Origin of the sequence: Herbaspirillum frisingense, from assembly GCF_047325095.1 — a bacterium.
GTDB lineage: Bacteria > Pseudomonadota > Gammaproteobacteria > Burkholderiales > Burkholderiaceae_D > Herbaspirillum > Herbaspirillum frisingense.
Genome location: NZ_CP168558.1, coordinates 1704854 through 1926816 on the forward strand (window position 1 = coordinate 1704854; position 221963 = coordinate 1926816).

A 221963-nucleotide genomic window follows, 5' to 3' on the forward strand; every position below is an offset into this window, starting at 1 on the left:
GCTTGGCCACGCAGAACAGGGCGAAGCCCAGTTGCTGCTCGTGCGCCGACAGGGCGCGTTCCTGATGCGGGCCGTGCTCGACCTGGCCGGACACCAGCTTGCCCTTGCAGGAGCTGCAGGCGCCGTTCTTGCAGCCGTAGGGCAGGCCCACGCCGGCGCGAATGGCCGCGGTGAGGATGGATTCACCTGCGTCGCAGGAGAACTGACGGCCGCTAGGCTGGACTGTGACTTGGAAACTCATACAATTCTGCTTCTGGATAAATTTGATTGAATACCGTGAAAAAACTGGGCCTGCCCCGCGTACTGATCCTGGGCTGTGGCGATGTCGGCCTGCGCCTGCTGCCACTGCTGCTGCCGCGCTATCGCGTGCTGGCCGTGACCAGCCACCCCGAGCGTTGCGCCGAACTGCGCGCGGCAGGCGCCATTCCCATCGTCGCCGATCTCGACGCGCCCCTGACGCTGGGCCGCCTGGCACGCCTGGCGCCGACCATCCTGCACCTGGCGCCACCGCAGTCGGACGGCCGCATCGACCGCCGTACCCGCAATTTGGCCGCCATTTTACCCGAGGGCGCGCGCCTGGTTTACATCAGCACCACCGGGGTGTACGGAGATTGCGCTGGCGCAAGCTTCGACGAGACCCGCCGCGTCAACCCGCAGAACCTGCGTGCCGTGCGCCGGGTCGATGCCGAAACGGTCCTGCGGGCCTGGGCGCGACGCCGGCACGGTCGCCTTTCCATCCTGCGCGTACCAGGGATCTATGCGGCCGACCGCCTGCCGCTGGAACGCCTGCAAAAGGGCCTGCCGGCGCTGGTGGCGGGGGAGGACGTGCATACCAACCACATCCATGGCGACGACCTGGCCCGCATCGCTGCCGCTGCCATGCGCCTGGGCGCGCCCAACCGCGTCTATCATGCCGTCGACGACACGCAACTGAAGATGGCCGACTACTTCGACGCCGTGGCCGACGCCGCCGGCCTGGCCCGTCCGCCGCGCCTGCCGCGTGCCGAGCTGGAACGCAGCGTCTCGCCGATGATGCTGTCCTTCATGTCGGAATCGCGCCGTCTGGCCAATCAGCGCATCAAGCAGGAACTGGGCGCGCGGCTGCGTTATCCCGACGTCCAGGCCTTGTTGACTGAATGGAAACTGACGAAAACCTGACGTCTTTATGCGTTTTGGGTGTCTTTCTTATTCGAAATACGAATAAGCATACGATTTTTAAGTAGTTGTTCGGCCTGGCCGGCAACAGTACAGTGCATCCCTGACAAAAAGGGGGGGAAGCGCGCCCGGGGGCGCTCTGCCATCCCTCCCAGGCATCCTGATCCAGGCATTTCAACCGCATCTCAACCTGCGCGGCTCGGCCGCCGGACGACATGAAGCTATCTTTCAACAACGTCGCCAAGCGCTTCGGCGACCTGCACGTGATCGAGGAATTCACCCGCGACATCACATCGGGTGAACTGGTCGCGCTGGTCGGCCCCTCCGGTTGCGGCAAGTCCACCCTGCTGCACATGGCTGCCGGCCTGGAGAAGCCCAGCAGCGGCACCGTTGCCGGTGATGGGCAGGCCATTCGCGGCCCGCATCCAGAGCGCACCCTGATGTTCCAGGAAAACGCGCTCTATCCGTGGCTGACCCTGCAGCAGAACGTGGCCCTGGCCCTCGAATTCCAGAACATCGACAAGAAGAAGGCCGCCGAGCAGGCCGCCGTCTGGCTGGACAACGTCAAGCTCAAGGGCTTCGAACACTATTACCCGCACCAGGTCTCGGGCGGCATGCGCCAGCGCGCCGCCCTGGCACGCGCCTTCATCTCGCAGCCCAAGGCCCTGCTGCTGGACGAGCCCTTCGGCGCCCTCGATGCGCTCACCCGCATGACCCTGCAGGACGCCCTGCGCGACCTGATCCGCCAGCAGGGGCCGACCGTGGTGCTGGTCACCCACGATGTGGACGAGGCGCTGTTCCTGGCCGACCGCATCTTCGTGTTCAGCCCGCGCCCGGCCAAGGTCTTGAAGGAATTCAATCTCGTGCATCACGAAAAGACGCACGACCTGTCCGAATTCGCGGCCACCCGTCGCGAGATCCTCTGCCTGCTGGGCATCCATGCCGAGCAGGACGAATTTGCCAAAAACATTGAAGGGGTAGGAGTATGAAACTCGCACGCATCCTGGCACCGGCCATCGCCGCCGCTGCCCTGGCTTTCACCGGCAATGCCTTTGCCCTGGAAAAATTCAAGATCGGCTACCTGCGCGTCATGGACGATGCCCAGGCCATGGCCGCCTATGAAGCCGGCCTCTACAAGAAGTACGGCCTGGATGTGGAGCTGATCGAGTTCAAGTCCGGTACCGACCTGGTCAAGGCCATCGTCGGCGGCCAGCTCGACAGCGGCGTGTTCGGCTTCTCCAATGCCGTGGCCTGGGCCTCCAAGGGCGCCGACCTGAAGGTGGTGGGCGGTGCGCAACTGGGCTATCACGCTCTGGTGGCACGCGAGGACTCTGGCATCAACAAGGTCGCCGACCTGAAGGGCAAGACCCTGGCCTCGCAAGCCGAGGGCAGCACCGCTGATACCGTACTCAAGGGCGTGGTCCTGCGCGACGCCGGCGTCAAGGCGGATGACGTCAACGTCATGGGTGTCTCGCCCCAGGTGGCGGTGCAGTCGCTGGTGGGCAAGCGCGTGGATGCGGCCTTCCTGTTCGAACCGCAGGCCCGCATCGCGCAACTGATTGCACCGGTCAAGCAGATCTATGAGATCGGCGAAGTCTGGCCCTTCCCCTGCATGGTGGTGATCACCTCCGGCGAGACCCTGAAGAAGAAGCGCGACGCTGTCTGGAAGTCGCTCGACGCCCAGCGTGACGCCATCACCCTGCTGCAGAAGAAGCCCGCCGAGGCATCCAAGCTGATCGCCGGCTACTTCATCGCCGAGCCGACCCTGAAGACCCTGAAGCATGGCGAAATGCTGCGCGAAGACGTGATCCGCGATGCCATCAAGAGCCAGACCTTCACTGCCAAGATCAACAAGAAGGACCAGGACCGGATGCAGGAAATCGCCGATATCCTGCAATCCCAGGGCTCGCTCAAGACCCGTGATGGCAAGCCCTTCGACGTGAACTCCATCACCGACCTGTCGTGGCAGAACGCCCGCAAGCTGTGATGTCGGGATGGCTGGATGCCTGAGGACTGTGCTGCCTACCGTTCGCCCTGAGTAGCGGCGCAGCCGCGTATCGAAGGCACTTCGTCGGGGGCGCCTTCGATACGGCCCTGCGGGCCTACTCAGTCCGAACGGTTGGAGGTCGGGTTGAAGAGGTTTAATGTTTTTTGATCTGGCCGGAGCGAGTCCGGCCATCGTCTTTTATTTGTCTTATGAGCTCACAGCGTCGCGTTACCGGTCTCCGCAAGAAGCTGGCCATGGTTCTGGCCATCGTCTTCATCCTTCTGATGTGGCAGATTGCGGCCTGGTCGCTGCCGTCCTTCCTGATGCCGGGCGTGCCATCGGTGGCGGCGCGGCTGTTTGAAGAGGTGCAGTCCAGCAATTTCCGCCTGGCCCTGTTCGGCAGCCTCTATCGCCTGGGCATGGGCTATGGCTCGGCGCTGGTGCTGGGCATCGGTTTCGGCCTGATCGGCGCGGTATTGTTCTTCTTCCGCGAAGTGCTGAAGTCGGCCATCGTGATCCTGCAATCGATCCCGTCCATCGCCTGGGTACCGCTGTTCCTGATCCTGATGGGCTTCGGCAACCTGCCCATCGTGGTGGTGGTGGCCATCGCCGCCTTCTTCCCGGCAGCGCTGTCGGTGATGAACGCCACCGAGAGCGTGCAGCAGGTGCATGTCTCGGCCGCCCGCGTGATGGGCGCGTCGCGCCTGTCCATGCTGCGCCGGGTCTACCTGCCGGCAGTGATGCCGGAGCTGATCACCGGCGCCCAGCTGGCCTTCGGCAACGCCTGGCGCGCCCTGATCTCGGCCGAGATGCTGGTCGGTTTCGGCAAGGGGCTGGGCCGCACGTTGGCCTACTCGGGGGAGACTGCGGACATGATCGGCGTGATGGCCAACATCCTGACCATTGCCATCCTGGCGGCGCTGATCGACCAGGTCATCCTGGAAAACCTCAAGCATCGACTGCTGCGCTATCAGTATGTCTGAGCAGGATGTCTGAGCAAGACTCCTGATCCGGGTTTGATCCAACACCAAGTATTCAAGTCATCTGGACTCACGATGCGCGGTCTTCATTCTTTCATTTTTGCGCTGGCGGCATTGCTGTCATGCAGCCTGCAAGCCGGTGTGCTGGATGACGCCCGTCGCAGCGGGCAACTGCGCATCGGGCTGGATCACGTTCCGCCGACGTACAAGGGCGGCATGAAATTCCGCACGCCGGAAAACATCGCCACCGTGCTGGCCGATGACCTGGCCGCGCAGTGGAAGGTGAAGGCCGAACTCCAGACCAACGGTGCAGAACGTGCCGCCCTGAAAGCGATGCGGCCCGAGCTGGTGTTCACCCGCACGCTGCCCGGTCAGGCCGCGGCGAGCGATGTGGTCGAGATCCCCACCGGCTACAGCGCCGGCGGCATGGCCATCATGCGCACCGACACCACCATCCGCAAATGGGAAGACATGCAGGGCCGCAGCGTTTGCGTCTCGGCTGGTTCCCCCTATGTCGGCACGCTTGCTGCGCGTTACGGCGCCATCGAAAAAGTGATGCCGGCCCCGGCCGATTCCCTGCTGGCAGTACGCACCGGCCAGTGTGATGCAGCCGTGCATGACGACACGCTCATGAAGGCCCTGCTCAAGCTGCCGGAGTGGAAGAAGTTTTCCGCCCAGTTGCCGCCCACCTCTCGCCAGGCACTGGTGCTTCAGGTGCGCAGCGGCGACCCGGCCGATCTGGCCGCGGCACGCCAGGTGGCGGCGCGCTGGAACGAGGCGTTCTGGGGCAATGTCATCAAGAAGTGGGTCAATAGCGTGGCCTTCGAGGTCTATCTGGATCAGAACGTTCCGGATTGTCACTGACCCGCGGGCAAAATTCGCGCCTTGCACTTCATCCCAAACGAGACTCGCAGCTACACAGTCGGCACTGTGCCGCCGTCTATCCGATACTCGGTTCCCGCCATCGAAGCCGCTCGCGGGGATGCCAGAAATGCGATCAGATCGGCGACCTCCTGCGGTTGTGCGGGCCGGCCTACCGGGATGCCTCCCAGCCAGTCCATGATGATTTTCTTGCCACCCTCGTAGTCCGTTCCGGCCTGCGTTGCCATCCGCTGCGCGAACGTCACGGAAGCCTCGGTCTCGATCCAGCCCGGAGCGACGCTCAACACGCGCACGCCCTTTGGCGTTACCTCTCTTGCCAGCGACTTGCTGTAGGTCGTGAGCGCCGCCTTGGCAGCGGCATAAGCGGTGGTCGACTCGGGCAGGGGCAGCACGCGCTGGATGGAGCTGACGTGAATGATGACCCCGGAGCCTTGCGCCAGCATGGTGGGCAACAGTGCACGATCCAGACGCACGGCCGGCATCAGGTTCAGGTTGAGCTCGGCGAACCAGTGCTCATCGCTGATCGCAGCGAAACCATCGACGGGCGTTCTTGATCCTCCGAGGACGTTGATCACGATGTCGACCCCACCCCAGTCCTGCAGGATGGCGTGGGCGAGGTGATCGCTCCCGTCCGCCGTGGACAGGTCGGCAGCGAGGTAGCTCACTCCCTCGACTGGCTGCGCAGGCAGGGAACGCGCCGACGTCATCACCCGGGCACCAGCCTGGGCGAGGGTTTTCACGACGGCAGCGCCAAGGCCCTGCGTGCCGCCAGTGACCACGGCCCGCAGGCCCTTGAGATGAAGGTCGAAGCTCATGCGCTGATCTCCAGCGAGGCGATCAGACCACCCTCCACGCGAAAGCGATAATTCAGTACGATCGGGCTGCCGGGGAAGTTGCCGGAGACGTTGGCGCGTACGAGCTGGATGCCGTCGTCCAGTTCCATGGCAAACGGCACGCTCGTCGCGCTGTACCTGGCCGATGCCTCGGCCATGAAGGCCGTGATGGCGTTGACGCCGGTATAGGTATGGCCGTCATCCCTCATGACGGCCTGTGCCGAGAAGCAGCGCGCCAGCGCTTCGGGATTGTGTTCGGCTGCGAAGTACGCAGCAATTGGCTCAGGAAGGGGCAGGGTGACCATGTGCTTGGCTCGATGAGGTTGGTAAAGGCCTCAGGATGCGCGCCAATGTGAATTTAGTTAATATCCTAGAATTCGTATGTTCTATGTAGAAAATAATACATAATGCGTGGATCCGATTTTGCTGAGTTGAAGGCCTTCGTCGCTGTCGTGGAGCGGCAGAGTTTTGCCCGCGCGGCGGAGCATCTGGGTCTCTCGCCGTCGGCCCTGAGCCAGACCATCCGGCAACTCGAAGGCCGCATTGGCGCCCGTTTGCTGAACCGGACCACGCGCAGCGTTGCGCCCTCGGCGAGTGGTGAACTGCTCTACCGACGTGTGGCACCGCTGTTTCGGGAGATGGCTGCTGCGGTCGCTGAAGCCAGCGAGGCCACCGGCAAGATGAGTGGCACGTTGCGCATCAATACGCTGGGGCTCGCGGCGCGAACCCTCATTGCGCCCCGGCTTTCACGTTTCCATCAGGCGCACCCGGACGTGATCCTCGACATCGTCGTGGACGACGCGCTGGCCGACATCGTGGAGGGCCGTTTCGATGCAGGTATCCGCGTCGGTAACCGGCTCGAGAAAGACATGGTGGCGGTCCGCCTCACACCGGACCTGAACATGGTGGCCGTGGCGTCTCAGGACTATCTCGCCCGTCGCGGAACGCCCAGGACACCTGCCGACTTGCACCAGCACACCTGCATCAACTGGCGGCTCCAGATGGACGGCAGGCACTACCGTTGGGAATTCAAGAAACGTGGGCGACAGATGGAGGTCGCGGTGAACGGCCCCATCGTCACCAACCATGCCGATATCGGCATCGCTGCAGCACTCGACGGGCTTGGCATTGCCTATCACTTTGAGCGGGATGGCGTGGCCGAACTTCTGGAACAGGGGCGGCTGGTCCAGGTGCTGGCGGACTGGTCGATTTCGCGCCCGGGGCTGTTCCTCTATTACCCGAACAGGCGGCATCGACCAGCTCTCCTCGGTGCGTTCATCGACTGTCTGCTGGATCGGGAACCAGAGACCGTCTGACCGTATTACGTCGACGACCGGGAAGCCGGTCTAAGCCATCGTGGCCGCATTGAGCGTGCCGTTCTTGGCCATCTCCTTGATCCGCTCGCGGACCTTCTCTGCCAGTTTCTGCTTGTCGTCGGACGACATCTGCTCGTATTGATCTTTCGTTACCCCCAGGGACTGCAGCACCATATAGAACAGCCGCTGATCCGGCGACATGGCCGCCCATTCCTGCAGTTCCCGCGCCGGATCGGACTTCGTCGAGGCCGACAGCGAGCCACTGGCCTTGGCCAGCTGCAGCCTGCTCTCGAAAGAAGATCCCGATGTGTTGCCCCCGCCTTGCGTCGAACCACTGCCCGGATAGGTCGTTTTTTTATCAATCGAGTCGATGATGTTCATGATGAGCTTTTTATCTCCGATAAAACTTCATTGTGCGTGGGCTGGACGCATGCTTGCAGCCCACGGTCTGACAGGTCAGCGGCCGCCGATCCGTCCTGGCGGGCGGAGTCATTTTAGAACTTATTTTATAAACAGGCGTGAGAACCGGTTGAGACGACCACATCGATATGAGGTACGCCATCCCCGGCATGTGGGCTGGACGCCTGCTGTTTTCCGCCGGATCTTGGCCAAGGGTCTGAATGACAATACCCCGTGCGCCAATATAAACAGGGGATTGCATGCTCGTCGGGGCGGGTAACATCAGGGCTATCAACGCTTGCCTACAACCCGATAACTCTTTCCCGTGCGAACAATCTGGACGAAGCCTTCCTCACCGAGGTGCATACCCGCGATAAGCAGTTGGTCCGCACTCACCATATCCAGCAAATGAACCCGGGTTGCCGTCGCCAGATGCGGATCGAGGTCGAATGCAATGGAGACGTCGGGGCGAGCGATCTGCAGGTGCGGGAAATGCACGATATCGCCCCAGATCAACAGGCCCTGCCCATTTGAGTTGATGTGATAGCCGCAATGTCCGGCGGTATGTCCGGGCAGCGGCTGGGCGCTAATGCCGGGAAGGACCTCGCCGCCGGCGAAGGTGCGCAGCCTGTCCCGATACTTGCCGAATACCCGGCGCGCGAAGATGAAATTTCCGCGCGCCCGCTCGCTGGCGCGGCAGAAATTGGCGTCGCTCTCCCAGAAGTCCAGTTCCTGCCCCTGTACTACCAACTCCGCATCGGGAAAGGCGCGGTCTCCTGCGCTATCGAGAAGGCCACCAATGTGGTCGGGATGAGCATGGGTCAGAAGGACGGTATCGATGTCGGAAGGCAGCACTCCGGCCTGCTTGAGATTGTCCTGTAATCGGCCACCCCATTGCTTGAAGCCACCGGCGCCGGCATCGACCAACACGGTTTGCGTTGGGCTACGGATCAGATAGCAATTGATATGGATGGCAGAGGGGTCGCTCATTCCTGCCGCATGCTGGAGCCTGGTCGCCTCTGCGGGATCGATATTGGACAGCAGCTCCAGAGGTGCGCTGAGAAAACCATCGCTGATGGCGGTGACGGAGAAATCACCGATTTGCTGACTGGGAAAATGCATTTTCGTCTCGTTTGCTGTGGGTAGGAATCAATGCCTTGCGCTGATGGACTGCGCGGCATAGGCAAAGCAGCGGATACGCGGCAGCAGTCCGGTATGGTCCTGGATGGCCTCGTCCAGCTGCTGCATGAAATCTTCCATGATGGCCGGCGTCCTGTTTGCCGACATCCGATAACGGACGTCGGCGAATGCAGGATGGCCTGTCCCATGACCGACCGCGACGTAGATGACGTGGATGTTCTCGGGCCGCGCCTCCAGAATCTTCGTGCAGAGCTGTATGCAGCGCGCGGTGAGCCGATCCAGGGATTGCGCGGCGGGCATCTGGTCCTGGCGGATGTAGAAAGTGAGATTGGGCATCGTGCTAGCTCGCGCTGACGATGGCTGGCTCGCTACCGCTGCGCAGTTGCGCAGTCATCGGAGCATAGAGATGCAGCCCTTCGGGTAGGGCAATACCGTCAATATCGACGGGATCGGACAGGACTGCCATCCATCTCCATTCCGGGAATTTCTCCAGGGCGACGGCATGCAGGATCGATGGCGACAGCCCCATCGCCACCAAGGGATCGGCGCCACGCGCGCTGAGCAGCAGGTACTCCCCGCTACGCACCGCAGGGGCCGTAGCCGATGTTTCATAGAGATTGCGATGCCAGTCGGTGATGTGTTGCTGCCATCGCGCGAAATTGCCACCGCCTTTTCGCCGGTATTCGTCAGAGAGAAGCACGTCGTGATGGTCAATCGTATGCAGCGCGAGATAGACCGGGCAGCCTTCCCTCAAAGCCTTGAATCGCTGCGAAGTGTGAAAGCCGCGCACGGAGATAAGGGCGGGCAACTTTTCCAGGCTGTAGAAATCGTTCCATTCTGCTTCGCTGATGGGGTCGGCGAAGCTGCATTCGACGGTATAGATCATAATGATGATGGGCCACGGCCACCCTTGTGGCGGCCTGCTTGGTTGAGGAGCTGTCATGATAGGCAGCCAATCCCGGTCAATAAATCGATACTTAGGCAAGCTTCACTGACATTAGGTAAAGCTCACGTCATCAACCCGCTTATGGAATACGAGGAATACGATGCGGCGCAGGATTCCCAGCAACAGCTCACTGATGGCATTCGAGGCTGCGGCGCGTCACGGCAGCTTTGCACGTGCCGCCGAAGAACTGGCCTTGACCGAAGGCGCCATCAGTCGGCAGATTGGCCGCCTGGAGGGATTTCTGGGAGTGACCCTGTTCGAGCGGATCGGCAACCGCGTGCGCTTGCTGCCGCATGGCCAACGCTATGCCAGCCATGTCCGGGAAACGCTGGAGCGCCTGGACCGAGACAGCCAGCATCTGATGTCCCAGCCTCCCAACGGGGCCAGCCTGGATATCGCGGTCAGCCCTACGTTTGCGATGCGCTGGCTGATCCCCCGCCTGCCGCGCTTTGCTGCCCTGCATCCCCACATCACGGTGCATCTCTCCGAACGCATGGAGCCGTTCCTGCTGCCTGGCAGTGGCCTGGATGCGGCGATCCATTTCTTACATCCGGCCTGGACCGGAATGCACACCTATCGTCTGCTCGATGAGGTGCTGGTGCCGGTATGTCATCCTGCATTATTGGAAGGGGCGACAGGGACCCCTGCCTTGGACACTCTGCCTCGCCTGCATCGACGTCAGAATCACGATGCCTGGACCCGCTATGCCGCGCGGACCGGGATTAGCCTGAGCCATTCTGCGCAAGGGCCGCGCTATGACTTGCATGGAATGCTGATTGAGGCAGCATTGGCCGGGCTGGGCGTCGCGCTGGTGCCGCGTCTGTATGTGGAAGTCGAGCTGGCGCAAGGTCGCCTGGTCGCACCGTGGCCGCAGGACAGCAGCATTTCCAAGACATTTTGCCTTGTGCTCCCTGAGCCGTTGCAACTTGGCAGTGAGCCCCTCAAGGCGTTCGCGCAGTGGATTCTTGAAGAAGCGAGACCGTTGGCCGGACTTGAGTGAGCGTATGGTCGCCTTTCGCATGACCACGTGGCACCCTCCGGAAGGCAATGAAAGGTGGTCAGATGGAGCGAGTCATCCTGCGAGCGAACCATGAATGGCTATGTCCCCCGGATGATACGGTTCATCGGTGCGGAAAACGCGCGTGAGATGACCTGGGCCAGCGCAGCCGACATCATGAAGTAAGCGGGCAGGAGCACCATCTTTCCTCCTCCTGAAATGGTTTGCGGTGGGAATCCTGCGCGCATCAGGCCGAGTACGATCAGATGAAAAAGATAGAGCTCATAGCTCAAGCGCCCGCATGCAGCCAGCCCACGGCACGCGACTGTCGTGCCGCGTGCGGGCCTGTATTGCGCGGCGACCAGCATAAGTGCCGTCCCTGCAGCCATGACCGTGCAACCCAGCACCTTGCTCTGCGCGATCGGCCAAGCCAGATATAACACCGCCATGGATAGTCCGAGCGCGACCCGCACGACAGGGTGATTCAGCCATGCGAACCCGCCGCGCCTGGAAAAGATCGCAGCACAACAGCCGATCGCGATACTGTCGAAGCAGGCCCAATAGCCATACAGGAATTGCCCCTCGTCGCCGGGGTGCGCAAAACGATAGACCGGCCCGACCACGATGATCACCGCCATGAAGACCAGAAGCCGGCGCTCGCTTTTCAACACCAGACAGGCCAGCGGGAACACCAGATAGAACACCTCTTCTACGGAAAGCGACCACAGCACGCCGAGCGCATAGTTCACCCATCCATGCCGCGCAATCAGCACGTTCATGTGGAAAGCCACCCCGGCCAGGTTGACGCGCCACATCGACACGCTGCCTCCATCGACGACGCGGTTCTGAAAGATGGTCAGCCCCGCCATAGCCAGCAGATCCACCAGGCATAGCAGGAGCAGCAGGCAAGGCAGGATGCGCGCGATGCGCAGACGGTAGAAGCCGGCCAGGTCGATCTGGCCGATCTCCCGCCGGCGCTGTAAGACTTTGGACGTGATCAGGAAGCCCGAGATGGCGAAGAAGATGGTGACGCCGTAGTTGCCGTTGCGCGCCAAGGCGCGTAATGCCGGCCATCCGAACACGTCCGCCAGCCATGTCTCTTCAAGCCGATAGGCAATATTGAAATGGTGAAACAGTACTAGCAGGATCGCGATGCCTCTGAGTACATCGATCCGGGGATTATGCGTCGTCAGCATGCGGTCGTGACAATCGGTGGAGGGCATCGAGGGTATGTTGGCCTTTCAGATGTATAGACATTTTAGTCTAGACACTTTGGTCTAGAAAATATATTCTACTTCGCAACGATCATGCCTTTTGGAATCCGATATGGAACCAGCCCACAAGAAATCCAGGCCCACCGCGGCCGAATTGAACCTGTTGCGCGTGCTGTGGCAGCTGGGCGATGCCACCGTCAAGCAAGTGCATGAGGCCATGCTGCCGGAGCGGCCCGATCTCTCCTATGCCACCGTGTTGCGGCAGATGCAGGTCATGCACGGCAAAGGCTTGCTGACGCGCGATGAAAGCGAGCGCTCTCACGTCTATGCGCCGGCTCAGCGGCAGAAGTCGCTGCAAGCGACCCTGCTGAAGGATCTGATCCAGAAGGCGTTCTCGGGATCGGGCAAGGCGCTGGTGATGGCGGCATTGCGCCATCACGTGACGCAAGAAGAGAAAGACGAGATCAGGAGACTACTGCACGGAGATGAGCGGTGATCGCGGAATCATCTACCGTGGTCACGGCAATCGGCTGGGCGCTTCTGAATTTCCTCTGGAAAGGGGCACTGATCGGTGCCGTCGCCGTCGTGCTGCTGCGCCTGCTCCCCACTGCGGCTTGCAGGCAACGTTATCTGATGCTGTGTCTGGCGCAACTGTCGTGCCTGGCGTCGGTGTTGCTGGAGGCAGGCCTGTCTATTGCAATGACCACAGCATCGACGGGCGCCGGCCACGGTCTGGCCGGGATGATCGGAAGCCAGCCCTTTTCCATCTTCCTCACCTCCGCAATGCCATGGCTGGTTGCCTGCTGGTCGGTCGGCGTGATCGCAATGGGAGCGCGGCTGGCATCCGGGCTGTACTGGAGCAGGAATATCGCAGTACAGACCGGCGCAGCGCCCACGCGTTGGCAGGCCTGCGCCAGCTCCCTGGCGATATGTTGCGGCATCCGCCGACCGGTCTTGCTACGTGTGGCGCATGGCAACCATGGACCGCTGACGACGGGATGGTGGCGGCCAGTCATCATCGTCCCGGGAGTGATTTTTCTGAGCATGCCACCGCAGATGCTGGAAGCCTTGCTGGCTCATGAGATCGCCCACATCAATCGCCTGGACTACCTCATCAATCTGTTGCAGAACGCGATCGAGGCATTGCTCTTCTTCCATCCAGTGGTGTGGTGGCTCTCCCGGCAAATCCGTATGGAGCGCGAGTTGATCGCCGACGATCTGGCCGGTACGCTGACCGGCGAGCCGCGGCAATTGGCGCTCGCGCTGGAGCGCCTGAGTCAATGCCAGACGCAGGACAATACGGTAGGCGTGTCGCTGCAAGCGGCGAGCGGGGAATTGCTGGAGCGCGTGAAGCGGCTGGCGCGGCCGTCAACACGGATCCCGCCCACGGTCATGATATCCACGGTGCCGGCGGTGATGCTGGGCCTGACGATGGCTGCCGCGCTCGCGGCTGGTCTGCAGTTTGTGCCGGCTACGCCATCATCGATGGCAGCGACGCGCGCCGCGTCGGAGCATCGGCAAGCGGGCACCTTGCCGGATGCCGTTCAGGAGGGGGAAGCCTCTATGCTGGGACGGCTGTTGGAGTCGAATCATGTGGCGGTTCTGGATAGCCATTCCGGTCGCGTGCTGCTGCGAAAGAACGCCGATGCGGTGGTGCCGATCGCCTCGCTGACCAAGCTGGTCACGGCGATGGTCGTACTCGACGCAAAGCCTGATCTGGATCGACTGGTTCGCATCGAACAGCAGCACGTCAGTGCCTTGCGGCAGGTCAGTTCCAGTCTGCCGCAAGGCGCCCGCGTCAGCCTGCGCACGCTCATGCAACTGGCACTGGCTTCTTCGGATAACCGTGCTGCCTATGCGCTCGCTCAAAGCTATCCGGGTGGTCTGCCTGCGTTCAGGCGAGCGGCCAGTGCCAAGATCACGGAACTCGGCCTGGCGCACACCACATTGGATGATCCGACCGGGCTCTCGCCACGCAACACCTCGACTGCGCTGGAGCTGGCTGCCATTGCCGGCGCAGCCGCAGGCTATCCGGACATCGCACGTTATACGACAGCCCCGGCGGGCGCGATCATGATCGCCGGGCAGCGCGTCACCTATCGCAACACCAACCAGCTGGTCGGACAAAAGGGATGGGACATCGCCTTGTCCAAGACTGGCTTCACGGCAGCGGCGGGCCGCTGCCTCATCATGCGGCTGAAGTCGCCACAGCAGGATGTCACGCTGGTCTTGCTCGACGGCGCCAGGCCTGACGCCATGGAACGTGACGCCCGCAGTATTCGCCGCTTGCTCCCCGCGATTCCGCAGCAGCAACCGCAGCAGAACGGCTGACACTTTTCCCGATCGCGGATCTCGTTCTGGTAGCGCCGATGCCTGCCGGGGCGAGTTGCGCCCTTTTCCCATCTCCTTGCACTGACGAGAAAATTTCCCCATGACCATTTCCTTCAAACGCCGTCAACTCAGCATCGGCCTTCCCCTGGCATTCGGTCTCGGCGGTATCGCCTTTGACCTGCGCGCCGCTACCTCGCCGCTAGCCGAACTGGAACACCGCTATGGCGGGCGCCTGGGCGTGTTCGCGGTCGATACCGGTTCGGGCAAGACACTGGCGCATCGGGCCGATGAACGTTTCCTGATGTGCAGCACGTTCAAGGGCATGCTCGCTGCGCAGGTGCTAGCCCGCGTCGATCAAGGCAAGGAGAGCTTGCAACGATCAATACCCTATACCAGGAAGGATCTGATCTTCACCTCGCCGACCACCCTGACCAACGTCGGGCGCGGCAGCATGACGATAGGCGAGCTGTGTCAGGCGACCCTCGAACTGAGTGATAACACTGCCGCCATCCTGCTGATGCGCAATGCTGGCGGCCCGGAGGGCTTGACTGCTTTCTTGCGAAGCCTGGGCGACACCGTGACGCGTTCCGACCGTTATGAGCCGATGTCCAATCAGTACAGTGGTGAGCGGGACACAACCACGCCGCGGGCCATCGTCGGCAATGCACGCGCCATCCTGACGGGCGATGTCTTGAGTCCGGATGCGCGCCAGCAACTGGAAGACTGGATGATCGCTTGCCGCCCGGGACGCAATCGACTGCGTGCGGCCCTGCCGGCGGATTGGCAGGCAGGCGACCGCCCCGGCACCAGCGTGGAGCGGCAGACCAATGACTACGCGATCGTGCGTCCACCGCAGCGTAATCCGCTATTTGTCGCTGCTTACTATGATGCGCCGACGTTGGATATGCCGCGCCGCGAAGCTGCCCTCAGAGAGGTGGGAGAAATATTTGTGGCGTGGGCCCAGACATCGTCCAGATAGATGGGTCTCCTTTGCATAGCGCTTCGCCCCCGAGTTATGCTGAATTCTTTCTGCACTATCCGAAGCATTGCCAAACATCAGTGGGACTTCGTGAATTCGAGGAGTTTCCAGAAAACTCATCCCGTGAGTTAGTGGCCGGTGCAAGCTCCGAAGCGGGCAGTTCCAGACATCCAATTGTCCGCATACAATGCGTATCCCCTTAATGAACACTCACGCAATGAATCAAGTACATCTCGTTGAAGGCCCTGTCGGGGCTGGCAAATCCACCTTCAGCACCGTCTTGGCGGAAAATGTCGGGGGTGTACATATTGCGCTCGACGAGTGGTTCGCCAGGCTCTTTAGTCCTGATCGCCCCGAAGGTGATTTCGTCTCTTGGTATGTCCAGCGCAAAGAGCGCTTGTTGGACCTGATCTGGATTCATAGCCAAAAAATACTGGATTCAGGGCGAGATGTCGTGCTGGAACTCGGCTTGATCCAACAAACACCTCGAATGGCGTTTTGTCGGCGCATCGTGGACCAGGGATTTTCACTTCGTATCCATGTGCTTGATGCCCCTCTGGAACTTCGTCGCGAACGTGTCCGACGGAGGAATGAGGAGCAAGGTCCCACATTCTCAATGCTCGTGCCGGATCATATATTCGAGATCGCGAGCGCACTTTGGGAGCCGCCGGATGAATTTGAGTGTGAAGAATTCGATATCGATTTCGTCAGCACTAGCCCGATAGCGCCGACTCTTGCCTGAAGACATATGATGAATATTAGAAAATCACATCGCGACGATGGTGATCGAGTGCTGGACATCTGGCGCAATGCCGTACTGGCCACGCATGATTTTTTGAGTCCGACTGACTATGCGGAAATTGCCAATGAGGTCCGGGAATTTCTTCCAGATGCTCCATTGCTATTAGCCGTCGACGAGAACGACAGACCGTTGGGCTTCATGTTGTTGAATGACGCGCACATGGAGGCGTTGTTTATCGATCCTGCCCATCATGGCAAAGGCATTGGTCGTGGCCTGGTCGAATACGCATTGGGCTTATCGCCTTTTCTGACGACGGATGTCAACGAACAGAACGAGCAAGCATCCGCTTTTTACTTGCACTTGGGCTTCATCAAGACAGGGCGATCAGAACTGGACGGTCAAGGACGTCCTTACCCGCTGCTTCATCTGGAATGCCGACGCCAGCGGTCAATCTAGTGTTGACCCGGTTTGCCAGCAATACCGACACTGGGGGCATTGCAATTCGTAAGTGTCACTTTCGGCCAGTGGGGAGGAAGCGCGACGCTTGCTGCGGCCTGCCCAACAGGCGGGAGCCATCCGCCGAGCGCTACGGTAAGGTTGCATCTGGCTTGTCTGTACGGCAATCACTTGCCACCCTGACATCGATGTACACCGGGCCAGGGCGGTTTATTTGCCAGATTCATCACAGTTTCCGCACGGTATCCCGGTAATTCTGCGCGACTCAGGATTTTCCCTGTGGCAGAGCGCGACAATGGGCGTAACATAGCGAACTCGTACCGGCAGCGGTACGCCCGATCCGGTCCAGTATCCGTCTTCAGTCTTCGCAGTCACAGGGAGCCCAACATGCCCATCGACATTTCCTCCGCCGTCAACGCCGTCGTCTCCGACCCCAACGGCAATACACCCACTACGGGCAAAGCCAACGACCCGGTCGCCGTGCGCCGTGCCGAAGAGGCCGCCGCCGCCGCCAAGGCCGAAATGCGTCGCCAGGAAGAAATCCAGGCTGACGAAACCCGTGCCGAGACCGCCAACGAAGAACGCAATCGCCGCGAACAGGCCTCGCGCAACTCCACCGGCGAAATCATCGGCACCACCATCAATTCGGTGGCCTGAGTCGCTTCATTCCGTAGGGCAATGAAAAGCCCGCGCTGCCAATCCAATGGCAGCGCGGGCTTTGTCGTTGCCGCTCCTCCTCAGTGATGCTGGCCGGGGCCGTTCAGTGAGCCCAGCAGCCAGGTCTCGGCCATGTCGATCTGGTTGATCAGCATCAGGAAGGTTTCATCGTTGATGCGCTGTTCGGCGCGCAGGTAGTGCACCTCCAGGCGCTCGGCGCGGATCGCCTCCAGCCGCAGTTCGCGCTCGAACTGCTTGAAGCGGTTGGCGGCGCGCTGGGTGTCTTCCGAATCGCTCTCCGCATTCATCCGCATCCGGTAGGTGGCCAGCAGGCTGCCGCTGACTTCGGTCAGCAGCGCCAGGTCGTTTTCGTCCAGGGTCACGCCGATGCGTTCCTGGGCGGTCTCGATACTGCGCACGGCCGCCTCCGACAGGCGCAGACGCGCCATCATCTCCTCGGCCCGGCGACGCTTGACCTCGGCATCGAGCTGCAGGTCCTTGAGCATCCACGGCAGCAGGAAGCTGCCAAACAGCAGCGAGCAGACGATCACCCCGGTGGCCAGGAAGATCAGCAGGTCGCGCGCCGGGAAGGGCGTATGTTCCTTCAGCAGCAGCGGGATCGACATCACGCCGGCCAGGGTAATGGCGCCGCGTACGCCTGACAGCGCGGTGATGCTGATCAGGCGCAGGTCGAACTTGCGATTGCGTCCGCTCTGGCCGCGCAGTGCCGACGCGAAGCGGCGCATGCGCAGGTTGATCCACACCCACACGAAACGCAGCACGATCAGCGCCAGCGTAATGGCCAGGATATAGACGAACAGGTGCCAGACCGGGACGTTGCCGGCCATCTGCGCATCCACGTGAGCCAGGCTGACGATGCCCGGCAACTGCAGGCCCAGCAGCAGGAAGGACATGCCGTTGAAGACGAATTCCAGCATCGTCATGATGCTGCGTCCCTGCAGCCGGGTGGCGGCCGATTCGCCGCCGGCCGTTTCCAGGTAGGGCATCAGCATGCCGGCGGCGACCGCAGCCAGGATGCCGGAGAGACCAAAGTGTTCCGCGAAGATGTAGGCGGTGAAGGGGATCAGTAGCAGCAGCACCACCTGGATGCCCGGTTCGTCACCGGCCCATTCGATGATCTTGCGCCGGATCAGGCCGAAGCCCCAGGCCACGATCAGGCCCACCGCGATACCGCCGGCGGCGATCAGCACGAAGGAAATGCTGGCGTCCAGCAGCGAGAAGCTGCCGGTGATGACGGCGGCGATGGCGAACTTGAAGGCCACCAGACCGGAGGCGTCGTTCATCAGCGCTTCACCCTCCAGCACATGCTGCATCGAAGCTGGCAGGCGGCCCTTGCCGATGATGGAAGAGACCGCCACCGCATCGGTGGGCGAGAGCACCGCCGCCAGGGCAAAGGCCGAGGGCAGCGAGATGACCGGGATCATCCAGTGGATGAAGTAGCCCACCCCGACCACGGTGAACATCACCAGACCCAGCGCCAGGGCCAGGATGGGGCGCGCGAGCCGGAAGAACTCGCGCTTGGGCATGCGCCAGCCATCGGTAAAGAGCAGTGGCGGGATGAACAGCAGCAGGAACAGTTCCGGATCGAAACTGATGCGCAGGCCGAACATGGGCAGGGCCAGCACGGCGCCCAGGGCGATCTGGAACAGTGGCAGGGGCAGCTTGAACGGTGCCAGCCTTGCCACCACGCCGGAGACGGCGACGGCCAGCAGCAGGATCAGGACGGTAAAGACGATTTCCATGAGGCAGCGGTAGTGTGTTCTTGTGATGAGGCGCGGGAGGGTCAGACCCGCGTGACCGCACTGAGTTGCAGGGGAGTTACAAAGGCTTGCAAGCCGGTTGCAGATGGCTTGCCAGGCGATGCAGGAGAACGGGAAGTATACGGCAGGAGGGGGCAATCCGTCGCCAGGGCGGGAAGCGGGCCTGTGCCGTCAAAAGAAAATGCCGCCCGGCGTGGCACCGGGCGGCATCATGGTTCGGAGGAGTTCAGCGGAAGAACGGTAGCGATCTCAGCCTGAGACCTTGGCCAGGTAGCGTGCGCGCCAGGGTTTCAGGACCATCAGCGCCAGGCAGGCGGTCAGGATATCCAGCGTGATGGCGGTGCCGAAGACCGGATGCCAGCTGCCGGTCTTCTCATGCATCATCGCCGCCAGCGGGCCGCCGAAGATGGAGCCGATGCCCTGCGAGATGTACAGCCAGCCGTAGTTGGCGGTGGCATTGCGGGTGCCGAAGGTATCGGTCAGGGTGGAGGGGAAGAGCGAAAAGATCTCACCCCAGCCGAAGAACACCACTCCCGACAGCAGCACGAACAGCACCGCGTTCTCGCGCGTGGCCAGCCACAGCGCCATGGCCACGCCTTCCAGCGCGAAGGCGAAGAACATGGTGTTCTCGCGACCGTAGCGGTCCGAGATCCAGCCGAAGAAGGGGCGGGTCAGGCCATTGGTGAGGCGGTCGATGGTCAGCGCCAGCGGCAGCGCGGCCAGGCCGAACACCATCACGTTGGCCACGCCGAAGTCGCGGGCGAAGGTGGCCATCTGCGAGGTCACCATCAGGCCCGAGGTCGACATCATGGTCATCATCGCGAACATCAGCCAGAACAGCGGGGTGCGCAGCATCTGGCGCGGCGCCAGGTCATGCGTGCTGGCGGCAATGGCCGGGGCCGGCATGGCGGCGGCGTGGCTGGCATCGGGTGAGCGCAGGGCCTGCGAGGCGATCACGCCGATCACGGCAAACACCAGGCCGAATTGCCAGAGCGTGGTTTCCAGTCCGGCGCTGGCCAGCGAGGCCGAGATCGGGAAGGTGGTCAGGATCGCGCCCATGCCATAGCCGGCCGCCACCATGCCCACGGCGAAGCCGCGCCGGTCCGGGAACCAGCGCACCATCTGGCCGACCACGCCGACATAGACGATGCCGGTACCCAGCCCGCCCACCAGTCCATAGGCCAGGTAGAACATGCCGATGCTGGAGACCTGCGCCGCCAGGACCCAGGACAGGCCGGACATGAAGGTGCCGATGGCGATCAGGCGACGTGCGCCGAAGCGCTCGATCAGGCTGCCCTGGAAGGGCGAGAAGAAGGTCTGCAGCACGATCAGCATGGAAAAGGTGATCTGCAGTTCCGACAGCGGCACGCCCAGCTTGGCGGTCAGGGGTTTGGTGAACAGGGTCCAGACGTATTGCGGGCTGGAGATGGCCATCATGCAGATCAGGCCGATCAGCAACTGGAACCAGCGGTTGCGCAGCAAGCCCTGGGTGCTCGCCGGGGCGGTTTGGGTGAGGGTGGTCATGCGTTTCTCCTGTACAGAAAGCCGGATGGGAGGCCAGGGACTGCCGGATGAGGCAGCGGGCCGCGTGCCTGAATTTATGTATGCATAAATCCTGGGCTCGCAAAAGCAGCTTTCATGCCATTTGCCTGGCGGCAAGCGCGCATGCGGAAAAAACCGTCCGCTACAGGTTCACACAGAGGGGGACAGGGCAAGCGGGGAGGGTGTGCGGCCTTGCTCAGCCGAAGCGCTTGCGTCGTGCCGGTGCTCCGCCGGTGCCCAGATTGCCTTGCGGCGGTGCGGCCTGCACCGACTCGGCGCGCACCTGTTCCAGGCGGGTGATGGTGAGGCGCTCGACCACGGTGTGGCTGTCCTCGATGTGACGGGCGATCAGGGCGCCGGCCAGTTCGGCGTCGGCGCTGGCGATGGCGTCCAGGATGGCGCAGTGCTCGGCGTAGGTATCGTCGATGCAGTCGCCATAGGCGAAGTCGAGCCGACGCATGATGCGCAGCTGGTCGGTCAGCTGGCGATAGACACTGTCGGCCTCGCCATTGCCGGCTGCCTGCACCAGCGCCGCATGGAAGCCTTCATCCAGGGCCGCTACGGCCAGGCCGTCCGGCAGGCGGTCGGTGGCGGCGCACTGCCAGATGGCGCCCTGTGTCGCGACCAGTTGCTGGCGACGTTCGGGCGCGACGCGCGGGGAGCACAGCTTGCGCACCGCGTGCAGTTCCAGCATCTCACGCAATTCATAGAGGGAGGCGAAACGCGCCAGGTCGATCGGCACCACTTCCCAGCCGTTGCGGAAATGGCCGCGCACCAGTCCCTCGCTCTGCAGTCGCATCAGCGCTTCCCGCACGGGGGTACGCGAGACCTGCAGGCGTTCGGCCACGTCATTCTCGGCGAAGCGGTCGCCGGGCAGCAGGCGGAAGGCGTAGATGTCGTCGCGCAGGCTGGCGTACACGGTATCGGTCAGCTTGCCGGTGCGGTGCCGGGCCAGTTCGGTGGAGGCGATGCGAGGCTTCATGAGGGTAGCGGGCGGGCAGGTGCGCTGCATGCAATGTCGTGGCGGCTATCTTAACGCGCTGTCGGCTTTGCTTGGAAGATGCCCGCCAGCAGAGTTTGCGGGCCGCGCCTACAATGGTCGCCACTGTTTCCGACCATCATGACAAGGAGATTCCGATGCAACAACGCAAGCTGGGTCAATCCGATATCACCGTGGCGCCGCTGGCCTTCGGCGGCAATGTGTTCGGCTGGAGCATTGATGAGAAGACCTCTTTCTCCATTCTCGACAAGTTCGTCGAGGCCGGCCTGAACCTGATCGATACCGCCGACGTCTATTCGCGCTGGGCGCCCGGCAACCAGGGCGGCGAATCCGAGACCATCATCGGCAAGTGGCTGGCCCAGGGTGGCCGGCGCGACAAGGTGGTGATCGCCACCAAGGTCGGCAAGGACATGGGCGAGGGCCGCGTGGGCCTGAAGAAGGATTACATCCTGCGCGCCGTGGAAGATTCGCTGCGTCGCCTGCAGACCGACCATATCGACCTCTACCAGTCGCACGACGATGATCGCAGCACGCCGCTGGAAGAAACGCTGGCCGCCTACGACACCCTGGTCAAGGCCGGCAAGGTGCGCCTCATCGGGGCCTCCAACTACGAGGTGGACCGGCTGGCGCAGGCGCGCGACATCGGTCGCCAGCTGGGTCTGCCGTTGTACCAGACCCTGCAGCCCGAATACAGCCTGGTCGCCCGCGAAGGGTTCGAACGTACGCTGGAGCCGTATTGCCTGGAGCAGGGCGTGGGCGTGATCGGCTTCTATTCGCTGGCCAGCGGCTTCCTCAGCGGCAAGTACCGGAGCGAGGCCGACCTCGGCAAGAGCGCCGCCCGTGGCGGCAAGGTGAAGTCCTATCTCAACCCGCGTGGCTTCCAGATCCTGGCTGCGCTGGATGCGGTCGCCGCCCGTCACGCCAGCACCCCGGCGGCCGTCGCGCTGGCCTGGCTGATTGCGCGCCCCAGCGTGACCGCGCCGATTGCCAGCGCCACCTCGCTGGCGCAGCTCGACGAACTGGTGGCCGCCACGCGCTTGCAGTTGAGCCGCGAAGACATCGCCGCGCTCGACCAGGCCAGCGCCTATTGAGCGACCCCGACCCGTCTCATACGAGGGCGCAATGCAAACAGGCCAGCGTTTTGGCGCCGGCCTGTGCTTGCTGCCCTGCGGGAACGGTCAGGCAGTGGTGACCGCCGCCTCCAGCTCCTTGCCCTGCGTTTCCGGCAGGATCAGGCAGGCCACGATCACCAGTCCGTAACAGCCGGCGGCGATCCAGCCGATGGTCTGTCCCAGTGGCATGCTGTTGCTGAGATAACCCACCAGCGCCGGGCAGATCGCACCGATGGCGCGACCGAAGTTGTAGCAGAAGCCCTGGCCCGAGCCCCGCACGTCACTGGGAAACAGTTCGGACAGGTAGGCGCCCATGCCAGAGAAGATCCCCGACAGGAAGAAACCCAGCACGAAGCCCAGCGCCAGCATCCAGGCGTCGGTGATGATCATCTGCGTATAGCTCAGCACCAGCAGGATGCCCATGGCCGCGAACAGCATGAAGCAGCGGCGGCGACCGATGGTGTCGGATAGCCAGGCCGAGGTGAGATAGCCGCAGAAGGAGCCGCCGATCAGCACCAGCAGATAGGTACTGGTGCCCAGCACCGAGAGATGACGCTCGGTCTTGAGGAAGGTCGGCAGCCAGGTGGTCACCGAGTAGTAGGCACCCTGCATGCCGGTAGCCAGCAGGCTCGCCAGGATGGTGGTGCGCAGCAGGTCGCGATGGAAGATGCGCAGGAAGTTGCCGCGCTGGCCGCTTTCCCGCATCTTCGCCTGGGCCGCCACGAACACCGCCGGCTCGCTGATGGCGCGGCGGATGTAGAGCGTCAGCAGGGCCGGCAGTACGCCGATCCAGAACAGCACCTTCCACGCCTTTTCCGGCGGCAGCACCGCGTACATGCCCCAGAAGGCCAGCGCCGACGCCGCCCAGCCCACCGCCCAGCTGCTCTGCACCAGGCCCGAGGCCTTGCCGCGATGGCGCGCAGAGATGGTCTCGGCGATCAGCACCGAACCGACCGCCCACTCGCCTCCCATGCCGAAGCCCTGCATGGCGCGGGTGAAGAACAGCTGGCCGAAGGAATCGGTGAAGCCGGAGAGGAAGGTGAAGAAGGCGAACCACAGCACCGTCCATTGCAGCACCCGCACGCGGCCGTAGCGGTCAGCCAGGATGCCGGCGGCCCAGCCACCCACGGCCGAGGTCAGCAGGGCGCCGGTGGCGATGTAGCCGGCCTCGGCGCGGCTCATGCTCCACGCCGCCAGCAGCGTGGGGATGAGGAAGGTGTAGATCATGTAATCGAAGCCGTCCACCGCATAGCCGGTGAAGGTCGCCGTCAGGGTGCGTCGTTCCGCGCTGCTGGTTTCTTTGAGCCACATGGTTCTCTCCGGGGCGGGGTGTCAGAGTTCGCTGTTGAGCTTGTCGGTGACCAGCATGTAGCCGGGCGCGTGGGTAATGCAGAAGGCCGGGCGGGCCGCCACGATGGCCGCCTGCGGCGTGACGCCGCAGGCCCAGAAGACCGGCAGTTCATCGTCGTGGACCGCCACTGCATCGCCGTAGTCGGGCTGGTTGATATCGCTAATGCCGATCAGGGCGGGGTCGCCGATGTGGATCGGTGCTCCATGCACCTGTGGTGTGCGGGCGGTGATCTGTACGGCGCTGATGGCGTCGGCGGCCTTGAGCGGACGCATGGAGACCACCGTGGGGCCGGAGAAGACACCCACCGGCCTGGTCGGGATGTTGGTGCGATACATGGCCACGTTGCGGCCTTCGCTGACATGGCGCAGCGGGATGCCCTCGGCCAGCAGCGCGTGTTCGAAGGAGAACGAGCAGCCCAGCGCGAAGGTCACCAGGTCGTCGCGCCAGTAGGCGCGCAGGTCGGTGACCTCGCTCACGCGTTCGCCATTGCGCCAGATGTGATAGCGCGGCACGTCGGTACGGATGTCCAGATCCTGGCCCAGTCCCGGGATGGCCGGCGAGCCTGGCTCGGAGACGCCCAGCAGCGGACAGGGCACCGGATTGAGTTCGCAGAAACGGCGGAAGTCATCGGCCAGCGCGGCCGGCAGGATGGCCAGGTTGACCTGCACATGGGCACTGGCCACGCCACTGGTGTGGCCGGTCAAGTCGCCATGGCGGGCGGCCAGTCGCACTTCCAGTGCGGTCGAATCGGCGGTGAGGGAAATGCTGCGGGGGGCGTGCGGCATGGTGGGCGTTTCAGGCATGGCGGTCTCCTGCGTCGTGCTGGCGCTTGATGATGGGATGGGAATGCCACCGATGGTAGGAGGGGCGTCCAGCACGCGTCCAACAAAAAATTTATATCTTTTGTTATCGATTTTTTCGATGACGTCAGCGTTTTTGTTGATTGACTTTTTGTTGTTCCCGTCAGCTGATAGGTGTTTCCCGACTGGCGCGAAACGGCTTGCCTGATGGCGATGGCCGGGGGATGGTGTCGGATTCAGTCTTCGTCCGCCGTGGAAGCGCCGCGCCGTTTGCCCTGAGCGCGCCGGGCATGTTCCAGGGCCGAATCCAGCACCAGTTCGGCCACGCTGGAGCCCGGCTCCTCGCGATAGCTGGCGTGGATCTGCAGCGGGGGCAGCGTTTCTTCGCAGCGCAGGATGCGCAGCGGCTGGCGGCGGGTCAGTTCACGCATGGCCAGCTTGGGCAGGGTCGCCACGCCGAAACCGCCCTCCACCAGTTGCACCATGGCCGAGATCGAGGAGATGGCGTGCACGCGTGGCATCGGCAGCCCCGACTCCTGCAGCAGCTGCAGCAGCCCCTGGTGTGGCTGCGAGCCGCGCTGGAAGGTGATGAGGTCGTCGGCCGCCAGCTCTTCCAGCCGATAGCGACGCGTGCCATGGGTATCACGATGGCCGACGAAGACCATCTCCATGGACGCCATGATGCGCGAGCGCACCGCCGTATCGCTGCCCACGATGGAGGTGAAGACCAGGTCCTGGGCGCCGCGCCCGATCTGTTCCATCAGCACCGGCGAGGTTTCCACGGTCAGTTCCAGCGCGAAATCAGGATAGCGGCTGCGGATTTCCTTGAGCCAGCCGGGCAGCCAGCTGTGCACCACCGATTCGATGCTGCCGATGCGCAGCGCCATCGGCCCGGCCGGACTGCCGCCCAGTTCCTGGCGGATCTGGCTTTGCAGCGACAGCAGCTTCACCGCCAGCAACTGGAAGCGCTGGCCCGAGGCGGTGAGACGGAACTGCTTGGCCCGGCGGTCCAGCAGGACCACGCCCAGTTCTTCTTCCAGCGAGGCGATGCGGCTGGACATGGTCGATTGCGTGATATGCAGCTTTTCGGCGGCGCGGGTGATGCTCTTGAGCGAGGCGGCCCAGTGGAAGGCCTCTACGAAGCGCAGGTTCATGGATAGACGAGGGAAGCGATAGGCGCGCCTAGCCTAACAGATGCGATGCGTGTCCAGGGGTGTGGGCGGCCCGATGGTACGGTGGAGAGCCCGGCCCGTTTTGTGTATGTTGCGCGGATCTCAACCCTATCCAAACATCATGAAGAAAAGAAATCTGTTCGAAGAACTGATGGCCGGCTTGGCAGACATGGCCAACGAACGCGCTGGAAAAATCACTCTGCGCACCATCCGGTGCCAACTGCCTCCCAAGCCTGTCTCGACCTGATGCGTCTGCTGCCCAGGAAGCTGCCACCCTGCGGCAGTTTCTTGCGCGCCGCACCAATGTTCCCGCCGCTTGACACATCCCGCCCTGATACCTATCCTCCACAGCCATTGGTCTTACCTTTGCGACGCATGCGTCCCAGGCCAGCAAGACGTTGCCGATGCGGCAACGAATCATCCCTACAGGTCTTCACTCCCGACAGCATGTCCTTTGATCCCATCGTCCAGAAATCGATTTCCGAGCAGGTCGCGCAGCGCTTGCTGACCATGATCCGCAGCGGTCTGTTGAAGCCCGACCAGCAACTGCCGCCCGAGCGCGAGCTGGCGGCCATGCTGGGCGTGGGCCGGCCGGCCGTGCGCGAGGCCATCCGCGGGTTGGCACTGCTGGGCTTGCTGCGCATCCGCCAAGGTGAAGGGACCTTCGTCAGTTCGCTGGAAACCCGCGAACTGCTGGAGCCGCTGGAGATGATCATCGACCTCAATCCCGGCACCCTGGAAGCCTTGTTCGACGCCCGCCTCATCATCGAGACCGGGGTGGCGGCGCTGGCGGCCACGCACATGGAGCAGGCCGAGCTGGATCGGCTGGTGCGCAACGTCGAGGACGAGGCGCGCCTGCTGTCGGACCCGGCCGCTTTCTCGGCGGCCGACGTGGAGTTCCACGAAGCCATCATCGAGGGCTGCAACAACCCCTTCCTGCAGAGCGTGGCCGGCAGCCTCTACATGCTGGGCAAGAAGAGCCGTTCCATCACCTCGCGCATTCCGGCCACGCTGGAGCGTAGCCTGCAGGACCATCGCGACATCCTCGATGCGCTCAAGGCCCGCGATCCGCAGAAGGCCTCCGAAGCCATGCGCAATCACCTCATGAATGTGCGCGACGCCTACCGCAGCGCCGGTCGCAACCGCGACGAATCGGTACACGACTGATCAGGCAGCAAGCGTCGCCGTTGCCGCCGGACCGGGTCCCGCGGCTCTCCACAACGGCGACGTGGCATGACAGCCGCAGTGTGACCCGCTGCGGCGCCCAGAATACAAGAAGCGATACCGGCAGGGCGCGCAGGGCCGCCCCATGCACAAGCCGGAGCATGAATGATCAACCGTTTATGAACAGGAGAACAGCATGCTGGATCTGGCAGGAAAAGTCGTCTTCATCAGTGGTGCAAGCACCGGCATCGGCGCCGCCGCCGCGCGTGCCTTCGCCGCCCGTGGTTCCCATGTGGTGGTGCACTACAACAGCTCGGCCAAGGAAGCCGAAGCGGTCGCCGCCGAGGTGCGCGCCGCCGGCAGCAAGGCTATCACCATCGGCGCCGACGTGCGCGACAGCGCCGCCATCAATGCCGCCGTGGCCAAGGCGGTGGAGCAGATGGGGCGCATCGACGTACTCATCAACAACGCCGGCAGCCTGGTCCAGCGCATGCCGCTGGAGCAGGTCACCGATGCCTTGTTCGACGACATCATCAATATCAATTCCCGCTCGGTGGTGGCCTTCACGCGGGCGGTGATTCCGGTCATGCGCGGCCAGGGCGGCGGCAACATCATCAACGTGACCTCGGTGGCGGCGCGGCATGGCGGCGGCCCGGGTGCGCTGATCTATGCGGCCTCCAAGGGCTTCGTGAGCACCATCACGCGTGGCATGGCCAAGGAATTGCTGGCCGACAAGATCCGCGTCAACGCCGTGGCGCCGGGCGTGATCATGACCCCGTTCCAGGAACGCTTCACCACCCCGGAACAGCTGGAGGGGTTCCGCAAGACCATCCCCATGGGCCGCATCGGCGACCCGGACGAGTGCAGCGGTGCCTTCCTCTACCTGGCCTCGGACCAGATGTCGGGCTATGTGACCGGCCAGATCATCGACGTCAACGGCGGGCAGTACATGCCGTAACGGGGCCGGCCGGTGCCGCTGTCGGGCCAGGCCCGGGCGGCGGGCACTGGCATGCCTCTTGCGGGCAGGTGGGGATCATGCACAACGATCCCCACCTGCCCGTTTTTGCTTCCGATGCCCTGGCCGCACCCGGCGGCCTGCTGCGCGACAAGCTGGCGCTGCTGCTGGACTCCACCGGCGAAGGCATCTACGGTATCGACCTGGATGGCCTGTGTACCTTCATCAATCGCGCCGGCGCCGACATGCTGGGCTATGCCCCGGCCGAGGTGCTGGGACGCAACATGCACGATCTGGTGCACCACAGCCATGAGCACGGCGGTCATTACCCCGAGGCCGACTGCCCCATCCTGAAGGCCTTCCGCAAGGGTGAGTCCTGTCGGGTCGATCAGGAAGTGTTCTGGCGTGCCGATGGCAGCTTCTTCCCCACCGAATATTCTTCCTACCAGATCATCGACGGCGGCCAGGTACGCGGTGCGGTGATCACCTTCAGCGATATCTCCAAGCGCCGCCAGGCCGAGGAACAACTGCAGCGCGCCAAGGCCGAGCTGGAAGTGCGGGTGGCCGAGCGCACCCGCGAACTGTCGGCCGCGCTGCGCCAGGTGCGGCAGTTGTCGGCGCATGCCCACTCGGTGCGCGAGGATGAGCGCACCCGTATCGCCCGCGAGATCCACGATGAACTGGGCAGCCTGCTGGTGGCCTTGAAACTGGATGTGAACTGGATGGCCAAGCGCGTCATCGACCTGGAGCCGGTGGCCCGCAAGTGTGATGCCATGAGCCGCCTGATCGAGACTGCGGTGGACAATGTGGGGCGCATCATCACCGACCTGCGGCCCAGCATCCTGGATCACCAGGGCCTGATCGCCGCCCTCGAATGGCAGGTGCAGGAGTTCTCGGAAGCCACCGAACTGCCCTGCGAGGTCGAGTTCGATATCGCACCCGAAGCCTTTCCCCCGGATGGTGCCAAGGCCACGGCGGCGTTTCGCATCTTCCAGGAAATGTTGTCCAACGTGGCGCGTCATGCCAATGCCACGCGGGTGCGCATCGCCGTGCACCTGAGCCCGTCGGAGCTGCGCATGGAAGTGGAAGACGATGGCGTGGGCGCACCCCGTGCGGCGCTGGAGGCGGCCACCTCCTACGGCGTGATGGGCATGCGCGAGCGGGCCTTGCACTTTGGCGGCGCATTGAGCATTGCTGGTGCGCGTCTTGCACCAGAGAGCGGCAGGCCGGGGACCCTGGTCTGCCTGCGCCTGCCCAGTCACGGCGGCCGGGAGGCGGCATGAGTGCCGGCGCCGAGACCATCCGCATTCTCTTGTGCGACGATCATCGCATCGTGCGCGAGGGTCTCAAGCAGATCCTGGCCGATACCCCCGACATCGAGGTCGCCGCCGAATGTGCCAGCGGGCCGGAGGTCTTGCACCGGGCCCGGGTGGAGGCCATCGACCTGGTGCTGCTGGACATCGCCATCCCCCAGCAGGACGGACTGGACGTGCTGCGCCAGATTAAGCAGGAGATGCCGCGTCTGCCGGTGCTGATGCTGTCCACCTATCCCGAAAAGCAATATGCGGCGCGCTGCTACAAGCTGGGCGCGGCCGGCTATCTCAACAAGAGCGCCGATCCCGAGCAACTGGTGGATGCCATCCGCAAGGCTGCCGGCGGTGGCCTCTACGTGAGCGCGCAGATGGCCGAGACGCTGGCCTCCGGCCTGGCCCAGCACGCCGGTGCTGCGCCGCGGGCCGCGCACGAAAGCCTGTCGCACCGCGAATACCAGGTGTTCCAGCTGATCGCTGCGGGTCGCAGCGTGCGGGAGATCGCCGAGCAGCTGGAACTGAGCCCCAATACGGTGAGCACCTATCGCAGCCGCATCCTGGAAAAGACCGGCGCCGCCAATGACGTCGGCATCGCCATGTATGCGGTACGTCACCAGTTGCTGCCGGTCTGACGCGGGTTTGGCCCCGGCTTGTAGTGCCAGCACTACAGGATGTCGTGACAGCATGACGTAGCCCATGAGGCTGGCAAGTCCCTTGCAATGGTGGATGGTGAAGCAAAGAAATCACCGCACACTCACCAAACGGGGGAATCATGCCGAACGCAGCAGACACCAATCTGTTCCACACCTATGACGCCGAGCGCGCCGGCCAGGGCTGTTCCTGTGGCCGCCACGGCAGCCAGCAGCAACACGATGTCGAGGTCGAAGCACTGCGCCAGCAACGCGGTCAGGATGTGGAAGCCCTCACCAACGACGTGGTGGAAGAAGCCGTGATGCGTTCGCTCTTCCCGCGGGTAGCCGAGCGCCGCGACTTCCTGCGGGCGGTGGGCCGCAATGCGGCGCGGGCGGCCATTGCCAGCGTGTTGCCGCTGGGTTCGCTGCAGGCCATGGCACAGGAAAAGAATGGCGCCCTGGAAAAGAAGGACCTCAAGATCGGCTTCATCGCCATCACCTGCGCGGCGCCGCTGATCATGGCCGACCCGCTGGGCTTCTACCGCAAGCAGGGCCTGAACGTGTCGCTCAACAAGACGGCCGGCTGGGCGCTGATCCGCGACAAGATGATCAACAAGGAACACGACGCCTCGCACTTCCTCTCGCCCATGCCCATGGCCATGTCCATGGGGGTGGGCAGCAATGCCACCCAGATGCGCGTGGCGACCATCCAGAACATCAACGGCCAGGCCATTACGCTGCACAACAAGCACAAGGACAAGCGCGATCCCCGGCAGTGGAAGGGCTTCAAGTTCGCGGTGCCGTTCGAGTATTCGATGCACAACTTCCTGTTGCGCTACTACCTGGCCGAACATGGCCTGGACCCGGACCGCGATGTGCAGATCCGCGTCACGCCGCCACCGGAGATGGTGGCCAACCTGCGGGCCGGCAACATCGACGGCTTCCTCGGCCCCGATCCCTTCAACCAGCGCGCGGTGTATGACGAGATCGGTTTCATCCACATCCTCTCGCGCGACATCTGGGACGGCCACCCCTGCTGTGCCTTTGGTACGTCGGAAGAATTCATCAAGCAGAACCCCAACACCTTCGCCGCGCTGTTCCGTGCCGTGCTGACCGCCGCCGCGATGGCGCGCGACCCGTCCAATCGCTCGCTGGTGGCCAAGGTGATCTCGCCGGCAGCCTACCTCAACCAGCCCGAGACGGTGGTGGAACAGGTGCTGACCGGGCGCTTTGCCGATGGTCTGGGTAATGTGAAGAATGTGCCGGGCCGTGCCGACTTCGACCCGGTCCCCTGGGATTCGATGGGGGTGTGGATTCTCACGCAGATGAAGCGTTGGGGTTACATCAAGGGTGATATCGACTACAAGGCCATCACCGAGAAGGTGCTGCTGCTGACCGAGGCCAAGAAACACATGAAGGAACTGGGCCAGCCGGTGCCGGAAGGTGCCTATCGCAAGTATTCCATCATGGGCAAGGAGTTCGATGCCAACAAGGCCGAGGCCTACGTCAACAGCTTCGCCATCAAGAGGAGCGCATGATGCCGGCCAGGCATCTTGGCTGGCGCGCCGCGCTGATCTCGCTGTTGCTGCTGGCGGCGTTGCTGATGGTGTGGCATTTCGCGACGCTGCCGCAGGAGGGCACGGCCAGTGCCGCCCAGGATGAATACGCCAAGCTGATGGGCAAGAGCAGTGGCGCGGCCAAGCGCGACGGCTTTCCCGGGCTGGCGCAGATGGGCGAGACCATCCGCAAGGAGCTGGCCAATCCCTTCTACGACAACGGTCCCAACGACAAGGGCATCGGCATCCAGCTGGCCTATTCGCTGGGACGGGTCGGACTGGGGTTTGCGATTGCGGCGGTGGTGGCGATTCCGCTGGGTTTCCTGCTGGGCATGTCGCCGCTGATGCAGCGCGCCCTGAATCCCTTCATCCAGATCCTCAAGCCCATCTCGCCGCTGGCCTGGATGCCGCTGGCGCTGTACACGATCAAGGATTCGTCGATCTCGGGCGTGTTCGTGATCTTCATCTGCTCGGTCTGGCCGATGCTGATGAACACCGCCTTCGGCGTGGCCTCGGTGCGGCGCGACTGGCTCAACGTGGCCAAGACGCTGGAGGTGTCCTCGTTGCGGCGCGCCTTCCTGGTGATCCTGCCGGCGGCGGCACCCACCATCCTGACCGGCATGCGCATTTCCATGGGGATCGCCTGGCTGGTGATCGTGGCGGCCGAGATGCTGGTGGGCGGCACCGGCATCGGTTACTTCGTCTGGAACGAATGGAACAACCTGTCGCTGACCAGCGTGATCTTCGCCATCCTGGTCATCGGCGTGACCGGCATGGTGCTGGACCTGATCTTCGCCCGGCTGCAAAGACTGGTGACCTATGTCGAGTAAATCGCGTACATCGAATGAAGAGGGCAAGAGCATGGACCACAATTTCCTGAGCGTGCAGGGGCTCTCCAAACGCTATGCGGCGGGCGCGCCGCCGGTGTTCGAACAGGTTTCCTTCGGTATCGACCGCGGTGAATTCGTCTGCGTGATCGGCCACTCCGGCTGCGGCAAGACCACCATCCTCAACGTGTTGGCGGGGCTGGAGGCGGCCAGCGACGGCGTAGTCATCATGGACCGGCGCGAGATCAAGGGGCCGAGCCTGGATCGCGGCGTGGTGTTCCAGAGCCATGCACTCATGCCCTGGTTCAGCGTGCTGGGCAACGTGGTGTTCGCGGTACGTTCGCGCTGGCCCGACTGGTCGCGCGCCAAGGCCGAGGAACATGCGCGCCGCTTCATCGCGATGGTGGGTCTGAAGGGGGCTGAGCACAAGAAGCCCTCCGAACTCTCGGGCGGCATGAAGCAGCGGGTGGGTATCGCCCGGGCCTTTTCCATCGAGCCCAAGATGCTGCTGATGGATGAACCCTTCGGCGCCCTCGATGCCCTCACACGCGGCGTGGTGCAGGACGAGCTGCTGAAGATCTGCGCGGCCACCGGGCAGACCGTGTTCATGATCACCCATGACGTGGACGAGGCCATCCTGCTGGCCGACAAGATATTCCTGATGTCCAATGGCCCGCAGGCCTGCATCGCCGAAGTGGTCATCAACACCTTGCCCAAGACCCGCAGCCGGGAAGCCATGCATCACGATCCGCAGTTCTACCGCATCCGCAATCACCTGGTGGATTTCCTGGTACACCGCTCGCGCCAGATCCAGGCGGCCCAGGCCAGCGGGGGACCGCGTCCTCCCACGCGCATCGTGATGCCGGGGCTGGAGCAGGCGGTGGCCTGAAAACCGGCAGGGCAGCCCCAGAGATTTCGTCATTGTGTCGCAAGCATTCGTCACGATCGATGACGCGCACTGAGAGGTGTGTCGTCGATCTTTATTCCGTCCACCCAAAAGGAGATAGCCATGGACCGCAACCAAGTCACCCAGAAGATCGTTACCGCCAAGGTCAGCAAGAAGATGACCTGGGCCCAGATCGCCGAGCGCATCGGCCAGAGCAAGGAGTGGACCACCGCTGCCATGCTGGGCCAGATGACCCTCACCGCCAAGCAGGCCGCCACCGCCCAGGAGCTGTTCGAACTCACCGATGAAGAAACCCTGTGGCTGCAGATCGTGCCCTACAAGGGTTCGCTGCCGACCCCGGTACCGACCGATCCGCTGATCTACCGCTGGTACGAGATCGTCAGCGTCTATGGCAGCACCATCAAGGAACTGATCCACGAAGAATTCGGCGACGGCATCATGAGCGCCATCGATTTCAAGATGGATATCCAGCGCCAGGCCGACCCCAATGGGGATCGCGTGAACGTGATGCTGTCGGGCAAGTTCCTGCCGTACAAGACCTACTGAGCGACTGACGCGGAGAGTCACATCACGTTACAAGGCAGTGAAGCCCAAAGCGGGGCGGCGCGGCTAGAATAGCGCGCATGCTCAAAGACAAGAAACTCTCCGCCTACGCCCCGTCGGCGACCCGCATCCGGGCGCGCTTCGTGGCCATCTCCTGGCGGGACCTGGCCGTCAGCTTCGGTCCCATCATCCTGCTGATCCTGATCGGCGCCTGGCTGGTGATCTGGCTGATCCGCCCGGCCCCGCCGTCTTCGATCACGATCGCTGCCGGTCCCAAGGACAGCAATTTCTGGCGCGTGGCCGAACGCTACAAGGCCATCCTGGCGCGCGATGGCATCCGCCTCGATATCGTCGAGACCGGGGGCTCGCTGGACAACCTGAAACGCCTGGCCGATCCCGACCAGAGCCTGGACGTCGGCTTCGTGCAGGGCGGCCTGGCCGGCGCGGTACCGGCCGAGGCGCTGGCGCCGCTGGTGTCGCTGGGCAGCATTTCCTATGTGCCGGTGTCGGTGTACTACCGCACGCCGCCGCCGCGCGAGGACGGCAAGCCGGTCCCGCCGCTGCGCCAGCTGTCGGAGCTGGCCGGCAAGCGCATCGCCATCGGCGGTGCCGGTAGCGGTTCCAGCGTGCTGGCCGCGACCCTGCTCAAGGCCAACGGTGTGGAAGAGGGCGGCAGCACCCAGCTGTTGAACATTGGCGGCGATGAGGCGGCCCAGGCGCTGACCGGTGGCAAGATCGATGCGGCCTTCCTGATGGGCGATTCGGTATCGGTGGCGACCATGGGCAAGCTGCTGCGCGCCCCTGGCATCCGCCTGCTGGATTTTTCCCAGGCCGATGCCTATGTGCGGCGCTTCCGCTATCTCAATACCCTGAAGATGCCCATGGGCGTGTTCGACCTGGCGCGCAACCTGCCGGCCCGCGATACCCAGCTGATCGCACCCACGGCCGAACTGGTGGCGCGCGAGGACCTGCATCCGGCACTGTCGGACCTGCTGATCGCGGCCGCCCGCGAAGTGCATGGCAAGGCCAACGTGATGCAGAAGGCGGGGGAATTCCCGGCGCCGCTGGAGCATGAATATCCGATCAGCGACGATGCGGCGCGCTATTACAAGTCCGGCAAGACCTTCTTCTACCGCACCCTGCCGTTCTGGATGGCCAGCCTGGTGGACCGGGCGGTGGTGATCGTGCTGCCGGTGATCCTGCTGCTCATCCCGGGTATCCGCCTGGTGCCGATGCTCTATGGCTGGCGCGTGCGTTCGCGCATCTATCGCTGGTATGGCGAGCTGATCTCGCTGGAACGCGGCTTGTCCCGCGAATCGCCGGAAGAGCAGGCCGAGATGCTCAGGCGCCTGGACGAGATCGAGATCGCGGTGAACCGGATGAAGATGCCGCTGGCCTTTGCCGACCAGTTCTATGTGCTGCGGGAACACATCGGCTTCGTGCGGGCGCGCCTGGCGGCCGGTGTGGCTTAGGCGCCACGGCGGGAAATGCAGGATGGGCCGGCTGTTGTATGCTCGCCATGGTGCATACAGTACTGTATAAAAAATACTGTGTATTCATACAGTGCTTGTGCTAAAGTGAAGCCTCCAATCGACAAGAAGAGGAATCGCTGCCATGACACACTTTGATCTTGCTTCCGACGCTCGCTTCGCTGTTGCATCTTCCAGCCCGTCTTCGCTGGCGATCCGCCTGGGTCGTCGCGAAATCTTCATCTGCCGTGACACTTATGTGCGCCGTTATCGCGTCAATCCGGTGATCGAGTGCAGCGCCGGCATCGAGCCCGGTCATCTGGAAATCCTGCTGCTGCGCCGCTGGCTGGTGGTGCTGTCGAAAGCCCGCTACTGATGCGGCGCGCCCTCGACTGGCTGGTGGTGGATGCGCTGGGCCGGACGGCCTGCGTGGATCAGCGTGTGCCCACTCCAGCACTGGCGGTGCCGGCCTCTGCGCCCGCTGCCAACGACGACTCCATGCTGGGGAAGGTCACCAGATGCGTGACGTCCAGCCTGATGCCTATCCACTCGCCCACCGCGTGATCGTGGTGGGAAGGGACCAGCGACAGCAGTTGCTGCCCGTTCTCCAGCGCCAGCGTGTAGAGAAATTCCGCTCCCCTGAATGATTTGCGAACGACTCTTGCCTTGAAGGGTGAGGCGTCGTCATGCATCACGTCGTCAGCCCGCAGCAGCACGTCCACCTGCGCATTTGCCGGCTGGGGCTGATCGTGCAAGGGCATGCCGCGCAACAGGCCGGCTGCGGTCTGCACTTCGATTTCTCCCTCGCTCCCGTCCCTGCCTGAGGTCGGGGCAGATGTCGGCATCAGTGTTCCCTGCAGCAGCACGCCGTGCCCGATGAAATCGGCCGCGAAGCGGGTGGCCGGGCGGTGATAGAGGGCGTAGGGGCTATCCCACTGTTCCAGGCGGCCTTGCCGCATCACGCCCACCACGTCGGCCACGGCAAAGGCTTCCATCTGGTCGTGCGTGACCATCAGGGCGGTGGTGCCGGTGCGCTTGAGGATGTCGCGCACATCGTGCGCCAGACGTTCGCGCAATTCCACATCCAGGCTGGAAAACGGTTCGTCCAGCAACAGCAGGCGTGGCTGCGGTGCCAGCGCCCGCGCCAGGGCGATGCGTTGCTGCTGGCCGCCGGAAAGCTGGTGCGGGAACTTGCCACCCGAACCCGACAGACCGACCAGCTCCAGCATGGCCGTCACCACCTGTTCACGCTGGCCGCGTGCCATGCCGCGCAGGCCGAAGCCGATATTGGCTGCCACATCCAGATGCGGGAACAACGCGAAATCCTGGAACACCATGCCGATGCGGCGCTCCTCGGCCGCCACCCGGATGCCATCGCCTTCCAGTAGCGCCCCGGCCAGCCGGATGCGGCCGGCCTGTGCCGGCTCCAGCCCGGCCACGGCGCGCAGCAGGCTGGTCTTGCCGCTGCCGGAGGGACCGATGAGCGCACCCAGTTCGCCCGGCTGCAGGCGCAGCGAGACGTCGTCGACGGCGGCGGAGGGAGTACGGGGATAGCGGATGCTGAGGTGCTCGACTTCCAGAAACATGGAGATGCCCGGTGAAATGGTTACAATTCGCGGTTGCCTGAGGGTGTGCAGTGTAGCGCAAGCCCTCGCGTCTTCCACCTGGGTAGTCCATTTTCACCGTTTCCTTGTTATGCATATCATCGGTTTGCTTGCAGTCCTGATCGCCTTGCCGCTGTTGGGCATCCTCGCCGCCTGGTTGGGCCTGGACGCGGCCGGCGTGGACAGCCTGCGCCAGCAGATGCAGACCGTCCTGCCCGGTTACCTGGCCACCTCCGGCTGGCTGGCGCTGATGGTGCCGCTGGGCGTGGTGCTGGTGGGCGGTGCGGCGGCGGTGACGGTGAGCCTGTTCGAATTTCCCGGACGGCGCTGGCTGTCCTGGGCCTTGCTGCTGCCCATGGCAATGCCGGCCTATGTCTCGGCCTATGCTTATACCGATTTCCTGCAATACGCCGGGCTGGTGCAGAGCACGCTGCGCGGCTGGTTCCCGGGCTGGCGCATGGATGTGCGCGGTCTGCCGGGGGCGATCTGCATGTTTGTCTTCACGCTCTATCCCTATGCCTATCTGCTGGCGCGCAATGCGCTGTCCGAACGCGGCAACCATCTGATGGAGGCGGCCCGCATGCTGGGTACGCCGCTGGCCGAGCGCATCGTGCGCGTGGCGCTACCGCTGGCACGGCCGGCACTGGCGGCCGGGGCCGCGCTGGCGCTGATGGAGACGCTGGCGGACTACGGCGTGTCGGCCTATTTCGGCCTGACTACCTTTACCACCGGCATCTACAAGGCCTGGGTGGTGCTGGACGACCGCATCGCGGCGGCCCAGTACGCCTCGCTGCTGTTGCTGTTCGTGGCGGTGCTGCTGTGGCTGGAACGCCGCGAGCAGGGCCGCATGCGCTTTGCCGCCACCCGTGGCGCGCGCAGTGCCGATGCCGCTGACAGCGCCGAGGGCGCGCGCCCGCCGCTGGCAGCCGGCCCGACGGTGCTGGCCTGGCTGGTGTGCGGCTTGCCGGTGGTGGCGGGGTTCCTGCTGCCGGTGGGCATCCTGCTACACCTGTGGTGGGGCGAGGTGGGCCGTGATGCGGACAGTGGGACCAGCGTCGCCTTCGGTCTCGCTCGCTATGCCGGCTGGGTGTGGAACAGTTTCCGCTTCGGGGGCATGGCGGCGCTGGCGGCCATCGTGCTGGCGCTGGCCCTATGCTTTGCGCTACGTGCCGGTGGTCTGCCGCGTCTGCAGGGGGCGATGTTGCGCCTGACGGCGCGGCTGGCCGGCATGGGCTATGCGATTCCCGGATCGGTGATCGCGGTGGGCATCCTGCTGCCGGTGGCCTGGTTGCAGGCGCGGTGGCCGGCCGCCGGTCTGGGTGTGCTGCTCACGGCCAGCTCCCTGGGCGTGGTCTATGCGTATCTGGTACGCTTCACGGCGGTTGCGGTGCAGTCGGTGGAGTCCGGCTATACCCGCATCCCGGTCAGTCTCGATGAAGCGGCGCGTACCCTGGGCAGTTCGCGCGCGGCGATCGCCTGGCGTCTGCACCTGCCCTTGCTGTGGCGTTCGCTGGCGGTGGCGGCGCTGATGGTGTTCGTCGATGTGGTCAAGGAATTGCCGGCGACCCTGCTGTTGCGTCCCTTCGATACCGACACCCTGGCGGTGATCGCGCACAACCTGGCGCGTGACGAGCGCCTGGGCGAAGCGGCGTTGCCGGCGCTGTCCATCGTGCTGGTGGGGCTGGCACCGGTGCTGCTGGTGATGCGCGCGCTGGACGGTCGGCGCCGGGCGCCCTTGCAAAGCGGCAGTACGCCCGCATAACGGTCAGACCGAGCAGATAGAACACGGGCGCCGCCAGGGGGCAGCGTCCATGCAATGGAGAAACCATGAGCCAATACGATTACGACCTCTTCACCATCGGCGGCGGGTCCGGTGGCGTACGCGCTGCGCGCTTCGCCGGCCAGACCGGCGCCCGCGTGGGCCTGGCGGAGAAGGGCGACCTGGGCGGCACCTGCGTCAACGTGGGCTGCATTCCGAAGAAGCTGATGTCCTACAGTGCGCATTACCACGAGGACTTCGCCGACGCCGCCGGCTATGGCTGGACCCTCAACGGCAAGCCCAGCTTCGACTGGTCGGCCCTGATCGCCAACAAGGATCGCGAGATCGCCCACCTCAACGACATCTACCAGCGCCTGCTGGATGGGGCCAACGTCAAGCTGCATCGCGGCTTTGCCACGGTGGAGGATGCGCATACGGTCAACGTCGATGGCCAGCGCTTCACCGCCCGCCACATCCTGGTGGCCACCGGCGGCCATCCGGACAAGCCGCAGATTCCGGGGAGCGAACTGGGGATCACCTCGGATGACTTCTTCCACCTCAAGGGCCTGCCCAGGCGCGCGGTGGTGCTGGGGGGCGGCTATATCGCGGTGGAACTGGCCTCTATCCTCAACGGCCTGGGCAGCGAGGTGACCCTGGTCTATCGCCGCGAGCGCCTGTTGCGCAACATGGATGCCGACCTCGGCGTACACCTGGCCGACGAGATGGCCAAGAAGGGCATCCGCCTGGTCTTCAACGCCAGCATCGATGCCATCGAAGCCGAGGATGCCGCAGGAGCCACGGAGGACAGCGTCAAGCAGGTGCGCCTGACCAATGGCGAGACCCTGCAGGCCGAGTGCGTGCTGTTCGCCACCGGCCGCACGCCCAATACGGGCCGGCTGGGGCTGGAGAAGGTCGGTATCGCGCTGGCGAAGAACGGCGCCATTCCGGTCAACGACAACTTCGAGAGCAGCGTGCCCTCCATCCTGGCCGTGGGCGATGTCATCGACCGCGTGGCGCTCACCCCGGTGGCGCTGGCCGAAGCCATGGTGGTGGTGGCGCGCCTGTTCGGAAAGGGCGAGCGCAGCATGTCCTACCGCAACATCCCCACCGCTGTCTTCAGCCATCCCAACATCGGCACCGTGGGCATGAGCGAGGAAGAGGCCAGGAAGGAAGTGGGCGCGGTGAAGATCTTCAAGACCGATTTCAAGCCGCTCAAGAACACGCTTTCGCGCAATACTGAACGAACCTTCATGAAGCTGGTGGTCGATGCCGCCAGTGACCGGGTGCTGGGCGTGCACATGGTGGGCGGCGACGCCGGCGAAGTGATCCAGGGTTTCGCCGTGGCCCTGCAGTGTGGTGCCACCAAGGCGCAGTTCGATACCACCATCGGCATCCATCCGACCTCGGCCGAGGAGTTCGTCACCATGCGCACGCCGGTGGCCTGACGCGCGACCCAGGTCCGCTGCAACAATGAACAACGGGGATGCAGTGCATCCCCGTTGTGCTTTTACCGGCCAGTGCTCGGGCCCGGTCCTATCGCCACAAGGCGTAGCCGATGCGCAGTTGCGGGCTGTCCTTCTGGTTGTAGGTCAGCAGGCTTTCGCCGTAGCCGGAGAAGTAGCTGGCCATCAGGTAGCCGGCGGTGCCAGGCAGCAGGCGCGAGAGCGGATAGGAAATCTGCGTCTCGGCGCTGTACTTGCCGCCCAGCCTGCCCTTGCGCAGCATGGTCGCCACTTCCACCCCGTCCGGTTTGCCATAGGCCAGCTTCAGGTCCAGGTGGCCGCGGTAGTCGGCGATGTCCGGATTGTCGCGGGTCGGGCCGAGATAGGCGTAGACCTTGGGCGCGACCTTGAAGTGATAGTCGTTGAGGTTGCCGAAGTTGAAGGTCGGTTCGATGAAATAGGTATTGATGCTGCGCGATTCGGGACCGTCGCGGCCATTGGACTCGTGCTCCAGGCCGGTGGCGATGCCGATGCGGCTGAACACGCCGTTCTGGATGCCCAGGTCCGGCAGGTAGTAGTAGAGGCTGGGGCGATAGCTGGTATCGCGGAAGGGCGCGGAAGGCGCCGACAGGTCCCACAGCGAGAACTGGGTGTAGCCCAGGTAGAGATTGTCCAGCAGGCCGCGCGAGCGCGGATCGTCCGGCACGAAGACACGGAACTTGAAGCTGAACTGGAAGCGGGCATTGGTATCGCCGTGGTTATGCCCGACCGTGAAGTACATCGGCTCGTTGAAGGACAGGCGGCGATTATTGGAGAGGATGTCTTCGGCCGCCGGTGCGCTGTCGATGGGCGAGGCATTGGTGCCGGGCGTGAGCACCGTGGCCGAGGGCGCCACCGGGGCCACCTTGCTGCTGGAGTCCGCCAGCGGGGTGTTGATCAGGTCGGGCGACTCCGGCAACGGCCCCAGGCTGGCATCCGGACGCACCACCGCCACCAGCACCGGCGAGGCGTCGATGCCGATCGGTTCGATGCGCACCATGCCGCGCAGGCGTTCCGGCAGCACGCCGCGATAGCGCACCTTGCGAAACTCGCCTTGCCGCAGCGTGAGGCGGTCCTCGCCATCGACCCGCTGCAGGGTGATCTGCTGAGGCGGGATCATGTCGGCCGAGGCTGCCACCAGCAGGGTGGGCGGCAGACTGTAGCTGCGTTCGGCCTGTTCGTCCTCAGACACCAGCAGCGTCAGTTCCAGGGGTTTGCTGGCATCGATGCGCTTGGGTGGCTGCACCATGGAGATGCCGGCCTGGGCCGGGCTGCACCAGAGCAGCGGTGCGCCGATGCCACACAAAGCCAGGGCAATCAGGCGGGAAGTGCGTTTCCAGCGTGGGGTCAGGCAGTTTTTCCGATGGCGCGGACGGGTTTGGGGTAAGCTCAGCATGATGTCCTTGTTGTCGATTTGTTGTGTTTTGTTTTCATTTTGCATGTTGTCTTGCTGCGCGGGCGGGCCGGGGAGGCCAGCGCCCTCCAGAAAAAACGGGAAACAGGGACGCAAAGGCTGGCCGGCAGGCGCACTGCAGTGAGAACAGATCGGTTGCGCCCGATAAAGTTGCCAATCACATGCGGATCAGCTGCCGATAGCTTGCAGCTTGTTACTCAAGAGCTGAGAAGGGTCATCGAAAGATATCAGTGTGACAACGGGTATTTCCTGATTGTGGGACAATGCTGCGCCTTCTAAGCTTGGTTCCATGGGCATACTGGGTCACTGATATCGGCTGCTAGCTCCTGATATTGACTGAATTTCCCTGATCTTCCCGGTTGTCTTCCGTGATTTTCGTCCTGTTCCTGTCCTGATACTGATACGCCGTACCGTTCGCCATGCTCATCGCCACCTACGACAAGTTGCTGGTTGTCGTCTCACTGCTGGTTGCCATCCTCGCCTCCTATACGGCGCTGGACATGGCCGAGCGTATCAATACCACCAGCAACCAGCATCCGCGCGTGGCCCGCTTCTGGCTGACCGGCGGCGCCATCGCCATGGGTGTAGGGATCTGGTCCATGCACTTCATCGGCATGCTGGCCTTCCGCCTGCCGATCGCCCTGGGTTATGACGCGTGGATCACGGCGGTATCGCTGTTGATCGCCATCGGCACCTCCGGCTTTGCGCTGTGGATCGTCACCCGCAGGGACCTGCCCCTGCGGCGCCTGTTCGGCAGTGCGCTGCTGATGGGGGTGGGCATCGCCGGCATGCACTATACCGGCATGGCCGCCATGCGCATGCAACCGGGCATCGATTATGACGTGGCGCTGTTCGTGGTGTCGGTATTCATCGCCATCGCGGCCTCGGCTGCGGCCTTGTGGATCGCCTTCAGCCTGCGCAAGAATACGCCGCATGTGAAGGCCGCGCGCGCCGGTGCTTCGGTGGTGATGGGCGTGGCCATCGTCGGCATGCATTACACCGGCATGGCGGCGGCCAGTTTCCCCAGTGGCTCGGTCTGCATGTCGGCGCGCGAAGGCGTGGGCATCGGCTGGCTGGCAATCCTGATCATCGTGGTCACGCTGGCGGTGCTGACGATTGCCTTGCTGACCTCGGTGCTGGACGCACGACTGGAGTCGCGTACCGCCAAGCTGGCCCGCTCGCTGGCCGAGGCCAATGAAGAACTGACACAGATGGTGCTGCACGACCATCTCACCAAGCTGCCCAACCGCACCCTGCTGGAAGACCGCCTGACCCAGGCGATCAACAAGGCCGCCCGCAGCAACGGCCATTTCGCGCTGATGTTCATGGATCTGGACGGCTTCAAGGCCATCAACGATTCGCTGGGTCACCATGTGGGCGACCGCCTGCTGGTGGAGGTGGCGCGCCGTCTCACGGCCACCACCCGCGCCCACGATACGGTGGCGCGCCTGGGCGGGGACGAGTTCGTGATCCTGGTCGACCTGACGCTGCCCGATGACGCCATGCCGGTGGCCGAGAAGCTGGTGGAGGCGGTCAACCAGCCCTTCCGTGTGGGCGAGCACGAGTTGCGGGTCTCGGCCAGCATCGGCATCGCCATCTATCCGGAAGACGGCAATACCCGTCACGACCTGGTCATCAACGCCGATGCCGCGATGTACCACACCAAGCGCGCCGGTCGCAACGGCTACAACTTCTTCGAGCCTTCGATGAATGCCAATGCCCACCATCAACTGCAGTGGCTGCAGGACCTGCGGGTGGCGCTGGAGCGCAAGCAGTTCCGGCTGGTCTACCAGCCCAAGTTCAGCCTGCCCGATGGCCCGGTGCTGGGCGCCGAGGCGCTGCTGCGCTGGCAGCATCCCGAACGTGGCCTGGTGGGGCCGGATGAATTCATCGGCCTGGCCGAACGCTCCGGACTGATCATCCCCATCGGTGCCTGGGTGCTGGACGAGGCCTGTCGCCAGATGCATGAGTGGCTGACCCTGGGCTATGCCGACTGGAAGATCTCCGTGAACCTGTCGGCAGTGCAATTTGCCGATCCGCATCTGGTGGAGGTGGTGCGCGCCGCGCTGGAACGCCATCAGCTGCCGCCGCAGAGCCTGACGCTGGAAGTCACCGAATCGACCGCCATGCACGATACCGAGGCCAGCCTGCTGACCCTGCAGAAGATTGCCGACCTGGGGGTGGAGATTTCCATCGATGACTTCGGGACCGGCTATTCCAGCCTGTTGTACCTGAAGCGCCTGCCGGCCAATGAATTGAAGATCGATCGCGGCTTCGTGCGTGATCTCAGCGACGGCACCGAGGATGCGGCCATCGTCTCGGCCATCGTGGCCCTGGGACGCACGCTGAACCTGCGCATCGTGGCCGAGGGCGTGGAGACCGAACGGCAGCAGCAATTCCTCGCATCGGTGGGCTGCGATGCCCTGCAGGGCTATCTCAGGGGGCGGCCGATGGCGCCCGACCTGTTCCTGCAGACCATGCGCGAGCAGCACAAGAGCGCGGCCTGATCGGCCTGCTCCGTCTGATCCGGGAAATTGGCCGTGGCATTGCTCGCTATTCTTCGGATTGCCACGTAGCGCGAGATGCAAAGATGACCACATAGGGAAACCTTGCTGCGGCAAGCGTTTCAGGCAGGCTCCTGAGGGGGAGGTTGGGGCGGACGGCTCGTGATAGCGTCCGTCCCTTTTTGTTTGCCGGCCCGTACTGCCCTGGCGGCTATAGCACCTTGCCCGGATTCATCAGCTGCTGCGGGTCCAGGGCCTGCTTGATGGCGCGCATGAGCCGCAGTTCCACCGGCGACTTGTAGCGCAGGATTTCCTCGCGCTTGAGCGCACCCAGTCCGTGTTCGGCCGAGATCGAGCCACCGAAGCGGTCCACGCTGTCATGCACCACCAGGTTGATGGCTGACTGCTGGCCGAGGAATGCGCTATCGGCCACGCCCACCGGTGGCGAGACGTTGTAGTGGAGGTTGCCATCGCCCAGGTGGCCGAAGGTCACCATGCGGCAGCCGGGCGCGGCCTGCTGCACCAGTACGTCGGTGGTGGCGATGAAGTCGGCGATGCGCGAGATCGGCACCGAGATGTCGTGCTTGATGTTCTTGCCTTCGTGCGCCTGCGCCATGGAGATGCTTTCACGCAATTGCCACAGTGCCCGCGATTGCGCCAGCGAGGCGGCGATCACGGCATCGTTGGCCAGGGCATGTTCCAGGGCGTCGCCGATGACGCTTTCGAAGAGGGCGCGGGCGTGCTCTTCTGATTCGCTGTCCGACAGTTCCAGCAGGACGTATTGCGCATGCCGCTGGGCGAAGGGCAGGCGCTGCTCGGGGAAGTGCTTGCAGACCAGCTGCAGGCAGAAGTCCGACATCAGTTCGAAGCCGGTCAGTGCCGACGCACAGCGTGACTGCGCCAGTTGCAGCAGCTGCAGGGCCTGGGCCGGGGTATCCAGCGCCACCAGTGCCGTTACCTGCGCCAGCGGTTGCGGGAAGAGCTTGACCACGGCGGCGGTGATGATGCCCAGCGTACCTTCGGCACCGATGAAGAGGTCGCGCAGGTCGTAGCCGGTATTGTCCTTGCGCAAGCCCTTCAGGCTGCTCATCACCTCGCCCTCGGCGGTGACCACTTCCAGACCCAGGCACAGTTCGCGGGTATTGCCATAGCGCAGCACGCCGGTGCCGCCGGCATTGGTGGAGAGGTTGCCGCCGATGGTGCAACTGCCCTCGGCCGCCAGCGACAGCGGGAACAGGCGCCCCACGGCAGCAGCCTGCTCCTGCAGATGCTGCAGCACGCAGCCGGCTTCCACGGTCATCGTATTGTTGATCGGGTCGACGGCGCGGATGCGGTTGAGCCGCCGCAGCGACAGCAGCACCGCATTGCCCTGCTGGTCCGGCACGCTGCCCAGCACCAGGCCGGTGTTGCCGCCTTGCGGTACCAGTGGCACCGCATAGTGCGCACACAGCTTGACGATGGAAACCACCTCGCTGGTATCGGCCGGACGCAGCACGGCCAGGGCACGGCCGGTGTAGCGGCCGCGCTGGTCGGTCAGGTAGCCGCCGGTGTCGGCCGGTTCGGTGAGGACATGTGCGGCGCCGATGGCGGCGCGGCAGGCGGCGAGGAATTCAGTGGTGGTGTCGGTCATGGCGGTCATGGCAACAGGTGCGCGCCGCCACCGGGGCGGCGCGTCGTATTGGAGCGGATTGGAGCAACTGATCGCGTTGGCGAAGATCAGCGCGAGGCCTTGTGGATGGCCTGGCGGGCGATTTCCTTGGCGGCCTTCTTGAAGGGGTGCAGGTAGGCCAGCGCGCAGATGAAATAGATCGTGGTCAATGCCACCTCGACCCAGGCCAGCCAGACCGAGGTGTGGTTGGCGTCGCTGGTGGCGCGTACCAGGCCCTCGGCCAGGTAGACCAGAATCAGCATGGATGACCATTGCAGGGTATAGACGTCGCGCTTGAGGATGCCGCGCAGGGGCAGCAGCAGCGGCACCACCTTGAGCACCATCCACGAGCCGCCCGGGCGCAGCGGCGCCAGCGCCAGTTCCCATGCCACACAGAGCAGGATCAGGACGACCAGGCTGGAACTGGCTCCCAGGTGGAAATAGCGCGCGCTGCTGTTCATGATGGTCTCCGAAGTTTTAGTGCAGTTTCTGCCAGCCGTTTGCCCAGCGCGATGGCCAGGGTACGCGAGTCGTCCGACAGTGGCTGGTTGCCGTTGACGCCCGCCCAGTGACTGGCGCCGTAGGGGCTGCCGCCGCTGTGGGTATTCATCAGTTCGGGATGCGCATAGGGCAGGCCCAGCAACAGCATGCCGTGATGCAGCAGGGGAATCATCATGGTCAGCAGCGTCGACTCCTGGCCGCCATGCAGGCTGCCGGTGGAGGTGAACACGCAGGCCGGCTTGCCGGTCAGGGTGCCGGAGAGCCATTGCGGCGAGGTACCGTCCCAGAAATACTTCATGGCCGCGGCCATGTTGCCAAAGCGCGTGGGCGAGCCCAGGGCCAGGCCGTCGCACTGCGCCAGGTCGGCCGCTTCCACATAGGGCGCGCCAGAGCTGGGGACGTCCGGCTCCACGGCCTCGGTGACGGTGGAGACCGCCGGCACGGTGCGCAGCCGGGCATCGCAGCCGGGGACGCTTTCCACGCCCTGGGCGATCAGTTCGGCCAGCTTGCGGGTGGCGCCATGGCGCGAATAGTAGAGCACCAGGATGGTGGCGTTGGAGGGAGCGTTCACGGAAGAGGGGGAGGAACTGGTCATCATGTGACTTATTATATTTCCGTTTTTTTCCTCCCAGCGTGAGGGAAAAAGAGAGAAATCTCCTCGACTGCTGCCTTTTGCTGCGCATCATTGAGGTCATAACTGCAACTTTAGGATGCAGCTTCGATTTTTGCGGGATTTTGCCGGCGGCTTGGGCGATAATCGCCAAACTTGTCATCCCGCCGCCTGTCGGCGGGAAAGAACCCGGGTGTGGCGCTGTTGCTTGCCGTCACCCCATGAAGTCGAACCGATGCCCTCTTTGCGTTTTCCCTTTTCCCGTATGCGTGGTCTGTCCCGAGAACAGTTGAGCGATCTGTTGCGCTTCGCCGGCCGGCGACTGCGCGAGGATCGCCTGCCCCAGGTGGCCGGCAGCCTGACGTTTACCACGATCCTCTCGCTGGTGCCGGTGCTGACCATCGCGCTGGCGCTGTTTACGGCCTTCCCGCTGTTCTCGACCTTCCGCGCTTCGCTGGAAGCCTATTTCGTCGAGAACCTCATGCCCAAGGGGGTGGCCAATACCATCCTGGGCTACCTGAACCAGTTCGCGGCCAAGTCGGCACGCATTTCAGCGGTGGGCGGGGTGGTGCTGATCCTGACCTCGGTGCTGACCATGTCCACCATCGAGAGCGTGTTCAACCAGATCTGGCGGGTCAAGAAGTCGCGTCCGCTGGTGCAGCGGGTGCTGGTGTACTGGGCCATCATCACCTTGGGTCCGCTCTTGATCGGGGTGTCCATCAGCGTGACCTCCTACCTCTCCAGCGCCACCGGTGGTGCGGTCAAGAGCCTGCCGTGGCTGGGCGCGGGTTTCTATACCCTGGTCTCGCTGATGTTTTCGACGCTGGCCTATACGCTGCTCTACAGCACCGTACCCAACCAGACCGTGGACTGGCGCGACGCCCTGGCCGGCGGCTTGCTTGCCGGTGTCGGCCTGGAAATCGCCAAGCGCCTCTTCGCGGTCTACATCATGCAGTTCCCGACCTACACCATGGTCTATGGCACGGTGGCGGTGCTGCCGATCTTCCTGGTGTGGATCTACATGATGTGGATGATCACCCTGTTTGGCGCCCTGCTGACGGCGGCGCTGCCGGTGGTGCGCTACGAGCGCTGGTGGCATGTGGCCTCGCCGGGGGCGGAGTTCATCGATGCGGTGAAGGTCCTGAAATTCCTGCATGCGGCCCGCGTGGGGGTGGAGTCGGCGGTGGTGAGCATGGATGAGGTGCGTCGCGCCACGCGGCTGGGGCTGGGCGAATTGCAACAGTTGCTGAGCCGGATGAGTGAAGAAGGCTGGGTGGCCTCGGTCAAGCCGGAGACCAGCCGCCGCACCGGCTGGAACCGCCGCATCACCGATGACATGGACCGCTGGACGCTGGTGGCCAACCCCAGCACGATCCGGCTGGCCCAGGTGTATCGGCTGTTCGTGTTCGATCCCGCGGTGCTGGCGCAGGCGGGCGACGAGGAGGCGCTGGTGAGGCGGGTGGAAGACGCCATCGACGGCGTGCTCGGCCAATCACTGGATGACTACTGCGGCCCCGCAGGCATTGCCAGCGCCGATGCGCAGGCGCAGAGCACCGTGGCTGCCATGCCCTATGCCGCCGTGCCGCTGGATGAGCGGCGCCGCATGTGGGAGCGCTGAGCGCTCAGAACGAGACCTGCCCGGTCAGCATCTGCCAGTACATGACCCAGTCGCCCATGAAGGAATACAGGGGATGGCGGAAGGTGGCCGGCTGGTTCTTCTCCACCATGAAATGCCCGACCCAGGCAAAGCCGTAACCACAGAACAGGGCCACCGCCAGCCACCACCACTGGTGGGTGATGAGCAGCAGCAACAGGCTCAGCAGTGCCAGCGTCGACCCCAGGAAGTGCAACTGCCGGTTGACCCGGTGCGCATGTTCGCTCAGGTAGGTCGGATAGAACTCGCTGAAGCTGGCGTAGTGTCGGTCGGGCAGGGTGGCGGCCATGGGCTTCTCCAGGTGATCCTGACGATTCCAGCTTAGTCAGCGCAGCGCGCATATGCAAACCTTGTGCTGAAGCAAGCTTCGCATGATTGCTGGAAATACTGCATGGCAGCGCGATTGCCGGTTGCCCAAAGGGCGCGCTTGACCGTACCATGTGCATGCATCGCGCCCCCGCCAGCGGCGGCATCCAGGATCAGTTATCCTGTTGCCCCCATGAATTGGATTTTCCGGGCGTCATCGCCTACAGTCAAAACAGCTTCATACAACTAGGACGACATCATGAAAGTCTCTGAAATCCTCAAGGTCAAAGGCAACATTCTCTTCACCGTCACGCCGGACACCCCGATTCAGGAGGCGGTCGCCGCGATGGCAGAGAAAGACATCGGCTCGCTGGTGGTCATGGAATATGGCGACCTGGTCGGCATGCTGACCTTCCGCGAAGTGCTGCTGACGCTGCACAAGAACGGCGGCGCCCTGGGTGGCTCGACCGTGCGCAAGCACATGAACGACGCCCCCATCACCGTCACCCCCGATACCGATCTGAACGAAGTGCGCCGCATCATGCTGGAAAAGCACGCACGCTACGTGCCCGTGATGGAAGCGCGCACCGTGCTGGGCGTGATGTCCTTCTACGACGTGGCCAAGGCCGTGCTGGATGCGCAAGGCTTCGAGAACAAGATGCTCAAGGCCTACATCCGCGACTGGCCGGCCGAGGAAGAAGAGCGCGAAGGCAACGCCTGAGCGTCGCTGTCGCGGTTGCCGTTTCCTGCGCTGACGCCGCCTGCCACCGCAGGCGGCCTGGTCCTGACCGTTCCTGCTGGAGCGGTTTTTTATTGTCCATTGAGGTTGTTGTCATTTCGGCCCGGCCTGCGTAGGCTGCGCGTTCCGTTTCCCTGACCTGATTGCCCATGCAAAAGAACAGCCAGTTCTCGCTTTTCTCCCAACGGCGTTTCGCTCCCTTCTTCTGGACCCAGTTCCTGGGCGCGCTCAACGACAATGTCTTCAAGACCGCGCTGCTGACCATCCTCACCTATGACGCCCTGTCCTGGACCGAGATGGATCCGGGCCTGCTCAACAACCTGATTCCGGGTTTGTTCATCCTGCCGTTCTTCCTGTTCTCGGCCACCTCCGGCCAGTTGGCGGACAAGCTGGAAAAGGGCCGCGTGGCGCGTTTCGTGAAGCTGCTGGAAATCGTCATCATGGGCATCGCCGCCTATGGCTGGATGACGCACCACCTGTGGCTGCTGATTGCGGCGGTGGTCGGCATGGGCATCCATTCCACCCTGTTCGGGCCGGTCAAGTATGCCTACCTGCCGCAGCAGTTGAAGCGGGAGGAACTGATCGGCGGCAATGGCCTGATCGAGATGGGGACCTTCGTCGGCATCCTGCTGGGGGAAATCCTGGGCGCGGTGCTGGTGGTGCACAAGCCCTGGGGGCTGCACCTGGTGGCTGGCGTGACCATCGGCATTGCCGTGCTGGGCTGGCTGGCCAGCCTGCGCATTCCACTCTCGCCGGCCCCGGCGCCGGAGCTGAGGGTGAACTGGAATCCTTTCACGGAAACGGTGCGCAATCTCGGTTTCTCGCGCCGCAACCGGCCGGTGTTCCTCTCCTTGCTGGGCAATTCCTGGTTCTGGTTCTATGGCGCCATCATGCTGGCGCAATTCCCTGTCTATGCGAAGAACTACCTGCACGGCGACCACAGCGTCTTCGTGCTGCTGCTGGCGGTGTTCTCGGTGGGCATCGGCGTGGGTTCGCTGCTGTGCGAGCGGCTGTCGGGCCACAAGGTGGAAATCGGGCTGGTGCCCTTCGGCTCCATCGGCCTGTCGGTCTTCGGGCTGGAGCTGTATTTTGCCAGCCAGGCCTACGTGACGCCGGCGGCGATGCTGGACCTGGGCGGTTTCCTGGCGCATGGCGGCAGCTGGCGCATCCTCGGTGATTGCCTGGGCATCGGCCTGTTCGGCGGGCTCTACATCGTGCCGCTGTTTGCGCTGATCCAGACCCGCTGCGATCCGGCCCACGTCTCGCGCACCATCGCCGGGATGAACATCATGAATTCGCTGTTCATGGTGGTGTCGGCGCTGGTGGCCATGGTCATGCTGAAATCAGGGATGACGATTCCGCAGATCTTCCTGGCTACGGCCATCATGAACGGCGTGGTGGCGGTCTACATCTTCTCGCTGGTGCCGGAATTCCTGATCCGCTTCCTGGCCTGGCTGTTGATCCATACCTTCTACCGGGTGCGCATCGTCAATGGCCAGGCCATTCCCGACCAGGGCGCGGCGGTGCTGGTGTGCAACCATGTGAGCTATGTCGACGCCATCGCCATCATGGCGGCCAGCCCCCGCCCGGTGCGCTTCGTGATGGATTACCAGATCTTCCGGATCCCGGTGATGGCCTGGCTGTTCCGCAATGTGCGGGCGATCCCGATTGCACCGGTCAAGGCCGACCCCTGGCTGACCGAGAAGGCCTTCGTCGATATCGCCCAGGCCTTGCACGAGGGTGAATTGGTGTGCATCTTCCCTGAGGGAAAACTGACGCGTGATGGCGAGCTCAACCCCTTCCGGGGCGGCGTGCAGAAGATCATCGACCGCAGCCCGGTGCCGGTGGTGCCGCTGGCCTTGCGCGGCTTGTGGGGTAGCCTGTTCTCGCGCGATCCCAGCAACCCGGTCACGCGCACCTTCCGGCGCGGCTTGTTCTCGCGGCTGGAGCTGGTGGCCGGCGAGCCCATCCCGGCCGAGCAGGTCAGCCCCGAGCTGCTGCAGGAAAAGGTGCGCGAACTGCGCGGCGATTGGAAGTAGGCTGCAGGCGTGGAGGGCGCCGTGGCTCGTCGGCGGCGCCCGGGGCTGGTAAAATCGCGTCTTTCTCCCCTTTTGCGCGAATTCCATCATGTCCGGCAATACCTTCGGCACGCTCTTCACCGTCACCACCTTCGGCGAATCCCATGGCCCGGCCATCGGCTGCGTGATCGATGGCTGCCCCCCGGGCATGACGCTGTCGGAAGCCGATATCCAGCCGGAACTGGATCGTCGTCGGCCTGGTACCTCGCGCCACGTCACCCAGCGCCAGGAGCCCGATACCGTCGAGATTCTCTCCGGTGTCTATGAGGGCAAGACCACCGGTACCCCGATTGCGCTGCTGATCCGCAACCAGGACCAGCGCAGCAAGGACTACGGCAATATCCTCGACACCTTCCGTCCCGGTCATGCCGACTACACCTACTGGCACAAGTACGGCATCCGCGATCCCCGCGGCGGTGGCCGTTCCTCGGCACGCCTGACCGCACCGGTGGTGGGCGCGGCGGCCATCGCCAAGAAGTGGCTGTTCGAGAAGTACGGCACCACCTTCAAGGGGTGCATGAGCCAGCTGGGCGAGATCGCGATCCCCTTCGAATCCTGGGAGCATGTGCCCCACAATCCCTTCTTCGCCGCCAATGCCAGCATCATCGGGCGCCTGGAAGGCTACATGGATGCCCTGCGCAAGGACGGCGACTCCATCGGTGCGCGCATCGACGTGGTGGCGCAGAACGTGCCGGTCGGCCTGGGCGAGCCGCTGTATGACAAGCTGGACGCCGAGATCGCCTTTGCCCTGATGGGTATCAACGCCGTCAAGGGCGTGGAGATCGGTGCCGGCTTCCGTTCGGTGGCGCAGAAGGGGTCCGAGCACGGCGATGCGCTCACGCCGGAAGGCTTCGTCGGCAACAACGCCGGCGGCATCCTGGGCGGCATCTCGACCGGCCAGGACATCACGGCCTCCATTGCCATCAAGCCCACTTCCAGCATCCGCACCCCGCGCCCTTCCATCGACAAGAACGGCCAGCCGATCGCGGTGGAAACCTTCGGTCGCCATGACCCCTGCGTGGGCATCCGCGCCACGCCCATCGCCGAAGCCATGCTGGCCCTGGTGCTGATGGACCACGCCTTGCGCAACCGCGCCCAGTGCGGTGATGTGAAGGTCGATACACCGGCGCTGCGCTGAACCGGGCAGGACCGAGCGCAAGCCGGCCATCGCGCAAGCGGTCGCCGGCTTTTTCCTGCCTGAAACAATTTGCGGCTGTCCGGGTCGAAGCCGCTCACGGTGGGCGGGCGCGTGCAGGCCTGCCCACCGGCTGACCCGGAATCAAGATCAATTATTCAATGGAGGCGGGCATGAAGCTCAAACCTATCATCAAGAACAGTCTGCTGGCCGCAGCCCTGGTGGGCCTGGTGGCATGCGAGACCGTACAGACCACCCAGGGCGGTGCCGTGGGCATCGAGCGCAAGCAGCAGATGCTGGTGTCCTCGGCCGAGATGGAAGCGGCATCCAGCAAGGAATATGCGCAGGTATTGGCCGAGGCCAAGAGCAAGGGCCTGCTCAACCGCAACGCCGCGCAAGTGCAGCGGGTGCGCGCCATCGCCAATCGCCTGATCCCGCAGACCGGGGTGTTCCGCCCCGATGCGCTGAAGTGGAACTGGGAAGTCAATGTCCTGACCTCGGACGAAACCAATGCCTGGTGCATGCCGGGCGGCAAGATCGCGGTCTATACCGGCCTGATCGACAAGCTCAAGATCACTGACGATGAACTGGCCGCCGTGATGGGCCACGAGATCGCCCACGCCCTGCGCGAGCATGCCCGCGAGCGCGCCTCGCAGCAGGTGGTGGCCAATTCGGCCATTTCCATCGGTGCGGCCCTGCTGGGGCTGGGCGACGTGGGCAAGCAGGGTGGCCAGTATCTCTACATGGGCCTGATGGGCTTGCCCAATTCGCGCGCCAACGAGACCGAGGCCGATCGCATCGGCGTGGAACTGGCCGCACGCGGCGGCTACGATCCCAAGGCGGCGGTGACCCTGTGGCAGAAGATGGCCAGCCTGGGAGGGGACGAGCCGATGAAGTTCATGTCCACCCACCCCTCCAGCAGCGAGCGCATTGCCGACCTGACGGTCTATGCGCAGCGCGTCGATCCCTTGTACCAGCAGACCCGCAAGCGCTGAGCGCTGAAGCTCGCTGCAGACGGTATCGCAATCCGGCATGGCCCCGACCGAATGGGGAAATGCCGGATTTTTCATGTGGGCCGCAACTTCTGCGTTTTTTCTGCTGCCTTGCAGCATTATTGCCTGTTGTGGCGACGCGGCGGAAAACACGGCAAGGAGGTCAGACCCTTCGCTTTATGGCATAATCAAAAGCTATTTTTCCCGATCAGCACCCCTTTCCAGTTCCGCCGGACCGCAACATGCTCAAGACGCTCTACGACAAACTCTGGGAGTCGCACGTCGTTCATACGGAAGATGACGGCACCGCCATCCTGTATATCGACCGCCACCTGCTCCATGAAGTGACCAGCCCGCAAGCCTTCGAAGGCCTCAAGCTAGCCGGTCGTCAACCCTGGCGCAATTCGGCCAACCTGATGGTGGCGGACCACAACGTCCCCACCACCGACCGCGCCCACGGCATCGCCGACCCCATCTCGCGCCTGCAGGTGGAGACGCTGGACGGCAACGCCAAGGAATACAACCTGACTTACTTCGGCATGAACGACAAGCGTCAGGGCATCGTGCACGTGATCGGCCCCGAGCAGGGCGCCACGCTGCCAGGCATGACGGTGGTCTGCGGTGACTCGCACACTTCCACCCACGGCGCCTTCGCCGCGCTGGCCCATGGCATCGGCACCTCAGAAGTGGAACACGTGCTGGCCACGCAGACGCTGCTGGCGCGCAAGTCCAAGTCCATGCTGGTCCAGGTCGACGGCGCACTGCCGGCCGGCGTGACCGCCAAGGACATCGTGCTGGCCATCATCGGCAGGATCGGCACGGCCGGTGGTACCGGTTATGCGATCGAATTCGCTGGCTCGACCATCCGCTCGCTGTCCATGGAAGGCCGCATGACGGTCTGCAACATGGCCATCGAAGCCGGTGCCCGTGCCGGCATGGTGGCCTTCGACGACACCACGTTGAACTACCTCAAGGGCCGTCCTTATTCGCCCTCCGGCCCGCACTGGGAGCGCGCCGTGTCCTATTGGCGCACGCTGCATTCCGACCAGGGTGCCAAGTTCGACATGGTGGTCACGCTCAATGCTGCCGACATCAGGCCGCAAGTCACATGGGGCACCTCGCCCGAGATGGTGGTGGCCGTGGATGCCCGCGTCCCCGATCCGGACAAGGAAAAGGATGCCACCAAGCGCGACGGCATGGAAAAGGCCCTGGCCTACATGGCCCTGAAGCCCAATACCCCGATCGAGGATATCCGCATCGACAAGGTCTTCATCGGCTCCTGTACCAATTCCCGCATCGAAGACCTGCGCGAAGCCGCCAAGGTGGTGCGCGGCAAGTTCCGCGCCTCCAACGTCAAGCTGGCGATGGTGGTGCCGGGCTCCGGCCTGGTCAAGGAACAGGCCGAGCGCGAAGGCCTGGACAAGATCTTCCGCGACGCCGGCTTCGAGTGGCGCGAACCGGGCTGCTCCATGTGCCTGGCCATGAACGCCGACCGCCTGGAACCGGGCGAACGCTGCGCCTCGACCTCGAACCGCAACTTCGAAGGCCGTCAGGGCGCCGGTGGCCGTACCCACCTGGTGAGCCCGGCCATGGCCGCGGCGGCCGGCATCGCCGGTCACTTTGTGGATGTGCGCTCGCTGTAAGCGCCGGAAGCGGGCCATGTGGCCCGTCGCTTCAGTTTTTGAACAGAAATCAGGAAGGACTGGGCGGCCGGATCGCCCGTCCGACCCAAGGTCAAGACCATGAATAAATTTATCCTGCACGAAGGACTGGTGGCGCCGCTGGATCGCGCCAACGTCGATACCGATGCGATCATCCCTAAGCAGTTCCTGAAGTCGATCAAGCGCAGCGGCTTCGGCCCCAACCTGTTCGACGAATGGCGTTACCTGGATCATGGCGAGCCGGGCATGGACAACAGCAAGCGCCCGCTGAACCCGGACTTCGTGCTCAACCAGGAGCGCTATCAGGGCGCTTCGATCCTGCTGTCGCGCAAGAACTTCGGCTGCGGTTCCTCGCGCGAGCACGCGCCGTGGGCGCTGGACCAGTTCGGCTTCCGCGCGGTGATCGCGCCCAGCTTTGCCGACATCTTCTTCAACAACTGCTACAAGAACGGTCTGCTGCCCATCGTCCTGACCGAGCAACAGGTCGATCACCTGTTCAATGAAGTCAAGGCCTTCCCGGGTTACCGCCTGGTCATCGACCTGGAAAAGCAGGTCGTCAGCACCACCAATGGCAGCCAGGCCTTCCCGTTCGAGATCAGCGAGTTCCGCAAGTATTGCCTGCTCAACGGTTTCGACGACATTGGCCTGACCCTACGCAAAGCCGACACCATTCGTGCCTACGAAGAGAAACACCTGCACGAACAGCCCTGGCTGAGCAACACGATCTGACAGGATCGTTGAAACAACAGCAAAGGGCGGTCAGATGACCGCCCTTGTCATTGATAACCCGAATTCGCTGCATAACTGAGAAAGAGAAGCCATGAAGATTGCTATCCTGCCGGGCGACGGCATCGGTCCTGAAATCGTCGATGAAGCCGTGCGTGTGCTCAATGCACTGGACGAGAAGTTCGAGATGGAATCGGCCCCGGTCGGCGGCGCCGGCTACGAGGCCCACGGCCACCCGCTGCCGGATGGCACCCTGAAGCTGGCCAAGGAAGCCGACGCCATCCTCTTCGGCGCAGTCGGCGACTGGAAGTACGACAAGCTGGAGCGCGCCCTGCGTCCGGAGCAGGCCATCCTGGGCCTGCGCAAGCACCTGCAGCTGTTTGCCAACTTCCGTCCCGCCATCTGCTATCCGGAACTGACCGGTGCTTCGTCGTTGAAGCCCGAGCTGGTGGCCAACCTGGACATCCTGATCGTGCGCGAACTGAACGGCGACATCTATTTCGGCCAGCCGCGTGGCATGCGCGAAGCGCCGGACGGCCCTTTCAAGGGTGCACGTGAAGGATTTGATACCATGCGCTATTCGGAACCGGAAATCCGCCGTATCGCCCATGTCGCCTTCCAGGCCGCGGCCAAGCGCGGCAAGCGCCTGTGCAGCGTGGACAAGGCCAACGTGCTGGAAACCTTCCAGTTCTGGAAAGACGTCGTCACCGAAGTGGGCAAGGAATACCCGGACGTGGAGCTGTCGCACATGTACGTGGACAACGCCGCCATGCAACTGGTGAAGGCGCCGAAGAACTTCGACGTCATCGTCACCGGCAACATGTTCGGCGACATCCTCTCCGACGCCGCCGCCATGCTGACCGGTTCCATCGGCATGCTGCCCTCGGCTTCGCTGGATGCCAACAACAAGGGCCTGTACGAGCCCTCGCACGGCTCGGCACCGGACATCGCTGGCAAGGGTATCGCCAATCCGCTGGCGACCATCCTGTCGGCGGCGATGATGCTGCGTTTCTCCTTGAACCGTGCCGAACAGGCCGACCGCATCGAGAACGCCGTGAAGAAAGTGCTTGCGCAAGGTCTGCGCACCGCCGATATTTATGAAGAAGGCTGCACCAAGGTCAACACCCAGCAGATGGGCGAGGCCGTGGTCAAGGCCCTCGCGTAAGCTCAGTGCCTCGTCTACCCGCACAAGCCGGGCAGGGCGGGGCGCCTGGAATGCCGGATGGTCCGGCGCATATGTGTTCAATCTGAGTTGTTCACCATGGATGTTCTAAATAGGGAAAGATGATGAAACTGGTTGGTTTGGTTGGCTGGCGTGGAATGGTGGGTTCGGTCCTGATGCAACGCATGCAGGACGAGGGTGATTTCGATCACATCGAACCGGTATTTTTCTCGACTTCGAATGCGGGCGGCAAAGCGCCGTCGTTTGCCAAAACGGCAACGACGCTCAAAGACGCCAACAGCATCGATGAGCTGAAGAAATGCGACATCATCATTACCGCACAGGGTGGCGACTACACCAACGAGATCTTCCCCAAGCTGCGTGCAGCCGGCTGGGACGGCTACTGGATCGACGCCGCCTCCTCGCTGCGCATGAAGGATGATGCCGTGATCGTGCTGGACCCGGTCAACAACAACGTCATCAAGGACGCACTGGCCAAGGGCGTGAAGAACTACATCGGTGGCAACTGCACCAACTCCATCCTGTTGATGGGCGTGGGTGGCCTGTTCAAGGAAGGCCTGGTCGAGTGGGTCAGCTCCATGACCTACCAGGCAGCCTCCGGTGGCGGCGCCAACCACATGCGCGAACTGTTGAAGGGCATGGGCGTCATCAACGCCGCCGTGTCCGAAGAGCTGGCTACACCGTCTTCGGCCATCCTGGACATCGACCGCAAGGTTGCCAAGACCATCCGTGAAGACGTGCCCACCGAGTTCTTCGGTGCACCGCTGGCCGGCGGCCTGATCCCCTGGATCGACGCCCAGCTGGAAAACGGTCAGTCCAAGGAAGAGTGGAAGGGCCAGGCCGAAGTCAACAAGATCCTCGGCAACGAGAAGATCATCCCGGTCGACGGCCTGTGCGTGCGTATCGGTGCCATGCGTTGCCACAGCCTGGCGCTGACCATCAAGTTGAAGCGCGACCTGCCCCTGGCCGAGATCGAGTCCATCATTCGCGCCGGCAATCAGTGGGTGAAGTGGGTTCCCAATGACCGCGCCATCACGGTCAAGGAACTGACCCCGGCAGCCATCACCGGCGGCCTGGAAATCGGCGTGGGCCGTGTGCGCAAGCTGAACCAGGGCCCGGAATACATTTCCGCCTTCGTCATCGGCGACCAGTTGCTGTGGGGTGCGGCCGAACCGCTGCGCCGCATGCTGCGCATCATCCTGGGCAACCTGGAGTAATGCGACGGCCGGAAAATATCCGGCCGGCAACCGCCGTGCGTTGCTGCAATGCGAATAGGGCTTGCCTATCCCGTTGTCAGTCTGCAACAATAGCCCGCCAGCTTTTCCCCAGGGAGAAGCTGGCGGGTTTTTCTCATCTTGAGAAGTTAAGTACACTTGCGGGTGTAAGTTCTTGATGTTAATTTGAAAAGCCCATTCATTTCATGAAAACCAACATGGCAGCGCCACCGCCGGGCGCCTGCTGGATTTGATGAAATGGATCTGCATTTCCGTTCCCTGAGCTGCAAAACAATGCTTTCAAGACAGCAAGGGCTGCAGGGACAGCAGCAGCGACGGCCCACAGCAAGGCTGCGCGGCACATGCCCCATTCACGGCTTCCACCGGGTTGAACGCGAGCGTGACGGGTTTCAAGCGGAACGTTTCTCTAAGCCATATAAAACATGCCTCTGAATACTAACAAGAAGCTTCCCCTGTCCCAGATGAAGACCCTGAGCGCCGCCGTTGCGCTGGCCCTGGCCTTGCCGCTGGGTGCGCAAGCGGCCGGACTGGGCAAGCTGACCGTGCTGTCCTCGCTGGGCCAGCCGTTGCGGGCCGAGATCGAGGTCACTTCCGTGAGCGCCGATGAGGCCGGCAAGCTGTCGGCCCGCCTGGCACCGGCCGAGGCCTTCCGCCGCGCCAACATGGATTACAACCCGGTACTGGGTTCGCTATCCTTCGTGGTCGAACAGCGCCAGGGGCGTCACTTCATCCGTATCAGCTCTTCCCAACCGGTCAGTGATCCGTTTGTCGACCTCCTGATGGAATTGAGCGCGGGCGATTCCCGCCTGCTGCGTGAATATACTTTCCTGCTTGATCCACCTGACAGCAAGGCACCGCGCAACGCCCAGGTGGCACCGCTGACGCCGGGTAATGCCGGCGCGACCAACGGTTCGTCCTCCCGTAGCGAGGCTGCAGCAAGCGCTGCGGCCGCCCCCACAGCCCCTGCTGCGGCGACCACGCCTGCTGCGCCGGCTGCATCGGCTGCCCCGGCTGCCGATTCTGAACCAACCGCTGCCCAGGCTGCACCGGCCGCCGCTGCCGCGCCGACCCCCGCACCAGCACAGGCTGCCGCACCCGCTGCCGCTCCTGCCGCCAGCAGCACCCCGATCCCGGTCAGCGGCGAAGAGCCCGCGACCACCATCGTCCAGCGGCCTGCACCATCGGCCCTGGCCGAGGAACTGATCCGTCGCCAGCAGGCATCGCCTGCCGATACCCCGGCCTCGGCCAGCCCGGATGCGCTTGCCGCTTCCCGTCCGGCGACGCAAAGCGCCACGGGGACGGTGGCCCAGCCGGCAGGGGCTAATCCGTCAGCGGCCGCTGCGCCGGCTGCTGCCGGCAAGAGCGCCGACTACCGCGTCAAGCAGGGCGATACCCTGGGCGCGATTGCCGCCCGCAACCAGCCGGCCAATGTCTCGCTGGACCAGATGCTCATCGCCCTGTATCGCGCCAATCCCGACGCCTTCCAGGGCAACAACATCAACCGCCTGCGCGCCGGCAGGATCCTCAGCATTCCCGATCAGCCCACTGCCGCCGCCGTCGACCGCGATGAGGCACGCGGCATGGTCGTGGCGCAGGCGCAGGACTTCAACGCCTACCGCAACAAGCTGGCCGGCCAGGTCGCCAACGCACCGGCCGGCAAGCCCGGCACCAGCCGCCAGAGTGGCGGCGGCAAGATCACCACGCGGGTGGAAGAACGTTCCGGCACCCAGTCGGCGCGTGATCGCCTGGAGCTGTCCCGCGCCCACAAGGGCAATGGCAAGACCGGCCGCGCCCGCGCGGCGGCCGAAGACAAGGCCGCCAGCGAGCGCGCGCTGGCCGAGGCCAATGACCGCGTCAAGGACCTGGAAAAGAACGTCGACAACCTCCAGAAACTGCTGGAGCTGAAGAACAAGACCATCGCCGAACTGAGCGCGCAACAACCGAAGGAGGGCGAAGCCGCCAAGCCGGCCGCCGACGCCGCCGCACCCAAGGCCGAGGACAAGCCGGCCGATGCGCCCGCAACCCCTGCGCCTGAACCTGCAACGGCGCCGGCTGCAGCAGTCGCTTCGTCGACTACGCCGCCGGCAGCCAGCGCCAAACCGGCAGACAAGAACGGTGGCAGCTTCGTTGACAAGGTGAAGGAAAATCCCGCCTTCCTGATCGGTGCCGGTGTGCTGGTCGCGCTGCTGGCCGCCGGTGGTGGTGTGCTGGCCATGCGTCGTCGCAAGAAGAAGTCCGAGGAAGGCGCCGTCGAACCTGCCGTCGAACCCGAGCCTGCTTCGCCTGCACCTGCAGCAGCGGCTGCGGCTGCGGCAGCGGTGGCTGAGGCGGAGCCTGAAGCAGAACCCGAGGTTCCGGCGACCGTAGCGGTCGTCGCGCCCGTGGTCGAGGAGGCTGCTCCGGTGGCCGCCGTGGTTCCGGAAGAGCCGGTCGATCCGATCTCCGAAGCCGACATGTACATCGCCTATGGCCGTGACGAGCAGGCCGAGGACATTCTCAAGCTGGCCCTGCAGACAACGCCCGAGCGCCAGGCGCTGCACGCCAAGCTGCTGGAAATCTATGCCAAGCGCGGCGATGTGGCGAACTTCAACAAGGTCGCGCTCGACCTGCATCAGCTCAGCGGTGGGCTCAACGAAACCTGGGTCAAGGCCGCAGCCCTGGGCCTGGAAGTCGATCCCACCAATCCGCTGTACGGTGGTGTCCCCGCCGAAGAGGAACCGATCCTCGGCAGCGAGGAAGAGCAGGGCATGGAGTTCGACCTCAGCGACTTCAAGGGCGCCGAGCTGCAAGCCACGCCGACCCCGCCGGCAGGCGCGGCCATGGACCTGGGCAAGGACATCGATTTCGACCTGGACCTGGAAAACGGCGCCAAGCCCGACGCCAACGAGCCCATCCTGCCGGCGTCGAGCGGCGCCGCCTCGGCATCGACGCTGCTGGACAGCCTGGATGAGGCGCCCGCTTCACCTGCTCCCGCTCCCGCTACGGATCTGGCCGATCTGGACCTGAGCCTGCCGGAGGAGGACGCAGCGCCAGCGTCCACCAACCTGCTGGAAGAAGATGAAGAGTCCGCCTTCGAGGCCGAGATGACTACCAAGCTCGACCTGGCCGCCGCCTATGAGGAAATCGGCGACAAGGAAGGTGCTCGCGAATTGCTCGAAGAAGTCATGCGCGGCGGCAACGATGCCCAGATCGCACGTGCCAAGCAAATGATGTCCGCCCTGGGCTGAAGCCCACGGCCAGCGATTACAATAGCTTCATCTCGCGGGCAGCTCGCATGAGCTGCCCGTTTGTTTTCATCGTGCCGCCTGAGCCTGGCAAGCAGCGCAAGGGCGGCCTGCAGTGATCACCATGACAGACATTCCCCCCCAAGCCGACGGTCTGCGCCGCGTGGTACTGGGCGTGCAATACGACGGCGCCTGCTGGCAGGGCTGGCAGACCCAGCCGCACCGCCAGACCGTGCAGGATCAGCTGGAAGCGGCCCTGCTGCGCTTCAGCACCCAGCCCATCGCCACCACCTGTGCCGGCCGCACCGACTCCGGCGTGCATGCACTGGAGCAGGTGGTCCATTTCGACACCGCCATCGCCCGCGACAGCTTTTCCTGGGTGCGCGGCACCAATGCCTTCCTGCCGCCGACGATCGCGGTGCGCTGGGCCTGCGAGCTGCCTTACGTGGATGACGCGGCCATTGCCAATGCCAGCGCCGGTGCCGGCACTGGCGAGGTCGCCGCGCTGCATGGCGCCGAGCGCGAAGGGGCGGCGCAGCTGGCCCAGTTCGGCTTCCATGCGCGCTTTTCGGCCATCGCCCGCACCTATCACTACGTGCTCTACAACCATGCGGTCCGTTCGCCGCTGCTGGCCGGCAAGGCCGGCTGGACCTTCCGCCCGCTGGACGCTGACCGCATGCACCGCGCGGCCCAGCACCTGATTGGCGAGCACGATTTCACCAGCTTCCGGGCCGTGGAGTGCCAGGCCAAGTCGCCGGTGCGCAAGATGGAAAGCATCGCCGTGCGTCGCCATGGCGACATGATCGTCTTCACGCTCAAGGCCAATGCCTTCCTGCATCACATGGTGCGCAACATCGTCGGCTCGCTGATCGTGGTCGGCAGCGGCAAGCAGGGGCCGGAGTGGATAGGGCAGGTGCTGGCCCTGCGCGACCGCAGCCGGGCCGCCCCGACCTTCATGCCGGACGGCCTCTACCTGGCGCGGGTAGACTATCCGGATGCCTGGGCGCTGCCGCAGGAGAATCGCTCCTGGCCCTGGCTGTAGCGCGTTGGGCCGCTGCGCGCACCCCTGAAATTCTTGCAAAAAGGCAATATCGATGAGCTTGCGTACCCGTATCAAGATCTGTGGACTGACCCGCGAAGAGGATGTCCGTGCCACCGTGGCCGCTGGCGCCGATGCGCTGGGCCTGGTGTTCTATCCAAAAAGCCCGCGCTATGTCACGCCGCAACGTGCCGGCGAGCTGGCGCGGGCGGTGCCGCCGCTGGTGAGCATCGTCGGCCTGTTCGTCAACCCGACCCTGGAAGAGGTGCAACAGGTGTTGGCCGAGGCGCCCCTGACGATATTGCAGTTCCACGGCGACGAAACGCCCGAGCACTGTGCCGCGATCGCCCGCGCCGTTGTCAGACCCTTCATGCGTGCGGCCAGAATAGGAAGTTCGACGCAGCCCTCGGATTTGTTAGAATATGAACAGGCATATCGCTCCGCCAGTCCGTTTTTCACCGGACTGCTGCTCGACACCCTGGTCGAGGAGTACGGCGGCAGTGGAAAGGTTTTCGATTGGTCTCTCATTCCAAAAGAACTCGCGCCTCGGGCCGTTTTGAGTGGTGGCTTGAGCGTACACAACGTCACTGAGGCGGTAACCCGCGTTCGTCCCTACGCGGTCGATATCAGCAGTGGTGTCGAAGCCGCCAAGGGCATCAAGGATGCCGCCAGGATCGAGGCCTTCATCCAGGCCGTGCGTCTGGCGGACGCTACCCCGGCGTAGCACTCCCCATACAGTACGCAGTACGAGATTCAGAGGAAACCCATGAAAGAATTGAACCCCCTCGGCAGCTTTGCCGAGCGCCAGGCCGTTCCCGTCGCCGCCCTGCACCAGTCGGCCCACTACAACCTGCCGGACGCGCGTGGCCACTTCGGCCCCTACGGCGGCAGCTTCGTCTCCGAAACCCTGACCCTGGCCCTGAACGAGCTGCGCGAGGCCTATGCCCGTTACCAGCACGATGAACAATTCCTCGCCGAATTCCACACCGAACTGAAGCATTTCGTCGGCCGTCCCAGCCCTGTGTACCACGCCAAGCGCTGGTCCGAGCAGGCCGGCGGTGCGCAGATCTACTTCAAGCGCGAAGACCTCAACCACACCGGCGCCCACAAGATCAACAACGTGATCGGCCAGGCATTGCTGGCCAAGCGCATGGGCAAGAAGCGCATCATCGCCGAGACCGGTGCCGGCCAGCACGGCGTGGCCACGGCCACCATCTGTGCGCGTTTCGGCATGGAATGCATCGTCTACATGGGCGCGGAAGATGTGAAGCGCCAGCTGCAGAACGTGTATCGCATGAACCTGCTGGGCGCCAAGGTGGTGCCGGTGGAATCCGGCTCCAAGACCCTGAAGGATGCGCTCAACGAAGCCATGCGCGACTGGGTCACCAATGTCGAGACCACCTTCTACATCATCGGCACCGTGGCCGGCCCGCATCCCTACCCGATGATGGTGCGCGACTTCCAGTCGGTGATCGGCAACGAGTGCATCCAGCAGATGCCCGAGATCGCCTCGCGCCAGCCGGACTACGTGGTGGCGGCCGTCGGTGGCGGCTCCAATGCCATGGGTATCTTCTATCCCTACATCGACTATGCCGATGTGAAGCTGGTCGGCGTGGAAGCCGCCGGTGACGGGCTTGATACCGGTCGCCATTCGGCCTCGCTGACCCTGGGCTCGCCCGGTGTGCTGCACGGCAACCGCACCTACCTGCTGCAGGATGCCAATGGCCAGATCATCGAGACCCACTCGGTCTCGGCCGGCCTGGATTATCCGGGCGTGGGGCCGGAACACGCATGGCTCAAGGACAGCGGTCGCGCCAGCTATGCCTGCATCACCGACGAGGAGGCGCTGCAGGCCTTCAACACCTGCTGCCGCATCGAAGGCATCATCCCCGCGCTGGAGTCCAGCCATGCCCTGGCCCATGCGGCCAAGCTGGCGGCGACCCTGCCCAAGGATCAGATCGTGCTGGTCAACCTGTCCGGCCGTGGGGACAAGGACATGCATACCGTGCAACAGCGCCAGGGCTGATCGCCGCCCCTGCCTGACGCGTGCCGGCTGCCCGACGGGTGGCCGGCTGGTTCGACAAAATACTTCACCATCATGTCCAGAATCCAGACTACCTTTTCCCAACTGGCCGAGCAGAAGCGCAAGGCCCTGATCACCTTCATCACCGCCGGCGACCCGGCCCCGGAGCTGACCGTGCCGCTGCTGCACGCGCTGGTGGCCGGCGGCGTCGACATCCTCGAACTGGGTGTGCCGTTCTCCGACCCCATGGCCGAAGGCCCGGTGATCCAGCGCGCCTGCGAGCGGGCCCTGAAGTTCGGCATCAGCACCCATGATGTGCTGGGATATGTGCGCGAATTCCGCAAGACCAATACCCATACCCCCATCGTATTGATGGGTTATGCCAACCCCATCGAACGCTTCGGCGTGGATGCCTTCATCGCCGCTGCCAGCGAGGCCGGCGTGGACGGCACCATCGTGGTGGACTATCCGCCCGAGGAATGTGAAGAATTCGCCCAGAAGATGCAGGCCAATGGCATGGACCCGATCTTCCTGCTGGCCCCGACCTCGTCGGAAGAGCGCATCCGCCAGGTGGCGGCCGTGAGCAGCGGCTTCTGCTATTACGTCTCGCTCAAGGGCGTGACCGGTGCCGGCCATATCGACACCGCCGAAGTGGCCGAACGTATCGCCGCCATCCGCCAGCACGTCAAGCTGCCCATCGCCGTGGGCTTCGGTATCCGTGACGGCGCCACCGCCCGCACCGTGGGCAGCGTGGCCGACGCGGTCGTGATCGGCAGCCGCATCATCGCCGAGCTGGAAAATACCCCGCAGGAGAAAGCCTGCGAGGCGGTGCAGACCTTCGTCACCGGTATTCGCCAGGCGCTTGATGCCTGAGCCTGGCCGGCAGGAGTAATCGGACAGAAGGCCTCCGGGGGCACTGAACTGCGCCCGGAGGCTTTGTCTTTTGATAAGGCGCAAGCCGCCTATCCTTCATTTCTTGCCGGATGGAAAGCATGACCGTACTTTACGTCCCGCCCCGGTCGGCTCTGGTACAATGCGCGCCACCGGAAAAATCTATGAGGTATCTATGAGCTGGCTCGAGAAGTTACTGCCACCCCAGATTCAACGCGGCTCCACCAGCCGCAAGGCCATCCCGGAAGGTTTGTGGGTCAAATGCCCCTCCTGCGAGGCCGTGCTGTACCGTACCGACCTGGAGTCCAATCTCCACGTCTGCCCCAAATGCAGCCACCACATGCGCATCCGCGCCCGCGCTCGTCTCGATGCCCTGCTCGACGAAGGCGGCCGCTATGAGATCGGCCAGGAAGCCCTGCCGGTCGACACCCTGAAGTTCAAGGACAGCAAGAAGTACCCCGACCGTCTCAAGGACGCCATGGAATCCACCGGCGAAACCGATGCCATGGTGGTCATGGGCGGCGCCATCATGACCCTGCCGGTTGTCGTGGCCTGCTTCGAATTCGAATTCATGGGCGGTTCCATGGGCTCGGTGGTGGGTGAGCGTTTCGCCCGCGGCGCCCAGGCGGCACTGGAACAGAAGGTTCCCTTCATCTGCATCACCGCCACCGGCGGCGCCCGCATGCAGGAAGGCCTGCTGTCGCTGATGCAGATGGCCAAGACCACCTCCATGCTGACCAAGCTGTCGGAAAAGAAGCTGCCCTTCATCAGCGTGCTGACCGACCCGACCATGGGTGGTGTCTCGGCTTCCTTCGCCTTCATGGGCGACGTGGTGATGGCCGAACCCAAGGCCCTGATCGGCTTCGCCGGCCCGCGCGTGATCGAGAACACGGTGCGTGAGAAACTGCCGGAAGGCTTCCAGCGTGCCGAATTCCTGGTCACCAAGGGCGCCATCGACATGATCGTCGACCGCCGCAAGATGCGCGAGGAAATCGCCCGTCTGCTGGCCCTGCTGCAAAACCAGGCCGCCGAAACGGTTTCCTGATAAGCGGATATACTTCAGGCCCGGATTTGCAGAAGTGCAAATCCGGGCCTTGTTTTTTCATGCATGTTCCGAATGTCTGACTACCGTTCGGCCTGAGTAGGCCCGGTCAGGGCCGTATCGAAGGCGCTCCCGCGCTTGCCGAAGGACCAGGACGGGGCGCCTTCGATACGCGGCAATGCCGCTACTCAGGACTAACGGACACTTGTGTCATCCTCATTCGGAACAGCTGTCCAGTAATCCGTATTTCGTTTTTGTGCTGTAGCTTCACCGACCGAGACGCGCCATGACTTCCCAAGCTTCCCCGAGCCCTGCCACCCCCGCCACCTTGAGCGAATGGCTGGCCCTGCTGGAACAACGCCACTTCAAGCAGATCGACATGGGCCTGGAGCGGGTCATGCAGGTCAAGCAGAAGCTGGACATCCGGTTCGACTGCCCGGTCATCATGGTGGCCGGTACCAACGGCAAGGGCTCCACCTGCGCCATGCTGGAATCGATCCTGCTGCGCGCCGGCTATCGCGTGGGCCTGTACATGAAGCCGCATTTCCTGCACTTCAACGAACGCGCCCGCATCAGCGGCGACATGGCCAGCGATGCGCAACTGATCGCGGCCTTCGAGGCGGTGGAGGCGCAGCGCGGTGACATCTCCCTGACCTATTTCGAATTCACCACCCTGGCCATCATGAAGCTGCTGGCCGATGCCGGGCAGGACGTGGTGATCCTGGAGGTCGGCCTGGGTGGCCGCCTGGATGCGGTCAACGTGATCGATGCCGATGTGTCCATCGTCACCAGCATCGACATCGACCATACCGAATACCTGGGCGAGACCCGCGAAGAAATCGGCTTCGAGAAAGCCGGCATCTTCCGTCCCGGCAAGGTCGCCGTGTGCGGCGACCCGCTGCCGCCCAAGTCCCTGATCGCGCATGCCGAGAAGATCGGCGCCGACCTGTGGCTGATGGGCCGCGACTTCAACTACCAGGGCGACAAGCAGCAGTGGGCCTATGGCGGACGCGGCATGCGTCGCAATTCGCTGGCCTATCCCAGCCTGCGCGGCGCCAACCAGCTGTTGAACGCCTCGGCCGCCCTGGCCGCGCTGGAAGCCTTGCGTGAAGTCTTGCCGGTAGGTGCGCAGGAAGTGCGCACCGGGCTGGCCACGGTGGAGCTGCCGGGCCGCTTCCAGGTCCTGCCGGGCCAGCCGCTGGTGATCCTGGACGTGGCGCACAACCCCCATGCGGCCGCCACACTGGCGCAGAACCTGGACAACATGGGCTTTCACCCCTACACCTATGCGGTGTTCGGCTCCATGCTGGACAAGGACATCGAAGGCGTCATCGGTCATCTGAAGGACAAGATCGACCACTGGTGCGTGACCGACCTGCCGCTGCCGCGCGCGGCCACTGCGCAACAGCTCAAGGACGCCCTGCTGGGTGCCGGCGTGGCGCCGGAATTCAGGCGGGACGCGGCGCGCAGCATCGAAACCTTCACTTCGCCGGCCGACGCGTATGCAAATGCATTAAGCAGAGCAGGGGAGAATGATAGAATTGTGGTTTTCGGGTCCTTCCTCACCGTGGCCGGCGTCATGCAGGCGCGCCGCCCCGGTCTGCACTGAACCCGTACCCGATTTCCGGAGCCGGCCGCCACGCCGGGCGGCGCCCCGACCTGTGGGGGCGGGCAGTTTTTCCAATATTTTCAGATCAATTCAAGACGACTCCGCATGGGCTTGTTCTCGTTTTTCCGCAAAAACAAGCAGGACTCTGCTTCCGACCAAGGTACTTTCCGTTCGCGTTCCGACGAGCAATCTTCCGTCATTCGCAGCCGCGGCAGCCGTAGCGCCGCCAATACCTCCGGCCGCGCCGCAGGGGGACGGGCCAAGGCAGGCAAGGACGCCACCGCCGATCCCTTGTTGCCGGAAAAGAAACGTGCGCGCCGCCGCCTGATCGGTGCCGTCGCGCTGGCGCTGGCGGTGGTGATCGTGTTGCCGATGATCCTCGATTCCGAGCCCAAGCCGCTCAACGACGATATCGCCATCCAGATCCCCTCGAAGGACCAGGCGGCCTCGGCCGGTACATCGGCTCCGGCTCCGGTCCCGGCCTCGGCAGGGGACGCCAAGCAGGCCTCGCTGGACCAGAAGGAAGAGATCGTCGAGCCGGCCAGCATCGCGCCCGAACCCGCCACTGCCCCGGCCGCACAGCCGGCCAGCCCGCCCGTGGCGGCCGTGGCCCCCAAGGTGATCGACAAGCCTGCGCCCAAGGTCGAGGAAAAGAAGACTATCGCGGTCGAGCACAAGGAAGAGCCGAAGAAGGAAGCCGCCAAGCCCAAGGCCCCGGCCCCAGCCTCCACCGCGCCGGCATCAGCGCCCTCCGCCCATGACGATTCGGCCCGTGCGCTGGCGATCCTGGAAGGCAAGTCCGGTGCAGCTGGCGGTGCCGCTGCTGCGCCGGCAGAGAAGAAGCCGGCCGCCACCGGGGGCAAGTTTGTCATCCAGGTCGCCGCGCTGGCGACCCAGGACAAGGTCAATGAATTGCGCAACAAGCTCAACGCAGCAGGTATTCACTCCTACACGCAAAAGATCGCGACCCAGGCCGGCGAACGCACGCGCATCCGCGTCGGTCCCTTCGGCAGCCGCGATGAAGCCGAGCGCATGGGAAGCCGAATCAAGAAGCTGGGCTTGAATGCTACTATTGTTCCTGCTTGAAATTGGCTGCAGATAGCCGCATATTGTTGTCATCGTGACGATATTTGACTACCTGGTGCTGCTGATCCTGGCGTGTTCCGTGATCATCGGCACCCTGCGCGGACTGGTGCGCGAGGTGTTGTCGCTGGCTGGCTGGATCGTGGCGCTGGTGGTGGCCAACATGTATGGCGAGGCGCTTTCGACGATGCTGCCGGACGTGGTGCCGGGCGAATTGACGCGACTCATCGTCGCCTTCGTGGCCTTGTTCATCGGGACGCGCCTGTTGATGGCGCTGGTGGCCAAGACATTGAGTGAGCTGGTCAAGGCCACGGGCCTGACCATGCTGGACAGGACATTGGGCAGTATTTTCGGCGTGGCGCGTGGCGTCCTGCTGGTGGTGGCGGTGGCATTGCTGTGCGGCACGACCTCGATTCCGCAACAGCCGTTCTGGAAAGAGGCCAGGTTCAGCCCCTGGGTTGAACAGGCTGCCCAGGCCGTGCTGCCCTACCTGCCGGAAAAACTGGCCGAGCATGTGAATTTTTCACCCCCTGTCTGATGCCGCTGCCGCGGGCAGATCCCGTGGCAGGGTGCATTGGTCGTCGGTTGCAGTCGTAGTTCATTTTCGTTTTCGTTCTTCGTTAGGAGTCCACCATGTGTGGCATCGTCGGTATCGTCTCTCATAGCCCCGTCAACCAGATGCTGTATGACGCGCTGCTGCTGCTGCAGCACCGCGGCCAGGATGCAGCGGGCATCGCAACCAACCACAGCAACGGTTTCTCGATGCACAAGGCCAATGGCCTGGTGCGCGACGTGTTCCGTACCCGCAACATGCGCTCGCTGCCTGGCAACACCGGCATCGGCCAGGTGCGTTACCCGACCGCTGGCAGCTCTTCCTCGGAAGAAGAGGCGCAACCGTTCTACGTCAATGCCCCCTTCGGCATCATCCTGGCGCACAACGGCAACCTGACCAATGCGGAACAGTTGAAGATCGAGATGTTCAAGAACGATCGCCGCCACATCAACACCGATTCCGATACCGAAGTGCTCCTGAACGTGCTGGCCCACGAAATCCAGCAGGCCACCACCGGCTACTCGCTGGACCCGGCCGCACTCTTCAAGGCCGTGGCCATGGTGCACAAGCGCGTGCGCGGCTCCTACGCCGTGGTGGCGCAGATCGCCGGTTATGGCCTCCTGGGTTTCCGCGATCCGTACGGCATCCGTCCGATGTGCCTGGGCTTCAACGAAAGCGACAAGGGCATCGAATACATGATGGCCAGCGAATCGGTGGCCCTGGAAGGCATGGGCTTCCGCTTCCTGCGCGACGTCAACCCGGGTGAAGCGATCTTCATCGACAACGACGGCAAGCTGTACAACCAGCAATGCGCCGAGAACCCGACGCTGAACCCCTGCGCCTTCGAATACGTCTACCTGGCGCGTCCGGACTCCATCATCGACGGCGCCTCGGTCTATGGTGCCCGCCTGAAGATGGGCGAGTTCCTGGCCGAGAAGATCCGCAAGCAGTTCAAGCACGGCGAGATCGATGTGGTCATGCCGATCCCCGATTCCTCGCGTCCGGCCGCCATGGAACTGGCACTGAAGCTGGGTATCGAGTACCGCGAAGGCTTCATCAAGAACCGCTACATCGGCCGTACCTTCATCATGCCGGGCCAGGCCCTGCGCAAGAAGTCGGTGCGCCAGAAGCTCAATGCCATCGGCAGCGAATTCAAGGGCAAGAACGTGCTGCTGGTGGATGACTCCATCGTGCGTGGCACCACCAGCCGCGAAATCGTGCAGATGGCGCGCGAGTCCGGCGCCAAGAACGTGATCTTCGCTTCGGCCGCGCCGCCGGTGAAGTTCCCCAACGTCTACGGTATCGACATGCCGACCCGCGACGAGCTGATCGCCTTCGGCCGCAGCGAAGAGGAAGTGTGCCGCGAGATCACCGCCGATGCCCTGGTCTACCAGGACGTGGAAGCCATGAAGCGCGCCATTGCCGACTCCAACCCGGCCCTGCGCAACTTCGAGGCATCCTGCTTCGACGGTCACTACATCACCGGCGACATCACCCAGGAATACCTGGACCGCATCGAATATGCCCGCAAGAATCCCAAGCCGGCACTGGAAGATGCAGTCCGTTCGCAGCTGAACCTGAACCTGGCCCGCGTGGATTGATCCGCGCCTGACCAGAGGCTGGAACAGCACGCCGGTGGCCGCTTCTGCGGCGCCGGCGTTTTTCTTTCATGCGCAGCCGGTGGGAAACTGGCTTATCATTTTGCCTTTGGCCCGTGCTTGCCGCTGCCGGCCATCCTACCCACCCTGCTCACCCTGCTCACCCTGTATTTCCGACTTCCGCGATGAACGATAAAAAGACCTACGGCTTCACCACCACCATCCTCCACAGCGACCGCCAGAAGGGTATCGAGCATGGCTCGCTGCACAAGCCCATCCACACTTCCGTGACCTTCGGCTATGAAGACGCGCGCCAGCTGGCCGAAGTCTTCCAGGGCAAGCAGCCGGGCTATCGCTACGGTCGCCAGGGCAACCCGACGGTGTCGGCGCTGGAAGAGAAGATCACCAAGATGGAAGACGGCAAGTCCACCATCTGCTTTGCCACCGGCATGGCCGCCATCGGCGCCATCGTCCAGGGTCTGCTGCGCGAGGGCGACCATGTGGTGTCCTCGGCTTTCCTGTTCGGCAATACCAATAGCCTGTGGATGACAGTCGGCGCGCAGGGCGCCAAGGTGTCCATGGTGGACGCCACCGATGTGAAGAATGTGGAAGCGGCCATCACGCCCAATACCCGCCTGGTGTTCGTCGAGACCATCGCCAATCCGCGCACCCAGGTGGCGGACCTGAAGCGCATCGGCGAGCTGTGCCGCGAGCGCGGCATCCTCTACGTGGTGGACAACACCATGACCTCGCCCTACCTGTTCCGTCCCAAGACGGTCGGCGCCGGCCTGGTGGTCAATTCGCTGACCAAGTCCATCGGCGGCCACGGCAATGCGCTGGGTGGCGCGCTGACCGATACCGGCGAATACGACTGGACCCGCTATCCGCACATCGCCGACAACTACAAGAAGAACCCGGCGCCGCAATGGGGCATGGCGCAGATCCGCGCCAAGGCGCTGCGCGACTTCGGCGCCACGCTGGGGCCGGAAGCGGCGCATCACATCGCCGTCGGTGCCGAGACCATGGCCCTGCGCCAGGAGCGCGAATGCAAGAATGCCCTGGCCGTGGCGCAGATGCTGGAAGCCGATGAGCGCGTGGCGGCCGTGTATTACCCGGGGCTGGAGTCGCATCCGCAGCATGCCTTGTCCAAGGCATTGTTCCGCTCCTTCGGCAGCCTGATGTCCTTCGAACTGAAGGACGGCATCGACTGCTTCGACTATCTCAACCGCATGCATCTGGCGGTGGCCGCCAGCAACCTGGGCGACACCCGCACCCTGGTGATCCCGGTGGCCCACACCATCTTCTACGAGATGGGTGCCGAGCGCCGTGCCAGCATGGGCATTGCCGAGTCGCTCATCCGCGTCTCGGTGGGCCTGGAAGATACCGAGGATCTGGTGGCCGACTTCCGTCAGGCACTGGAGGCCTGAGAGCCTAAAAGCCTGCTTAGGCCCCGATTTGGGCCAAAAGTGAAGAAATGAGAACGCCCGTCGCCTCGCAGGAGGGACGGGCGTTTTGCTTGCCGCAGGAATGTGAAGAAACGGAAATGAATCCTGCAAAACCTGCAGCCGCTCCAGGGCCGCAAGCGCGACCGGCCTTGGATTAAGGCACCAGATTGGCCACCGCTTCGCGATCGGCCCATTTGGTCTTGTAGGTCGGCTTGAAGCTCTGGAAGCGCTCGATCAACGTGGCCGGATTGGCTTCATGCATCATCAGCCCGGACTGGTCGGAACTGACGAAACGCTGCGACACCAGATGGTCGACGAAGGCGATCAGGTTGTTGTAGAAGCCTTCCACGTTGTACAGGCAGATCGGCTTGTAGTGGAAGCCCAGTTGCGCCCAGGTCAGCACCTCGAACAGTTCTTCCAGCGTCCCCATGCCGCCCGGCATGGCCACGAAACCGTCGGAAAGCTCGGCCATCATGGCCTTGCGCTCGTGCATGTCCTTGACGATGTGCAGACGGGTCAGGCCGTCGTGGCCCAGTTCCTTGTCCAGCAAGGCCTTGGGGATGACGCCGGTGGCTTCGCCCCCGAGTTTCATGACTTCGCTGGCGATGATGCCCATCAGGCCGACATTGCCGCCGCCATAGACCAGGGCGATGTTGTTCTTCACCATTTCCTGCGCCAGCTTGCGCGCCGCCTCGGCGTAGGCGGGCGATGCACCGGGGGAAGAGCCGCAATATACGCAAATCGATTTCATGTGTCCTCTGCAGTGTCCGTCGTGACGTCTTTACTTCGTTACAATGGCCGAGCCGTTTCCTGTGGGTGCCGGCATGTTGCTTTTGGTTGCCGATTTGTTTCCATCTGGCAGCCACTTTTCGGCAGCGCGGTATTCGTGTTATACCATGATAGTGCAGTGCAGCATAAGCTTATGTGGTGACCCGGGCATGACAGCCCGCAGGATGTGACCGAGGAAAAGGACATCATGTCGAACAAGATCGTCAGTCTGGCTCTGCAGGGTGGTGGCTCCCATGGCGCCTTCACCTGGGGCGTGCTGGACCGCCTGCTGGAAGATGGGCGGCTGGACATGGAAGGCATCAGTGGTGCCTCCGCCGGGGCCATGAATGCGGCGGTGCTGGCCCAGGGCTATGTACAGGATGGTCGCGATGGTGCGCGGGCCGCGCTGGAGCGCTTCTGGACCGCGTTGTCCACCGGTGCGCCGCTGGACTACCTCAATGCCGAGGGCGCGCCGGTGGTGGCCAATCCCACGCCCATGCCGGGCATGCAGGCCTTGCTGGCGATGACCCGCTTCTTCTCGCCCACGCAACTCAATCCCCTGGACATCAACCCGCTGCGCGACATCCTGCTGGAGCAGGTGGACTTCGAGCGGCTGCGCCGGCAGCGCGAGTTGAAGCTCTTCATCGCCGCCACCCAGGTCAGCACTGGCATCCTGAAGATCTTCCGCAATGCCGACCTGTCGGTGGAGGTGCTGCTGGCCTCGGCCTGCCTGCCCTCGCTGCACCGGCCCATCGAGATCGATGGTGAGGCCTATTGGGATGGTGGTCTCACTGCCAATCCCCCGATCTTCCCCTTGCTCCACGCTTGCGCCGCGCGCGATGTGATGGTGGTGCTGCTGCACCCGAGCCGCCGCGCCGGGACGCCCACCAGCAGTCATGACATCGGCCAGCGTCTTTCGGAAATCAGCTTCAGCTCGGCCTTCTTCACCGAACTGAGCGGGCTGGCCCTGGCCAAGCGCGAAGCCGAGAATTCCACCCTGGCCTTCGGTGCGCTGGAGCGGCGCCTGCGCCAGCTCAATATCCACATGATCGATGCCAACGAACTGATGGAGCAATTGACCAACCTGTCCAAGCTCAATACCCAGGCCAGCTTCATCGGCAGCCTGTTCCAGCAGGGGCGGGAGCGCGCCTCCGAGTGGCTGGAGCAGAACTTCGCCGAGATCGGCCACCGTTCCACCTTCGACCTGGGGCGCTTCCTGCCCTGAACCGCCGGATCAAGGGCCTTCGCGCACGATCGTTCACTTTTGTCTATACTTTGCTGCTTGATCTTTCGTAGTCCCGCCTTGCAGCACCGATAACAAAGAAAACGACATGCATCCGACCATCGCCAAGCACGCTTCACGCTCCGAATTCCTTACCGTACGCGGCCTGCGCTATCACATCCGTCACTGGGGCGACCCGCAGGCGCCCAAGATCTTCATGTTCCACGGCTGGATGGATATGTCGGCCTCGTTCCAGTTCATGGTCGACGCGCTGCAGCGCGAGTGGCACGTGATCGCGCCCGACTGGCGCGGCTTTGGCCTGAGCGCGCGCAGCCCGGCAGATGCCTACTGGTTCCCTGACTACCTGGCCGATCTGGAGGCCATCATCGACCACCATGCGCCCGGGGAAGCCATCAACCTGCTGGGCCACAGCATGGGCGGCAATGTGGTGACGCTCTATGCCGGCCTGCGCCCGGAGCGCATCGCCCGCCTGATCAACCTGGAAGGCCTGGGCCTGCCCACGGCCAAGCCTGAGCAGGCGCCGGGAAGGTTTGTGCAATGGCTGGACGAGATCAAGAACCCGCCGCTGCTGCGCGGCTATGACACGCTGGAAGAAGTGGCCACGCGCCTGCAGAAGAACAATGCGCGCCTGTCCGACGAGCGTGCCGCTTTCCTGGCGCAACACTGGGCGCAGCAGGATGGCAGCGGGCTGTGGCAGATCCTGGGCGATCCGGCGCACAAGCAGGTCAGCCCCATCCTGTATCGGGTGGACGAGATGATGGCCTGCTGGCGCCGCATTACCGCGCCGGTGCTATGGATCGAAGCGACCGACAGCGACATCGGCCGCTTCTTCGGCCCGGCCTCGCTCAAGCGCGAGGAAATCGACCGTCGCATCGCCTGCATCCCGCGCACCCAGGTCGAGATGATCGACCAGGCCGGCCACATGCTGCACCACGACCAGCCAGAGCGGCTGGCGCAACTGATCGAGACCTTCCTGGCACGGCCGGCCTGAGCGGGGCAGGGTGGAAGGGCGTAGAATGAAGGTATTCCAATCACCCCGCATTCCCTGATCGGCGGCAGCCACAAGCGACCGGCCCGAGTCATCGCGCATTCCTATGTCTGAGCTCAAGTTCGACCTGCATTGCCACTCCAACGTCTCCGACGGCCTGTTGCCGCCGGAAGAGGTGGCCGCGCGCGCCAAGGCCAACGGCGTGGGCGTGTGGGCGCTGACCGATCACGACGAAGTCGGTGGCGTGGCGCGTGCCCGCGCGGCGGCGCAGGCGCTGGGCCTGCAACATGTGGGCGGGGTGGAAATTTCAGTCACCTGGGCCGGGCAGACGGTGCACATCGTCGGCCTGCGCATCGACGAGACCAACCGCGCGCTGGTCGAGGGACTAGCCGCCACCCGCAACGGCCGCGAGCGCCCCGCTCGCGAGATCGCCCAGGCGCTGGACCAGTACGGCATCTGCGGCGCCTATGAAGGCGCGCTCAAGCATGTGGGCAACCCCGACCTGATCTCGCGCACCCACTTCGCCCGCTATCTGGTCGAGTGCGGCCAGTGTGGCGATACCAAGGAAGTGTTCGCCAACTACCTCACCGAAGGTAAGCCGGGCTACGTGCCGCACCGCTGGGCCACGCTGGAAGAGGCGGTGCGCTGGATACGCGGGGCCGGCGGGGTGGCAGTGATCGCCCATCCGGGCCGCTACAAGTACAGCCAGACCCAGTTCGGCGCGCTGTTCGATGAATTCAAGCAGTTCGGCGGCGCCGCCATCGAGGTCAATACCGGCAGCCATACTCCCGAGCAGTATCAGGAATACGCCCAGGTGGCGCGCAGCTACGGCTTCCTGGCGTCGATGGGCTCGGACTTCCATGGCCCCGGCGAGTCGCGTGTGGACCTGGGCGGCCTGCCGGCCTTGCCGACGGGCGTCAAGCCGGTGTGGCACGACTGGGGCCTGTAGGTCCGGGTTCCCCGTCGGGCCTGCAGGTTGGTAAAAACTGCGCCCATGGCCGAGCTTGCCCTTGATTTCCGGGGCTGGACTCCTATCTAGGGCCTGTTCACATTTAATCTGCGAGATGCGTTGGCGCCAGAAGGCGTGGTGGCAAGGCGCGCGTCAGGGCTGGTGGTGGTGCCACCAGCCCTGACGTGCAACGCCGCCAGCGCGCCTTCTGGCGCCAACCCTCCGGGAGAGGCCGCCAAGCGTCGCCTGCCGTTGTTGCAGCTCCTTGCCGTAGCACCACTACGGCGCGTCGCTGCGCCTAGGCAGTCAACGCTTGGCGACCTCTCGCACTCGTAGATTAAATGTGAACAGGCCCTCCCCACTTTCTCGATAGGAGTTTTCCCCATGAAACGCATCTTGTTGTTTATTGCGACCAATATCGCCGTGCTGGTCGTGATGAGCGTCATCTTGTCGCTGTTGGGCGTGGACCGCTTCCTGACCCGGTCCGGCCTGAACCTGCCGATGCTGCTGGTGTTCTCGCTGGTGGTCGGCTTCACGGGCTCCATCATTTCCTTGCTGATGAGCAAGAGCATGGCCAAGTGGTCCACCGGCGCCAGGGTGATCGAGACGCCCATGAACGGCACCGAGGCCTGGCTGCTGCAGACCGTCGGCAAGCTGGCCCAGCGCGCCGGGATCGGCATGCCGGAAGTGGCAGTCTATGACGGTGAGCCCAATGCCTTCGCCACTGGCGCGTTCAAGGACTCGGCCCTGGTGGCGGTGTCCACCGGGCTGCTGCAGGGCATGACGCAGGACGAGGTGGAAGCCGTGCTGGGCCACGAGGTGGCGCACATCGCCAATGGCGACATGGTCACCATGACGCTGATCCAGGGTGTGGTGAATACCTTCGTAGTGTTCCTGTCGCGCGTGGTGGGTTACTTCGTCGATTCGGCCCTGCGCCGCAACAACGACGAATCCGGTCCCGGCATCGGCTATACCGTGACGGTGCTGGTCTGCCAGATCGTCTTTGGCATCGGTGCTTCGATGATCGTGGCCTGGTTCTCGCGCCACCGCGAGTTCCGCGCCGACGCCGGTGCGGCCCGACTGCTGGGTACGCCGCAGCCGATGATCAATGCGTTGGCGCGGCTGGGCGGTTTCTCGCCCGAAGGCCTGCCGCAGAACATGGCGGCCCTGGGTATCAGCGACAAGCCCGGCTTCATGGAACTGTTCTCGACGCACCCGCCGCTGGAACAGCGTATCGCCGCCCTGCGCGGCCAGCGTTAAGCCCGGCAGGCAGCGACAACGGCGGTGGCGACACCGCCGTTGTGCTTTTTACGAATTGAAATCGATTTGGTATTGGAAATGGAAACGGAAACCGCATCATGAGCCAGTTTTTCGAGATTCACCCCGACAACCCGCAACTGCGCCTGATCAAGCAGGCGGCGCAGATCATCCACAAGGGCGGCCTGGTGGCCCTGCCGACCGACTCCTGCTACGCGCTGGTCTGCCAGCTCGACAACAAGGATGCGGTGGAGCGTGTACGTCGCATCCGCGGCGTGGACGACAAGCACCACCTGACCCTGCTGTGCCGCGACCTCTCCGAGATCGCCCAGTACGCCAAGGTCGACAACCGCCAGTACCGGCTGCTCAAGGCCGCCACGCCGGGTGCCTATACCTTCATCCTGGAAGCTACCAAGGAAGTGCCGCGCCGCCTGTCGCATCCCTCGCGCAAGACCATCGGCCTGCGCGTGCCGGAAAACCGCATCGCCCACATGCTGCTGGAAGAACTGGGCCAGCCGCTGCTGGGCACCACCCTGATCCTGCCGGACGAAGACCTGCCGCTGACCAGTGCCGACGATATCCGCAGCCATCTGGAAAAGCAGATCGACCTGGTCATCGACAGCGGCGCCTGCAGTCTGGAGCCGACTACCGTCATCGACCTCACCGACGATGAACAGCCGGTGCTGGTGCGCCAGGGCAGGGGAGATGCCGGCATCTTCGGTCTGCAAGCCGCCTGAGCCAGCGATTTCTTGCTTCAACAGCCCGCCGGGCTTGAATTCCCAAGCGCCATGTTGCCCCTCTGATAAAATCCCCGCCCATGAACGATCTCATCCAGACTGTCGCGGTCTACGCGCTGCCCGTGCTCTTCGCCATCACCCTGCACGAGGCGGCGCATGCCTATGCCGCCAAGTTCTTCGGCGACAATACCGCCTATTCCATGGGGCGCATGAGCCTGAACCCGCTCAAGCACATCGATCCCTTCGGCACCATCCTCATTCCCATCCTGCTGTACTTCGCCACCAGTGGTGCCTTCCTGTTCGGCTATGCCAAGCCGGTGCCGATCAACTTCGGCCACCTGCGCAAGCCCAAGCGCGACATGGCCTGGGTCTCGCTGGCCGGTCCGGCTGCCAATTTCCTCATGGCACTGCTGTGGATGATTGCCATCTACGCCCTGGCGCTGGGGGGCGTGCAAGAAGAATTCTTCACCCTCATGGCCAAGGCCGGTGTATTGACCAACCTGGTGATGTTCGCCTTCAACCTGTTCCCGATCCCGCCGCTGGATGGCGGTCGTATCCTCACCAGCCTGTTGCCCAACAAGTACGCCTATAAATTCGCCCAGATCGAGCCCTATGGCTTCTTCATCGTCATGGCGCTGGTGCTGCTCAAGGTGATCTATACCTGGTGGATGGCACCGGTGATGTACGGCGCCGGTCTGGTACTGCAGTTGATTACCTATCCGATCACCTTGCTGTTCCACTGACTGAAGCGGCCAACGTGATGATCCGCATGATTTCCCCTCCTTACCACCTAGCCTACTGCCATGTATCCTGATCGCGTCGTCTCCGGCATGCGCCCCACCGGCGCGCTGCACCTGGGCCACTATCATGGCGCCCTGAAGAACTGGGTCAAGCTGCAATCCGAATTGCCCTGCCTGTTCTTCGTGGCCGACTGGCATGCACTGACCACCCATTACGACGATCCCTCGGTGATCGAGACCAGCACCTGGGAGATGGTCATCGACTGGCTGGCGGCCGGTGTCGATCCGGCCCAGGCGACGCTGTTCATCCAGTCGCGCGTGCCGGAACATGCGGAGCTGCACCTGCTGCTGTCCATGGCCACCCCGCTGGGCTGGCTGGAGCGCGTGCCCACCTACAAGGACCAGCAGGAGAAGCTGGCCGACCGCGACCTGGCGACCTATGGTTTCCTCGGCTATCCGCTGCTGCAGGCGGCCGACGTGCTGATCTACCGCGCCAGCCAGGTGCCGGTGGGCGAGGACCAGGTGCCGCACATCGAGATCATGCGCGAGATCGCGCGCCGCTTTAACCATCTGTACGGCAAGGAAAAGGGATTCGAGGAAAAGGCCCTGGCCGCGACCCGCAAACTGGGCAGCAAGCGCGCCAGGCTGTACCTGGAGCTGCGTACGCAATTCCAGGAAAAGGGCGACGACGAGGCGCTGGAGCAGGCCAAGGCCATGCTGGACGATGCGCAGAACCTGTCGATGATCGATCGTGAACGTCTGTTCGGCTATCTCGAAGGCAGCCGCAAACTGATCCTGACCGAGCCGCAGGCCATGCTGACCGAGGCCTCGCGCCTGCCGGGTCTGGATGGCGCCAAGATGTCCAAGAGCTATGGCAATGCCATCGCCCTGCGTGAAGACAAGGAGTCGGTCACCAAGAAGGTCAAGACCATGCCGACCGACCCGCAGCGGGTGCGCCGCAGCGACCCGGGCGATCCGGAGAAATGCCCGGTATGGCAATTCCACCAGGTCTATTCCCCGGCGGAAGTGAAGGATTGGGCGGCCAAGGGTTGCCGGTCGGCCGGCATTGGTTGCCTGGAATGCAAGCAACCGGTGATCGATGCCATCCTGCAGGAGCAGCAACCGATGCTGGAGCGCGCGCAGCCTTATCTGGACGACCCCTCGCTGGTGCGCGCCATCGTTGCCGATGGCTGCGAAAAGGCCCGCAAGCTGGCCCAGGACACCATGCGTGACGTACGCGAGGCGATGGGGCTGGGCTATTGAGCTCCGGCAAGTCCGACCGGTGAGGGCGAAAACCTGCGTTCTTCCCGTATTTTTACGCCGGCCTTCATCTGAAGCACCGGCAAAATTGACCTGTTGAGGCGTCTATCCGCTACAATCAGGCCTTTATTTTGACCATTACCTAAAGCACGCACACCATGATCAAGGGTAGCATTGTTGCAATCGTCACTCCCATGCATCCGGACGGCAGCCTCGATTACGATGGCCTGCGCAAGCTGATCGACTGGCATATCGCCGAGGGAACTGACAGCATCGTCATCGTCGGTACCACCGGCGAATCGCCCACCGTCTCGATGGAAGAGCACTGCGAACTGATCAAGGTCGCGGTCGAGCACACGGCCAAGCGCATTCCCATCATCGCCGGCACCGGTGGCAATTCCACCGCCGAAGCGATCGAACTGACCGCCTTCGCCAAGAAGGTCGGTGCCGATGCCTCGCTGCAGGTGGTGCCGTACTACAACCGTCCGACCCAGGAAGGCATGTACCTGCACTTCAAGACCATCGCCGAAGCGGTGGATCTGCCGGTGATCCTGTACAACGTGCCCGGCCGTACTGTCGCCGACATGAGCAACGAGACCATCCTGCGCCTGGCACAGGTCAAGGGCATCGTCGGCGTGAAGGATGCCACCGGCAACATCGCCCGCGGCACCGACCTGATCCGCCTGGCGCCCAAGAGCTTCGCGGTCTACTCGGGCGACGACGCCACCGCCATCGCGCTGATGCTGTACGGCGGCGCCGGCAACATCTCGGTCACCGCCAACGTCGCCCCGCGCGACATGCACGAACTGTGCGTGGCCGCCATGAGCGGCAACATCGCCCGTGCCGTGGAACTGAACAACAAGCTGCTGCCCCTGCACAACAAGCTCTTCGTCGAACCCAATCCGGTGCCGCTGAAGTGGGCCATGCAGGAAATGGGCCTCATTCCCTCCGGCATGCGTCTGCCGCTGGCGCCGCTGGGAGCGGCTTACCACGACACCGTGCGCGCGGCCCTGCGCGAGTCCGGTGTATTAAAATAATCGGCTTGGCCGCTTTGGCGCAGGTCTCCTGAAATCCGATTCCGCTTTCAATAGTAACGATATGACTAATAGCAAGAACGTTCGTCCGGTATCCCGCTCCGCGTACACAATTACCCAACGCAGTATCGTCATCGCACTGGCGCTGGCCGGACTGGCAGGATGTTCCTCCATCGGCAACATGCTCGAAGGGGACCGTATCGATTACAAGAGCGCGGAAAAGGCCCGTGGCCCGCGTCTGGAAGTGCCGCCCGACCTGACCCAGCTGCAGCGCGACAACCGTTATTCCATCCCCGAGGCCAACAAGGGCGTGGCGACCGCATCCGGCTACCAGCTGGAGCAGCAGAACAAGCCGACCACCGAAGTCACCTCCGTGGCACCGACTGCCAAGGGCGACGAAATCCGCATCGAACGCGACGGTTCGCAGCGCTGGCTGGTGGTCAAGCAGAGCCCGGAACAGCTGTGGTCGCAGATCAAGGACTTCTGGCAGGACAACGGTTTCCTGATCAACGTCGAATCGCCCGATACCGGCGTCATGGAAACCGACTGGGCCGAGAACCGCGCCAAGATTCCCCAGGACTTCATCCGCAACACGCTGGGCAAGGTGTTCGATTCGCTGTATTCCACCGGCGAGCGTGACAAGTTCCGCACCCGCCTGGAACGCGGCCCCAACGGCACCACCGAGATCTTCATCAGCCATCGCGGTGCCGAGGAAGTGCTGACCGGTTCGGCCAAGGAAACCTCGGTGTGGACCGCACGTCCCTCAGATCCGGGCCTGGAAGCCGAATTCCTGTCGCGCCTGATGGTGCGCCTGGGTGCTGAAGAGACCAAGGCCAAGGCCGCCGTGGCCAATGCTCCGTCGCTGCAGGCACGTTCGCGTCTGCAGAAGGGTGTGGCGGGCACCAGCGTGCAAGTCGATGAAGGCTTCGACCGCGCATGGCGCCGCGTCGGCCTGGCGCTGGATCGCGTCGGCTTCACCGTGGAAGACCGCGATCGCAGCCAGGGCATCTATTTTGTCCGTTACGTCGACCAGAACCAGGACGCCAAGGACAAGAAGGATGACGGTTTCTTCTCGCGCATCTTCAGCTCCAAGGACAAGGACAAGAAGGCCGCCAAGTACCGCATCGTGGTCAAGGGCGCCGGTTCCGACAGCAGCAATATCACCGTCCAGAACGGCGAGGGTGGTCCGGATACCTCGGGTATTTCCGACAAGATCCTGGGCCTGCTCAACGAGCAACTGAAGTAATCAGGACCCGGGGCTCAGATGAAGTTCGCGAGCCTCGGTAGCGGCAGCGAAGGCAATGCGCTGCTGATCTCGGCCGCAGCCGGCGACCAGCGTCCCTCCTCGGGGACCACGGTCATGCTGGACTGCGGCTTTACTTTGCGCGAAGCCGAAAAGCGTATCCTGCGCCTGGGGCTGGACCCCTCCGACGTCGCCGCCATCGTCGTCACGCACGAGCACTCGGATCACGTCAGTGGCGTGTTCAAGTTCGCGCGACGCTATCGCATTCCGGTCTGGCTCAGTTATGGTACCTGGCAGGCGGTGGCCGAGCAGGCTGCCGATGTCGATGTGCGCTTCTGTGCCGATGGTCAGAAGATTGCCATCGGCGATCTTGAATTGTCCCCCTATACCGTTCCGCATGATGCCCGGGAGCCCATCCAGTATGTGGCCGGCGACGGTGACCGGCGCCTGGGCGTATTGACCGATGCCGGTCAGCCGACCGCGCACCTGGTGCAGGCGCTGGGCGCTTGCGATTCGCTGCTGCTGGAATGCAATCACGACCGCGAGATGCTGGATCGCTCGCCCTATCCCGCCTTCCTCAAGCGCCGCATCGGCGGCGACTACGGCCACCTGGCCAATGACGCCAGTGCCGACATCCTGCGCCTGCTCGACAAGAGCCGGCTCAAGCGCGTCATCGGCGCGCATCTCAGTCAGCAGAACAACACGCCGGAACTGGCGCGCGCGGCGATCGAAAGCGTCCTCGGGCCGACCTTCGGTGGCATCGGCATCGCCTGCCAGGCAGAAGGCTTCGCCTGGCTGGACGTCTGATCAAACGCGAGCCGGTCAGCGTTCTGTCAGATCTTCCTGCGGCGCGGCAGAAACAATTTGTTTCTCTTTCCTGCGGCCTGCGGCTCATTTGCTGCGCATTCATTCCTTGTTGGTCGCATTGACGCGCATGTCCATCGGGCGACAGCAAGAGATTGCCAAGGCCTGCTGGATACGCTGTCAGTGCTTTGTCAGTCCGATGGGGCAATCAGCGTGCTGCAATGGCTTGTAGCGCGTTCTGATGCGTTCTGGAGGGATTGGCGAGGGGGGGGCAGGAGGACAGATGTCCGCCGCCTGAACTGGCCTGGACGTGTCGAAGAGTGCGGGGAAAATCTGGACGAAAAAAAACCGGTCTTGCGACCGGTTTTTCTGACAATAATCCGAAGATTACTTGGCAGGAGCGGCTTCAGCCGGCTTTGCGTCAGCGGCCGGAGCAGCGTCAGCAGGCTTGGCAGCGTCAGCAGCCGGAGCAGCGGCGTCAGCAGCAGGAGCGGCATCAGCCGGCTTTGCGTCAGCAGCAGGAGCTGCAGCGGCAGGAGCTTCAGCAGCGGGAGCAGCAGCAGGTGCAGGAGCTTCTTCCTTCTTGCCGCAAGCAGCCAGGGCAACAGCCAACAACGAAGCGATCAACAGAGTCTTTTTCATGAATATTCCTTCAATATTTAAAAATTGTGCGATGAATAATTACCGGTAATTATCGCTCTACTGGGAGGCTTTCGCCGCAGGCTAAGACCTTGCGGTCGGGCTTCGGTTCTTGCTTCTTTTTACTGCCGAAACATCTCCGGACAACGAAAACTTCTCAGCCCATCATTATAGCTATTTTTTTCCGAAATCACACCGGCGCCTATCTTTTTCGTAAGAATTTGTAAGTTCTTACATCTAAAACCATGCGCCCGGAAGGCCTTTGCTGGAGCCGGTTCCAGAGATTTCCTAAAGTGATTTCGAGGTCGCTTCCACTTAAAGTTGAAGCATTCTCAAACAAATTCGATCCAGCCACTTTCATACCACTGGTGGAACGCTTCCAGCAGGTCTTCCGAGGCCAGCGCGAGATCGGTTTTTTCGAGTGCGCGGGAGTCCGCCAGACGAGCAAGAATGGTCTTGTCCTGACGTCCGACCTGGAAGGACTCGCCATTGATGAACACGTGCGAGCCGCGATACAGCATGCGGGTCTTGCGATGCAATACCAGGCCACGTTTCTTGGCCCCCTGGAAAAAGCGAGCAAAGGAGATTTCCTCGCCGCGTGGCTCGAAGAAAACGCTGGGTTTCGGCTCCGACAGATGTTCGCCCAGGAAGATGGTGATGTCGTCGTCGGTGAAGCGGATCTTGTTGAGTTCGTCGCGGATGAGCGTGATCATGTCCGCCTGCAATTCGGCCGGGCGGGCGCTGGTCTTGAGGTCCGGATCGGCATAGCGGCCGGGCAGATCGATGGTATCCATCATGAATTCCAGGAAGGATTCGCCCAGTTCCTGGTAGGCCGGTGCGCGGAAACCCACCGAATAGGTCATGCATTCACCCACGGCCACGCCGTCATGGGCGTAATGCGGCGGCAGATAGAGCATGTCGCCGGGTTCCAGGATGAATTCTTCTTCCGGCTGAAAATGGCTCAGGATCTTCAGTGGCACGCCTTCTTCCAGCGTCAGGTCATCCTGGGCGCTGATGCGCCAGCGGCGCTGGCCATGGGCCTGCAGCAGGAATACGTCGTAGGAATCGAAGTGCGGACCGACACCGCCGCCGTCGGTGGCGTAGCTGATCATCAGGTCATCCAGGCGCGCATCGGGTACGAAGCGGAACTGGCGCAGCAAGGCATCGGCCGCGGGGTGATGCAGGTTCACGCCCTGTACCAGCAGGGTCCAGGCCTTTTGCTTCAAGGGCGGGAGCTTGTTGAACGGGCCGTGCTGCATGTCCCAGCCATCTTCGCGATGGGTGATCAGGCGCGACTCGACGTCCTCGTGCCGGGCCAGGTCGAACAGTTCCTGGCGCGGCAGGGGCGCGGAAAAACCGGGAATGGCATTGCGGATCAGCAGTGGCTTCTTGTGCCAGTAGTCACGCAGGAATTGGGCGGGCGTGATGCCGCCGAGCAGATCGAGTTTTTTCATGCCCGCCATTATAGGCGTCGGGGCGCGGCCGTACGGCATCGGCGGTGGTGAAGTTTGATGCAGGTATAATTCCCGGGTCGAGAAACCGTTTGAAAGAGTCCTTGCCTCGCGGGAATGGCAAGGGGATGGTTCTTAGGCCCCAACCCGGGTGGCAGGTGTCCCGCGCGACCAGACCGCAATACCTGCCGCTCCCGCACCACTATCGATACAAAGGACCCTTACGATGAAGATCGCAAAGAATACCGTCGTTTCCGTCAACTACAAGCTGTCGGATGCCCAGAACAACCTGATCGAGCAGAGCAGCGAGCCGATGGTCTACCTGCACGGCGGTTACCAGAACACCCTGCCCAAGATCGAAGAAGCACTGGACGGCAAGGAAACCGGCTACAGCACCACCATCCAGGTCGAACCGGAAGATGCCTTCGGCGAATACGACTCCGAGCTGGTCAAGATCGAACCCGTCGAGCGTCTGCCGCAGCCGCTGGAAGTGGGCATGCAGTTCGAAGGTTCGCCCGACGACGACAGCGAAGAATCGGTCATCTTCACCGTCACCGAAGTGGCCGACGGCAAGGCCGTGCTGGATGGCAACCACCCGCTGGCCGGCATCGCCCTGCGCTTCGAGCTGAACGTGACCGAAGTGCGTGCCGCCTCCGAGGAAGAAGTCGCCCACGGCCACGTGCATGGCGCCCATGGTCATCATCACCACCATGATGAAGATGACGGCGAAGCCGGCGATCATTTCCGCAGCCAGCCGCTGAACTGATTGCTGAACGGATGGCTGCAGGGTGATCCAGGCAGCCGACGCTGAAGCAGCAGATCAAGCAAGAAAACACAACGCCCGCAGATTTATTCTGCGGGCGTTTGTTTTTTCTGCATCAAAAGGAAGGCGAGGCCCTTCTAGCGCCGTTCTCCATCAGCATCCGCGACGGCGAACAACTGCGGCAGGTGATCGTCCACCACAACCTTGAGCCAACGCTCCCCCACGCCCACATTGCCGAGGTTGCCCGTCCACAGGATGTGCGCTGCGGCCTTGGCCTTGGGCGCCTGCGCATGCACCACCAATACGCGGCCGGGGAACTTGCCGGCCAGTTCGGAGAACAGGCGCCGCGTCTCCGCAAAGCCGTCGCGCTGGGTGCGGAAGAAGGAGCGTCGCGGTGGCGGGCCAAAGGGGTTGCCGTCGCTGAAGAAGACGATGGCCGCGCTCTTCTTCAATGCCGCAAAGGCGAACAGGTGCTGCAGCCAGTTGCGGTTGGCGATCAGCCTGTCCTCGAACTCGTTGTTGCGGCCGCCGTCGAGCAGGAAATGATTGTTGCCGGCCGGCAGATTGACGGTGGCGAAGAGCACGTTGCCGACTTCCCAGCGGGTGTTTTCGGCATAGCTGCGGAACTTGGGCGTGAGCGACTGGCGCAACATCGGCAGGCGGGTGGCTCCCAGCGAGAATTCGCCGGCATAGAAGATGTCGCGCATGCGCGCCAGTCGTTCGATGGCATCCGAGCGGTTTTCGCGATCACGGCAGGTGATCCAGTCGCTGCCGGCCAGCGACAGGAAGATACCGTTCTGCGCCTGCGACAGCATCTCGTGACGCTGGCTGTAGAGATTGTCGTCGCAGCTTTCCGAGGGCGACTTGATGCCGTTGACCACCACGAAGGCCAGGTTGTCGGCATCGGTCTCGGCAATCTCGCGCCGCAGTTTTTCCTCGCCGGCACTGCCAGCCAGGGCATGATTGATGACGCCGAACGAGAAATCCTGCGGCGCCGCCCAGCCGCGACCGGCCACCAGGGCGGTGGCCACGGTCAGCAGGGTGTACAGCAGGATGCGTGGGACCGGGCGGCTCGTCATGCAGTCTCTCTGCGGTGGTAGGGGGCTGACCGGAGGCAGCCTCTTATTGAGCCCGGCTCAGGGCCTTGAGCTGATACAGCGCCTCCAGCGCCTGGCGCGGCGTGAGGGCGTCGGGGTCGATGCCGTCGAGCGATTGCAGCAGGGCCTGGGCCAGCGGATCGGGTTCGACCACCGCAAGGGCGTTGCGTTCAGCCAGGGCATCCTGTTGCTTCACGTCCGACTCCGATTCCATGAAGGCGGGCGCACTGAAGAGGTCAAACTGCGGCGTCGGTTGCATGGACTGGCTTTCCAGCGCCGACAGGTGCTTGCGGGCCGCGCGGATCACCGGCGCCGGTACGCCGGCCAGCTGCGCCACCTGCAGGCCGTAGCTCTGCGAGGCCGGGCCGCTTTGTACCGCGTGCAGGAAGACGATGCTGTCCTTGTGCTCCACCGCCGAGAGGTGGACGTTGGCCGCCGTGGGATGGATGTCCGGCAACTGCGTCAGTTCGAAATAGTGGGTGGCGAAGAGCGTAAAGCTGCGCGTCACGTCGATGAGGTGCTTGGCGATGGCCCAGGCCAGCGCCAGGCCGTCGAAGGTGGAGGTGCCGCGCCCGACTTCGTCCATCAGCACCAGCGAATGCTCGGTGGCGTTGTTGAGGATGGAGGCCGATTCGGTCATCTCCACCATGAAGGTCGAGCGCCCGCCGGCCAGGTCGTCGGCTGCGCCGATACGGGTGAAGATGCGGTCGATGGGGCCGATCACGGCACCGCTGGCCGGCACGAAGCTGCCCACGTAGGCCAGCAGCGTGATCAGCGCCACCTGGCGCATGAAGGTCGACTTACCGCCCATGTTGGGGCCGGTGATCAGCAGCAGCTTGCGCTCGGCCGCCAGCTGGCAGTCGTTGGCGATGAAGCGTTCGATCTGGTTTTCCACCACCGGGTGGCGGCCCTGCTCGATCTGGATGCAGGGTTCGTCCACCAGCTGCGGCGCGCACCAGTTGTTGCGCACGGCATGGTCGGCCAGGGCCACCAGGGTGTCGAGCTGGGCCAGCGCGTGGGCGATGGACTGCAGGCGCAGGATGTGCTCGCCCATGTCGTTGAGAAGCTGTTCATAGAGGAACTTCTCGCGCGACAGCGAGCGTTCCTGCGCCGACAGCGCCTTGTCCTCGAAGGCCTTGAGCTCGGGGATGATGTAACGTTCGGCATTCTTCAGCGTCTGGCGGCGGCGGTAGTCTTCCGGCACCTTGTCGGTCTGGCCGTGGGTGACTTCGATGTAGAAGCCATGCACCTTGTTGTATTCCACCCGCAGGTTGGCGATGCCGGTGCGTTCGCGCTCGCGGGCCTCCAGTTCCAGCAGGTACTGGCCGGCGTTTTCGGACAGGCCGCGCAGTTCATCGAGCTCGGCATCGAAGCCGCGTGCGATCACGCCGCCATCGCGCACCATGGCAGCCGGTTCCAGCATGATGGCGCGTTCCAGCAGGTCCAGGCATTCCACCGGCGTGGCCAGGTCTTCATGCAACTGGCCCAGGAGTGGTGCATCGGCGTCACGTCCGCACATTTCCACATAGGCACGCAGCGAGCCCAGTTGCTGCAGGCCGGCGCGCAGGCCGGCCAGGTCACGCGGACGGGCCGACAGCAGGGCGATGCGGGTGGTGATGCGTTCGATGTCGGGCACCGCCGCCAAGGTGGCCGACAGGCCCGAGCAGGCGTCGGTGCGCATCAGGGCATTGATGGCCGCATGGCGAGCCCGCGCCACCCGCTGGTCGCGCAGCGCGTGATGCAGCCAGTGGCGCAGCAGGCGCGAGCCCATGGCGGTGCGGCAGTGATCCAGCGTGGAGAACAGGGTGGGCGCCAGCGCATTGGCATCCTGTGCGCGGATGGTTTCGGTCAGTTCGAGGTTGCGGCGGGTGGCGGCGTCCAGGCCGATGAATTCGTTCTCGGATTCGACCGTCAGCGTGCGCACGTGCTGCAGGCCGCGCCCCTGGGTGGATTGCGCATAGCGCAGCAGCGCGCCGGCCGCGCAGATCGCCGGCCCCAGGCCATCGGCGCCAAAGCCGTGCAGGGTGGCCACGTTCAACTGTTCCAGCAGGGCCTTTTCTCCGCTGGGCTGGTCGAAATGCCAATCCGGCACCGTCACGGCACGGTTGGGCAGCAGCGGCTCGCACAGTTCCAGCTGGCCATCGGCCACCAGCACCTCGGCCGCCGAGATGCGTTCCAGTTCCTGCTTCACGCGGCCGTCCAGCAGGGCGGTCTCGACCGTGAATTCCATCATCTTCAGTGCGCCGCTGGCCATGGACAGCCAGGCCAGGCCCACCTGCATCTGCTTGCGTGACTTGGAGGGCAGCAATTGCATGGCCAGCAGGCAGCGTTCGGCCTTTTCGGGCAGCAGGTCAGAGTCGGTCAGGGTGCCGGGCGTGACCACCCGTACCACCTTGCGCTCCACCGGCCCCTTGCTGGTGGCGGGATCGCCGATCTGCTCGCAGATCGCCACCGACTCGCCCAGCTTGATCAGCCGCGCCAGGTATTGCTCCACCGAGTGGAAGGGCACACCGGCCATCTTGATCGGATTGCCGTTGGAGGAGCCGCGCTGGGTCAGGGTCACGCCCATCAGGCGCGAGGCCTTCTCGGCGTCGTCGAAGAACAGTTCGTAGAAATCGCCCATGCGGTAGAACACCAGCGTGTTGGGGTGATCTGCCTTGATGCGCAGGTACTGCTGCATCATCGGCGTGTGGGCGGCGAGGTCTTTGGTCATTGGTCACTCATGGCGATGCGAGGATCGCGTCTTGCAAGTTCGGGAAGGCGCTTGCCGTGCGGGCAGGTCCGGATCGGGCGGGATCGACGGGCCGGGGCTGACGGCAGGGAGTCCATCAGGCGGCCTGGCAGGCAGGTCGCCAGAAATCAAAAATGCGGACCGTGGTCCGCATGCTTGAGCCGGGATTGTACGCGCTTGGCCGGGTGCAGCCAAGCATGCGGGCGGGCAGTGACCGGATTGGCCGGTGGGTTCAGTCGAAGGAAATGACGATCTTGCCCGCATGTTCGCCCCGTTGCATGCGGGCAAAGCCTTCGGCCGCCCGCGCCAGCGGGAAGCTGGAGTCGATCAGGGGCTCGATGCGGTGCATGGTCATCATCCGGATCATGGCCTCCAGTGCGGCACGCGAGCCCACCACCACGCCCTGCATGCGGATCATGGGGCCGATCAGCTGGCGGATGTTGAGCGGAGTTTCCATGCCGCCGACGAAGCCGATGACACCCACAAAGCCATTGAAGCGCACCGCCGTGAGCGATTCGCCCAGGCTGCTGCCGGTGGTCTCGACCACGATATCCACGCCGCGCCCCGCGGTGGCGGCGCGCACGGCCTGGCCCCAGGCTGGGGTCTGGCGGTAGTTGATGACGGTGTCCACGCCCATGTCGCGCATCAATTGCGCCTTCTCGTCCGTCGAGGTCAGGCCGATCACCCGTGCGCCGGCGGCGCGGGCGAACTGGGCCGCGAACAGGGCCACTCCGCCGGTGCCTTGCACCAGCACGGTCTGGCCGGCCTGCAGGCCGCCTTGCTGCAGACAGGACCAGGCGGTCAGGGCGGCGATGGGCAGGGTGCTGGCCTGGGCGTCGGAGAGGTAATCCGGCGCGGCCACGGCGTCTTCGGCCGGCACCACCACGTAGTCCTGCAGCACGCCGGTCAGCGGCCCGCCCAGGCTGCCGCTGCTGCGTTGCTCGGGCGTGAGCGCGCCATCGCGCCAGCCCTGGAGATAGACCGGGATGACGCGATCACCAGGCTTGAAACGGGTGACATCCTCGCCCACGGCTTCGACCACCCCACAGGCATCCGAACAAGGGGTATAGGGCAATGGCAGGGAAGGCATGTAGCCGCCGCAGAGGATGGCGAGGTCGCGATAGTTCAGGCTGGCGGCCTTGACCTTGACCAGGATCTCGCCGCGTCGGGCTGTCGGGGTGGGCAGATCGACCAGGCTCAGACGGTCGATGGCGAAGGCGTCGGCTTGCAGGGCTCTCATGCGCACGGTCTCCTCGGAAGGTGAAGCAATGGGATGGCGCAGTCTAGCAAAATCGCTGCCGGCGTGTCGGAGCGCAAAAAAACAGGCGGCCACCGAAGTGGCCGCCTGCCCAGTCCGCAGGGGGTGGACGGACTGTGGGGGGAGGGGGAGCGGGTATCGTCAGTGCGCCGAGGAGGTATCGGCCACGCGGCTGGGTTTGGGCGCCAGCCACACTGCCAGGGCGGCCAGCGAGAAGGACACCGCCGCCATCATGAAGATGTGATTGGTGGCCAGCATCACCGCCTGGTTCTGTACCGTCTGTGCCAGCGAGGCGGTGGCCTGATCGGGGCTCATCCCCGCAGCCACCATGCTGTTGACGGCTTCGCCGCCGCGATCGACCAGGCCGGACAGTTCGGCATGGAAGAAGGTCGCATCGTTCTCCCAGCTGGTGTTGACGATGGAGGTGGCGATGGCGCCGGCCATGGTGCGGCAGAAACTCATCAAGCCAGCCGCCGAGGCGGTTTCTTCCTCATTGACGCTGGACAGCGCCAGACCGGTCAGCGGCACGAAGAACAGCGGCAGCCCGATGCCCTGCAGGAACAGCGGCCAGCCGATCTGGAAGAAGGACATGTCAGTCGTGTTGAAGGCGCGCAGGAAGGTGATGAAACCCAGCCAGGTCACACCGATGCACACCAGCTTGCGGGCATCGATGGTGGTGGACATCTTGGCCACCATGGGCGCCGTCATCACCGCCAGGATGCCGGTCAGCGCCGAGATGCAGCCCGACCAGGTGGCGGTATAGCCCATGTAGCCCTGCAGCCAGAGCGGCGTCAGCACCACCGAGCCGAAGAAGGCGCCAAAGGCCAGGCAGATGGTGGTCACGCTGGCCGTGAAGCCGCGATGACGGAATACCCGCAGGTCGACGATGGGGTTGCGTTCGGTCAGTTCCCAGATCAGGAATGCGATGAAAAACACCACCGCCGTCACCGCCAGCAGCACGATTTCCGTCGAGGCGAACCAGTCCTTTTCCTTGCCTTCATCCAGCATCAGCTGCAGCGCGGCGACCCACACCACCATCAGGATCAGGCCTACGCGATCGATCGGCAGCTTGAACATCTTGGTTTCAAAGCGCTTGAGCATGCGCCAGCCGAGGTAGCCGCAGATCAGGGCCACCGGCACGTTGATCCAGAAGATGTAGGGCCAGCTGTACTGGTCGCACAGCACGCCGCCCAGGATCGGGCCGGCGATCGGCGCTACCAGCGTGGTCATGGCCCACAGGCCTACCGCAGCTGGCGCCTTTTCCTTGGGGAAGATGCGCAGCAGCAGGGTCTGCGAGAGCGGCATCAGGGGGCCGCCAGCCAGGCCCTGCATCACGCGGAAGGCGATCAGCATGCCCAGCGAATTGGCCAGGCCGCACAGGGCCGAGAACAGCCCGAACATGACCATCGACAGGATGAAGACGCGCACCGTGCCGAAGCGGTTGGCCAGCCAGCCGGTCAGCGGCACCGTGATGGCTTCGGCCACCGCGTACGAGGTGATGACGTAGGTACCCTGGCTGGTGGAGGCGCCAAGCGCCCCGGCGATGGTCGATACCGAGACGTTGGCGATGGTGGTATCGAGCACGGCGATGAAGTTGGCCGCCGCCAGCAGGATGCCGGCACCGACCAGCTGGGCGCCGCTCAGTGGCGCTTCGAACAGCGCCGGCTGGGCGGTGGGAGGAGGTGTGGGCGGAGATGCGGGCGGCGAGCCGGCATCTGCGCTGAGTGTGGATGACATGGGAAACCTCGTCTTCTCGTGAGGCCCGCCTTACAGCGCGGCAGCCTTGGTCTCGGTGTTCTGCGCGGTCTTGGGCTGGGCGTCGCCGACCTGGATCTGGCCGCGGGTATCGATCTCCACCACCATCGACAGGCCCACCGACAGCGGGCGCTGCGCCAGTTCCTTGGGGTCCAGCGAGATGCGTACCGGCAGGCGCTGGACCACCTTGATCCAGTTGCCGGTGGCGTTCTGCGCCGGGATCACGGCAAAGGCCGAGCCGGTACCGCCGGAGAGGCCCGTGACCACGCCGTGGTATTCCACCGAGCCGCCATAGAGATCAGCCTTCATGGTCACCGGCTGGCCGATGCGCACCTTGGTCAATTGGCCTTCCTTGAAGTTGGCGTCCACGTGCATCTGCTGCAGCGGCACCACCGACAGCAGGGTGGCGCCACTCTGCACGCGCTGGCCGACCTGCACCTGGCGGCGGGCGATCACGCCGTCGACGGGGGCGCGCAGGACGGTTCGTTCCAGATCCAGCCGGGCCTGGTCGAGCTTGGCGCGGGCCAGTACCACTTCGGGGTTGTCTTCCACGGTGGTGTTGGCGGTCAGCACCGTGCTGGCCTTCTGCGCACCCTGGGTGGCCTTGATGTTGGCGCGTGATTGCACTTCAGCCGCTTCGGCTGCCTTCAGGTTGGCCTGGGCGGTCAGCAGGGCGGTGCGGGCGTTGCTCAATTCCTCGCCCGAGACCGAGCCCGACTTGGCCAGCGCTTCACGGCGCTGCAGGTCGATCTCGGCACGCTTGAGGTCGGCCTGGGCCGACAGCAACTGCGCACCGGCGCGCTTCTGCTCGGCTTCGCGGGCCAGCACCTGGGCCGCCCGGCCGGCGTCATTGGCGAAGAAGCCCTTGACCTTGCGCTCGGTGCGGTCCAGGTCGGCAGCGGCCTGGTCCACTGCCAGCCGGGCGTCGGCGTCGTCGATGCGCACCAGTACCTGGCCCTTCTTGACGGCCTGGGTATCGACCACATCCACGGCCGACACGATGCCGTTCACGGCCGGGGTGACGGTAGCGATCTCGGTGGCGGTGTAGGCATTGTCGGTCTCGACATAGCGCGAGCCGATCAGGTACCAGTAGGCGCCGTAGCCGACGGCCGCGATGGCGACCACGCCGCCGAAGATGGAGAAGAGCTTCTTGCGCTTTTGCGCGGCCGCGGCCTGGGTGGCGGCTTCATTGCGTTGCTTGGCGTCGTCGGCCAGGGTCTGGGTCGCTTGGGAATCGCTGTGGGACATGATGATCAACCTTTCGCTTGCGTATTTGGCATATCGGTATGGGGCGCGTCGGCGCTGTTCTGGCGGCTGCTGTCGTCGGTGGCGCGGTAGCCACCGCCGAGGGCGCGCACCAGCGCGACATCCAGGGTGAACATGCGCGAGCGCAGGTCGGAGAGCTGGCGCAGGTTGCTGATGAGCGTGTCCTGCGCATTGAGTACGTCGAGGTAGTTGGCCAGGCCGCCGTTGTAACGGTTGCTGACGATGCGATAGGCCTCCTCGGCCGCATCGGCGGCGGCTTGCACGTCGGCCAGTCGTCCGGCCAGGGCTTTTTCGCTCACGCCGACATCGGCCACGTCCTGCAGGGCCTGGGTGACGGCCTGGTCGTAGTTGGCCACGGCTTCGTCATAGCTGGCGCTGGCCGAGCGGAACTGTCCGCGCAGGCGACCGCCGTTGAAGATCGGTAGCGAGATCGCCGGGCCGACGCTGCCGATGTCCGAACCGCTGCGCGTGAGCATATCGATGCCCAGCGACTGGAAACCGAAGTAGGCCGTCAGGTTGACGTTGGGATAGAAGGCTGCGCGCGCCACCTTGATCTGCTTGCCGGCGGCTTCTGCACGCAGACGTGCGGCCACGATGTCGGGCCGGCGGCCCAGTAGTTCTACCGGCAGTTGCGCCGGCAGGGCGAAGGGCTTGGACAGGTCGATCTGCGGGCGGACCAGTTGCAGGCCACGATCCGGCCCGGCGCCCAGCAGCGCGGCCAGCTTGTTGCGCTGCAGGCCGATGGATTCGTCGGTGGCCTTCAGGTCGGCCTGGGCAATGGCGCGACGTGCTTCCATCTGCTTGACCGAACCGCGCGTTTCCAGGCCGTTGCCGAAACGCTGGTTGAACAGGTCCAGGCTTTCCACCCGCACCTTCAGGGCGGCTTCGTTGGTATCGCGCTGGGCGTAGAGCTGGGCCAGGTCGGCATAGGCCGAGGCAATCGAGGTGGCCAGCGTGATGCGAGCCTGGGCGGCATCGGCGCGGCTGGCTTCCAGTTCCGAGGTGGCCGAGGCCAGTGCGGCGCGGTTCTTGCCCCAGAAGTCGATCTCGTAGCTGAAGTCCAGGGTGGCGCGGGTTTCGTTGTTGTAATTCTTGGGGACGAAATCGGGCGGCACGCCATTGTTATAGGACTGCTTCATCCGGTCCAGCGAGGCATTGGCGCTGATCTGCGGATACAGCGCCGCACCTTGCTGCTGGGCCGCACCTTCGGCCTTCATCAGCCGCGCCTTGGCCACGGCCATGGAGGGCGCGCCTTGCAGGCCTTCGGCGATGAGCGCATCCAGTTGCGCGTCGCCATAGACCTTCCACCACTGGTCGTTGGGCCAGGCGGCCTGCACTGCGGTGGCCGCCAGCGTCTGGCTTGCTTGGTACTGCGCGATGGATTTGGGTTCGGCGCGTGGGCCGAGATCGGTGAAGGAGGCGCAGCCTGCCATGAGCGTTGCCGTCAGCACGGCGGCCGAGGCCGTCACGGCCCGCCGCCAGGGCTGAGGACGTCGCGGCGACGGCGAACGCTGACCGTGGAGAGATGAATTGTTATTCATGTTCGTGGAGTGTGGAGTGAACAACTGAAACAGAAATGCTTGGTTTTAAAACTGTACAGTTCAGTATAGTATTTGGTTTTGTGAATAGTCAAGACTCATTGCGATAAATTACTCGCCTTTGTGCGGCAAAGCCGCAACAGTGAATTTGGACGGGCAATTGATGTGAATCTGGCGGCTTTGGATGGCTTCTCCGCCTATAATTCGACATTGGCCGCAGCAAGCACCGCGATGCCGGCCGGCACCACAGGAAAATTCATGCGCAAGAAAAGTGAAGAACGCCGCCAGGCAATGATTGATATCGCTGCCGAGGTGTTCAACGAAATCGGTTTCGAAGCAGCCTCGATGGCGGAAATCTCGGCCCGGGTCGGCGGTTCCAAGGCCACGCTCTACAACTATTTCAACTCCAAGGAAGAAATCTTCGTGGAGGTGATGATGAAACAGGTGGGGTGCCAGTTCGAAGAACTGTTCATGGCCTTACGCAACGAAGACGATCTGAAAACCGGTTTATTGCGTCTGGCGACGCATTATTTGAGTGTGGTGTTCCGGCCCGAGGTGATTGCCGTCAAACGGTTGGCCTCGTATTACGCCGGCAAGTCCGATCTGGGCCCCATGCTCTACGAGCGCGGCCCGCGTCGTGGCTGGACCCGCATCGCCGAGTTCCTGAAGGTCAAGATGGACGAGGGCAAGCTGCATGGCGGCGATCCCTGGATCGCCGCCATGCAGTTCCGGGGCTTGATGGAGGCGGAATGGATGGAGATGCGCGTGCTCAACGTGGTCACCGACATCACGCCGCAACAGCAGCGCGAATCGGCCGAGCGGGCGGTCCAGGCATTCATCTACCTGTACCAGCCACGCTGAGGCGGGTAGCTCAGAAGCTCAATGCGGCCGCGTGCTGGTAGGCGATCGTCATGCCCATCGGTGTGGCGATCCAGGCCTGTTCCAGGTGGGAGGCTTCCGAGATATCGTTGGCCGTCATCCTGGCAAAGCGCTTCTTGATATCGAGCAGCAGGGCCAGTTCCTCTTCATCGAAGCAGTTCCGGTCCGACGCCAGCAGCGGCAGGACCTGTGTTCCCTCGGTGGTGCCTACCTTCACTTCCACCTGGCGAATCAGGCCACGTTGTTCCAGCAGCGAGAACAGCAGCCGGAACGCCGAGGGCACCGGTCCATACGGCAGGCGTTCATAGGCCAGTCCGGACAGGCTGCGTCCCCGTTGCTTATAGAAACTGAAGTCGCTGTAGAACAGCAGCTTGTTGAGTTTCGTGACGAAGACGCCTTCCGGTTCGCTCAGCAGCAGCACCAGTTGTCCCAGCTTCTCCAGGTGGATGCCCTCGGCCGGTGCACTACGCACGCTGGCCAGAAAGGCCTTTTCCAGCGCCTGGGCGGCGGCCTTCTTTTCGAGATCAGCCAGCAGGCGGGAACGCACCTGCGGTGCCAGGTCGGCGGCGGTGCGCACCAGTTCCATGGCGGTCTCGGCCGAGCGCATGGCCATGCGCATGGCCTTGTCATGGGCATCGGACTGCAGCTTGCCGTTCTCGTAGCGACTGACGGTGGCCACGCCCCAGCCGAGTACGGCCGCCAGTTCGACCTGGGACAGTCCGAGCGACTTGCGCCACGCCGTCAATTGCGCCGGCCGGACCATGCCGTGCTTGTCGCGATACAGATCGCGTGCCAGGGCCAGGCTGTCGTCCATCTCCATCGTCTGGAAACTTTCGCCGCAGCGCTGGCAGGCGAAGTAGTTCACCGGAACCTCGAAGGCTTCCTTGTTCACCGTGCGGATTTCGGTCGTACTCACGGCCTGTACCGTGCCTTCGCCGGCACAGTTGGGGCAGATATCGAAAAGCTTGTTGTCCATCAGACGCTCCATTGAACGGGGGGCTTGGAGAAGGGAAAGGTCATCGTCCTTTCAGGGGGATGGAAGGACATGCAGGTGGTCTTGCGGCCATCCTTGCTGACTGCCAGGCAGAGCTTGATGTACACCCGCCGTACTACCTGTTCCTCATCGACCCACTGGATGACGGCCTTGCCGAAGTGCCACACCCAACCCGCACCCCAGTCGTTCTGATTCGGGCCATAGCTGTAATCTTCCACGCGCAGTTGTCTGAACGCCATGATCACGTCGCGCATGTCGAAATCGAGTTCATCCAGGAAATCCAACGTCTTGCGCTGGCGCGAAAGGATGATTTCCTTCGGGTTGATGGCAGACAACTGGTTGAGAAAACCTTGGACCTGCAAGCGGGAGGCAGACATCGTATGGGCTCCAATATAAATCAATTGATAAGTTATTGGTTATTTCATATCAAATGATGTTGCTCAGTAGATACATTTGAGCTTTGGATGCTCCATCAATCAGCGTCCGTGTGGTCACGAAAAAGTTGGAAAAAGATAAAGAAAAAGGCAGACGCAAAAAAAGCCCGGCTCACCGCAAGGGCAAGCCGGGCCACACGATGGCGTGCTGACGTAAAGCGATCAGCGCTGATGCACCTTCACCCCCGCCGAATAGGTCGCGGCGATGGCGCGGTCGTCCCCCAGGATAGCCAGGGCGAACAACTGTTCTTCCAGGCTGTCGGTGGTCGCACTGCGGCGCGCCAGCAGGGGGGTGGCCTGTGGATCGAGGACGACGAAGTCGGCGTCACAGCCCGGCGTGAAGCTGCCGATGGTCCCCTCCAGTTGCAGGGCGCGTGCGCCACCCAGTGTCGCCAGGTAGAACATGCGCTGCGCCGGCAGATAGGTGCCGCCCATGCGGGCCACCTTGTACAGCTCGTTCATGGTCTGCAGCATCGAGAAGCTGGTGCCGCCACCGACATCGGTGGCCAGCGACAGCGGTACCCGTGCCGCGTCGGCGCGGGCAAAGTCGAACAGGCCACTGCCCAGGAACAGGTTGGACGTCGGGCACAAGGTCGCAGCCGACTGCGTGGCCGCCATGCGCGCGCGGTCCTGGTCGTCCAGCCAGATGCAGTGTGCATACAGGGCGCGCTGGCGCATGAGGCCATAGCCGTCATAGACATCCAGGTAGCTGCGCGCGTCGGGGTAGAGCTCCTTGACCCACTTCACTTCGTCGGTGTTCTCGGCCACATGGGTCTGGATATACGCATCCGGATACTGCGCCGCCAGTTCACCGGCCAGCTTCATCTGCGCATGCGTGGACGTCGGTGCGAAACGCACGGTGATGGCGTAATGCTGGCGTCCCTTGTTGTGCCAGCGCCGGATCAGCGCCTCGCTCTCGCGTACGCCGCTCTCGGCCGTGTCACGCAGGAAATCGGGCGCATTGCGGTCCATCAGGCATTTGCCGGCCACCATGCGCAGGTTGCGCGCATGGCTGGCGCTGAAGAAGGCATCCACCGACTGCGGATGCACGGTGCAATACACTGCCGCGCTGGTGGTGCCATTGCGCAGCAGTTCGCTCAGGAAGAAGTCGGCCACTTCGGCCGCATGCTCAGGCTGCTGGAAGCGACGTTCGGCCGGGAAGGTGTAGTTTTCCAGCCAGGGCAGCAGTCCCGGGGCGGGTGAACCGATGATGTCGGTCTGCGGGTAGTGGACGTGGGTATCGATGAAGCCGGGGCAGAGGATCTTGCCGCGCAGGTCCTCGGTGGCGGTGCCAGGCGGCAGGCTGGCGGCCAGCGCGGTGTAGTCGCCGGCGGCCTGGATCTTGCCGTCCTGGACCAGCAGCAGGCCGTCGCTGTGCCAGTGCGTGGCGTGTTCGTCGAAGGCGGGATCGTTGCTGAAGTACAGCAGGCTGGCGCGGTAGGCTTGCAGGGATGGGCTCATGGTATTTCCTCGTTGCAGGCGGCCTGGCGCGGATTGGGCGCAGACCGTCGATTCAATATTCATCATACTGGAAGGCACAGACGTGAAGATGCTTTCCGTACAGGGATAGGGGGGAATCGATGGGGAAATCCGATCGTGTCTGGCGCCTGGAGCAGGACCGGTGACGTGGATTTCCGGAGGGTGACGGCAGGGTGTTCCTTCAGCCTCTGCCGTCCAGAGCGTGTGTGACGAGGGAAGAGGGATAGCGTTGCGCGGCCGGCTGGCGGGACCGCAATTCCCACAACTGCATCAGTTGGGCCACCACCGCGATGGCGATACTGGCCGGTTCCTTGCCGTAGATGCCGGGAATGCCGATGGGGCAGGTGATGCGTTCCAGCTGCTGCGCGCTGAAGCCGCGTTCGGCCAGGCGGTGTTCGAACTGCCGGCGCTTGGTGATCGACCCGATCAGGCCGAACCAGGCCGCATCCCCGCGTTTCAGGATGCGTTCGGTCAACTGCTGGTCAAGGGCGTGGCTGTGAGTCATCACGAGATAGTACGCACCCGGCTCGGCCATGTCCACCGCGGCATTGGGCACGTCGGTGGCTTCGGTGGTGATCTGCGCCGACAAGCCGGGCGGGAACATGTCTTCCCGTTCATCCACCCATAGCACCCGGTAGGGTAGCGTGGACAAGACCTTGACGATGGCGGCACCCACATGGCCGGCGCCGAACAGCACCACCTGCGGCTGGTGCGCACGGCACAGGTCCAGCAGCCAGCGGCGGCCCTGTGGGTCGCGCACCAGCTGCGTCTGGCTTGCTGTACGGGCCATGTCCTGCAGCGTGTGCTGCGTGCCATCAGGTTGCAGCAGTTGCATGGGCTCGGCATGGTCCAGTGGCAAGGCCCGCCACCGGTCATTTCCACTGGTCCATGATTGCTCCAGTGCCTGCCACAGCTGCAATGCCTCGGCATCGCTGGCGATCCGTTCGAAACAGAGAAACACCACGCCACCGCAGCACTGTCCCAGGCTGGGACCCAGTGCGATGCGTTCCAGTCGCCGCTGCCCATCCAGCCGGGCGGGATCGGCCTGCAGCATGGCGCGTGCGATCTGCGCGGCGCGCCATTCGAGATGGCCGCCGCCGATGGTGTCGAACTGCGCATCGGCGGTGTAGAGCATGCGCGCCCCCGATTCACGCGGTGTCGAACCCTGGATCTGCGCCACCGTCACCAGCACGGCCGGTGTGCTGCTCTGCTGCATGCGGCGCAAGGCGGCTAGCCATGTCGTCATGATCGCTCTCCGAGGGTCTGGCTTATTGCACCGCTGCGGCCGCGCGGACCACATCGACCGCATCGAGGATGGCCTCGCTGGTGGCCGGTGCGCGCAATGGCGGGTTGATGCGATGCCCACCCACTGCCGAGACCGCATCGCGAATGGCCAGGAACACCGAGAACGGCAGCAGCAGCGGCGGTTCGCCCACTGCCTTGGAGCGGTGGATGGTGTCGGAGACATTGCTGTTGCGATACAGCTCGGTGCGGAAGGCTTCCGGGCAATCCGAGATGGCCGGGATCTTGTAGGTCGAGGGGGCGTGCGTCATCAGCTTGCCGTCCTTGTTCCACCATAGTTCCTCGGTGGTCAGCCAGCCCATGCCCTGGATGAAGCCACCCTCGACCTGGCCGATGTCCAGCGCCGGGTTCAGGCTTTCTCCGGCGTCGTACAGCAGGTCGGCCTGCAGCAGTTTCCACTCCCCGGTCAGGGTATCGATCACCACTTCCGACACCGCCGCCGCATAGGCGAAGTAGAAGAAGGGATGGCCATGCATGCGCTTGGCATCCCAATGCACCTTGGGCGTGGAATAGAAGCCATCGGACCACAGCTGCACCCGTTGCAGGTAAGCCTGCATCACCAGTTCGACGAAGGCGATCGATTGCTCGCCGGCCATCACCAGGCCATCGGCAAAGCGGATGGCCGATGCGTCCACGCCGAAATGCCGGGCCGCCACCTGGGCCAGTCGCTCGCGGATCTGCAGGGCCGCATCCTGCGCGGCCTTGCCGTTGAGGTCGCTGCCGGTGGAGGCGGCGGTGGCCGAGGTGTTGGCGATCTTGCTGGTGTCGGTCGCGGTGCAACGCACCTGCTCCAGCGGCACGCCCAGCGCATGGGCGACCACCTGCGCCACCTTGGTATTGAGCCCTTGCCCCATCTCCGTGCCGCCGTGGTTCACCAGCACCGAGCCATCGGTATAGACGTGCACCAGCGAACCGGCCTGGTTCAGGTGCGGCACGTTGAAGGAAATGCCGAACTTCACCGGCGTCAGTGCCAGGCCTTTCTTCAGCACCGTATTGCCGGCATTGAAGTCGGCAATCGCCCGGCGCCGCTCCTGGTAGCGGCTGCTCTTTTCCAGCTGGTCCACCAGGCCGTGGATCACGTTGTCTTCCACCTTCTGGCCATAGTGGGTGACGTTGCGCGCCGCCGGCCCTTCTTCATCGCTGGGGCCGTAGAAATTGTTGCGGCGGATCTCCAGCGGATCACGTCCCAGGTTGCGGGCGATCTCGTCGATGATGTACTCGATGGCCAGCGCCCCCTGCGGTCCGCCGAAACCGCGGAAGGCGGTATTGGACTGGGTGTTGGTCTTGCCGCACATGGCGTGGATTTCCACGTCCGAGAGGTAGTAGGCATTATCGAAGTGGCACACTGCCCGCGTGGCCACCGGGCCGGACAGGTCGGCCGAAAAACCGGCCCGCGAGATCATGTCGATCTTGGCCGCCAGGATGCGTCCGCTGTCGTCATAGCCGATCTCGTAGTCGTAGGCGAAGCAGTGGCGCTTGCCGGTGACCATCATGTCGTCATCCCGGTCGGCGCGCAGCTTGACCGGACGACGCAGGCGCGCCGCCGCCACGGCAGCGGCGCAGGCCCACAGCGCCGATTGCGATTCCTTGCCACCGAAGCCGCCGCCCATGCGCCGGCATTCCACCAGCACATCGTGCGAGGCCAGTTTCAACACGGTGGCGATATGGTGCTGCATCTCGCTGGGGTGCTGGGTCGAGCAGTACACGTGCATGCCGCGCCCCTCCTTGGGGATGGCATAGGAAATCTGCCCCTCCAGATAGAACTGCTCCTGTCCGCCCACATCGAACTGGCCGCGCAGCTTGTGCGGTGCCAGCGCCAGGGCCACCGCCGGTTCCCCGCGCGACAGGTGCATCGGCGGCAGTACATAGGATTGCGCGGCATGGGCGGCGCGTGGCGTCAGGACCGGCGGCAGTTCTTCGTAATCGACCACCGCCAGGCGCGCGGCGCGGCGCGCATGGTCGTGGCTGTCGGCCACCACGATGAACATCGGCTGACCCACGTATTGCACCAGCCCATCGGCCAGCACCGGATCGTCGTGGATGATGGCCCCGCATTCGTTCTCGCCCGGAATGTCCGTTGCGGTGAAGACTGCGACCACACCGGTGGCCGCCTTGACCTTGTCCAGGTCGATGGCGCGCACCCTGGCATGGGCCTTCTGCGACAGGCCCAGGGCCGCATGCAGGGTCCCCTGCAGTTCCACGATGTCGTCGGTGTAGGTGGCTTCGCCGGTCACGTGCAGCAGGGCCGATTCATGCGGATGCGGCTTGCCCACGGTGGCCCAGTCCTGCGGCGGTTGTACCAGGGTATTGAGGAATTGTTCGCTTTGCTTGTTCATGCTGTTCTCCTGCGGATTCTGTCGATAGGCTGTACGCGATGCACTCACGCCGCGAAGGCGCGCACATCCTGGCGCGCCAGCGGCGCCTCGCTGCGGGTTTCCAGCCAATAGCGATAGAGCAGGTTCTGCGCGGTGCGCAGGCGATAGGCGGCGCTGGCGCGCATGTCCGACAGCGGGGCGTAATCCTGGGCCAGCGCAGCCATGGCGGCGCGTACCTGTGCCTCGTCCCACACCTTGCCTTGCAACAGTGCCTCCGCCTGTGCGGCGCGTTTGGGCGTGGCGGCCATGCCGCCGAAGGCGATGCGCGCTTCGGTCACGATGTCACCGTCCATGCGCAGGGCAAAGGCAGCACAGACCGCCGAGATATCCTGGTCGAAGCGCTTGGAGAGCTTGTACACGCGGAAACGCACCTCCTTGCCGGGCAGCGGAATACGTACGGCCTGCACCACCTCGTTGGCTTGCAGGGCCGACTTCTGATAGGCCAGATAGAAGTCTTCCAGCGGCATGACACGCTGACCGTCCACGCCGGCCAGCACGATCTGCGCACCCAGCGCGATCAGCCAGGGCATGGAGTCGCCGATGGGCGAGCCATTGGCGACATTGCCGCCCAGGGTGCCGGCGTTGCGCACCGGCATGGAGGCAAAGCGCTGCCATAGTTCGGACAGCTCTTGCGGATAGTGACGGGCCGCTTCGGCATAGGCATCTTCCAGCGAGACGCCGGCCCCGATCTCCAGCATGCCATCCTGCACGGACATGGCGCGCAGTTCTTCCACGCGACCGATGTAGAGGATGTCACCCAGCTCGCGCATCTGCTTGGTCACCCACAGCCCCACATCGGTGGAACCGGCCAGGATGCGCGCCTTGGGCAGCTCGGCGCGCAACTGCAGCAGCTGCGCCAGCGTGCGCGGGGCGTGGAAGGTCTGGCCGCCATGCGTCACGGCCAGCGGCGCGTCGCGGTCGATGGCGCGTAGCGCGGTCTTGACGGCGTCACGGTCGAAATCCACCTTGGGCAGTTCGCCCATGCGGCGTGCCGCATCGATGATGGGGCGATAGCCGGTGCAGCGGCACAGGTTGCCGGAAAGGGCGTCATCGATCTCGCGCTTGGTCGGCGTGACGCCGTCCTGGTCGTGCTTCAGGTACAGGCCCCACAGCGACATCACGAAACCCGGCGTGCAGAAGCCGCACTGCGAGCCATGACATTCCACCATGGCCTGCTGTACCGGATGCAGGCAGCCATCGCCCTGCTTCAGGTCTTCCACGGTGAACAGCGCCCGGCCGTCGAGGGTGGGCAGGAACTGGATGCAGGAGTTGACCGTCTTGAGCTCCAGCTGATCATTGCGCAGCTCGCCCACCACCACGGTGCAGGCTCCGCAATCGCCTTCGGCACAGCCTTCCTTGGTGCCGGTGCAATGCAGGTCTTCGCGCAGATGCTGCAGAACGGTGCGGGTCGTGGGTTGGCCTGCTACTTCGTGGGTCTGGCCGCGAAAGTAGAACTGGATGGGGCGGATGGTCTCTGGCATTTGGCTTTACTCAATATGGATTGTCTACAAAACAGACTGCTTTATGGCGCGCTCCAGGGCGTATCGTGGGGCGTGCTTCTTATTATTGGATCTGCTTTCAGGCGGCATGTCCGCTCGGGGCGGCGGCCGGCCTGTGGTGTCTCCCGTGGCCAGATGGCATTCAAGAAACGTGCCGGGGTCGTCAAAAGAGGAAACGGATTGTCCGTAGCCTATTGTTGCGGACGATTGTCGGGTTCCCTCTTGTCACGATCCCGAAGAGGCAGCCCCTGTCGTTGCGGGCCGCCTCTTCGATGGTTCAGACTACTTCATGACGCTGCATGCGCTCATTCGCCACCGAGGTAGATGATCTTGAACAGGAAGATCGCAGCGATGATCCAGATTACCACCGACACGTCCCGGGCGCGACCGGTGAGCAGCTTCAGGCCGGCGTAGCTGATGAAGCCCAGTGCCAGGCCATTGGCGATCGAATAGGTGAAGGGCATCACCAGCGCCGTGATCACGGCCGGCACGCATTCGGTGGTGTCGTCCCAGTCGATGTGCACCAGTTCGCGCAGCATCAGGCAGGCCACGAAGAACAGCGCCGGTGCCGTCGCATAGGCCGGCACCACGCCAGCCAGCGGTGCGATGAACAGGCACAGCAGGAACAGCACCGCGATGGCCACGGCGGTGAGGCCGGTACGGCCACCGGCCTGTACGCCGGCGGCGCTCTCGATGTAGGCGGTGGTGGACGAGGTGCCCAGCAGGGAGCCGGCGACGATGGCCGTGCTGTCGGCCATCAGGGCCTTGTTCAGGCGCGCCATCTTGCCGTCCTTCATCAGCCCGGCGCGGGTGGCCACGCCCATCAGGGTGCCGGTGGCGTCGAACAGTTCCACCAGGAAGAACACCAGCACCACGTTGATCAGGCCCATGGAAATGGCGCCCTTGATATCCAGTTGCAGGAAGGTCGGCGCAATCGAGGGCGGTGCGGCGAAGATGCCCGAGAAATGGTTGCCGCCGAAGACGAACGACAGCACCGTCACCAGCAGGATGCCGATCAGCAGCGCCCCGCGCACCTTCAGGCGGTCCAGCGCCACGATCACCAGGAAGCCGATGACGGCCATCACCGGCGCCGGCTGGTGCAGGTCACCGAGGGTCACGAAGGTGGCCGGATTGGCGGCGACGATGCCGGCGCTCTTGAGCGAAATGATCGCCAGGAACAGCCCGATGCCGGCCGGGATGGCCGTGCGCAAGGAGCGCGGAATGCTCTGGATGATCAACTCGCGCACGCGCAGCACACTCACCAGCAGGAACAGGCAGCCCGAGATCAGCACCGCGCCCAGCGCGGCCTGCCACGGGAAGCCCATGCCCTTGACCACGGCATAGGCGAAGTAGGCATTGAGCCCCATGCCGGGTGCCAGGCCGATGGGGTAGTTGGCATACAGGCCCATGATGAGCGTGCCCACGGCAGCGGCCACGCAGGTGGCGACGAACACCGAGTCCTTGGGCATGCCGGCGTCCCCCAGGATGGAGGGATTGACGAAGATGATGTAGGCCATCGTCAGGAAGGTGGTGAGCCCGGCCAGCAGCTCGGTGCGCACGGTGGTGCCGTTTTCTTCCAGGCGGAAGAATCTGTTCAGGGCGTTCATTGTGGGTTGTCTCCGTTGGGTCCTTTTTTATGCGCCGGAAAACCCGCCTGCAGCAGTGGCAGGCAGAAAGTGGGCGTTGCTGTTGTCTTGGCAGCGTTCGTAATGTCGTTGAATTTCATGATGCGCGATGTAAGGGCCGGGGCATAGCCATTATTGGGCTGGGGTTATAACGGTCGGATTGGCGGAAAACCCGCCTGGCAGGCGGATTTTGTTGCATTGCATTGTCGGCATACGGGTAAGCAATCAATCGCCGCAAATTGCCGCCAGGACCGAGATTTTGCCACTGTTGTCGGATTGCATCCGGGAACGCCCGCTTTTCGGCTTTCGCCTCAGACGGTGCGGGCCGGACTGCGCGCCCGGTTCCAGTAGTCCGGCTGGGCATAGACTTCCTTGAGGTAATCGATGAAAAAGCGCGTCTTGGCCGGCAGGTGCCGCTGCTGCGGGTAGACCGCCATGATGTCGTAGTGGGGCAGGGCGTAGTCGTCCAGCACAGTCACCAGCTCGCCTGACGCCAGTTGCGCCTGGATTTCCCAGGTGGAGCGCCAGGCCAGTCCCAGCCCTTCGCTGGCCCAGCGGTGCAGCAGTTCGCCATCGTTGCAATCCAGCTTGCCCTGTACCTTGATGATGACCGGCTTGCCATTCTGCTGGAAATACCAGCCGCGCTGCTGGCCTCCCTGCAGATTGAAGGCCAGGCAGTTATGGCGCGCCAGGTCGTCCAGCGTGCGCGGGATGCCGTGGCGATGCAGGTAATCCGGCGCCGCGCAGACCACGCGCCGGTTGCTGGCCAGGCGCACGGCCACGAAACTGGGTTCGATGGCGCCGCCGATGCGGATACCCAGGTCATAGCCCTCGCGCACCAGATCCACCACGCGATCGGTCAGGTTGAAGGAGATCTGCACCTCCGGGTGGGCCGCCAGGAAGGTCGGGGCATGCGGCGCCACATGCAGCCGGCCGTAGGCGGCAGGCGTAGAGACCACCAGGTGGCCGGTGGCCTTGTGACGCCCTTCGGCCACGCTCTTTTCGGCCGTGTCCATCTGTTCCAGCAGCTTGCGGCAGTGATCCAGGAAGACGCTGCCCTGCTCGGTCAGCGTCAGGTGGCGCGTGGTCCGGTGCATGAGCTTGGTCCCCAGGCGCTTTTCCAGGGCATCGATGCGCCGCCCCATCATCACCGGCGTGACCTGTTCTTCCAGCGCGGCGGCGGCCAGGCTGCCCTTGTCCACCACCGAAACGAAGGCTTCGATCTGCTTGAGTTTGTCCATCAATTCCTCCTGGCTGCAGTGTAATTCAATACTTTTTCTATGTTTCCATACTTTTGGTAAGTAATCAGTGGATTCTGATGATACTTATCATCCGGATTTGTAATGACTAGCATGGCCTCCAGAGATCAACACCATCCCAACGGACATCTGGAGAACGAGCATGGCAAAGATGAGAGCAGTCGACGCGGCAGTGCATGTACTGGTCAAGGAGGGCTGCCTGCAGGCCTTCGGCGTGCCGGGCGCGGCCATCAACCCCTTCTATTCGGCCCTCAAAAAGCACGGCGGCATCGGGCACATCCTGGCGCGCCATGTGGAGGGCGCCTCCCATATGGCCGAGGGCTATACCCGCGCCAGGGCCGGCAACATCGGCCTGTGCATCGGTACGTCGGGGCCTGCCGGCACCGACATGATCACCGGCCTCTATTCGGCCCAGGCCGATTCCATTCCCATCCTGTGCGTGACCGGCCAGGCCCCGCGTGCACGGCTCTACAAGGAAGACTTCCAGGCCGTGGACATCGAATCCATCGCCAAGCCCGTCACCAAGTGGGCCGTGACCGTGCGCGAGCCGGCCCAGGTGCCACGCGTGTTCCAGCAGGCTTTCCACCTGATGCGCTCGGGCCGCCCGGGACCGGTGCTGATCGACCTGCCCTTCGATGTGCAGATGGCCGAGATCGATTTCGACCCGGATACCTATGCGCCGCTGCCGGTCTATCGTCCCGCCGCCACCCGCGCCCAGATCGAGAAGGCCCTGGAGATGCTCAACGCCGCCGAACGTCCACTGCTGACCATCGGCGGCGGCGTGGTCAATGCCGACGCTGCCGGGCTGGCGGTGGAGTTTGCCGAACTGACCGGCGTGCCGGTCATCCCCACGCTCATGGCCTGGGGCGCCATCCCCGACGATCACCCGCAGATGGCCGGCATGGTCGGCCTGCAGACCAGCCACCGCTATGGCAATGCCACGCTGCTGGCCTCGGACTTCGTGCTGGGCATCGGCAACCGCTGGGCCAACCGCCATACCGGCTCCATCGATGTCTTCACCAAGGGCCGCAAGTTCGTCCACGTCGATATCGAACCGACCCAGATCGGCCGGGTCTTTGGTCCCGACTATGGCATCGTCAGCGATGCCGGCGCGGCACTGAAGCTGTTCGTCGAGGTGGCACGCGAGCTCAAGGCGGCGGGCCGCCTGCCCGACCGCTCGGCCTGGCTGACGGAGTGCCAGCAGCGCAAGAAGACCCTGCAGCGGCGCACCCATTTCAACGAGGTACCGGTCAAGCCGCAGCGCGTCTATGAAGAAATGAACCGCGCCTTCGACCGCGATACCTGCTACGTCGCCACCATCGGCCTGTCGCAGATCGCCGCCGCGCAATTCCTGCATGTCTACCAGGACCGCCACTGGATCAACTGCGGCCAGGCCGGTCCGCTGGGCTGGACCATCCCCGCCGCACTGGGCGTGGTGGCGGCCGATCCGCAGAAGAAGGTGGTGGCCATCTCGGGCGACTACGACTTCCAGTTCATGATCGAAGAACTCGCCGTGGGCGCGCAATTCAAGCTGCCCTACCTGCACGTGCTGGTCAACAACTCCTACCTCGGCCTGATCCGCCAGGCCCAGCGCGGCTTCGAGATGGACTACTGCGTGCAGCTGGCCTTCGAGAACATCAACGCCCCCGAACTGCAGGGCTATGGCGTGGACCATGTGGCCGTCGTCGAGGGCCTGGGCTGCAAGGCCATCCGCGTGACCGACCCCAATGGCATCCAGGATGCGCTGGCCCAGGCGCAGCGCTGGATGGCCGAGTATCGCGTGCCGGTGGTGGTGGAAATCATCCTGGAACGCGTCACCAACATCGCCATGGGCACCGAGATCGATGCCATCAATGAATTCGAAGCCCTGGCCGAGCGCGCCGAGGATGCCCCCACCGCCATCAGCCTGCTGGACTAAGAGGAGACACCATGACCCGACTTGCCGCCAATCTCACCATGCTGTTCACCGAACAGCCTTTCCTGGAACGCTTCAAGGCTGCGGCCGATGCCGGTTTCAAGGGCGTGGAATTCCTGTTCCCGTATGCCTTCACGCCGCAGCAGATCGCCGACCAGTTGCGTACCCATCGCCTGCAACTGGTGTTGCACAACCTGCCAGCCGGCAACTGGGATGCGGGCGAGCGGGGCATTGCCTGCCACCCGGACCGAGTGGCCGAGTTCCGCGCCGGTGTCGATGAGGCGATCCGCTATGCCAAGGCGCTGGATGTGCCGCAGCTGAACTGCCTGGTCGGCATCCTGCCACCGGGTGTCGCGCGCGAGGCCGCCCGCGAGGTGCTGGTGGGCAATCTCAAGTACGCCGCCAGCAAGCTCAAGGAGCAGGGCATCCGCCTGCTGATCGAACCGATCAACCATTTCGACATCCCCGGCTTCTTCCTCAACACCACGCGCCAGGCGGTAGAGCTGATCCTGGCCACCGGCTCGGACAATCTCTTCGTCCAGTACGACATCTATCACATGCAGCGCATGGAGGGCGAACTGGCCAACACCCTCAAGGCCAACCTCTCCCTGATCGGCCACGTGCAACTGGCCGACAACCCCGGACGCGGCGAGCCCGGCAGCGGCGAAATCAATTACCGCTACCTGTTCGGCTGGCTGCAGGAGATCGGCTATCGCGGCTGGATCGGCTGCGAATACAAACCGCAGGCTGGCACCGTTGCCGGCCTGGGCTGGATGGCGCAACACGGCTTGCAGCACGCGTGAGTGCGTGAGTGCGTGAGTGCGTGAGCGCGTGAGCGCGTGAATGCGCAAGTGCGCGCAAGCAGGATTTCATCTTTTCTTGAGGAGACACAGCATGGCAAAAGTCGGATTCATCGGCCTGGGTATCATGGGCGCACCCATGGCGGACAAGCTGCAACAAGGCGGCCACAAGCTCTACCTGCATGACCAGAAAAACCCGCCGGCGGGATTGCTGGAAGGCGGTGCCACCGTCTGCACCTCGGGCGCGGAAGTGGCCAAGCGCGCCGACATCGTCATCGTCATGGTGCCGGATACGCCGCACGTCCAGGCTGTGCTGTTCGGCGAAAAGGGCGTGGCCGAAGGCCTCTCGCCCGGCAAGATCGTGGTCGACATGAGTTCCATCTCGCCCATCGCCACCAAGGAGTTCGCGCAGAAGATCAACGCCCTGGGTTGCCAGTACCTGGATGCACCGGTCTCGGGTGGCGAAGTCGGCGCCAAGGCCGCTTCGCTGACCATCATGGTCGGCGGATCGGAATCGGCCTTCAATGACGTCAAGCCCCTGTTCGAACTGATGGGCAAGAACATCACCCTGGTCGGCGGCAACGGTGACGGCCAGACCACCAAGGTCGCCAACCAGATCATCGTGGCCCTGAACATCCAGGCCGTGGCCGAGGCACTGCTGTTCGCTTCCAGGGCCGGTGCCGATCCAGCCCGGGTGCGTCAGGCGCTCATGGGGGGCTTCGCCGCCTCGCGCATCCTGGAGGTGCATGGCGAACGCATGGTCAAGCGCAGCTTCAATCCGGGCTTCCGCATCGAGTTACACCAGAAGGACCTGAACCTGGCCTTGCAGGGCGCCAAGGCGCTGGGCATCAGCCTGCCCAACACCGCCACCGCGCAGGAGCTGATGAATGCCTGCGCCGCCCATGGCCTGAGCGGACTGGATCACTCGGCGCTGTGCCGCGCCGTGGAGATCATGTCCAACCATGAGATTGCCCAGGCGTGAGCAGTTGACGCTGCCAGCATGAGGTGCGGCCAGGGATGATGATGGTCCTGGCATACCTCATCCCGTTCGGACTGAGTAGCCGCGCAAGCGGCGTATCGAAGGCGCGCAGACGTGAGAGCGCCTTCGATACGATCCTTCGGATCTACTCAGTCCGAACGGCTTTTTAATGATCAAAACAATTTAAAGAGGATGTTCATGCGCCGCCAACGCCAGGCCAAAATCGTCGCCACCCTCGGCCCCGCCAGTGCCACGCCGGAAATGATCCGCGCCCTCTTCGAGGCGGGTGCCGACGTGTTCCGTTTCAATTTCAGTCACGGCAGCCACGCCGACCATCACGCCCGCTACCAGATCGTGCGCCAGGTGGAGCAGGAAGTGGGCCGTCCCATCGCCGTCCTGGCCGACCTGCAAGGCCCCAAGCTGCGCATCGGCCAGTTCGCCCAAGGCCGTGTGAGTGTCGAGGCCGGGCAGGCCTTCGTGCTGGACCACGATGCGACCCCTGGTGATGCTCACCGGGTATGCCTGCCGCATCCGGAATTGTTCGAGGTCATCGGCCCCGGGCAAAGCCTGTTGATCGACGATGGCAAGGTGCGGCTGCAGGTCGACTCCAGCGATGGCGCCCGCATTCTCACCCGCGTGGTCAACAGCGGCGTGCTGTCCGACCGCAAGGGTGTCAATGTGCCGGATGCAGTGTTGCCGATCCCCGCACTGACCGCCAAGGACCGGCGCGACCTCGATTTCGCATTGGACATGGGCGCGGACTGGATCGCACTATCCTTCGTACAACGTCCTGAAGATGTGAAGGAAGCCCGCACCCTGGTTGCAGGCCGCGCGGCCATTCTTTCCAAGCTGGAAAAGCCTGCCGCGCTGGACCGGCTGGAAGAGATTGTCGACGTCTCGGACGCCATCATGGTGGCGCGCGGCGACCTCGGTGTGGAGCTGCTGCCGGAATGCGTGCCGGGCACGCAAAAGCGCATCCTGCGTGCCTGCCGCCAGCAGGGCAAGCCGGTCGTGATCGCCACCCAGATGCTGGAATCCATGATCAGTGCCCCGGTCCCCACCCGCGCAGAAGTCTCGGATGTAGCCAGTGCCATCTACGATGGCTCGGACGCGGTGATGCTCTCGGCCGAATCGGCCCATGGCGACTACCCGGTGCAGGCGGTGACGATGATGGATCGGGTGATCACCGAAGTGGAGAGAGACCCGCTCTACCGCACGTTGATGCAGGCCCAGTACGCGGCCCCGCAGCGCAATCGCCCCGACGCCATCTGCGCCGCCCTGCGCGACGTCACCGGCATCCTCGGCGCCAGCGCCACGGTGACCTACACCAGCTCCGGCCATACCAGCCTGCGCGCCGCCCGCGAACGCCCGTCCGCGCCCATCCTCTGCATCACCCCGCAACTGACGACAGCCCGACGGCTGGCGCTGGTATGGGGCGTGCATTCCACCATCAGCGAACAGATGCACGACGAAAGCCAGCTGGTCGGTGCTGCCTGCCAGGCAGCGGTGCGGGAGGGATTTGCGCGCAAGGGGGACCAGATTGCGATCACTGCCGGCATGCCCTTCGGACAGCCGGGCAGCACCAATCTGTTGCGGGTGGCGGAGGTGTGGGGGTAGGCCGGATAATCACCATGACGGCCGGAGAGACCGTTCAGCATTATGCTGAACGGTTTTTTTCATGGGTGCGCTGGCGCCAGCTTGAACACCCCCACCACCTCCTGCAACTGCACGGCCTGGTCGCGCATGGACTGGGCGGCGGCGGCGGCCTGTTCCACCAGGGCCGCGTTCTGTTGGGTCGATTCGTCCATCTGCGTGATAGCCCGGTTGATTTCTTCCAGGCCCGTGCTCTGCTCCTGGCTGGCCCGGCTGATCTCGGCGATGATGGTGTTGACCCTTTGCACGCTGGCCACCACATCCTCCATGGTGCTGCCGGCCTGCTGCACCAGGGTACTGCCGTTTTCGATCTTGCCCACCGAGTCATGGATCAGGGTCTTGATCTCGCGGGCGGCGCTGGCGCTGCGCTGGGCCAGCGAGCGCACCTCCGAGGCCACCACCGCAAAGCCGCGTCCCTGTTCGCCGGCACGCGCGGCTTCCACGGCGGCATTGAGCGCGAGGATATTGGTCTGGAAGGCGATGCCGTCGATGACCGCGATGATGTCCACGATCTGCCGTGAGGACGCATTGATGTCAGCCATCGTATCGACCACCCGATGCACCACGCTCCCGCCCTGTACCGCGATGCCGGAGGCGGTGCTGGCCAGTTGCGTGGCCTGACGGGCGTTGTTGGCGTTCTGTCTGACGGTGGTGGTCAGCTCTTCCATGGCCGAGGCGGTTTCCTCGAGCGAGCCGGCCTGTTGCTCGGTACGGGCCGAGAGATCCAGGTTGCCGCTGGCGATTTCACCGGCGGCATGGTGGATCGTATTGCTGCCCTGGTGCACGCGACCAACGATGTTGCGCAAGTTCTCATTCATCAGTTTCAGGGCCGCCATCAGCTCGCCAGTCTCGTCGCGCGAGGTGACTTCCACCTGCGTGGACAGGTCGCCTTCGGCCACCCGCCGTGCCACGCCCACGGCATGGCCGAGCGGGCGCGAGATGCTGCGCGAGACCAGCCATGCGACTGCGGTAGCCAGCAGCAGAGCGACCACGGCCAGGCTGTTGATGAGTAGACGGGCACTGGCCGAATCCCGGGTGGCTGCTTCGCCAGCCGCATCCATCAGGCCACCCTGGTAGTCGAACATGGCATCGAGCGCAATGAAGTACTTGATCTGCACCGGCATGAATTGCTGCGGCAGGAAGGCACGGGCTTCATCGGTGCGACCCGCCATGGCCAGGGCCATGAGCTGGTCGCGCGCGGGAACGTAGGCCTGGCGTGCCGCGATAGCGGCTTCCACGTATCGCCTGTCTTCCTCGGTGCGTGCCACTTGCTGCAGCCTGGCCAGGTATTCGTTCATCTTGCGGTCGGCCGCCGTGGCATCGGCGGCCAGGGCCTTGATGCGCTCGGGGTCGCTGGTGAGCAGGATGTCGCGGATATCCAGGGCGATCTTGTTGACCTGGATCTGTACCGTGTTGGCCATGACCGTCTTGGGATAGCGGTCCTTGACGATGAGGCCGATGCCATCGGCCAGTCGTCCCAGTTGCAGGTTGCCGAGTATGGCGATGGCCAGCAGGAGCACCATGACTGCGCCAAAACCCAGCGCCAGGCGGGCGCCGATCTTCATGTCCGAGATACGCATGTTCGACTCCGGAGTGAGGGTGGGTTAGTGGGCGGATGAGCGGGCCGCTTCAGCCAGTTGCAGCGACAGGGCGTTGTGCCGCTCCAGCACCACCCCCAGATCGATGCTGGTGAACTGCCCCTCGCGCACGATCACGCGGCCGTTGATGATGCTGTAGTCCACATTGGCCGGGGTGCAGAACACCAGCGCGGCCACCGGGTCATGCAGCGCCCCGGCAAAGGCCAGCTGGCGCGTGTCGAACAGCACCAGATCGGCTGACATGCCGGGTTTGAGCGCGCCGATGTCATCCCGATTCAATACCTTCGCCCCCCCCAGGGTGGCGATCTCCAGCGCCTGCCGTGCCGTCATGGCGTCCGGGCCGAATCCTACCCGCTGCAGCAGCATGGCCTGACGCACTTCACCCAGCATGTGGGCGCTGTCGTTGGAGGCACTGCCATCCACCCCCAGTCCGACCGGCACGCCTGCGTCCAGCATCTTGCGGATGGGGGCGATGCCGGAGGCCAGGCGCATGTTGGAACAGGGGCAATGCGCCACGCCGGTGCCGGTGCGGGCGAAGAGATCGATACCGTGATCATCCAGTTGCACGCAGTGGGCGTGCCAGACGTCGTGGCCGACCCAGCCGCAGTCCTCGGCGTATTCGGCCGGGGTCATGTTGAATTTCTCGCGACTGTAGGCGATGTCGTTGACGTTCTCGGCCAGGTGGGTGTGCAGGGAGACGCCGTAGTGGCGGGCCAGGTCGGCGGCTTCGCGCATCAGGTCGCGCGAGACCGAGAAGGGCGAGCAAGGGGCGACCACGATGCGCTGCATGGCGTGACGCGCCGGGTCGTGATAGGTCTCGATGAGGCGGCGACTGTCCTGGAGGATGGCCTCTTCGTCTTCCACCACGCGATCCGGCGGCAAGCCGCCCTTGGATTGGCCTACGCTCATGGCGCCTCGGGCGCCGTGGAAGCGCATGCCGATCTGGGTGGCGGCTTCCAGGCTGTCGTCCAGGCGGGTCTGGTTGGGGTAGATGTAGAGGTGGTCGCTGCTGGTGGTGCAGCCGGAGAGGATCAGCTCGGCCATGGCGGTGAGCGTGGAGACCTGGATCATCTCGGGGGTGAGGCCGGCCCAGATCGGGTAGAGGTTGGTGAGCCAGTTGAACAGTTCGCCATTCTGCGCGGCGGGGATGACGCGCGTGAGGCTCTGGTACATGTGGTGGTGGGTATTGATCAGGCCGGGGATGACGACATGGTGGGTGGCGTCGATGATTTCATCGGCCTGCTGCGGCAGGTCGGCACTCTTGCCGACCTGTTCGATCACGTTGTCGCGGATGTAGATGGCGCCTTGCGGGATTTCTTCGCGGGCGTCGTTCATGGTGACGAGCACGCGGGCGTTCCTGATCAGCAGGGTCTTGCTGTTTGGCTTGTGTTGCATGTTGCTGGACTCCTTCTTGGGTTCCTTGTTTCTGTTGGATTGGCTTGCTTGCGGGTCGACGCAGGTGACAGGGGGGAGTCCCTTTCTTGCCCTATTAACGCTGCGGCGCGTGGGGTTGCTGGGTAGATTGAATCCTGCCTGACACGGGTTGTTGGTTTATCGAGTCCACTGTAAAGACGTCCTGCCTATACCGGGGCAAGGCTCCTGAACATGCATGTTACTGCACTCGAATGCTTCACCAACTTGTCGTATGTGGACAGGTGAAAGTCATGGTGTTTCAAACTGCTACGATAGGTTTGGGCGGTCCTGCTGAGTACACTGGCGAGCTTGTTCGTCATCAAGCTGTCTGGAAATCCAGAAGCTGGAAGGTACTCCCGACAATGGCAAAGACAAGAAAAATCCCCTACTACAAGATAGCGAAGGCACGACTGCCGTTCAGCAAGCCCAGGTGGAAATGCCATGCCGGATTCGAAGGGTGTATCGCAATCAACACTCCTCAGACCGTCTCGTACGAACGCTTTGCTCCTGGCGAGGTAGCACCGTCTTCCAAGTCAATACCAACATCCTCCGGGTCCACGGCCGGGGATGTTGCTGCCGTGCGATCAGAGACCGAACATCAGAAGTCGACCGCATTCGGAAAGAAACAGGAACCGAAGGAATTTCGCGGCCAGCAGTTCATGGAACTTGAGGCTGAAGATCGCGAGAAGCTCCCTGAATTCGACCTCCAGGACATTCCTGATGCGATGGATCGTATGGGGTGGCCCATGGCCGCCAAGCTCGCCAGGAAGTGGTTCAAAGGTCCTGCTCACGTATGGGACAATGACCTCGACTCTGTTCAACCTCTTGAGGACAAGCTCGTCACCCTGGATTGGGCACTGCGATACGGCAGCGTCAAAAAGCGTCTGAATAATCTCCTTCAAATGACGGGTTCAAAAAACGCGCAGGCTGTTCTCAAAAGAAAGCTTCTACGCCATGCGTCCGATACCTTCCAACGCGCCGCCAGCACCAAGCCGAATCTCGATCTGGATACGACTGATTTCGTCGTCGACTTACGACAGTTTCATCTGGATTGGCACTTCCAAAAAATGGAAGTTTCCATACTGGACACCACAGAAGGCGTTCTTGTGCTCACGGATCTTTCTGGCGCATTGGGAAATTTTGTTCTCTATGCCGCCATAGGAAGAGCCCATCTCAACGGGGCAAGATATTTCAAATACGATACCGATCCGCAGCAGTTTTGCATGGATGCCTCAGCCTCCGTCACCCATGTCTATATCTACATCAAGGACAATTATTCTTTCAACGACAAAGATCCTTCCAGGAGTCAATATCTTGGACACTGGAATAAGCGCGACATGATTACGTCCTACTACCTTGCGGGTAATGACATCGCCGGGCAACTGAAACCAAGCCTTCGGCGCCAGAACAAAAATCACAACGCGCCAAAGGAAAACTTTCGTTTGAGGTCTGATTACCTCCCAGGCCAACACATCGTCGATAAGCCCGTCGATACAAGACGTAGCCTGTTCAGCAAATTCCAGGCAAAAGACGTCTATTGGCCCGTCTACAACAGGTCCTATAACGAATGGCGGAAGGCGCGCAACAGAGGAGAGGATTTTATGATTTACAGCAAACCTCAACTCTACAAGCTGGAGACGCCCATCATCATCGACCTTGGTACGATATGCCGACCCTACGACATTACTTCAAAAAAACCGTAAAGAACGCTCTAGTGCTTGCCGCAGCGTGCTTTGCGGTCTTCTTGTCGGCGTTGTTGCTTGCCTGGCTCTTGCCATCCAACGGTCCTGACCTGCGCCCATTCCTCCTCCTCATGTACGCAAAAGAGACAGGCATTGGCGTGGCAATTTTCACAGCCGTCTTTTTTCTATTCAAGGCCTACAAAGTCTGTAAAACGGAAGGGTCCTTCCCTCAAGAACTATTCAAGATGACGCCATCCATCGTCATCCTGATCGTCGTGTTTCTATTCTCATCAACCTATCTGTTCAACTTTTTCCACCAGACCGACTGCACGCAACACGACTACACCGCAAAGCTTGACGGTGGAATAAAAAGAATTGGCAGCAAGACCTACCACATTCGCATCTGTGGCGCGGGTCTCATCGACAGTCATTTCCTTGGAGAAGGACTCGATAAGGTCCTTCTCTCGGTCACGGATGAACAAGGCACAATTTTGGCAAAGAGGCACTACACGATCTTCTCGGACGACTCCCTTGGGCTGGCGTCCTTGCAGATCAGTGACGATAAACTTCTCTACTTCGATGCGGACAGCAAGCAAGGCGAGATTGCAATTCCGCCCACCATCCAGGACTGGATAGGGGCGAGGATTCCGGTGTTCAATTGAAACACGCACACATCATGGGCGTCGCATGCTTCCCGCCCGTGCGGTCGCCACATAAATATATAAACAATTAATGCTTCGCCCTGAAGCTGCGCAGGAAATCCAGCAGGATCTGTCCCGATACCTCGGCATCATCGGCCGTCATGGTCTCCAGCGGGTTGTGGCTGATGCCGCCGTTGCCGCAGCGGGTGAAGAGCATGCAGACGTCGGTCAGGCGGGCGATGGCCATTGCGTCGTGGCCGGCGCCGGAGGCCAGTTCGAAGGGCGGGACGCCGGCGCGTTCGGTGGCGGCGGCCAGTTGTTCCATCAGCCAGGGGGCGCAGGGGGCGGCCGGGGCGCTCAGGGTTTCTTCCAGCTTGATGTCGATGCTGCGCCGTGCCCCGATGTCTTCGATTTTGGCGAGGATGTCCTTGACCGCGGCCAGGCGGATGTCGTCACGGGCGGCGCGGATGTCCAGCGAGAGCTGGCAGGCGCCCGGGATGACGTTGGTGGAGCCGCGGGGTACCTGTAGCTGGCCGACCGTACCGACCAGCGCAGCATGCTGGTCCTGCGAGCAGCGCTGCTCCACGTAGAGGATGATCTCGGCGGCGGCGGCGGCGGCGTCCTTGCGCATGTCCATCGGCGTGGTGCCGGCGTGGCTGGCCACGCCTTTCAGGTCGACCAGGTAGCGTGAGCTGCCGGCAATGGAGGTGACGATGCCGACCGGCAGGTCGCGGTTCAACAGGACCGGGCCCTGTTCGATGTGGACTTCGACATAGCCCAGGATATCGGCGGCGTCGCGGGCGATCTGCGGGATGGCGGTGACGTCGTGGCCGGCCTGGGTGATGACCTCGCGCATGCTGATGCCGTCCTTGTCCTGCAGGTCGAGCAGCTTCATGTCGAACTGGCCGGTGACGGCATTGCTGCCCAGGAAGGTGCTCTTGAAGCGTACGCCTTCCTCTTCCGAGAAGCCGATGACTTCGAAATGGAAGGGCAGGGTCTCGCCCCGCTCATGCAGGTGCCTGACCACGGCGATGGGCAGCAGGATGCCTTCGCGGCCGTCGTACTTGCCGCCGTTGCGCACCGTGTCGTAGTGCGAGCCGGTCATCAGGGTCTTGGCCTGCGGGTCGCTGGAGAGGTAGCGGCCGACCACGTTGCCCACCGCATCGATGTGGACGTGCATGCCGGCTTCGCGCATCCATTGGGCGATCTGGTCGGCGGTGCGACGGTGGGTGTCGGTCAGGTAGGTGCAGGTGAGAGCGCCTTCGTCTTCGGACAGGGCACCGATTTCCTCGGCCCATTGCATGACGGTGGCACCCAGTTGCGGGCGATGGCCCAGCAGGTCGTTCAGGCGCATCTCGGCAATGCGGCCGATCTGGCGCAGGGCTTCGCGCAGTTCGTCTTCGACCTGGTTGCGCAGGCGACGGGCGAAGGTGGCGATGATCTGCTGACGCGTCAGGCCAGCCCCGGTCGGGCCTTTCACGGCCAGGATGAAGGGGAAGCCGAAGCGGGCGTTGTAATCGGTGTTGAGCTGTTGCAGGCGGGCAAATTCCTCCGGGCTGCACTGGTTCAGGCCGGCCCGGGCCTGCTCGCCGGTGGATTCGGCGGTCAGTTCGCCGGCGATGGCGGCGCGGCCGGCCAGTTCGGGGTGGGCGCGGATCAGGCCCAGTTGTTCGGCGCGGCTGGCGTCGGTGACGACTTTCTGCAGGGCCAGTTTCAGGGCGGTGATGTTGCGGAAGGGACGCTGCAGCGCGGCGCGCTCGGGAATCCAGGGCGAATGCTCGTAGATGCCGTGCAGGGCGGCGATGAAGGCGGAGGCATCGGCCTCGTTCAATTGTTGCAGTGTCGTCGTCATGTGCTGGCCGGTCGGTCTGCGCCGGCTCCCTCGCTGGTTCGTTGCTGTTGCGATCAACACCGGCGCCCACGATCTGAAAATCAGTATTGTCGGCGCCGATTGTTGTCTGTGATTGTGGGTTGCCGCTGCCGTCCGGGGAGGGCTGCGGGCGCGCCCGGCGGGCATCCGGGCGCAGGTGAGACTTTAAAACATCTTGGCCCGGATGGCATCAACGGTTTCATCTGGCGCGTATCGGTTTTGGCATATCTGTCGATGGCAAGACCGCGCCTGCGCTCAGTGATCCGAGCTTTGTGCCGCCGCTACCGCATAGCGGGCCACGTCTTCCTCGCTGCCGCGACCGTTGAAGAACAGGTTCAGCCCCACTGCCATGGCCGAGGCCAGCAGGATGCCGCTGTGGAAGATGGTGCCCAGCAGGTGCGGCATCTTGTCGAAGAAGGTGGGGGCGACGATGGGGATCATGCCCACGCCGATGCTGATGGCGACGATGAAGAGGTTGTTGCGATTGCCATGGAAATCGACCTTGGAGAGGATCTTGATCCCGGTCGCCGCCACCATGCCGAACATCACGATGCCGGCGCCGCCCAGCACGAATTGCGGGATCGAGGCGGCCACGTGCGCCATCTTGGGGAACAGGCCAAAGGCGATCAGGATCACCCCGGCGGCCACGCAGACGAAGCGGCTGCGGATGCCGGTCACGCCCACCAGACCGACGTTCTGCGAGAACGATGTATAGGGGAAGGTGTTGAAGAGGCCCCCGATCACCGTGCCCAGGCCATCCACGCGCAGGCCGCTGGCGAGTGCGCGGTCGTCGATCCGGCGGCCGACGATGTCGCCCAGGGCCATGAACATGCCGGTCGATTCGATCATGGTCACGATCATCACCAGGCACATGCTGATGATGGAAGCCAGGTCGAACTGCGGCAGCCCATAGTGGAAGGGCTGGATGAAGGCAAACCAGTCGGCTGCATCCAGGCCGGCGAAGCTGATCTTGCCCAGTGCAAAGGCGATCACGAAGCCCACCACCATCCCCAGCAATACCGAGATGTTGGAGATGAATCCCCGCGTGTACTTGGTGATCAGCAGGATGGCCACCAGCACCACCGCCGCAATCGACAGCGACAGCGGCGAGCCATAGTCGGGATTGGGCACCTTGACGAAGACGCCGTCGACCAGCTTGCCGATCACCGGTTGTCCACCCGCCGCCCAGTTGATGCCCACGCCCATCAGCGAGACCCCGATCACCGTGATCACGGTACCCGTCACCACCGGTGGAAAGTAGCGCATGAGCTTGCTCATGTAGGGCGAGGCCAGGATGCAGAACAGGCCCGAGGCAATCACCGCGCCATAGATGTGCAGGATGTTGAGCTGGGGATTGTTGGCCATGGCCACCATCGGTCCGACGGCGGCGAAGGTCACGCCCATCATGACCGGCATGCGGATGCCGAACTTCCAGATACCGGCACTCTGGATGATGGTGACCACGCCACAGCAGAACAGGTCGGCACTGATCAGGTAGGCGATCTCGGACTTGGGCAGGTTCAGGGCACCGCCGATGATGAGCGGCACGGCAATCGCGCCGGCATACATCACCAGCACGTGCTGCATGCCGAGCGCGAAGAGCTTGAATACGGGTAGGCGTTCATCCACTGGATGGCTGGGGGCTTGCATGGGCTGTCTCCTGGTATTTTTTATGGAGGAACCTGACATGTGACCTTGCCCCGGCCGTCTGGAACGGGGCCTGCCTTGTCGCTTGAATGTGGTTCCGGCTCAGTGCCGTGTTCTGCCTTCCTGTGCGCTCTGGAGGTGGATACCGGCCTGATGCTGGCGATACTAAAGCAATCCGGCAGGGGCGATATAGTGGCCCCGGCATACCGCTACACGTCCGGGCGATATATGGACGGGTGTCATTTCCCTCTGCTGGCTGGCGTCCCGGCGGGCTGCCGCCATGTCCGCCATGTCCATCATGCCCGCCCCTGGGCCAGCAGCTTGGCGGCTGCGCTGACCTGGGCGCGCAGCCACTTGTGCTCGGTGGCCTGGTGCACGCGCTCGTGCCAGAGCTGGTAGAAGCGCAGCGGCGGGAACTTGATGGGCACCGTATAGCTTTTCAGGGCCAGCAGCTTTTCGTAGAAGCTGGCGAACTGCTGGCCGGCCGTCAGCACCAGGTCGGTCTGCGCCACCATGTAGGGCAGCATGCGGAAGTGGGCCGACTCCACCACCACGTTGCGATGCAGGTTCTGCTTTTCCAGGAAGCTGTCGATGGTGCCGTGATAGCCGGGCAGGATCTGCGAGGGCGCGGCGTGGGGCAGGGAGAGATAGTCCTCGATGGTCATGGCGTCGCGGGCGGTGCGCTTGGCATAGGCGCAATCGGCGCGCATCAGGCAGACGATGGGGTCGTCGAACAGCTTGGAGAGATGCAGGTGCGGCGGCGGCTCGTCCCAGTTGGCGATGACCAGGTCCAGTTCGCCGTCCGAGAGCAGGCGCACGTAGTCGGTATCCGGGCCCAGCGCGTGGATCACGATGTGGCTGCGCGGCGATTCACGACGCAGGCGCGCGATCACCTCGGTGAAGAAGGGCGTGTTCATGTAGTCCGGCGCAGCGATGTGGAAAGTACGCTCTTCCTCCTGCGGCACGAAGGCGGTCTTGGGCACGAACAGGCGCTCGGTCTCGTCGAGGATGCGCTTGGCCGGCTTCAGCAGGCTTTCGCCGTGCTGGGTCGGCACCATGCCACGGGCGCCGCGCACCAGCAGCGGATCACCGGTGAGCTCGCGCAGCTTGCGCAGCGAAGCGGAGATCGAGGGTTGCGGCTGGTTCAGTTTCAGGGCCACGCGCGAGACATTCTTTTCGCACAGCAACAGATAGAGGATGCGGATGAGGTGGATATCGAGGTGGTCAGGCAGCCTGGACATGGGGATGTCTCCGGGGTCTTTGTTCTAGCGTGGGGCAGGTGACGGTTTTTCGTTCACTCTGATGGCACCGCATCGGGTGGGTGCCTTGTCGTTGTTATTCGTCAGGACCGGCTCGCGGCGGCGGTCTGGCGTGATGCGAGCGCAAGCGTCCCACATCCAGGGGGCATTTTTGTATATGGAATTTCGTATGTCAAATATATGTTGTCGACCATGTTTTGCGGGGTCCCCGCGTTTATCGTTCGTGCAACCGGTCCGCGCCAGCCATTGCCAGCCTCACGAGGGCAGCGCCGCAGGACGAGGACCGAGACAACAGATGGCAGCAGCCATCGGGTCGTAGCGGCAGCACGACGGGAGACCAGCAGCGACGCCACTTCCAGGCTTCGTGCGCGTCCCGGCGCGCGGAAAGCCTTCACTCCCACTCATCCAGCAGTTTCCATGCGGCATGCATGGCGGGGGAGGGCTTTCATGGCGGCCCATTCCTGAGGCAATGCCTCGCCTGTCCGGAGTAGGTCGCGGTGGCGGACAGCAATCCTGCGTGGGGAAGACATGGAAGCACTCCTGGTTTCATATGGCATCGACTGGGCCAATCTGCTGGTTCGCTGGCTGCACCTGATCACGGGCATCGCCTGGATCGGCGCCTCTTTTTATTTCGTCTGGCTGGACAACTCCATCCGTCCGCCCAAGCCGGGCAGCGACCTGGAAAAGAAGGGCGTCTCCGGCGAGCTGTGGGCAGTCCACGGCGGCGGTTTCTACAATCCGCAGAAGTATCTGGTGGCGCCGGCCGAGCTGCCCCAGGAACTGCACTGGTTCAAGTGGGAAGCCTATGCCACCTGGATCACCGGCGTGGCCATGCTGTTCATCGTCTATTACTTCAATGCCTCGGCCATGATGGTGGACAAGTCGGTGGCCAATCTCTCCGGTATCGAAGCGGTGGGCGTGGGCATCGGTACGCTGGTGCTGGGCTGGATCGTCTATGACCTGCTGTGCCGCTCGCCGCTGGGCAAGCGCGAGGGCCTGCTGGGGCTGGTGATGTTCGTCTTCATCGTGGCCGTGGCCTATCTGCTCACGCACCTGCTGTCGGGACGGGCCGCCTATATCCATGTGGGTGCCATGATCGGCACCATCATGGTCGGCAATGTGCTGATGGTGATCATCCCCGGACAACGCAAGCTGGTGGAGGCGATGCAGCAGGGCCGCTCGCCCGACCCCATCCACGGTCGTCGCGGCAAGCAGCGCAGCGTGCACAACAATTACTTCACGCTGCCCATTTTGTTCATCATGATCAGCAACCACTATGCGATGACCTATACCCATGCCCATAGCTGGCTGGTGCTGGCGGCGATCATGGCGGCGGGTGTGCTGATCCGTCACTTTTTCAATCTGCGGCACAAGGGCCGGGTGTCGATCGGCTATCCCATCGCCGGGGTGGCCCTGCTGCTGGCCGTGGCCGTGGCGATCGCACCGCATCCGGTGGCGCCGGCGGCTACCTCGGCACCCGCTGCCGCAGGCAGCGCCCCGGTTGCAGCGGCAGCGCCAGACTTCACCAGGATCCAGGCCATTATCACCCAGCGCTGCGCCAGCTGCCATTCGGACAAACCGACCCAGGCCGGCTTTGCCACGGCACCGGCGGGCATGATGCTGCAGACCCCTGAGCTGATCCACCAGCACGCGGCCAAGATCTTCCAGCGCGCCGTCCAGACCAAGGACATGCCGCTGGCCAACATGACCCAGATGACCGACGAAGAACGCGCCGACGTGGCCGCCTGGTTCCAGGCCGGCGCCAAGTAGGCCCGATCACGTCAGAAAGAAGATACGACACATGCATACCATCACCATCGACGGCTTCAACCTCAGCGCCGCGCAAGTCATCAGCGTTGCCCGCGCACCGCATCTCAAGGTCACCCTGGCCGACTCCTCGCGCGCGGCCCTCAAACACAGCCGCGACTACATCGAAAGCACCTGGATGCACGATGAAGCGCCCATGATGTACAGCTTCAATACCGGCGTGGGGCTGCTCAAGGACACGCGCATCAAGGTGGAACATATCGAACTGTTCCAGACCCAGTTGATCCGCGCCCACAGCGCCGGTATCGGCGAACCCTTCTCCGAGGAAGTCAGCCGCGCCACCATGCTGTTGCGTGCCAACGCGTTCGCCTCCAACTATTCCGCGCCCCGGGTGGAGGTGGTGGATCGTCTGCTGGCCTTCCTCAATGCCGGCATCCACCCCGTCATGCCGCAGAAGGGCTCGGTGGGCGCCTCCGGCGACCTGGCGCCGCTGGCCTATCTGGCTGCCGCCATCGCCGGCTTCGACGAGGCTGAGGTGATGTTCCAGGGGCAGCGCATGCGGGCTCCGCAGGCCATCGAACAGGCCGGCATCGCACCGGTGAAGTTCGACCTCAAGGCCAAGGATGCCTCGGCACTGATCAATGGCTGCACCGCCTCGCTGGCGGTGGCCATCCTGGCGGCGCACGATGCGCGCCACCTGCTGACCGATGCCTGCCTGTCCCTGGGGTTGACGCTGGAGGCCATGCGCGCCGAGATGTCGGCCTTCGATCCGCGCATCCAGCAGGCGCGGCCGCATGCGGGGCAGATCAAGACGGCGGACGTGATCCGCACCCTCCTGCAGGGTTCCACCCGTACCACCCACGCGGCGCGTGCGGTGCAACTGCCGGATGAGCTGCGGCGCACCGATATCCCCTATACCTCACGCATCCAGGATGTGTATTCGCTGCGTTGCGCGCCGCAGGTGTATGGCCCGGTATTCGATGCGCTGGACTACATCGACACCATCATCGAGAAAGAAACCAATTCGGCCACCGACAACCCGCTGATCTTCAACAAGGAAGAGGGCGAAGGTTTCGAGATCATTTCCGGTGGCAACTTCCACGGCCAGTACCTGGCCCAGGCCATGGACCTGCTGGCCATGGCCATCACCGACCTGGGCAGCATCTGCGAGCGCCGCATTGCGCGGCTGATCGATCCCACGCTGTCGTGGGGGCTGCCGCGCAACCTGATGAGTGGCGTGCGCGGCGTCAATACCGGCTATCCGGTGGTGCAGTGTTCGATGAGTGCGCTGGTGATGGAAAACCGCACGCTGTGCATGCCGGGCAGCGTGGACAGCATCCCCTCCAAGGGCAATAGCGAGGATCACATCTCCAACTCCACCTGGTGCGCGCGCAAGGCCCTGACGGTGGTGCAGAACACGCAGTACATCGTGGGTGTGGAAATGTTGCTGGCAGCGCAGGCGCTGACGATGACCGAAGAACTGCTCAAGGACTTCGTCCTGGGGCGTGGAACGCAGGCGGCCTACGACGAGATCCGCCGGCAGATCCCGGCCTGCCTGGAGGGGGACCGCTGGTTCCATGACGACGTGCAGGCCGCGCAGGGATTTGTGGTCAGCGGGTCGGTGCGCGAGGCGGTGACGGCGGCCATTGGGCGTTTCGTCTGATCCCACCCTGGGGGAAGAAAACAGAAAGGCCGTCCGGTGTCATGCCGGACGGCCTTTCTGCTTAAACAATATAAAGAATTTACACTTCGAGAATTACACTTCGGCCCACTGCCGCAGCAGGTTGTGATAATGCCCGGTCAGTCCCAGCACTTCATCGGTGTCGCCGATCTGCTGGCGCAGGCTGTAGATGTTGCGGTCCAGTTCGAAGAGCATGCTGCGCTTCCAGTCGTCGCGCACCATGCTCTGGGTCCAGAAGAAGGAACAGACGCGGGCGCCGCGGGTGACCGGTTCGACACGGTGCAGGCTGGTGGAGGGATAGACGATCATGTCGCCGGCCGGCAGCTTGACCTCGTGGGTGCCGTAGGTATCGACCACCACCAGCTCGCCCCCTTCGTACTCGTCCGGGTCCGACAGGAACACCGTGGTGGAAACATCGGTGCGGATGCTGCCGGCGGCATTGGGCAGGTTGCGCACCGAGCCATCGACGTGCAGGCCGTAATGCTCGCCGCCTTCGTAGCTGTTGAACAGCGGCGGCATGGTCTTCTTGGGCAGGGCGGCAGCGAAGAACAGGGGATTCCTGCGCAGCGCCTCAAGGATGATCTCGCCCAGCTGGAAGCCCAGTGGCGAATGCTCCGGCAGTTGCCGGTTGCGCTTCACCCGTGCGCCCTGGTCGCCGACGGTGGCGCGGCCGTCGATCCAGTCGGCGCGGTCCAGTTCGGTGCGGATGTGGCGCACCTGCTCGGCGCTGAGGACTTCGGGAATGTGCAGCATCATGATGAACCTCTCCTGTCGCGAATGAAAAGGCCCCTCCACGCGGGAGGGGCCGTCAAGTCTGGCTGATCCATGAAGGACTCAGCGGGCGCCATCACTTTAGGCAAAGTGCATGGCGCCGGGGCTGAGGCAGATCAAATCATCGCCATGGGCAGGGTCAGAACTTGAAGTTGGCGGTGAGCGCCACGGCGCGTGGCGTACCCGGGGTGTAACGATAGCCGCTCTTGTTGATTGCCGCTACGTAGTCCTTGTTGAAAATATTGTAGAGATTCAACTGCAGGTCCACGTTCTTGTTCACGACATAACCGAGCATGCTGTCCACCACCCAGTAGGAATTGGCGTATTTGGGCGTGCCGACCGCACCGTCGGTGCCGCGCAGCAGCGAGCTGACGTAGCGCGCACCGCCGCCGATGGTGAAGCCCTGCGGCAGGCGGTAGGTGGCCCAGGAGGTGAAGGCCTGCTTGGGGGTGTAGGCCAGGTTGTTCTCACCCGAAGCGGTGGTGATGGCACCGCTGTCGACCTTGGTGTCCATCCAGGTGTAGCCGGCGGCCACCGAGAGGTTGTTGGTGACGTCACCGGTCACGCCCAGTTCGATCCCCTGCACGGTCTTCTTGCCGGTCTGGAAGTAGCGACCGGAGGTGCCGTCCTGCTCGACTTCATTGCTCACTTCGGTGTGGAACAGGGCGGCGGTCACGGCCAGCTTCTTGTTCAGCAGATCCCACTTGGTACCCAGCTCGCTGGTCTTGGTCTTCTGCGGCGCGTAGTTGGAATTGGCGGCGCTGTTGACCGCGCTGGAGAGCGCAAAGTTGGCGCCACCCGGCGGCTGCTGCGAAGTGGCATACAGCGCGTAGATGCTGCTGTAGTCGGTCGGCTTGAAGATCGCGGCCAGCTTCCAGTTGAACAGGTTGCCCGAGGTCGACAGGTTGGTGATGGTGCCGGCGGCGTTGGAGTAATAGGTGGTGCGATAGTGGTCTTCGCGGATACCGCCGTTGATCGACCACTGCTCGTTGAACTTCACGGTATCGAACAGGTAGGCCGAGATGGTATCGGTCTTGCCGTCGTTGTAGCCGGTCGGGGTGATGGTGTAGCTGCCACTGCCGAAGTTGGCGTTCGGGCTGTACAGGTTGGCCGCCGGCAGCGTGCCGCTGCTGGTGAAGGAGGTGGCATGCTGTTTTTCCTGCGTGAATTCCACGCCGCCCACCAGGGTGTGCTGCAGCGAACCGGTCTTCAGGTTGGCTGTCAGGTTGGTCTGGTTGGTGAGGATCTCATTGGACTGGTCCTTGCGGGTGGGCAGGTTGCGGGCCAGGGTCCAGGTCGACAGATTGGTCGCCGAGGGGGTGAGCAGGCCGGTCGCCCGGGTGCTGGTGGCGGTGCCGGTCGCCATGAAGGAGGTCAGGAAATAATCCTGGGTGGTCTTGGCGTAGCGGGTGGTGTTCTGCAGCTTCAGGTCCTGCGAGAAGTCATGTTCCACGCGGGCGGTGAACATGTCGGAGGTGACCTTGTCGTAGTCGTTCACGTTGCCGTAGAAGTTGCTGGACCCCACGCGCGGGGCGCTGGAGATGTACGGACGGGCCGGGTCCGGCGAGGTATAGCCGGGCAGGCCGATGGTCGGCACACCGCCGTCGGGGACGTTGTCCTGGTCGATGTGCAGGTAGTTCAGGAACACCCGGGTCGGGCCGTTCAGGCCGAAGGCCAGCGAAGGCGCGATGCCGTAGCGGTCATTCTTGACTTCGTGGCGACCGGGGACGCCGCTGTCCTGCTTCATCAGGTTCAGGCGCAGGGCGATGCCGCGGTCTTCATCCAGGACCTTGTTCCAGTCGGCGGTACCGCGCTTCTGGTTCCAGCTGCCATAGGTGGTGGAGGCGTTGAAGAAGTTGCTCATCTCGGCCTGCTTGGTGACCAGGTTGATGGAACCGGTCGGCGAGCCACGGCCGTTGTCGGTGCCGGCCGGACCCTTCAATACTTCCACCTGCTGGATGTTGAACATGTCGCGCGAGATCGACCCGAGGTCGCGCACGTTGTCCACGAAGATGGCGCTGGAGCTGTCGAAGCCGCGCATGTAGATGGCGTCGCCGGTGCTGGTGTTGCCGTTCTCACCGAGATAGAAGGTGCCCACGCCGGGGCTGTTGCGCAGTGCCTCGGTCAGGGTGGTGGCGCCTTGCTGGTCGATCAGTTGCTTCTTGATGACGGTCAGGGTCTGTGGGGTATCCACCAGCGGCTGGCTGTATTTGGTGGAGGAGGCCTTGTCGGCCTTGTAATCCGATTCCTGGGCGGCGGTCACTTCCACCTTGGGCAGGGTGCTGGTCTGGGCGTGGACACCGACGGCGGGCAGCAGCAGGGCACCGGCAACGGCGGCGGACAGGCGGGTCGAAGCGAACGCGGGCTGCGCGTGCTTGCGGCTCTTGATGTAGCTCATGGCAAGGTTCCGAGAGAAGTTGTTTTGGGTTCTCTTGGCTGGCTATGAGTCGGACGGGCGGCCGGTCGGTCAGCAGGGACCCGGCCTGCACCGCCGCAATGGCTGGCGAGTACGTGTTTTTTTGTTATCCGGTATCGCTCGTTGGATTTCGAATTGATACAAGATTTTTACAATTATAAAGACTCTCCAAATAAAAGTGATTCTTATTCTAAAAATTTCTAGGCGGCGTCTCCCGCCTGCGCGGCAGGATCGTCCGGAAGGCCTTGTGATAGCGCCATTTTCCGAATGAAAGCGCTTATGCACGCTGTTGTACAAAGAATACGGACAGGATTGGTCAGCAATGGGCAAGCGTCGGTAATCCGGCTTGAAAAGGCATTTCCGCCAGTCTCGGAGGCGGGGAGGGCGAAGGAGTGAGCGGAGGGAGAGCGGTGACGACAGAACGTCGTCACCGGAAGCTTAGGGGCTGCTAGTTAGTTTGCTTCAGTTGGAATTAATCCAGAGTGAACTATCCTGCCCCGATTCAGCGCGATGTCGGCACCTAGAACTTGAAGTTGCCCGTCAGCGCAAAGGCGCGTGGGGCGCCCGGCGTGTAACGGTAGCCGCTCTTGTTGATGGAGGCGGCGTAGTCCTTGTTGAACAGGTTGGTGACGTTGAACTGCAGGTCCACCGTCTTGTTGAACACATAGCCGGCCATGGCGTCGGCCACCACATAGGCGTCGGTCCGGGTGGGTGTACCGATCGCGCCGTCGCGTCCGCGCCGCAGACCACCCGAATAGCGCAGGCCGCCGCCCACCACGAAGCCCTGCGGCAGGCGCCAGCTGGCCCAGCTGGTGAAGGATTGCTGGGGCGTGTAGTTCAGGACGTTCTCGCCGCTGGCGGTGACGATCCTGCCGCTCTCGACGGTACTGTTCATGCGGCTGTAGCCGGCGGTGAGCGAGAGATTGGGCATCAGTTCACCGCTCACGCCCAGTTCCACGCCCTGGTTGCGCTTCCTGCCGGTCTGGAAATAGACACCGCTGGCTTCATCCTTCTCCACCTCGTTGCTGACTTCGGTGCGGAACAGGGCGGCCGTCAGCAGCAGTTTGCGGTCCAGGATTTCCCATTTGCTGCCGACTTCGGCGGTGCGGGTCTTCTGCGGCGCGTAGTCGGGGTTGGATGCGCTGTCCTTGCTGGCGCTGAGGTTGAAATTGGCACCGCCCGGGGGCTGCTGCGACGTCGCCATCAGGGCGTAGAGGCTGCTGTTGCGGGTCGGCTTGAAGACGCCGGCCAGCTTCCAGTTCAGCAGGTTGCCGGAGGTCTTGAGCTGGGTGGGGCCATTCTGGTTGAGGTTGAAGAAGCGGGTGCGATAGTGGTCTTCGCGCAGGCCGACGGTGACGGAGAAGCGTTCATCGAACTTGACGGTATCCAGCAGATACAGCGAGGCGGTGTCGGTCTCGCCCTTGTTGCGGCCGCTGACGTTGATCCTGAGCTTGCTGTCGTCGAAACGCGGATCGGGCGCATACAGGTTGGCGTCCGGGCGCGGGCCACCGCTGGCGGTGAAGGAAAGCGCATCCTGGCGTTCGCTGCTCAGTTCCAGTCCGCCCACCAGGGTGTGCTGCAGGGGACCGGTAGCGAGCTCGGTACTCACATGGGTCTGGTTGCTGAGGATGTGGTTGGCCTGATCACGCCGATTGATCAGCTGGCGGCCCAGCAGCCAGGTGGAGCGGTCGTTGATCGAAGGTGTCTTCAGGCCGGTGTCGAAGCGGCTGCTCTTCGCGCCCGTGGCGAGGAAGGAACTGAGGCGATAGTCCTGGTCGGTGCGGGCATAGCGGGTGCTGTTCTGCAGCTTCAGTTGCGGTGAGAAGTCGTGCTCCACGCGCAGGGTGTACATGTCGGCGTTGACGCGGTCATAGTCGTCGACATGACCGTAGAAGTTGTGCGGATTGACCCTGGGTGCCTGGCTCAGGAAGGGGCGCGCGGGGTCGGGCGAGCTGTAGCCGGGCAGGCCGATGGTGGAGACACCGCCATCCGGGCGGTTGTTCTGTTGCATGTGGAGGTAGTTCAGGAAGATGCGGGTCGGGCCGTTCAGGCCCCAGGCCAGCGAAGGCGCGATGCCGTCGCGGCTGCTGTGGACTTCATGGCGGCCCGGTACGCCGCTGTTCTGCTTCATCACATTCAGGCGCAGCGCCAGGCCGCGATCGTTGTCCAGCACCCGGTTCCAGTCCACCGTGGCGCGCTTCTGGTTCCAGCTGCCGTAGGTGGCCGAGGCGCTTAGCGCATCGGCCAGTTCGGGCTGCTTGGTGACCAGGTTGATGGAGCCGGTCGGCGAGCCGCGTCCGTTGTCGGTGCCGGCCGGGCCTTTCAATACTTCCACCTGCTGCAGGTTGAAGACATCGCGCGAGATGGCGCCCAGGTCGCGCACGTTGTCCACGAAGATGGCGCCGGAGGCGTCGAAGCCGCGCATGTAGACCGTGTCGCCGGTGCTGGTGCTGCCGTTCTCGCCGAGGAAGAAGGTGCCCACGCCGGGCGTGTTGCGCAGGGCCTCGGTGAGCGAGGTCGCGCCCTGCTGCTCCATCAGCGGGCGTTTGATGATCTGCAGGGTTTGCGGAGTATCGACCAGCGGCTGGGAGTATTTGGGGGAGGCCGAGCGCTCGGCCTTGTAGGGCGATTCCCGCGCGGCATCGACCTGCAGGCCCGGCAACTGGCTGCCGCCGGCCTGGGCATGGGCGGCCACGGCGGGTAGCAGCAGGGCACTGGCGAGGGCGGTGCGCAGGCGGGTAGAGGTGGGGGTGGGGTGTTTGCGACTCTTGATCAGGCTCATGTCAGGTTCCGAGAGAGGGGTTGCGAAATCTCTTGGCTGGCGATGAGGGGGGCGGGCGGGGCAGGCGTCGACGCCGCTCCCGCGCGCTTGCCGACGTGTGGCTGGCGATCAGATATCAGGGATGTCCGGCCGCTGGCTGGAAGACCTCACGGGTCATGGCAAGCCGGAACGGGCGAGTATAGGAAGCGGGGAGGGAAAAGGAACTCCTGCAAATTTCGATTTTTTGCAGGAGTTTTTGCGGCGGTTCTTGATTGGCGAGAGCAGATTTCCGGCGTCGATTTTCTTCAATCAGATTCGTCTGAAAGCGCGAAGGACATCCTGACGCGCCAGGGTGATCAGAAGTGGTATTCCACCCGCACCATCGGCGTCTTGGCCAGCGAGCCGGGGACATTGGAGGGATTACCGAACTTGTTGCGCCAGTACTGGTATTCCAGCCCCAGGCGCAGGCTGTTCTTGCCCATGCCCAGTCGGCTGCCGAGGTCATACATCAATTGGGTATCGATGTTGAACTCGGGCGCGGTGGCACCGCCGAATTCATTCTTGCCCTTGGCCGCGATGTAGTTCAGGTAGCCTTCGAAGCCCCAGCCGGAACTACCCAGCGGGATGCCCCAGGCCAGGTTCAGCATGGGGTGCGTGTCATAGCTGTAGCGGCTGCTGATGCCCTTGGGCTGGTTGCTTTCGAACAGGGCCAGCAGGCTCACGTTGAGGAAGCCCGGGACATCCATCATCAGGGTCGGGCCGATGACCCACATGCGCTTCTTGGAGGCGTAGCTGTTGTCGTTCTTGGTATTCCAGTCCAGGCCCAGGGTCAGGCCGACGCCGCGTGCCGGGCCGAAGGCCAGATCGCGGCCGCTGATCTTGCCCAGGTCCAGGGTGTGGCGGTAGGTGAGATAGGCTTCCTGGGCGTTGTCGTCCTTGCGGTCCGACATCAGCAGGTCGATATTGAGGAAGTTGGTGCCGTAGCGGTAGCCGCTGCTGTGGGTGAAGTTGAGGATGTTCTTGCTGATGTCCTGGCTGTTGTAGGGTTCGGCAAAGCGGGTGCCGTAGCGATAGCCGATGGCATTGTCGGACCAGTCGGCGGCGTGGGCGGCGGTCGCCGACAGCGCCAGGATGCTGGCCAGTGAGGTGCGCCGGGACAGGAATGGGATGGGCATGAAGTCTCCTCCAGTAAGTGGATAAAATTTTTATAGAGATAGTGTCGTCGTGAGGTACGGCACCGGCATGGATGGGCCGGCAGGCCGGCCTGGCAGGGCGCTCCTGTTGGGAGCGTTGGCATGGCGGCGGGGTGGATCGGCGCTGCGGCCTGCATCGGATGTCTTCCCCGATTTGGCGGCGGCAGCGCGGTAAGGCATTATGTCCGCTGCATCGATGGCGGGTATAAGCGCACTCGTATAGGCATCGCCGCCCGGCGGTATATCATCGGCCGGCATCGCAATTCAAATCAGACAGGGAAAGGACGGCAACATGGGAAAACTGAGCACGCACGTGCTGGATATCACCAGGGGCAAGCCCGGCGCGGGCGTGAAGCTGGCGCTGTATGCGGTGGCGGAGGGAAGCAAGACCCTGCTCAAGCAGGCCGTCACCAACAGCGATGGCCGCTGCGACGAACCGCTGCTGGCCGGCGACGCACTCAAGGTCGGCAAGTATGAACTGGTGTTTGCGGCCGGCGATTACTTCGCGGCCCAGGGCGTGGAGCTACCGCAACCGCGCTTTGTCGATGAGGTGGTGATCGCCTTCGGCATCGCTGATGCGACGCAGAACTATCATGTGCCGCTGGTGGTGTCGCCGTGGGCGTATTCGACTTATCGCGGGAGTTGATCGGCAGAAGCCGATTCATCCATGCAGTCGATAAAAAATCCGGTCTTCGCAAGAGGCCGGATTTTTTGTTGGGCGCGTGGTTTCGAGGGAGACCAGCGCGCCGAGCGCGGAAATCAGAACTCGTTCTGCAATTTCTTGTAGCCCAGCACCAGTTCATTGTTGGTGCGCGCTACGTCTTCCGAGAATTCCGATGCCGCCACTGTCACACGGGGGATGGTGGAGAGGTCGGTCTTGGGGCCGATGCGTTCGGTGGAGGGGACGTAGAAGCCCGGCGGCAGGTCGCAGCCATCGACCACGGCGTTGTGGCGCACCACGCAGCCGGCGCCGATGCTGCAATTGAAGAGCACGCTGTTGAAGCCGATGAAGGCATCGTCGCCCACCGTGCAGGGGCCATGCACGATGGCGCGGTGGGCGATGGAGGTGCGCTCGCCGATGGTGACGGCTGCGCCCGACTTGGAGTGGATCACCACGCCATCCTGGATGTTGGAATGGGCGCCGATGATGATGGGCTCCATGTCGCCGTGGGCATCGACCTCGTCGGCGCGGATCACGGCGTAGGGACCGATGAAGACATTCTCATGCACGATCACCTTGCCGCACAGGATGGCGGTGTGGTCGACATAGGCGGATTCGTGGACTTGGGGCCGGTGGCCGGATGGGTTGCGGCGAAGCATGGATCGGTTTCTCCTGGGGATGCGGTGGTGCGGGGCGCCCGCGCGGCCCGGGACAGGCGGGTGCAGCGGCGCGTTCAAGCGGGGAGCGATCATACCCTGTTTGTCCCCGCCCGCCCACCCGACCAGCGGGCAGGGACTTGTCCTGCGGCATCGTAGGCAATATAATTGATAATCATTCTCAAATAATAACCAGTCCTGTCGGACCATCCCTGCGCCAAATGCAAGGGCGAACGGTCGCTGTTCGCAGACTGCGCTGATCCTGATCCTGACGCTCATGTTCATGCTCATGCTTATGCGCCGCTTGCCCACCTACACAACATCACTCGAAAGGAATTCCTTCATGAAGCGTTTGGCGATCGTCTCCGGCCTGTTCACCTCCCTGTTGCTGGCCCTGCCGGCGGGGGCGCACCAGGTCTGGCTGCAGCAGGACGGCAAGCAGGCGAAACTGTATTTCGGCGAATTCGGCGACAACCTGCGCGAAGTCTCGCCCGGGCTGCTGGACAAGTTCGTCTCGCCCAGCGCAGTGCTGATCGGCCCGCAGGGCGACCGTACCCTGGAACTGAGCAAGGCGGCCAATGCCTTCAATCTGTCGGCCAGCGCCGGCAAGGGCGAATCCATCGTGGCCGAGGATGCCCACTACCCGGTCTTCGAGAACAAGCACGCCACCCCGCCCACCCGCACCGCCTGGACCCCGGCAGCACGTCTGGTGACTTCGCAGCAGGCCCAGGAGCCGCGCCTGGCGCTGGACATCGTCCCCACCGGCAAGCCTGGCCAGTTCAAGGTCAGCTACAAGAACGCCGCGCTGCCCAAGGCCAAGGTCGGTCTGGTGACGCCGTCGGGCTGGATGAAGGAAGCCCACTCCGATGCCGAGGGCCTGGTGCAGTTCGACCTGCCGTGGCAGGGTGTGTACGTGGCCGAAGTGCACCACACCGACAAGACCGCAGGTGAACGCGACGGCAAGCCCTATGACATCGCCAGCTTCGTGACCACCCTGTCGCTGGTCCAGCCCAAGGGCCTGAAGGCCTTGCCGGCGGCACCTGCGGCCACGCCCAACAAGTAAGCCGGGCGTCCTCCTTCCATGGCAAGCATGAAACCGATTTCTTCCAGCGGCCCGACCTTGCACTATCGCCTGGCCGTGTTCTCCCGCGCCCTGGCCGCCGTCGGTGGCGGTTATGTGATCAGCACGCTCAGTACGATGGTGTTGGCGCGCCTGCTGCCGATGGCGCCGGCCGACGCGGTGATGACGGCAACCATGCTGTCCTTCACCATCTTCACCTGCGCCGTGATCTGGGTCTTTGCAGCACGTAGCGCTGCGCGGTCCTGGCTTGGGCTGGCGCTGCCGTCGCTGCTGCTGGCCTTGCTGGCCTGGCTGACCGGAACCGGGAGCGTGCTGCCGTGAGGGAGGGATTCCGACAATCGATCGCCTGGCTGCATACCTGGTGCGGCTTGCTGGTGTGCTGGGTGCTGCTGCTGGTGTTTGCCGGCGGCACCGCCAGTTATTACAAGGAAGAGATCAGCCTGTGGATGATGCCGGAGCTGCACGCTACCCGTTCGGCACCGGTGCCGCAGGCCCAGGCCATCGAGCATGCCGTGGCCTATCTGCAGCAGAAGGCACCGCGGGCCGAGCGCTGGTTCATCACCCTGCCGGCCGAGCGCAGCGTGGCCATGCGGGTGGGCTGGGTGGCGCCGGCTGGGGATGGCAACGGCGGCAAGGGCGGCAGCGCGCGCAGCCGCTTCAAGAGCGAGCGCATCGACGCCGCCACCGGCCAGCCGCTGGCACAGGTGCGCGACACACGCGGCGGCGAGTTCCTGTACCGCCTGCATTTCGACCTGCATTACATGCCGGTGCAATGGGCGCGCTGGATCGTCAGCATCTGCGCGCTGTTCATGCTGGTGGCCATCATCAGCGGAGTGATCACGCACAAGCGCATCTTCAAGGACTTCTTCACCTTCCGCCCCCACAAGGGGCAGCGTTCCTGGCTTGATGCCCACAACGCCACGGCGGTGCTGGCGCTGCCGTTTCACTTGATGATCACCTATACCGGGTTGGTCACGCTGATGTTCATGATCATGCCCTGGGGCGTGCAAAGCGCCTACCGCGACAAGGGCGGCGAGACCGCCTTCTTCGAGACCGTGTTCCCCGGCACCGCCGGTCGCGTCAAGCCGGCCGGCGTGGCCGCGCCCCTCACCGCGCTGGCGCCGCTGGCGACCCAGGCGCAGCAGCACTGGCAGGGCGCGCCACTGGCCGTGCTGGTGGTCAACAACCCGGGCGACGCCAAGGCCACCGTGGTCATCACGCGGCAGAAGATGAGCACGCTGTCCTCCCTGCAACCGGGGCTGATGTACCAGGGCGTGACAGGCGAACGACTGGCCGCCTATGGCGACGATCCCAGTGCGACCGCCGTCACCCGGGGGGCGCTGTATGGCCTGCACCTGGCGCATTTCGCCGATCCCTGGCTGCGGGCGCTGTTCTTCCTGTGCGGCCTCTCAGGCTACCTGATGGTGGCCAGCGGCGCCTTGCTGTGGGCGGTCAAGACGCGCCAGAAAGAGGCCAAGGCCATCGCCGGCGGCGCACGCGCCAGCTTCGGCCTGCGACTGGTGGAGGCGCTCAACATCGGCGCCATCGCCGGCCTGCCGATCGCCTTGGCCACTTACTTCTGGGCCAACCGCTTGCTGCCGCTGGAATTGCACCAGCGCGCGCAGATGGAAATCAACCTCTTCTTCGCTGCCTGGGCGGTGGCGGCGGTGCTGGCGCAAGTGCGTCCGGACCTGCGCATGTGGCGCCTGCAACTGGGGTTGGGCGCGGCGCTGTTCATCGGCCTTCCGCTGCTCAACGTGTTCACGACGCAATCCCACCTGGGTGTGACGCTCCTGCTGGGCCGTGGTCCCTGGCCCGTGGCGGCATTTGATCTCACCGTGCTGGCGCTGGGGATTGCTCTGGCGATGGCCGAGCGGGTACTGGCGCGGCGCCAGCGCAAGCGCCAGGATGGCCTGCAGGCCGCGCCGGCCAAGTCCAGGGTCGAGCGCGACCCCGTGGAGGAAACAGCATGACAGCCTTCGGATTCCTGCTCGCGCTGGGCCTGGCCTACTGCGCCTGGAGCGCCCTGGCACTGGCCATGGACCGCCACTATGCCGAGCTGCACGGACGCGGCGCCGAGCCCGCACCGCCGGTACGTCGTCGCCTGCGGCAACTGGGTGTGCTGGGTCTGGTGGCCAGCCTTGCGGTGACGATGCGCATGCAGGGCTGGAGCGTGGGGATGGTGGCCGGCCTGGGGGTATTGACCCTGTCTGCACTGCTGCAGGTACTGGCCTTGACCTACTGGCCCACCCGCGGGCCGGCGCTGACGCGGTTCGTCCTGTTCGCACTGCCGGTCCTGCTGCTGTTGTGGGCGATGGATAACCTGTTGTGATGCACTGCCCGGAAAGTCGCTCCCAGTCAGGCCTGGGGCGCATTGCGCGCAGCGGGTTTGATTTGGATTAAGGGTCGGCTTGCCAAATTCAGGTCCAATCTCAACTCCTCTCTGTTGTATTTGCGGGCTGCGGCAATTTTTGCTGCAGCCCTTTTTTATTTCTTATTTATTCCCGCCTTTATTCCCGCCTTTGTTCCCGCCTTTGTTCCTGCCTTTGTTCCTGCCTTTGTTCCCGCCAGCAAGACCGAGCAAGCCGCTTATGCAGCCTGCTCCGATGGTGGTGGCAACAAGCCCATCTCGCTGCGGAACAGCGCTTCCATGTCACGCCGCACACGGATGGCTTCGCGGCTGTCATCGATGCTCACATCGGCCCAGCTCAGCGTCTGTCCGGCCGCCACGGCGCGCCGCAGGACGATGCCATGCGCCAGGCCGATGGGCAGGGCCTCGTGGTTCAGCGATGCCGCTGCTGGCATCAGCTTGCCGTAGACCATGTAGCCGCCTTCGCCATCGAGTCTTTCTCCGGCCTGCAGGTCGCGCTTGGCCACGGCTACCGTATCGCCGTTGAAGCCCAGCGTGCTGCCGGTGGGCTGGCCGCGCACGGCGATGCTGGCCACCGAATAGCCCAGTTCCAGGCCAATCAGGTGATAGGGCTTGTACATGGAGGCGTAGCGGCCGCTGGCATCGGTCTTCAGGCCGTACTGCGCGAAGCAGTCGCGCACGTAGTCGGTGGGGGCTTCGAAGGTGACATAGACGCCCCAGCGCAGATCGCGCGATACCGGCCGGCCATCACGCTCCAGCGAGGACACCACCTCCACCGTGCCGGCGTGCGGCAGCAGCCCGCCATCGGCACGCGGACGCAGCAGGGTCGGCAGGTCATCCACGCCGCAGGGCGGGAAGGCCAGGCCGCTGTCGGCCGGATGCAGGCCGCAGGCGTTGGCCACGGCCGCCATCTCCAGCGCCGACTTGGTGCCGTCGAGGAAGGAATTGAACATCTGCGCGTTGAAGTCGCCGCCGGCCACCTGTTCCTCGGAAAAGCCGTAATGGCCCCACACCGTATCGGGCGTGGACTGATGGTACTGCGGCAGGTACTTGGTCCCCTTGCCGGCACAGACCACGTCGAAACCCGAAGTACGCGCCCAATCGACCATCTCGGCGATGAGGGCCGGCTGGTCGCCGTAGGCCATGGAATAGAGGATCCCGGCTTCGGCGGCGCGCCGTGCCAGCAGCGGCCCGGCCAGGGCGTCGGCTTCGACGTTGACCATGATGATGTGCTTGCGATGCGCACAGCACAGCAGGGCGTGACGGATGCCGGCGGCCGGGCTGCCGGTGGCGTCGATGATGATGTCGATCTGGGGCTGCGCGATCAAGGCTTCGGCATCGTCCTGGATGAAGGTACTGCCGTGGCGCAGCGCCTCCTCCCAGGAGCGGGCGCCATATTGTCCGGCCACCCAGCCCACCCGCTGCAGCGCTGCCTGTGCCCGCGCCGGCGAGAGATCGGCAATGCCCAGCAGATGCACGCCGGGCGTGCGCGGCACCTGGGACAGGAACATCGAACCGAACTTGCCGGCACCGATCAGGCCGACTCGCACAGGCTTGCCCTGTGCCGCCAGCGCCTTGAGTTGATGGAACATGCTTGCCACGGGTTTCTCCTAGTCACATCGGCCGGTCGGCCAGTGAAAAAAGAGTAGCATTGGGGTTTTGTCGCGTAAATGTCGAGATTTGCACACTGCTCGTGTGAAAATTCACATACCACGCCCATCAAGAGAACCTATGCACAGCTTCGACTGGGACGATCTGCAAGCCTTTCTCGCCGTGGTACGCGCCGGCCGCCTGACGGTCGCGGCGCGCAAGCTGGGGGTGGATCATTCCACGCTGAGCCGCCGCATCGTGGCCCTGGAGCGTGCCATCGGTCAGACCCTGTTCGACCGTCGCGCCAACGGCTACGCGCTCACTGTCGAAGGCGAGCGACTGGTGCCCGATGCCGAGGCCATGGAAAACCTGGCTGTGCGCATCGGCGCCCGCCAGGATGACCCGGCCCAGGGGCTGACCGGCTCGGTGCGCATCGGCACGCCCGAGGCCTGGGGCACCTACTTCCTGGCTGCGCAACTGCAGGCGCTGGCGCAGCGGCATCCCGAGCTGGAGGTGGAGCTGGTGGCCAATCCCCGCATGTTCAGCCTGTCCCGGCGCGAGGCCGATATCGCCATCAGCATGACGCGACCGGAGCAGGGCCGGCTGATCGCACGCCGGCTCAATGATTATTCGCTGGGGGTCTACGCCAGTGCCGATTACCTGGCGCGCCACGGCCCGCTGACGCAACGGCAGCAGCTGCAGGGGCAGCGTTGGGTCGGCTATATCGAGGATCTGATGTGGTCGCCTGAACTGGACTACCTGGCCGAGATTTCACCGGCCATCCGGCCGCAGGTGCGCATCTCCAATGTCATCAGCCAGGTGCAGGCGGTGAAGACAGGTGTCGGCATGGGCGTGCTGCCTTGCTTCCTGGCGCGCCGCGAGCCGGGATTGATCCGGGTGCTGCCGCAAGAGATTGCGCTGTCCCGCTGCTATTGGCTGGTCACGCATGCGGATGCGCGCGATCTGTTGCGGGTACAGGTGGTGGCGGACTTCATCGTGGACCGGCTGGCAGCCCTGGGGGAGGAGTTCTGGGGAGCGGGGCCGGCAGAAGTGCCACCGGCCACCGCTTGAGTTGGCTTCGCGCTTCAGTTGCCGCGGGCCTTGGCGATGGTTTCGCGGGCAGCTTCCATCAGGGCGGCTGGTTCAGGGGCGTTGGATTCCAGGTAGGAGTTTTCCAGTGTCACCGAAAGATTGCTCATCTTCTCCGATAACTCCGCCAATGCCACGCTGAGCTCACACATCAGGGCCGAGATGTTTTTGGGGGACTGCGTCATGCCGTTTTCCTTTCAGATGTCGCACTGTGACTGCTGTGCAAGACCCGGGGCAGGTTCATCGCGCATGCAGGCTGGTGCGTACCAATCGATTACGTCGTGAGCTTTGGCTATTCTAAGTCAAGCCGAATGCAGGTACGACCACCGGCCTGAATAAAAGTGCGACAAATCTGCCTGCGAAGTGCAGGCTTGTTGTGCTGTGGACATGAAGCCGCGCTCAGCGTTGCTGCAACGGCATGTGAGTGCGATGACGCCTTGCCGGCGTGCGATACCGGGGCGCTGGCGCCCAGCGGATTCAGGCGGCGAGCGCCTGCTGCAACATGATTTCCTCGACGAAATCGGCAAACGCCCTGGCCTTGGCCGAGGCCATGCGTCCGGTGGGAAACACCGCCCACAGCGCGATCTCGGGCAGCGACCAGTCCGGCAACAGACGTTGCACGCTGCCATCGGCCAGTTCAGGGGCGAACATCCAGTCGGAGACGATGGTCAGGCCGATGCCGGCCAGTACCCCGGCCCGTATCCCTTCGGCGGCGTTGAAACGTACCCGCCCACTTACCAGTACTGACACTTCGCTGCCTTCCCGCGTGAAGGTCCAGACATTGCTCAACTGGCTGAAGACCAATGTTTCGTGGGTTGACAGGTCGGCCGGCACCCGCGGGGCGTCGATCTGCTTCAGGTAACTGGCACTGGCCAGCACGGAGCGCCGGCTGGTGGCCAGCTTGCGCGCGACCACGCCGGAGTCGGCCAGGCTGCCCATGCGCAGCGAGACATCGATGCCCTCGGCGATCAGGTCGATGGTGCGGTCGTCCAGAATCACATCGACCTCCAGCCCGGGGTGGCGTGCCAGGAAATGCGGCAGATGGGGAATCACGAACAGTCGCGCAAAGGTCGGCGCGGCAGAAATGCGCAGCCGCCCGGACAGCCCGGCACCGGCGCCCCGGGCCGCCAGTTCGGCTTCGTCGGCCTCCTGGATCGCCACGCGGGCACGCTCGTAGAAACGCAGCCCGGCCTCGGTCGGCGTGAGTCCATGGGTGGAGCGCAGCAGCAGCTTGACCTGCAGCTTGTCTTCCAGCTGCGCCACGGTCTTGGAGACGGCCGGTTGCCCCACGCCCAGTACCCGCGCCGCGCCGGAAAAGGACCCAGCCTCCACCACCCGCACAAAACTCGTCATTGCCAGCAACCGATCCATGTCTCACCCATTCCTGTTTGGAATGAGCATTATAGCCGGGAGCTATCTGCCATTCCTGCCGATGGGGGAACAGAATGCATTCCATCGGCTGGCGCACACACCACCGGCCGCCACTCTGCAGGACCCACTCAACCCCAGCAACAGAAAACAGGAGCTTCATCATGACTTTGCAAGACCGACTCGACGCATTCAAGGCTGACTTCGTGGCCGGCAAGCCGCCCTACAACGTGCCACCCGCCGTGATCGCCACCATGCAACGCGCCACCGACGAACTGATCGCCTCGGGCGCGGCGCAACGAGCGCTCAAGGCCGGTGACCGCGCACCCGATTTCGTCCTGCCCGACCCCGAGGGCAAGCTGGTGTCGTCCACCGAATTGCTGGCCGAGGGGCCGCTGGTGCTGAGCTTCTATCGCGGCGTCTGGTGCCCCTACTGCAACATGGAATTGCAGGCGCTGCAGGAAGCATTGCCGGCCATGCGCGAACTGGGCGCTAGCCTGGTGGCGATCTCGCCGCAGTTGCCGGCCAACAGCCGCAAGGCATTGCGTCAGAATGCACTGGAATTCCCCATCCTGTCGGATAGCCACAATGAAGTGGCGGCCGCCTTCGGCCTGCGCTTCAGCTTGCCTGACTATCTGGTGCAGCTCTATCAGTCGCTCAAGAACGACCTGCCGGCCTTCAATGGCGACCCGGGCTGGACCCTGCCGATGCCGGCGCGCTATGTGATCGGTCGTGATGGCGTCATCGTCTACGCCGAGGTCAATCCCGACTACACGCGCCGTCCCGATCCGTCGGACATGCTGCCGGCCATTCGCCAGGCGGCGCTCTGATCGGCGGATGGCGTCAGTGCCGGGCCAGCACGACCAGGCCCGGCACGGCCTGCTGCATTTCCACGCGCAGGCTTTCTTCGCGGATCAACAGCGGATGCAGGCCGGCAGTGCGCAGGCAGTCTTCCAGGTAGGCGCGCTGGTGGCGGAAGCGACCACTGGCGTGGAGATGGTAGGGGGCCGCGTGTTCGCTGTCGGCCAGTTCCACGGTGAAGAACAGATGTCCGCCCTGACGCAGCGATTGCGCGGCGGCGCTGAAGAACGCCTCCAGTTGACCGCAGTAGATCAGCACATCGCACGCCACGATCAGGTCGTAATGGTGTGCATGCGTGCTCATCCATTCGCTTACTTCAGCCTGTGCCAGATGGGCATAGTCGTGATGGCGGGCGGCGTGGCCCAGCATGTTGGGCGACAGGTCTATCCCTTCCAGCCGGCGCGCATAGGGTGCCAGTACCGGTGCGCACAGGCCGGTGCCACAGCCGGCGTCCAGCACGTCCAGCACCGCTTGCGGCGGTGGCAGCTCGGCCTGCAATACCGCCGCCAGTACCTGCGGGCCACGGTATTCCAGATGCGACACCAGGTTGCTGTCGAAGTGATCGGCATAGTCGTCGAAGCGACGCACGATGTAGTCACGCGGTACCGTATCGCTGGGCAGGCCGGCATAGGCCGCATGCATGTGGGTGGCAATGGGGTGGCCGGGTTCTTCCTGCAGCCATTGGCGGCAGACCTCGGCCGCCTGCTGCGGCTGCCCCAGGAAGTAGTGGGAAATGGCCAGCAGCTCGCGTGACTTGCCTTCATGCGGCGGCAACACATAGGCCATGCACTGGTAGCGCGAACTGAGCATGCGCTCGCCGGCCTGGCCGTGCAGTTCTGCCAGCTGGTGCATGGCGGGCAGCAGTTGCGGGTCGATCGCCAGCGCCCGTTCACAGGCGCCGATGGCCGCCTCGTTCTTGCTCTGGGCGCGCAGGGCGGCTCCCAGGTTGTTCCACAGCTGTGCGTCGTCCGGTCGCAGGGCGAGGGCGTCGTCATAGGCCTTGGCCGCCGCTGCGAATTGCTGGCAGGCGAACAGCACATTGCCCAGGTCGTTGCACCAGTCGGGATCGGGCGCGGCCAGGTCGGCCGCCTGGTGCATCAGGGCCAGACCTTCATCATGCTGGCCGCGCTGGTGCAGCAATACACCCAGGTAATGCAGCGCCGCTGCATGGTGCTCGTCGAGCTCCAGCAGCAGACGATAGTCGTCTTCCGCGTCGTCCAGGCGGCCGGCGGCGTGATGGGCGAATGCAGAAGTGAAGCTTTGTTCGAGCAGGTCTTGCAGTGCGTTTGAATGGGCCAAGTGGGGCTCCTTATCGGGATAGCAGGACCGGGGTCGGGCCGGGGGTGGCGGCAATGGCGGCGCCGGCGACGCTGGAGTGCGGCAGCGGATCGGCTTCTGTGGCCGATGACGCCAGCGTGAAAGCGGCTACCGATGTGGTCAGGGCGACAGCCTGGGCGGTCAGGCCGTGGGCCGCTGCCGAGGTCTGCTCCACCAGCGCGGCGTTCTGTTGGGTGGCCTGGTCCATGTCCACCAGCGTGCGGCTGACCCGGTCGATGCCTTCGGCTTGCTCACGGGTGGCGGTGGCGATGTCATGGACGGTGCTCATCACGTGACCGAACGACACCACGATCTGCCCGATGGCCTGGTCCGCCTGCTTGACCTGATCAGCCGCCTGGCCTACCGAACCGATCGAATCCGCAATCAGTTCCTTGACTTCGCGCGCCGCTTCGGCGCTGCGCAGTGCCAATGAGCGGACTTCTGCGGCGACCACCGCGAAACCACGCCCCTGGCTGCCTGCGCGGGCCGCTTCCACCGCCGCGTTGAGGGCCAGGATGTTGGTCTGGAAGGCGATGCCATCGATCACGCTGACAATGTCTGAAATGCGTCCTGCGCTGGCGGTGACCCGCGCCATGGCGCCGGCGATGCCGCCCATGACCTGGCCACCGCGCTGGGCGTCGTGGGCGGCGGTGGCGGCCAGGGCATTGGTGCGTTCGGCGTTCTGTGCGTTGTTGCCGACGGCTGCCGACAACTGCCGCAGGGTGGCGGCGGTCTCTTCCAGTGCGGCGGCTTGTGCTTCGGTGCGTTGCGCCAGTTCACCATTGCCTTGCGCGATGTCGCGCGCGCCCTGATGCACATCACGGGTGGCATCGCGGATGTCGACGACGGTGGCGCCCAGGCTCTCCTGCATGCGCGCCAGCGCCGCCAGCAGCACCCCGATCTCATTGCGGGAAATGCCCTGTACCGGATGGCCGAGATTGCCGTCGGCGATGCGGTCGAAATGCTGTGCAGCCTGCCTCAGCGGCGTGAGCACCAGTCGCCCGAACAGCCACCAGCACAGGCCGGCGAGCAACAACGAGCAAGCCAGCATCGCGACGGCCAGGTAGGTGGTCGTTGCGATACGTCGCTCGGCGGCCAGGCGCAGATCGTCACGCACGGTTTCGGCTTGGGCGATCACCTCGCGCAGGGTGGCGGCGAATTCACGGTCGGCGGCTTCCGCACTGACGGTCGCAGCCGCATAGTCGTCCAGCGAGACGTCATAGAGCGCGACCTCGCGCAGGCCGAGGACCTTGGTATAGGCCTCGTAGGCCTGGTTCACGCGGACGACCTGGGCCTCGGCCATCGCCTCGGCCGGCAGTGTCTTGCGGTAGCCCTCGAAGGCCTTGCGGGCCGCCTGCAGGGCGGCCGAGGCACGCCGGGTGTAGTCGTTGGACTTGATCTGGTCATCCTTGACCAGGTTGATGTAGGCGTTGTCCATGTAGATCAGGGTCGACAGGAACAGCCGCTCGGTATCGTGCAGGGGCTGGATGCGCTGGTCCGACAGCACGATCAGGGCGGTGGTGGCCTGGGCCGCCGCCCGTGCGCCTTGCCAGGCGATGCCCACTGCGATCCACAAGGCCAGGGAGAAAATACCCACCACCAGCAGCAATGCGCTGCGTAAGCTCAGTCTTGCCAGCATGTTCGGCTCCCGCGCAGTTCAACGCAGACCGAGGCGATGGTCCAGCGACCAGGTGCCGCCACCGCGTGCCACCAGCAGCAGGAGCAGGCCGGCCCAGGACAGGTGCGTCGGCCAGGCATCGGGATAGACAAAGATCTCGATGACCGCCGTCATGCCCAGCAGGGCCAGCGCCGCGCCGCGGGTGAACAGGCCCAGCACCAGCAGCAGCGGGAACAGGTGTTCCGCATAGGCCGCCATGTGCGCGGCGAGATCGGGCGGCACCAGCGGCAGCCGGTATTCCTCCTGGAACAGGACGTAGGTGCTGTCCTTGATGGTGAGCCAGCCGCTGACCTTGGTGCGGCCGGAGAGAAAGAAGATCGCCGCGATCGCCACCCGTGCCACCAGGGCCAGCAGGGTGTCGCTGATGAGACCCTGGGCGAGCCCTGCGGCGCGGTTCCAGAGCGTGGGGCGGACTTGGTCGACCGTGGTGGCCGGCAGGGCGGTGCGATGTTGCATGGTGTTCTCCGTCAATTGAAGGTGAATGCGGTAAAGGCGCCGGCCAGCAGCAGCCGGCCCAGCAGGGCGGCGACATCCAGATCAGGTTCCTGCGCCAGCGCCAGCGCGGCGGCCTGGGTGACGGGCTGGCCCTCGCGGCAGGCGGCCAGGAAGCGGCATGCCCCGTGGCTGATTGCCTGCCATTGCACCTCGGCCTGCGGCCGGGTGAAGAGTGCGGCTTCGCCGTGCCAGTCGATATCACCCGGATCGATCGCGGGGTCGGTGCGATTGGCCGACCAGATGGTGGTGACCGGATGCTGCGCATCGTGGTGCCAGCGCGTGGCGGCATGCGGTACCAGGCGCACGTCCTGGCCGGCCACCAGCGCGCTCTGCAGCGCGGCGGTCTCCACCATGGGCTGGTCGGCAGCCAGGTGGGCTTCGGTCCAGCAGCGGTCCAGCATGGCCACGCCGGGCAGGTAGGGCAGTTCATCGGCGGCGGGCAGGGCTGCCAGGAAGGCGGCAAAGCCTTCGCCATAGGCGATCAGGCTGGCCTGCCGGGGCAGGTGGTCGCGGGCGTAGGCCAAGGCGGCCGCGTGCATCCAGTCGCTGCCGACCAGCCGCTGCACGGCCGGGTAGTTGGCCGCCAGGGCGTCCACGCAGCCCTTGAAGACGGTATTGCGATAGACCGCGAAGGCCGGCTGCCGCAGCAGGGCGGCGACGGTGGCGTCGTCGCTGTGGTCTTCCAGGAGGGCTTGCAGGAAGGCCGGGTAGTAGTGGAAGTGGACATCGTCCGTGGTGAGCTCGCTCATGCTGCCTGCTCCGCATCGGCCTGAGCAACGCTGGCCAGCAGATCGGCGGCCATGGCGCGCTCCTGCAGCAACTGCTCGAAGGCCGGCACATTGCCGTCGCGTTCGATCAGGGTGGGGCGCGCGCCGATGCGCGTGATCAGGTGCTGGTACAACGCCCAGACCACCGGCGCCACCGGGGCATCGTGCGAATCCACCAGCAGCCCGGGCAGGCTGACATCGGCACTATGGCCGGCGAGGTGGATTTCATGGATGTCGGCCGCGGGCAACTGGTCCAGGTAGGCGCGGGCATCGATGCCGAGGTTGCAGGCGCTGACATGGACGTTGTTGACATCGATCAGCAGGGTGCAACCGGTACGGCGGACCAGTTCCTGCAGGAATTCCGGCTCGCTCCAGGCGTGCTGTTCCATGTGCAGGTAATGTGAAGGATTCTCCAGGGCGATGCGGCGCTTGAGCGCATCCTGCGTGCGGTTGATGTTGGCCGCCACGCGTGCCAGCGTGGTGCTGGTGCGGGGTACCGGCAGCAGGTCGGGCAGATAGTGACCGGCGATGCGCGACCATGCCAGGTGCTCCGAGACCAGCACCGGTTCCACCCGGTCGATCAGATGCGCCAGTCGGCGCAGGTGATCGGGATCGGGGGCATCGGGGCCGGCCAGGGACAACGACACACCATGCAAGGCCAGGGGATGGCGTTCGCGGATGGCCTGCAGCCAGGCCAGGCGGGGGCCGCCGTCCATCAGGTAGTTTTCCGGATGGACTTCGAACCACAAGCCTGCCTGCCCGCAGGCCAGCGCTGCATCGAAATGCTGGGGCTTCAGACCGAGTCCGGCCGAGATGGTGTGGGTGGTCATGACCGTCTCGCTTACATCGGCTTGAGCGAGCCCATGCCGTGCGGGGTCTTGATGGAGGTGCAGGTACCGGCCGGCACGTTCTTCCAGGCATTGCCCTGGTAGTCCATCTTGGCGGTGCCGGCGCAGGTGGTGCCTTCACCGGCCTTGCAGTCGTTCTGGCCGGCCATGGAGACGCCATAGCACTTCTCGACGGCGGTCTTGTTCATCGGTTGCTTGTCTTGTGCCATGGCCACGCCCGAAGCGAGGGTGGCGAGGGTCAGGGCGGCGGTGGCGACGATACGTGCGTTCATGGTGGACTCCTTGAAATTGGAAAGTGAAGAAAGTGATAGCGACCGGTGCAGTCCGCCGGCGGGGAATGCCGTGGCTGCCGATCTGATGGTTAATTCGCCGGCAGTCGGGCGCCGGTTACAGCCGTCGCAAAATTTTTCGGATAAATATTTTTTGCGCCGCCTGTAACCGGCGGCAGGGTTCAGACGAATACATAGGAGAGCGCCTGGAGCGCGTACCTGCTCGCATGAGCCAGAGGGGGATGCAATGAAAACGATGGAACTGGTCAATATGCTGGCCGCCGGCACGGAAGGACAGGCCGCCGGCGGCCGACCTGTGATGCTGCGCCATGTCACCGCGCGCATGGCGGTGGCACTGGCGCTCGGCTTGCTGGGGGCGCTGCTGCTGCTGGCGGCGCTGTATGGGGTGCGCAGTGATGTGCGGCAGTTGCTGCAGGCGCCCTTGTTCTGGATGAAGGTGTCCTTCCCGCTGGCGGCCCTGCTGGCCGGACAGATGGCGGCGGCGCGGCTGGCACGACCGGGTGTGCGCATCGGCCCGGGACCGGCGGCGGCGCTGCTGCTGCCACCCCTGGTGCTGTGGCTGGCCGGTGGCAGCTGGCTGGCCCTGGCGCCGCCCTCGCAACGGCTGGAGCTCTTGCTGGGCAGCAGCTGGGAAGTCTGTTCCCTCAACGTGGCCTTGCTGTCGCTGCCCACGCTGGCCACCATGCTGTGGTTCATGCGCGGTCTGGCACCCACCCGGCTGCACGCGGCCGGCGCGGTCGCCGGGCTGGTGGCGGGCGCACAGGGCGTGCTAGTCTATTCACTTTATTGCGTGGAGATGGCACCGCCCTTCTGGGGTGTCTGGTATGTGCTGGGGGTGGCGCTGCCGACGCTGGCCGGTGCCTGGTCCGGTCCCTGGCTGCTCCGTTGGTGATCTGGCGGCTCTTCCATGACTGAAAGCCTATTCATGTTTGCTCATGCCGCACCGGCCTTGCCGGATGACCGGACCGTCCGACCGGGCCAGCCATTGGCCGGCAAGGAGCCCTCGCACCCCACCGAAGAACGCCTGCGCGCTTTGCTGCTGGCCGGGCTGGATGGTGACGCCGTGGCCTATCGGGATTTCCTTTCCGAACTCAGCGGGCGGCTGCGGGCCTTCCTGCGCAGGCGTCTGCAGAACATGCAGGACGAAGTCGAGGACGTGGTCCAGGAAACCCTGCTGGCGGTGCATAACGCTCGTCATACCTATCGGCCCGACCAGCCGCTGACGGCCTGGGTGCATGCCATCGCCCGCTACAAGCTGATGGATTTCCTGCGTGCCCGCTCGCGCCGGGAAGCCTTCAACGATCCGCTGGACGAAGAACACGACCTGCTGGCCACCTGCGACGACGAACCGGCCCAGGCCCGGCGCGATGTCGGTGCGCTGCTGGAGGAATTGCCCGAGAAGCAGCGCCTGCCGATCCTGCACGTGAAGCTGGAAGGCCTGTCGGTGGCCGAGACGGCGCAACTGACGGGGATGTCGGAGTCGGCCGTGAAGGTCGGTATCCACCGTGGCCTCAAGGCGCTAGCACTCAAGATCAGGGAGAAATTGCAAGCATGAAGACCGATGAACTCATTGCCATGATGGCCAGCGGCGTGGCCCCCGTGGACCGGCGGCTGCCGCTGCGGCAGATGGTGCAGGCACTGACACTGGGCGCGGTGTTGTCGCTGCTGCTGATGTTGATGATCTATGGCCTGCGCCCGGACCTGGGCGTGATGGTGGGCGTGCCGATGTTCTGGATCAAGCTGGCCTTCCCGAGTGCATTGGCCGTGGGGGCCATGCTGGTGCTGCGGCGCCTGATGCGCCCGGGCCTGCGGGTGGGTGCCACCTGGGCTGGTATCGCCTTGCCCAGCCTGGCGATCTGGGCCGGTGGTGCGCTGGTGCTGCTTTCCAGTCCGGCGGCGCAACGCCTGCCGCTGCTCATGGGCAGCACCTGGCGCAGCTGCCCCTTCAATATCGCGCTGCTGTCGGTGCCGCTGTTCATCGGCATCTTCTGGGCCGTGCGCGGCATGGCGCCAACTCGTCTGCGCCTGACCGGTGCGGTGGCCGGGCTGCTGGCAGGGGCCGTGGCGACCATGGTGTATTGCCTGCATTGCCCGGAGATGGAGGCGCCTTTCTGGGGCCTGTGGTATTTCCTGGGGATGCTGGTGCCGGCGCTTGCCGGTCTGTTGCTGGGACCGCGGTTGTTGCGCTGGTAGGCCGGAAAGCAAGCTGAAAAGTGATCTGAAAAACAAGCCGGAAAAACGGAGAAACCAGGAACATGCGACTGTCAGACCTGTGGCGACGCGCCACCCCCAAGACCCCTGCACGTCACGCTGCCGACGACGCGCCCTTGCTCACCAGCCTGTTCCTGCTGGCCTGGGCAGTGGAAGCGCGTGATCCCTATACCGGCGGGCATCTGTGGCGGGTGGCGCGGTTATCGCGGCTGCTGGCCGAAGCGGCCGGGCTGGAGCCGGCGCAGGTAGCGCGCATCACCATCGGCGCCTTCCTGCATGACCTGGGCAAGATCGGCATTCCCGATGCGGTATTGGGCAAGAAATCCAAATTGGACGATACTGAATACGCGGTCATCAAGACCCACCCGGAAATCGGCCATCGCATGCTGGCCGGGCATCCCCTGGCGGCGCTGGCCGAGGATGCGGTGCTGCTGCACCATGAAACGCCGGACGGTCGGGGCTATCCCTTCGGACGACGTGGCGAGGACATTCCGCTGGCGGCCCGCATCGTGGGCATCTGCGACGCCTTCGATGCCATGACCAGCACGCGGCCCTATCGCAGCGGCATGCCCATTGCGCGAGCCATGGAGATCATCCAGGGTGAGCTGGGCCGGCAATTCGACGCGGCCCTGGGGACGCTGTTCATCGGCTTGCAACAGCATCCCGAGCTGGCCCATATCGTCGGCCACAGCGACGAGGGTATCCCCCTGCAGCGCTGCGTGTCGTGCGGTCCGGTGGTGGTGCGTCCGCGCCACGCGGTGGCGGGCGATACCCTGTACTGCCCGGCCTGCCATAGTGAATACACCATTGCCGCCCACGACCAGGGACTGGTCGCCACCGGCCGGCAGGATACGGCCCGTGCCCTGGCAGTGGCGCCCGACAGCGCACTGATCGGGCGGCTGGTCGGCGAAAACCTGGCGGCCATCGCCTGAGGCCGATATGAAAAAGCCCGCGCAGGGCGCGGGCTGGTCATGAACTATGAACCGTGAACCGTGAACCGTGAACCGTGTGTCAGGCGCCGGGGTTCAGAAGGTCTCCCAATCCCCCTCATCTTCACCGGCCGGCAGGCGCGAAGGCGACTTGCCGCCTGCCGCCTTGGACGCGGGCGCCTCGGCCTTGGCGGCTGCGGGCTTGGGTGCAGCCGCCTTCGGTGCGGCCGGCTTAGGCGCGGCAGCCTTGGGGGCGGGTACTGCCGGTCGGGCTGCAGCCGGTTTGGGAGGGGTAGCCGCAGAGGCCGGCGTACTTGCCGGTGCGGCCGGACGCACCGGCGCCCTGGGAGCGACCGGCGCAGTCTGCGCCACGCGGGCATGGCTGCCGTCGATGTGGAAGCCGCCCACCAGACCGGCCAGGGTCGCCGCCTGATCCTGCAGCGACTGGGCGGCCGCGGCAGCCTGTTCCACCAGCGCAGCATTCTGCTGGGTACCCTCGTCCATCTGGGTAATGGCGCGCCCCACCTCGGCGATGCCGGCGCTCTGTTCCTGGCTGGCCGAGCTGATCTCGCCCACGATATCGGTCACCCGGCGTACGCTGGCCACCACTTCGGTCATGGTGGCGCCGGCCTGTTCGACCAGCTTGCTGCCGGTATCGACCTTGGCGACCGAGTCATCGATCAAGGCCTTGATCTCCTTGGCCGCCGAGGCCGAGCGCTGGGCCAGGGAGCGCACCTCCGAAGCCACCACCGCAAAGCCGCGTCCCTGTTCGCCGGCACGGGCTGCTTCCACCGCCGCGTTCAGGGCCAGGATATTGGTCTGGAAGGCGATACCGTCGATCACCCCGATGATGTCGGCGATCTTGCGTGAACTGTCGGTGATGCCTTCCATGGTCTGCACGACCTGGCTGACCACGCTGCCGCCCTGGATGGCCACGTCCGAGGCCGATTCGGCCAACTGGTTGGCCTGGCGCGCGTTGTCGGCGTTCTGCTTGACGGTGGCCGTCAGTTGTTCCATGGCCGAGGCGGTTTCTTCCAGCGAGCCGGCCTGCTGTTCGGTGCGGCCGGACAGGTCGAGGTTGCCGCTGGCGATTTCCTGCGAGGCGGTGGCAATCGTGTCGGCCGAGGTCTTGATATTGGTGATGGTATTGAGCAGCGAATCACGCATGCTGCGCACCGCAAACAGCAGGCTGCTGCGGTCACCCGGCGCGGTCTCGATGTTGGGCGTAAGGTCGCCCTGGGCGATGCGGTTGGCCACGTCGGCTGCCTTGGCCGGATCGCCGCCGATGGTACGCAGGATGCCACGGTTGATCACGATCACCAGGCCCACCAGCGCGGCAGCCACCACGGCGAACAGGATCACCATCTGCCACAGGCTGCGCATGAAGGCGGCATTGATGTCATCCATGTAGGCGCCGGTGGTCAGGTGCCAGTCCCAGGGCTGATAGGAGATCACGAAAGAGGTCTTGGCCACCGGTTCGGCCGCGCCGACCTTGGGCCACAGATAGTGGACGAAGCCGCCATTGGGCTGGCTGCCGGCCTTGGTGATCTCGACGAACAGGTTGTTGCCGGCCGGGTCCTTGAAGTTGGTCAGGTCCTTGCCATCCAGTTCGGGCTTGATCGGGTGCATGACGATGATCTGGGCCGAGGTGGAAATCGAGAAGTAGCCATCACTGCCATAGCGCAGGCTCTTGATGGCGGCCTTGGCGCGCTTTTGTGCTTCTTCCTTGCTCATGGTGCCGCCCTCGGCCAGGGCGCCGTAGCCCTTGACCAGCGACAGCGCGGTCTGGCCGATGTTGGTCAGGTCGGCCTTGCGTTCTTCCAGACGGACCTGACGCACCATGAAGGCGCTGAAGACGGAAATGGCCAGAAGTGCGATGAGGCTCAGTACGAGCGGCAGCCAAAGTTTCTTGCTGAAGGACAACTGGCCCATGATGTAGATCTCCCATTGGTTGGTGGAGGCTCCCCGGCATCCTTGCGCCGGAGCGATTGCATCGGGACGCTGGCCCCGGACACATCACTTTCTGTGAGCACGATAAGAACAATGACACCCTGAAACTCATCCGGACGGCGAAACCGCAGCAGCCTGGGTGACCTTGTTACTTTACCGATGGATGACAAGGGCGAAGGCGCGAACAGGAGGCGGAAGGGGGGTCACTTCATGGGCTGACGGCAGTACGCAGGCGATACCAGGCCTGGCCTATCCACTCGCGCAGGGCGTAGCTGGCCATCTGCAGGTGGCTGGCGCCGGGCAGGTAATCGGTCACGCGCGCACGTGCCGGCACCAGGAACAGCGTGGCCGCAGCCCTGGCCTGCAGCCCGGTGCGGGCGAAGGCGCGCATGGCACGCGGCATGTGGATGCTGTCGGTGACGACGAGGACGCGCTCGATACCCTCCGCCTTGAGCATGGCAGCCGACAGGGTGGCGTTGTCGGCGGTGGTGTCGGCATGGCGCTCCTGCCAGCGCACCGGCACGCCGAAATCGCGTTGCAGCACCCGCGCCATCAGTTCGGCCTCGCTCTGCGGCGAGCCGTCCGGACTGCCCCCGGTGACCAGGATGGGCAGGCCGCTCTGGCGATGCAGGGCGGCACCGTATTGCAGCCGCTTCATGCCGATCGGCGTGGCGTCGTCCAGCCCGCCGTATTCCGGCGCCTGGTCGATCCGGCCGGAACCGAGGATGACGATGGCCTGGGCATCCCCCACGCTTGCCAGCGGCGGGTACTGGTTTTCCAGCGGGGCAATCAGGCACAGGGCGCCTATCCGGGTACTGAGCACCAGCAGGCTGGCCACCCCCAACAGCACCAGCGCCGCACCCGTGCGCGGTGCACGGCGCCGCCACAGCCAGCCGGCCAGGCACAGCAGCAAGGGGGAGACCGGTGGCAGCAGCAGGCTGCTGGCCACGGCCGAGAGCAGGACGGAAAAGGACATGAGCGGCACGCAAAGCAGGATGAGCGCGCATTGTGCGGCATTGTGCAGCCCCGCGTCACCTGTGTTGCCGTCGCTGAAAATGCACAATTTGCCTCGCGGCACGTAATCCCTGAAAATGCGGGATCGCTAAAGGGAAGGGCATGCGCCCCGGGGAACGCCGTGATACGACTCGTCTTGTTGTTGCTGGGGGCGGATTTCATCCGCCGCAATTGGCATGCATTGGCTGTGGCCGGCCTGGCCTGGGGTGCCATCGGCGTATCGCTGATGATCGATGCCCTGGACGGCGTGCTCAATTTTCCGCTGACCCTGTTCGGCTACTTGCTGTTGCTGGAGAGCCTGGTCACGCTGTGGGTGGCCAACAGCGGCATGGGGGCGCAGAAGACCCTGCGCTACGTCAAGGGGACCCTGTTCCTGCTCATTGCCATCCTGGTCATCACCCAGCACCAGGCCAGCAACATGGCGCTGGCCATGCTGTTCGGCATCGCCTTCACCATCGGCGGCTCGCTGCAGATCACCTCGGCACTGGTGGTCCGTTTCCCGCGCTGGCGCACCGCCATGCTGGGGGGACTGGTGCAGATCGTGCTGGCGATCTTCTTTTTCCAGCCCTATCCCACCCACTACAAGGGGACCGTACCCTATTGTCTGGCGCTGGGCCTGATCTTCGGCGGCTGGAACATGATCTGGCTGGCGCTGCGCAGCCGCATGCTGCCGCAGCAGGCCTCGGCCGATGTGCTGGTGGAGCGCAACAGCGGCGACGACCGACCCTTCGACGCCGGGCTGCATGACGGTGCGGCCGACCTGCAGTCGCGCCTGCGTCCGTCTAGCGTGCCAGCGCCCCAGGCCGGGCCGCTGGCCCCCCTGACCGTACACGTCTGGACGCCGACCGGCAGCGCCAAGGGACCGGCGCGGCGACAGCCGGTGATCGACCGCTACATCGCCGCCGTCGACCTCAATGGGGTCATCTCCACCGGCCATGCGGCGCTGGAGATTCAGCCCGATCTCTACATCAGCCTCTATCCGGCCGAGGAAATCGACCGCTCGCCAGACCAGTTTGCGCGCCTGTTGCGGGCCACCGCCGAGAACGACGTCAAGGGACGCTACCTGACCGACTACGCCAGCGAAGCAGCGGCCTGGTGCGAATCGACCGAGAAGATCGTCTTCCGCGACTATCGCCGGGCTTCGCTGGATCGCTTCTGGCAGCACTATCGCCGCACCGAAATCTACAACCTGACCCACCGCAATTGCTCCAGCACCGTGGCCAATGCCCTGGAGGCGGCGCTGGAAGGCGTCATGGGTGGTCGCGACCGTCACTGGTTCAATGCGGTGCGGATGATGTTCACCCCCGAAATCTGGGTCGCCAGCCAGATCCGCAAACGCGCCTTGACCATGGCCTGGACCCCCGGCATGGTGCTGGACTATGCCCGCGCCCTGCGCGCCGTGGTGCACCCGCGCCCGCTGTCCTGGGCGGCCTCGCTGCAGCTGGCGTTGCGCCAGAGCCGCCGCCTGCGCCAGGGCTGGCGCGCACGGCGCCGCTATGCCGAGCGCGAAAACCCGGGTTCCGGGCAATCATGAGCGCACTCGTCCCCGTGCAGGAGCACTGGATCGATGCCGCCGACGGGACCCGGCTGTTCTGCCGCGACTGGCTGGTACCGGGCGCCACGGCGGCCGTGCAGATGGTGCATGGGCTGGGCGAACATGGCGGGCGCTATGCGGCGCTGGCGCAGTTGTTCAACGAGGCGGGCATGTCGGTGCGCATCTGCGACCATCGCGGTCACGGGAATTCCGGCGGCCGCCAGGGCAGCCTGATCCAGGCGGACGACCTGCTGCGCGACCTCAAGCAAAGCTTCGATGATTTCAGCCGCCGCACCCAGTGCACGCCGCTGCTGTTCGGTCACAGCATGGGCGGTCTGGTGGCAGCGCGCTTCGCTACCGGTGGCTATAGCCCGGTGCGCGCGCTGGCGCTGTCGTCCCCGGCGCTGGCATTGGACCTGAGCGGCTGGCAAAGGCTGCTGCTGAAGGTCTCTTCGGCCATCGCCCCTGGCCTGGCGCTGCCCACGGCCCTGCCGGCCAGCCGCATTTCGCACGATCCGCACCAGGTCCTGGCCTACCGCCGGGACCCGCTCAACCACGGCAAGATCGCCCCGCGCATGCTCAATTTCATGCTCGATGCGATGCACCAGGTGGCCCGCGATGCGGCCCAGTTCACCCGGCCGGTGCTGTTGCAGGTGGCCGGAGACGACGCTTTCGTCGCTCCGCGTGGCAGTCGTGCCTTCTTCGATGCCTTGCCGGGGCCGCAGAAGACCCTGCACTGGTATGGCGCCGCCTATCATGAGATTTTCAACGAGGAAGTCGGGCTGCGTGAGCAGGTCATGCACGATTTGCGTGCCTGGCTGGCGCAGTTGCCAGCCGCCGACTGAAGAGTGCCGGGGGCGCGCTGCCTGAAACGAGCATCGGCAGGCTGCCCGAGGGTGGGAAAATTAACCTGGAATTACGTCTGTAAAGCGTCGCAGCCAGCCCGATGAGGCAAGGGTGCGACGCTTTTTTGCGTTCAGGGCTGACCGCTGGGAACGTTGCTGAACTGACAGCGGCTATCGAACCCGACGAAGCCCGGCGCGCAGGCGCAGCCTTGCACGGCCAGCAGCAGGGAGGAGGCGGCTAGGAGGGAGGCGAGACGCTTCATGCTTCACTTTCGTTCCGTTGGCAAAGCTTGCGAGTGTAATGGGCTGCGAGCACTTTGCAAGTGAGGCGGCGCTGCCGCGTCGGCTGCCGGAAAGTGCCGGGGCAGCCATTTATCGACGGCGGGAAGATATCAACAATGATGATAATGGTGCAAAGCCATGCCCAAAAATGGACCTGGATGCACGGAGGAGGGGCAAAAAGAAAAAGCGGCTTGTCAGCGTTGCAACGCGACAATCACCGCTTTTCAGGACTGCTGCTTTCGTGTCTGCCAATACCGCAAGGGGCTGGCGACAACCCGGCCAGGAGGGCTGCTTACTTGACCGAAATCAGGTAGCGCGCGACCATGGCGCCGATGAGCAGGGTGTACGGGAGGATGTCGGCGACGATGTTCATGGTGAGCTCCGTGAGGAAAAATTGATCTGTTGCATTGCAATATATTCGCTTCACCGCGACGCTTCCACTTTTGAATCCCAATACCAGTTATCTCTTTCGTGAATAACTTGGTGTTTTTGCGCAACCTGAGGGGTGGTTTCTGGTGTTTATCCTTATAAATCAATGACTTAACAAATTTGATGGCCTCTCGTGGAAAAAGCCCCTGGCGCACGGTGTGTCTTCCGTACGACAGGGGCTTTGATGAAAGAGGCATGCGCAGGCGTTGGCCTCGCGCCGCTTTGACGGCTTGTTACTTCACCAGCTGGATATTCAGTCCGCGCAATTCGGTCGTGATCTGTACCTTGTACGCACCGCCTTGCGCCACCTGGACTGTCAGGCGGTCCTGCGGATTGGGGCCGGCCGAGGTCAGCGTATGGACCCGCTTGATGCTGAAGTCGTAGCTGCCCGGCTTGAGCCAGATCGACAGATGTTCGCCCCCGGTGATCTGCGCCAGGACCACGTCGTTGATCGACAGCTCCAGCATTTCGTTGTTGAGCATGCCGGCCACGCGGGTGAATTCGATCTGCGACAGGCCGGCAGCCTGTTCGGTCATGCTCTTGATATAGACGCGCGAGGCCGGGATGTCGCCGGTGGCGGTACGTTGCACCGGGGTTGCGCAGGCCGCCAGGGCCAGGGCGACGGTCAGGCTTGCTGCAAGGGCTTTGATCATGTTCCTCATCCTTATTGTGTGTCGTGAATGGCGTGGACTTCAGGCGCGCCGGGCAGACGATAGCATGGCGGCCTGTGGGTCCAGTTGCAGCAGATGGCGTTCGATGGCGAAGACATGGTCGTCATCGACCTCCAGCTCGCGCAGCGCCTGGGCCAGCTTGAGCAGGTATTCGCTGTTGCGGCCGCTCGGTCCGACTGCATGCGCGATCTGGCGTGCGATGTCGGATTCGCTGGCCGGGCCGGCGAAGGCTTGGTTGTCTTCGGCGGCAATGTAGATCAGCCCTTCGGTCTGCTGCCCGTCGTCGAAGAACATCGGCGTGGCCAGCCGCAGGTAACCGTTTTTTTCGCGGTGATCCAGGTGGGCGAAGACTTCCGGCGTGATCAGGTAGGCCATGCCGGCGCAGACAGCGTCCTCCTGCGCGATGAGCGTGACCACGCGTCCCGGCGCATCGGGCGTGCCGCGGTGATCGTGCGAGCCTTGCCAGAAGCGGCGCGCCCAGCCCCTGATGTGGGCCGGCCGACGTTCCAGATAGGGAAAGTCGGCCTTGAAGATGATGGAGCCATAACCGAACAGCCAGACACTGGCGTGGTCATCGAAATGGCTCATCTGACGGTTGAGGGCGATGGTATTGACGGACATGGGACTGGCTGCAGCGCCGCGCCAAGCGGCCGAAGCCTGCCATTATAGAGGCGAATGCGGGCGAAATCTTTCCGTGCCGACTGGTCGCGCTGTCGGCATTTGCGCATAAAATGGCGCCTATTGGCAGCGGGCGGGGGCTCGCGCCGCGTTGACCCTGGCCCGGGCCCCGCACGGGCTGGCTGCCAGGGCGCATCTGAATCTTCAGGGGAATATCATGCGTGTCGTCGTCATGCTGCTGACGCTGGTCGTCGGTGTAGTGCTGGCCGGTTGCGAAAAGACCGATTTCGAAAAGAAGTCCGAATCCGATGCCAATGCGCGCCGGATCTTCAATTTGAAGAAGGAGTCTTCCAAGCAGTAAGAGTGCAGCAAGACGCGGGGCTGGCCACGCCCGTTCGGCGCGCACCAATGAAAACAGCAGGCGGCAGGCCTGCTGTTTTCATTTCTACAATCGGTACGGTTCTGCAGGTCAGTGGTGAGCCGCTGCGACCTCGGGCACGCGCAGCGCCTCGACGCATTCGCGCACCAGCGCCGGTCCCTGGTAGATCAGGCCGGTGTAGAGCTGGACCAGCGACGCGCCGGCCTCAATCTTGGCGCGCGCATCGGCGCCACTGAAGATGCCACCCACCCCGATGATGGGCAGGGCATCGCCCACTTCGGCCTTGAGGCCGCGGATCACCTGGTTCGACAGTTCCAGCACCGGCTTGCCCGACAGGCCGCCGGCCTCTTCGCCATGCGGCATGCCCTGCACGGCGTCGCGGGTGATGGTGGTGTTGGTGGCGATGACGCCATCGATCTGGTGACGCAGCAACGCGTCGGCGACATTCTTGACCTGTTCCATGCCCATGTCCGGCGCGATCTTGAGCGCCACCGGCACGTAGCGGCGGTGGCGATCGGCCAGGCGACGCTGGGCCGATTTCAGCTGCGACAGCAGGGAATCCAGTTCCGAGGCGCCCTGCAACTGGCGCAGGTTCTTGGTATTGGGCGACGAGATGTTGACGGTCACGTAGCTGGCATAGGGATAGACCTTTTCCAGGCAATGCACGTAATCTTCGGCCGCACGCTCGATGGGGGTGTCGGCATTCTTGCCGATGTTCAGGCCCAGCACACCCTGGCGTTCCTGGAAGAAGCGCGAGGATTGCACATTGGCCACGAAGGCATCCACACCGCCATTGTTGAAGCCCATGCGGTTGATCACCGCGTTGGCGGCCGGCAGGCGGAACATGCGCGGCAGCGGATTGCCCGGCTGCGCACGCGGTGTGACCGTGCCCACTTCGATGAAGCCGAAGCCCAGTGCCGCCAGGCCGTCGATGTAGGCGCCGTCCTTGTCCAGCCCGGCCGCCATGCCCACCGGATTGGGGAACTGGATGCCCATCACGGTGCGCGGATCGGCCGCCGGACGGCGGGTGATGAAGTCGGTCAGGCTGTAATGCGCGGCGCAGCGCAGCGCCGGCAGCACCAGGTGGTGCGCGGTTTCGGGTTCCAGGGAAAAGAGCAGCGGACGCGCGAGCGCGTAGAGGAATTTGTCGGACACGATGGAAGAGGGCGGATGGCGATGAAAAAGTGCCGCTATTCTAACGCGCCGGCCCATCAATTCCTCGAATCAGGCGCTTTTCCAGCCCGATTTTGCCGCCACAAGCGCGGGTTTGCGGGCTTTGCGCCACATTGAGATCAGCCTTCCAGTGGCTGCCATTGACCATCCTGCAGCGCTTCGAGCGGCTGGTAGTTGGTCTTGTAGGCCATCTTCGGGCTTTCCTTGATCCAGTAACCCAAGTAGACGTAGGGCATGTCCAGCTGGCGTGCCTGTTCGATCTGCCACAGGATGTTATAGGTACCAAAGGAGGCGGAGGGCATGTCCGGATCGAAGAAGGTGTACACCGATGACAGCCCGTCACTGAGCACATCGATGATGCTGACCATGCGCAAGGTGCCATCGGCTTCGCGGAATTCGACCAGGCGGGTGTTCACTTTGCTCTGCAGCAGGAATTGCGCGTACTGGTCCCGACTGTCCTGGTCCATGCCGCCGCCGGCGTGACGGGCACACTGGTAGCGCAGGTAGAGTTCGTAATGCTCGTGGGCGTAGGTCAGGTTGGTGACCAGGGTCTGCAGGCCGCGATTGCGCTCCCAGGCGCGACGCTGGCTGCGGTTGCGCTGGAAATCGGCGACCCGGATGCGTACCGGCGTGCAGGCCGTGCAGCCGTCGCAGTAAGGGCGATAGGTAAAGATGCCGCTGCGGCGGAAACCCGTCTTCACCAGTTCGGAATAGACATCCGCATTGATCAGGTGGGAGGGGGTGGCCACTTGCGAGCGGGCCTGCTGGTCATCGAGATAACTGCATGGATAGGGCGCGGTTGCATAGAACTGCAACGTGGAGAACGGCAAGTCTTTGAGATGCGTCATGTGCGTCCTGTCCTGTCTTGCGGGAAGCGGCGGCGCAGTGGCGACAACCGGCCGGTCCCTGGAGTCAGGTTCCAATTTACACCATTTTGCCGGCTACAGTGAACAGCCGCGACCGGCTCAATCGCGTCGCGTCGCGGGGATGCCGCTTTCCAGCAGGTCCAGAGGCGCCCAGCCGCGAATCTGCGGCCACTGGATGGCCGCCCGCAGATGGCGCAGGAAGTCGCTGCGGGCGATCGGACGTGCGCCCAGGGAGGCCAGATGTGACGTTTCCTGTTGGCAGTCGATCATGTCCACGCCGTGGCTGCGCAAGAAGAACACCAGATGCGCCAACGCCACCTTGGAGGCATCGCTGACCCGGGCAAACATCGATTCGCCATAGAACATGCGGCCAATCGATACGCCATAGGCCCCGCCGACCAGTTCGCCATTGAGCCAGACCTCGGAGGAGTGGGCGTAGCCGGCGCGGTGCAAGCCGGTGTAACCCTGCATGATCTCAGGGGAAATCCAGGTTCCCTGCTCATGTCGTCGCGGTCCTGCACAACCCTGCATCACTTGTTCGAAGGCCGTGTCGAAGCTGACCTGCCATAGCCCGTCACCGTGACGGCTGCGTTCGATGCGGCGCAGGGTCTTCTTCAGGCTGTCGGAGACGACGAAGCGATCTGTATATAAGACCATGCGTGGATCGGTACTCCACCAGAGGATGGGCTGACCTTCCGAGAACCAGGGGAAGATGCCGTGGCGATACGCCTCCAGCAGCCGTTGCGGCGACAGGTCGGCGCCCGCTGCCAGCAGGCCCGGCGGATCGGCCAGGGCGCGCGAGACATCGGGGAAGGGGGTATCGGGATCCAGCCAGGCGATCATCCGCTTGCTCCTGCGGATCAGATCATGCGGCGGCGGATGTCTTCGGTGTGCAGCGTGAAGCTGCCTTCACCGCTGCGCAGCTTCTTGAGATCGGCAAAGAAGGCGCGCAGGGTGAATTCCACCGTCGGGAAGGCGATGTCCTGCCAGGGAATCTGCTCTTCTGTATAGAGATCGACTTCCAGGCTCTCGATACCGGCCTGGTAATCCAGGTCCAGCAGGGTGGCGCGATAGAACAAGTGCACTTGGTGCACATGTGGCACGTTCACCAGCGAGAACAGTTCATGCAGCTGGATGCGGGCGCCGGCTTCCTCTTCGGTCTCGCGGCGGGCGGCGTCTTCGGTGGTTTCATCGTTTTCCATGAAACCCGCCGGCAGCGTCCAGTAACCCAGGCGTGGCTCGATGGCGCGCTTGCACAGCAGCACCTTGACCTCACCGTCCTGTTCCCAGACCGGGATCGAGCCGACGACCATCTTGGGATTCTGATAATGGATCGCCCCGCAATTGCCGCAGACATAGCGCAGGCGCGTGTCATCGGGAGGAATCTGCTGGGATACTGTCTGACCGCATTCGGAACAGAATTTCATAGAGGCTCGGTTCTGGTGTCTGTATATATAGGTATGTATAGCGCCGGCAGCGGCATCCCGTGGCATCGGCAGCGCCCCGGGCGGTCTGCTGGAACTGCTGCGGGAGGAGTGCCAATGCGGTTAGGAGTGTATCACTGTAAAAAGATTGCAGAAAATGTTTGCATTCCGATTTTACCTGCCCTATAATTGTTTTCTTCAGACGCGGGGTGGAGCAGTCTGGCAGCTCGTCGGGCTCATAACCCGAAGGTCGTAGGTTCAAATCCTGCCCCCGCAACCAAATGCAAGTAAGGCGAAAGCCTTGCTGACAAAGGCCCTAAGCGTTACAGCGCTCAGGGCCTTTTTGCTTTGCGTGACTTCCGCAAAGCGGCCTGCGTGACTTCTGCGTGACCTTTTCAGCCGTTGACCACGCGCAAGATGGTCATTCTCTTCCGCGTGAGCTCGACCTTGTTGGCCTGTTCCACCAGGTGCTCAACCGTGCCGGCCGCGTAGTGCTGCGGCATGCTCTTGATCGAGTGGCCCAGCAGCAGCGCCCGATCCTCTTCCGATACCCCAGCATTGCGCAGCCTGGTGGCGTACGTATGCCGAAGGTCGTGCACGCGGACCTGCGACAGCTTGGCCCGCTCGCGTGCCTGCTTCCAGCCGTTGTTACCCATTTCCTGGATACGCTCGCCACGGTAGGGGAAGACGAAAGTGCTGTGCTTCCCCCGCTGTCCGTCCACCACCGCCTGCGCCGTGTCGTTCAAGATGACCACGTGGTGCCGGCCGCTCTTGTACTCGCCGGCCGGAATCACGAACACGCTGCGGCCCAGCTCCGGGAACCGCTGCTCCCAGTCCCATCGCAGCCCGCAGGTGTTCTCGTCCCGGGTCCCGGTGTTCACGGCAAACAGCGCCATGCGTTCCAGGTGCGGCGGCAGCTCATTGAACAGCATGGCCTGCTCTTCCCAGGTGATCGGGTATGCCCGGCGCGGGTTCTTGTGCTCCAGCATCTCGATCAGCGGCGCCGACACCAGCCACGGCGTGCCGTCTTCGTTCCGCCAGACCCTAGCTGCCCGGATCAGGATGGCGCGCACTACCTCCAGCGTCTTGTTGACCGTGGCCGGGGTGACCCCCTTTGCGCCCCCTTCCGGTGTCATCCGGTCAGCCTTGAACTTGTCGAAACTGCCGCTGTGGATGGTCTCGATCAACTTCTTGCCGATGTATGGCAGGATCTTGGTCAGATGGGCATTGGCATAGTCATACTGCTTGTCGCCCTCTTTTTCCTTTTCGTCTAGGTAACGGTCAGCCGCATCGAGGAAATAATGCTGCGGGCGTTGCGCTTGCTGTCGGTCAATTGCTGCTTGCTCGGCGCGGAGCCAGGCTTCGGCGTCCTCCTGACTGACCGTTCCGAGGCGGGCAAAGATGCGCTGCCCTTTGTACTGCTTGTCAACTTTTCTTTCCCCGCCGGCATCGACGGAGATTCCTTTTGTCCTTGTTCGCATGTTTCTCTCTTCAGTTTGCGACTCGGACGCCCGTTGCGGGCCTTATATTCATCGGCCCAGGCATCCAAGTCAAGGCGGTCAAATCCGATCCCACGGCCGCCAATGGGGATTTCAGTCAGGCCCGGGCGCACCTCGGCATCGAAGCGGTTTCGGTCCATGCCCAGGTAATCGGGCGCGTCGCGGTGCCGGATGAAGCGCGGCGGGATGTTCATGGTTTCCACTCCACCAACGGATGGGAGCCGGGAACGTACAAGGGATGGCGCGGCGCTCCACTGCGTTCGGTGATACCCAGGCACATCAATCGTGCGCCGAGCGCACCGAAGATCTCGCGCACCTTGGCCACGCGATCCGGCCTGGCGTTAGTGCCCCAAGCGCAGACCACCAGGTCATGCTCGATCGCCGCACGCTGCAGGTGCCAGTCGTTCTCCGGGCCAACAGGATCCGAGTGCAGCCAGAGCTGGCGGGGATCGGTGGCGCGCAGGGCGTAGAGGTTGGCTACCACGATGCCGCTGCAGCCCCAGGACTTGGCAAAGCTGCGGCAGCGCCGGATAGTCGGATCGTCCTCGGCCGCATCGGCGGTGCTGGGGTTCAGCATGATGAAGAGGGTCGGACCGCGCGTGGCCAGCGCATCGCCCTCGTCGCGTTCCAGCCGGTAGCGGTAGCGGCCGCATTCACTGATGATGGCGCTCATCTCTCGATCCTCCTGAATTCCACTACCCAGACCCATGGGCTGGCGTACCAGCTCTCTTTACCGTTGATGCTCTGCCAGAGCCGGCCGAAGTTCTCCTCCGGCCAGAAGTGCGGCTGAATGATGTTGGTACCGTCTGGCAGCTTGCCGGTGAAGCCGTCGCGCAGCAGGAAGCAAATACCTTCGGCGGCCGCATCCGCTCGGGTGATGTCCCGCAGACGCTCGACCCGCACGTCGGTCAGTTCGAGCTGAATGCGGCTTGCCCACCGGGGCATGAACATGCTTGGGCGCACCTTGCCGAAGCCTGGATCGGCGCCGACGGTCTCGTCAGCGAGGAAGCGGATTGCTTCGCTATCCGAGATGGAACGGGGCGGAAGGGGATCGCAGCTGGATGGTGCCCTCCACGATTCACGGACCCAGAGCTGGTGGCCGAGCATGCCGTAGGGGCAAGCGCGCAGCAGCTCGAAGTGCCGAATGTCATGCCACCGCATCGCGCTGTCCCGGAAATGCCAGTCGTAGCCTGGTGTGTCGGAACGACCGAATTCCGTGATCTGGCCGAAACCGCGCAGGCGGGAGATATCGCGCCTGGTATGCGTCTTTTCATCAGCCAGCACAGCGCGCACGAGGTGGCCCTTGAAGGGGATGGGAAGCTCCTTCATTCGTCCTCCAGACTCTTCCGCGCGATCTCCGCATCCGCCACCAGTTGGCGGTTCACCACGGTGCCCAGCAGCCGGTCATAGTTCCACTCGCAGTCACGGAACACGCGGCCGTCCTCGAAATCGACCAGGTGAGCGGCCACGTCGGCCGCAATGTCCTTGTCCTCGTTGGTGTGGATGGTGAAGCGCTGCAGAGCGTTCTTGACGCGGTATGCACCCTCCGACCAGTCGCCGCGTGTGTCGCGCATGGCGATGGCCAGGTCCAGGCGCTGGTCCTTCGTGCGCAGGTGCTCCAGCACATCCTCCCAGGTGCTCTCCAGCGGCAACTCGTAGCGCAGCAGGATGGCCGCCAGCGCCATATCTGCCTTGCGCTTGGCCAGCGCTTCTTCCTGCTCTCGCTGCGCTCTTCCTGCCTCGATCTCGGCTTCCCGTGCCGCCTTGTCGGCATAGTCCTGATATTCCTTCTTCAGGCGCTCGTAGGTCGAGGTGGCGTAGGTAAAGCCGTCGTCGGTCTTGCACTCGCGGCGCAGGTCTTGCAGGTAGCCAGCGTCATGGCGGATGGTCTTCGGGTAGCGGGACCGTGACTTCGTATCGCGCTCGGTGTACGACGCGGGCATACCGATTTCTTCCATGAGGACGCGCACGCGCTTGGCTACCTCCAGGTTGGCGGCAATGGCCGGCTCGTTTGCCTCATGGGTGGCGACATCCTTGGCCCGGGCAGTCTCCAGTTGGGTCATGGCGTAGCTGGCGATCCTGGCCGTCGTCGGCTTGCTGTAGGAAGACAGCGAGGAGGCGTAGCTGGATGGATGGGACATGCATTTGCCCACGGCGCCGCAGGGCTGGACGGGCAGGATCTTGATGGAGTCGGTCATGGATTTCCTTTCTCGGCCAGTGCGGCACGGCCTACATCGGTCAAGCGGCATTCACCCTTGCGGAACTCGACTGCTCCCTTTTCGCTGAGGCGGTGTGCCACCAGAGCATCGATGGTCCCGCGCAGGCGCTGGAATTCGTTCCCGACCTTGCGCAATTCCGCGATCTCATCCTCGGTGAGGACCGGTGGCCTGTTCAGCGCATCGATGGCCTGCTCGAAGCCCTCCTTGGGCTCGCCGTCCACATGCCAGGTGGAAGTGACCTCTTTGGTCTTGCGGTCGTAGCGGTCAAAGCGGGAAAGGCGCGGCTGCTCGATACATGTGTAGGTGTAGCCGAAGAACTTGGCGCCGCCGTTGTGGTGGGAGGTTTCGCGCATGTGCCAGGTCTTGGCGTGCTCGATGGTCAGCATGGCTTGTCCTTCGCGGCCAGGGCAGTTTTTACCTTATGTGCGGCGGTGCGAAGGTCGGCAGCGAAAGCGGCATCCCAGCCAGCGCCATGCTGAAGGACTGCGCGGACCATACGATGGATCACGAACGCCTGTTCCGCCTCTGCCTTGCAAGGGATGTCGTGGCCAGCCTCACGAAAGACCGCAGCAAAGGGTGCGCAACGGAAGTTCGGCATGCCCAGGACATAGGACAGGTCCGGCGTCAGCGCATCCGGGAAGGCTGTGGCCGCTGGCGAGGGCTGCGTGACAGGTAGCGGGGAGTGCTTCGGCTTGGCCGCCTGCTTTGCACGGATCTGGTCCACCTTAGTCCAGATGCGGGCAAGCTCGGTTTCGCCGGCCGCATGCATGTCCATTTTCGCCGCCAGGCACAGGGCGGCCAGCGTTACCATCACGCCGCCAACTTCCTGTACCGGCTCGCCGACAGGGCGGCCATAGACGTAGTCCACCAACTGGTGCGCCTCGCTCTGCGTCATGCCGGTCGATTGCACCAGTTCTGTCGATTCCTCGAAGAAGCGGTGATTGCGCTCTTGCAGGTCATTGCTGATAGCCTCGCCAAAGCAGGCCATCATCCAGGGCCGTACGCGCTGCTGGAACTGAGCTGGTTCTGCTGGTAGCGCGAGGTGGGAGGCGTCCTTTGCATTCAGTTGAACAGCAGCGCGTGCATGCACATCCGCGTAGGCCTGGATGGCTTCCCAAGCCTCTTCGCGGTCATCAGGAAGATATCCATCCAGCATCTCCGCGAGCGCGATGGTAGGCTCATGCGCAGGCAACTGCATGTCCTCAAGTGCCGCAGCTTCTGCACGGCATTCGGCGGACATGCGCGCAGCTTTTTCTTTCACGCTTTCTTGCGCCAGCGCCTGCCCTTGCGGCTCCAGTAGATCACCATCGCCATCTTCCACCTGGCCAGACTCGATCAGGGCGGACATGGCAGGGCTCAAAGGCTTCCTGGTATCTATTGCTGGCAGCAAGCCGCGCAGCGCACCCTCGGCGCGCTCCATGCGCTGGTGCGCGATCGAGCCGGCGACGTGGTCCTGCTTCTCGGCCAGGATCTCCTTCAGGGCGGCTTGGATCGGGTCGGTGTTCATGCTGTCCTCGCAATCTGTTGTTCATGGGTGAAGTTGGCCATCAACAGTGCGCGGGCCAGCGGTGGGCAGACGCTGTTCCCGATCATGCGCACTTGGGCCGTCTTGGTCAGCGGCTTGCCATTGACGATCGGATTAAGCACATAGTCATCCGTGAAACCTTGAGCCCTGGCGAGCTCGCGCGGTGTGAGCATGCGCATGCCGATGTCAACGATCTGGTATTCCTCGCCCTGCACGGTGACCAGGCCGAAGCGCTCCTTCGTCGGGATGGTATGCAGAGGCTCCTTGCACTCCTGTAACTGGCCACCATCGCTGTAGTACTTGATCAGGAAGGCACGAACTTCGCCCACGTGGCCGCCGCCGGCGGTGAGCGTCGGCGCCGGCTCATCGACCGCTTGGCCGAATTGGTTATTGCGCAGCTTCACCAGGTGCGAGGTGACAACTGCACTATCGGCCTTGGCGGTGATGGTCTGGAGGGGCTCACTGACATCACGCGGCCGAGATTGCCCGGCTCGCCCACCGCAGCCAACAATCTGCGCAGTGACAACGGAATGATGATCTGAAGTGGTCACGGTACCGAACGGAACATCGACCCGAGTGCCGACCACACCGCCATAGTGCTTGGCGAGCATTGCCGATACCAGAGCATGCTTTCCACCACCGGCCACGACCGTACCGAGAGGCTTATCCAAGCCAGGTGCGCGAGGCGCCTGCCCTGGCCGCTCTCCATAGCCGGTTTGCACGAGGGTCGCAGAGACCAGCGCCTGATTGCCGCCGCTGGCCGTCACTGTTCCCAGGGGCTTCTCGATGTCGTGCGCACCGGCGCCCCAGCGTTTCACGCCAGTCGGTGATTCTTCGCCATGCGCAGCATCAACCAGCGTGGCGGACACGACGGCGAAGTGGCCACCTTTGACCTCGGCGCATTGGGTGCGTAGTGGCTCGTTCGCAGGCATGTTGCGCTGGGTGCTGGCGTTTGCATGCTCGGTGATGAACGGCGCAAGTGACGCGGTTACCAGGGCCTGCTCGCCACGGTTCGCGCCGGTCACGGTCGCCAGCGGCTCGGTCACTTGGCCATTCCTGTCTGCGCCCTGGTGGGTGGTATGCATCAAGGACGGCACGACCAGATATTTGTCGTTTGAGCTCGTGGTTGTCCGCAGCGGTTCGTCCATTGGCCAGACGTTGGGCCCTCTGCCAGTCGTGGTGCTATGGGCGGTCGAAACGATGAATGGGTCTGCGCTGTTCACCACGAACTTCATCACGCCCTTGGCGATTCGGCGCAAGGTAGCTTCCTTCAGAGGCTTGCTGCGCTCAAAGATGGACGGGCAGGGAATCGACCAGTCGATGCACTCAGCGGCGGTGCGATAAGGCAGCAGCTTGCCGGCCTTGACTGCAGGCGACTTTGGGTCGCCGTGGGTCGCCTCCGGCCAGACGATGGGCAGACCATCGCGGCGCGCAAAGATGAACAGACGCTTGCGGATGGTGGGCGTCCCGTAGTCGCAGGCGCGCAGGATGCGCCATTCGACCTTGTAGCCCAGGCCGGCATACAGACGATCCATGGGGAAGTCGGCGCCAAGGGCCTCGAAGATTTCCGGGACGTCCGGATGGTGGCGGTCCAGGCCGGTAGTCAGTGCATCGACGAAGGCGCGGAAGGTGCGGCCCTTCTCTGCCTTGATCGGGCTTCCTTCCTCGTCCAGTGGCCCCCAGTCCTGGAACTCTTCGACGTTCTCGATTGCAATGGCGCGGGGCATCTGGAACGTTCCCCACTTCAGGCACACCCATGCCAGGCCGCGAATCTTCTTCTCACGAGGCTTTCCGCCCTTGGCCTTGCTATGGTGCTTGCAGTCCGGCGAGAACCATGCAAGCCCGATGGGCTGCTGTTGAGTGACAAAGCCCGGGTGCACGGTGAAGACGTCTTCGCGATAGTGACGCGTCTTGGGGTGGTTTGCCTGGTGCATGGCCAATGCTTCCCCATCGTGGTTGATCGCCACGTCCACCGGGCGGCCGAAAGCATCTTCCATTCCCTCGCTGGCACCGCCGCCGCCTGCGAAGTTATCGACCAGCAGCTCATGAGTGAAGCCGAGAGGCAGGGTGAAAGTGTCGCGCTTCATGCTAGGATTTCTCCAAAAAATACGGGGGTAATATGGAAAAGCGGTTCTTGAATTGGCTCGGCTTCGGGATGCTGTTCTTGGCAATCATTGCCGTTGGAGGGGCTTTGATCCGAGATGCAGCGAATATCGTCGACAGCCACCAGAAAGGCGGCGATCTCGCAACATGGATTGGCGCAGTAGGTACAGTAGGTACGTTGATCGGAACGATCTTTCTGGCAAACCGAGAAACCTACCTTCGTCAACGCCAAGAAATCCAGATCGCGCAGCTGAAGCTCACAGGACTTCACGACGCAATTGCAACGTTTCACGCCGAAATTTTTTACTTCCGTCAATTGTTGAGTGCAGCGACCACTGACGAGACGGCCGAGCATATGCGAAAGGACCAATACGACAGTTTTAAAGCTCTTTCGCTCTGGACAGTCGAAGAGTTGATGCCTTTGACAAGTCTTCAAAATGATCTGGCCTTGCGACTGGCAAGAACGCTGGGAGCAAGAATTCAGATATTGGATTATTTCCAGACCGCAAGTCGCCTCTATAGCATTCGAAATTTCCCGCCACTTTGGAAAGAGTTTTTGGAAAAGCTCGAGCAGACGGAGGATGATCTGCAGATTGCCAAGCGAGCAGCCGCCAAGCTGATCGCTACCACTCCTGGTGAACCCTAGCCTCACGCAGCCTCCCGCAGCGCCTCGATCACGCCATTGGCGATCCAGTACGAGGTGAAGGTGGGCGGCAGATTGTGGGGCAGCTGCTTGAGCGTGCCGAAGACCAGCGCGGTCTCGATATGGCCTTCCTCGGCCAGGGCGTGCAGCCAGTTGATGGCATCCGAGCGACCCTGCAGGTCCAGCACATCGAAGCGATCCAGCATGAGGAAGCGCAGGCCGGTCACCTGGGCCACGGCCTGGGCGATCATGGCGTCGGTGCGCCACTGCTCCGACTCGGAGAGCAGGGCGTACGCCCGCTGGCCGGCCGTGATCGCCATTTCCTTGTCGATGTAGACCGAGGCCCAGCCGCTGAACGCGGCCGAAGCGGTGAGCGCAGAGTTGATCGGCTTCAGCGCCTCTTCCAGCAGCTCGCCGGGGATGCCGTCCGGTGCGCAGGCGTCGGCCACGGCCAGCCACGCCTTGACCTCTTCGTGCACCTTGGTGGCCTGCTCGGTCATGGCATCGGCTGCATCCAGCGCGCGCTGGGCAGCGGCCCGCTGCTCGATCTCTTCGACCATCTTGGCCAGACTGGCGCGCAGGGTGGACACACGCTGCTCCAGCTCGGTGATGCCAGCCGCGTGGTCGGTCTCGAAATCGGTCTGCGCTTCCAGCTCGGCCAGGCGCTGGTCGGCGCCGGTGGCGGCATCGAAATCGCGTTTCAGGTTCTTCACGCGGTTCTGCAGCACCTCCAGGCCGCGTTCGTATTCGGGCAGGGAGTTCTGGGCTTCGGTGTCGGCCTCGCCGGCCGGCTTGATTTCGCCGTGGGCATGCTCGTAGGCGTCCAGAGCCACGTTCGCAACTTGGTAGGGGACGTCGTCTTCGCCCGTGGACGGCACTGGAAATACCTCGCGCAGGCCGTGCAGGGCATAGGCCAGGTCATGCACCAGGCCCAGCGGCCGACCGCCGACAGCACGCTGGCGCATGGCCACGACCTCCGGCTCGTACTTGGCCAACTCCTCCTCGGCGCGCTTCAGGTTACCGCTGATGTCCGGTGCCTTCTTGGACAGTTCCTGCAGCTCAGTGCGGCGCTGCTTGGCCTGCTGCTGCGCCTGGTGCTTCGCCCGGGCCTCGCCGATCTGGCCATTGATGCCGTCGATCTCCTGGCGCACCTTGGCCACATCCTCGGCGGTGTGCTCCACGACCGGTACCGTCGGCTTCTCAGCCGCCCAGCCATCGCTGGCCACCCCGCCCCAGTGCGCGCCGGTGATCTGCTGCCAGGCGCCTTTCTTCTTCCGCACCTCTTCGGCGGCGAAGTCCTTGCCCGCCGGGAAGCCGGTGCGCAGGACCGGCATCACCATTTCAACCAGCTTGGGATCGAGGTTGCGGGCCAGTAGGCGCGCCTTCTTCTGCTCGCCGCTCAGTTCCTTGCCGGCGACGGCCAGCAGGAAGCTGCGGCGCTCGTCATCCTTCATGGCGGCGAAGCGCTGGCCATTCAGGGCCACGCCGATGGCCGCACCCGTCGGCAGACCGTCCGAGACCTGGGACGCGCCCTTGGGCAGGTTGAACGCATAGCTCCGGCCGTCATCCAGGCCGACCAGCACGCCGCCGGCCTTCGAGCCGGCATGCACCAACGCCGGGTATTCCTTCTTCAGCTTGGCGCGCACGACCTCTCCGCTGATGGCCATGCGCACAGCTTCCTGGATCGAAGATTTCCCGGATCCGTTGCGGCCGGCGATCAGGGCGATAGGCGTGGTCAGCTTGATATCGACGGTGCGTACGCCCAGCACATTGTCGACCTGCAGGTTGATGATTTTCATCGCGATGTGTCCTTGTTCTTGTCGGGGGGCGGTGGCCGCACTGGGCGGCCAGCCGGGGGGTTATTCGACGGGGTATTGGACCTGGTCAGTGCTCTCGACCTGATCGACCTCACGGAAGTCCGGATCCTGGCCATTGTTGTCAGTGTCTTCATCCAGGGGCAGATCACCCGTGCGGTCATCGCCATCACCGTCATCCGGAGCTGCCGCCGGCTGGGCGCTGAAGTGATCTTCCAGAGCGCGCTTGCGGTTCTTCTTCGCCTGCTCCAGCTCGAACTGCTTCTTCTCGTCAGGCGGCACCAGGCTGATCTGCACCTCGGTGTCCAGCAGCTCGGACAACTTGCCGACGTCCGCCGGGTGCGTACGGGCGCGGACGACAAAGCCCATGGTGACAGCGCCCTTGTCCTGCAGCAGGAAATTCACCTTGTTGATCACTGAGTCATTCAGCTTGACCTCGGACGGGCCGCCGGCGCCGATATGTGCCAGAAAGACGTAGCCTTCCAGCGAGCCCTTGTGCGGGAAGCGCGGGAAGGGGAACTTCAGGTGCGGCAGGCGGGTGCCGCTGACCATGTCGGCCTGGTCGTCACCGGTATAGAACGAGGAACGGTAGAGCGGGTGGAAGTGGTCGAGGACCTCGTTCTCCATGGGGGCAGTGATGCCGATATCGCAAACGCTGTGCTCATCGCCCTTTTCATCCTTTTCCTTGCGGATGTCGATGCTGGTGATGCGCACCATCTTGGTGTCGAGCTGGAACATTCTTTTCTCCGTAGTGGCGGGGTGGTGGTGGGCGATCAGGCGGCGGCCGGTTCCTTGCCGATAGCCTTGAGCAGCTGCTGCAGGTCATCATCCGTGTGGTCGAACCATTCGTTTCTGATCCACAGGCGATCTTCCGTATCGCTCCACACAGTGAGTTTCACGGCCCGGCCTTCGATGTAATCCAGGCTGAGAGGAATACGCGGATCGCGTCGCTGGAAATTGACGATCTCGGCTGCTCGTTCATCGCTCATGTCGCCCGGTGTGAACTGCAGGAAGCCCATGCCCTGCGGGCGGGAAAGGCTATATGCGGCCTTCACGATCGCAGCCAGATCTGCGCCTGTGATCTCGATTTTGTTGGTGGTGTCCATGGTGTCCCTTCGGTCCTAGGTTTGAGGTGATGGGCGGCTCGGCCGCCCGAGTAAATCAGGCAGCAGCCTGCTGCTGGCGGTCCTGCAGCGCGAAGTAGATGACACGGCAGGCGGCCACATCGGCGCCGGCATCGTGCGCGTTCTGCAGCGGCTGGCCGGTGAAGAACTCATAGGCCTCGGAGAGCTTCGGCTGCTTCGGGTTGTTGCGACCGGCCTTGACCATGGCCGGGGAGGGCGGCAGGTTCACGATATTGGTGGACGAGGTGCAGATGCAGAAAGCAGGGCCTGCCTTCCAGTGATCCGCGAAGGCAGTATCACGGTGGCGCATGCAGGCGATGCGCACCAGGCGAGCGTCGAACTGCTCGTTGTGGGCGATACGGCCGTGCGTGGCCATCGCCCACATGCTGAAGAACATGTCCAACACCACATCGACGCCCAGGCCGAACATGGCGGCGCGCTCGGTGCTGACACCAGTCAGGGCCTCGACGTCGGGAGGGATAACCCAGCCAGCCGGCTTGATCAGCTGGCACATGCTGGCCACCGTGCGGCGGGTGTCGAGATCGACCAGGTCAGCGGCCAGCTGGAAGATATGGGGCTGACGCGGATCCTCGGAAGGTTCCTTGAAGAGTGGAAAACCTGTGGTTTCCGAATCGTAGAAGAGAGCGGTGCGCATGATGGTGGTCATCCTTATTCGACGTTGAAGTTTTGCTGCTGCGGCTTGGCGCGGCGGCTGGTGCCGGTGGCGGCCGGCGCATTGGCGAAGGCTTCCTTGCGCTCGCGGTAGAAGGCGCGCAGCTCTTCCTGCTGGGCGGGGTCGGCCACTTCGCTGATCAGGTCGGCGGCGACGTCCAGCACCTCCAGATCACCGGCTTTTTCGAGGGAGTCGCGCACCTTGGCGTAAGAGAGGCCTGTGGTCTGGCCAGCGCCACCCTGCTGCTGGCCCTGGTCTGCCTGCTGGCTGGTCTCACCAGCAGGCCCGGCTGCCGTGCCGGTTTGGGCTGCCCCAGTTTCATGCTGGGGACTTGCGGGGGAGTTCTGTTTGCCCTGGTCATCGAACTCAGCAGGATCGCGGCGGCCCGTGCCCTGCGGCATGCTCACCGACGCGGACGAGGACAACTGGCCAGACACCTCGCCGGTATCGGGATCAACCTGGCCGTTGGGCGCATCGTCGGGCAAGAACTGGAAATCGCCATCGATGATGCCCATGCCCTGGTCCTTGCCAGCTTCTGCCAGGCCGTCAATGGCGACAGCGCGCTGGAACTCGATCGACAGTGGCAGGTATTTGGCGAGACGCCGGATGACCGTCTTGCGGCCCATCTCGACAAAGTGATCCCACCAGGGTCCATCCTTGGGGATGCGCTTGCCGGTTTTCTTGCCATTGACCCATTCATCCTTCATGGCTGCCTGGCTGTTGCCGCGGATTTCCTCGACCTGCTGCCGGCTCATGAATTCGAAGGCATAGCCGCCACCAGTCAGCTTGGCCACCGCGTAAAACCCGACCACTTCACCGCGAGCGCCCATGGCCGGCGTGTGATTGAGCTTCTCGTCAATGCCATAGACCAGTTCGAACTTGTCGTTCTCGCAGACCTCGTGGGCCGCGATGCTCACGATCTGGCCGGAACGGCGGGCCAGGTCAATCAGGCCCTTGTAGCCGATGATGACCTGCACCGATTTCACCCAGCGTTCACCCCCGTTGTTGTCCTTGCGCTTGGTGTTGAAGGGAACGAGATAGGCGTGACCCAGGACAGTGTTTGGCTCCAGGCCCATCTGGGCGCACTGGCCAATGGCGCCGACGAGCGAAGGGACGTCACATTCAAGCAGTGCCGGGGTGGTGGTGGCCGCGATCTGGGCGACCTTCAGAAGCCGGTCGGCATTCAGGTGCGCCGGCAACATCTTGGCGATGTCATCCTTCTTCTGCGTCAGGAAATAGGCGATCTGATCCTTGGGACGCATGGAATTGATCTCGGCCGGGGTCTTGCGCTGCGCCTGTTGCTGCATGGCGGTGATGGTGGTGCTGGACATGCTTTCTCCTTTTCGGGGGATAGATGGGTGATAGATGCCGGATCAGCGGCGGTAACGGCAGGTGCCGAAGTTCGGGCAATACTTCTCGCCGCAGAGCATCGAACGGGGGTTGCCGAAGAAGTCACCGGACTGGATCAGGCGCGCGGCATGCTGCAGGACGCCGGGAGAGTCTTCGGTCCCGACAAGCGCCTGGCGCGCGCCATTGACTTCGCCGATACCGCTCCGCTGCGAGGCAACGGTCTTGCCGGTGCTCAGGCCGATGATCTGCGCGGGCGCGGTGATGGCCAGGCCGCTGGAGTGCTCGGCCAGCAGCTCGTAGACACCCAGTTGGAAAGCATGGCCGGCGGTCTTGACGACGCCATCGGCGCCGACAGCGGTCTTCCCGGTTTTGATGTCGCTGATCCCGTGGCCGTCCGCTGTCTTGCGCACGCGGTCGGTCGTACCGGTCAGGGCGATGCCCAGGTCGGCGATCTCAAGCCGTTCGCAGGAGAGCTCGACGCCGGCGTATTCCTGATGCGGTGCAATCTCCATGCAGTAGCGCGTATGTAGGGCCAGCGCAATGCGTTCGGCTTCCTGGGGCTTGTCGTCGTCCCAGTCCACTTCCTGTTCCGGATGGTGGATAGCGTCCACCACGGCGCCGGCCGCATCATCGGCGCTCACCGGCGTTCCACCAGGCAGTCGGCTGGAGTCATAGACAGCGGTACCGGCATGCACGGCGGTTCCCAGCAGCGCGGCGCCGGACGATGGCAAGGTCTTGCCATCGATGTGCTTGGCGGCCCATCTTGCTGGACAGTCGAAGAGTTCGCCCAGCGAGCTGGCGCGGATGGAGATAATGGATTGCCTCACGGCTGTTCCTTCGGGGAAGTTGAAATAGGGGCGCCCAGTTGGGCCAGTTCGGCGGCCGGAAACTTGTGGACCAGGCGCTGGTTCATCTGCAGTAGGCCGGCTTCCTCGGCGCGCCGGTCGGAATCCGTCATGAGCAGGATCACGCCGATCATCAGGGCGGCGCCGGCATAGGTCAGGGCGGTGACGTGCTTCATTTCGCACGCTCCCGCACCATCAGATCGGCATAAGCACCGCGCAGCTCGACAAGCTGCTCCAGCGTTTCCATGAATCCCGGGTTACGACCCATGCGCCGATAGAAGATCTCGTTTGCCCAGGCCAGGTCGATGGGCGCATGCGCGGCGAAGTAGTCGCGCAGCGACATCCCCTCGGGGACGCCGTGCATCATGGCGGGGACTACCTCGCCATTCGGACCTACCGCAACGCCCCCAGGGAATGCCGGGCCGCCAGTCTTATCGGTGGCCATCACGCACCCCGGCCGAACTTCGGCACCGGCGCAACGACAGGCGCCTCGGTCGGGTCGATGGTGGTCAGCGGCGCACGCAGCGCTTCCTGAATCAGAATCAGCGTGAAGATAGAGGCAGCCATCATGACAGCCGCATACAGCGCCAGAACGCCGCAACGCTTGGCCAGGCGAACGGCGCGGCGGCGCAGACGGGAGACGGTAGGGCGCGGCTTATTGGCGGTATCGACGCCAGCGCGCCAGTCGATCAGATGTTGATGGTTCATACGAACACTCCAGAGAAGGCGGCCGCCAGGGCGCAGAGCATCACCAGGGCCAGGGTTGCGTTACGGGGCAGACCAGCGGTCTGGATCACGGGGATCAGGGCCAGGAAGAAAAGGGCGGGGAAGTTCATGCTTCATCGCCCTCGGTGTTGGCGATGCCGGCAGATGCCGCCTTTTCAGCGGCGCGCGCACGGCGCGCTAGATAGGCCTGCTTGGCCGGCTCATCGCCGATGCGCGTCATGATCGACAGGTGCTCTTCATGGCGCTGGCCAGCGGTTATGCCCAGGGCCTTCATCGCGATCTCGTTGATGACCTGGACGCGACGGGTGTAGGTGCGCGACTGCGCGCACTGGCGCATGATCTGCTCGAGGGCTTGGCGGTGGGAGTTCATTGGGCACCTGCACGCCGAAGAGCCAAAGAGCGCTCATGCGAGCGAATCATGCCGTCCGGAGAAATCCCTTCAGCCGCCAGTTTTTCGGCCAATGCAAATTTTTTAGCCTTGGGCATGGCGTTGAGCATCGCCTTCAGGATCTTGTCGGCAAGGACCAGCTCCTCCAGCAGTGCGCCGCTGGCCGCAAAACGCTGGGCATCGGCAGCGCTGAAGAAAAAGCCGATATTTCCCTGGGTGGTTTCGCTGTAGACGCGGAAAGGCAACTCGGGTGTGTTGGAGTCCACCACCAGACGACCTTGACTCGGCATATTCACGGTATTCATGCGGCACCCGCCTTGGCCAGAGCGGCCTCCGCATCGGCCATGGTCGCCGAGGTGCCGGGGCTGTAGCCGTCGTGGCGCATCAGCTCCAGGCAATCCTTGAGGGCCTGCGCCAAGCCGGCGCAGTTGTCCGTCTCAGCGGACTTCTGACTTGGGGAACTGCCGAGCGGCGCAACCTGCTTTGCCAACTCCGCGGCCTCGCTCAAGTCCAGATGCATCAGCGCCCAGTCGCGGTCAGTGCGGTGCTGAACGGCGTTTTGCACCAGCTCGGCGATGCGCAGCAGCTTTTCATGATCACTCATCGTGATTTCCCTATGTCTGGTGGTGATCAGATGGCGCCGACGCCAAACTCAGCGCAGTAGTCCGCGTAGTCCTGCACCTGGCGCTGTGTCATCGCGAGCGCATCCGTGCGGTCGCCATCGGCCTGGGCGTGGAACACCCGGTCCGCATGCTTCTGGCAGCCCTGGACGAACGAATCGCTGGCGATCTGGAAGAGGTCGAAACCGTCGCCCGGGACGGTGGCCGCGTCGACGCTGTAGCCGATCACGCGCCAGCCATCGCGGCGGGTGGTCACCCACAGGTGGAATGTCTGGCCGTCGAGCTGGTAGTTTTCACCGAGCAGGCCGGCACCGGCCTTCAGGTTGGCCGGGCGGATCGGGTGAAGTTGGGTGGGGGTGGACATTACTTACCCTCCGTTTCGTAGTAGAGGGCTTGGAATTTTTTAGCGTCTTCTGTCCAAGCCTGCTTCAAATCATCCTGACCGCAATTGGTAGCCTCGCGGGCATGTGATCTACATTCAGCTGCGTACTGCAATGTCGCAACGCGCAGCAGAATGAGCTGTGCGCGGGGAACGCTCACCATGTCGGTCTTACTAGTTGGATTTGTGATCGCGCGTTGGGTGGGGGTGGTGGACATCGCTCGCCTCCGTTTATTAGCAGTGCTGATGAACGGATTATAAGCCTTGCTCTTATCATGTCAAGAGCAATGCTAATAATTAGAGCGAAAAAATACCGCCCGACGGGCGGCTTTAGTTACAGAAAGGCTACGAATTCAGCGTTTCTATGGAAGTGGTGGGTATTTTTTAGCGAAGTCAGCGACTTTGACCTCAAATGCTTCGAAGCTCCCAATTTGCGCAAGGGCGATCGAACCCTGGAAAGGGTCTGCAATTTCATAATCGGCAATTTTTCTTTGCCGTTTCATATTCACCAGCACGTAGGCGAGTGATTTTGCTGATAAAGAACCTTGTAAATGCAACCGCTCTGTTACGCGCTCATGGGCCCCCATAGCCAGATGCTCGTTGCTGGGGCATCGATCCATAACCGTTTGAGCCAGGTGAAAAGCGGCGTAGTACGCACGGCTCGTGGAGTTTCTTAACTCGATCTCAGCACTCGATGCGGACAGCGCTTTTGCGAAAGTATAGAAATCAGTGAAAGTTACACTCAATTTGGCGCCTCAGTCTCGAAGTAGTCCAATGGGAGACAAGTAACTGAGAACAAATCGATACCACTGTCCTCGAATTCCGAAATCAATTTTTCTGCGATCGTAAAATTCAGAAAGCTACATTGCTCGATAGTCGCATCTACATACAGTCGAGTAATAAAAGTCCCATCATTTAGCGTCAACTGATCAAGGCGGCGAATTTCGTATCCTGCGTTCCGCACGGCACCGATCGCACTTTCCAGACGGACAATAACGTAGTCTTCGCTCACCCTGAGACGGGCGATACGAGATGAGGTCAACTCAGAGACCTTTTGAAGGGACTTTATGCGGTCAAGCTTCCCATTGACCGAAAGCTTATCTATTTGTGCCATGAAGGCTTTGGACAGGTTGATTTCCGCAAAGGCTGTGGAAAAAATCGCCGCTTGATATAAGGCGTCAAGGTCGTCTGGGAAGAGGCGGAGGACTTCTCGCGCTAATTTCATGCCTTCTCGCGGCATACCCATATGACGATGATACTTCAATGCACAAAGGTACCAAAAATTGCCGGCAGTTCCAAAGCTGAAAGCTTTCTCGAGCATTGCCATACATTCCCGTCTGTCACCCAACAAATAAGCAATGTATGCGAGGACAGTGTAGCCGAGAATCGGATTTATTTTGTCCAGGTTTAGTAACCTTGTAGTGCGGACCCGCATCCCAATAATACCGTCCATCCTTATGGAGTCGGATGCGTCCATTTCTTGCAATTCTCGAAAGAATTGCGCCGCTTCTTCTTGTGGTAGCGGGGCTGCCATATAGGTTTCTTTTAATTAAATTGCGCGTTTCTGATGGGGAGCTGCGGCTCAAATATTTTCGCTCTGTTTATAGACAATTTTTCCAATAACAACGCAGCTTGCGCCACGGCAGAGTTTTCTTGGGTAGCGCCTCTGGTCTGGATTGTCGGATGTTAGCCACCAGTCTCCGTTGTCCCTCACTAGGCGCTTAACCACATCTTCTCCCTCGTAATTGACCGCATAGACCTGGTTGTCGGCGATGGTCTTATCAAGCGTATTGATGACCACGGTATCCCCCTCGAATAAAGTGGTCTCCATGCTGTCGCCCCGGACCTTGATAGCAATCAGGGCGCTGGCCTGGTAGCCCCGGCGCTTGATGAGTTCCGCCGGCATGTACACCGGTGGCCCATCCTCCTCGGCCTTTTCCAGAGCAATTCCATTGATCCCAGCCTGCAGGCGAAGGCGAACCGTCCGGATCTGAAGGAAACGCGGATCGGCCGCGCCATCTTCATCGCTGATGACGCGCACTCGGCGGGTCGGGGTCTCCCCGTGTTCATCCATTGACACTACTCCTTCCAAGGCGGCTGTAAGGCGCGGGCTGATCACTTTCGGATCGGCGCCAATCACCTTACAGAGAGCCAAGAGGGCAGGTAGGTTCAGCGGAATGATGCCGCGCATGTATTGGCTCACCACGCCTTGCGTACCAAGTCCAGATTCAGCAGCGAACCAGGTCTGGGTAGCACCTGGGTTGCTGGCCTTATACAGCGTCCAAGCCGTGCGCAAACGGCCGGCTTCCAGCTCTTCTTCGGGGGTCAATGCTCTGCGATTACTCATGCTCGGATTTTATTAGTAAGACTTTTTAAATGCGCGAACACTTGAAAAGCATTGCTCTTAATGTAGAATAAGAGCATTGCTTATAAAAAGGTGCCGCATGCAACTTCATTCCTACCTAAAACAGGCAGGGCTTTCGCAAGGCGAGTTCGGCCAGAAGCTCACACCTGTTGCCTCTCAAGGGCTGGTCAGCCAGTGGATTCGCGGCAAGACCCGGATCACCTTGGACTACGCCCTGCAGATTGACCAGGCCACCAACGGCCAAGTCTCGCCTAAGGACTGTTCTGAGATGTTCACGGCGCCCGAGGGCATGGCCGACCACCAGCAGCCCGAACAGGTGCAACCGTGAGCAGCGCAGACACAGTCTCCCCCGACCTCGCGGAAATTACCCGCAAGACCGGTGCACGAATTCAATCCGACATCTTGTCGCGCCTTGCACACGTCACGCAGGAGCATGCAGCGACTTGCATGAACGTCGACCCGAGCACGGTCAGCCGTTTGAAATCCGGCCTGGACCAGTTCTGCCTGCTGCTGGCCGCCATCGGCTTTCAGGTCGCCGCTACCGATTCCGTTGTCATCAGCCAGAAGGAACTGTCGGGCCTGAAGTACCTGGCCGCTCGGTACCTGGAGGCCGACATTCAGAAGGACATCCGGCTGTGAGATCGAACCCCAAGGTACGCGAGGAAGTCATTGCCTTCCTGGAAGAGCACCCCGACAGCCGCATGGGCGACATCGTTGCGCACGTGACCGGCAAGGGCCTGTCCACCGAAGGCGGCATCCAGTCAGTGATGCGCAACCTGGTCGCCTGGGGTTCAGTCAAGGTCGACCGCACCCATTACAAGGCTTTCCTGTACTCGGTCAACGAGGAAGCGCGGAAGGTGAACCACGTTGATGCCGAGCGCTTCCAGGTACCGGCCGAGCTGGCCGGGCCCGTCGTGCCGCCGATGGTTTGGTCGATGCGGCATTTGCTGGGGGCTTCGGCGTGAGCGTTTCCATTCACATCGGTGACTCGCTCAATATCCTTCGCCAGATGCCGGACGAATCCGTGCATTGCGTCGTCACGTCGCCTCCGTATTGGGCGCTGCGCGACTATGGCGTGGATGGCCAGATCGGTCTGGAGGCATCGCCGGCTGAGTTCATTGCCAAGCTGGTGGCTGTCTTCGAAGAGGTGCGCCGCGTGCTGCGCGCCGATGGCACCTGCTGGATCAACATGGGTGACAGCTATTCCCATGGTGGCGGAGGCTCCAAAAATGATGCCCGCTGGCCGAAAGAAGCTGAGCACTCCAATACCACGCCGAAGCATCTCAAGGCTGAATCAGGCATGAAGCCCAAGGACTTGATGATGATGCCGCACCGGCTGGCCATTGCCCTGCAGGATGCCGGCTGGTGGGTGCGCCAGGACATCGTCTGGAGCAAGCCCAATCCGATGCCGGAGAGCGTGCGCGACCGCTGCGCCAAGTCCCACGAATACATTTTCCTGCTCACGAAGTCCAAGCGGTATTTCTTCGACCAGGATGCGATCTCCGAGCCGGTATCGCCGAATACCCATGCGCGCTTGTCTCAGGATGTGCAGAACCAAATCGGCAGCGAGCGCGCCAACGGCGGCGCCAAGACCAATGGCCCGATGAAGGCGGTAGGGCGTGGAGTCGGCTGGGGCCACGGTACCGACGCCGAACAGCGCCAGCGCGGCCGCGTGCGCAAGCTGGCGGAATCTGGCAGCGGCACCAAGAACAACGGCAGTTTCGACCAGGCCATGGCCATCATGCCCAGCGTGCGCAACAAGCGCAGCGTCTGGAGCATCGCCACCCAATCTTTCAAGGAAGCGCACTTCGCGACTTTCCCACTCGAGATCCCGATGACTTGCATCAAGGCCGGCTGCCCGCTGGGCGGTGTAGTCCTCGATCCTTTCTTCGGTGCCGGCACCACAGGCCTGGCCGCTGACCGCCTGCAGCGTGATTGCATCGGGATCGAGTTGAACCCCGAATATGCCGAGATGGCGCGTCGGCGCATCCAGGCCGACGCCACTCTCCTGGCCAACGTACAGGTTGCCGCATGACAGACCTACCTCAACCCCTCACGCCGGCCGACTGCGATCTGACGAAGTATCCATTCGTCCCGATTCATTTGCGCAGGCTGCTCACGTCGGAGACATGGGTTCTTGGTTCCGGCGATGAGCGCGCCGCTGCAATCGCTCTCTGGCTGGAATCATGGCACCAGAGCCCCGCCGCCAGCCTGCCGGATAACGACCGCATGCTGGACCACCTGTCCCAGTCCAAGGTCTGGAAGAAGGTGAAGGAGCATGCCCTGCGTGGCTGGATCAAGTGCTCTGACGGCAAGCTTTACCACCCGGTGGTGGCTGAAATGGCCCTATCTGCCTGGATTGACAAGCTGATGAGCAGCCTGTCCGGCAGCGCCGGGAACGCCAAGCGGTGGGATATCGAGGTCGATACCGATGCCGTCAAAGCGCAGATTATCGATGCCGTAGAGCGTCTGGTGGCGATCGCACCCCAATCCGATGTACTGAAGAAAAAGCAGCTTAAAAACATCGTGAAGGGATCGCACCCCGAATCGCACCCCGATAAAAAAAGTATCGCCCCCCGATCCTCGAAAACATCGCACCCCGAATCGGGTGGCGATCGCAACAGAGAGGAAACAGAGAGGAAACAGAAAGAAAATATAAAACCAATAGGGGCAGCGGTTGATTCAACCGTAGGTGGGATCGGGGGCGACGAACGCGCCGCTGCCTCTTCGCAAGGCCATTCGGGCCAGCCGGACCGTGCCGTGGCCGTGTCCATCCTGCTGCGCAGGCTTGGCGTGAGGCCCATGACTGCCCAGCACCCGCTCGCGCTGCAGTGGGGCGCGAACGAGAAGTGCACCGACCAGCTGCTGGAGCAGGGCATCGAGACTGCACGCGAGCGGAAGCCATTGCCCGAGCCCATCCACCCGAATTACCTCGCCCCGATCATCGCCGAGCTGTTGAATCCGCCCCCACCGAAGCACGACAACAGCTGGCGGGCGAGCGACCAGGCCACCGATGCAAAGGCCCGGGAGCTGGGCATCGCCGTTCCCCTGGGCTGGAGCTACGCCCAACTGCGGGACAAAATCCAGGCCGAAATCGACCGCTTGAAGCGTCAGCCGCCTGCACCTGACGGGAGGCCAGCATGAGCGCCGCGCCCGGCATGTGCTCCGCCTACGGCTGCCCGTGCGCGGCCACCGCCTCCAACGGCGGCAGCAGTTGGTTCTGCACCTACCACTTCGGCACCGAGGCCACCTCATGGGCGCGCATCACCCTGGAGCTCAAGCGCCTGGAGTGGCTGCTGACCGTCTGCCGGGGCATCCGCGTCTGGTACGGCACCGAGCGCTGGGAGCGCGTCTATCGGCTGATCCAGAAGGACATCGTGCTCAACCAGCGCAGCGATCTGCTGTTCAACCGGGAGGCCGACGGCAACGTCACGAACTGGCTGCGCCGGCTGGAGACGTTCATCGACCACTCCGTGCGCGGCTCCATGCAGCCCAGCCTCCCCGTGACACCCCAGCAGGTCGCCGTCCATGACCCCGTGCAGCGCGTGCAGTTCGCTGCGCCCACCGCGTAACCCACCACCAACCTCAGGAGAAACCATGCGCAACAAGACCCTCGTACTGGCCGCCCTGGCCGCAGCCGGTGCCCTGACGCTGCAGCCGACGCTATCCCAACAGCAGGCCGTCCAGGTCGTCGCACCCGCCAGCAAGAAGCGCCGTCGCAGCATGTTCAGCGGCATGCCCTACAACCCGTTTGCGCCCTATGGCCGCAAGGGCGCCGGCATCAGCGTGGCGCAGCACAAGCGCCAGGCCAAGAAGGCCCGCAACGTCGCTCGCAACCGCGCTGCGCACCGCTGACAGGCCGATTCGCCCCCATGCCCTCCGGCCGCTATGACCTTACCAAACTTGACGATTGCATAAGGCTCGTGCGGTCCACGGCACCGAGGCAGGACCTGGCCAACGTGATGTTGGCCGCCATCGAAAGGATGCCCGGCGCACCGAGCCGGGTTGAGATTCTGGAAACGATGAAAAAGGAGAAACACGATGGACAACGATAAGACGGCTGAACTCCTCGGGAGCGGGGTCATGACCGGTTGGCAATTCAGTTTGGAGGTCAACGGGAACTGGATCATCTCGACACCGGGCGGTGACGGGGCCTATGTGTTCCACGATGACAATGCTTCGCTGGCCACGGTGGTGCGCCAGTTCCTGCGCTCGGTGGTCTTCGGCGCTCATCCTGTTGGCGAGCCTGGAAGCCAGGCGGAAGCTGCTGTCCGCACGTTGAGCCATCTCGGGTGGTCCTGGAGCGGTGGCCTGATGTGGCAGGCGCCGGTGGAGCGCGCCCCCGAAGGTGCGCACGTCGGTAGCGCTGCCGACAGCCCGCTGGAGACCTCCGAGGACGAGGCGCAGCCGTATGTGGCGCCCACGTTCCACTGGGGTGCGCCCGAGCCAGCTGGCAAGCACTTCGATGTGAACGCCCTTGAGCGCATGGCCCGTCAGCGGCCCGACGATTGCTTCCTCAAGGGCTCGGGCATTCTCAAGCTGACCGGCGCGATCCGGCAACTGGAGGCCCAGATCGCTGAACTGCAGAAGGGCCATGTTCCTGAGATGTCCGCCGCCGCCCGCGACGTGCTGGCCGAGCGCCGCCGGCAGCAGGAGGTCGAAGGCTGGACGCCTGAGCACGATGACCAGTATCACGACTGCGCTCTTGCTGAAGCCGCGATCTGCTATGCCCAGGGCCACATGACATGGCGGCGCGCTGGTCACGAGCAGCGCTGGCCGTGGGCCCGTGTTTGCTGGAAGCCGTCTGGTTACCGCAACAACCTCAAGAAGGCCGGCGCCCTGATCCTCGCCGAGATCGAACGTCTGGACCGCGCAGCGGAGAAGGGCGGTGCTGCATGACCACCGCAACCCTGTTCGACCAGGTCATCGCGCACCTGGGCCTGAAGAACGACGCCCACCTGGCGCGTCACCTGCAGACGGCCCCCCGACCATCAGCAAGATGCGCAACAACGTCATCCCACTGAGCGCCATCCTGATGGTCCGCATCAGCGAGGACACCGGCTGGCCGACCAAGCAGATCAAGGCGGTGATCGCCGAGGGTGATGGCCAGGAAGGCGGTGCGCAATGATCGCCGCCATCCCCGCCGAAGACCGGCCGACCATCATCGTGCAGACCGTCCCACAGGAAGTCGCGCTGGAGCTGCTGGCTCGTCATTTGGGCTTGCTGAAGCCGCGCGCCGGGGTCCGCTGCTTGTCCTGCGGCGCCCGCACCAATGCCGAGGGCCAGCTGCCCTGCGGCCACTGAGGAGAACCCCATGAACGCCATCCTTGCCGCCGCCCTGGTGTTGATCGCCGCCGTCGTCTTCCGTGGCGATCCGTCCATCGCCGAGCTGGCCCGCCAGTACGTGCAGCTGCGCGTGCAGATCTACGCCGAGACCCATCCTGTACGGAGCGACGACGAATGAAGCCCATCACCCTGATCCTGCCGTATCCCGTCTCGGCCAACGCCTACTGGGCCACGCGCATCATCCCGGCCAACCGCGTGAAGCAGAAGCCGGCCATGGCCATCACCTACGTCACCAAGGAAGCCGAGGCCTACAAGACCGAGGTGGGCTGGAAGATTCGCGCCGCCGGCCTGCTGCAGCCCATCACCGGCCGCGTGCAGATCGACGTACGTCTCTACCCGGCGCGCCCCCAGGACTGGCAGAAGCGCCAGCGCCAGGAGGGCGCTGCCTGGGACGACACCGTGCGCTGCATCGACCTGGACAACGCGAACAAGGTGCTGCTGGACGCGCTCAAGGGCGTAGCCATCGAGGATGACAAGTGGGTGCGCCGCATCGTCGCCGAGCGCATGGAGCCGGATGCCGATGGCGCCAGGGTGGTGCTGACCATCACGCCGTTGGCCGTGGTACAGCCGCAGGCAGGGCTGTTCGGGGAGGCGGCATGAATACCGTGACCGAGGCCAGCAAGCTCTGGTGCCCGATGGTGCGCATCGGCGTCATGCCCGCATCCGGTGGGCCGAGCACCATCAACGACCCGACCAGCATTGCCGAATTCTCCGGCCGGTGCATCGGTGCGCAGTGCGCCATGTGGCGTTGGGCAGATGCCGCTCCCGAGATGCCCGAGGCAAGGATATGGTGGCCGAAAGAGGACGAGCCGCGCGAAGAACCTCCAAGGCCACCTGACGTTCCGGCCAGTGCTGTCTGGCTTCCACTGGTGATCGAAGACGATGACATGCGGGACGGCTACTGGGTCGAAAGCCAGGATGATCTCGCGACTCGACGCGCCGAAGTTCTAGTGGACCGCCGTGGCTATTGCGGCCTGGCTGGTCGCCCTGAGGTGATGCCGTGAGCGACGACACCACCGACCTGGTCTTGACGCTCGTCCTGCTGGCCGCGCCGTTCGCCGGCGTCCTGGCCATGTTCCTCCGCCATGCCTCGCGGGAGGGTCGATGAAGCGCATATACGTGGCCGGCCCGATGACCGGCTTGCCCGCCCTGAATTTTCCTGCCTTCCACGCGGCCGCCGCCGAGCTGCGCGCCCAGGGCTTCGACGTCGTCAACCCCGCCGAGATCAACGCCGACCCGGCCGCCGGCTGGGTGGCCTGCATGCGGCTCGACATCGCCCAGCTGGTCACCTGCGACGAAATCCTGATGCTGCCGGGCTGGGAGAACTCACGCGGCGCGACCCTGGAGCGTCACATCGCCATGAAGCTGGAGATGGCTGTCCGGTACCACCAACACCCGAGGAGCAACACATGATGAAAGTCCGCAACCTGGCCAAGCTGGTACGCCTGGAGGCCGAGCGCCGGCAGTACATCCGCATGAAGAACCGGCTCCTGTACGGACGCATGACCGCTGCAGCCGCCCGTCAGCCCGGTGGCCTGCGCGGCGCTGGCGCAGTTCGTGGGGAGCTCGCTCCATGAGCCGCCAGCCCACCATCAACGAGGCTCTGGCCGAGACCATCCTGCTCGCCATGGAGCGCGGCGTCGAGTACGAGGCCAGCGAGCTCGCCGACCACCTGGGCATGCCCTCCAGATCGATCTACCTGCTGCTGCGCCAACTGGAGGATCGCGGCGACCTGACTGGCAAGCGCGCTGGCCGCGCCCGTCTCTTCCAGAAGCGGGACCTGGCCATGGTCGCCGCCCGGGTGCAGCCGCCCATCGAGGCCAAGCCGCTCACCGGCTACGACCTCGGTCGCCACATGCGCCTGTGCGAGGGAGCGCGCAAGTCGGACACGGGGATGGCTTGATGGCTCTTCGGCATTTCGAGTACCGCGACCCGCTCCAGCAGCTGATCGAACGTGAGGAGCAAACGTGCAAGGGGTGCGCGTTCCAGATCAAGGTCCTCGATCGGGAGACCTGCAGCAAACAGAAACAGCAACACGGCCGGCGCTGCCGGCACTACATCGAGAAAGAGGGAAAGAGCCATGTTCAATGCGACCGCGAAACGGGTGCCACGCAAGATCGAGGCGATGAATGATCGCCAGCGCGATGGAACCGAATACTGCCTGGACGTCTGGGCGGCCTGGATGCGCAAGGATGACCGGGACCTGGGCATCAAGGGTTCGCGAGGCGAGAGCGAGGGGGATGCAGCGGCCGCCCGTCGCGACAACGAGATCGCGGAGGCGACCGAGGCCATGATGCAGAGCCTGATCCTGCGCCACCGGTGGGCGATCTGGAAGAAGTTCGGGATCACCACCGCTTGGCGCTTCCCGAACGCCGACCTGGCGGAGTCGTACGTGGAGGCTGTTGCGGCCCTGGAACCACTGCTGCGAAAAAATGTTGCAACCCGAATGCAGTTCGGGTAAATTCCCGATCACTGGCTGTTTTGTCTCGTCCAGAGAAAAGTAAGCAGTCACAACGAAGCCTCGTTTCTTCCATGAAGCGGGGCTTTTTTGTTGGTCCCCTGACATTCTTCCTGAAGCCTCGCCCGGTCTGCCGCGCGGGGCTTTTTCGTTTCAGGGCCGGCCTGGCCCAACGCAGGGATGCGTCAACCAGGCCATACATTGCCAAGCGAAGTGCCAGAGGAGTGACCCGTCACGCCGGGGCCATCAGAAGCGCCCCAACCTCGCCGGACGCTGTACCCGGCACGATTTCAGAAGCAGCGTAGAGCAGCTGGTAGCTCGCCAGGTTCATACCCTGGAGGCCGCAAGTTCGAATCTTGCCGCTGCAACCAACTTACCCAGGAGCATCCATGTCCGGCACCGTCCTCACCCGCCACGAGGTGGACTACGTCGATCTGCAGAAGATCGGCAAGATCACCATCGACCAGTCGCCCGAGGGTGGCGTCCGGATCCTGGTCGACGGCTTCGAGTTCGAGCACGCCGGCGGCTGCCGCGAGCACGTGACCAAGGCGCTGGCCTGGGCGCGCGACGTGCTCAACACCGAGGTGCAGGCCAACCGACTCATTCCCGGAGGCCACCTGGTATCGATCTTCGGCATGTCGCAGGAAGACCTGGACGCCGCTGACGAGTAGTTCCCCGCAGCCGTAGCTCAATGGCAGAGCCACAGCCTTCCAAGCTGAGGACGAAGGGTTCGATTCCCACCGGCTGCTCCATCGTGTTCGCGTGTGTCTCCTCTGGAGAAATCCAGCTTGCCCGCCTCCCGCAAGGGTCGCGGGCTTTTTCATTTCGGAAAGAATCCACCATGCAACGGTTTATCAATGGCCAGGTTTTTGATACCGGTTTCACGCTCTCGGGGTGCGTGCTGGATTCGACCAATACCTACGTCATCCACCCGGACTCCCTGCAGCAGGTCCTGACGTACGGCGGCCCGAGCGGCGCGGTGGACTCCGTAACCGCTGGGCCGGATGCCCAGGGCAACAGCTTCAAGCAAACCTACACCTACACCGGCTCCAACATCACCACGATTTCGCCCTGGGTGAAGCAATGACACTCGGCGAATTCAAGCGGTGGCTGCAGATTTGCGGCATCTTCCCGGGCGGCGGTTCCAGCACCAACCTGGCCACAAAGACCCAGAATCTGGGCAACGTCAGCGGCGCGCTGACCATCGACCTGTCGCAGGGATGGAACGTCTTCTTCACGGTGACCGGCGCGATCACCTCTCTGACCTTCACTAACGGGCCAGCCGTCGGCGCCGCTGCTCGTGTGCGCTTGCAGATCACCAATGGCGGGGTCGGGATGGCCTGGGCGACCGGCACCCGGTGGACGGGCGCAGGTGTGGTCGCAAGCGCGCCGACCCTACAGGCATCTGGCGTCGAGAACGTGGTTTACGACATCGCTCGACCGGTCAACGCAACGCTCTACGACGCAGCATATATCGGCCGCGTGGCATAAGGATTCAGCATGGCAACTCGTACAGCAGCCGCGGGCGGTGGCAATTGGAATGCCACCGGTACCTGGGTAGAGGGAGCCGTGCCGACTGCCGCTGATGACGTTGTGTTCAATGCATCGTCGGGTGCGGTGACGCTGACCGCTGGTGCTGTTTGCCGTTCGGCCGACGCAAACCTCTACGCCAACACGCTGACGCATCCAGCTGCCGTCACCCTGACAATCGGTGACGGCACTGCAGGTGCCGGTAATATCGCGCTGCGCTTCGGAGCTGGCATGACGTACGCGCTCGGCGATCCAGCCACCAGCGCCATCACTTTCGCGAGCACCGCGACCGGCCAGCAAACTGTCGATTTCGGCGGCAAGACCTGCGGAAACCTGGTCTTTGGCACTTCTGGTACTCCGAACTATGCCATCGTGTCGGCGATCAACGCAGGCGCAACTGCGAGCGTCACCAGCACCTTCGGTCATCTGCATATGGACGGTGCCAGTGACAATGTCGGTCTGTCCCACGCTTTCGGTAAGTTTGTTGCGTCCGCTAGTAACGTTCGCTCGCTTTACCTCGGCGCAGCTACTTTCACCTGCAATGGAACAGGTCAACCTTGGAATATTAGCGCCAGCGGCAACGTGTCATTTGATGGCGGAACAGCTACGATTATTTTGCCGGATCTGGGATCATCAGTTACTGGAAGCCGCATTTTCGTTTCGGGTAATCGAACCTATTATCGAGTTCGCTTCATTGGGGCGCCTGAGTCGTCTATTCAAAGCAGCGGCGGAACCGCCACAATGACTGTAGCGTTTTATGAGCGCATCGGTCCATACAGCAATGAATACGGACATATCTCCGCACCATTCTTGGGGACGTTGAAAATCACGAACACCTACAAGTTGTGGGGTGATAGCGAAAGTCATCGCGCTGTGCTTTGGCCTGGTAGCAACGCCATCGTTGCAAATCTGGACTTGACGGCGGCCACGACCATCGACATGCGCTATATCGTGGTCCAGGATATCAATTTCATTCGTGGCGCTGACCTGGATCTGTCAGGCATCACTGGGTTCTCGTCGGATGCCGGCGGCAACACCATTTCCGGCGGCTACAACCTGACCTTTACTGCACCGGTAAATCAAGACTGGATCGCATCCGGTTCGGGCAACTGGTCGAACCCTGCAAACTGGTCAAGCGGCCGCGTCCCGTTATGCCAGGACCCGGTGAATATCACAAAGGCCTTCACCGGCTCGCCGACCATCACCATGGATTGCTGCTTTTCCTGCGGTCCTATGGATGTGTCCGCATCTACCGGAACGGTCACATTCAGCGTTTCTGGCACGGCGATTTGTAACGTTATCAACGGATTTAAGGGCCGAACTGGAGCAACATTTAGCGGCACACTTTATTGGAATGCCCGTGGCGGGAATAGAAATTTCCAATTCAACGGCTCAACTGTTGTCGGAAACATGCAGATTTCCAGCGGAAACGGCGGGAATCTTACTTTCATTGATTCTGGGACATTAGGGTCATTGATCCAGCATCGTAGCGGGCCCATCACCATCCCCGCTGGCGTGACGATAGCAACTAGCAGTTACACGTCGAATGCCACGACATCTCCAGCAAATGTTTATGTAAATGGCGCGGGGACTCTCCAGTTGACCAGCACGGGCACAGTTTTTGTATGTGCAAATGCCGGCAACTTGAGCAATTTTGCCGGGCTGGGTCGGTTGTACATCTCCAACGCGTCGGCGGTGGCCAAGACGGTTGCCGGCAACGGCACAGCACTCCCGGCAATCACCTTCGCGCCAGGCGGCAGCGGCGCTATCGCAATCACTGGCAACAACTCGATGCCCCAGCTACCGCGCCCGAACGTGCCTGGTACAGGTACCGTCACGCTGGCCGCCGGCAGCACCACCACACTGACCAGCCCGGGCAACGACCTGATGTACAACGGCAGCAATGTCGTGTCCATCAAGTCGGCTACGGGGGGCAGTGCAGCGAACATCGTGAAGGCTAACGGCCGCATTCAGGCCGATTACGTCAGCCTGCAGGACGTAGTGGCCAGCGGCGGCGCGGTGTTCAGTGCAGGCTCGCACAGCACGAACGTCTCAGGCAATTCCGGCTGGGCGTTCAATGATCCGCAGGCGTGGGTCCCGCAAGCAGCCTGATCCGATGGGGAGATACCACCATGGATACAGAGCAAATTCGTATCGAGCTGCGCTTCGCTTTGTGGCTGCGCCTGTACCTGTGCGGCGTGATCCTGTTCGCAGTGATCACCCGCCAGCGTCCGGATGAACAGAAGTTGACGTACTGGATCCGCAAGGGTCTCAAGCAGCGAGTAGTTCCCGCTCGCCGGCAACACGGGTAAATGGCCGGCATAACTCGCACGATATGGAAGCCGTCCTTCTCCGGGTGCAACGCCCGTTTTTCCTTCGGCGCGGGGCGAGCAGTAGTTATTGAGGTTTTGATATGAGGATCACGGACAAAGTACGGCGCTTCGTCGATGAGTACCTGATCGACCTGAATGCGACCAAGGCGGCTATCCGCGCTGGCTACAGCGAGCGCACCGCGAAGCAGATCGCCTCGGAGGTGCTGAACAAGCCTGAGGTGCAGGCGCTGCTGCAGGAGCGGCAGGCGGCACTGGCCGAGCGCACCGAGATCACCCAGGACGCGGTGCTCCAGCGCCTGTGGGCCATCGGCACGGCCGATGCGTCCCAGGTCATGCAGTTCCGGCGCACCTGCTGCCGCCACTGCTGGGGCAAGAAGTTCGGCTACCAGCGCACCGCGCAGGAGATGAAGGCCGACCGGGTCAGCCACCAGCGGCAGATGCTGGAGAAGAAGGCCGAAGCCGATCGATCCAACCAGCAGTTCATGGAAACGCCCTTCGACCAGGCCGGTGGCACCGGCTACGACGCCCGCAAGGATCCGAACCCGAAGTGCCCAGAGTGCTTCGGCCAGGGCCATGGGAATGCCTTCTTCGAAGACACCCGGCGGCTGCAGGGCAGTGCCAAGCTGCTGTATGCGGGTGTGAAGCAGGGCAAAGAGGGCCTGGAGGTGAAGACCCACGACCAGGTCGAGGCCCTGAAGCTGGTGGGCCAGCACCTGGGCATGTTCAAGACGAAGGTGGAGCACAGCAGCGCTAATGGCCTGCCGCTGGCTACCAACAACATCACGGTCAACGAGGGCGGCTCCTACGCCACGATCAATGAAATTCGCGAGGTGTTGAACAATCCAAAGGTTTGATTTATGGAATTCAGCGAGAAAGAACGCCGTGCGTATCGCTCGCTGGCCAGGGCTGACCTATTTTGGTTTGCGCGATGGATGTTCGCCAATCGGCGTGGATACGCCTGGCAAAGGTCGCGGCACCATGAGGTGGTCTGCGATGCGCTCATGCGGGTCTTCCGTGGTGAGTGCAAGCGCCTGATCATCAACATCCCGCCGCGCTACAGCAAGACCGAGCTGATCAAGTCGATGGTGGCCTGGTCCTTCGGCCAGAACCCCGATTGCGAGTGGATCTATACCAGCTATTCCGGGCGCCTGGCGGCCACCAGCTCTTGGGATATGCGCGGCATTCTCCAGGATCCGGAATACAAGGCCATCTTTCCCGGCGTCGGTCTGCGCAACGATAGTCAGGCGCGCGACGAATGGCGCACCACCGCCGGCGGCGTCATGTACGCGGTTGGCTCCGGCGGCACCATCACGGGTTACGGTGCGGGCAAGCATCGCCAGGGCTTCGGTGGCGCCATCATTATTGATGACCCCCACAAGGCCGATGAAGCCAAAAGCGACACCATCCGCGAAGGCGTGATCGATTGGTTCCAGAACACGCTGGAAAGCCGCAAGAATAGCCCTGATACGCCGGTCATCGTGATCATGCAGCGCCTGCATGAGCGAGACCTTGCCGGCTGGCTGCTGGATGGCGGCAATGGCGAGACCTGGGATCACGTTTGTCTACCGGCCATCCAGGATGATGGCACGGCCCTCTGGCCTGAGAAGCACTCGATCGAGGAACTGCGCCGCATGGAGCAGTCCTCCCCGTACGTCTTCTCCGGGCAGTACCAGCAGCGCCCGGCACCGAAGGCCGGCGGGTTCTTCTCGACCGAGCTTATCAAGGTGGTGGAAGCGCTGCCCGCCGGACTCCAATTCGCCCGAGGCTGGGACTTTGCGGGCACCGAAGAATCGGACAACAAGGGCGCCGACTGGACGGTAGGCGCCTTGATCGGCAAGGATGCCTTGGGCAGGTTCTACATTGCCGACATCAACAGGTTCCGTGGCTCTTCTCTCAAGGTAGAGCAGGCTGTCATCAATACCGCCGCACAGGACGGTGTGGATGTCCCGATCAGCGGTCCGCAGGATCCTGGGCAGGCAGGCAAAGCCCAGGCACATGCCTTCGTCCGGATGCTCGCAGGCTTTGATATTGAATTCACGCCCGAGACAGGCCCCAAAACCACACGTGCCAGCCCATTTGCGGCGCAGGTGGAGGCCGGGAACGTATTCATGCTCAAGGCCCCATGGAACAAGCCATTGACCGACGAGCTGGGCATGTTCCCGAACGGCGCCCACGATGATCAGGCCGACGCAATATCTCGGGCATTCCACCGATTACTGTCCGCCAAGCGCTGGGCATTTTAAAAAGACCGCTTCAGATGAACCCTAACTTCCGGAAACCCTCCCTGCTGCAACGCCTGGCGGAGTGGGCGGGGAATCGGACCGCGCAGGCTATCTGGGCTGGCCGGCTCCGACACGCTCCTGACCGTGCCACGGCCGCGTATGCCAAGTTGGTGAGCATTGGGGGGAAGAACTACAACCGCAACCAGCCCATGATCAAGCCGACGCCGGCCAATCTGCGTCGGTTCGCAAAAACACCCTACGCGCGGCGCGCGATCAACCGCATCAAGGCTCCGGTGGCTGCCTTGGGCTGGGAGGTGGGCGTCAAGAAGGGCGTCGAGGAGACGGCGGAGCATCGTCGGCAGATCGAAATCGTCAAGCGGTGCTTTGAGCGTCCAAACAATGACGACAGCTTCCGTACCATGATCGAGCAGGTCACCGAAGACCTACTGGTGTGCGGTGCAGGAGCTATTGAGCAGGAGCTGGGAGGAAAGGAGATTCGCCCGCTCTGGATGTGGCCTGTTGATGCGCTTTCCATCGACATCTATATCGGGTGGAGCGGGGCCAAGAACGAGGCGCGCTATTCGCAATCCATCGGCCCGGGCAACGTGGCCAGCACCCGCGGCATCCCACTGCTCAACGATCAGCTGATCTACATCCGGAAGGATCCGACCAGTTCGGATCCATTCGGCACCGGCCCCCTGGAGGTGGCTTTCTCCACGATCAACCGGCTGCTGGCCACGGCGGACTACGCCGGGAACGTCGCCGGTAATAGCCAGCCGGCCAACATGATCCAGTTCAAGGGCATGGATCAGGTGTCGCTGGATCGCTTCCGCGAATGGTGGCGCAACGAGGTGGAGGGGCAGGGGACCACGCCGCTGATCGGTGGCGATGAAGCCAAGGTCCATCCATTGCGCGGCACGACCGATGACGCCCTGTACCTGAAGTATCAGGAGTTCCTGATCCGCGAGATCGCAACGGCCTTCGAGCTGTCACCTGGGAGCTTGGGTGTCGAGGCCGATGTGAACCGCAATACCGCCGAGGTGGCGGACGAGCGGGAATGGTCTGCGGCCATCATCCCGATGGCCTCTAACATCGCATCCTACCTGAACCGTGAGGCGATCGAGGGCAAGCTTGGCTTCTCGCAGATCGAATTCCGCTGGCTCGGTGTGGACCGCGATGATGAGTCACTGCAAGCCGAAATCCACAAGTCGTACTACGAGATGAACGCGCTTACGCCCAATGAAATCCGCGAGAAGTTGGGCAGAAAGCCATCCTTGTCGCAATGGGCAGATCTGTGCGCCGCCGATGTGGAAATCGCCAAGGTGGCTGCACGCGGTGTTGCCCGGGACGTCGACAAGGACCTGCAACCAGACGACAAGCCCTCGAAACAACCATCCATTGAAAAACCGGACGAGCCAGGCACGCGCGGCCGCTCCGGGGTGAAACGACCGCGCGGCGATTAACGAAAGGATTTATCGTGAGTCATTATGTTCATGCAGTCAGGGTTCCAAAAGGCGCACTGGCCGGGCTCGCCCGCTCGGATTCAGTGATGATTGCGAACCTGCCTTCTCAGGCGAACGCCGCTGGCGGTTCTGCTGGCGCATCCGTCTCCACCACCATCACCGGCCTGGCCGGTCTGCCGGCGAAGTATTCGGTGCTCGTCAACCCGGGCCAGGATGCGTCCTGGTACGTCACGAACAAGACCAGCACCGGCTTTACCGTCGTGATGACGCCGAATGCCGCCGCCAACACCCTGGCCGCCGGCACCTTCGACGCTGTTGTCATCGGCTAAACCGCTCCACTCGAAAGGAACATGAACTATGACCACCTATGTCGCCAACCTGGGCGTCCTGACCCTGACCACCGCCGAAAAGAATGCCGTCGCATCTGCTGTCGGCTACGAGGATGCCCAAGGCATGATCTCGGCAGTCAACTGCTCGCTCCAGGAAACCATCATCCAGTTGACCCGCCTGGCCGGCATCATCCCGGCTGGTAGCAACCTGACGGCGATCAACAACGTTCTCACGCTGTTGCAGTCCTGATTGATTATGGCGCGCACTCCATCGAAATCGGCTGATTCTGCCGAGTCGCCCGTCGGCCTGATGGCTGCACTTACGGCTGCGTCGCGTAGTGCGGCGCAGGCCGGACAGCATGCTGAGCACGCAGCGCTGGAGGTCCTTCTGACCTCCACTCACGTGTTGAAGACGAATGCCCTGCGGGCGTTGGAAATGCTGGAAGGCGATCTGGCAGAACAGATCAAAACGATCACCGACAAGCTGTAAGAGGGGGCCATGAGCCTGACAAAAGAAAAACGCGATGCATTGCCTGATAGCGATTTCGCCGTCCCTGGCAAGCGCAAATTGCCCATCCACGATGAAACCCACGTCCGACTGGCGCATGACATGCTGGATCGCACGCAGGGCCTGAGCAGCGAGGAAAAGGCTGTTGCACGTCGCCGGATTCTGGAGCGGGCCCATCATCTCGGCATTGATACCAAGGCCTGGACCATCACCGCGAGCTTTCGCATCGATGCTATGGCCATCGAAATGCCGGTGGTTCCCAATCACCCCAACCGTATGCCGTTTTCCGGCGTACTTACCCGCGTCGATCAACCCAGCGACGTCGCCCCCGGAGGCTCATCCGGAAAACGGACGATTCTCCCCAAGGACGTCGCCGAGGCAGCTATCCCCAGCTTGATGGGGATGGCGGTTGATTTCACGCCTGGCTTTGACGGACATGACCGCACCTCCAAGATCGGCATCATTACCGGTGCCGAAGTGGAGGGCGATGCCGTCGCCATCGAAGGTTTTTTCTACGCAAAGGACTTCCCCCGGGAGTGCGAGCGAATCCGCGCTGAAAAGGACGCGTTGGGCTTCAGTTATGAGCTCGACGCCCGCATCCAGGACGCAGACGCCGACCTGTGGGTGATTGAACATTGCATCTTTACGGGCGCCGCGGTCCTGTACAAAGACCTGGCCGCCTACACATCAACATCGCTGTCGGCATCCGCTGACGAAGGATTGAACATGACCCCCGAAGAACTCAAGGCCCTGATGGCCGAAGCGCTGAAGCCCGTGACCTCGCAGCTGGAAGCCCAGGGCAAGGAACTCGCTGAGATCAAAGCAGGCAAGGGCGCGTCCCTGGCCGGCCCGATCATTGACCAGGTCAAGCCCCACGTGGAATCCCTGAACGCCTGCGCCGCTGCGATGGAAGCCGCCGGCATCGGCAGCGACTCGCGCGCCGGTCACGCTGGCGTCATTCGCCGTGTCGCTGCACACATGGCGGCCGAGGCCGTCTCGGGCAAGACCCCGATGATCTACCGCGACCACGACTATTTGCCCGACGCCCGGGTGGAAGCCGCTGCCGACGTTACCAAAGCGGTCGCCACCGCCGTGGCCGAAGCCGTCAAGCCGCTGAACGAGCAGCTCGCAGCAGCCAACACCAAGATCGCCGACCTGAGCGCCAAGGCCTTCAACTCCTCGCCGGAGCCGGAACGCAAGACCCTGAGCCCGCAGATCAAGAGCCTGCTGGCCAAGGGCGGTATTTCCGATGAAGACCTGGCCAGCGGCAAGCGCTTGAGCGCCAGCGACGTGGATGCAGTTCTCGATGCAGCCGGCATGAAGGGTCCGCGTGCTATCGAGTTCAAGCTGAAGCTGCGTGAGCAAGGCCTGATGGAAGTCGGCCGCGCCTGATCGGTCACCGCAATCCGCGACTAGCCGCCTCCGGGCGGTTTTTTTCGTCCTGAACATTTAAGGAGTGCCAATGAGCACGCAAGCCAAGAGCATCACCCTCGACGCAGCCGCCGACTATCTCGGCACCGGCGCGATCGAGGTGCCGGAATTCGAACGCGAGATCACCGACATCGTCCGTCGTGGCTCTATCGCCCTGCAGCGCTTCCCCCAAGTGCGCGCTACCGGCCACCCGCACCGCTACTTCGAACAGACCGCGATCGCGCAGGGCCAGTCCGTGGACCCCCGCAACATCTCGGCGAGCGCCACTGGCCCGACCCGCCTGGAGCGTCCGGTCTTCATCAAGGCCACCGTGGCCCAGTCCAACCTGTCGCTGTTCGACAAGGATGTGACCGAACAGCAAGGTCAGTTCGCGGCCGTGGTCGCCAAGGACGTGGACGACATCATCAGCGGTATCGAAGTGCAACGTGCGTCGATGGTCTGGGCCGGTAACGACACCTCGCTGGTGGCGCCCACCACCACCCAGTGGATGGGCGGCCTGAGCCAGATCCTCCAGCAGTTCACCGTCACCCCGGGCGCCTCGATCATCGATGGCCTGAAATCTGCTGTCGCCGCGATGGTGGCTAACGCCAACTATGTGGTGAAGCCGACCGCGATCTACCTGAACCCGCTGCTGGCCGACTACATCGACCAGGAAGCCAAGGCCTCCCGCATCACGCTGGACAGCGTCGAGGTTGTGGCCGGTGTCACGGTCGCGGCGATCTCGACCCAGGTGGGCAAGTTGCCGCTGATCGGCGATCCTTACGTCCCCACCACCCCCGCTTCGACCGCAGCTTACGGCTTCTCGGCCACGCCGAGCGGCAACAAGGGCTACTACGCCGTCATCATGACCGAGGACATGGTCGAGATCCCGGTGATCTCCGGTTCGGATTTCAACCCGAATCCGCGCCTGTTCCAACTGGGGCTGACCGGCAATCTGGCAGGCCAGTTCGTCGGTGTGAAGTTCGATGCGCTGGTGTTCAAGGGCGCTTCCTACGCCCACGCCGTCTGCCAGGTGCAGCGCCCGTAACCTGGTCGCCATAAGCAACCAGATTGAAGCCCATCCCCAAAAGGATGGGCTTTTTTGTGAGTGCTTCGAGGAATTCCATGACCAAGATCTATCAGCCTGATTCCCGTACCGGTCGGCGAACTGTATTTGTCCAGCCCGGGACGCACTATCCCGCATCGTGCTGGATGGACGAGGAGGGCAAGCCCAGGATGTATCCGGTGCTATTCGTGCAAGGTGTCGCCGAGGTACCCGAGAACCTGGCGGACTATATGGTGGAGCAAGAACTTGCCAGCCGCAGCCCGATAATCATCCCGAACGCTTCCCAGGTAAGCGCAATCGCACTTTCCTGATTCTTGAGACCAACATGCCCAGCGAATACCTCCAAGGTGACGATATCGCGGCCTACGGCGCGACTGGCGCGAGCGCCGCACAGATCAAGCAGGCTAGTGTCTTGCTTGACGCCTACCTGCAGCGCCCGGCTGGCATGGTGTATGTGAACGATGCGAGCGGTCAGCCGGGCTACATGCAAGCCCTCAACACCGAACTGAGCTTTACTGCCGGCCAGGCATTTGGCCCGGGCATGGCGGTCACGGTACCAACATCAGGCCCGCTCTCGATGCTGCAGGTGGGCGACTGCGTTCTGATTGATCGCGAGAACCCGGATTCCACGGAAGCCGCGCAGGTCACCAGCATCGATACCACCGCCGGGACGATGACGCTTGGCAGTACGGCGGGTGGCGGCCTGCAGTTCCAGCATGCCAGTGGTGCGCTACTGGAGACTGGTTACTTCATCACGGAGAAGCGCTACCTGCCGAAGTCCAGATCCGAAGTCATCCTGGGCAATGCGCCGGTCGCGCGAGTAGTGGGCGGGACAGGGCGCTACGGCTATGGCCGACGCGCCGATGCAGCCAACTACGACATGGCCGAATTCAACCTCCTGGCCAGCCTCAATAAGTTCGGGGGGCCGCCGGCTTGGGAGATCTGGCCTGCGAATACTGCGGCCGGTATCGACGCGGCCACCGGGCAGCTGTGGGTTCCGGCCGGTGTGATGCTGGCGTACTACACCGAAGTGCGCGTGCGCTACGTTGCCGGGTATCTCTACAGTGCGCTGCCCGCCGTGATCAAAGAGGCCTGCGCCATGGCCATTTCCGCAATGACCAACATGCCGGCGCTGGGTAACGTGAAATCCTATGCGGCCGGTGACACCAAGATCGTGTTGTTCGCGTCCACGTTCCTGAGCGATGACATCAAGCAGATGATCAATCCCTGGCGCGCAAGGCCATTTGCATGAATTTCAACTTCTTCTATCCGAGAACCATCACGATCAGCCGGCCGCAATCGGATAGCTCCGGCGGCGCTCTGGGTTACGGGGGCATCTCGACGGTTCCAGAGACCATCGTGTTTTCCGATATCCGCGCCGGCATCCAGCCGGCCTCTTCCGGGCCTAAACCGGCCGATCAGATCCCGGTCGACACGCCTGCCAGGACAATGTGGCGCGTGCTGATCCCGCTGTCAGCTGGGATCTCCGCTGGTGCTGTTCTACGTGGTGATGTGGTGACTGATGAATTTGGGCAGCGTTACCGCGTGATTTCGCCCTACGTCAGTTCGTTGGGGCCTGATTTTGTGGTTGACCGTTTGGAGTCCTGAAAATGGCTGACCTATCAGATGTCGCGGACATGTTCGTCGCCGAGCTCGCTGCGTATCTCTATCCGGACGGTACGAGCGCGCCGGCATCGCCGGTGACCGGTTTTACGGTCAACGTATTCCAGGGGTGGCCGCAGCCAGAAAAGTTATCTTCTTTGGTGGCCACAGGCGCCGGCTACATCAGTGTTTATCCGATGGATACGGAAAAGCCATTACCGTTGACGTTGCGCGACTGGCAGGTGGCCAGTGTGGCTGCCGCCACCATCAGTGCTTCGCCTGAGGGGCAAGTGGTGACCCTCTCGGGCATTGTGAGCCCAGGCCAGAACGTAGGGATTCTGGTGGATGGCGAGGCCTACATTGTTGCGGCCCAAGTGGGCAGCACGCTGGCCGGATTGGCCTCTGCGCTGGCCACGCTCATCAGTGCGGACGTGCCGGCCACCTCCTCCGGGGCCTCGGTGACAGTGCCCTCTGCGACGAAGTTGGAGGCACGGGTGGGCACCACCGGGACCATGATTCGGCCTTTGCGCCGGCAACAAAAGATGTTTCAGCTCACGGCTTGGGCCAGCCTTCATACACAGCGCGATAAGCTGGGTCGGGCGATTGACCAGGCCATCGAGCCGCTGTCGCGCGCCGCCCTGGCAGACGGTTCGATCGGCATTCTGCACTATCGACAGAGCCGTCAGGACGACGGGATGCAAAAGCAGGGAATTTTCCGCCGCGACGTGCTCTATGCGGTGGATTACATGACCACTCAGACAACCACCGGCACCACCGTGCTGGATGCGCAGGCGACCGTCGTCGGCGGCATTGACGTCAATATCTCGACATGAGGACTATCCAATGAAATACGTAGCGACCCAGGCCTTTGGCCAGTACGCCCAAGGCGCCGAAATCACCGACAACCAGGCCATCGACGCCATTCTGGCCAGCGAACAGGCCGTCTTCGTGGTGCGCGTCCCGGATGACCCGGCACCGGCCGCCAGTGTCCAGAACGCCGTCGCCGCCGACACCAGCGACACCAAGTAATTCTTTCCAGCAATCACCGTAAGGCCGCCAAGTGCGGCCTTTTTTCTTTTCGGAGGCTCCAATGCCGGTTTCCCAAGCGGGCTCGATCAACACCACGGCCCTGATCGTCCCGGACATCTATGTCCAGATCCTGCCGCCGCAAAACACCCTGATCAATGGCCTGCCCACCAACATCCTGGGCATCGTCGGCACCGCCCAGTGGGGACCGGTGAATGCGCCGACCACCATCGGCGACATGACGGGCTATGCGCAGACCTTCGGCGCGGTCCAGAACCGCAAGTACGACATGGGCACGCAGGTGGCCGCTGCCGTGCTGCAGGGCGCCAACAACTTCAAGTGCGTGCGCGTGACCGATGGCACCGATGTGGCCGCTTCCATCGCGGTGCAGACCAACTGCATCACCTTCACCTCGAAATACACCGGCACGCTGGGCAACACCATCCAGGTGACCCTCTCGGCCGGCTCGGCTGCCAACTCCTGGCGCGCCGTCGTCTCGATGCCGAACCGCCAGCCCGAGACCTTCGACAACATCACCGGTACCGGCGCCGCGCTGTGGGCAAACATCGCCGCTGCCATTAACCAGGGCCAGTCTGGCCTGCGCGGCCCGTCCCAGATCATCGTGGCCACGGCCGGCAGCGGCACCACCGCGCCGACCGCCGCAACCCTGAGCCTGACCGGCGGTACCGATGGCGCCACCACCATCACCAGCTCGGTGCTGCTGGGCCAGGACACCATCCCGCGCAAGGGCATGTACGCGCTGCGCAGCACCTATACCAGCATCGCCATGCTGGCCGACTGCGACGACTCCACCAGCTGGACCACTCAGGTGGCATTCGGCCTGTCCGAGGGCATCTACATGATCGGCGTGGGCGTGGCCGGCGACACCATCGCCAACGCGGTCACCACCAAGGCCACGGCCGGCATCGACAGTTATGCCATGAAGCTGCTCTTCGGCGACTGGGTGTACTGGCAGGACACCGTGAACAACGTGACCCGCATGATCTCGCCGCAGGGCTTCGTGGCCGGCTGCCTGGCGAACCTGTCGCCCGAGCAGTCCAGCCTGAACAAGCAGCTCTACGGCATCGTCGGCACCCAGAAGAGCATGCAGAACCTGCAATATAGCAGCGCGGAACTGCAGACCCTGGCGCAGGCGGGCATCGATGTGGTCACCAACCCGATCCCGGCCGGCAGCATGTTCGGCGTGCGCATCGGCCACAACACCAGCAGCAATCCGGTGACCAACGGCGACAACTACACCCGCATGACCAACTACCTGGCCTACACGCTCAACGGCGCGATGGGCAAGTTCGTCGGCCGCGTGCAGTCCACGCAGAAGAACGACCCGCTGCGCCGCCAGGTCGATGCCACGGTCAGCACCTTCATGCAGAACCTGATCGACCAGAACATGATCGACAGCTTCGACAACACCTGCGACCTGACCAACAACTCTATCAGCCGTATCGGCCTGGGCTACCTGCAGGACGATTTGAACGTCCGGTATCTGAGCATCGCCGAGAAGCTGATCGTCAACATGCAGGGCGGTCAGTCTGTTGTGACCCGCGCCAGCACCGCAGCGGCCTCCTGATCGCCGCGCCAACCCCATAAAGACTCCGCTTCGGCGGGGTTTCTCTTTTCCACCTGGAGAAAAACATGCCGATCAATGGCTTCAACGTCGGGCGCGACATCTCGCTGGACATCATCTCGCCGAATGGTCCGCTGGACTTTGGCCTGGTCACCAACTTCCACCCCAAGCAGGAGGTGGTGGAGAAGATGATCAAGGGCATCGACGGCATCAGCCGCCCGGTTCGTTTTTACAACGGCTGGACCGGCACGCTGGACATTGAGCGTCGTGGCGATGCGGTTGACGCTTACTTTGCGCTGTCCGAACAAAGTTACTACGACGGCGTGGACGAGGGTTCCTGCACCATCACCGAAACCATCCAGGAGCCGGATGGCTCGGTTTCCCAGTACCGCTACCTCGGTGTCGTGCTGAAGTACGACGATGCCGGTCCCCGCACCGGTGACAACACCATCCAGCAAAAGCTGTCCTTCATGGCATCTCGCCGCGTCCGAGTATAGAAATGGCCAAAGTCAACAACCTCAAAACCTCGCAAGAAGGCGCGCAGCCTTCTGCTGAAAAAGCTGCAGATCATGACGTCGAGCAACTGCCCGACGACGTGGTGATTGATTCGCTGGGGCGCCGCCTGGTGATTGGCGCCCGCGACATTGTCACGGAGAGCCGGATCATCCGCGCCCTGGGCGAATCGGCCATGAACACCGCGTATGTCGCCGGCTACGTCAACCCGGCGATGATGGTGCTGTCGATTGATGGCGAAAAATGCCCGGCGCCCAAGACGATGCTCGAAATCGAGGCACGCATCCAACTGGTCGGCCGCGAAGGCATCACAGCGATCATGCATAAGCTGCTGGCGGATGCTGAGCGCCTGCGCGAGCTTTCCGACGAGCAGCAGGGCGAAGATCAGGAAGTGGCCGAGGTAAAAAAATAGTCAGGGACCCTGTATTTCGCGGCCGATGCTGGCTTGTGAAAAACGGGGTTCCTTTCAATACCGCTTTCGGCATCAACCAGGTCGACCAAGCTGATTTCAAGCTGACGAAGGCCGAATTGACCGCCATGCAGATCATCTTCTCCGAGCAGGAGGGGGCCGGTCAGTTTAACTTCGAAACCCGCGATTTCGACAAGGTGAAGCCATGAAGGAACTGAAAAGCCTGGGCGCCATGGCGACAGAGCTGCTGACCATGCAGGCCACGCTGGCGCTGGCGGCCCACAAGGGCCTAGCCGAGGTGGCAACAGCCATCCAGAAGACGGCCAAGGCGGAAATCGGCAGCTACCAGCCGGCGGTCGGGCCATTCCCGTCTTGGCCGCAGCTGGCCGAATCCACCCAGGCCGACCGCGTGCAGCAAGGCTACACGCCCAACGACCCGGGCCTCCGGGACGGCTCCATGCGCGATTCCATCGTGAAGGAAGTAGGGCAGACCGAGGCGGTAGTCGCGTCCGACGACCAGAACCTGGTCTATTTCGAGCTCGGTACAGAGAAACAGCCGCCGCGCCCTGTGCTTGGGCCGGCCGTGGTGCACAACCACGAAGAGATCCAGCGAATCATGGGGACAGCGGTCGTGCGCGGCCTACTGGGCGGTGGCGCGATACCAGGCAACCTCGGTTACGACCACGATGTTTAGCCGCCCGCCATGCCGACAATGAACGCCTTGAGCATATAGGCGCCCAGCAGCGCGATGGCCAGGAAGAAGACAGAAGTGAACAGGCCGACTGCGGCAAGCGCGATACGCAAGTACCAAGGCATCTGATGAGCAAATCGATAGGGGAATGAAAGTTTCCCTGACTTGTCGCGAGCGCGAACATTCGGGTATTGCACAAAGGAAAACCGGTCGGCCAGATATTCCTGGACGCGATACCGCAGCGGTATTTTTCGGGCCATGGTAGTCCTGAGTGGCAATTTTTAAGGGAAATCGCGTGTTTGAAGCCTACAAGATTGGCGTCAAGATCTCGGTGATCAACGCCGCCAGCTTCGGGCTGGCCGCGCTGTCGAAAGACTTCCTGCGTACCGAGGCCGACGCCGCGAAACTGGAGCAGCGCCTCAAGTCTATCAAAAACATGGCCCTGGCCGGCGGCTTGATGGCCGGGGTGGGGTCGATCGGGCTGGGCCTGCTTAAGGCCCCGCTGGAAGCTGCCCGCCAGTATGAACTTGCATTCACCAAGTTCAAAACCATGAACCTGGGCGATACGATCAACCGGCAGGCTGACCAGTTCGCACGCAGCGCCAACGTGATGGGAGTGTCGGCCAAAGAGCTGATGAACACCTTGAGCGAGTCGGTGGGCCTGTTCGGCGACTTCGACGTGGCGCGCAAGCTGGCGCCGCAGCTCGCCGCACTGAACAAGGCAAACAGCGCCATTTTCAGCGGCAAGGTCGACCACATCGACGAGGGCGCAACGCGCTCCCTCATGAAATTCATCGACCGCCGCGGCGGTACGCACGATGAAGCCAGCTTCATGCGCAACCTGGACCTGGCGCAGCGCATGGTCACCGGTTCTGGCGGCTTCCTGAAATTCCGGGATCTGGATCAGTTCTCTCAGCAAGCCGGGACGGCCTTCCGTGGTCTGTCCGACGAAGGCGTGCTGAACATGGCACTCCTGCTGCAAGAGCAGGGCGGTGCCCGCGCTGGTACCGCGATGATGTCGATGTATCAGAACCTGATCGCCGGCCGCACGACCAAGACCGCGATGGCGGAAATCTCGGCCCTCGGCTTAGCCACCATCCAACAGGAAAGCATCGGTACGGTCGGCGGGAAGCCTCAGACCCGCAACCGCCTGCGCCTGAATGAGGACTTCGCGGCGATGTTGCAGGCCGACCCGGCCACCGCGATGCGGCAGTTCGTCATCCCGGCGATTCAGGCGAAGTATGGCAAGGACGTGGAAAACGGCACGATCATCAAGATCGCGAACGATCTGCTGTCAAACCGCACCGCATCCGGGCAGGCGTCCATCATGACCACCCAGGTGGTGCAACTGCTGCGCGACGCCGGCTTGGCCCGCAATGCCATGGGCGCCCAGCAGACGATTGACCAGTACAAGAAGGATCCGAACGCGCAGTTCGCTGACTACCAGGCCAAGTATCAAAGCCTTCTGGTCGAGCTCGGGCTGGTGGTGCTCCCCGGCGTCATCAAGTCGCTGGAAACGCTGATCCCGATGCTGCGCGGGATGGCGGAGTGGGTTCGAGACAACCAGGTCAAGGCCAAGCTGCTGGCCGGCGCCTTCATCGCTCTATCGGCGGCGCTGGCCATCGGTGGCGTGGTCACCATGGCAGCCGCAGGCATCCGGGCGCTGACCCTGGCCATCGGCGCGCTGGGTATTGCAGCCGGGCGCGGCGGGATCGGTGGCGGCGGCGGGGCAGCCGCAGCAGTTGGCGCTGCCGCACGTGCTGGCGGTGGCGCGCTGGCCGGTCTGAAGATGGGCGGCTTGTTCGCCATCGCCGACGGCGCGCTCGGAGCCTACCAGATCGCAACGAACGACCAGCTGACGGCAGCCCAGAAGGCCCGCGGATATGGCGGCGTGGCCGGCGGTGTTGCCGGCGGCATGGGCGGTGCGGCGCTGGGCGGCGCTATTGGCGCGCTCTTCGGCGGCTTCGGCGCGGTTCCAGGGGCCCTGATCGGCGGATATCTGGGCAACCGCTTCGGCACCCAGGCTGGGGAGGGGACTGTCGGCCTGTTCCAGCGTGACCTGTCGTCGTCGGGCTCGCAGCGCCCGCTGCAGGTGGAAACGAAGATCAACCTGGACGGCCGCGAGCTGGCCAGCGCGGTCTCGATCTACCAGGCGAAGGAGATGGCGCGGCCTACTGGCGGCTCTGGGTTCGACTTCAACCGGCAGTTGCCGCCGGTCGGCCTGAACTATGCGAAGTGATGAACGTCGCGCCATGGCGGCCGCCTTCGGGCGGCCGTTTCACTTTCTGGAATATCAATGAAGCCTGACACCATCCTCCAGATCGGCGATTTCGAGATCTCCGGCACCGAGATCCCGGAACGCATCACATTCGGCGGCGAGCAGCGTCTGGTGGTGAACAAGCTCGTAGGCGGAATGCGCAACGTGCAGGCGCTGGGTTCCGATCCAGCGCCGATTGTCTGGTCAGGTCTCTTTTTCGGAGCTACTGCCCGTGACCGCGCCCGCTACGTGAACACTCTCAAGGATGCCGGCAAGGAACTGGACCTGATCTGGGACGAGTTCTTCTATCGCGTTGTCATCCGCGATTTCCGATGCGACTTCGAGCGGTTCCACCAGCTGCCGTACCAGATCACCCTGGAGGTGGTGGAGGACAAGAGCGGTGCGGTCCTGGCCATCGCTGCGCCAAGTGTTGATGACCTGGTCGACCAGGATGCCACCACCATCACCGGCCTGTCCGACCTGATCGGTGACAGCACTCTCTCGGGCCTGGTGTCGAACCTGAATACCGCCATCAGCAGCGTTTCCAGCATTGCGACGGCGGCCACCGGCACCATCAACAGCATCGTGAAACCGCTAAATGCGGTGCGCGGGCGCGTGCAGGTGCTGTTCTCGTCGGTCAACAACACGGTGCGCAGCGTGACCACGCTGGGCGGCATCCTGCCGAACAACCCGATTTCCACGAATGTGGGCCGGATCCTGAGTCAGGCCACGGCCGCCGCCCAGATTCCGATCCTGCAGCAGATGGACGTGACTCTCGGCCGGATGGGCAAGAACCTGGGCAGCATCAACTCTGGCACCAAGACGGTGACGCAAGCCGGCGGCAACCTCTACCGGCTGGCAGCCGACGAATATGGCGACGCCATGGGCTGGACCGCGCTGGCAGCGGCCAACGGGACCACCGACCCGGTGCTGACTGGCGTCAACACCATCGTGGTGCCGCCGCTGAACCAGAACACCAACGGGGTATTGAATGCTTAGCCTGAATCCGCTTCCAGTGCTGCCGGCCGCGACACAGCCGCGCGGTGCCGTGAAGCTGAACGACACGCTGATTGATGGCTGGCTGTCCTGGGAGGTGGAAAGCAACAACTTTTACGCGGCCGATACCTTCCGGATCACCTTCCTGAAGAACATGCTGCCGGCGGAGCGGAATGCGAACTGGTTTTCTGAGTTGCAGACGGCCTTCGTTGAGATTTTTGCCGGTTTCCCGGCCAATCCGGACGACTACCGCGCCAGCGAGCTCACCAGCATGCTGTATGGGCGGGTAGATGAGGTCGAGTTCGACATCGTGCGAGGCCGGATCGACCTGGTCGGACGTGACCTGACGTCGGAATTCATCGACGCCAAGACCACCGAGAAGTGGCCGAACAAGACGGCTTCGCAGATCGCCACCGACCTGGCCGTCCGGCGCGGCCTGACGCCGCAGGTGACCGCCACCACCACGTTGGTGGGCACCTACTACGACATCGACCACGTCACCCTGACCGACCAGCGCAGCGAGTGGGACATCCTGAACTATCTGGCGCACCTGGAGGAGTTCGCGGTCTATGTCCGCGGCAAGACGCTGTATTTCGGGCCGAAGCCAGATCCGAAGGCCACCCCCTACGTGCTGATGTGGCAAGAGCCGAACGCGGATCAAGCCTTCCCTGAAGGCAATTTCATGGATCTGCGTTTTACCCGGGGCTTGACGGTCTCTCGGGGTATCCAGGTGGTAGTGCGCTCGTTCAACGCGAAGCACAAGAAGAGTTTCACCGCTTCCTACCCGAGCAAGGGCAACTCTACCCAGGCTGGCAAGGCAAAGCCGTTCAGCGGAACTCAGCTCTACACATACACGATCCCGGGCCTCACCCAGGAGCAGGCGCTGCAGCGTGCGCAGACCATCTATGCGGAGCTGATCGCGCACGAGATGAAGCTGACAGCCACCCTCCCGGGCGACAACATCCTCGGGATCGACACGATGGTGCAGGCGATGGGTACCGGGACGGCCTGGGACCAGACCTACTACCCGGACAGCGTGACGCGCCGGATGTCGTTTGAAGAGGGCTACGTGATGAACCTGCATGCGAAAAACCATGCGCCTGATTCCACGGTGGCGCCATGAGCAGCGCGCTGAGCAATGCGATCCTGATGCAGGCGCACATGGCCAGCAACACTATGGCCAAGCCGCGCAAGGGCATCGTCAGCAGCTACAACGCAAACACCCACAGCGTGAAGGTGCGGATTCAGCCGAATGATGATGAAACAGGCTGGCTGTCGCTGGCGGCTGCTGCCGTGGGCAACGAGTGGGGCGTGATCTTTGCGCCGTCCATTGGCGACCAGGTCGACGTGCATTTTGAAGAGGGCAACGCAGAGAGCGGGTTCGTGTGCAGCCGCTTCTTCGACGACCAGGACCGGCCCATGGCCGTGCCGTCCGGCGAGTTCTGGATTGTGCACAAGACTGGTAGTTATCAGAAATTCACGAACGATGGTAAGGCGTCCATCAACGGCCAGGCCGAGATTGATATGACTGCCCCCACCATCATGATCCAAGCCACCGGCGACGTGAATGTGATGGCTGCCGGCCAGGCGAATGTGACGGCCCCAGTGATCAACCTGGGAGCAGCGGGGGCAGCTTTGAAAGCGATTCTCACATCCGCCTTCGCTTCGCTGTTCAACGGCCACACGCACAAGACCAACGGTACCGGCGTGCAATCCGATCCGCCGCTGCAGCAGGCCGATGGCTCCCACATGACCAGCACAGTAAAGGCTTCCTGATGTCCGACCTGTACCACTACTGGAGCAGCGACCTGTCGGCCTCTGCTTCCGGCGATCTGCTGGGCGTCGATGGCACGGATCTCGGCCAGCAGCGCGTATTGCGTCGCTTGCTGACCAACCCCGCCGCGCCCGGCAGGAATGGCGCGCCTGATCTCCCCGGGGATTATCTGTTCCATCTCGACTATGGCGCCGGCCTGCCGCGCCAGGTGGGCGGTGTGGTCGACGTCTCCAAGATCCGGGCGCTGATCCGTGGCCAGATTCTCCGGGAGTCAGCCGTCGCACGCTCCCCGGCGCCACAGATAGACGTCGTGCCCATCACCGGCGGCGCGAGCATTTCGATCCGATACAACGACGCCCAGACCAAGAAACCCGTATATCTCGCATTCGACGTGAACCAATGAGCCTATCAAGCAAAGATTTCGTGACGCTGGTGCAGGAGCAGGTGGCGTCCCTACAAGGGAAGGCCTCCGCCCTGGTGGACCTGACCATCGGCTCGACGCTGCGCGCCGTAGTGGAGGCGGTAGCCTCGGTGGCGCTGTGGCTCCAGGGCCTGATCCTCGCGCTGCTGATCACCACCCGGGCGGCCACGGCCAGCGGCAGCGACCTCGATACCTGGATGGCGGATTACAACTTCTTCCGCCTGGCCGCAGTGGCCGCCACCGGCAGCGCGACGTTCTCGCGATTCACCGCCTCGGGCGTGACGGTGGTGCCGGTGGGTGCGCTGATCCAGACGGGAGATGGCACGCAGCAGTACACCGTGCAACTGGATACCACCAACCCAGCCTACAGCGCCAGCCAAGGCGGCTACGTGCTGGCGGACGGCATCAGCTCGGTGACCGTGGTGATTCAGGCGGTGGTGGCCGGCGTCGGCGGCAACGTGACGGCCGGCACCATCAACACCATCGCGCAGGCGATCCCCGGCGTCGACACCGTGACCAACGCTGCAGCCCTGACGAATGGCGAGGATGCGGAGCAGGATGCGGCTTTCCGCAGTCGTTTCGTGCAGTACATCAATAGCCTGTCCAAGGCGACCAAGGCGGCGGTGCTGTACGCGATCCTCTCGCTGCAGCAGAACGTCAGCGCGATCATCGTTGAGAACCAGGCCTATAACGGTATCAGCCAGCCCGGGTACTTCTATGCCGTGGTTGATGATGGCACAGGTAACCCGAGCAGCACCTTCCTCGCCAGCGCGGCAAACGCCATCGAGGAAACGCGGCCGCTGTCGGTCACCTATGGTGTATTCGGGCCGAACCAAGTTACGGCGAACGTTTCCATGACGATCACCACCGACACAGGCTATGTCCATGCGGACGTGGTGGCGCTGGTGGCGGCCGCTCTGCAGACCTACATCAACACCCTTGGCCTGGGGAATTCGCTGAGTTACACCAAGCTGGCAACGACGGCTTACGGCGCGTCGCCGGGCGTGACCAATGTGAGCTCGGTGCTGCTGAACGGCGGTACCACGGACCTGGCCATCACGGCTAAACAGACGGCGAAGGCCGGAACAATCTCGGTGGCATGATGGCAACAGGCGATCAAAGCGACGTTTTCAAGCGGCTGAAGGACCTGCTGCCAAATGGCTGGTTCACCGGCGACACGCCAATCCTCGATGGGCTGCTGTGGGGTGCCGCCTATGCCCTCAGCTTCATCTATTCGCTGTGGGCCTATGCGAAGCTGCAGACGCGCATCAAATGGGCTACCGATGGCTGGCTGGACATGATCGCGGCCGACTTCTTCGGCAGCGCCCTGCTGCGGCAGAAGGGGCAGAGCGATGAATCCTTCCGAAATCGGATCATCATCAACCTGTTCCGCGGGCGCGGCACGCGGCCGGCCATGATCCAGGTGCTGGAAGAACTCACCGGCCGCACGCCAGACATCTTCGAGCCGAACCGCCCCCTGGACACCGGCGCCATGAACTCGCCGCTGTCGAAAGGGTATTGCGGCGTTGCGCGCATGGGGTCAATTGCTGTGCCGTACACCGCGATGATCACGGCCTACCGGCCGGCGGCGGTGGGCGTGGCTGCTGGTGCCGCGTTTTGCTCTGCACCGAAGGTGTCCGCGCTGAACAAGCCCCTTTCCACGTCCTACACCGGTTCCCTCAGCCTGATCACCACGTCGGTCACGGATGAGGACATTTTCGAGGCGATCAGTGCCGTCAAGCCGGTGGGCACGATCATGTGGACCGCCATCGACTGACCCCGTTTCCTGCACCACCACCTTTCTAGGCCGCCATCGAGCGGCCTTTTTCATTTGGAGAGCCAATGCGCCGCCCCATCACCCAGATCGGACAATCCATCCTCGAATGGCTGTTCACTCGCCCGGCCCAAGACAACATGGTGGCCCTGGCCAAGCTGAGTTCCGCCGTCCTCGGCACCAGCACTCAGTTTAGCGGCCTGGCCGTCGGCCCGACGTCGCCGGCATCGCTGCAGGTCAGCGTGGCCCCGGGCGAGATCTACATGCTGACTGCCCTGGAGGGCACCGCATACGGCACCCTGCCGGCCGACACCACGCACCAGATCGTCAAACAGGGCATCAACCTCGATGCCGTACTGCTCACCATCGCCGCACCCAGCGTGGCCGGCCAGTCGATCAACTACCTGATCCAGGCGACTTTCCAAGAGACCGATATCAGCGTCGACCCCACCAGCGGCGCGAGCCCGGTGGTGCTGCCGTTCTACAACGATTCGAACCCGACGCAGCCGTATTCCGGCCCGAACAACACCGGCCAAACCAGCAACACCTTCCGCCAGGGATCGGTGGTGCTGAATGCCAAGGCCGGCATCTCGGCAACCACCGGCAGCCAAGTCACGCCTTCGCCTGATTCCGGGTATGTCGGCATCGCAGTGGTGACCATCGCCAACGGCCAGACGACCATCACCTCTGGCAACATCTCGGCCTATTCCGGCGCGCCGTCCATCAACAGCACGCTGCATGGAAACAGCCCTGTTTTCGGCGTTCCTGTGCAGATCGGCGCGGCAGTGAGCTCTTCGCAGGCAGCTCAATTAGGCCAAGTATTGGGCAACCAGCAAAAAATCACGTCGTCGAGTTCGTTCACGGTCCCAGTTGGCGTGACAACTCTCTACATCTCCGGAGTGGCCGGCGGTGGCGGCGGTGGCGCAGGCGGCGGTTCGGTGATTACCACGAACATTAGCTCGGGTGGTGCGGGCGGTGGTGCGGGGCAGTCCGTGCAGAAGCAGCCTTACGCGGTGACGCCAAGCTCGACGATTTCCATCACGATCGGATCTGGAGGAGCTGCTGGAGTCGCCGCGTCAGGGGCGAACGGTGGCGCCGGCGGCAATGGCGGTAGTACCGTTATCTCTGGCATGACCGCTGGCACCGTAACGCTCTTCGGCGGGAATGGTGGTGGTGGTGGTACGTCTGCCAGCACCACCCAAGTCGGCGGATCGACAGGCGGGGCGGGATACCCACGAGGAGGAGCAGGTAGCGATTCTTCACAGAACAACGCTAGCGGAAACGGCGGCAGCGGGGCGTCCTGCGCATTCGGTGGTGGTGGTGGTAGTGGACGCGGAGCTACTTCCGCAGGAGCGCCCAGCCTGTCCAACCATGGGTCAGATGCATTTGGCTATGGCAGCGGTGGCGGTGGCGGTGGCGGATACTACACTGGTACCACAACGCAGCCGGGCGGTTCGGGTGGCGCTGGTGCGCCTGGTTGGGTTCTCATTGAATGGTGATCAGCATGAGCAAATATGCAATGGTGGAAAATGGCGTGGTCGCCAACTTGATCGAATGGGATGGCGACGTCGAAACCTGGGCGCCGCCTGAAGAAACCGTAATGGTGCTGGTCGAGCCTGCCCAGTTCGTGGATATCGGATGGCTGCACGATGGAGAGAAGTTCAGCGCGCCGGCACCAGAAGAAGCGGGGCCCGAGGAATGATCAAGGCCGCAGATTATGGAGTGGTGGCGGACGGTCTTGCGAACAACACTGCCGCGATGCGGGCGGCAATTGCTGCCAGTGCGTCAACAGGGGACGGGGATATCCTGCTGCCGGATGGCGTTATCGCGGTAGACGACGTCCTGCAGGTAGTCATGCCCGGGACCATCATTCATGGCTCAGGCCGCGGTCGCTGTACCATCAAGACCACTCACCCATCACGCAACATTCTGGAGCTGGTTGGATGGGACACCGAAGCCCGCCAGCTCAGTTTTGAGTCTGGTGTTACCCGCACCGGTGGCGTTTCGGTCAAATTGACGGGCGTCCGCTCGCGAATCCGGGATTTCATGGTGAACCATGATTTCATCGGCATTCACATGAGCGGCGTGGCCAGCCGCATTGAGGACGGGGTGATGACCACCGGCACCCAGTACGGCACCCGCGTGCTGGTGGATGGTGGCGACGTCTCGCAGATTATCGACCGGCTGCTGATTGGCGCCCAGGACGGCCCGATGCCAGATTACGGCATCAAGGTCACGCATAACATGGCTCTGATCATCAGCAACACCAGCGTGCTGACCGCTGGCATCTGCCTTGGGATCGTCCCAGACAATGGCCAGGGCGTTCACTCGCTCTACGCGCACCACTGCTTTTTCGACAGCTCCAAGATCGGCGTTCTCATTGCCCCGGTCAACATGGGGAACGTCTCCCGCATCAAGCTGGACCAGTGCTGGACAGGCGGCCACGTGCAGAACGGCGTGGACATCAGGCGCACCGGGTCTGGTGACTGCAGCGGCATTCACCTCAACAACCACGATTCCCTGAACAATGGATTGTCGGGTGTTTCGGTCGGCCCTGGCGTCACTGATTTCACCATCAATGGCGGCCAGTTCGCGGGCAACGCCCATGGTGTCTACATGGCGCAGGGCTGCACAGACTGGAGCATCCTGAATGCCACTATCGGACGAGGTGCCGGAATGGTTCCGAACAGGGGATGGGGTGTGCTCGCTGAGAACTATTGCAATCGATACCTCGTCGCCGGCAATCGCATGGTTGACAACGGCAGTGGCTCCACGACCGCAATGAATAACCAGTTTGGCCAGGTCTACGGAAACATCTAGGCGCTGCATCGAATCATCCGGCCCGCATCGGCGGGCCTTTTTCATATGGGGGCTTGATGCCGGAACCAACAACCAGCGCGGCAGCGGGGTATGCCGTTTCAATCGGCACAGTGACTCTGACGGGCGCGTTTCTTGGCCTGCAGTATGACCTGCTGCTGGCCGGGATTTTCGGGGGCTGTGTGGCCCTGTCATTCACCCGGCAGACGCCGTTGCTGCGCATGGCCATCACGCTGATCACCAGCGCGCTGGTCGCGGCCTATGGTGGGCCGGTGGCCGTGGCCTGGGCGGCACAGTCGTCCTATTTCGAGTGGACCGCAAAAATCCCTGAGCAGATGCGCTTTTTCAGCGCCTTCGGCATCGGGGTGTGCTCGCAGACGCTGGTGCCGCTGGTGCTGCGCCAGCTGCAAAGTCGTTTCGGAGGGGGTAATCCACAACCAGGAGCCTCCCAATGAACAACTACCTGCTGATCATCAACTTGGTCGCCGCCGGCCTGGTGCTGGCGCGCGCCGTGTGCGCGCTCAATGAGATGACGGCCGGCGCCGAGCACCATCTGGACCGGCTTTTCATCTCCCTGGTCGCGGCCGGAGAAAGCGGCGTCCTGCTGGGCCCTCTGTTCGGCCACATCATGGCGCCGGCACTGGCCTATGTGGTGCTGAATGTTGGGGTCGCCGGCCTCTACGCTGTTCCCTGGCTGTACGTCGCCGCGCGCGACCGAATGAAAGGACGTGTCCCATGGACATCACGATAGACCAGCTGCGCCAGATCATGCCCGCTTCGATGCGGGCATCGTCTTTTCTGGGCCCACTGAATGCCGCCATGCATGAGTTCGGCATCGATACCGCCCAGCGCCAGGGCATGTTCTTGGCCAATGTCGGCGCCGAGTCAGGCCAGCTCTCCACCCTGGTGGAGAACCTGAATTACAGCGCCGACCGGATCCGCCAGATCGGCAATGCGTCGCCGGCAGGATCCCGCTGGCGCTCGTTGATTCCGCGCGCGGCTGACCTGGCTGGCAACCCGGAGCGCATGGGGAATGCCGTCTACTGCAACCGAATGGGCAACGGCGACGAGGCCAGCGGCGAAGGGTTCCTGTACCGCGGCCGGGGCCTGCTGCAGACCACTGGAAAGACCAACTACACCGCCCTGATGATGGCCTTGCATGTGGACTGCGTCGAGCACCCCGAGCTGCTGGAAACGCCGGAGGCAGCGGCGCGGGCGGCCGCCTACTATTGGCATGCCAACGACCTGAGCGAATATGCCGATGCCGGCGACTTCGACGGCGTGTGCGACATCATCAACATCGGCCGGAAGACGGCTGCCGTCGGTGACTCGATGGACTACGCCAAGCGGCTGGCCCTGTACAAGAACGCCAAGCAGGTGCTGCCATGATGGCCGTCCTCGGGATGCTGCGCATCGTGCCATCCTGGTGCTACTGGATTCTGGCGCTGGTGGCGCTGTGCCTGGGTTGCGAGATCCATGGCGCGGGCCGCGTGCAGGCGAAGTGGGAGGCGCAGGTGAAACAGCAGCAAGCAGCCGCAGAAGCCGCGCTGGAGCTGCGGCGTGAACAAAACCGGGCTATCGGCGCCGAGCAGGCGCTAAAGTCGGCCCAGATCCAGAAAGGCTACGATGATGAAATGGCAAAAGTGCGCGCTGATCTGCGCAATTCTGAGCGGCTGCGCCTCGGCGCCGCCTGGTGCGATGGTGGCACTCCCGGACCCGCCCAAGCCAGTAGCGCCGCCGGCGGCGATGCAGCCGGTACCGCCGGCCGGATACTTCCTCCAGAGCTGGACAGCGCTGTTCGCGCTCTGATCGGCCAGGCCGAAGAGGCGGCGGCCACAGCGCGAGCGGCGCAGCAGTTCATCCGCGACAACGGCATGGCGCCATGACCAATACCCCGAGCTTCCCACGTGGAGGCTCGGGGCTTTTTTTGTTTTGGGCTGTGATCTATTGCTCGCCAATAAACTGCAGCTGCTTGATCGTCAGCTTTCCTGCACCGTTGAAAATAATGTGTGCCTCGACCCGTTCTAATGCCTTGTCCCTGATATCGAGGGCGGCCGTCAGCGAATGTTCGCCGGCCGGGATGTCACCGCTGTACAAGATGGTGCGGGAATTCTCATCGAATCGCCCGATTTCGATACGACCGGCCGCCGCCTGACCGCCAGCTTCAGCATCATATTCCAGCACCGCTTTGAACTTTCCGTGCGGGAGCGAGATGTAGGGGCCGTATGCCAGGATCCCGCTACCGTCAGCTGCGGTCACAGTGCGTTCCTTGCCGTTGACGTGGCCGATAAGCCCCGGCAGTTCAGCGCCGGAAAACGATGCCATCCCTCGGCCTAGCGTCGAGAACATGAAATTGCGCTGTTTTTCCTTCACCAGCGCGTCAAGTTCCCCGGCGGGGTAATAGAGCACCTCGTTGGTGGTGCCAGCACAGGAAAGTGCGCGGTATCCGGTCGGGGCCACTTTCTTTAGGCTCTGGGAATCGAATCCCATGAGGTGACCGAGATGGCTGTTGTCGGCGATCACGAAGTTATAGGATTCAGCGTGATACTTCTCAGGCTGCCTTATGTAGCCGATCGAGGATATCCAGAAGAAGGGGCGAAGTTGGTCCGTGGATTGGCTGATGAAATTTAAATTTTTCATGTAATACATCACACCGCGTGCCATCCAATAATCTGCGACGCCGGCCTTCAGCGGCACGCCGCTTCCAATCAGGCTATCAAGACATTTAGCGGTGATCTGCTCTTGATCCTTGAACGCGCCATCGGTGAGTAATTCAGGGAACGAGAGCGTGCGCCCCCCTTCCAGAACAGCAATGGAGCATCCGGTAGCCAACACTGAGAGAGACACGACACAAGCCTGCGCGAGCTTCTTGCCTTTTTCGGTAAGCGACCGGTCGATGAAGTAGATTGCAAGGACCGCAGACACCGCGATGAACGTCTCGAAATAGCGATAGCCGAATTTGTCGATGAATCCGCCGGACAGGATCGCCCCAAAAAATGACGATCCGGTGGTGAGCAGGAAGAAGAGGACAACCATCTGCTCCTGAACTGAACGAGATGTTTTGGTGCTGCGCTGGAGTATCTCCACCGGCAGACGTAGAGCCTTGGCCATGCCGTAAACTACTGTCGCAAGAAACACGCAAGCTGTGAGGAATGCAGTGTGAGTGGCCTGGTCGAAAAGGAATTGAGTAGCTTGCAGGAATTGCGAGAACGACGACTTTGCGCCGGCAAGCGACAGCGGTATGCGGCCGTCAAGGGGTGAGTTGAACGTGATGGCCTTACTCAGTGCATATCCCGCGATCTGGGAGGCAATGAACAGGCTCAGAATAAAGAGCGATGATCTGAAATCCTGATCGCGTGTGTCCAGCTTGCTGCGCACTGCGATTATGGCTACCGCTGCCAGGAACGGCAGCGCGAAGCAAATGATGAAAATAGCCGAGGATGCGAAGCCCAATGCACCGATCAGGACAAATCCCGCAGCCGCCAAAACTGTTCTTTTCTCAGCGAGCCCCAGCGCCAGGCAAAGGAGTGCCAAGCTGGATATCAGGGTCGGCACCTGGATGTTGTTTGATCCAAAGAAGATGCCGATTTTGGAATCGATCGTGTATTGGCCAGTGGTGATCACGCACAGCAGCACCAGCGCAACAGCGGCGAGCTTGGCAGCCTGAGATATGCCCGGGTTCAGCCGTCTGAGCAAGGACACGGCCAGCAGGGCAATGATTATTGCCTGGGCGGCGGTGGTCAGGATGATCTGCAAGGGCACCAGCTTCGTGATCGTGTACGCCACAAAATAGATAAGAAGATCTGGGAAATAACTCGGTGCCGGAGAGAAACGCCAATCAGACCAACGTCCTCCCGATGAAATATCGTCGAGAAGATATTTCATGAAGAGAATGTCGCTGTGCATGTTTGTGCTGTAGACCAGTGCCGCCAGGCTGACCACCAGGCACGCGCCGACTATTACCGATGAAGCCTTGAAGTCCGAAAGTCTCATTAATTCCCCTGTGAAGCTGGCACGGCATTGTTCTTGTCAGATGCGAAACACAGAGGATAACAAACTTGCTGTGCGCATAACCAACAGCCAGCACGATAGGTGGCATATATACTGTTTGCTCATACAGTGTTTTCTGCCATGCCCCGTACTAAAAAAAACCTTCAGCCGCCGCTGTCCAGCCATGAGCTGCGCCAGCTCTACCTGCAGAATCCGACGCCGGAACACGCTCGGACGCTGTGGGAGGTCGCACGCATGAAGGCCGTGATCGAGCGGTTTTCAGAGGATTACATCAAGCTGATCCGCATGTGGCCGCCTGGCGGTGAGGGCAGGCCGCTGCTGCTGGAGATGCTGAAGGCTGACATGCTGACCGAGGTCCGGGAGGCCTGGCCGCGCCCGCGTCAGCAGGAGAAGCCGCTGGATTTCAGGAAGGACGACACGTTCGCTGACCTGGACGACGTGCACCCAGAGGACCGATGGCTGCAGCGCCAGTGGGAACAACGGACCGGGCGCAAGCTCGAAGAGTGAATCCATGAACTCTTGCTCCAGGAGCTGAGAATGTGCGTCAATTACAAGCCGACCGACGCCGAGATGCTGGAAGCAATGAGCGGACTGTCGGTGGCCGGCCTGCCGCCTTGGAAAGAGCAGGTATGGCAGGACTACCCTGCACCGATCATTCTGGCTGATCCCGATAGTGGCGGCTCCAAGCTGGCGCTGGCCACCTATGGCATGATCCCGAAGGACAAGATGCCGCCGGGAAAGCGCCTCACTACCCTCAATGCGCGGTCCGAAACCATTGGTGAAAAGAGGAGCTATGCCGGTGCGTGGCGGGCGGCCCAGACCTGCTTGGTACCGACCATGGCCTTCTATGAGCCGAACTGGGAGAGCGGGAAGGCCGAGCGATGGGAAATCGGCATGGCTGACGGCGCGCCGTTCTATGTGGCCGGGCTCTGGCGGGCATGGGACGATGGCAGCAGGCTGTCATTCACCCAACTGACCATCAACGCCGACGAACATTCCCTGATGAAGCACTTTCACAAGCCGGGCGACGAGAAGCGCAGCCTGGTCATTATTCCCCGCGACCAGGCCGATGAGTGGCTGGAGGTTGGCAATCCGGAGATTGCCCGAGCCTATCTGCAGGCATATCCTGCTGAGCTGATGAGAGCGGCGCCAGCTAAGACTGGATACGGTGGCAAGTCGCAGTCCTGATCGAGGCTGTGATGCACAAGCAGACCTTGATGGTGAATTAACCCACACCTAAGGAGGACCATTCGGTCCCTCCAATTCAACCTATCAAGGAGCCCTAAAATGTTGCAAAAAATCACCATTAGACTTATCGGCGAAATTACCGTCATACTGCTACTTGCAGCGTTTCGATACATGACGGCACTATAAAACGCTGCGTGACTTTCGCCAATCGGCCTGCGTGGGTTTTGCGTGAGTGTCCCACGCATTTCAATGCATTTCCCTGCAAATGACACGCAACGG

At 63.2% G+C, this 221963-nt stretch carries 232 protein-coding genes and 3 tRNA genes (1 of these 235 cut by a window edge); 143 read left to right on the forward strand and 92 right to left on the reverse strand.

The features are described 5' to 3' along the window. On the reverse strand, positions 1-241 hold the 5' portion of the coding sequence (locus tag ACEOAC_RS07840; RefSeq protein ID WP_413445669.1) for a CDP-6-deoxy-delta-3,4-glucoseen reductase. It extends 809 nt beyond the left edge of the window; 241 of the gene's 1050 nt are visible here — the first part of the coding sequence; the start codon lies at positions 239-241; its stop codon lies off the left edge, out of view. 35 nt (positions 242-276) lie between these two features. On the opposite strand from ACEOAC_RS07840, the gene ACEOAC_RS07845 reads away from it, so the two are divergent. The 5 genes from ACEOAC_RS07845 (at position 277) to ACEOAC_RS07865 (ending at position 4986) form a co-directional block, all read left to right on the forward strand. Beyond that, entirely contained in the window at positions 277-1158 is an 882-nt protein-coding gene (locus ACEOAC_RS07845) for a sugar nucleotide-binding protein (RefSeq protein WP_413628909.1), read from the forward strand. 212 nt (positions 1159-1370) lie between these two features. Then, on the forward strand, positions 1371-2144 hold the full coding sequence (locus ACEOAC_RS07850; protein WP_413444155.1) for an ABC transporter ATP-binding protein: 774 nt from the start codon (positions 1371-1373) through the stop codon (positions 2142-2144). Further along, positions 2141-3142 (forward strand): ABC transporter substrate-binding protein, encoded by a 1002-nt coding sequence (locus tag ACEOAC_RS07855; RefSeq protein ID WP_413444156.1) that lies wholly within the window; start codon positions 2141-2143, stop codon positions 3140-3142. Before ACEOAC_RS07850 ends, ACEOAC_RS07855 begins: the two co-directional genes overlap by 4 nt. Before the next feature lie 209 nt (positions 3143-3351). Further along, positions 3352-4125, forward strand: coding sequence for an ABC transporter permease (locus ACEOAC_RS07860; RefSeq protein WP_077238312.1), 774 nt, complete (start codon positions 3352-3354; stop codon positions 4123-4125). Positions 4126-4197: 72 nt separating this feature from the next. Further along, positions 4198-4986 (forward strand): ABC transporter substrate-binding protein, encoded by a 789-nt coding sequence (locus ACEOAC_RS07865; RefSeq protein WP_413444157.1) that lies wholly within the window; start codon positions 4198-4200, stop codon positions 4984-4986. 50 nt (positions 4987-5036) lie between these two features. Here the strand turns inward: ACEOAC_RS07865 and ACEOAC_RS07870 are convergent, their stop codons facing one another. Together ACEOAC_RS07870 and ACEOAC_RS07875 are read right to left on the reverse strand one after the other, a co-directional pair. Further along, positions 5037-5819 (reverse strand): SDR family oxidoreductase, encoded by a 783-nt coding sequence (locus ACEOAC_RS07870; protein WP_413444158.1) that lies wholly within the window; start codon positions 5817-5819, stop codon positions 5037-5039. Beyond that, positions 5816-6142, reverse strand: a complete 327-nt coding sequence (locus ACEOAC_RS07875) for a nuclear transport factor 2 family protein (protein WP_413444159.1) — start codon at positions 6140-6142, stop codon at positions 5816-5818. Before ACEOAC_RS07875 ends, ACEOAC_RS07870 begins: the two co-directional genes overlap by 4 nt. Positions 6143-6244: 102 nt before the next feature. On the opposite strand from ACEOAC_RS07875, the gene ACEOAC_RS07880 reads away from it, so the two are divergent. After that, positions 6245-7153 carry a LysR family transcriptional regulator gene (locus ACEOAC_RS07880; protein ID WP_413444160.1) on the forward strand — a complete coding sequence of 303 codons (909 nt, stop codon included), beginning with the start codon at positions 6245-6247 and terminating at the stop codon, positions 7151-7153. 30 nt (positions 7154-7183) lie between these two features. On the opposite strand, the gene ACEOAC_RS07885 is transcribed toward ACEOAC_RS07880, so the two are convergent. From ACEOAC_RS07885 to ACEOAC_RS07900, 4 genes are all read right to left on the reverse strand, one after another. Then, on the reverse strand, positions 7184-7534 hold the full coding sequence (locus tag ACEOAC_RS07885; RefSeq protein ID WP_077238307.1) for a hypothetical protein: 351 nt from the start codon (positions 7532-7534) through the stop codon (positions 7184-7186). Between the two features lie 309 nt (positions 7535-7843). Continuing rightward, a complete protein-coding gene (locus ACEOAC_RS07890; RefSeq protein ID WP_413444161.1) occupies positions 7844-8674 on the reverse strand; it encodes an MBL fold metallo-hydrolase in 831 nt (276 codons plus the stop codon). 27 nt (positions 8675-8701) lie between these two features. Next, positions 8702-9028, reverse strand: a complete 327-nt coding sequence (locus ACEOAC_RS07895; RefSeq protein ID WP_077236303.1) for a hypothetical protein — start codon at positions 9026-9028, stop codon at positions 8702-8704. 4 nt (positions 9029-9032) lie between these two features. Beyond that, positions 9033-9578 (reverse strand): sugar ABC transporter, encoded by a 546-nt coding sequence (locus ACEOAC_RS07900; protein WP_413444162.1) that lies wholly within the window; start codon positions 9576-9578, stop codon positions 9033-9035. A gap of 160 nt (positions 9579-9738) precedes the next feature. On the opposite strand from ACEOAC_RS07900, the gene ACEOAC_RS07905 reads away from it, so the two are divergent. Beyond that, on the forward strand, positions 9739-10638 hold the full coding sequence (locus ACEOAC_RS07905; RefSeq protein WP_413444163.1) for a LysR substrate-binding domain-containing protein: 900 nt from the start codon (positions 9739-9741) through the stop codon (positions 10636-10638). A 98-nt stretch (positions 10639-10736) separates the two neighbouring features. On the opposite strand, the gene ACEOAC_RS07910 is transcribed toward ACEOAC_RS07905, so the two are convergent. Next, on the reverse strand, positions 10737-11858 hold the full coding sequence (locus tag ACEOAC_RS07910) for an acyltransferase family protein (protein WP_413444164.1): 1122 nt from the start codon (positions 11856-11858) through the stop codon (positions 10737-10739). A 103-nt stretch (positions 11859-11961) separates the two neighbouring features. On the opposite strand from ACEOAC_RS07910, the gene ACEOAC_RS07915 reads away from it, so the two are divergent. The 6 genes from ACEOAC_RS07915 to ACEOAC_RS07940 all read left to right on the forward strand — a co-directional run bounded on the left by ACEOAC_RS07915 (position 11962) and on the right by ACEOAC_RS07940 (position 17014). Further along, positions 11962-12345: a BlaI/MecI/CopY family transcriptional regulator gene (locus ACEOAC_RS07915; RefSeq protein ID WP_006462761.1), complete on the forward strand. Its 384-nt coding sequence runs from the start codon at positions 11962-11964 to the stop codon at positions 12343-12345. A gap of 17 nt (positions 12346-12362) precedes the next feature. Beyond that, positions 12363-14180, forward strand: a complete 1818-nt coding sequence (locus ACEOAC_RS07920) for a M56 family metallopeptidase (protein ID WP_413444165.1) — start codon at positions 12363-12365, stop codon at positions 14178-14180. Between the two features lie 100 nt (positions 14181-14280). Further along, on the forward strand, positions 14281-15159 hold the full coding sequence (gene bla / locus ACEOAC_RS07925; RefSeq protein WP_413444166.1) for a class A beta-lactamase: 879 nt from the start codon (positions 14281-14283) through the stop codon (positions 15157-15159). A 217-nt stretch (positions 15160-15376) separates the two neighbouring features. After that, positions 15377-15901 carry an AAA family ATPase gene (locus ACEOAC_RS07930; protein WP_006462757.1) on the forward strand — a complete coding sequence of 175 codons (525 nt, stop codon included), beginning with the start codon at positions 15377-15379 and terminating at the stop codon, positions 15899-15901. A 6-nt stretch (positions 15902-15907) separates the two neighbouring features. Then, complete coding sequence (locus ACEOAC_RS07935) at positions 15908-16357, forward strand: acetyltransferase (protein WP_234296902.1); 450 nt, start codon at positions 15908-15910, stop codon at positions 16355-16357. A gap of 387 nt (positions 16358-16744) precedes the next feature. Continuing rightward, positions 16745-17014, forward strand: coding sequence for a hypothetical protein (locus ACEOAC_RS07940; RefSeq protein ID WP_006462755.1), 270 nt, complete (start codon positions 16745-16747; stop codon positions 17012-17014). 80 nt (positions 17015-17094) lie between these two features. Here the strand turns inward: ACEOAC_RS07940 and ACEOAC_RS07945 are convergent, their stop codons facing one another. The 3 genes from ACEOAC_RS07945 to ACEOAC_RS07955 all read right to left on the reverse strand — a co-directional run bounded on the left by ACEOAC_RS07945 (position 17095) and on the right by ACEOAC_RS07955 (position 21319). Then, positions 17095-18777, reverse strand: coding sequence for a Na+/H+ antiporter (locus ACEOAC_RS07945; protein WP_006462754.1), 1683 nt, complete (start codon positions 18775-18777; stop codon positions 17095-17097). 267 nt (positions 18778-19044) lie between these two features. Then, positions 19045-20319 (reverse strand): oxalate/formate MFS antiporter, encoded by a 1275-nt coding sequence (gene oxlT, locus ACEOAC_RS07950; RefSeq protein ID WP_413628775.1) that lies wholly within the window; start codon positions 20317-20319, stop codon positions 19045-19047. 214 nt (positions 20320-20533) lie between these two features. Next, the gene (locus tag ACEOAC_RS07955) at positions 20534-21319 is read right to left on the reverse strand and encodes a GntR family transcriptional regulator (RefSeq protein ID WP_241813215.1); all 786 of its coding nucleotides are present in this window, start codon (positions 21317-21319) and stop codon (positions 20534-20536) included. Between the two features lie 155 nt (positions 21320-21474). Between ACEOAC_RS07955 and ACEOAC_RS07960 the strand changes: the two genes are divergently transcribed. Further along, on the forward strand, positions 21475-22428 hold the full coding sequence (locus ACEOAC_RS07960; protein WP_006462751.1) for an aldo/keto reductase: 954 nt from the start codon (positions 21475-21477) through the stop codon (positions 22426-22428). An 87-nt stretch (positions 22429-22515) separates the two neighbouring features. Here ACEOAC_RS07960 and ACEOAC_RS07965 read toward each other — a convergent pair whose 3' ends face one another. The 3 genes from ACEOAC_RS07965 to ACEOAC_RS07975 all read right to left on the reverse strand — a co-directional run bounded on the left by ACEOAC_RS07965 (position 22516) and on the right by ACEOAC_RS07975 (position 25754). After that, the gene (locus tag ACEOAC_RS07965) at positions 22516-23760 is read right to left on the reverse strand and encodes an MFS transporter (protein ID WP_006462750.1); all 1245 of its coding nucleotides are present in this window, start codon (positions 23758-23760) and stop codon (positions 22516-22518) included. 21 nt (positions 23761-23781) lie between these two features. Then, positions 23782-24603 carry a putative hydro-lyase gene (locus ACEOAC_RS07970; RefSeq protein ID WP_413445498.1) on the reverse strand — a complete coding sequence of 274 codons (822 nt, stop codon included), beginning with the start codon at positions 24601-24603 and terminating at the stop codon, positions 23782-23784. Between the two features lie 233 nt (positions 24604-24836). Continuing rightward, positions 24837-25754, reverse strand: a complete 918-nt coding sequence (locus ACEOAC_RS07975; protein WP_310010290.1) for a LysR family transcriptional regulator — start codon at positions 25752-25754, stop codon at positions 24837-24839. A gap of 465 nt (positions 25755-26219) precedes the next feature. On the opposite strand from ACEOAC_RS07975, the gene ACEOAC_RS07980 reads away from it, so the two are divergent. The 10 genes from ACEOAC_RS07980 to ACEOAC_RS08025 all read left to right on the forward strand — a co-directional run bounded on the left by ACEOAC_RS07980 (position 26220) and on the right by ACEOAC_RS08025 (position 35511). Further along, on the forward strand, positions 26220-26939 hold the full coding sequence (locus ACEOAC_RS07980) for a FadR/GntR family transcriptional regulator (protein WP_006462747.1): 720 nt from the start codon (positions 26220-26222) through the stop codon (positions 26937-26939). 193 nt (positions 26940-27132) lie between these two features. Beyond that, positions 27133-27894, forward strand: a complete 762-nt coding sequence (locus ACEOAC_RS07985; protein ID WP_077236318.1) for an SDR family NAD(P)-dependent oxidoreductase — start codon at positions 27133-27135, stop codon at positions 27892-27894. Positions 27895-27971: 77 nt separating this feature from the next. Then, on the forward strand, positions 27972-29174 hold the full coding sequence (locus ACEOAC_RS07990; protein ID WP_413445070.1) for a PAS domain S-box protein: 1203 nt from the start codon (positions 27972-27974) through the stop codon (positions 29172-29174). Next, positions 29171-29833 (forward strand): response regulator transcription factor, encoded by a 663-nt coding sequence (locus tag ACEOAC_RS07995; RefSeq protein WP_006462744.1) that lies wholly within the window; start codon positions 29171-29173, stop codon positions 29831-29833. The genes ACEOAC_RS07990 and ACEOAC_RS07995 overlap by 4 nt, the downstream gene beginning before the upstream one ends. A gap of 140 nt (positions 29834-29973) precedes the next feature. Next, positions 29974-31371 carry a CmpA/NrtA family ABC transporter substrate-binding protein gene (locus ACEOAC_RS08000; RefSeq protein ID WP_006462743.1) on the forward strand — a complete coding sequence of 466 codons (1398 nt, stop codon included), beginning with the start codon at positions 29974-29976 and terminating at the stop codon, positions 31369-31371. Then, positions 31368-32219 carry a nitrate ABC transporter permease gene (ntrB, locus tag ACEOAC_RS08005; RefSeq protein ID WP_241813217.1) on the forward strand — a complete coding sequence of 284 codons (852 nt, stop codon included), beginning with the start codon at positions 31368-31370 and terminating at the stop codon, positions 32217-32219. The genes ACEOAC_RS08000 and ntrB overlap by 4 nt, the downstream gene beginning before the upstream one ends. 31 nt (positions 32220-32250) lie before the next feature. Beyond that, positions 32251-33105: an ABC transporter ATP-binding protein gene (locus ACEOAC_RS08010; protein WP_077236321.1), complete on the forward strand. Its 855-nt coding sequence runs from the start codon at positions 32251-32253 to the stop codon at positions 33103-33105. Between the two features lie 120 nt (positions 33106-33225). Continuing rightward, the gene (cynS, locus tag ACEOAC_RS08015) at positions 33226-33669 is read left to right on the forward strand and encodes a cyanase (RefSeq protein ID WP_006462740.1); all 444 of its coding nucleotides are present in this window, start codon (positions 33226-33228) and stop codon (positions 33667-33669) included. A 77-nt stretch (positions 33670-33746) separates the two neighbouring features. Continuing rightward, on the forward strand, positions 33747-35138 hold the full coding sequence (locus ACEOAC_RS08020; RefSeq protein ID WP_241813218.1) for a TAXI family TRAP transporter solute-binding subunit: 1392 nt from the start codon (positions 33747-33749) through the stop codon (positions 35136-35138). 142 nt (positions 35139-35280) lie between these two features. Then, a complete protein-coding gene (locus ACEOAC_RS08025) occupies positions 35281-35511 on the forward strand; it encodes a hypothetical protein (RefSeq protein WP_182992628.1) in 231 nt (76 codons plus the stop codon). Positions 35512-35569: 58 nt separating this feature from the next. Here ACEOAC_RS08025 and ACEOAC_RS08030 read toward each other — a convergent pair whose 3' ends face one another. Next, positions 35570-36721 (reverse strand): ABC transporter ATP-binding protein, encoded by a 1152-nt coding sequence (locus ACEOAC_RS08030; protein ID WP_413628776.1) that lies wholly within the window; start codon positions 36719-36721, stop codon positions 35570-35572. A 109-nt stretch (positions 36722-36830) separates the two neighbouring features. Here ACEOAC_RS08030 and ACEOAC_RS08035 point away from each other — a divergent pair, with 109 nt between their 5' ends. Together ACEOAC_RS08035 and gorA are read left to right on the forward strand one after the other, a co-directional pair. Next, positions 36831-38501 (forward strand): ABC transporter permease, encoded by a 1671-nt coding sequence (locus tag ACEOAC_RS08035; protein WP_413628777.1) that lies wholly within the window; start codon positions 36831-36833, stop codon positions 38499-38501. Positions 38502-38566: 65 nt separating this feature from the next. Next, positions 38567-39943: a glutathione-disulfide reductase gene (gorA, locus tag ACEOAC_RS08040; RefSeq protein ID WP_413628778.1), complete on the forward strand. Its 1377-nt coding sequence runs from the start codon at positions 38567-38569 to the stop codon at positions 39941-39943. A gap of 88 nt (positions 39944-40031) precedes the next feature. Here the strand turns inward: gorA and ACEOAC_RS08045 are convergent, their stop codons facing one another. Further along, on the reverse strand, positions 40032-41375 hold the full coding sequence (locus ACEOAC_RS08045) for a phospholipase A (RefSeq protein ID WP_241813222.1): 1344 nt from the start codon (positions 41373-41375) through the stop codon (positions 40032-40034). 437 nt (positions 41376-41812) lie between these two features. Here ACEOAC_RS08045 and ACEOAC_RS08050 point away from each other — a divergent pair, with 437 nt between their 5' ends. Continuing rightward, entirely contained in the window at positions 41813-43900 is a 2088-nt protein-coding gene (locus ACEOAC_RS08050) for a putative bifunctional diguanylate cyclase/phosphodiesterase (RefSeq protein ID WP_413445061.1), read from the forward strand. Between the two features lie 208 nt (positions 43901-44108). On the opposite strand, the gene ACEOAC_RS08055 is transcribed toward ACEOAC_RS08050, so the two are convergent. The 3 genes from ACEOAC_RS08055 to wrbA all read right to left on the reverse strand — a co-directional run bounded on the left by ACEOAC_RS08055 (position 44109) and on the right by wrbA (position 46641). Next, the gene (locus ACEOAC_RS08055) at positions 44109-45536 is read right to left on the reverse strand and encodes an FAD-binding oxidoreductase (protein ID WP_413445060.1); all 1428 of its coding nucleotides are present in this window, start codon (positions 45534-45536) and stop codon (positions 44109-44111) included. Between the two features lie 77 nt (positions 45537-45613). Then, positions 45614-46006, reverse strand: a complete 393-nt coding sequence (locus ACEOAC_RS08060; RefSeq protein WP_006462731.1) for a DUF2069 domain-containing protein — start codon at positions 46004-46006, stop codon at positions 45614-45616. Then, entirely contained in the window at positions 46003-46641 is a 639-nt protein-coding gene (gene wrbA / locus ACEOAC_RS08065) for an NAD(P)H:quinone oxidoreductase (protein ID WP_180670559.1), read from the reverse strand. The genes ACEOAC_RS08060 and wrbA overlap by 4 nt, the downstream gene beginning before the upstream one ends. A 280-nt stretch (positions 46642-46921) precedes the next feature. Between wrbA and ACEOAC_RS08070 the strand changes: the two genes are divergently transcribed. Continuing rightward, entirely contained in the window at positions 46922-48274 is a 1353-nt protein-coding gene (locus ACEOAC_RS08070; protein ID WP_413444571.1) for a YihY family inner membrane protein, read from the forward strand. A 4-nt stretch (positions 48275-48278) separates the two neighbouring features. Here ACEOAC_RS08070 and ACEOAC_RS08075 read toward each other — a convergent pair whose 3' ends face one another. Next, positions 48279-48599, reverse strand: a complete 321-nt coding sequence (locus ACEOAC_RS08075; protein WP_006462728.1) for a DUF962 domain-containing protein — start codon at positions 48597-48599, stop codon at positions 48279-48281. A 276-nt stretch (positions 48600-48875) separates the two neighbouring features. Here ACEOAC_RS08075 and ACEOAC_RS08080 point away from each other — a divergent pair, with 276 nt between their 5' ends. The 19 genes from ACEOAC_RS08080 to ACEOAC_RS08170 all read left to right on the forward strand — a co-directional run bounded on the left by ACEOAC_RS08080 (position 48876) and on the right by ACEOAC_RS08170 (position 72854). Then, entirely contained in the window at positions 48876-49337 is a 462-nt protein-coding gene (locus ACEOAC_RS08080; RefSeq protein WP_006462727.1) for a CBS domain-containing protein, read from the forward strand. Positions 49338-49504: 167 nt separating this feature from the next. Then, a complete protein-coding gene (locus ACEOAC_RS08085) occupies positions 49505-51394 on the forward strand; it encodes an MFS transporter (protein ID WP_413444572.1) in 1890 nt (629 codons plus the stop codon). Between the two features lie 88 nt (positions 51395-51482). Continuing rightward, a complete protein-coding gene (gene aroC / locus ACEOAC_RS08090) occupies positions 51483-52571 on the forward strand; it encodes a chorismate synthase (protein ID WP_413444573.1) in 1089 nt (362 codons plus the stop codon). Between the two features lie 170 nt (positions 52572-52741). Continuing rightward, the gene (locus tag ACEOAC_RS08095; RefSeq protein WP_241813225.1) at positions 52742-53563 is read left to right on the forward strand and encodes a M48 family metallopeptidase; all 822 of its coding nucleotides are present in this window, start codon (positions 52742-52744) and stop codon (positions 53561-53563) included. 239 nt (positions 53564-53802) lie between these two features. Then, complete coding sequence (gene leuC / locus ACEOAC_RS08100; protein ID WP_413444574.1) at positions 53803-55203, forward strand: 3-isopropylmalate dehydratase large subunit; 1401 nt, start codon at positions 53803-53805, stop codon at positions 55201-55203. A gap of 99 nt (positions 55204-55302) precedes the next feature. Further along, positions 55303-55950, forward strand: a complete 648-nt coding sequence (gene leuD / locus ACEOAC_RS08105) for a 3-isopropylmalate dehydratase small subunit (RefSeq protein WP_006462722.1) — start codon at positions 55303-55305, stop codon at positions 55948-55950. Between the two features lie 91 nt (positions 55951-56041). After that, the gene (leuB, locus tag ACEOAC_RS08110) at positions 56042-57112 is read left to right on the forward strand and encodes a 3-isopropylmalate dehydrogenase (protein ID WP_006462721.1); all 1071 of its coding nucleotides are present in this window, start codon (positions 56042-56044) and stop codon (positions 57110-57112) included. Positions 57113-57234: 122 nt separating this feature from the next. Further along, positions 57235-58347: an aspartate-semialdehyde dehydrogenase gene (gene asd, locus ACEOAC_RS08115; protein WP_006462720.1), complete on the forward strand. Its 1113-nt coding sequence runs from the start codon at positions 57235-57237 to the stop codon at positions 58345-58347. 440 nt (positions 58348-58787) lie between these two features. After that, positions 58788-61592 carry a FimV/HubP family polar landmark protein gene (locus ACEOAC_RS08120; RefSeq protein ID WP_413628779.1) on the forward strand — a complete coding sequence of 935 codons (2805 nt, stop codon included), beginning with the start codon at positions 58788-58790 and terminating at the stop codon, positions 61590-61592. Between the two features lie 121 nt (positions 61593-61713). Next, positions 61714-62631 carry a tRNA pseudouridine synthase A gene (locus tag ACEOAC_RS08125; protein WP_241813227.1) on the forward strand — a complete coding sequence of 306 codons (918 nt, stop codon included), beginning with the start codon at positions 61714-61716 and terminating at the stop codon, positions 62629-62631. A 52-nt stretch (positions 62632-62683) separates the two neighbouring features. Next, positions 62684-63352, forward strand: a complete 669-nt coding sequence (locus ACEOAC_RS08130) for a phosphoribosylanthranilate isomerase (RefSeq protein ID WP_077236334.1) — start codon at positions 62684-62686, stop codon at positions 63350-63352. A gap of 42 nt (positions 63353-63394) precedes the next feature. Further along, positions 63395-64654: a tryptophan synthase subunit beta gene (gene trpB, locus ACEOAC_RS08135; protein WP_102663382.1), complete on the forward strand. Its 1260-nt coding sequence runs from the start codon at positions 63395-63397 to the stop codon at positions 64652-64654. 72 nt (positions 64655-64726) lie between these two features. Continuing rightward, complete coding sequence (trpA, locus tag ACEOAC_RS08140; RefSeq protein ID WP_006462715.1) at positions 64727-65524, forward strand: tryptophan synthase subunit alpha; 798 nt, start codon at positions 64727-64729, stop codon at positions 65522-65524. Positions 65525-65717: 193 nt separating this feature from the next. Then, positions 65718-66587, forward strand: a complete 870-nt coding sequence (accD, locus tag ACEOAC_RS08145; protein ID WP_077236336.1) for an acetyl-CoA carboxylase, carboxyltransferase subunit beta — start codon at positions 65718-65720, stop codon at positions 66585-66587. Positions 66588-66870: 283 nt separating this feature from the next. After that, complete coding sequence (folC, locus tag ACEOAC_RS08150) at positions 66871-68193, forward strand: bifunctional tetrahydrofolate synthase/dihydrofolate synthase (protein ID WP_039874898.1); 1323 nt, start codon at positions 66871-66873, stop codon at positions 68191-68193. Positions 68194-68298: 105 nt separating this feature from the next. Next, positions 68299-69279, forward strand: a complete 981-nt coding sequence (locus tag ACEOAC_RS08155; protein ID WP_413628780.1) for an SPOR domain-containing protein — start codon at positions 68299-68301, stop codon at positions 69277-69279. 34 nt (positions 69280-69313) lie between these two features. After that, positions 69314-69814, forward strand: a complete 501-nt coding sequence (locus ACEOAC_RS08160) for a CvpA family protein (RefSeq protein WP_241813229.1) — start codon at positions 69314-69316, stop codon at positions 69812-69814. Positions 69815-69909: 95 nt separating this feature from the next. Then, positions 69910-71430: an amidophosphoribosyltransferase gene (gene purF, locus ACEOAC_RS08165; RefSeq protein ID WP_413445124.1), complete on the forward strand. Its 1521-nt coding sequence runs from the start codon at positions 69910-69912 to the stop codon at positions 71428-71430. Between the two features lie 182 nt (positions 71431-71612). Continuing rightward, positions 71613-72854: a cystathionine gamma-synthase family protein gene (locus ACEOAC_RS08170; RefSeq protein WP_102663386.1), complete on the forward strand. Its 1242-nt coding sequence runs from the start codon at positions 71613-71615 to the stop codon at positions 72852-72854. A 172-nt stretch (positions 72855-73026) separates the two neighbouring features. On the opposite strand, the gene ACEOAC_RS08175 is transcribed toward ACEOAC_RS08170, so the two are convergent. Beyond that, positions 73027-73623 (reverse strand): TIGR00730 family Rossman fold protein, encoded by a 597-nt coding sequence (locus ACEOAC_RS08175; protein WP_413445125.1) that lies wholly within the window; start codon positions 73621-73623, stop codon positions 73027-73029. A gap of 225 nt (positions 73624-73848) precedes the next feature. Here ACEOAC_RS08175 and ACEOAC_RS08180 point away from each other — a divergent pair, with 225 nt between their 5' ends. The 10 genes from ACEOAC_RS08180 to ACEOAC_RS08225 all read left to right on the forward strand — a co-directional run bounded on the left by ACEOAC_RS08180 (position 73849) and on the right by ACEOAC_RS08225 (position 83898). After that, positions 73849-74865, forward strand: coding sequence for a patatin-like phospholipase family protein (locus tag ACEOAC_RS08180; protein WP_006462707.1), 1017 nt, complete (start codon positions 73849-73851; stop codon positions 74863-74865). A 106-nt stretch (positions 74866-74971) separates the two neighbouring features. Next, complete coding sequence (locus ACEOAC_RS08185) at positions 74972-75874, forward strand: alpha/beta fold hydrolase (protein ID WP_413445126.1); 903 nt, start codon at positions 74972-74974, stop codon at positions 75872-75874. A gap of 103 nt (positions 75875-75977) precedes the next feature. Beyond that, positions 75978-76820, forward strand: coding sequence for a 3',5'-nucleoside bisphosphate phosphatase (locus tag ACEOAC_RS08190; protein ID WP_413628781.1), 843 nt, complete (start codon positions 75978-75980; stop codon positions 76818-76820). A 384-nt stretch (positions 76821-77204) separates the two neighbouring features. Continuing rightward, positions 77205-78080, forward strand: coding sequence for a protease HtpX (gene htpX, locus ACEOAC_RS08195; protein ID WP_006462704.1), 876 nt, complete (start codon positions 77205-77207; stop codon positions 78078-78080). 98 nt (positions 78081-78178) lie between these two features. Next, positions 78179-78814, forward strand: a complete 636-nt coding sequence (locus tag ACEOAC_RS08200) for an L-threonylcarbamoyladenylate synthase (protein WP_077236344.1) — start codon at positions 78179-78181, stop codon at positions 78812-78814. 80 nt (positions 78815-78894) lie between these two features. Beyond that, on the forward strand, positions 78895-79557 hold the full coding sequence (locus tag ACEOAC_RS08205; RefSeq protein ID WP_006462702.1) for a site-2 protease family protein: 663 nt from the start codon (positions 78895-78897) through the stop codon (positions 79555-79557). Positions 79558-79617: 60 nt separating this feature from the next. Further along, a complete protein-coding gene (locus tag ACEOAC_RS08210; RefSeq protein WP_077236346.1) occupies positions 79618-80817 on the forward strand; it encodes a tryptophan--tRNA ligase in 1200 nt (399 codons plus the stop codon). Positions 80818-80972: 155 nt separating this feature from the next. Next, positions 80973-81851 carry a 4-hydroxy-tetrahydrodipicolinate synthase gene (dapA, locus tag ACEOAC_RS08215; RefSeq protein WP_006462700.1) on the forward strand — a complete coding sequence of 293 codons (879 nt, stop codon included), beginning with the start codon at positions 80973-80975 and terminating at the stop codon, positions 81849-81851. 61 nt (positions 81852-81912) lie between these two features. Beyond that, positions 81913-83094, forward strand: coding sequence for an outer membrane protein assembly factor BamC (gene bamC, locus ACEOAC_RS08220; protein ID WP_039874893.1), 1182 nt, complete (start codon positions 81913-81915; stop codon positions 83092-83094). A gap of 18 nt (positions 83095-83112) precedes the next feature. Beyond that, a complete protein-coding gene (locus tag ACEOAC_RS08225; RefSeq protein WP_006462698.1) occupies positions 83113-83898 on the forward strand; it encodes an MBL fold metallo-hydrolase in 786 nt (261 codons plus the stop codon). Between the two features lie 384 nt (positions 83899-84282). Here the strand turns inward: ACEOAC_RS08225 and ACEOAC_RS08230 are convergent, their stop codons facing one another. Together ACEOAC_RS08230 and ACEOAC_RS08235 are read right to left on the reverse strand one after the other, a co-directional pair. Further along, complete coding sequence (locus ACEOAC_RS08230) at positions 84283-84537, reverse strand: hypothetical protein (RefSeq protein WP_413444594.1); 255 nt, start codon at positions 84535-84537, stop codon at positions 84283-84285. A 329-nt stretch (positions 84538-84866) separates the two neighbouring features. Beyond that, the gene (locus ACEOAC_RS08235; RefSeq protein ID WP_413444593.1) at positions 84867-85988 is read right to left on the reverse strand and encodes a JmjC domain-containing protein; all 1122 of its coding nucleotides are present in this window, start codon (positions 85986-85988) and stop codon (positions 84867-84869) included. Between the two features lie 223 nt (positions 85989-86211). On the opposite strand from ACEOAC_RS08235, the gene ACEOAC_RS08240 reads away from it, so the two are divergent. After that, complete coding sequence (locus ACEOAC_RS08240; protein ID WP_006462695.1) at positions 86212-86751, forward strand: FKBP-type peptidyl-prolyl cis-trans isomerase; 540 nt, start codon at positions 86212-86214, stop codon at positions 86749-86751. 134 nt (positions 86752-86885) lie between these two features. Here ACEOAC_RS08240 and ACEOAC_RS08245 read toward each other — a convergent pair whose 3' ends face one another. The 6 genes from ACEOAC_RS08245 to ACEOAC_RS08270 all read right to left on the reverse strand — a co-directional run bounded on the left by ACEOAC_RS08245 (position 86886) and on the right by ACEOAC_RS08270 (position 96396). Beyond that, positions 86886-87827, reverse strand: coding sequence for a hypothetical protein (locus ACEOAC_RS08245; protein ID WP_413444592.1), 942 nt, complete (start codon positions 87825-87827; stop codon positions 86886-86888). 43 nt (positions 87828-87870) lie between these two features. Beyond that, on the reverse strand, positions 87871-90558 hold the full coding sequence (gene mutS, locus ACEOAC_RS08250) for a DNA mismatch repair protein MutS (RefSeq protein ID WP_413628782.1): 2688 nt from the start codon (positions 90556-90558) through the stop codon (positions 87871-87873). Positions 90559-90808: 250 nt separating this feature from the next. Then, positions 90809-91816 carry a zinc-dependent alcohol dehydrogenase family protein gene (locus ACEOAC_RS08255; RefSeq protein ID WP_077236351.1) on the reverse strand — a complete coding sequence of 336 codons (1008 nt, stop codon included), beginning with the start codon at positions 91814-91816 and terminating at the stop codon, positions 90809-90811. 159 nt (positions 91817-91975) lie between these two features. Beyond that, positions 91976-93571 carry a DHA2 family efflux MFS transporter permease subunit gene (locus ACEOAC_RS08260; RefSeq protein WP_241813235.1) on the reverse strand — a complete coding sequence of 532 codons (1596 nt, stop codon included), beginning with the start codon at positions 93569-93571 and terminating at the stop codon, positions 91976-91978. Positions 93572-93601: 30 nt separating this feature from the next. Then, entirely contained in the window at positions 93602-94837 is a 1236-nt protein-coding gene (locus ACEOAC_RS08265) for an HlyD family efflux transporter periplasmic adaptor subunit (protein WP_413628783.1), read from the reverse strand. 5 nt (positions 94838-94842) lie between these two features. After that, positions 94843-96396 carry an efflux transporter outer membrane subunit gene (locus ACEOAC_RS08270; RefSeq protein ID WP_413443768.1) on the reverse strand — a complete coding sequence of 518 codons (1554 nt, stop codon included), beginning with the start codon at positions 96394-96396 and terminating at the stop codon, positions 94843-94845. 255 nt (positions 96397-96651) lie between these two features. Between ACEOAC_RS08270 and ACEOAC_RS08275 the strand changes: the two genes are divergently transcribed. Then, positions 96652-97254: a TetR/AcrR family transcriptional regulator gene (locus ACEOAC_RS08275; protein WP_039877242.1), complete on the forward strand. Its 603-nt coding sequence runs from the start codon at positions 96652-96654 to the stop codon at positions 97252-97254. Positions 97255-97264: 10 nt separating this feature from the next. Here ACEOAC_RS08275 and ACEOAC_RS08280 read toward each other — a convergent pair whose 3' ends face one another. From ACEOAC_RS08280 to ACEOAC_RS08315, 8 genes are all read right to left on the reverse strand, one after another. Then, on the reverse strand, positions 97265-98248 hold the full coding sequence (locus ACEOAC_RS08280; RefSeq protein ID WP_413443767.1) for a type II TA system antitoxin MqsA family protein: 984 nt from the start codon (positions 98246-98248) through the stop codon (positions 97265-97267). Further along, a complete protein-coding gene (locus ACEOAC_RS08285; protein ID WP_413443766.1) occupies positions 98248-98643 on the reverse strand; it encodes a hypothetical protein in 396 nt (131 codons plus the stop codon). Before ACEOAC_RS08285 ends, ACEOAC_RS08280 begins: the two co-directional genes overlap by 1 nt. A 219-nt stretch (positions 98644-98862) precedes the next feature. Then, positions 98863-100161 (reverse strand): guanine deaminase, encoded by a 1299-nt coding sequence (gene guaD / locus ACEOAC_RS08290; RefSeq protein ID WP_413443765.1) that lies wholly within the window; start codon positions 100159-100161, stop codon positions 98863-98865. A 199-nt stretch (positions 100162-100360) separates the two neighbouring features. Continuing rightward, complete coding sequence (gene xdhC / locus ACEOAC_RS08295) at positions 100361-101425, reverse strand: xanthine dehydrogenase accessory protein XdhC (protein WP_413443764.1); 1065 nt, start codon at positions 101423-101425, stop codon at positions 100361-100363. Positions 101426-101447: 22 nt separating this feature from the next. Beyond that, positions 101448-103817 (reverse strand): xanthine dehydrogenase molybdopterin binding subunit, encoded by a 2370-nt coding sequence (gene xdhB / locus ACEOAC_RS08300; RefSeq protein WP_413443763.1) that lies wholly within the window; start codon positions 103815-103817, stop codon positions 101448-101450. A 44-nt stretch (positions 103818-103861) separates the two neighbouring features. Next, a complete protein-coding gene (gene xdhA, locus ACEOAC_RS08305; protein WP_413443762.1) occupies positions 103862-105337 on the reverse strand; it encodes a xanthine dehydrogenase small subunit in 1476 nt (491 codons plus the stop codon). A 323-nt stretch (positions 105338-105660) separates the two neighbouring features. Beyond that, positions 105661-106962, reverse strand: coding sequence for an NCS2 family permease (locus tag ACEOAC_RS08310; RefSeq protein WP_077236358.1), 1302 nt, complete (start codon positions 106960-106962; stop codon positions 105661-105663). Between the two features lie 329 nt (positions 106963-107291). Next, the gene (locus tag ACEOAC_RS08315; protein ID WP_324875370.1) at positions 107292-108221 is read right to left on the reverse strand and encodes a LysR family transcriptional regulator; all 930 of its coding nucleotides are present in this window, start codon (positions 108219-108221) and stop codon (positions 107292-107294) included. A gap of 160 nt (positions 108222-108381) precedes the next feature. Here ACEOAC_RS08315 and gcl point away from each other — a divergent pair, with 160 nt between their 5' ends. From gcl to pyk, 4 genes are all read left to right on the forward strand, one after another. Continuing rightward, positions 108382-110157: a glyoxylate carboligase gene (gene gcl / locus ACEOAC_RS08320; protein WP_413443760.1), complete on the forward strand. Its 1776-nt coding sequence runs from the start codon at positions 108382-108384 to the stop codon at positions 110155-110157. 11 nt (positions 110158-110168) lie between these two features. Next, the gene (gene hyi, locus ACEOAC_RS08325; protein ID WP_413443759.1) at positions 110169-110957 is read left to right on the forward strand and encodes a hydroxypyruvate isomerase; all 789 of its coding nucleotides are present in this window, start codon (positions 110169-110171) and stop codon (positions 110955-110957) included. Between the two features lie 91 nt (positions 110958-111048). Then, positions 111049-111936 carry a 2-hydroxy-3-oxopropionate reductase gene (locus tag ACEOAC_RS08330; protein WP_077236362.1) on the forward strand — a complete coding sequence of 296 codons (888 nt, stop codon included), beginning with the start codon at positions 111049-111051 and terminating at the stop codon, positions 111934-111936. A 195-nt stretch (positions 111937-112131) separates the two neighbouring features. After that, a complete protein-coding gene (gene pyk / locus ACEOAC_RS08335; RefSeq protein ID WP_413443758.1) occupies positions 112132-113550 on the forward strand; it encodes a pyruvate kinase in 1419 nt (472 codons plus the stop codon). A 59-nt stretch (positions 113551-113609) separates the two neighbouring features. Here pyk and ACEOAC_RS08340 read toward each other — a convergent pair whose 3' ends face one another. Next, entirely contained in the window at positions 113610-115166 is a 1557-nt protein-coding gene (locus tag ACEOAC_RS08340; RefSeq protein ID WP_413443757.1) for a methyl-accepting chemotaxis protein, read from the reverse strand. Between the two features lie 24 nt (positions 115167-115190). Beyond that, on the reverse strand, positions 115191-116579 hold the full coding sequence (locus ACEOAC_RS08345) for an 8-oxoguanine deaminase (RefSeq protein WP_413443756.1): 1389 nt from the start codon (positions 116577-116579) through the stop codon (positions 115191-115193). Between the two features lie 269 nt (positions 116580-116848). On the opposite strand from ACEOAC_RS08345, the gene ACEOAC_RS08350 reads away from it, so the two are divergent. Both ACEOAC_RS08350 and ACEOAC_RS08355 read left to right on the forward strand, forming a co-directional pair. Further along, positions 116849-118300 carry a DUF6402 family protein gene (locus ACEOAC_RS08350; RefSeq protein ID WP_413443755.1) on the forward strand — a complete coding sequence of 484 codons (1452 nt, stop codon included), beginning with the start codon at positions 116849-116851 and terminating at the stop codon, positions 118298-118300. An 11-nt stretch (positions 118301-118311) separates the two neighbouring features. Continuing rightward, positions 118312-118941: a hypothetical protein gene (locus tag ACEOAC_RS08355; RefSeq protein WP_413443754.1), complete on the forward strand. Its 630-nt coding sequence runs from the start codon at positions 118312-118314 to the stop codon at positions 118939-118941. 67 nt (positions 118942-119008) lie between these two features. Here the strand turns inward: ACEOAC_RS08355 and ACEOAC_RS08360 are convergent, their stop codons facing one another. From ACEOAC_RS08360 to ACEOAC_RS08370, 3 genes are all read right to left on the reverse strand, one after another. Then, a complete protein-coding gene (locus ACEOAC_RS08360; protein WP_077236367.1) occupies positions 119009-120772 on the reverse strand; it encodes an allantoate amidohydrolase in 1764 nt (587 codons plus the stop codon). 273 nt (positions 120773-121045) lie between these two features. Continuing rightward, positions 121046-122440 carry a nucleobase:cation symporter-2 family protein gene (locus ACEOAC_RS08365; RefSeq protein WP_413444484.1) on the reverse strand — a complete coding sequence of 465 codons (1395 nt, stop codon included), beginning with the start codon at positions 122438-122440 and terminating at the stop codon, positions 121046-121048. 293 nt (positions 122441-122733) lie between these two features. Further along, positions 122734-123678 (reverse strand): LysR substrate-binding domain-containing protein, encoded by a 945-nt coding sequence (locus ACEOAC_RS08370; RefSeq protein WP_006465211.1) that lies wholly within the window; start codon positions 123676-123678, stop codon positions 122734-122736. Between the two features lie 546 nt (positions 123679-124224). Between ACEOAC_RS08370 and ACEOAC_RS08375 the strand changes: the two genes are divergently transcribed. Continuing rightward, the gene (locus ACEOAC_RS08375) at positions 124225-125466 is read left to right on the forward strand and encodes a urate hydroxylase PuuD (RefSeq protein ID WP_413444483.1); all 1242 of its coding nucleotides are present in this window, start codon (positions 124225-124227) and stop codon (positions 125464-125466) included. Between the two features lie 31 nt (positions 125467-125497). Further along, entirely contained in the window at positions 125498-127126 is a 1629-nt protein-coding gene (locus ACEOAC_RS08380; RefSeq protein ID WP_413444482.1) for an HAL/PAL/TAL family ammonia-lyase, read from the forward strand. A 93-nt stretch (positions 127127-127219) separates the two neighbouring features. On the opposite strand, the gene ACEOAC_RS08385 is transcribed toward ACEOAC_RS08380, so the two are convergent. From ACEOAC_RS08385 to ACEOAC_RS08400, 4 genes are all read right to left on the reverse strand, one after another. Further along, positions 127220-127900 carry a Fe2+-dependent dioxygenase gene (locus ACEOAC_RS08385; RefSeq protein WP_102663415.1) on the reverse strand — a complete coding sequence of 227 codons (681 nt, stop codon included), beginning with the start codon at positions 127898-127900 and terminating at the stop codon, positions 127220-127222. A gap of 154 nt (positions 127901-128054) precedes the next feature. Then, positions 128055-130313 (reverse strand): catecholate siderophore receptor Fiu, encoded by a 2259-nt coding sequence (locus ACEOAC_RS08390; RefSeq protein ID WP_413444481.1) that lies wholly within the window; start codon positions 130311-130313, stop codon positions 128055-128057. Positions 130314-130851: 538 nt separating this feature from the next. Then, positions 130852-133113 (reverse strand): catecholate siderophore receptor Fiu, encoded by a 2262-nt coding sequence (locus tag ACEOAC_RS08395; RefSeq protein ID WP_413628784.1) that lies wholly within the window; start codon positions 133111-133113, stop codon positions 130852-130854. Positions 133114-133448: 335 nt separating this feature from the next. After that, positions 133449-134267, reverse strand: a complete 819-nt coding sequence (locus tag ACEOAC_RS08400) for an outer envelope protein (RefSeq protein ID WP_413445720.1) — start codon at positions 134265-134267, stop codon at positions 133449-133451. 310 nt (positions 134268-134577) lie between these two features. Here ACEOAC_RS08400 and uraH point away from each other — a divergent pair, with 310 nt between their 5' ends. Further along, complete coding sequence (gene uraH, locus ACEOAC_RS08405; RefSeq protein ID WP_006465218.1) at positions 134578-134931, forward strand: hydroxyisourate hydrolase; 354 nt, start codon at positions 134578-134580, stop codon at positions 134929-134931. Between the two features lie 113 nt (positions 134932-135044). On the opposite strand, the gene ACEOAC_RS08410 is transcribed toward uraH, so the two are convergent. Then, positions 135045-135605: a carbonic anhydrase gene (locus tag ACEOAC_RS08410; RefSeq protein WP_006465219.1), complete on the reverse strand. Its 561-nt coding sequence runs from the start codon at positions 135603-135605 to the stop codon at positions 135045-135047. Positions 135606-135945: 340 nt separating this feature from the next. Between ACEOAC_RS08410 and ACEOAC_RS08415 the strand changes: the two genes are divergently transcribed. Genes ACEOAC_RS08415 through ACEOAC_RS08430 form a run of 4 tightly spaced genes read left to right on the forward strand, consistent with a single transcriptional unit; the run spans position 135946 to position 139015 of the window. Then, a complete protein-coding gene (locus ACEOAC_RS08415) occupies positions 135946-136665 on the forward strand; it encodes a cobalt ABC transporter substrate-binding protein (RefSeq protein ID WP_180671118.1) in 720 nt (239 codons plus the stop codon). A gap of 27 nt (positions 136666-136692) precedes the next feature. After that, positions 136693-137004 carry a DUF3649 domain-containing protein gene (locus ACEOAC_RS08420; protein ID WP_413445855.1) on the forward strand — a complete coding sequence of 104 codons (312 nt, stop codon included), beginning with the start codon at positions 136693-136695 and terminating at the stop codon, positions 137002-137004. Then, positions 137001-138656, forward strand: coding sequence for a PepSY-associated TM helix domain-containing protein (locus ACEOAC_RS08425; protein WP_413628785.1), 1656 nt, complete (start codon positions 137001-137003; stop codon positions 138654-138656). The genes ACEOAC_RS08420 and ACEOAC_RS08425 overlap by 4 nt, the downstream gene beginning before the upstream one ends. After that, positions 138653-139015 carry a DUF3325 domain-containing protein gene (locus ACEOAC_RS08430; RefSeq protein ID WP_413445774.1) on the forward strand — a complete coding sequence of 121 codons (363 nt, stop codon included), beginning with the start codon at positions 138653-138655 and terminating at the stop codon, positions 139013-139015. Before ACEOAC_RS08425 ends, ACEOAC_RS08430 begins: the two co-directional genes overlap by 4 nt. 257 nt (positions 139016-139272) lie before the next feature. On the opposite strand, the gene ACEOAC_RS08435 is transcribed toward ACEOAC_RS08430, so the two are convergent. Continuing rightward, positions 139273-140646: an NAD(P)H-dependent oxidoreductase gene (locus tag ACEOAC_RS08435; protein WP_077236377.1), complete on the reverse strand. Its 1374-nt coding sequence runs from the start codon at positions 140644-140646 to the stop codon at positions 139273-139275. A 139-nt stretch (positions 140647-140785) separates the two neighbouring features. Between ACEOAC_RS08435 and ACEOAC_RS08440 the strand changes: the two genes are divergently transcribed. After that, positions 140786-141715: a LysR family transcriptional regulator gene (locus tag ACEOAC_RS08440; protein ID WP_413445338.1), complete on the forward strand. Its 930-nt coding sequence runs from the start codon at positions 140786-140788 to the stop codon at positions 141713-141715. A gap of 14 nt (positions 141716-141729) precedes the next feature. On the opposite strand, the gene ACEOAC_RS08445 is transcribed toward ACEOAC_RS08440, so the two are convergent. Then, positions 141730-141918 carry a hypothetical protein gene (locus ACEOAC_RS08445; protein WP_006465586.1) on the reverse strand — a complete coding sequence of 63 codons (189 nt, stop codon included), beginning with the start codon at positions 141916-141918 and terminating at the stop codon, positions 141730-141732. Between the two features lie 292 nt (positions 141919-142210). Then, the gene (locus tag ACEOAC_RS08450) at positions 142211-143104 is read right to left on the reverse strand and encodes a LysR substrate-binding domain-containing protein (RefSeq protein ID WP_413445339.1); all 894 of its coding nucleotides are present in this window, start codon (positions 143102-143104) and stop codon (positions 142211-142213) included. Between the two features lie 161 nt (positions 143105-143265). On the opposite strand from ACEOAC_RS08450, the gene ACEOAC_RS08455 reads away from it, so the two are divergent. Then, positions 143266-143931, forward strand: a complete 666-nt coding sequence (locus tag ACEOAC_RS08455; protein ID WP_413445340.1) for a peroxiredoxin-like family protein — start codon at positions 143266-143268, stop codon at positions 143929-143931. Positions 143932-143944: 13 nt separating this feature from the next. On the opposite strand, the gene ACEOAC_RS08460 is transcribed toward ACEOAC_RS08455, so the two are convergent. The 6 genes from ACEOAC_RS08460 to ACEOAC_RS08485 are packed head-to-tail and all read right to left on the reverse strand — an operon-like array spanning position 143945 to position 149339. Beyond that, complete coding sequence (locus ACEOAC_RS08460; RefSeq protein WP_413628786.1) at positions 143945-145261, reverse strand: methyltransferase domain-containing protein; 1317 nt, start codon at positions 145259-145261, stop codon at positions 143945-143947. Between the two features lie 10 nt (positions 145262-145271). Further along, positions 145272-146918 (reverse strand): methyl-accepting chemotaxis protein, encoded by a 1647-nt coding sequence (locus ACEOAC_RS08465; RefSeq protein ID WP_413628787.1) that lies wholly within the window; start codon positions 146916-146918, stop codon positions 145272-145274. Between the two features lie 18 nt (positions 146919-146936). Beyond that, a complete protein-coding gene (locus ACEOAC_RS08470) occupies positions 146937-147413 on the reverse strand; it encodes a DoxX family protein (protein WP_234294165.1) in 477 nt (158 codons plus the stop codon). Between the two features lie 11 nt (positions 147414-147424). After that, on the reverse strand, positions 147425-148201 hold the full coding sequence (locus tag ACEOAC_RS08475) for a DNA-binding domain-containing protein (RefSeq protein ID WP_413628788.1): 777 nt from the start codon (positions 148199-148201) through the stop codon (positions 147425-147427). Beyond that, complete coding sequence (locus ACEOAC_RS08480) at positions 148198-149049, reverse strand: DUF692 domain-containing protein (protein WP_413445813.1); 852 nt, start codon at positions 149047-149049, stop codon at positions 148198-148200. Before ACEOAC_RS08480 ends, ACEOAC_RS08475 begins: the two co-directional genes overlap by 4 nt. 11 nt (positions 149050-149060) lie before the next feature. After that, entirely contained in the window at positions 149061-149339 is a 279-nt protein-coding gene (locus ACEOAC_RS08485) for a DUF2282 domain-containing protein (RefSeq protein ID WP_006465594.1), read from the reverse strand. Between the two features lie 244 nt (positions 149340-149583). Between ACEOAC_RS08485 and ACEOAC_RS08490 the strand changes: the two genes are divergently transcribed. The 4 genes from ACEOAC_RS08490 to ACEOAC_RS08505 all read left to right on the forward strand — a co-directional run bounded on the left by ACEOAC_RS08490 (position 149584) and on the right by ACEOAC_RS08505 (position 152500). Beyond that, entirely contained in the window at positions 149584-150249 is a 666-nt protein-coding gene (locus ACEOAC_RS08490; RefSeq protein WP_234294162.1) for a DUF1109 domain-containing protein, read from the forward strand. 15 nt (positions 150250-150264) lie between these two features. After that, complete coding sequence (locus tag ACEOAC_RS08495) at positions 150265-150912, forward strand: sigma-70 family RNA polymerase sigma factor (protein ID WP_039877276.1); 648 nt, start codon at positions 150265-150267, stop codon at positions 150910-150912. Next, positions 150909-151550: a DUF1109 domain-containing protein gene (locus ACEOAC_RS08500; RefSeq protein WP_413445704.1), complete on the forward strand. Its 642-nt coding sequence runs from the start codon at positions 150909-150911 to the stop codon at positions 151548-151550. Before ACEOAC_RS08495 ends, ACEOAC_RS08500 begins: the two co-directional genes overlap by 4 nt. 62 nt (positions 151551-151612) lie before the next feature. Further along, positions 151613-152500, forward strand: coding sequence for an HD-GYP domain-containing protein (locus ACEOAC_RS08505; protein ID WP_413445703.1), 888 nt, complete (start codon positions 151613-151615; stop codon positions 152498-152500). A 93-nt stretch (positions 152501-152593) separates the two neighbouring features. On the opposite strand, the gene ACEOAC_RS08510 is transcribed toward ACEOAC_RS08505, so the two are convergent. Both ACEOAC_RS08510 and ACEOAC_RS08515 read right to left on the reverse strand, forming a co-directional pair. Beyond that, on the reverse strand, positions 152594-154429 hold the full coding sequence (locus ACEOAC_RS08510; RefSeq protein ID WP_413628789.1) for a methyl-accepting chemotaxis protein: 1836 nt from the start codon (positions 154427-154429) through the stop codon (positions 152594-152596). A gap of 226 nt (positions 154430-154655) precedes the next feature. Then, entirely contained in the window at positions 154656-155423 is a 768-nt protein-coding gene (locus tag ACEOAC_RS08515; protein ID WP_413628790.1) for a YdcF family protein, read from the reverse strand. Between the two features lie 159 nt (positions 155424-155582). On the opposite strand from ACEOAC_RS08515, the gene ACEOAC_RS08520 reads away from it, so the two are divergent. Beyond that, a complete protein-coding gene (locus ACEOAC_RS08520; protein WP_413628791.1) occupies positions 155583-156995 on the forward strand; it encodes an HdeD family acid-resistance protein in 1413 nt (470 codons plus the stop codon). Continuing rightward, positions 156992-157840, forward strand: coding sequence for an alpha/beta hydrolase (locus ACEOAC_RS08525; RefSeq protein ID WP_077236387.1), 849 nt, complete (start codon positions 156992-156994; stop codon positions 157838-157840). The genes ACEOAC_RS08520 and ACEOAC_RS08525 overlap by 4 nt, the downstream gene beginning before the upstream one ends. Positions 157841-157971: 131 nt before the next feature. Here the strand turns inward: ACEOAC_RS08525 and ACEOAC_RS08530 are convergent, their stop codons facing one another. Further along, positions 157972-158103 carry a hypothetical protein gene (locus tag ACEOAC_RS08530; RefSeq protein ID WP_006464152.1) on the reverse strand — a complete coding sequence of 44 codons (132 nt, stop codon included), beginning with the start codon at positions 158101-158103 and terminating at the stop codon, positions 157972-157974. A 38-nt stretch (positions 158104-158141) separates the two neighbouring features. Here ACEOAC_RS08530 and ACEOAC_RS08535 point away from each other — a divergent pair, with 38 nt between their 5' ends. After that, positions 158142-158597, forward strand: coding sequence for a hypothetical protein (locus ACEOAC_RS08535; RefSeq protein ID WP_413443651.1), 456 nt, complete (start codon positions 158142-158144; stop codon positions 158595-158597). Between the two features lie 187 nt (positions 158598-158784). On the opposite strand, the gene ACEOAC_RS08540 is transcribed toward ACEOAC_RS08535, so the two are convergent. Both ACEOAC_RS08540 and ACEOAC_RS08545 read right to left on the reverse strand, forming a co-directional pair. Continuing rightward, positions 158785-159204, reverse strand: coding sequence for an NAD-GH domain containing protein (locus ACEOAC_RS08540; RefSeq protein ID WP_241812730.1), 420 nt, complete (start codon positions 159202-159204; stop codon positions 158785-158787). 39 nt (positions 159205-159243) lie between these two features. Further along, positions 159244-159843, reverse strand: coding sequence for a gamma-glutamylcyclotransferase (locus ACEOAC_RS08545; protein ID WP_241812729.1), 600 nt, complete (start codon positions 159841-159843; stop codon positions 159244-159246). Between the two features lie 214 nt (positions 159844-160057). Between ACEOAC_RS08545 and ACEOAC_RS08550 the strand changes: the two genes are divergently transcribed. Beyond that, positions 160058-160201, forward strand: a complete 144-nt coding sequence (locus ACEOAC_RS08550) for a hypothetical protein (protein ID WP_006464155.1) — start codon at positions 160058-160060, stop codon at positions 160199-160201. A gap of 108 nt (positions 160202-160309) precedes the next feature. Here ACEOAC_RS08550 and ACEOAC_RS08555 read toward each other — a convergent pair whose 3' ends face one another. The 4 genes from ACEOAC_RS08555 to ACEOAC_RS08570 form a co-directional block, all read right to left on the reverse strand. Next, complete coding sequence (locus tag ACEOAC_RS08555; protein ID WP_413443650.1) at positions 160310-161374, reverse strand: quinone-dependent dihydroorotate dehydrogenase; 1065 nt, start codon at positions 161372-161374, stop codon at positions 160310-160312. 137 nt (positions 161375-161511) lie between these two features. Next, positions 161512-162240 (reverse strand): arginyltransferase, encoded by a 729-nt coding sequence (locus ACEOAC_RS08560; RefSeq protein ID WP_077236392.1) that lies wholly within the window; start codon positions 162238-162240, stop codon positions 161512-161514. Positions 162241-162357: 117 nt separating this feature from the next. Further along, on the reverse strand, positions 162358-163101 hold the full coding sequence (gene aat / locus ACEOAC_RS08565) for a leucyl/phenylalanyl-tRNA--protein transferase (RefSeq protein ID WP_077236393.1): 744 nt from the start codon (positions 163099-163101) through the stop codon (positions 162358-162360). Between the two features lie 17 nt (positions 163102-163118). After that, on the reverse strand, positions 163119-163685 hold the full coding sequence (locus ACEOAC_RS08570) for an NUDIX hydrolase (RefSeq protein WP_102663628.1): 567 nt from the start codon (positions 163683-163685) through the stop codon (positions 163119-163121). A 200-nt stretch (positions 163686-163885) separates the two neighbouring features. On the opposite strand from ACEOAC_RS08570, the gene ACEOAC_RS08575 reads away from it, so the two are divergent. After that, a tRNA-Met gene (locus ACEOAC_RS08575) sits at positions 163886-163962 on the forward strand. A gap of 115 nt (positions 163963-164077) precedes the next feature. On the opposite strand, the gene ACEOAC_RS08580 is transcribed toward ACEOAC_RS08575, so the two are convergent. From ACEOAC_RS08580 to ACEOAC_RS08610, 7 genes are all read right to left on the reverse strand, one after another. Continuing rightward, positions 164078-165163, reverse strand: coding sequence for a tyrosine-type recombinase/integrase (locus ACEOAC_RS08580; protein WP_413443649.1), 1086 nt, complete (start codon positions 165161-165163; stop codon positions 164078-164080). 208 nt (positions 165164-165371) lie between these two features. Further along, on the reverse strand, positions 165372-165854 hold the full coding sequence (locus ACEOAC_RS08585) for a DUF1643 domain-containing protein (protein WP_413443648.1): 483 nt from the start codon (positions 165852-165854) through the stop codon (positions 165372-165374). Further along, the gene (locus ACEOAC_RS08590) at positions 165851-166510 is read right to left on the reverse strand and encodes a hypothetical protein (protein ID WP_413443647.1); all 660 of its coding nucleotides are present in this window, start codon (positions 166508-166510) and stop codon (positions 165851-165853) included. Before ACEOAC_RS08590 ends, ACEOAC_RS08585 begins: the two co-directional genes overlap by 4 nt. After that, entirely contained in the window at positions 166507-167379 is an 873-nt protein-coding gene (locus ACEOAC_RS08595; RefSeq protein WP_413443646.1) for a hypothetical protein, read from the reverse strand. Before ACEOAC_RS08595 ends, ACEOAC_RS08590 begins: the two co-directional genes overlap by 4 nt. Continuing rightward, positions 167376-167786 carry a hypothetical protein gene (locus ACEOAC_RS08600; RefSeq protein WP_413443645.1) on the reverse strand — a complete coding sequence of 137 codons (411 nt, stop codon included), beginning with the start codon at positions 167784-167786 and terminating at the stop codon, positions 167376-167378. The genes ACEOAC_RS08595 and ACEOAC_RS08600 overlap by 4 nt, the downstream gene beginning before the upstream one ends. Beyond that, positions 167780-168907, reverse strand: coding sequence for a hypothetical protein (locus ACEOAC_RS08605; RefSeq protein WP_413443644.1), 1128 nt, complete (start codon positions 168905-168907; stop codon positions 167780-167782). The genes ACEOAC_RS08600 and ACEOAC_RS08605 overlap by 7 nt, the downstream gene beginning before the upstream one ends. Further along, complete coding sequence (locus tag ACEOAC_RS08610; protein ID WP_413443643.1) at positions 168904-171012, reverse strand: DNA cytosine methyltransferase; 2109 nt, start codon at positions 171010-171012, stop codon at positions 168904-168906. Before ACEOAC_RS08610 ends, ACEOAC_RS08605 begins: the two co-directional genes overlap by 4 nt. Positions 171013-171044: 32 nt before the next feature. Here ACEOAC_RS08610 and ACEOAC_RS08615 point away from each other — a divergent pair, with 32 nt between their 5' ends. Next, on the forward strand, positions 171045-171674 hold the full coding sequence (locus ACEOAC_RS08615; RefSeq protein ID WP_413443642.1) for a hypothetical protein: 630 nt from the start codon (positions 171045-171047) through the stop codon (positions 171672-171674). A gap of 2 nt (positions 171675-171676) precedes the next feature. Here ACEOAC_RS08615 and ACEOAC_RS08620 read toward each other — a convergent pair whose 3' ends face one another. The 18 genes from ACEOAC_RS08620 to ACEOAC_RS08705 form a co-directional block, all read right to left on the reverse strand. After that, positions 171677-173470: an AAA family ATPase gene (locus tag ACEOAC_RS08620; protein ID WP_413443641.1), complete on the reverse strand. Its 1794-nt coding sequence runs from the start codon at positions 173468-173470 to the stop codon at positions 171677-171679. 60 nt (positions 173471-173530) lie between these two features. Continuing rightward, positions 173531-174223 (reverse strand): hypothetical protein, encoded by a 693-nt coding sequence (locus tag ACEOAC_RS08625; protein ID WP_413443640.1) that lies wholly within the window; start codon positions 174221-174223, stop codon positions 173531-173533. Between the two features lie 35 nt (positions 174224-174258). Continuing rightward, complete coding sequence (locus tag ACEOAC_RS08630; protein ID WP_413443639.1) at positions 174259-174591, reverse strand: hypothetical protein; 333 nt, start codon at positions 174589-174591, stop codon at positions 174259-174261. A gap of 55 nt (positions 174592-174646) precedes the next feature. Beyond that, on the reverse strand, positions 174647-175276 hold the full coding sequence (locus ACEOAC_RS08635) for a 3'-5' exonuclease (RefSeq protein ID WP_413628792.1): 630 nt from the start codon (positions 175274-175276) through the stop codon (positions 174647-174649). A 2-nt stretch (positions 175277-175278) separates the two neighbouring features. Continuing rightward, positions 175279-176613 carry a recombinase RecT gene (locus ACEOAC_RS08640; RefSeq protein WP_413443637.1) on the reverse strand — a complete coding sequence of 445 codons (1335 nt, stop codon included), beginning with the start codon at positions 176611-176613 and terminating at the stop codon, positions 175279-175281. 42 nt (positions 176614-176655) lie between these two features. Further along, on the reverse strand, positions 176656-177459 hold the full coding sequence (locus tag ACEOAC_RS08645) for a RecB family exonuclease (protein WP_413443636.1): 804 nt from the start codon (positions 177457-177459) through the stop codon (positions 176656-176658). Continuing rightward, positions 177456-177653, reverse strand: a complete 198-nt coding sequence (locus tag ACEOAC_RS08650) for a hypothetical protein (RefSeq protein ID WP_413443635.1) — start codon at positions 177651-177653, stop codon at positions 177456-177458. The genes ACEOAC_RS08645 and ACEOAC_RS08650 overlap by 4 nt, the downstream gene beginning before the upstream one ends. Continuing rightward, positions 177650-177844: a hypothetical protein gene (locus tag ACEOAC_RS08655; RefSeq protein WP_413443634.1), complete on the reverse strand. Its 195-nt coding sequence runs from the start codon at positions 177842-177844 to the stop codon at positions 177650-177652. Before ACEOAC_RS08655 ends, ACEOAC_RS08650 begins: the two co-directional genes overlap by 4 nt. Before the next feature lie 77 nt (positions 177845-177921). Further along, the gene (locus ACEOAC_RS08660; RefSeq protein WP_413443633.1) at positions 177922-178185 is read right to left on the reverse strand and encodes a hypothetical protein; all 264 of its coding nucleotides are present in this window, start codon (positions 178183-178185) and stop codon (positions 177922-177924) included. Beyond that, the gene (locus ACEOAC_RS08665) at positions 178182-178313 is read right to left on the reverse strand and encodes a hypothetical protein (protein WP_413443632.1); all 132 of its coding nucleotides are present in this window, start codon (positions 178311-178313) and stop codon (positions 178182-178184) included. The genes ACEOAC_RS08660 and ACEOAC_RS08665 overlap by 4 nt, the downstream gene beginning before the upstream one ends. Then, positions 178310-178573 (reverse strand): hypothetical protein, encoded by a 264-nt coding sequence (locus tag ACEOAC_RS08670; RefSeq protein ID WP_413443631.1) that lies wholly within the window; start codon positions 178571-178573, stop codon positions 178310-178312. Before ACEOAC_RS08670 ends, ACEOAC_RS08665 begins: the two co-directional genes overlap by 4 nt. Then, positions 178570-178896 carry a hypothetical protein gene (locus ACEOAC_RS08675; RefSeq protein WP_413443630.1) on the reverse strand — a complete coding sequence of 109 codons (327 nt, stop codon included), beginning with the start codon at positions 178894-178896 and terminating at the stop codon, positions 178570-178572. Before ACEOAC_RS08675 ends, ACEOAC_RS08670 begins: the two co-directional genes overlap by 4 nt. Next, positions 178893-179195 (reverse strand): hypothetical protein, encoded by a 303-nt coding sequence (locus ACEOAC_RS08680; protein ID WP_413443629.1) that lies wholly within the window; start codon positions 179193-179195, stop codon positions 178893-178895. Before ACEOAC_RS08680 ends, ACEOAC_RS08675 begins: the two co-directional genes overlap by 4 nt. Before the next feature lie 26 nt (positions 179196-179221). Then, a complete protein-coding gene (locus ACEOAC_RS08685) occupies positions 179222-179575 on the reverse strand; it encodes a hypothetical protein (protein WP_413443628.1) in 354 nt (117 codons plus the stop codon). Next, complete coding sequence (locus ACEOAC_RS08690; protein ID WP_413443627.1) at positions 179575-179808, reverse strand: hypothetical protein; 234 nt, start codon at positions 179806-179808, stop codon at positions 179575-179577. The genes ACEOAC_RS08685 and ACEOAC_RS08690 overlap by 1 nt, the downstream gene beginning before the upstream one ends. A gap of 144 nt (positions 179809-179952) precedes the next feature. Beyond that, complete coding sequence (locus ACEOAC_RS08695) at positions 179953-180336, reverse strand: hypothetical protein (protein ID WP_413443626.1); 384 nt, start codon at positions 180334-180336, stop codon at positions 179953-179955. Further along, positions 180333-181124 carry a tetratricopeptide repeat protein gene (locus ACEOAC_RS08700; RefSeq protein ID WP_413443625.1) on the reverse strand — a complete coding sequence of 264 codons (792 nt, stop codon included), beginning with the start codon at positions 181122-181124 and terminating at the stop codon, positions 180333-180335. Before ACEOAC_RS08700 ends, ACEOAC_RS08695 begins: the two co-directional genes overlap by 4 nt. A 48-nt stretch (positions 181125-181172) precedes the next feature. Beyond that, a complete protein-coding gene (locus ACEOAC_RS08705; protein ID WP_413628793.1) occupies positions 181173-181937 on the reverse strand; it encodes a helix-turn-helix transcriptional regulator in 765 nt (254 codons plus the stop codon). A gap of 97 nt (positions 181938-182034) precedes the next feature. On the opposite strand from ACEOAC_RS08705, the gene ACEOAC_RS08710 reads away from it, so the two are divergent. The 43 genes from ACEOAC_RS08710 to ACEOAC_RS08920 all read left to right on the forward strand — a co-directional run bounded on the left by ACEOAC_RS08710 (position 182035) and on the right by ACEOAC_RS08920 (position 206449). Continuing rightward, the gene (locus ACEOAC_RS08710; protein WP_413443623.1) at positions 182035-182283 is read left to right on the forward strand and encodes a helix-turn-helix domain-containing protein; all 249 of its coding nucleotides are present in this window, start codon (positions 182035-182037) and stop codon (positions 182281-182283) included. Next, on the forward strand, positions 182280-182594 hold the full coding sequence (locus ACEOAC_RS08715; protein ID WP_413443622.1) for a CII family transcriptional regulator: 315 nt from the start codon (positions 182280-182282) through the stop codon (positions 182592-182594). The genes ACEOAC_RS08710 and ACEOAC_RS08715 overlap by 4 nt, the downstream gene beginning before the upstream one ends. Then, a complete protein-coding gene (locus ACEOAC_RS08720) occupies positions 182591-182920 on the forward strand; it encodes a hypothetical protein (protein WP_413443621.1) in 330 nt (109 codons plus the stop codon). Before ACEOAC_RS08715 ends, ACEOAC_RS08720 begins: the two co-directional genes overlap by 4 nt. Before the next feature lie 44 nt (positions 182921-182964). Next, positions 182965-183990 carry a DNA-methyltransferase gene (locus ACEOAC_RS08725; RefSeq protein ID WP_413443653.1) on the forward strand — a complete coding sequence of 342 codons (1026 nt, stop codon included), beginning with the start codon at positions 182965-182967 and terminating at the stop codon, positions 183988-183990. Beyond that, entirely contained in the window at positions 183987-185099 is a 1113-nt protein-coding gene (locus ACEOAC_RS08730) for a hypothetical protein (RefSeq protein WP_413443620.1), read from the forward strand. Before ACEOAC_RS08725 ends, ACEOAC_RS08730 begins: the two co-directional genes overlap by 4 nt. Next, complete coding sequence (locus tag ACEOAC_RS08735) at positions 185096-185527, forward strand: hypothetical protein (RefSeq protein WP_413443619.1); 432 nt, start codon at positions 185096-185098, stop codon at positions 185525-185527. Before ACEOAC_RS08730 ends, ACEOAC_RS08735 begins: the two co-directional genes overlap by 4 nt. A 25-nt stretch (positions 185528-185552) precedes the next feature. After that, positions 185553-185810 (forward strand): hypothetical protein, encoded by a 258-nt coding sequence (locus ACEOAC_RS08740; RefSeq protein ID WP_413443618.1) that lies wholly within the window; start codon positions 185553-185555, stop codon positions 185808-185810. Between the two features lie 186 nt (positions 185811-185996). Then, the gene (locus ACEOAC_RS08745; protein ID WP_413443617.1) at positions 185997-186854 is read left to right on the forward strand and encodes a hypothetical protein; all 858 of its coding nucleotides are present in this window, start codon (positions 185997-185999) and stop codon (positions 186852-186854) included. After that, a complete protein-coding gene (locus tag ACEOAC_RS08750; protein ID WP_413443616.1) occupies positions 186851-186979 on the forward strand; it encodes a hypothetical protein in 129 nt (42 codons plus the stop codon). The genes ACEOAC_RS08745 and ACEOAC_RS08750 overlap by 4 nt, the downstream gene beginning before the upstream one ends. Beyond that, entirely contained in the window at positions 186955-187083 is a 129-nt protein-coding gene (locus ACEOAC_RS08755) for a hypothetical protein (protein ID WP_413443615.1), read from the forward strand. Before ACEOAC_RS08750 ends, ACEOAC_RS08755 begins: the two co-directional genes overlap by 25 nt. Then, a complete protein-coding gene (locus ACEOAC_RS08760; RefSeq protein ID WP_413443614.1) occupies positions 187080-187259 on the forward strand; it encodes a hypothetical protein in 180 nt (59 codons plus the stop codon). The genes ACEOAC_RS08755 and ACEOAC_RS08760 overlap by 4 nt, the downstream gene beginning before the upstream one ends. 10 nt (positions 187260-187269) lie before the next feature. After that, positions 187270-187419: a hypothetical protein gene (locus tag ACEOAC_RS08765; RefSeq protein ID WP_413443613.1), complete on the forward strand. Its 150-nt coding sequence runs from the start codon at positions 187270-187272 to the stop codon at positions 187417-187419. Continuing rightward, entirely contained in the window at positions 187416-187901 is a 486-nt protein-coding gene (locus ACEOAC_RS08770) for a RusA family crossover junction endodeoxyribonuclease (RefSeq protein WP_413443612.1), read from the forward strand. Before ACEOAC_RS08765 ends, ACEOAC_RS08770 begins: the two co-directional genes overlap by 4 nt. Continuing rightward, positions 187898-188305: a hypothetical protein gene (locus ACEOAC_RS08775; protein ID WP_413443611.1), complete on the forward strand. Its 408-nt coding sequence runs from the start codon at positions 187898-187900 to the stop codon at positions 188303-188305. Before ACEOAC_RS08770 ends, ACEOAC_RS08775 begins: the two co-directional genes overlap by 4 nt. Before the next feature lie 100 nt (positions 188306-188405). Continuing rightward, positions 188406-188714: a DUF4406 domain-containing protein gene (locus tag ACEOAC_RS08780; protein WP_413443610.1), complete on the forward strand. Its 309-nt coding sequence runs from the start codon at positions 188406-188408 to the stop codon at positions 188712-188714. Further along, the gene (locus ACEOAC_RS08785) at positions 188711-188878 is read left to right on the forward strand and encodes a hypothetical protein (protein ID WP_413443609.1); all 168 of its coding nucleotides are present in this window, start codon (positions 188711-188713) and stop codon (positions 188876-188878) included. Before ACEOAC_RS08780 ends, ACEOAC_RS08785 begins: the two co-directional genes overlap by 4 nt. After that, complete coding sequence (locus tag ACEOAC_RS08790) at positions 188875-189204, forward strand: hypothetical protein (protein ID WP_413628794.1); 330 nt, start codon at positions 188875-188877, stop codon at positions 189202-189204. The genes ACEOAC_RS08785 and ACEOAC_RS08790 overlap by 4 nt, the downstream gene beginning before the upstream one ends. A 177-nt stretch (positions 189205-189381) precedes the next feature. Continuing rightward, positions 189382-189762 carry a hypothetical protein gene (locus ACEOAC_RS08795; RefSeq protein ID WP_413444146.1) on the forward strand — a complete coding sequence of 127 codons (381 nt, stop codon included), beginning with the start codon at positions 189382-189384 and terminating at the stop codon, positions 189760-189762. 292 nt (positions 189763-190054) lie between these two features. Next, positions 190055-190130, forward strand: a tRNA-Met gene (locus ACEOAC_RS08800). Between the two features lie 18 nt (positions 190131-190148). Beyond that, positions 190149-190430 (forward strand): phage capsid protein, encoded by a 282-nt coding sequence (locus ACEOAC_RS08805; RefSeq protein WP_413444145.1) that lies wholly within the window; start codon positions 190149-190151, stop codon positions 190428-190430. Positions 190431-190436: 6 nt separating this feature from the next. After that, positions 190437-190511: transfer RNA gene (locus ACEOAC_RS08810), tRNA-Gly, on the forward strand. Positions 190512-190600: 89 nt separating this feature from the next. Beyond that, positions 190601-190846 carry a hypothetical protein gene (locus ACEOAC_RS08815; protein WP_413444144.1) on the forward strand — a complete coding sequence of 82 codons (246 nt, stop codon included), beginning with the start codon at positions 190601-190603 and terminating at the stop codon, positions 190844-190846. Next, positions 190843-191250 carry a hypothetical protein gene (locus tag ACEOAC_RS08820; RefSeq protein ID WP_413444143.1) on the forward strand — a complete coding sequence of 136 codons (408 nt, stop codon included), beginning with the start codon at positions 190843-190845 and terminating at the stop codon, positions 191248-191250. Before ACEOAC_RS08815 ends, ACEOAC_RS08820 begins: the two co-directional genes overlap by 4 nt. 9 nt (positions 191251-191259) lie before the next feature. Beyond that, positions 191260-193401 (forward strand): hypothetical protein, encoded by a 2142-nt coding sequence (locus ACEOAC_RS08825; protein ID WP_413444142.1) that lies wholly within the window; start codon positions 191260-191262, stop codon positions 193399-193401. Between the two features lie 20 nt (positions 193402-193421). Then, positions 193422-193601, forward strand: a complete 180-nt coding sequence (locus ACEOAC_RS08830; RefSeq protein ID WP_413444141.1) for a hypothetical protein — start codon at positions 193422-193424, stop codon at positions 193599-193601. A gap of 101 nt (positions 193602-193702) precedes the next feature. Then, positions 193703-194476 (forward strand): terminase small subunit, encoded by a 774-nt coding sequence (locus ACEOAC_RS08835; protein ID WP_413444140.1) that lies wholly within the window; start codon positions 193703-193705, stop codon positions 194474-194476. A 3-nt stretch (positions 194477-194479) separates the two neighbouring features. Further along, on the forward strand, positions 194480-195865 hold the full coding sequence (terL, locus tag ACEOAC_RS08840; protein ID WP_413444139.1) for a phage terminase large subunit: 1386 nt from the start codon (positions 194480-194482) through the stop codon (positions 195863-195865). Positions 195866-195879: 14 nt separating this feature from the next. Beyond that, a complete protein-coding gene (locus ACEOAC_RS08845) occupies positions 195880-197307 on the forward strand; it encodes a phage portal protein (RefSeq protein WP_413444138.1) in 1428 nt (475 codons plus the stop codon). 86 nt (positions 197308-197393) lie between these two features. Beyond that, a complete protein-coding gene (locus ACEOAC_RS08850; RefSeq protein WP_413444137.1) occupies positions 197394-197636 on the forward strand; it encodes a hypothetical protein in 243 nt (80 codons plus the stop codon). Between the two features lie 28 nt (positions 197637-197664). Further along, positions 197665-197886 carry a hypothetical protein gene (locus ACEOAC_RS08855; protein ID WP_413444136.1) on the forward strand — a complete coding sequence of 74 codons (222 nt, stop codon included), beginning with the start codon at positions 197665-197667 and terminating at the stop codon, positions 197884-197886. 6 nt (positions 197887-197892) lie between these two features. Next, on the forward strand, positions 197893-198126 hold the full coding sequence (locus tag ACEOAC_RS08860) for a hypothetical protein (protein WP_413444135.1): 234 nt from the start codon (positions 197893-197895) through the stop codon (positions 198124-198126). 9 nt (positions 198127-198135) lie between these two features. Then, positions 198136-199536 carry a DUF6582 domain-containing protein gene (locus ACEOAC_RS08865; RefSeq protein ID WP_413444134.1) on the forward strand — a complete coding sequence of 467 codons (1401 nt, stop codon included), beginning with the start codon at positions 198136-198138 and terminating at the stop codon, positions 199534-199536. A 70-nt stretch (positions 199537-199606) separates the two neighbouring features. Further along, positions 199607-200602 carry a hypothetical protein gene (locus ACEOAC_RS08870; RefSeq protein WP_413444133.1) on the forward strand — a complete coding sequence of 332 codons (996 nt, stop codon included), beginning with the start codon at positions 199607-199609 and terminating at the stop codon, positions 200600-200602. A 77-nt stretch (positions 200603-200679) separates the two neighbouring features. After that, positions 200680-200931, forward strand: coding sequence for a hypothetical protein (locus tag ACEOAC_RS08875; protein ID WP_413444132.1), 252 nt, complete (start codon positions 200680-200682; stop codon positions 200929-200931). A 14-nt stretch (positions 200932-200945) separates the two neighbouring features. Then, a complete protein-coding gene (locus ACEOAC_RS08880) occupies positions 200946-201872 on the forward strand; it encodes a hypothetical protein (protein WP_413444131.1) in 927 nt (308 codons plus the stop codon). Continuing rightward, on the forward strand, positions 201869-202228 hold the full coding sequence (locus ACEOAC_RS08885) for a hypothetical protein (protein ID WP_413444130.1): 360 nt from the start codon (positions 201869-201871) through the stop codon (positions 202226-202228). The genes ACEOAC_RS08880 and ACEOAC_RS08885 overlap by 4 nt, the downstream gene beginning before the upstream one ends. Positions 202229-202230: 2 nt before the next feature. Beyond that, the gene (locus ACEOAC_RS08890) at positions 202231-203055 is read left to right on the forward strand and encodes a hypothetical protein (RefSeq protein WP_413444129.1); all 825 of its coding nucleotides are present in this window, start codon (positions 202231-202233) and stop codon (positions 203053-203055) included. Between the two features lie 10 nt (positions 203056-203065). Next, positions 203066-203251 (forward strand): hypothetical protein, encoded by a 186-nt coding sequence (locus tag ACEOAC_RS08895; RefSeq protein WP_413444128.1) that lies wholly within the window; start codon positions 203066-203068, stop codon positions 203249-203251. A gap of 61 nt (positions 203252-203312) precedes the next feature. Further along, entirely contained in the window at positions 203313-204836 is a 1524-nt protein-coding gene (locus ACEOAC_RS08900; protein ID WP_413444127.1) for a phage tail sheath C-terminal domain-containing protein, read from the forward strand. A gap of 65 nt (positions 204837-204901) precedes the next feature. After that, a complete protein-coding gene (locus ACEOAC_RS08905; RefSeq protein ID WP_413444126.1) occupies positions 204902-205330 on the forward strand; it encodes a hypothetical protein in 429 nt (142 codons plus the stop codon). Between the two features lie 2 nt (positions 205331-205332). Then, positions 205333-205758 (forward strand): hypothetical protein, encoded by a 426-nt coding sequence (locus ACEOAC_RS08910; protein WP_413444125.1) that lies wholly within the window; start codon positions 205333-205335, stop codon positions 205756-205758. A 35-nt stretch (positions 205759-205793) separates the two neighbouring features. Further along, a complete protein-coding gene (locus tag ACEOAC_RS08915; RefSeq protein ID WP_413444124.1) occupies positions 205794-205964 on the forward strand; it encodes a hypothetical protein in 171 nt (56 codons plus the stop codon). Beyond that, a complete protein-coding gene (locus tag ACEOAC_RS08920) occupies positions 205961-206449 on the forward strand; it encodes an HK97-gp10 family putative phage morphogenesis protein (protein ID WP_413444123.1) in 489 nt (162 codons plus the stop codon). The genes ACEOAC_RS08915 and ACEOAC_RS08920 overlap by 4 nt, the downstream gene beginning before the upstream one ends. Here the strand turns inward: ACEOAC_RS08920 and ACEOAC_RS08925 are convergent. After that, complete coding sequence (locus ACEOAC_RS08925; protein ID WP_413444122.1) at positions 206446-206706, reverse strand: hypothetical protein; 261 nt, start codon at positions 206704-206706, stop codon at positions 206446-206448. The genes ACEOAC_RS08920 and ACEOAC_RS08925 overlap by 4 nt on opposite strands. 35 nt (positions 206707-206741) lie before the next feature. On the opposite strand from ACEOAC_RS08925, the gene ACEOAC_RS08930 reads away from it, so the two are divergent. The 14 genes from ACEOAC_RS08930 (at position 206742) to ACEOAC_RS08995 (ending at position 218371) form a co-directional block, all read left to right on the forward strand. Further along, complete coding sequence (locus ACEOAC_RS08930; protein WP_413628795.1) at positions 206742-208685, forward strand: hypothetical protein; 1944 nt, start codon at positions 206742-206744, stop codon at positions 208683-208685. Between the two features lie 57 nt (positions 208686-208742). Then, the gene (locus ACEOAC_RS08935; protein WP_413443823.1) at positions 208743-209702 is read left to right on the forward strand and encodes a hypothetical protein; all 960 of its coding nucleotides are present in this window, start codon (positions 208743-208745) and stop codon (positions 209700-209702) included. Beyond that, positions 209695-210822 carry a hypothetical protein gene (locus ACEOAC_RS08940; protein WP_413443822.1) on the forward strand — a complete coding sequence of 376 codons (1128 nt, stop codon included), beginning with the start codon at positions 209695-209697 and terminating at the stop codon, positions 210820-210822. The genes ACEOAC_RS08935 and ACEOAC_RS08940 overlap by 8 nt, the downstream gene beginning before the upstream one ends. Beyond that, positions 210819-211475: a phage baseplate assembly protein V gene (locus tag ACEOAC_RS08945; RefSeq protein ID WP_413443821.1), complete on the forward strand. Its 657-nt coding sequence runs from the start codon at positions 210819-210821 to the stop codon at positions 211473-211475. Before ACEOAC_RS08940 ends, ACEOAC_RS08945 begins: the two co-directional genes overlap by 4 nt. Then, a complete protein-coding gene (locus ACEOAC_RS08950) occupies positions 211475-211876 on the forward strand; it encodes a phage tail protein (protein WP_413443820.1) in 402 nt (133 codons plus the stop codon). Before ACEOAC_RS08945 ends, ACEOAC_RS08950 begins: the two co-directional genes overlap by 1 nt. Then, complete coding sequence (locus ACEOAC_RS08955; protein ID WP_413443819.1) at positions 211873-212997, forward strand: baseplate J/gp47 family protein; 1125 nt, start codon at positions 211873-211875, stop codon at positions 212995-212997. Before ACEOAC_RS08950 ends, ACEOAC_RS08955 begins: the two co-directional genes overlap by 4 nt. Continuing rightward, positions 212997-213671 (forward strand): hypothetical protein, encoded by a 675-nt coding sequence (locus ACEOAC_RS08960; protein WP_413628796.1) that lies wholly within the window; start codon positions 212997-212999, stop codon positions 213669-213671. Before ACEOAC_RS08955 ends, ACEOAC_RS08960 begins: the two co-directional genes overlap by 1 nt. A 65-nt stretch (positions 213672-213736) precedes the next feature. Next, complete coding sequence (locus tag ACEOAC_RS08965) at positions 213737-215167, forward strand: hypothetical protein (RefSeq protein WP_413443817.1); 1431 nt, start codon at positions 213737-213739, stop codon at positions 215165-215167. A 5-nt stretch (positions 215168-215172) separates the two neighbouring features. Further along, positions 215173-215370, forward strand: coding sequence for a hypothetical protein (locus tag ACEOAC_RS08970; RefSeq protein WP_413443816.1), 198 nt, complete (start codon positions 215173-215175; stop codon positions 215368-215370). After that, the gene (locus tag ACEOAC_RS08975) at positions 215367-216488 is read left to right on the forward strand and encodes a hypothetical protein (RefSeq protein WP_413443815.1); all 1122 of its coding nucleotides are present in this window, start codon (positions 215367-215369) and stop codon (positions 216486-216488) included. Before ACEOAC_RS08970 ends, ACEOAC_RS08975 begins: the two co-directional genes overlap by 4 nt. Before the next feature lie 56 nt (positions 216489-216544). Next, positions 216545-216940: a restriction endonuclease gene (locus tag ACEOAC_RS08980; protein ID WP_182992497.1), complete on the forward strand. Its 396-nt coding sequence runs from the start codon at positions 216545-216547 to the stop codon at positions 216938-216940. Then, complete coding sequence (locus ACEOAC_RS08985) at positions 216937-217236, forward strand: hypothetical protein (RefSeq protein WP_413443814.1); 300 nt, start codon at positions 216937-216939, stop codon at positions 217234-217236. Before ACEOAC_RS08980 ends, ACEOAC_RS08985 begins: the two co-directional genes overlap by 4 nt. Next, positions 217221-217874, forward strand: a complete 654-nt coding sequence (locus ACEOAC_RS08990; RefSeq protein ID WP_413443813.1) for a glycoside hydrolase family 19 protein — start codon at positions 217221-217223, stop codon at positions 217872-217874. The genes ACEOAC_RS08985 and ACEOAC_RS08990 overlap by 16 nt, the downstream gene beginning before the upstream one ends. Beyond that, positions 217871-218371: a hypothetical protein gene (locus tag ACEOAC_RS08995; RefSeq protein ID WP_413443812.1), complete on the forward strand. Its 501-nt coding sequence runs from the start codon at positions 217871-217873 to the stop codon at positions 218369-218371. Before ACEOAC_RS08990 ends, ACEOAC_RS08995 begins: the two co-directional genes overlap by 4 nt. 58 nt (positions 218372-218429) lie before the next feature. Here the strand turns inward: ACEOAC_RS08995 and ACEOAC_RS09000 are convergent, their stop codons facing one another. After that, positions 218430-220478 carry a hypothetical protein gene (locus ACEOAC_RS09000; RefSeq protein WP_413443811.1) on the reverse strand — a complete coding sequence of 683 codons (2049 nt, stop codon included), beginning with the start codon at positions 220476-220478 and terminating at the stop codon, positions 218430-218432. Between the two features lie 138 nt (positions 220479-220616). On the opposite strand from ACEOAC_RS09000, the gene ACEOAC_RS09005 reads away from it, so the two are divergent. Both ACEOAC_RS09005 and ACEOAC_RS09010 read left to right on the forward strand, forming a co-directional pair. Further along, the gene (locus ACEOAC_RS09005; protein ID WP_413443810.1) at positions 220617-221003 is read left to right on the forward strand and encodes a hypothetical protein; all 387 of its coding nucleotides are present in this window, start codon (positions 220617-220619) and stop codon (positions 221001-221003) included. 30 nt (positions 221004-221033) lie between these two features. Continuing rightward, on the forward strand, positions 221034-221684 hold the full coding sequence (locus tag ACEOAC_RS09010; protein ID WP_413443809.1) for an SOS response-associated peptidase: 651 nt from the start codon (positions 221034-221036) through the stop codon (positions 221682-221684). The last annotated feature ends 279 nt before the right edge of the window (positions 221685-221963 follow it).

Coding starts and splice junctions, on each gene's coding strand:
- ACEOAC_RS07850 (WP_413444155.1), top strand. CDS start 1,371: ATGAAGCTATCTTTCAACAACGTCGCCAAGCGCTTCGGCGACCTGCAC.
- ACEOAC_RS07855 (WP_413444156.1), top strand. CDS start 2,141: ATGAAACTCGCACGCATCCTGGCACCGGCCATCGCCGCCGCTGCCCTG.
- ACEOAC_RS07860 (WP_077238312.1), top strand. CDS start 3,352: ATGAGCTCACAGCGTCGCGTTACCGGTCTCCGCAAGAAGCTGGCCATG.
- ACEOAC_RS07865 (WP_413444157.1), top strand. CDS start 4,198: ATGCGCGGTCTTCATTCTTTCATTTTTGCGCTGGCGGCATTGCTGTCA.
- ACEOAC_RS07870 (WP_413444158.1), bottom strand. CDS start 5,819: ATGAGCTTCGACCTTCATCTCAAGGGCCTGCGGGCCGTGGTCACTGGC.
- ACEOAC_RS07875 (WP_413444159.1), bottom strand. CDS start 6,142: ATGGTCACCCTGCCCCTTCCTGAGCCAATTGCTGCGTACTTCGCAGCC.
- ACEOAC_RS07880 (WP_413444160.1), top strand. CDS start 6,245: ATGCGTGGATCCGATTTTGCTGAGTTGAAGGCCTTCGTCGCTGTCGTG.
- ACEOAC_RS07885 (WP_077238307.1), bottom strand. CDS start 7,534: ATGAACATCATCGACTCGATTGATAAAAAAACGACCTATCCGGGCAGT.
- ACEOAC_RS07890 (WP_413444161.1), bottom strand. CDS start 8,674: ATGCATTTTCCCAGTCAGCAAATCGGTGATTTCTCCGTCACCGCCATC.
- ACEOAC_RS07895 (WP_077236303.1), bottom strand. CDS start 9,028: ATGCCCAATCTCACTTTCTACATCCGCCAGGACCAGATGCCCGCCGCG.
- ACEOAC_RS07900 (WP_413444162.1), bottom strand. CDS start 9,578: ATGATCTATACCGTCGAATGCAGCTTCGCCGACCCCATCAGCGAAGCA.
- ACEOAC_RS07905 (WP_413444163.1), top strand. CDS start 9,739: ATGCGGCGCAGGATTCCCAGCAACAGCTCACTGATGGCATTCGAGGCT.
- ACEOAC_RS07910 (WP_413444164.1), bottom strand. CDS start 11,858: ATGCCCTCCACCGATTGTCACGACCGCATGCTGACGACGCATAATCCC.
- ACEOAC_RS07915 (WP_006462761.1), top strand. CDS start 11,962: ATGGAACCAGCCCACAAGAAATCCAGGCCCACCGCGGCCGAATTGAAC.
- bla (WP_413444166.1), top strand. CDS start 14,281: ATGACCATTTCCTTCAAACGCCGTCAACTCAGCATCGGCCTTCCCCTG.
- ACEOAC_RS07930 (WP_006462757.1), top strand. CDS start 15,377: ATGAATCAAGTACATCTCGTTGAAGGCCCTGTCGGGGCTGGCAAATCC.
- ACEOAC_RS07935 (WP_234296902.1), top strand. CDS start 15,908: ATGATGAATATTAGAAAATCACATCGCGACGATGGTGATCGAGTGCTG.
- ACEOAC_RS07940 (WP_006462755.1), top strand. CDS start 16,745: ATGCCCATCGACATTTCCTCCGCCGTCAACGCCGTCGTCTCCGACCCC.
- ACEOAC_RS07945 (WP_006462754.1), bottom strand. CDS start 18,777: ATGGAAATCGTCTTTACCGTCCTGATCCTGCTGCTGGCCGTCGCCGTC.
- oxlT (WP_413628775.1), bottom strand. CDS start 20,319: ATGACCACCCTCACCCAAACCGCCCCGGCGAGCACCCAGGGCTTGCTG.
- ACEOAC_RS07955 (WP_241813215.1), bottom strand. CDS start 21,319: ATGAAGCCTCGCATCGCCTCCACCGAACTGGCCCGGCACCGCACCGGC.
- ACEOAC_RS07960 (WP_006462751.1), top strand. CDS start 21,475: ATGCAACAACGCAAGCTGGGTCAATCCGATATCACCGTGGCGCCGCTG.
- ACEOAC_RS07965 (WP_006462750.1), bottom strand. CDS start 23,760: ATGTGGCTCAAAGAAACCAGCAGCGCGGAACGACGCACCCTGACGGCG.
- ACEOAC_RS07970 (WP_413445498.1), bottom strand. CDS start 24,603: ATGCCTGAAACGCCCACCATGCCGCACGCCCCCCGCAGCATTTCCCTC.
- ACEOAC_RS07975 (WP_310010290.1), bottom strand. CDS start 25,754: ATGAACCTGCGCTTCGTAGAGGCCTTCCACTGGGCCGCCTCGCTCAAG.
- ACEOAC_RS07980 (WP_006462747.1), top strand. CDS start 26,220: ATGTCCTTTGATCCCATCGTCCAGAAATCGATTTCCGAGCAGGTCGCG.
- ACEOAC_RS07985 (WP_077236318.1), top strand. CDS start 27,133: ATGCTGGATCTGGCAGGAAAAGTCGTCTTCATCAGTGGTGCAAGCACC.
- ACEOAC_RS07990 (WP_413445070.1), top strand. CDS start 27,972: ATGCACAACGATCCCCACCTGCCCGTTTTTGCTTCCGATGCCCTGGCC.
- ACEOAC_RS07995 (WP_006462744.1), top strand. CDS start 29,171: ATGAGTGCCGGCGCCGAGACCATCCGCATTCTCTTGTGCGACGATCAT.
- ACEOAC_RS08000 (WP_006462743.1), top strand. CDS start 29,974: ATGCCGAACGCAGCAGACACCAATCTGTTCCACACCTATGACGCCGAG.
- ntrB (WP_241813217.1), top strand. CDS start 31,368: ATGATGCCGGCCAGGCATCTTGGCTGGCGCGCCGCGCTGATCTCGCTG.
- ACEOAC_RS08010 (WP_077236321.1), top strand. CDS start 32,251: ATGGACCACAATTTCCTGAGCGTGCAGGGGCTCTCCAAACGCTATGCG.
- cynS (WP_006462740.1), top strand. CDS start 33,226: ATGGACCGCAACCAAGTCACCCAGAAGATCGTTACCGCCAAGGTCAGC.
- ACEOAC_RS08020 (WP_241813218.1), top strand. CDS start 33,747: ATGCTCAAAGACAAGAAACTCTCCGCCTACGCCCCGTCGGCGACCCGC.
- ACEOAC_RS08025 (WP_182992628.1), top strand. CDS start 35,281: ATGACACACTTTGATCTTGCTTCCGACGCTCGCTTCGCTGTTGCATCT.
- ACEOAC_RS08030 (WP_413628776.1), bottom strand. CDS start 36,721: ATGTTTCTGGAAGTCGAGCACCTCAGCATCCGCTATCCCCGTACTCCC.
- ACEOAC_RS08035 (WP_413628777.1), top strand. CDS start 36,831: ATGCATATCATCGGTTTGCTTGCAGTCCTGATCGCCTTGCCGCTGTTG.
- gorA (WP_413628778.1), top strand. CDS start 38,567: ATGAGCCAATACGATTACGACCTCTTCACCATCGGCGGCGGGTCCGGT.
- ACEOAC_RS08045 (WP_241813222.1), bottom strand. CDS start 41,375: ATGCTGAGCTTACCCCAAACCCGTCCGCGCCATCGGAAAAACTGCCTG.
- ACEOAC_RS08050 (WP_413445061.1), top strand. CDS start 41,813: ATGCTCATCGCCACCTACGACAAGTTGCTGGTTGTCGTCTCACTGCTG.
- ACEOAC_RS08055 (WP_413445060.1), bottom strand. CDS start 45,536: ATGACCGCCATGACCGACACCACCACTGAATTCCTCGCCGCCTGCCGC.
- ACEOAC_RS08060 (WP_006462731.1), bottom strand. CDS start 46,006: ATGAACAGCAGCGCGCGCTATTTCCACCTGGGAGCCAGTTCCAGCCTG.
- wrbA (WP_180670559.1), bottom strand. CDS start 46,641: ATGACCAGTTCCTCCCCCTCTTCCGTGAACGCTCCCTCCAACGCCACC.
- ACEOAC_RS08070 (WP_413444571.1), top strand. CDS start 46,922: ATGCGTGGTCTGTCCCGAGAACAGTTGAGCGATCTGTTGCGCTTCGCC.
- ACEOAC_RS08075 (WP_006462728.1), bottom strand. CDS start 48,599: ATGGCCGCCACCCTGCCCGACCGACACTACGCCAGCTTCAGCGAGTTC.
- ACEOAC_RS08080 (WP_006462727.1), top strand. CDS start 48,876: ATGAAAGTCTCTGAAATCCTCAAGGTCAAAGGCAACATTCTCTTCACC.
- ACEOAC_RS08085 (WP_413444572.1), top strand. CDS start 49,505: ATGCAAAAGAACAGCCAGTTCTCGCTTTTCTCCCAACGGCGTTTCGCT.
- aroC (WP_413444573.1), top strand. CDS start 51,483: ATGTCCGGCAATACCTTCGGCACGCTCTTCACCGTCACCACCTTCGGC.
- ACEOAC_RS08095 (WP_241813225.1), top strand. CDS start 52,742: ATGAAGCTCAAACCTATCATCAAGAACAGTCTGCTGGCCGCAGCCCTG.
- leuC (WP_413444574.1), top strand. CDS start 53,803: ATGCTCAAGACGCTCTACGACAAACTCTGGGAGTCGCACGTCGTTCAT.
- leuD (WP_006462722.1), top strand. CDS start 55,303: ATGAATAAATTTATCCTGCACGAAGGACTGGTGGCGCCGCTGGATCGC.
- leuB (WP_006462721.1), top strand. CDS start 56,042: ATGAAGATTGCTATCCTGCCGGGCGACGGCATCGGTCCTGAAATCGTC.
- asd (WP_006462720.1), top strand. CDS start 57,235: ATGAAACTGGTTGGTTTGGTTGGCTGGCGTGGAATGGTGGGTTCGGTC.
- ACEOAC_RS08120 (WP_413628779.1), top strand. CDS start 58,788: ATGCCTCTGAATACTAACAAGAAGCTTCCCCTGTCCCAGATGAAGACC.
- ACEOAC_RS08125 (WP_241813227.1), top strand. CDS start 61,714: ATGACAGACATTCCCCCCCAAGCCGACGGTCTGCGCCGCGTGGTACTG.
- ACEOAC_RS08130 (WP_077236334.1), top strand. CDS start 62,684: ATGAGCTTGCGTACCCGTATCAAGATCTGTGGACTGACCCGCGAAGAG.
- trpB (WP_102663382.1), top strand. CDS start 63,395: ATGAAAGAATTGAACCCCCTCGGCAGCTTTGCCGAGCGCCAGGCCGTT.
- trpA (WP_006462715.1), top strand. CDS start 64,727: ATGTCCAGAATCCAGACTACCTTTTCCCAACTGGCCGAGCAGAAGCGC.
- accD (WP_077236336.1), top strand. CDS start 65,718: ATGAGCTGGCTCGAGAAGTTACTGCCACCCCAGATTCAACGCGGCTCC.
- folC (WP_039874898.1), top strand. CDS start 66,871: ATGACTTCCCAAGCTTCCCCGAGCCCTGCCACCCCCGCCACCTTGAGC.
- ACEOAC_RS08155 (WP_413628780.1), top strand. CDS start 68,299: ATGGGCTTGTTCTCGTTTTTCCGCAAAAACAAGCAGGACTCTGCTTCC.
- purF (WP_413445124.1), top strand. CDS start 69,910: ATGTGTGGCATCGTCGGTATCGTCTCTCATAGCCCCGTCAACCAGATG.
- ACEOAC_RS08170 (WP_102663386.1), top strand. CDS start 71,613: ATGAACGATAAAAAGACCTACGGCTTCACCACCACCATCCTCCACAGC.
- ACEOAC_RS08175 (WP_413445125.1), bottom strand. CDS start 73,623: ATGAAATCGATTTGCGTATATTGCGGCTCTTCCCCCGGTGCATCGCCC.
- ACEOAC_RS08180 (WP_006462707.1), top strand. CDS start 73,849: ATGTCGAACAAGATCGTCAGTCTGGCTCTGCAGGGTGGTGGCTCCCAT.
- ACEOAC_RS08185 (WP_413445126.1), top strand. CDS start 74,972: ATGCATCCGACCATCGCCAAGCACGCTTCACGCTCCGAATTCCTTACC.
- ACEOAC_RS08190 (WP_413628781.1), top strand. CDS start 75,978: ATGTCTGAGCTCAAGTTCGACCTGCATTGCCACTCCAACGTCTCCGAC.
- htpX (WP_006462704.1), top strand. CDS start 77,205: ATGAAACGCATCTTGTTGTTTATTGCGACCAATATCGCCGTGCTGGTC.
- ACEOAC_RS08200 (WP_077236344.1), top strand. CDS start 78,179: ATGAGCCAGTTTTTCGAGATTCACCCCGACAACCCGCAACTGCGCCTG.
- ACEOAC_RS08205 (WP_006462702.1), top strand. CDS start 78,895: ATGAACGATCTCATCCAGACTGTCGCGGTCTACGCGCTGCCCGTGCTC.
- ACEOAC_RS08210 (WP_077236346.1), top strand. CDS start 79,618: ATGTATCCTGATCGCGTCGTCTCCGGCATGCGCCCCACCGGCGCGCTG.
- dapA (WP_006462700.1), top strand. CDS start 80,973: ATGATCAAGGGTAGCATTGTTGCAATCGTCACTCCCATGCATCCGGAC.
- bamC (WP_039874893.1), top strand. CDS start 81,913: ATGACTAATAGCAAGAACGTTCGTCCGGTATCCCGCTCCGCGTACACA.
- ACEOAC_RS08225 (WP_006462698.1), top strand. CDS start 83,113: ATGAAGTTCGCGAGCCTCGGTAGCGGCAGCGAAGGCAATGCGCTGCTG.
- ACEOAC_RS08230 (WP_413444594.1), bottom strand. CDS start 84,537: ATGAAAAAGACTCTGTTGATCGCTTCGTTGTTGGCTGTTGCCCTGGCT.
- ACEOAC_RS08235 (WP_413444593.1), bottom strand. CDS start 85,988: ATGAAAAAACTCGATCTGCTCGGCGGCATCACGCCCGCCCAATTCCTG.
- ACEOAC_RS08240 (WP_006462695.1), top strand. CDS start 86,212: ATGAAGATCGCAAAGAATACCGTCGTTTCCGTCAACTACAAGCTGTCG.
- ACEOAC_RS08245 (WP_413444592.1), bottom strand. CDS start 87,827: ATGACGAGCCGCCCGGTCCCACGCATCCTGCTGTACACCCTGCTGACC.
- mutS (WP_413628782.1), bottom strand. CDS start 90,558: ATGACCAAAGACCTCGCCGCCCACACGCCGATGATGCAGCAGTACCTG.
- ACEOAC_RS08255 (WP_077236351.1), bottom strand. CDS start 91,816: ATGAGAGCCCTGCAAGCCGACGCCTTCGCCATCGACCGTCTGAGCCTG.
- ACEOAC_RS08260 (WP_241813235.1), bottom strand. CDS start 93,571: ATGTCATCCACACTCAGCGCAGATGCCGGCTCGCCGCCCGCATCTCCG.
- ACEOAC_RS08265 (WP_413628783.1), bottom strand. CDS start 94,837: ATGTCCCACAGCGATTCCCAAGCGACCCAGACCCTGGCCGACGACGCC.
- ACEOAC_RS08270 (WP_413443768.1), bottom strand. CDS start 96,396: ATGAATAACAATTCATCTCTCCACGGTCAGCGTTCGCCGTCGCCGCGA.
- ACEOAC_RS08275 (WP_039877242.1), top strand. CDS start 96,652: ATGCGCAAGAAAAGTGAAGAACGCCGCCAGGCAATGATTGATATCGCT.
- ACEOAC_RS08280 (WP_413443767.1), bottom strand. CDS start 98,248: ATGGACAACAAGCTTTTCGATATCTGCCCCAACTGTGCCGGCGAAGGC.
- ACEOAC_RS08285 (WP_413443766.1), bottom strand. CDS start 98,643: ATGTCTGCCTCCCGCTTGCAGGTCCAAGGTTTTCTCAACCAGTTGTCT.
- guaD (WP_413443765.1), bottom strand. CDS start 100,161: ATGAGCCCATCCCTGCAAGCCTACCGCGCCAGCCTGCTGTACTTCAGC.
- xdhC (WP_413443764.1), bottom strand. CDS start 101,425: ATGACGACATGGCTAGCCGCCTTGCGCCGCATGCAGCAGAGCAGCACA.
- xdhB (WP_413443763.1), bottom strand. CDS start 103,817: ATGAACAAGCAAAGCGAACAATTCCTCAATACCCTGGTACAACCGCCG.
- xdhA (WP_413443762.1), bottom strand. CDS start 105,337: ATGCCAGAGACCATCCGCCCCATCCAGTTCTACTTTCGCGGCCAGACC.
- ACEOAC_RS08310 (WP_077236358.1), bottom strand. CDS start 106,962: ATGAACGCCCTGAACAGATTCTTCCGCCTGGAAGAAAACGGCACCACC.
- ACEOAC_RS08315 (WP_324875370.1), bottom strand. CDS start 108,221: ATGGACAAACTCAAGCAGATCGAAGCCTTCGTTTCGGTGGTGGACAAG.
- gcl (WP_413443760.1), top strand. CDS start 108,382: ATGGCAAAGATGAGAGCAGTCGACGCGGCAGTGCATGTACTGGTCAAG.
- hyi (WP_413443759.1), top strand. CDS start 110,169: ATGACCCGACTTGCCGCCAATCTCACCATGCTGTTCACCGAACAGCCT.
- ACEOAC_RS08330 (WP_077236362.1), top strand. CDS start 111,049: ATGGCAAAAGTCGGATTCATCGGCCTGGGTATCATGGGCGCACCCATG.
- pyk (WP_413443758.1), top strand. CDS start 112,132: ATGCGCCGCCAACGCCAGGCCAAAATCGTCGCCACCCTCGGCCCCGCC.
- ACEOAC_RS08340 (WP_413443757.1), bottom strand. CDS start 115,166: ATGCGTATCTCGGACATGAAGATCGGCGCCCGCCTGGCGCTGGGTTTT.
- ACEOAC_RS08345 (WP_413443756.1), bottom strand. CDS start 116,579: ATGCAACACAAGCCAAACAGCAAGACCCTGCTGATCAGGAACGCCCGC.
- ACEOAC_RS08350 (WP_413443755.1), top strand. CDS start 116,849: ATGGTGTTTCAAACTGCTACGATAGGTTTGGGCGGTCCTGCTGAGTAC.
- ACEOAC_RS08360 (WP_077236367.1), bottom strand. CDS start 120,772: ATGACGACGACACTGCAACAATTGAACGAGGCCGATGCCTCCGCCTTC.
- ACEOAC_RS08365 (WP_413444484.1), bottom strand. CDS start 122,440: ATGCAAGCCCCCAGCCATCCAGTGGATGAACGCCTACCCGTATTCAAG.
- ACEOAC_RS08370 (WP_006465211.1), bottom strand. CDS start 123,678: ATGTCCAGGCTGCCTGACCACCTCGATATCCACCTCATCCGCATCCTC.
- ACEOAC_RS08375 (WP_413444483.1), top strand. CDS start 124,225: ATGGAAGCACTCCTGGTTTCATATGGCATCGACTGGGCCAATCTGCTG.
- ACEOAC_RS08380 (WP_413444482.1), top strand. CDS start 125,498: ATGCATACCATCACCATCGACGGCTTCAACCTCAGCGCCGCGCAAGTC.
- ACEOAC_RS08385 (WP_102663415.1), bottom strand. CDS start 127,900: ATGATGCTGCACATTCCCGAAGTCCTCAGCGCCGAGCAGGTGCGCCAC.
- ACEOAC_RS08390 (WP_413444481.1), bottom strand. CDS start 130,313: ATGAGCTACATCAAGAGCCGCAAGCACGCGCAGCCCGCGTTCGCTTCG.
- ACEOAC_RS08395 (WP_413628784.1), bottom strand. CDS start 133,113: ATGAGCCTGATCAAGAGTCGCAAACACCCCACCCCCACCTCTACCCGC.
- ACEOAC_RS08400 (WP_413445720.1), bottom strand. CDS start 134,267: ATGCCCATCCCATTCCTGTCCCGGCGCACCTCACTGGCCAGCATCCTG.
- uraH (WP_006465218.1), top strand. CDS start 134,578: ATGGGAAAACTGAGCACGCACGTGCTGGATATCACCAGGGGCAAGCCC.
- ACEOAC_RS08410 (WP_006465219.1), bottom strand. CDS start 135,605: ATGCTTCGCCGCAACCCATCCGGCCACCGGCCCCAAGTCCACGAATCC.
- ACEOAC_RS08415 (WP_180671118.1), top strand. CDS start 135,946: ATGAAGCGTTTGGCGATCGTCTCCGGCCTGTTCACCTCCCTGTTGCTG.
- ACEOAC_RS08420 (WP_413445855.1), top strand. CDS start 136,693: ATGAAACCGATTTCTTCCAGCGGCCCGACCTTGCACTATCGCCTGGCC.
- ACEOAC_RS08430 (WP_413445774.1), top strand. CDS start 138,653: ATGACAGCCTTCGGATTCCTGCTCGCGCTGGGCCTGGCCTACTGCGCC.
- ACEOAC_RS08435 (WP_077236377.1), bottom strand. CDS start 140,646: ATGTTCCATCAACTCAAGGCGCTGGCGGCACAGGGCAAGCCTGTGCGA.
- ACEOAC_RS08440 (WP_413445338.1), top strand. CDS start 140,786: ATGCACAGCTTCGACTGGGACGATCTGCAAGCCTTTCTCGCCGTGGTA.
- ACEOAC_RS08445 (WP_006465586.1), bottom strand. CDS start 141,918: ATGACGCAGTCCCCCAAAAACATCTCGGCCCTGATGTGTGAGCTCAGC.
- ACEOAC_RS08450 (WP_413445339.1), bottom strand. CDS start 143,104: ATGGATCGGTTGCTGGCAATGACGAGTTTTGTGCGGGTGGTGGAGGCT.
- ACEOAC_RS08455 (WP_413445340.1), top strand. CDS start 143,266: ATGACTTTGCAAGACCGACTCGACGCATTCAAGGCTGACTTCGTGGCC.
- ACEOAC_RS08465 (WP_413628787.1), bottom strand. CDS start 146,918: ATGCTGGCAAGACTGAGCTTACGCAGCGCATTGCTGCTGGTGGTGGGT.
- ACEOAC_RS08470 (WP_234294165.1), bottom strand. CDS start 147,413: ATGCAACATCGCACCGCCCTGCCGGCCACCACGGTCGACCAAGTCCGC.
- ACEOAC_RS08475 (WP_413628788.1), bottom strand. CDS start 148,201: ATGAGCGAGCTCACCACGGACGATGTCCACTTCCACTACTACCCGGCC.
- ACEOAC_RS08480 (WP_413445813.1), bottom strand. CDS start 149,049: ATGACCACCCACACCATCTCGGCCGGACTCGGTCTGAAGCCCCAGCAT.
- ACEOAC_RS08485 (WP_006465594.1), bottom strand. CDS start 149,339: ATGAACGCACGTATCGTCGCCACCGCCGCCCTGACCCTCGCCACCCTC.
- ACEOAC_RS08490 (WP_234294162.1), top strand. CDS start 149,584: ATGAAAACGATGGAACTGGTCAATATGCTGGCCGCCGGCACGGAAGGA.
- ACEOAC_RS08495 (WP_039877276.1), top strand. CDS start 150,265: ATGACTGAAAGCCTATTCATGTTTGCTCATGCCGCACCGGCCTTGCCG.
- ACEOAC_RS08500 (WP_413445704.1), top strand. CDS start 150,909: ATGAAGACCGATGAACTCATTGCCATGATGGCCAGCGGCGTGGCCCCC.
- ACEOAC_RS08505 (WP_413445703.1), top strand. CDS start 151,613: ATGCGACTGTCAGACCTGTGGCGACGCGCCACCCCCAAGACCCCTGCA.
- ACEOAC_RS08510 (WP_413628789.1), bottom strand. CDS start 154,429: ATGGGCCAGTTGTCCTTCAGCAAGAAACTTTGGCTGCCGCTCGTACTG.
- ACEOAC_RS08515 (WP_413628790.1), bottom strand. CDS start 155,423: ATGTCCTTTTCCGTCCTGCTCTCGGCCGTGGCCAGCAGCCTGCTGCTG.
- ACEOAC_RS08525 (WP_077236387.1), top strand. CDS start 156,992: ATGAGCGCACTCGTCCCCGTGCAGGAGCACTGGATCGATGCCGCCGAC.
- ACEOAC_RS08530 (WP_006464152.1), bottom strand. CDS start 158,103: ATGAAGCGTCTCGCCTCCCTCCTAGCCGCCTCCTCCCTGCTGCTGGCC.
- ACEOAC_RS08535 (WP_413443651.1), top strand. CDS start 158,142: ATGGGCTGCGAGCACTTTGCAAGTGAGGCGGCGCTGCCGCGTCGGCTG.
- ACEOAC_RS08540 (WP_241812730.1), bottom strand. CDS start 159,204: ATGATCAAAGCCCTTGCAGCAAGCCTGACCGTCGCCCTGGCCCTGGCG.
- ACEOAC_RS08545 (WP_241812729.1), bottom strand. CDS start 159,843: ATGTCCGTCAATACCATCGCCCTCAACCGTCAGATGAGCCATTTCGAT.
- ACEOAC_RS08550 (WP_006464155.1), top strand. CDS start 160,058: ATGCGTGTCGTCGTCATGCTGCTGACGCTGGTCGTCGGTGTAGTGCTG.
- ACEOAC_RS08560 (WP_077236392.1), bottom strand. CDS start 162,240: ATGACGCATCTCAAAGACTTGCCGTTCTCCACGTTGCAGTTCTATGCA.
- aat (WP_077236393.1), bottom strand. CDS start 163,101: ATGATCGCCTGGCTGGATCCCGATACCCCCTTCCCCGATGTCTCGCGC.
- ACEOAC_RS08570 (WP_102663628.1), bottom strand. CDS start 163,685: ATGAAATTCTGTTCCGAATGCGGTCAGACAGTATCCCAGCAGATTCCT.
- ACEOAC_RS08580 (WP_413443649.1), bottom strand. CDS start 165,163: ATGCGAACAAGGACAAAAGGAATCTCCGTCGATGCCGGCGGGGAAAGA.
- ACEOAC_RS08585 (WP_413443648.1), bottom strand. CDS start 165,854: ATGAGCGCCATCATCAGTGAATGCGGCCGCTACCGCTACCGGCTGGAA.
- ACEOAC_RS08590 (WP_413443647.1), bottom strand. CDS start 166,510: ATGAAGGAGCTTCCCATCCCCTTCAAGGGCCACCTCGTGCGCGCTGTG.
- ACEOAC_RS08595 (WP_413443646.1), bottom strand. CDS start 167,379: ATGACCGACTCCATCAAGATCCTGCCCGTCCAGCCCTGCGGCGCCGTG.
- ACEOAC_RS08600 (WP_413443645.1), bottom strand. CDS start 167,786: ATGCTGACCATCGAGCACGCCAAGACCTGGCACATGCGCGAAACCTCC.
- ACEOAC_RS08605 (WP_413443644.1), bottom strand. CDS start 168,907: ATGAACACCGACCCGATCCAAGCCGCCCTGAAGGAGATCCTGGCCGAG.
- ACEOAC_RS08610 (WP_413443643.1), bottom strand. CDS start 171,012: ATGAAGCGCGACACTTTCACCCTGCCTCTCGGCTTCACTCATGAGCTG.
- ACEOAC_RS08615 (WP_413443642.1), top strand. CDS start 171,045: ATGGAAAAGCGGTTCTTGAATTGGCTCGGCTTCGGGATGCTGTTCTTG.
- ACEOAC_RS08620 (WP_413443641.1), bottom strand. CDS start 173,470: ATGAAAATCATCAACCTGCAGGTCGACAATGTGCTGGGCGTACGCACC.
- ACEOAC_RS08625 (WP_413443640.1), bottom strand. CDS start 174,223: ATGTTCCAGCTCGACACCAAGATGGTGCGCATCACCAGCATCGACATC.
- ACEOAC_RS08630 (WP_413443639.1), bottom strand. CDS start 174,591: ATGGACACCACCAACAAAATCGAGATCACAGGCGCAGATCTGGCTGCG.
- ACEOAC_RS08635 (WP_413628792.1), bottom strand. CDS start 175,276: ATGACCACCATCATGCGCACCGCTCTCTTCTACGATTCGGAAACCACA.
- ACEOAC_RS08640 (WP_413443637.1), bottom strand. CDS start 176,613: ATGTCCAGCACCACCATCACCGCCATGCAGCAACAGGCGCAGCGCAAG.
- ACEOAC_RS08650 (WP_413443635.1), bottom strand. CDS start 177,653: ATGAAGCACGTCACCGCCCTGACCTATGCCGGCGCCGCCCTGATGATC.
- ACEOAC_RS08655 (WP_413443634.1), bottom strand. CDS start 177,844: ATGATGCACGGCGTCCCCGAGGGGATGTCGCTGCGCGACTACTTCGCC.
- ACEOAC_RS08660 (WP_413443633.1), bottom strand. CDS start 178,185: ATGAACCATCAACATCTGATCGACTGGCGCGCTGGCGTCGATACCGCC.
- ACEOAC_RS08665 (WP_413443632.1), bottom strand. CDS start 178,313: ATGAACTTCCCCGCCCTTTTCTTCCTGGCCCTGATCCCCGTGATCCAG.
- ACEOAC_RS08670 (WP_413443631.1), bottom strand. CDS start 178,573: ATGAACTCCCACCGCCAAGCCCTCGAGCAGATCATGCGCCAGTGCGCG.
- ACEOAC_RS08675 (WP_413443630.1), bottom strand. CDS start 178,896: ATGAATACCGTGAATATGCCGAGTCAAGGTCGTCTGGTGGTGGACTCC.
- ACEOAC_RS08680 (WP_413443629.1), bottom strand. CDS start 179,195: ATGAGTGATCATGAAAAGCTGCTGCGCATCGCCGAGCTGGTGCAAAAC.
- ACEOAC_RS08685 (WP_413443628.1), bottom strand. CDS start 179,575: ATGTCCACCCCCACCCAACTTCACCCGATCCGCCCGGCCAACCTGAAG.
- ACEOAC_RS08690 (WP_413443627.1), bottom strand. CDS start 179,808: ATGTCCACCACCCCCACCCAACGCGCGATCACAAATCCAACTAGTAAG.
- ACEOAC_RS08700 (WP_413443625.1), bottom strand. CDS start 181,124: ATGGCAGCCCCGCTACCACAAGAAGAAGCGGCGCAATTCTTTCGAGAA.
- ACEOAC_RS08705 (WP_413628793.1), bottom strand. CDS start 181,937: ATGAGTAATCGCAGAGCATTGACCCCCGAAGAAGAGCTGGAAGCCGGC.
- ACEOAC_RS08710 (WP_413443623.1), top strand. CDS start 182,035: ATGCAACTTCATTCCTACCTAAAACAGGCAGGGCTTTCGCAAGGCGAG.
- ACEOAC_RS08725 (WP_413443653.1), top strand. CDS start 182,965: ATGCCGGACGAATCCGTGCATTGCGTCGTCACGTCGCCTCCGTATTGG.
- ACEOAC_RS08730 (WP_413443620.1), top strand. CDS start 183,987: ATGACAGACCTACCTCAACCCCTCACGCCGGCCGACTGCGATCTGACG.
- ACEOAC_RS08735 (WP_413443619.1), top strand. CDS start 185,096: ATGAGCGCCGCGCCCGGCATGTGCTCCGCCTACGGCTGCCCGTGCGCG.
- ACEOAC_RS08740 (WP_413443618.1), top strand. CDS start 185,553: ATGCGCAACAAGACCCTCGTACTGGCCGCCCTGGCCGCAGCCGGTGCC.
- ACEOAC_RS08745 (WP_413443617.1), top strand. CDS start 185,997: ATGGACAACGATAAGACGGCTGAACTCCTCGGGAGCGGGGTCATGACC.
- ACEOAC_RS08750 (WP_413443616.1), top strand. CDS start 186,851: ATGACCACCGCAACCCTGTTCGACCAGGTCATCGCGCACCTGGGCCTG.
- ACEOAC_RS08755 (WP_413443615.1), top strand. CDS start 186,955: ATGCGCAACAACGTCATCCCACTGAGCGCCATCCTGATGGTCCGCATC.
- ACEOAC_RS08760 (WP_413443614.1), top strand. CDS start 187,080: ATGATCGCCGCCATCCCCGCCGAAGACCGGCCGACCATCATCGTGCAG.
- ACEOAC_RS08765 (WP_413443613.1), top strand. CDS start 187,270: ATGAACGCCATCCTTGCCGCCGCCCTGGTGTTGATCGCCGCCGTCGTC.
- ACEOAC_RS08770 (WP_413443612.1), top strand. CDS start 187,416: ATGAAGCCCATCACCCTGATCCTGCCGTATCCCGTCTCGGCCAACGCC.
- ACEOAC_RS08775 (WP_413443611.1), top strand. CDS start 187,898: ATGAATACCGTGACCGAGGCCAGCAAGCTCTGGTGCCCGATGGTGCGC.
- ACEOAC_RS08780 (WP_413443610.1), top strand. CDS start 188,406: ATGAAGCGCATATACGTGGCCGGCCCGATGACCGGCTTGCCCGCCCTG.
- ACEOAC_RS08785 (WP_413443609.1), top strand. CDS start 188,711: ATGATGAAAGTCCGCAACCTGGCCAAGCTGGTACGCCTGGAGGCCGAG.
- ACEOAC_RS08790 (WP_413628794.1), top strand. CDS start 188,875: ATGAGCCGCCAGCCCACCATCAACGAGGCTCTGGCCGAGACCATCCTG.
- ACEOAC_RS08795 (WP_413444146.1), top strand. CDS start 189,382: ATGTTCAATGCGACCGCGAAACGGGTGCCACGCAAGATCGAGGCGATG.
- ACEOAC_RS08805 (WP_413444145.1), top strand. CDS start 190,149: ATGTCCGGCACCGTCCTCACCCGCCACGAGGTGGACTACGTCGATCTG.
- ACEOAC_RS08815 (WP_413444144.1), top strand. CDS start 190,601: ATGCAACGGTTTATCAATGGCCAGGTTTTTGATACCGGTTTCACGCTC.
- ACEOAC_RS08820 (WP_413444143.1), top strand. CDS start 190,843: ATGACACTCGGCGAATTCAAGCGGTGGCTGCAGATTTGCGGCATCTTC.
- ACEOAC_RS08825 (WP_413444142.1), top strand. CDS start 191,260: ATGGCAACTCGTACAGCAGCCGCGGGCGGTGGCAATTGGAATGCCACC.
- ACEOAC_RS08830 (WP_413444141.1), top strand. CDS start 193,422: ATGGATACAGAGCAAATTCGTATCGAGCTGCGCTTCGCTTTGTGGCTG.
- ACEOAC_RS08835 (WP_413444140.1), top strand. CDS start 193,703: ATGAGGATCACGGACAAAGTACGGCGCTTCGTCGATGAGTACCTGATC.
- terL (WP_413444139.1), top strand. CDS start 194,480: ATGGAATTCAGCGAGAAAGAACGCCGTGCGTATCGCTCGCTGGCCAGG.
- ACEOAC_RS08845 (WP_413444138.1), top strand. CDS start 195,880: ATGAACCCTAACTTCCGGAAACCCTCCCTGCTGCAACGCCTGGCGGAG.
- ACEOAC_RS08850 (WP_413444137.1), top strand. CDS start 197,394: ATGATTGCGAACCTGCCTTCTCAGGCGAACGCCGCTGGCGGTTCTGCT.
- ACEOAC_RS08855 (WP_413444136.1), top strand. CDS start 197,665: ATGACCACCTATGTCGCCAACCTGGGCGTCCTGACCCTGACCACCGCC.
- ACEOAC_RS08860 (WP_413444135.1), top strand. CDS start 197,893: ATGGCGCGCACTCCATCGAAATCGGCTGATTCTGCCGAGTCGCCCGTC.
- ACEOAC_RS08865 (WP_413444134.1), top strand. CDS start 198,136: ATGAGCCTGACAAAAGAAAAACGCGATGCATTGCCTGATAGCGATTTC.
- ACEOAC_RS08870 (WP_413444133.1), top strand. CDS start 199,607: ATGAGCACGCAAGCCAAGAGCATCACCCTCGACGCAGCCGCCGACTAT.
- ACEOAC_RS08875 (WP_413444132.1), top strand. CDS start 200,680: ATGACCAAGATCTATCAGCCTGATTCCCGTACCGGTCGGCGAACTGTA.
- ACEOAC_RS08880 (WP_413444131.1), top strand. CDS start 200,946: ATGCCCAGCGAATACCTCCAAGGTGACGATATCGCGGCCTACGGCGCG.
- ACEOAC_RS08885 (WP_413444130.1), top strand. CDS start 201,869: ATGAATTTCAACTTCTTCTATCCGAGAACCATCACGATCAGCCGGCCG.
- ACEOAC_RS08890 (WP_413444129.1), top strand. CDS start 202,231: ATGGCTGACCTATCAGATGTCGCGGACATGTTCGTCGCCGAGCTCGCT.
- ACEOAC_RS08895 (WP_413444128.1), top strand. CDS start 203,066: ATGAAATACGTAGCGACCCAGGCCTTTGGCCAGTACGCCCAAGGCGCC.
- ACEOAC_RS08900 (WP_413444127.1), top strand. CDS start 203,313: ATGCCGGTTTCCCAAGCGGGCTCGATCAACACCACGGCCCTGATCGTC.
- ACEOAC_RS08905 (WP_413444126.1), top strand. CDS start 204,902: ATGCCGATCAATGGCTTCAACGTCGGGCGCGACATCTCGCTGGACATC.
- ACEOAC_RS08910 (WP_413444125.1), top strand. CDS start 205,333: ATGGCCAAAGTCAACAACCTCAAAACCTCGCAAGAAGGCGCGCAGCCT.
- ACEOAC_RS08920 (WP_413444123.1), top strand. CDS start 205,961: ATGAAGGAACTGAAAAGCCTGGGCGCCATGGCGACAGAGCTGCTGACC.
- ACEOAC_RS08925 (WP_413444122.1), bottom strand. CDS start 206,706: ATGGCCCGAAAAATACCGCTGCGGTATCGCGTCCAGGAATATCTGGCC.
- ACEOAC_RS08935 (WP_413443823.1), top strand. CDS start 208,743: ATGAAGCCTGACACCATCCTCCAGATCGGCGATTTCGAGATCTCCGGC.
- ACEOAC_RS08940 (WP_413443822.1), top strand. CDS start 209,695: ATGCTTAGCCTGAATCCGCTTCCAGTGCTGCCGGCCGCGACACAGCCG.
- ACEOAC_RS08945 (WP_413443821.1), top strand. CDS start 210,819: ATGAGCAGCGCGCTGAGCAATGCGATCCTGATGCAGGCGCACATGGCC.
- ACEOAC_RS08950 (WP_413443820.1), top strand. CDS start 211,475: ATGTCCGACCTGTACCACTACTGGAGCAGCGACCTGTCGGCCTCTGCT.
- ACEOAC_RS08955 (WP_413443819.1), top strand. CDS start 211,873: ATGAGCCTATCAAGCAAAGATTTCGTGACGCTGGTGCAGGAGCAGGTG.
- ACEOAC_RS08960 (WP_413628796.1), top strand. CDS start 212,997: ATGGCAACAGGCGATCAAAGCGACGTTTTCAAGCGGCTGAAGGACCTG.
- ACEOAC_RS08965 (WP_413443817.1), top strand. CDS start 213,737: ATGCGCCGCCCCATCACCCAGATCGGACAATCCATCCTCGAATGGCTG.
- ACEOAC_RS08970 (WP_413443816.1), top strand. CDS start 215,173: ATGAGCAAATATGCAATGGTGGAAAATGGCGTGGTCGCCAACTTGATC.
- ACEOAC_RS08975 (WP_413443815.1), top strand. CDS start 215,367: ATGATCAAGGCCGCAGATTATGGAGTGGTGGCGGACGGTCTTGCGAAC.
- ACEOAC_RS08980 (WP_182992497.1), top strand. CDS start 216,545: ATGCCGGAACCAACAACCAGCGCGGCAGCGGGGTATGCCGTTTCAATC.
- ACEOAC_RS08985 (WP_413443814.1), top strand. CDS start 216,937: ATGAACAACTACCTGCTGATCATCAACTTGGTCGCCGCCGGCCTGGTG.
- ACEOAC_RS08990 (WP_413443813.1), top strand. CDS start 217,221: ATGGACATCACGATAGACCAGCTGCGCCAGATCATGCCCGCTTCGATG.
- ACEOAC_RS08995 (WP_413443812.1), top strand. CDS start 217,871: ATGATGGCCGTCCTCGGGATGCTGCGCATCGTGCCATCCTGGTGCTAC.
- ACEOAC_RS09000 (WP_413443811.1), bottom strand. CDS start 220,478: ATGAGACTTTCGGACTTCAAGGCTTCATCGGTAATAGTCGGCGCGTGC.
- ACEOAC_RS09005 (WP_413443810.1), top strand. CDS start 220,617: ATGCCCCGTACTAAAAAAAACCTTCAGCCGCCGCTGTCCAGCCATGAG.
- ACEOAC_RS09010 (WP_413443809.1), top strand. CDS start 221,034: ATGTGCGTCAATTACAAGCCGACCGACGCCGAGATGCTGGAAGCAATG.